This is a genomic window from Vibrio hepatarius (assembly GCF_043642085.1).
Taxonomy (GTDB): domain Bacteria; phylum Pseudomonadota; class Gammaproteobacteria; order Enterobacterales; family Vibrionaceae; genus Vibrio; species Vibrio hepatarius_C.
In genome coordinates, this window is the sequence record NZ_JBHZSA010000004.1 from 1 (window position 1) to 230,686 (window position 230,686).

Here is a 230,686-nt window from a genome sequence, read left to right on the forward strand (position 1 = left end):
GAACTCAGAAGTGAAACGAATTAGCGCCGATGGTAGTGTGGGGTTTCCCCATGTGAGAGTAGGACATCGCCAGGCTTTAAATTTAGACTCAAGAGTCTAACCAGTGCGGAGCGGTAGTTCAGTTGGTTAGAATACCGGCCTGTCACGCCGGGGGTCGCGGGTTCGAGTCCCGTCCGCTCCGCCACTTATTCGAGAGTCGTCTCATGAAATACGAACTACAGGGGTGTAGCTCCAATTGGCAGAGCAGCGGATTCCAAATCCGCGTGTTGGGAGTTCGAATCTCTCCACCCCTGCCATATATAAGGCTCTAGTCGAAAGACTGGAGCCTTTTTGCTATTTTACGCAATAAAAAAGCCCAGTCTTTCGACTGGGCTTTTTGCCTTTATTTCGGGTTTTATAAAGGGACATATCCCCAAATAATACCGTTATTACCCGCTAATAGACCTAATATATAAGTGTTTCCTGCTTGTTCAACTGAGACGACTCTAGCTTCATAATCAGAGGCATTGAATGAAGAATCTGCACAATTAACTGCTTGTACATTTTTAGCTACATAATAAAATTTAACTTTATGCATTGTTCCCGATAGTGTACAGATACCATTAATGACGAAAGAACCATCATTGTTAATTGACCATGTAGAACCGTCATTTGGATTGGTATGAGTGCCAACTAAGGTGGATAGCTCACCATTACTAGGGACTTTATCGAAAGAGTAGATAAGGTTTTGATTGTTGATTACTGCTGATAAGTCTGCACCTTGTTCTGTAAAGGTTGTCAAAACCTCCAAATCGGAATAAACAGTAAGCCCCCCATTGAATGCATGTGTTACTCCCTTACTTTTTAAAGTATCCCCTTCAATTGTACTTGTGTGGGTGAAGTAAACTGAATTATTAGCGAAATCGCCAACTATAAGAGCCCCGTTAACTTGCTCTGTATCGATGAACATTACAGTTAAGTCAGTGTCATTTAGGTAAATACCATCTTGTAGGTAGGTTACATTCTTAGAAGCTTCTTCATCACTAGAGCCTCCCCCGCAACCCGCAATAGCCAAAGACATTGCAATTAGTGCTAGAACTTTTGTTTTCATATAAGCCTCTTTTCATAGTTAGGACCATGAAACCTAACACATAGGCTGGCTTAATTTTGAGCATTGGTGTTTTATTAAACTCCTACATGCAAGTCTATACAGGCAATAACTTACCCCTGAGTGATCTGTATTCATTATTCAAATACACACATAATTAGATTGTTTAGTATCATGCTATAACAACCTCGTCAGAACTCCCAATAATTGAGGTTTTTATGCCAGCACAAACGAAAGGAAACTTTTGTAATATTAAGGACTTTAAACCATCTCAGCGTACTATGAACGCAATTAAAGAGATGAATAACGTAAACCAAATGAGTAGCTATCTAGACAAGATTCTTGCTCTAATACCTTTCTATCATATCTTTGCCGGACGCAAGTCTTATCCCGGTGTCGCACTTACAAACGCAGGGTGGAACGCCTCTACGTATCAATGGAAAACATTTAATGAAGCAATGATGGCTATTCCTGATATAAAAAGACAACGCTTAGAAACTATTGCTGAAAATGAAATGTTATTTTCTACAGGGAAAGATTATGAATTTTGGACATGTGTATATAACTCGCTTTAAGTTATTAATGGTGCTGGCTTTATTGTCTGGTTGTGCTTCCGCTTCCGGGCTTGAGACAAAAGAGTCTTTGCAAATTAAATACATTGAGGTGTATGACGCACTTAATCAAAAGGTTGGAGAGTGCTCAAAACTCAAGAAGCAGAGACAGATTACGATAGATGATGAATGGCTTAAATCTCAACCAACTTTAACTCAGAAGGTTGTTTTGTTTGAACTATCCAAAATGGCAGAAAAACGCTGTGCTCAACCTGAAGAGTCAGATTATGTTAATGTTATTTTCGACTTGGCCGTTTTTGGGGAAGCTGACGCCTTAAATGAATATATAGAGTTAAGGCGATATGACCTTCCTCAAGAAGATAATAAAAAAATCCTAAGCAGTTTGGATCAAGAGCAATTAAGGCACCTTTCGACACTGGAAAAGTACCAAGCACCATTTAATTTATTTTCGGCCTTTGAATCGAATTAGTGATTCGATGAGAAATAAAAAAAACCATTAAATGCAAATTAAAAAGGCCGCTAGTAATAGCGGCCTTTACTGTTTGGCTTTAAATTGCCGATTTTTTGATTTTCGTTCATTAATTACAGTGATATGAAGGACTTGGACTACATACATCTGACTTTAGGTTGGGTTATTATTGGCCTGTTATTATTTTAAGTGTCCTAACACTTCTTGCAATATTTGCTTTTTTGACAATGCGCCACAGCTCCCCCGTTGTGGCGTTTTTTTTATTTAGAGTCGCTTATTTTTTTCGCTTACGACGTGGCTTACGTTTAGTTGTGCCCTTAGCTTTAACCACACCGCCACCTTTCTTAAATCGGTAACCTTTCTTAAGTCGTCCGTTTGATTTTAGTCCTGTTTTTGCCATATTTATTCTCTCGCTCGATGTGAAGAACGCGATCGTTTAAATCACTCAATTCACTTTTAATCCAGTTAACATCTGTGGTTAGTGTTGCCACCGTGACCACCCCAGAAACAATTCCGGTAATGACGGCCGAGGCAATCACCGGCACAAATGCAATGCTCTTTTCCTTCGCTTCAGACGGCCTTTGGGTTGTCTTTGAATTCATCGCGCACTGTCTCATAAAGTCCAATTGCAGCAGGAACAATCACACCCGCTGCATTTGCGATTACGCCGCCCAGTTCAACACCTTGCTGTGTGACTTCTGCGCTGAACAAATCACCATATCCAAACACCGCCGCAATGGATGAGAGCATTAACCATAGGCCGCGTTTCGTTGAAGGTTGTTTTAAATTAATCATCCGTATACCTCTTGATTGAGTTCAATGTGTACTCCGTCTTTACGTTTTGGCCAGTCTCCTCCCCAAACGATAGAGACGCCCAGTTCATTTGCTGCTTGTTTAAACGCCCAGCTCACTTGTTCGTAGTAGCTCCAGCCCCACGTTAAATTGCCGTCTTCGTCATAGACTGCAATGTCGATAGCAAGTCCTGATTGGTGGCGACTCTTACGAACGTATCCATCTTTGTCCGTCACCCATTTTTCAGGGGTGTTTTGTTTAAAGAGTGCGTTTTGTTGTTCGGCCGTTCGAAAGCCATGCGTCACTCCAAAATCAAACGGAGATAGCTCTAAAGCCCGGTGAGTGACTTTTTGTAAGTCAGTGTGAACCGGGGCTAGTTTTCGTTTACTACGCGCACCAAATACCCAGTCGTAAACGGGTTTAGGCTTATTGGTACTTGTCATTGCTCTGCCTCCTGTTTTGCGCATCGATACCCACGCTGCACCGCCAGCAATGGCCATAAGAAAAACAATCCAGCGCATCATTAAGGCTCTTGAGTTTCAAACTGCATGTGTACGTCAGGGATTTGATACCCATCGGGTGCGTTATAAAAACGCCACTCCATATAAAACTCCGTTAAACCAGGGGGAAGCGTGATAGAGCGATGGAACATCGCGCCATAGTTCTCTATGGCTTCGCCGTAAAATAAACCCTCATCCAAGCTTGGCTTGGTGGAGAAATTCAATATCACATCTCTATTTACAGTGACGTTAATTTTGACAGCATGTTGAGGAAGCCAAACGCGTCGCCATTCACTGGCATCGACACGGGAACTGATGTCATCAATATGCATGGCATCAGTTAGCACCAGTCCTGTTTTTCCTTCTGGAGTTGGCGGTATATAAATAAAACTCATACCACCTCCCCAACGTGACATTTATCTCCGACACTGCCTTTTAAGCTAATGGCGTTGGTTGCCTCAAACCCCACAACCGCCCCCGGAGCAAGCTCAAAAAAGCCCGCTAAGGTGACCTTTGCTTTATTGGTTTTAGGCGTCTGAAATATCAGCATGTGACGCGTTGCCTTTGCCGGGATAGTTTGAGTGAGCGTGCCGTATGAAAAGTTGATGGGTGCCAGTCCGTTGGTGGTGCGCCCCTTTGACGCTGGAAGCTCAGACACTTTCACCGTAGGGGTGTTTTGCACAGAGACTTTTTGTATGTCTGGCATTTCAACGGTCACGGCTGGCGTTTCAACGTTAATGGTTGGCTGATTCGTAACGCGTACCGGGATTTCAGAGTTGCCTATGGTCACCGGGTTAACAATCTTACTCACGGCCACCACGCCGCCTTGCTTGGCAAGTCCAGTTTGCGACCCCATACCGTTTTGATAACTAAACAACATTGGGGTTTTGTGCGGGTTATGGACTGAGAACACCGTAAACTGAACACCCGGGCGAATCGTGTCACCTGCATCAGCCCGGTATCGGTATTTGTCAGCAATGACAATATCGAGCTTATGCTCATTATCGAAAACGTTCAGATACTCAGAGGTCGTTACCTCAAATTCAACGGTTTCGTTTGAATCGATTGTATAAATACTCATGCTTACCCCTTAGCTGCCCATGCAATTAAACCGACACAAACCACTGCGCCAATCGTAAAGCCCATCATTTTGACGGTGTTTTGTTCAAGATCTTGTCCGTTTGTTTTCTCAGTGGTTGCCAGCTTGGAAAGGGCCGAGGTTAACTGAGAGGCAAATCCGGCCACGGTGTTGACTGCGTTATCCGAAACGGCTTGTACGGTTTGATTGGTATTGGCCGACATCAGCAAGGTGTTGTCGAGCACCATCCCCGCCAGTAAGGTGTTGTTATCGAGCACCTTCCCCGCCAATAGGGTGTTGTTATCCATTGCCCGAGCAGAGATTTCTCCGACTTCCTCAAGGGCTCCACTGGCGATATTGTTCACCACCTCAAACGCACCGCCGTCTGTGATGGTGATATTGTTGTTATTAGACTCGGCAAGGGCTAACTGTGAGCCTGTACCGCCACCATTAAAGCCCACGCTGTAGGTGTTGTTCTCGTTAATGGTGGTATTGTCTGAGCTTGAGCCTTTACCCATTGACTGTTAACTCCCATGTTTTTTCTATCCCGTTGTCACGGATACAGTGAATATCTGGACAACGACGGTAAAAACGGTGCATTGAGGCGGTTGCGGTTTTCGCTCGAATTACCTGTAAGCCAGACGCTTTAGCTAGTACTTCCAATGCGGGACGAACGTCGCGCATTAAGTGTTGTCCCTGCGCCGCGCAGATATACAAGTGGTCGGGATACTGCTTAACCAGTAGGGCGCAACCACCAATCTCTAGAGCAGAGACAAGTTTTAAGCGAAGGTCGTTAAATAGGGTTTGCGACTCCCCCATACCTAACGCCTTATCAAAACGCATCATCGTTTCTTGTGTCGCACCCAGCACTTTGATTACTTGCGATTGACCCACCACAGCCCCCCGGCAATGAGAGCAAAGGCAGAAAGGGCAACCATTGGACTGACCGAAAACCCCGAAGGGAGCGGTCCTTGGTAGCCAAAATTCACGCCGCCGCCAATGCTGTTTGAGGTGCTTTGATTGCCACCCTTTGAGGCCATGCTATTGGATGAGCTAAGACCTCCACCGCCTGTTAATGAACCCAGCATGTTCCACCTCTTAATTCATGGTCTGATAGACGCGATAGGACACATAAACACAGCCTCCAATCACAACCCATTTAGTTAAGTTGGAAGCTTGTTTAATCGCGGGCGTTGCTTTAGAAAACGCCCACCCGGTTGAAGCGGTTAAACCAATGCCGCCCAATATCAGGACAATAGGCATTAGGTTTTTCCTCGTGAGCCGATAAGATAAGCCCCGGCCAGTAAGGTAATGGTTGCTGCCGTGGCAAACCCAATGGCAAGCCCCGGACTAATGCTTGAGCCTACGCTTGCGTGAGAGTTTGCTGAGATATTCCCGGCGTGGTCACTCGACGCGGGTAAATCCGGTGCAACATTGCCGTTACTGCCTTTTTCAAACTGCATGTCGTTGGTTACATCGTTAATCCAGACATTGCCTGCCGCGTCTAAGTGCTCCATTGCGCTATCACTGATGCTGTCAAAGGCGTCATTGGTAAAATTACCAACGCCCTCAACTACATCACCCATAAGACCGCCGAGAGAGTCAGACACGTTATCTACGGCATTGCCTAAAAGCGCACCTAAATCAAAACTCATTGCGCCCCCTTAAGCGGCTGGCTCCGCGTCATACCATTCGGTTAACACTTCAATTCGGCCATTAGTTGGTGCTTTGGTGAGGTTAAGCACAAATTCAAGTTCACCTGATGCCTGAGTGTGGAAAATATCTTCAAGCAGACGACTGGCAAGCGGGAAGAAGTGATAAACACCGTTTTGAGGTGCAAAGCCTTTGCGCTGTAGATACTCATTGTTCTCTGTCAGCGTGGCTTCAAAAATCGTTCCGGTATTACGCTTGATAGTGAGTTCGCCCATCGCATCACTTAAAAAGTGGATCGCCTTGATTTTACGGGTGGGTGACTTTGGCATGGTTAGCCATTGCACTTCACCGCTTGAGGTCGCTGTGATGTGGTGATATTTGAGAAACGGACGTACTACGCGAGGCGCTGGAACGGTTTGTCCTTCATTGTTTTGCATCATGCGCATAGGTGCTGTCACCGCACGGCCTTTCATGGTTGGGGAGTCCACCGATGCAGGGATGTCAATTTCTAGAATGTTGTTATCAAATTGCCCGGTATCGAGAGCCGTGTGGCGCTGGTCAGCACGATGCAATAAGGAAGCGTCAGCAAACGGAATAACCAGTGCATTAGCAGTGACTGGCAACTTACGAAAACGCTGAATCATCGCTAAATCTTTCGCTTTAACGTTATAGATTTCGTCGGCTGTCAGTGACAGGCGAATACGAGTGTCACTGGCGGCTATGTCATAGTTAGTGACAAGCTTAATTTCTTCGTAACGAGGGCCATTCGATAGACGAACCTTAGCGGTTTCTCCAGCCTTAACGCCTTCAACGGTGTTGAGCTTTGACAGAGTTGGACGGGGTGAAATGATTAATTGCGCCATGCCTTACCCCCAGATTTTGTCTGATAGTGTTTGATTGCCCATCATTTTACGGCCTGTTTGCGTATTAAACGCAGCCCAGACAATACCGCCACTAATCACGGTAGCAATCGCGGCCATAGGGCCATATTTTTTTACGTGGTTCATTGTTCTGCATTCCTTTTCAGGTTTCAGGTAACTGGCCTACACCATACAAAAGGGCATTCGATAGCTGTCAAACCTCACTCCGCGAAGGTGCGAAAAATCGTCAGGAAGGATAGAAAAAAGGCCGCGAACGCGACCTTGATAGTTAACACTTTAGCTTTTTATAACGACTAGAATTATTCTATTACACTTCAGTTTGCACTTGTAAATAATCGTATCGAGGCCATAAACATACCCTCATATGATTCAAGCCATACCGTTGGGCTTTGCCCTTTATCCTTACTACTTAAAAAATCTCGACAAGCATTAGCACCACCAACTAAAAAGCACGCAAAGTGTTCTTCTGTCTTACCAAGCATCCGTGAATACTCTAGCTTTGCGCGGTCGATATCCTTATCTTGTAAAAACAAAGACAATACCTTCGACCTGCTATCCATAGCCCAATCACTGATCTGATGTGTATCCTTTAAATCCTCTTCAAGAGCTAACGTAACTCCAAATAAATATTGAATCATTGCACTTTTAATTTCACTAGACATATTTAAAGGGGAGTGTTCATATCCATTATCCCGTAACTCTTTAATAGCATTTAAGTATATCCAATTAACTGATTCATCAAGCATTTTTATATGCTTTTTATTCAACGGTTTAAGTTTTTCTTTGCCGAAAAATCTACCAAACATAACACACATCCTATAAATGACAATTCAGTGATCTAGCAGGATTCTGCGATATAACCACTTTAAACTCTTAAATATATAAAATATTTAGCCGTAAATTTTTGAGCAAAGCGAATTAAATAAATTTAATGCTGCTACAAACTTGATATTTAATTCCTCGGTTTTCGTAGCCGTCCCTTTGTAATGTTGCCGACCTCATCCGAATAGAAGTACTCAAAAGGTTTTAGGGTTTTGATTTGTGATACTTCTAGGTCCACTTCACCCGCGATACATTTTGCATCTAATGTGGTTTTCTGTTTGCCACACCAAATGCGGTTGGATGAAGATATTAGCGTTTTAGGGACTTGTTGTGGCCTTTGGTAGACCGTGTGCAAGATGAAACCGTATTTACGGCCCAGTACGCTGATTTTATTAAGTGCACCTTCTGCTTTACCGCTACCAAGCTCACACGCTACAAGCTCTTCTAGGACAACGTGCAAGAGTCGCCCACCATCACCGAGTGTCCACGCGAATGTACAAAAGGTTAAGAGATTATGCTTGGTTGGTTCAACTGTGAGAGATAAGCGAAAACTAGCCCGTTTACGCCTTGCTTTCATTACCGCAAGCATAAACTGACGCATATCATAAAAACGGCGCACTTTCAGGCCAGATAACACGGTGTAATCTTCTGCTGGGTCAAATAAGATCACCTGACTGGCACGAGGAATTAACCCCATTTGTATCACGGCCTGAGTTTTACCACTGCCAGTATTAGCAATGTAAGAGGTATGCAGTCCTTTAAGTGCATTATTGGGGTTAATTGGTCCTCGCATTTACGCTCCTTCGGTTGTCACTGCGCCTTGCATTTGCTCAATCTTTTGGCTTAGAGCTGCAACTTGCTCTTGTCCTGCCTGAATCTGTGCAATCAGAGTTTCGATTTTATCTTGTGCGCGTAGCTCAGTTGCTTGCAGCATGGACGCTTTCCACAGTCCACCAATTGCCGTCAGTGCAACGGGCGCTTTACCGTGACGCAATACCGACTGAGGCAACATAAGACCATACTCATCAAGAGCGGGTGCAATGTCACGCACTGCGCTATCAATATCAGATTGCTCAAACTTAAACTTAGGGTGCGCCGCAACCTGAAAACCTCGCTCCCAGAGACTTAAGAACATCGCGGCGGTTTGCTCTGCTGCATCAACAGCCCCTTCACCGCTTGGTGCATCTGGCTGCTCGGCGCTTTCTTGCTCGGGTTCGGGAGCCAGCTCTTGCAAAAGGGCCATTTCATCGTCCGTCAGCTCAACAGAAGCCCCGGAGGTGTTCATTTCTAATTCTTCACTCATACTTATTCCTTAAACATTTTGATGTAAGCAGCGCGGCCACCAAGCAGACACGCGGAAAGTGCGCCGATACCTAACGCCCACCGAGCAAGCAGCTTGATGACTGTGGGACCATTCCCCGGATTGGTTTCCGGTTCGTTCCCTGATGCCTCGGCGTTGTGATTGGGTTCGCGCACTTCGGCAGGTTGTGGTGTTTCGGCTTGTGAAACGGTCCCCGGTTCACTCCCCAGACGCTCGTTGATTTCACTGACTTCGATAAGAGCAATGTCAGAGGTTGCCGGAGTGTCTGAGGGTTGCGGACTGTTCCCTGAATCAGTCCCTGCAAGCGCGGAAAGTACTGACTCAGGTAACTGGTTAAGCTCAGGGACTAATGCGGCTTTTAGTCGCGCCTGAAACTCCGCAGCTTTACTGACAGAGGTTCCACATTTAGGACAGTTACTGTATAAACCTTGACGGTTATCTCCGCGAAAGTGGTGCAGCGTGGCAATGTCTTCACAGGCACAAACCATATAGCCCACGATAGGGTTTTTACTGCGAATGCCGGGATGGTTATCACGTAGTGACATGCTCGGACTCCTTAACAAGTTGTTTGAGTAGTACCAATTGAATCGAGCCGATTTCAAAGGCGATATCTAACCCCTTATCAATAAGCTCTCCCTTTTTCTTAGGCGATAAGATGCTGGTTTCACTGGCTTGCTTTCGTACTTCACCCAGTTCTTTGTGTAGCTCGCACGCCCGGTTAATAAATTTCTGCTTGTCCATGTTTCTCCTTAAGTGCTGATAAGTCGCCCGTTGCGAAGTGAAAGTGTGGTGTATTTGTCTATCGGGATTTTTGCGCCAAGTGACAGCGGCCTGATGAGGCATTGAATCCCTTTAACACTCCATCCGGTCGCGTCCATCAATGCTTTTTCAAGGGGTGAAATCGGCCTTTGCTTAGGCTGGTTACACTTATTTTCAGTGCTCCAAGACGAGGCTCCGCCTCTTTTTTGTTTCCACGCTTCAACATCGGATTTAGCAACAATTGAAAATCGCTCGCTGCATGTTTCGATCACCTTTCCTAGCCACTCGATACCAATGACGCGCTTAACGGTTTCTTTGTATTGGTTTTGCTGAAACTCATACGCGAGACGCGCATCACCAATGCTCTGGCAAAAGCCTTTCCAGCGAGATTTGTCCGCATGGTCGTGTAAGGCTTCCAGCTCACTATCAAAAGCCACATCGACTTTCTGTGCTCGGCGCAATTGACGCCATATTCCAACCGCAGGAGAGCCTGACTGTGAAAACTGCTTAATGCCCCACGCACTTGCCCAAGCGCGAACAGAAACCGCGTTATTTTCAGCGTCCCCTTCGGGCATGTGTGCGCCGTTGATGTTTTTAGATATGTATTTGATGATGTAGCCCGTAGCGCTTCCCTTGCTTGGGTCGCAAGGCTTAGCATGAAAACGCGCCTTGCGCGCTTTCTTGCTGCTTAATTCGTCTGAATCTTCCGCTCTGGCAATGACAGCACAAATGCGCATCACCTCTTTTTTGTGCTCACTAGGGCAGTAGATAAAGGCGTGTAAATGCGGTGTGCCGTCTTCGTGGGGCTCGGCCACTCGTAGGCCAAACCAAGGGATTTCCGCTTTAGCAAAATGGGCGCGTGCCAGCTTCCATTGCTCCATTAGGTTTTGATGCGCCTCTTTGACGCTGCAACCGTTCCACTTGCGCGAGTTGCGGTGATACTTAGACGGCAGTGTCCAGTTAATGAATACCCCTTCAAACCCCATATCAATGGCGCGTTCTTCGTCGCCACGGGTACGGACAACCAATTCAGCACGGCGATTGTCTAGATTGGCGATGGTGCGCTCTGCAACATCACTAAGGCTGTATTCCTGCATGGTGTCATGGCTAATGACGACCATGTTTTGCATGAACTCTTCAGATTCACGCATCTTTTGTTTGAAGTTAGATAGCGTTAAACGCGATACATACGAATGCTGACCTGTGCGGTCTCCCACATTGCCAAGGGTCACTTGTGCGTGTTCGATATACTGCTTGCGCATTCGCTTGAGTTTTCGAACGATGTATTTCGGGTCAATGCAACGACGAATCGCCGTCTCCAGAATATCAAGCGCATCCTCTATGCTGATGCGCTCACCAATTCTCGATATATCTACCACAGGCGGCTTGATATGAGCGTTAAGAAGAATGTCTTTAATCGCATCGAAGAGGCGTGTAAAAGCACCTAGACTGTCCGTATGGCTCATTTCCACATCATCAATCAGGCGCTCTTTCTCTTCCATTTCGACACGGCGAGCGATTTCCTCAAATGCACCAGTGAGTGACATGGCAAAGTCTTTGCAATGCTCATCACTCATCAATATGTCATGGGTCAGCTCTAGAGGTTTTGGCTCATGGGAGGCCATGCCGAAAGGGAAGAGTCTGGTGAAGTGGCACGCCAGCTTTTCAGCGTGACGCACTCTATCTTCGACATATACGGCTAGGTTGCGGTCAATGGCGTTGCTGCGGTTTTTGCGTCGTCCGACCTTAAAATCAATATCTTGGCGCATCATAATAGGGAGGTGCGCCGTGATGTTAGAAACATATTGCGCCAGTGAAAGGTTAACGTCTGGCTGGAGAAAGCGTTTATAAACACTCATGGTTACGTGCTTAATGCGCCGTCTGGTTATCAATCAGCGGCAGGTGATTCACCACGAATTTACGTAAGTCACGAATGAGGTCTTCACACTGAAGTTGTTCGGTACACTGCATAATGAACAAACGGTTTACGCACTCCGCACTAAAATGATTAATGGCCCTAAGTGTGCCTGTCGGTTCATCGTGCGCATCGAGGATAAACTCCAACGTAGATAGACGCTCAGCGATGCAATTAAAGCGAACATATTTCGCGATCTCTTGTGCTTGTGGCGTTAAGGATGAAAGCTCAGCGCTTGCTTCATCCATCGCATCAAGCTGTGTGAGGATAGCTTTAAGTGCAGTGACTGCTAGTTGGGTCATAGTGTTAGTCCTTAAGGTTGGTGTTGCGGTTTAAGCAATGAGTTCTCTATGCTTAATGGCTTGTAGTTTTGCGGCTTTTTTGAACTCAGCTTGCCCACGGCGACTAAAGCGATAATCTTTACCACCGCTAGCGTGCTGTCGGTATCCATTAGGGAAATATTGCGTTTTGATTTTCTCTATCGTTTGAAGTCCAAATTCAGTACTCATGGCAAAGCCTCCACGTGTGAATTACTCTTCTCTCAGCTCGATGTTTTTATCCACAATTCGAGCGTGCAGGGTGCTTGCATAAGCGCGCATGTGTCCGAGCTGCATACATAAATGCGCAATATCAAGCGGTGGTAGTCTTTTAAACTCAGGGTCGTGATAGATAAAAGCTTCCAGTTTGCGAATTTTCTCTTGGAGTTCTTCAAGTTCCTTATCCATTCGAATTAGGTAATCAGGTCTTTTAATGGTCACTGGGCTTTTCCTTACATTGGCATTGGTGGAATAGCGTCACTACCAAGTTGCGCAGCAGCATCAAGTACCACACCAGCTAGCTCAGGTTCGCCTAGGTCATGGGCAAAGTGCGCCAGCATATCGAGTTTATGAGTCATGGCTTCGCGTGACTTTTCGCTTAGGAAATAACGGGTACTATCAGGCGTTTGGTTCTCTTTCATGGCGAAGTGATCAAACTGGTACTTTTGAACAAGCCCGTTATAGATGTCTCTGATTGAATCGGCGTGGTTCATGCTTCGTCCTCTTCAAGCTTTGATAAGTCAGAAAACACCAACTCACCGCGCAATTGACGCTCAACCAAGCGAACGCAATCAACGTAGCGACTGCCGCCTTCACGCATGTGTATGACTTCGGGTATCTCACCAATATCCATACGTTTTTTGAGTTGCTTGATCCCCATTTTTGATACACGGGCGTATTCGGTCGCAGCCATAAACTGAACGGTTAGCATGTGATACACTCCTAGGTTGGTTCCGATATTGGGCTATATCGGGTTATACGTGGTTAACTCATTTGAGTTAATGTGTAAGAGGTTAACTCGAATGAGTTAATTAGATCAAGCATGAATTTAGGAAAAAAGATAAAGGCAATCAGAATTGCTGAAGGTTTAGAGCGAGAAGGGATGTCTCAACTTGTTGATATTCCTAGAACTACAATTCGAAATTACGAACAAGGCGTTCGTGAACCAAAAGGGGAAAATTTGGAAAAGATCACAAAACACGAGCGGTTTAAAAAATATGCCTATTGGCTGATGACGGATGAGGTGTTACCCGAATCTGGTCAAATCGCACCGGATTTTTCTATCCTATTAGAATGCGGTGCTATAGATGCAAGCGAGGATGTACAAAATCGCGCCTAAGTGTTTGCATTAAAAGGTTTTATTGGTGGGGGGTGCTATGATTTTAGAGAATGACGAAGGCTTTTTTTCAAGTTATTCACCTGAGCGCATTTTCCACCGAAAAAGGGATGCAGCGCAGCTAGATAAGCAACTTGAACTGGAGTTGAGGCGAAAGAACGTTAACAAGGACTACCGGACACTGGATGAGTTAATCACTATCTGGTATCGCATGCACGGAAAGACATTAAGTGATCACGTCCGGTTGAGAAAGTTGTTATACAGGGTTTCTGAAAGTCTCGGAAATCCGGTTGGTAGCGACTTAACCAGTGAGATGTTTGCTAGGTATCGTGAGCAGCGAACATTAACGGTTAGCTTGAAAACAGTGAACCGTGAGCATTCATATTTAAGGGCTGTATTTAATGAATTGAGTAGGTTGGGGGTGATTAACTTTGAAAACCCTCTCACTAACATTCGTCAGTTCAGGGAAGCTGAGTGTGAACTGCGCTTTTTGAGTCACGATGAAATATCAAGACTACTAGAAGAGTGTAAAAACTCATCCAATCAATCGTTGTTATACATAGTGAAAATATGTCTAGCGACAGGTGCTAGATGGGGAGAGGCAGAAAGCCTGAAACCCTCCCAGATTAACAATGGACAAATTACCTTCTTAAATACTAAATCCAAGAAGAATCGAACAATACCGATTAATGACACATTGTTTAATGAGCTAACAGAGGTTAAGCCTAAGTCGAATGAGCGAATGTTTATTGGTTGTTTATCTGCTTTTAGAAAGGCACTACAGAGAGCTGAAATAGAACTACCGACAGGACAAAACACCCACGTTCTACGCCACACCTTTGCTAGTCATTATGTAATGGGGGGTGGAAATATCGTGAAGCTACGTGATGCACTTGGCCACACAGAAATCACCACAACTATGCGTTATGCACACCTTGCACCTGATCACCTTGAAGATACTTTGAGGTTAAATCCGCTAAATATGCACCAATAAGAAAAACTATGTACACACGAAGAGGAGCTTATTAGTAGTAAAGCTCCTCTTTCTTTATCGTCCGTCTGAACAAACAGACCTAGTTTAGACTAACTAAACCCGAAACGGGATTTAGCATGATTGTAAGTGACTGTTTTTAGAGTATGAAATGTAGGTTTCCAAATCCGCGTGTTGGGAGTTCGAATCTCTCCACCCCTGCCATATTCGAAAGCCTCAGCAGAAATGCTGAGGCTTTTTTGCGTTTGTTGCTTCTCAAAAGACATGTTTGGAGAATTAACCGACCGCTTGTTGCATCAGTGCGGTTAAGTCTTTCTATCTCGCTGCTACGTTCCTATGCACATTCTAATAATCCCCTGTTAAGCCATAGCCTAATGATTCCACTTTGATGCGTTAGCATAGCGACGACATTGGATGATAGGAGAGTGGAATGGATTACTTACAAAGGATTAGACGGCTTCAACTCAATTGAGAGGAGAACTGCTCTGAGCAGCTTAACTTACATAAGGCTTTAGTTCACCGTTCCACTTACATCGAGTGTTTAAAGTAATAACAGGGGAAACCGTTTCTGAATACATACGCCGTATGAGGTACTTATGTTCCAAGTCTCTTCAGTAACAGCGGTTGCATTAAAATGTGGGTTTTCAAGCTCCCAGGCAATGGCTAAGAGTCTTTAAGACTTACATTGGCGTAACCCCAACTCAAATTAAGCAGTGCCAATCTATGCTGGAATACTCGGCTTTAATGAGAAACAGCAAGATTGAATTCAAGCTCCGCAAGAATGGCAACGAAGCACAAGGTTTACAAGGAGAGTGCCAGTTTCTCTATCATGATAACCCTGAAGTTACACCTGCTGATAAATGTCAAACTGATATCGCTCTGCAAGTACCTCATGGTACTACGGGCAGCTGTGGAGTCGCTATCGAGAAATTACCTGCAGGGAGCTATGCGGTATTACGCAAAACGGTTGAAGACAAACAGCAATACGGAAAATATTGGAATCAATTGATTGAGGAAACTATTGCGAAAGAGTTAGAACTGGATCAGCGCCCATGTTTCGAACTGTATCATTCTTATGATGAGAAAACGGGTAGGGCAGGTGTTAGCTTTTGTGAAGCAATCAGAGTCTAAATACGCTTAGGCAGACAAAAAAGCCCCGCTCATCGAGTGGGGCTTTCTATATTCAGCTGTGACGGAGCCAATTATTTAAGCATTGCTTCATTGCCGTTTTCACGGATGTGCTTAAGCATGCCTTTAACACCGCGTGCACTAGAAGCAACTACGTTGCCTGATTTCATGTAGTCAGTACCGCCAGCGAAATCAGTAATGATTGCACCTGCTTCACGCGCGATAAGCTCACCTGCAGCGATGTCCCAAGGCTTAAGGCCAAGTTCGAAGAAACCATCAACGCGGCCAGCAGCAACGTAACATAGGTCAAGTGCCGCAGAGCCTGTACGACGGAAGTCAGCACAATCTACGAATAGAGAAGACATGATCTTGAAGTAAGACTCAGAATGCTGTTTCTGCTTGAATGGGAAACCTGTTGCTAAAACAGTACCTTGAAGATCTTTTAGCTGTTTAACGCGGATACGAGCGTTGTTTAGCTGAGCACCAGCACCACGTTGTGCAGTGAATAGCTCATTTTGCATAGGATCGTATACACATGCTACTTCAGTCTTACCTTTGAAGCGTACAGCAATTGATACAGAGAAGTGTGGCAAACCTTTAACAAAGTTTGAAGTGCCATCCAGAGGGTCAATGATCCATTGTACTTCTTTGTCTCTACCTTCGATAACGCCATTTTCCTCAGCAACAATGCAGTGCTCAGGGTAAGAAGCTTGGATAGTATCGATGATGATAGTTTCCGCTTCTTTGTCTACGTTAGTAACAAAGTCGTTCGTGCCTTTCTGAGTTGATTCGATCTTCTCAGCATTTTCTAAAGATTTAGCAATATGATTGCCAGCTTTTCGTGCAGCACGAATAGCGATATTAAGCATTGGATGCATACTAATTTCCCAACGGATGTTAAAGAACAGAAAAACGGGCGGCAGTATACCAGATAAATCACCAAATGGAAGTGGTTAATTTTTGCTCTTTCGGTTTTTATCGAACAAAGGGTCTGACCATTTTACTCAGGTATATGTTACTATCTTGCAGCTTTATTAACACTCTTAGGATTAATCAATGCTTAACAACGTTAAAGTTGTCCTTGTTGGGACTTCGCACTCTGGCAATATCGGCTCAGCGGCTCGCGCAATGAAAGTCATGGGCTTGAGTAACCTAGTGCTAGTTGACCCTCAATGTAGTGTTGATGAACAAACCTTAGCGTTGGCAGCAGGCGCTGCTGATATCGCTGAAAATGCAACGGTTGTTGATACTCTTAGTGAAGCTGTTGCTGATTGTGCGTTAGTAGTGGGCTCTAGTGCTCGTTCTCGCACGCTAGAGTGGCCAATGCTAGAGCCGCGCGAGTGTGGCCAGAAGTTCGTCGCAGAAGGGCAAGATAGTCCGGTGGCTTTGGTCTTTGGGCGTGAGCGAACAGGTTTAACTAATGAAGAGCTGCAAACGTGTCATTATCACGTCTGTATTCCTGCTAATCCAGAATATAGCTCGTTAAACTTAGCAATGGCGGTACAGACCTTAAGCTACGAAATTCGTATGGCTTATTTAGATAATGAGCATAGCCAGTACCAAGCACAAGAACAGGTCGAGTACCCTAGACACAAAGAACTAGAAATGTTTTTCACACACCTTGAAAAGATTGCCAAAGATACCCAATTTATTAGTGAAGAACAGCCGGGTAAAGTGATGAATAAACTGCGTCGCCTATTCAACCGAGCGCGACCAGAAGCACAAGAACTGAATATCCTGCGCGGTGTTCTAACTGCGGTAGAAAAACGTATTTCTCGTGAATCTTAAACCACATAATACCAAAGGTTAAATACCTGACTAAATTAGTCAATTAAATACTTGACCAAAACAGTCAGGTATGAAAAGATTCATACCACATAAACGGTGTGGATATGGTGTTATATGAGACTTACATCTAAGGGACGATACGCAGTGACAGCCATGTTAGATGTGGCTCTGCATTCGCAACAGAACCCTGTGCCTTTGGCCGATATTTCTGAGCGTCAAGGGATCTCTCTATCTTACTTAGAGCAGCTTTTTTCAAAATTACGTAAAGCTGGTCTAGTGGCGAGTGTGCGTGGACCAGGTGGTGGTTACCGTTTGGGGGAAGACGCTTACTCTATCGCAATTGGAACAGTGATTGCCGCGGTAGACGAGTCAGTTGATGCGACTAAATGTAATGGTAAGGGAGATTGCCAAGGTGGTTCTCGCTGTTTAACCCATACATTGTGGCGTGATTTGAGCTCACGCATTAGTGACTTCTTGAACAACATCACTCTTGGTGAGTTGATGAAAGACAACGAAGTTTTAGAAATTTCAGATCGACAAGATTTAGATCTTGCCGTAAATAATGGGCTTGCAAATAAAAATACTAACACCGCGCCCATCGGTGTAAACATCCGCACTTAAGCGGCTGCCTGTTACATTGGAGTAGAGAATGAAACTGCCTATTTATTTAGATTATTCAGCGACCTGTCCTGTTGATCCTCGTGTGGCTGAAAAAATGGTTCAGTACATGACTATGGACGGTACGTTCGGCAACCCAGCATCACGTTCACACCGTTACGGCTGGCAGGCAGAAGAAGCGGTTGATACTGCTCGTGAGCAGATTGCAGACCTATTAAATGCGGATCCTCGTGAGATCGTATTCACTTCTGGCGCAACAGAGTCAGACAACTTAGCAATTAAAGGCGCGGCTCACTTCTACTCGAAGAAAGGTAAGCATGTCATCACGTGCAAAACTGAACACAAAGCGGTTTTAGACCCATGTCGTCAGCTTGAACGTGAAGGCTTTGAAGTCACTTACCTAGAGCCTGAATCAAATGGCCTTATCGATCTTAAAAAGCTTGAAGCGGCAATGCGTGAAGATACGGTTCTAGTATCGATTATGCACGTTAATAACGAAATTGGTGTTATCCAAGATATCTCTTCAATCGGCGAAATGTGTCGTGAGCGCAAGATTGTGTTCCATGTCGATGCAGCACAGTCAGCGGGTAAGTTACCAATTGATGTAAAAGAGATGAAAGTTGACTTAATCTCTATGTCGGCGCACAAGATTTACGGTCCTAAAGGTATCGGTGCACTATACGTTTGTCGTAAGCCACGTATCCGCCTAGAAGCGCAAATGCACGGTGGTGGTCATGAGCGTGGTTTCCGCTCTGGTACTCTACCTACTCACCAAATCGTTGGTATGGGCGAAGCATTCCGCATTGCTAAAGAAGACATGCAGAAAGATTTCGACCATGCACTGACGCTACGTAACCGTCTACTTGATGGCGTTAAAGACCTTGAAGCTGTGACGGTTAACGGTGACCTAGAGCAACGTGTACCACATAACCTAAACGTGAGCTTCGCTTTCGTTGAAGGTGAGTCACTGCTTATGTCTCTTAAAGACTTAGCGGTTTCTTCAGGTAGTGCGTGTACTTCGGCAAGCTTAGAACCTTCATACGTTCTTCGTGCACTTGGCCTAAACGATGAATTAGCACATAGCTCAGTTCGTTTCTCATTTGGTCGTTTCACGACTGAAGAAGAAATTGACTACGCAATTGAACAGATTCGTACCGCAGTAATTAAGCTGCGTGACATGTCTCCTCTATGGGATATGTACAAGGAAGGAATCGACCTAGATACAGTTGAGTGGGCACACCACTAATCGCAGGTTATTCCCAGAGATTAATAGAGGATTCGAGGTAAAATATCATGGCATATAGCGAAAAAGTAATTGATCACTACGAGAACCCACGTAACGTTGGTTCATTTGATAAAGAAGACCCAGCAGTAGGTAGCGGCATGGTTGGTGCTCCTGCGTGTGGCGATGTAATGAAGCTGCAGATCAAGGTAACACCAGACGGTATTATCGAAGATGCTAAGTTTAAAACGTACGGCTGTGGCAGTGCTATCGCTTCAAGCTCACTAGTAACTGAGTGGGTTAAGGGTAAAAGCATTGATGAAGCAGCGGCAATTAAAAACGCAGAAATCGCAGAAGAGCTTGAGCTTCCACCCGTGAAAGTTCACTGCTCAATTCTAGCTGAAGATGCAATCAAAGCTGCTGTTGCTGATTACAAGAAAAAACATCAAGAATAAGTATATAATGGGGGCGTTAATTCTCCCATTTCATTCGCCAACATAGACAAACTAAGGTGCAGTATGGCCATTACAATGACGGAAACCGCGGCAAGTCGCGTTAGAACATTCCTAGATAACCGAGGTAAAGGTATCGGTTTACGTTTAGGTGTGAAAACGACGGGTTGTTCGGGAATGGCTTATGTACTTGAGTTTGTTGATGATCTGAACGAAGAAGATTCAGTGTTTGAGCACTCTGGCGTAAAGGTAATTATTGATCCTAAAAGCCTAGTTTACCTAGACGGTACTGAGCTTGATTACGTTAAAGAAGGCTTGAATGAAGGGTTTGAATTTAATAACCCTAATGCGAAAAGCGAATGTGGTTGTGGTGAGAGCTTCAACGTTTAATTGAGAGCGCCTATGGGCATTTACTTGCTCATAGGTAGATTACCAAGGACCGAATTCTTAATGAATTATTTCGAATTATTTGGGCTACCAAGTCAGTTTAAGCTGGATGGTAGCCTTCTTTCTTCACAATTCCGTGAACTGCAAAAAAAATTCCATCCCGATAACTTTGCTACTGCTTCAGAGCGAGATCGTCTCTTAGCGGTCCAGAAAGCGGCCGAGATAAACGATGCTTACCAAGTCTTAAAAAATCCAATCTCTCGCGCTGAATATATGCTAGCTGAAAATGGCATGGAGATTCGTGGCGAGCAGCAAACGATGCAGGATCCAATGTTCTTAATGGAGCAAATGGAACTTCGTGAAGAACTGGAAGATATTTCATCTAGCTCAGACCCTGAAGAGGCTTTGTTTGATTTTGACAGCAAAGTGAGCAAGATGTTTAAGCAACAGCTAGCGGCGACAGAGCAAGAGCTCAACGATTCTGCTTGGCAACAAGCCGCAGAACGAGTGCGTAAGCTAAAGTTTATTGCCAAACTTAAAAACGAAATCGAACTAGTGGAAGACAAGCTCCTCGGCTAGTGACAAACAAGGAACACCCATGGCACTACTTCAAATTGCGGAACCGGGTCAAAGCTCGGCCCCTCATGAGCATAAGCTTGCTGCAGGAATTGATTTAGGTACGACTAACTCTCTCGTAGCTTCAGTGAGAAGCGGTGATGCGGCAACGTTAAAAGACGAACAGGGTCAAAGTATTCTGCCGTCTGTGGTCAATTACTCTGGTGAACCATTGGTTGGTTATGATGCAAAAGCAAAAGCGGAATTAGATCCAACCAACACAATCATCTCGGTTAAACGTCTTTTAGGGCGCTCTCTTGATGATATTCAACAGCGCTATCCAAACCTGCCATACCAATTTAAATCAAGCGAGAATGGTTTACCTGTGTTGCAAACGGCAACCGGTGATAAAAACCCTATTGAAGTCTCTGCTGATATTCTTAAAGCGCTGGGTGAGCGTGCTGAGAAAACCCTCGGCGGTGAACTTTCTGGCGTTGTTATTACGGTTCCTGCTTATTTTGATGATGCTCAGCGCGCAGGTACGAAAGATGCGGCTAAGCTTGCTGGTATGCACGTTCTTCGTCTACTGAATGAGCCAACAGCTGCAGCGATTGCTTACGGTCTCGACTCTGGTCAGGAAGGTGTGATCGCTGTTTACGATTTAGGCGGTGGCACATTTGATATTTCAATTCTTCGTTTATCGAAAGGTGTTTTTGAAGTACTCGCAACAGGTGGTGATTCTGCATTAGGTGGTGATGACTTTGACCACTTACTAGCAGAATACATTTTAGAGAAAGCCGGGATTTCGCAAACACTGACTGCTGAACAAACTCGCGTTCTACTCAATGTCGCTATTGATACTAAGGTGTCGTTCTCTGAGCGAGATAGTGTTGAAGTTAACGTTTTAGGCTGGCAAGGCACGGTTTCTCGAGAAGAATTTGAAGATCTAATTCGACCACTGGTGAAGAAAACATTGATGTCATGCCGTCGTGCTCTGAAAGATGCCGATGTAGACGCGGATGAAGTACTTGAAGTTGTTATGGTCGGTGGTTCTACACGTACGCTATTAGTTCGTGAAATGGTTGGGGATTTCTTTGGTCGCAAGCCATTAACCACCATCAACCCAGATGAAGTGGTCGCGATTGGTGCGGGTATTCAAGCAGATATACTAGTCGGTAATAAGCCAGATTCAGAAATGCTGCTTCTTGATGTTATTCCGTTATCGCTTGGTATTGAAACCATGGGGGGATTGGTTGAGAAAATTGTGCCACGCAATACCACGATTCCAGTCGCGCGTGCGCAAGAATTTACCACCTTTAAAGATGGCCAGACTGCGATGAGCGTACACATCGTTCAAGGTGAGCGTGAAATGGTGGATGACTGCCGTTCACTTGCGCGTTTCTCACTTAAAGGTATTCCTGCAATGGCTGCGGGTGCTGCTCATATTCGAGTGACTTACCAAGTCGATGCGGATGGCTTGTTGTCGGTGACAGCAATGGAAAAGAGTACTGGCGTTCAATCTGAAATTCAGGTTAAACCATCTTACGGTTTAAGTGATGATGAAGTGGCGAACATGCTGCGTGATTCCATGACTTATGCGAAAGACGATATGTTGGCTCGTGCACTAGCTGAGCAGTGTGTTGAAGCGGACCGTGTTATCGAAGGTTTAATCGCCGCAATGCAAGCTGATGGTGATGAGTTACTGTCTGAGCAAGAGCGTCAGGAACTAATAAAAGCGATTGAGGCTCTTATTGAGCTAAGAAATGGCGAAGATGCTGATGCGATTGAGCAAGGTATCAAAGATACAGATAAGGCGAGCCAGGACTTTGCTTCTCGCCGTATGGATAAATCGATTCGAGCTGCATTGTCAGGTCAATCAGTGAATGATATTTAAGAGATAGAGTTATGCCTAAGATTATTGTATTGCCGCATGAAGATTTATGCCCTGAAGGTGCTGTTTTGGAAGCAAATTCCGGTGACACTGTTCTTGATGTTGCGCTGAAAAACGGCATTAGCATTGAGCACGCATGTGAAAAGTCTTGTGCGTGTACTACGTGCCACGTAGTGATTCGTGAAGGCTTTGACTCTTTAGAAGAGAGTGATGAGCTAGAAGACGATATGCTAGACAAAGCATGGGGTCTTGAGCCTGAATCTCGTCTGGGTTGCCAAGCTAAGGTAGCTGACGAAGATCTTGTTGTCGAAATTCCGAAGTACACGTTGAACCACGCTTCAGAAGATCATTAATCATCGCTCTAATTCTTTTTAAATGACTACCGCAGAGTAGAAAAGGAAGGTAAGTAATGAAATGGACAGATTCGCGCGATATCGCGATTGAGCTATGCGACAAGTTTCCTGAGACAGATCCTAAAACCGTTCGTTTTACCGATCTTCATCAGTGGATTACAGAATTAGATGACTTTGATGATGAGCCTAATCGTTCAAATGAAAAGATTTTGGAAGCTGTGATCCTATGTTGGATGGATGAAATGGATTAAGCCGAGTGGGAAACCCATTCCAGTTAACAAAATTTACTTAAAAAAACGGACCTTATGGTCCGTTTTTTTATCAATTTAACATTAAAGTGTTAACATCGATGGGTGAATAGAAAAAGGCGTAGGCAGCGCCAGTACAGACAAGGAGAAACCATGTCTACACAGATGTCAGTATTTCTAAGCCAAGATGCAGCAGCTCCACATTGGGGCAAGAAAGCGATCCTTTCATTTTCAGAGCAAGGTGCAACGATCCATCTTGGTGAAGGGCATGATCTTGGCGCAATTCAAAAGGCCGCTCGCAAACTTGATGGTCAAGGTATCACCTCTGTTTCTCTTTCCGGAGAAGGCTGGGATTTGGAAAGCATTTGGGCTTTCCACCAAGGTTACCGTGGCCCGAAAAAAGCCAACCAAGTTGAGTGGCAACCACTTGCAGAAGCCGATCAAGCCGAACTGAACGCGCGTATTAAAGCAACGGATTTTACTCGCGATATTATTAACAAGCCGGCAGAAGAAGTCGCGCCACGTCAGTTAGCGACGATGGCAGCTGAGTTCATCAAATCAGTTGCACCAGCAGGTACGGTCAAGGCTCGCATTGTTAAAGACAAAGATTTACTTGCTGAAGGCTGGCAGGGAATTTATGCCGTAGGCCGTGGCTCAGAGCGTACTTCTGCAATGCTGCAGCTTGACTTTAACCCTACTGGTGATGAAAACGCGCCAGTATTCGCATGTTTAGTTGGTAAAGGTATTACCTTTGATTCAGGTGGTTACAGCATTAAGCCATCTGGTTTCATGACGGCAATGAAAGCGGATATGGGTGGCTCAGGTACTATTACTGGTGGTCTAGGTCTGGCGATCATGCGTGGTTTAAACAAGCGCGTGAAGCTAATCCTATGTTGTGCTGAGAATATGATTTCTGGCCGTGCGCTTAAGCTCGGTGACATCATTACCTATAAAAATGGTAAAACAGTTGAAATCATGAATACGGATGCGGAAGGACGTTTAGTTCTTGCTGACGGCCTGATGTACGCGAGTGAACAAAACCCTGAGCTCATCATCGACTGCGCGACATTAACAGGTGCAGCTAAAAACGCCCTTGGCAATGATTACCATGCATTAATGAGCTTTGATGATGAGCTATCTCATCAAGCGTTGACAGTAGCTCGTGAAGAGAAAGAAGGTCTATGGCCTTTACCACTGGCAGACTTCCACCGTGGCATGTTACCGTCTAACTTTGCTGATTTATCAAACATTAGTAGCGGTGATTATTCACCAGGTGCAAGTACAGCAGCAGCATTCCTGTCTTACTTCGTTGAAGACTATAAGAAAGGTTGGCTGCACTTTGATTGCGCTGCAACTTACCGTAAGTCTGCTTCAGACAAATGGGCTGCGGGTGCCACAGGTGTTGGTGTACGCAGTTTAGCGGGACTTATTCTGCAACAAGCGAATAAATAGCATTAAGAGGCCGAAGAGCCTCTTTGATTACAACAAAGATAAATGAAAGGATACCCTATGGCTCTAGAAAGAACTTTTTCTATTGTTAAGCCCGATGCAGTAGAGCGTAACTTAATTGGTGAGATCTATCATCGAATTGAAAAAGCGGGTTTACAAATCATTGCTGCGAAAATGGTTCGCCTAACCGAAGAGCAGGCGAGTGGTTTTTATGCTGAGCATGAAGGCAAGCCGTTTTTCCCAGCTCTAAAAGAGTTTATGACATCTGGCCCGATTATGGTTCAGGTGCTTGAAGGCGAAGACGCGATAGCTCGTTATCGTGAACTCATGGGTAAAACTAACCCTGAAGAAGCAGCATGCGGAACGATTCGTGCTGATTACGCAGTGAGCATGCGCTATAATTCAGTACACGGTTCAGACAGTCCGGAATCAGCAGCTCGTGAAATCGAGTTCTTCTTCCCAGAGTCGGAAATTTGCCCACGTTAATCGTGTAGGCAATAAGCAATAAAATCAGTGCTGCTTATCTGATATAAGCAGCATTTTTATTCTTAAAAAACACTATCACCAAAGGTTAATTTGTCGTGAACACGCTAAATTAACGCTAGTATTGGTGTGAAAAGTTTTTTTACATACAGAGCACGCCAAGGGTATCAGTCTTGACAGATTGTGATATACTCTGCGCGCAATTTATACCTTATAAACAGAGTAAGACAATGGCAGATTTATCAAAGTACAGAAACATTGGTATTTTCGCGCACGTTGATGCGGGTAAAACTACCACCACTGAGCGTATTCTTAAGCTTACTGGTAAAATCCACAAAACTGGTGAAGTACACGACGGTGAGTCTACAACTGACTTCATGGAACAGGAAGCTGAGCGCGGTATTACAATCCAATCAGCAGCGGTAACTTGTGAGTGGAATGGCCACCGCCTAAACGTTATCGATACTCCGGGACACGTTGACTTCACAGTTGAAGTATACCGTTCACTTAAAGTACTTGACGGTGGTATCGGTGTATTCTGTGGTTCTGGTGGTGTTGAGCCTCAGTCAGAAACAAACTGGCGTTACGCGAACGATTCAGAAGTTGCTCGTCTGATCTTCGTAAACAAACTAGACCGTATGGGTGCAGACTTCTTCAACGTTGTTGACCAAGTACGTAACGTACTAGGTGCTAACCCACTAGTAATGACTCTGCCAATCGGTCGTGAAGACGATTTCGTTGGTGTTGTTGACGTACTAAACCGTCAAGCTTACGTTTGGGATGACACAGGTCTACCAGAAAACTACGAAATCACAGATGTTCCAGCGGACATGGTTGATGACCTAGAACAGTACCGTGAAGAGCTAGTTGAGACTGCTGTAGAGCAAGACGACGAGCTAATGGAAGCTTACATGGAAGGCGAAGAGCCATCTATCGAGCAGCTAAAAGAGTGTATCCGTAAAGGTACACGTGACCTAGCGTTCTTCCCAACATTCTGTGGTTCTGCGTTCAAGAACAAAGGCATGCAACTTATCCTTGACGCTGTTGTAGATTACCTACCAGCTCCAAACGAAGTTGATCCTCAGCCTCTAACAGATCCAGAAACTGGCGAAGCAACTGGTGAAGTAGCTCTAGTATCTGCTGATGAGCCACTAAAAGCGCTAGCATTCAAGATCATGGATGACCGTTTTGGTGCACTAACATTCGTTCGTATCTACTCTGGCCGTCTGAAGAAGGGTGACACTATCCTTAACTCAGCGACTGGTAAGACTGAACGTATCGGCCGTATGTGTGAAATGCAAGCGGACGAGCGTAACGAACTTACTGAAGCGCAAGCTGGTGACATCATCGCTATCGTTGGTATGAAGAACGTTCAAACTGGTCACACTCTATGTGATCCTAAGCATGAATGTACTCTTGAAGCTATGATCTTCCCAGAACCAGTAATCTCTATCGCTGTATCTCCAAAAGATAAAGGCGGTTCTGAGAAAATGGGTATCGCTATCGGTAAGATGGTTGCAGAAGATCCATCATTCCAGGTTGAGACTGACGAAGAGTCTGGTGAAACTATCCTGAAAGGTATGGGTGAACTTCACCTAGACATCAAGGTAGACATCCTTAAGCGTACTTACGGCGTTGAGCTAGAAGTAGGTGCTCCACAAGTAGCTTACCGTGAAACTATCACTCAACCAGTTGAAGATAGCTACACGCACAAGAAGCAGTCTGGTGGTTCTGGTCAGTTCGGTAAGATCGATTACCGTATCAAGCCAGGTGAAGCAAACTCAGGCTTCACGTTCAAATCAACAGTTGTTGGTGGTAACGTACCTAAAGAATTCTGGCCTGCAGTAGAAAAAGGTTTCGCGTCTATGATGCAAACTGGTGTTCTAGCTGGCTTCCCAACTCTAGACGTAGAAGTTGAACTATTCGACGGTGGTTTCCACGCAGTTGACTCTTCAGCTATCGCTTACGAAATCGCTGCTAAAGGCGCATTCCGTCAGTCTATGCCTAAAGCGGGTGCACAACTTCTTGAGCCAATCATGAACGTTGACGTATTCACTCCAGAAGACAACGTTGGTGACGTAATCGGTGACCTTAACCGTCGTCGTGGTATGATCAAAGACCAACAAGCTGGTACTACAGGCGTTCGTATTAAAGCAGACGTTCCTCTATCAGAAATGTTTGGTTACATCGGTCACCTACGTACTATTACTTCTGGTCGTGGTCAGTTCTCTATGGAGTTCGGTCAATACGCACCATGTCCAGCAAACGTTGCTGAGCAAGTAATCGCAGAAGTTAAAGAGCGTAACGCGAAGAAGTAATTCTTTAAGTTAGCTAGATAGCTTTTAAAGCCCCAGTCGAAAGATTGGGGCTTTTCTTTTTGCAAGAGATAATGGTTTCCGCTCTGATAGAGAAAGTGTGATATATGGGCTCATTCCTTAGAGTGATGAAGGGGCTAGTAGGGAATCTCTAGAAGTTTTTGGTTCGCTTCGAGGTCATCTTAATTTATCTACGGCTACTACCATCGATAATGTCTAAACCTAACCCATCTAGGTTTCTATACTCTTCAGCTTGAGCAAAAATCCATTCACAGAAGCGTTTGAGCTTCTCTCTTTTAAAATAGGCTCTAGGGGCGCAGAGGAAATAGTTGTAGTCGGTTCTTTGTGCTAGATTACCGATCCTTACTAGTTTTCCTTCCTCTATATAGCGCTGAGCTAACGTATGCTTAGCTAAAGCCACCCCTTGTACTGCGAGTGCCCCTTCTAGGACAAAATGGGAACCATTGTATTTTAGAGTGGGTTTCGACGCCTTGTGGCCAACATTGTTAAGCCATATTCCCCAATCGAGATCGCGCCAGTAATCTTCGATTAAATCCGCTCCAGTAAGATCGCTTAACTCATAGATGCCGTGTTGCTCTTGATAAATAGGATGACAAACCGGATAGAGCAGCTCTTCAATCAATAAGTTAGAGGTAATGTTTGGGTAGTCGCCTGGTCCATATCGGATACAGACATCGAGATTAGAGTTTTGAAAATCTGCGAGCTCACTAGTAGGTTCGATCATCAGCTCTAGGTCAGGGTTTTGCTGTCGAAAGTGGCCAATTCTAGGTACTAACCAGTGCTGAGCAAAGGAAGGCAGTGTTGAAATAGACAACTGACTCGGGTTCGGGTCTTGGTTTATTTGTCGTATGCCTCTGTGTAAGTGCTCAAATCCTCTTTGAGCCTGATCGAACAGGATTTCTCCTTCCATGGTGAGAGTGACTTTGCGGTGCTGCCTTAAGAAAAGTTCAGCGCCCAAGAAGTCTTCAAGTTGACGAATTTGCTGGCTAATGGCAGCAGCTGTTACATATAGCTCTTGGGCGGCTAGCTTAAAGCTTCCTAACTTTGCTGCGGTATAGAAGTAGTAGATTCCTTGCAAAGGCGGTAGTCGAACTTTCACTTTAGTTTTCCTTAACTGAAGGTCAATTTGTATCGTTTGAGCAAGATAGGTTAATGGTTAATTATTTAGCAACTAAATGCAAGGGAGGAGATTAACCATGGAAACTTTAGAGTATGGCTGCAAAGAAAGATTATCTGGTTCGAGCTTTTGGGATAAAAAAATCTTAACTAAATTGAAGTGCTGGTGGCGCAACTTTACCACTCGTAAACAGCTGAGCGAGTTACCAGAGCATTTACTAAAGGATGTGGGCCTCACTAAAACGCAGGCTCATCAAGAAAGTACTCGTCACTTCTGGGATAACTAATGAGTGGTAATGTTACTCAGCAATTTCGCTATGGAGCCAATTAGTAAAGGCCGCAATGCGTTGACGACGAGGGGACTCATCATCATAAAAGAGGTTGAATTGAATGCCAGGTGTCATACCAATCTCAAAAGGTTTGATGAGTAACCCTCGTTCAACATAGTCGCTAGCGAGTGAGTCTGAAGCTAAACAGGCGCCATGACCAGCCATAACCGCGTTCATCGCATGATCGAACGTGCTGACATCCATCCATTGAACCGATTCTTTATTCATCGTCACCCCTGCTTGAGCAAACCAGCTCTGCCAAGGATAGCCGCCAGATTCGTAATGAATGAGCCAAGTCTGCAGTAATTGTTCTGGGCGTGATAATTCAATAGTTTCAGCTAAGTTTGGCGAACAGAAAGGGTAAATGGTTTCTTCGAATAGGAACTCTTTATGTAGCTTTAAATTGTTGTTCAGCTCGAGCTCTTCGCCTTGCCATATTGCAAGGTCGGCATCACCCTGCTTGAGGTTAGGTGCATCGCAGCTGGTAATAATACGAATTGGGATATTAGGATGCTGAGTGGAGAACTTCCATAATCTCGGCAGCAGCCAACGAGAAGCAAATGACGGCGTGGAGCTGACGCATAAAAGCCCTTCAACAGGCTCACTTTGGATTTGGTTTAAACCACTAACAATACTTTCAAAGCCGCTGGAGACATGCTTGAACAAGATTTTACCTTGCTCGGTAAGACGCATTTCTCGCCCTTCTCGGACAAAGAGTTTACAGCCTAGACCATCTTCAAGTTGTCGGATCTTTTGGCTTACCGCTGCTTGGCTTATAAACAGCTCTTCTGCAGCTCGGCTATAGCTATTTAGTCTAGCCGCTACTTCAAAGTAGCGTAATCCCGGTAAGTGGTGCAGCCGTGCATCCATAAATAATCCCTAGTTAATTCTTGCAGCAGTAGGCCATCATAGTCGCTTTGTTTTGAAAAGCAAAAAGGAGAGGCGAGCTCTCCTTTTAATGGATTATAAGTAGTGGGAGAAGTTACTCCTCCCAAACCACCAATTTTCCTTTTGGCCAGCTTTGGCCAGCATCATGATACTTCTGCTCAAGTACATGACGTTTGATTTTCAGTGTTGGCGTAAGAATACCGTTTTCAATACTCCACGGATCCTTGATCATTAATACCCCTTTGATCTGCTCATGAGATTCAAGCTCTGCGTTCATTCGAGCAACGACTTTTTCGGTAGTTCTTTCGTATCTTTTACGATCAAAGTTAGGGAAGTCGTGTGGCACAACAAGAAGGATAGGTGCTGGTAGGCCAAGGCCTATCAAACACATCATCTCTACACGGCTGTACTCAAAGAGTTTCTTCTCAATTGGCACTGGAGCAACAAACTTACCTTTAGCGGTCTTAAAGGTGTCTTTTTTACGGCCTTGGATCGTTAGGTAACCGTCACTATCAATCGAGCCGATATCGCCAGTATGTAGCCATCCTTCTGAGTCGAATGACTCTTGAGTTGCGATGTCATTTTTGTAGTATCCAGAGAACAGGCCTTTACCACGTACCATGATCTCTTCGTCGTCGGCGATTTTTAGCTCAATGCCCGGTCCTGCATTACCGACACTGCCAATCTTATCTGCTCGGAAAGGGTAGTTTAGCGTGCTATAGGCAAATGACTCTGTCATGCCCCATGCTTCGGTAATATTTAACCCAACACTGTGGTACCAGTCGAGAAGAGCGGGTGATACTGGAGCCGAACCACAGCCCAGTACTCGCGCTTGGTCAAGACCTAGACCATCAGCTAATTTCTTCTTAATCAATGAATTAACAAACGGGATCTTAAGTAAGATATTGAGTTTTTTCTGCGGCAGCTTGTCTTGAATTCGCTGTTGGAACAGTGTCCATAGGCGAGGCACTGAAATAAACAGTGTTGGCCTTTGCATCTTCACATCTTCGATAAAGGTATCTAACGATTCTGGGAAGGCTGTTTGAACCCCGCCCATAATAGAGGAACCAAAGATGTAAACTCGCTCAGTGATATGAGCAAGTGGTAAATACGAAAATAGGCGATCATTTTCTTGGATACCGATATGTTCAATCAACTTTTGAACTGACCAGCTAAATGCGCCATATGTGAGCATTGCGCCTTTTGGTAGACCGGAAGTACCAGACGTATAAACCAATGACATCAACTTATCATCATAATGCTCTGGGCGATAAGTACTTGGCTCGTGTGCATCGATCAACTGGTTAAACTGATATTTACAGTTCGGTGCAGTGTCATAGGGTAGTGAGATAGTTATTAGGTCTGGTTTATCATCAATAACTTGTTGAGTTGCTGCTGGATCGTCAAGTTTACCGCCAATGAGTACCTTACTTTCACTGTGTGTTAAGCAATATTCAATCGTATCTGCTCCAGCCGTTGGGAAGATAGGCACACTAACGAAATCACCAAGCATCATAGCAAGATCGCAGATAAACCATTCGGCACAGTTTTTTGAAACTAAAGCGACTTTATCGCGAGGTTGAACACCGAGCTCATTCAGTGCGCTAACTAGCTTTAATGCTTGCTCAGCCACATCACTAAATGTGTACTCAACAAACTTTCGGTTGATGATTTGTTTAAGATAAACCTCATTGGGGCGCTCCGCTGCCCATTTTAAGATCATCTCGTTTGGTGGTGGGAGAGCACAAGTTGGTTTGCTTAACTCGTTAGGCTGAATCATTCTCTAACTCCGTGTTATTGGCAAAATTATAGTTATTTTTCTTGTTAATGGAATGTTAACTCTAGCATGTGAATTAAACTGTAGGGAAGCAAATATCACGAGTTTCCAATCATCTTGTGACTGCTGTGCCGTTAGTGAAGTTGGCGGTAAACCGCTGGACTGATTCCAGTTTTCTTTTTGAAGATGCGAGAAAAGTAAGAGACATCGTTGTAACCGCACTGAAAAGCAATAAAGGATATCTTCTCTTTACGATAGTTTGTTAGCAGTTGCTTAGCTAAGTTAATCCTTTTGAGGGTAAGGTAGTCACGAAAACTGACCCCGATTGTCTTGTGAAAGAATTTAGAAAAATAGGTCACCGAATAGTGACAGTATTCTGCTACATCTTCCTCTCTGATCGTTCGTGATAGGTTCTTCTCTATATATCTGAGCATTTCAACCAGATCCTTACTGATGTGCTTATGACTATGCTGGTTGGTGAGTTTGTTGATATCAAGGATCTCTTGGTGTTTCGTAAATTGGTAGTAGATCTGCTTATTGAGTTCATCTGACCATAAGCGAGCATCCCCTTCACTAAGGTTAAACGTTGAGAAGACGACATCTAAGCTTTCAAATTCAGTGGGAAGCGCGTGTTTGTGTATGACAATAATGTGCTTATCGAGATTCTGACACAGCTTGGCTGCAGTGAGGAAAAGTGAGCTAAATTGCTCTTCATAAAAGAAAAAACAAAAATGAATGTCTGGTTCACTCAGCACTGAGACATCATAGCCATAATCCAAAATATGGAAGTAGCGCTCCATGTCTCTGACGATATCTTTCGAGACGTAAGTGACGGACTGTCCTATCCAATAGCCTTTATGTAGTACATCCAATGTATATTACCTTTCATTGTCTTTGTTCTTGTTACGAGGAAGGTATTAACATTCAGCTTAGTACGAATTTGTTTCATTAACCAAGTTGCTTATTGATTGAAAGTTCAATTTGCGCGGCCAAAATACAGATAAATGTCACGATTTTATAATTGATGCTTATTGTCAAGTATCACAAATGAGACTGTGGCGAGTTGATTTTAGATTTACGATGCACAACAAAGTATTCGTTATAGATATATGAAATGACTAATTTTATAGCTAATACTTATTTACTTGAGGTTGGTATAGAAACGATTATTTCTCATTTATTAGCTTTTTCTGGCGTTATAGTAATTAGGTTTATAGCAAAAAAGTGCTAGATGTAGACATAATAATCCTAACATCTCCTCTCTAATTCCCTCTAAATTATCAATAAGCGCTAAAGCTTAGTGAACTTTGGAAGGAGACAATCATGAGCACGCTAATTAAGAAAATTTCTACATTTATGAAGGACGAAGAAGGATTGACAGTCGTTGAGTACGTTGTTGGTGCTGGTTTACTAGTAGCAGGGCTAGCTGGTATTTTCGGAACATTTTCTGACACGCTAACAACTGAGTTATCAAATGTATTTAATAGTTAGCCTAAACTCAGACTTAGATATTTAACAATCCAAGCCCATGAATATATTCATGGGCTTGAGCTATGTAGGAGTATCATATGGATGTTGTGTGCAGTTTCTTTAGAGATGAAGAAGGCCTTACAGTTGTAGAATATGTAGTGGGGGCAGGATTAATCGTCGTTGGTTTCGCAGGGCTATTTATTGCGTTTAGAGAAATACTAACGAATGAATTTGCAACTATATTTAATTAAGGGATAGTGATTAGTAGATGCAAGGACGGCTAAATGGATATTATTGTATGGGTGGTACTGTTTGCTGTAGCTGTTTCGGATGCTAAAGAACATCGAATTCCCAATTACCTCTTATTGGTTATATTTGCTTTAGTCTTTGCCGATATAACTTTAATCGATCAAGACTTTTCCCTTCTCTTTTATTCACTTATCACTGGTATTACTTGCTTTATTGTCGCATTGCTTCTTTACTTTTTAAGAGTCATGGCACCAGGGGACGTTAAACTTTTGGGTGTAATTGGCTTTTGGGTTGGAAGCGAACATATACTCGGTTCCGTTTATTGGATTGCAGTGTCGAGCGTTATTGTCGGCCTTTTTTATGCGGTATTAAGGCTGGCGGATTCACCAGATCAACTTAGGACAATAATTAACAAGTATTCAATGCTAGCTCAGTTTGGATCAAGTGGTACGAAGGTACTACGGACGCCTAAAAATATGGAACAGCATTATCGAATGCCTTTTGCCCCAGTTGTTGTGATCGGTTTGGCTCTCTATTTTTATTTTCTGAATTAGTGACAAGGAGTCAACATGGTTCAGGCAAACTCAGCGGTTCGACATAGAACCGAGCTTACACCGCAAGCTCCAGAGCCACCAGTTCCTACTTCATTTGATGAGTTAGGTGTTCCTAAAGCAGTCGTAGAAAATTTAGTTATTAAACATATTGCCGCTTATCCTAAGTCCGATATTCTTCAACTAACTAAGCTGCTCTGTATTAACAGTCATATGATTGAGGATGTTATTGCGGGCCTTCGCTCTAAATCTTTAGTTGAAGTTTTCCAGGCAGCCTCTTCTACGTTTTCTGTTCAATCGACAGGACATGTCCGTTACGGTTTATCTGAATCCGGTTTACAAGAAGCCGATGCGGCCTTTGTCAAAGATGCCTATCTTGGACCAGTCCCAGTGTCACTTACTCAATACAGTGAAATGGTCAAAGCTCAAGATGTACGAGCACAAATGGTCAATCGGGATGACGTCGAATATGCTCTTTCTGATGTGTTAGGTGCTCACCGAATGGTAGGTGTATTAGGTCCTGCCATAAACTCGGGGCGAGCACTTTTACTTTATGGTAGCGCGGGTTCCGGTAAAACTTTTGTTGCTACCAAAATCCTCAACTCTTTGAATACATCGGTTTATATCCCTTATGCGGTGTTTGCGATGGGTAATATCATCAAAGTGTTTTCGCCTCAGCACCACAAAAAAGTCCGCAGTGATGATATTCAATCTATCACTTTTAAGGAGCACTTTGATAGGCGTTGGGCTTTGTGTGAGCGTCCAAGTATACAAGTTGGTGGTGAACTGACTATGGAAATGCTTGAGGTTAACCATAGTGAACACAACAAAGTTTGGATGGCTCCGCTGCAAATGATGGCCAATAACGGCATCTTTATTATCGACGATTTGGGCAGACAACCGATGCCTGTTGATACTTTGTTAAATCGCTGGATTGTTCCAATGGAGTATTTCTACGACTACTTGAACCTACCGAATGGCCAACAAATTTCTATCCCATTTATTCTAACTCTAGCCTTCTCTACGAACTTAGATCCTGAAAAGATCAGTGACCCCGCATTTTTACGTCGATTAGGTTACAAAATCCAATTTGGCCCGCTTCTAGAGCAAGAATATAGAGAGCTCTGGAACATTATTTCTAGTTCTAAGAATTTGTCCCTAGCAGAGGGATGTTTCGATACTTTATTTGACTTACACCGTCAGCATGACGTGGGCTTTTACCCTTGTCTTCCTAAAGACATTGTTGGGATCAGCCGAGATATCATCGTATTTGAAGAAGTTGATCCTGTTATCTCTCCTGAAATCGTAGTCCGGGCATGGGAAGTATACTTTACTGCTGATGGTAAGGGAGGAGGAGCTCGATGAGTCGGAATCAAGTCATACTATTATTATTGCTCTCTATTGTATTTGGTCTAGGGGCTGTGTTCTTTGCCAAACAGTGGATGGATAGGCAATTGCAACCTCAGGTGGAAGTTGAAGTGGTAGAACGTGAGCCTGTAATTATTGCCGCTCAAGAGATCTTCGCAGGGAGTGTTATTGAAGAGCAGCATGTGGCGAGCAAATTATTAGAGAAAGATTGGCGTGACGAATTTCAGTTTACCAAAGCTGAAGATCTCGTCGGTCAAGTCGCCGCGACGACTATTTATCCCGGAGAAATTATTCACCCCAATCGGCTATCTGCCTCAGGAGAAGGTTCGACCTTAGCCTCTTTAATTCCTGAAAATAAGCGTGCTGTTACCATTCGGGTAAATGATGTTATCGGTGTGGCGGGTTTTTTATTGCCTGGTAATAAGGTCGATATTCTCAGCACGGTCAAATATGGAAAAAACTCTGCGTCGACGTCCACCGTTCTAAAAGAGATCAAGGTACTTGCTGTGGATCAGACCGCAAGAAGCAAAGAGAACAAACCCGTCATCGTACGCGCGGTTACTCTTGAAGTGACACCAAGACAAGCTGAAAAACTGCTTTCAGCTCAAAGTCGCGGCAATATCCAATTAACATTGAGAAACCCACATGAAGAAGAGAAGGTCGTTAAGCGCTATGTGGCACCGAGCGTAACGATTATTAAGGGCACACAGTCTAGCAATATCCGAGTCAAGGATTGAGGTGAGCTATGAGAAATATAATATCTGCAATGATCATTTTGTTATTGAGTAGTGGTATCAGCTATGCGGCGACACAATCAGGCAAGATAGTGACCGTTCCTCATCATAAATCGACTCATGTAACACTCGTGGGTAAGGCGAAACGTGTGTCGTTAGGTGACCCTGACGTACTCGACATTGTTATGCTGAAGTCGAATGAAGTGTTTTTGATTGGTAAAAAACTTGGTTCAACGAACCTCATGGCTTGGGATAGTCGAGGCCAATTGATCGAGTCAATCAACATTGAAGTGACTCATGACCTCAACAGTCTTAAAGCTAAACTTTATGAGTTTCTTCCTGATGAAGAGATTAAGGTTCACAGTGCTCAAAATCGTTTAATCTTGAGTGGCCAAGTGAGTTCTCAATCAGTAATGAATATTGCTTTGCGAGTTGCTGAAACATATTCAGCTGGGCAACAAGCAGATAAAGAAAATGCTTCTTTGAGTAAACAGGTAAATAGTACTGGGGTGATAAACCTACTAACTATTGGTGGCGCGCAGCAAGTCATGCTTGAGGTCACGGTAGCCGAAGTACAGCGTACATTAGTACGAAAGTTTGACGCTAATTTTCATTTTTTCCAAACAAGTGGTGGTGAATTCAGTTGGGGGGGGACTTCTGCTGGTGGTGTGATTGATGATGTAAATAACGTCATCGGGCCAATTTTTAATGCCCCTGGGGTTGAAAGCACCGGACTACTTGGAACCTTCATTGATAGCAATACTTTGTTTACGTTTGCATTGGATATCGCTAAGCAAAATGGTACAGCAAAAGTCCTCGCAGAACCTAATTTGACCGCGTTAAGTGGTTCGAAAGCAGAGTTTTTAGCCGGTGGTGAGTTCCCTATTCCAGTGCCGGATGAAGACGGTATCACCATTGAATACAAAGAATACGGTGTAGGTTTGAAATTCATTCCTACAGTGCTATCGGATAAAAAGATTAACTTAAATTTAGCCGTTGATGTCAGTGAGCTGGCTACCTCAACAACGCTAACTCTCAGCCCTGGTGGTACGAATGGTACTTATGTGATCCCTCCAATTACTCGCCGTAGTGCTTCTTCTACACTTGAACTTGCTGATGGACAAACAATCGGTATTGCAGGTTTGCTTAGTGAGAATGTCCGAGATGTAGTCGAAGAAATGCCAGGCTTTAGTGATATCCCTGTCTTAGGGCAAATGTTCAATAGCCAAGAGTATATTTCTGGTGAGACGGAGCTGGTTATTCTCGTGACTCCAAGGCTTGCGAAACCAGTCGACAGAAGACGAATTACATTGCCAACCGAATCATTTGTAGAGCCAAATGATTTTGAATACTACCTATTGGGGCGAGGCGCTTATATTGCGCCAGCGAGCGGACAGAACAAATCTGAACAAGAGGTCGGTTCATTCGTAGATAACTCTAAAGGTGGTACCGAAGGTACGTTTGGACACAGTTTGTAGGAGGCAACATGAACAGAGTGATCGGAATCATGGCACTTTCCGCCTTATCTATTGTGCTAGTGGGCTGTGTCAATAATGCGGAAAAACTAGGGGCTCACGTCGCTAAGTTGCAAACAGAGCAGACTTACAACCCTAACGCTACTATAGACAATCTAGGCGTAGTTCCAACCGGGAGTGGCGAGCGAATGGAAGGGGTTTATCAAACTTATACAGGTAAGAAAGACTCAGAGCTGGCTGGTACAGATAGCCAAATATTAGAACAATTTGGCCAATGATATTGAAGGTAAAGGGATGAGCCCTTGTATCTAAAGGGCTGATTCGCTAACGGACAAATTGCTGGTTTGTAATTCTGACATATTGCTTGGTATTTCCTACAATTAAAAATATCAAAATGAAAAATATAGAATAAATCATGTGATTGCATGTGAAGGGCTTGATGAGGTGGTCGGTCATTTTTCTAAGTCTTTAAACGGATTAACTCGGTTAAAGGCTATAGACCTAAGTGTCCTTAACTCGATTAGCATGGATTGCTAGGAGAAAGTATATGGGAGAGGCGGTTAAGCTAACACCGAATGGAGATAGTCCTATTAGATTAAAGACCAATTTAACTATTTGGGTTTTTTACTCATCTGATGCGTTTCACCTTCACATTAGCCACGAGTTGTCTAAGTGTCAGAGCGTGAACTTTGAGATGATCTCATTTCATGGTTTAGTTGTTGCCAATTTAGCCCATTTTTCACCACCTGATTTGATCTTTGTCGAAACCGGGCCTAATTGGGCGCAGAAAATTGTTGAGCTCCAGCAATATGAAGCGCCAGAGTCTAAAGAGTCTGCTCACGAAGCCTCGTTGATCGTCTTTGGTAACGAAAATGATAATGGTGCATTGAAAATTGCGCTGCGAATCGGTGCGATGGACTTCATCTCGGATAAGGCTGTTCTTGATGAGCTTATTCCGATGCTACGCAATATAGCAGAAGAAAAAGTTGCTACCCGTAACTTGGGAGAGCTGCTTGTCTTTATGAATACCAAAGGCGGAGCAGGGGCATCTCTGATTGCTTTGAACACAGCGATAACACTTGCGAAAAGACAGCCCGATGAAGTGTTATTAGTTGATCTTGATATGCAGTTTGGAGTAATTGAAGACTACCTTAATGTCCAGTGTACTTATGGTATTGCCGATGCAATAGCGAACGTAGCGGATCTTGATGATGTTTCGCTAGGTAGTCTTGTGACTAAGCATGACTCAGGCCTACATATCCTCGGATTTAAAAGAGAAAACAGCCACGAAAATTTTGAGAAAGTAAATCAGCTGAATAAGTTAGTTCCTGTGCTACGTGAACGTTACCCATTGGTGGTAATTGACTTATCACGTGGTCTGGATCGTCAGTTTGGTTCAGTAATATCGCCTGCGACGAAAATCTTTTTAGTGACTCAACAAAACTTAGTCGCGGTTAAAAATACCACTCAAATACTTAAAGCACTGACATTCGAGTTCGGTATTACTAAAGATCAAATGGAAGTGGTCGTCAATCGTTATGAAAAACGTCAGTCCATAAAGCTTAAAGATATTCAAGACACAGTGGGAAGCCTAAAGGTTCATGTCGTACCAAATGAATTCAAGGTAGCAATAGAAAGTGCCAACTTAGGTCGTCCATTTATTCAAGCGAAGAAAAGTAGTTCGATGTCAAAGTCAGTGCAGAGATTAGCGAATTCTCTGTTACCTGAGCCCGAAGAGAAAAAAGGTTGGTTTAGAAGAATGTTCTCGTAGCGGATATGAATTAATGAGGGAGCTTTCATGTTCTTCAAAAGGAAAAATATAAATCCAGATTTGCAGCAAAAAGTTGCCGAAGCAGAAAAAGAACAAAATCAGCAGCAAGCTGTATCCGCTGCGCAAGCATCTATTGCTGACGCAACTCCCCCGAAAGAGGCCGCAGAGTCTTTTCAGGAGCGTAAACGCTTAGAAGCAGAGGCGAAAGGTCACGCTGTAGAGGAAGCTAAAAAGCAATTAGAACTAGAGTTATCGGTCAAACACTATTATCACCAACGTTTACTTGAAACGTTGGACTTGGGTCTTTTGGCAAGTTTAGAGAATGAAAGAGCTAAGAAGGAGCTCCATGATGCCATTGTTCAATTAATGGCGGATGACCAGACGCATGCGTTGAGTGCAGAAGGGCGTAAGCGCGTTATTCAACAAATCGAAGATGAAGTGTTTGGCTTGGGGCCTCTAGAGCCACTACTCAATGACGCGACGGTGTCTGATATCTTGGTGAATGGGCCTAAGCATGTATTCGTTGAGCGAAGAGGTAAACTTGAACTGACGCCATATACCTTTCTTGATGAACGTCATTTAAGGAATATCCTTGACCGCATCGTTAGCCAGGTGGGGCGTCGTGTTGATGAAGCTTCACCTATGGTGGATGCTCGCTTGGCGGATGGTTCTCGTGTCAATGCGATCATTCCTCCACTCGCTCTTGATGGTTCATCGGTATCTATTCGTCGTTTTGCGGTTGAAAAACTCAATATGGACAATCTATTGAACTTCAACTCTCTCTCTCCTGAAATGGCAAAGTTTGTTGAAGCGGCGGTTAATGGCGCGATGAATGTCCTTATTTCTGGTGGTACTGGTTCAGGGAAAACCACCACGTTAAATATCTTTTCTAATTTTATCCCATCTGACGACCGAATTGTTACTATTGAAGACTCAGCAGAGCTCCAACTCCAACAACCCCACGTGGTTCGATTGGAAACTCGCCCTGCTAACCTTGAGGGAAAAGGGGAAATAACCCAGCGAGATTTAGTAAAAAACTCACTACGTATGCGCCCTGACAGAATAGTACTAGGGGAGGTGCGTGGTGCCGAAGCTGTCGATATGTTAGCCGCGATGAATACTGGTCACGATGGTTCGTTAGCGACCATTCACGCCAACACCCCACGTGATGCTCTATCTAGGGTAGAGAATATGTTTGCGATGGCTGGCTGGAATATGTCAGCGAAAAACCTTCGCTCCCAGATTGCCTCTGCGATCCATTTAGTTGTTCAGATGGAACGTCAAGAAGATGGTAAGCGGAGGATGGTGAGTATCTGCGAAATTAACGGCATGGAAGGCGAAATTATTACCATGTCCGAGATATTCAAGTTTCATCGTAAGGGAATGGATGAAGAGGGTAATGTGATGGGCTACTTTACCGCCACGGGTGTGGTACCCCAGTGTCATGATCAATTGTCGAAAAAAGGCCTTCATCTACCATTTGAAATTTTTAATGAGTCAATCTCATAAAGGAGGGAGTTATGCAGCAGGATGCAACGCTCTTTTTTGTTTTACTTTTTTTCGCGGTAGTGTTTATTTCACAGGCGTTAATCCTTCCTGCGGCTGGTAGTAAGGCCAAGCATAAAGAACTCTCGGAACGACTGAAAGAATCTCAATCTAAGCTGGACGAAGAAGCGCGCTCTTTACTTCAAGAACATTATTTGAAGAGCTTAACACCGTGGGATAGGCGGTTAGTAAAAATTGCAGCTTTCTCATCACTTAAGAAGTTGATAGAGCTTTCCGGTTACGACTGGAGCTTAACCCAGACGCTTCTTGTGACTAGTAGCTTGTCGTTGTGTGGGTTTTTAACCGCATTGCTCATCGGTCAGCCTTTTTATGTCGGCCTAGCAGTCATTGTCGGTGTGTGGGTTTGTTTGTATTTCTGGTTAAGTAAGAAAATCTCAGATCGCTTAGCTGCATTTGAGGAGCAGCTCCCGGAGGCATTAGACATTATGCGCCGTATGCTTCAAGCCGGTCAGCCAGTGACACAGGCGTTTAATGAAGTCGGTTTAGAAATGCCTGCGCCAATTGGTGTAGAGTTTAAGAACATGTTCAATTTACTTAACTATGGCTATGACATGCGCATGGCAATCATGCAAATGGCAGAACGTACGCCTACGGTATCTATGCTCGCGTTTTCCAGTGCGGTGATATTGCAAAAGGAGACAGGGGGTAATCTTTCTGAGAACCTTGAGAAAGTATCCAAAGTATTGCGTTCACGTTTTAAGTTGCAGCGGAAGATAAAGACGCTTTCTGCTGAGAGCCGTCTATCAGCGTGGATACTAGTGCTGTCTCCGTTCGTTCTTTTTATCTTTCTTAGTGTGATAAATCCGGGTTATGTGGAACCACTCTATACTGACCCTAGGGGTATGAAAATTGTGAGTGGTGGTGTGGTGAGCTTGTTTATCGGCTCACTATGGATACGAAAAATCATTAATTTCGAGGTGTGATATGGAATCTATATTCGATCTAATCTCATCTTACGAGATTGATGAACAAACTTTCTTTCTTGCCGTAATTCTAGTTGCGACAGTGCTACTCATGTTCACCGTTTCTCTGCTCCTTGTGAGTTCAAAATCACCATTAAAAAGCCGCCTTGCTCGATTAAAAGATGCAACTCGTGCAGACACGCTTAAAAAAGGCAGTCGATTAGAAAAATCTTTAGAATCGTTAGCACCAGCAATGAAATCTTCAAACTCCAAGGAGAGTGAGAGTATTCGAGAGAAGTTAATGCATGCTGGCTACCATGATGCCAGTGCATTAACATTTTTCTACGCTATGAAAGGTATTTCAATGGTGGTTGGCTTCTTGATGGCGGCAGGTATTTATTTTTTCGCCCCAGAGATGTCAATGCGCAATGTTGCGATGATAGGCAGTGTCGCTTTCGGGCTTTATTGCCCAAATGTTGTCCTGAGTATGATGGTTGATAAAAGGCAGTCAAGAATTCGCAGTGGTATTCCGGATGCTCTTGATTTGCTGGTGGTATGTACGGAATCGGGGCTGGGTTTTAATGCGGCACTTAGAAGGGTTGCGGATGAGTTGACAATCTCCCATCCGGATTTTGCTGATGAGCTGGACACGGTGTGTGTCAAAATTAACGCTGGTGTTGAGATGTCGGATGCTTTTAATGATCTCGTTAAGCGAACAGGTCTAACGGAAATTGCAGGCCTAGTGACTATGCTAGCCCACGCATCACGAATTGGTGGTAGTTTGTCTCAGACTTTGCGTGAATATACGGAAGACTACCGTGATAAACGTAATCAAGAAATCGAAGAAATTGCAGCGAAGATCCCTACTAAAATGATCTTCCCACTGTTGATTTTCATTTGGCCTTGTTTCTTTATCGTTGCGATTGGGCCCTCAATGTTGCTATTCACCTCGACTATGGGAAATTAAGGACAGGTTATGAAAGGATTAAAAGTTGTCACTGCTACTCTCAGTACGTTGTTATTAGTTGCGTGCGCATCGCAAGAACCAAGTCTTGATACCTCCTTATATGATGGTAAGCCAATTGATACCTTATCGTCTGAAGAACCGCCTAAAACAGAGAAAGAAGCGATAATGCGGGGTGATACCGCGCTCAGTGCCGGAAATGTCGATTTAGCCTTATATGAATACATTCGCTCGCTTTCATTTGAAAATGGTCAGTTTAGAGATCGCTCTTTGTATAACATTGGCCGCATCCACCAGTCTCGTGGCAATCTACCTTTAGCGGATAAAGCTTACTCATTAGCACTGGAAGAGAACCCTAATAATGTTCAAGTGTTGGAGCAACTAGGCTCTATTTACAGTAAGAGCGGTGATATTAATCAGGGTAAGAGTTACTTTTTGAAAGCGATAAATGCTGATCAAATTCGATTTGGTAACAGTGAAACCTTGGTCAGCAAAGATCTTCAATCTTCCAAAGAGGTCGCTGAGCTCAAAAGTGATTCTAAATCCCCTGAGTTTGCTTATATGGGACTGGGGGTCATTGCTGATCTGGAAAAAGATCACTCATTGGCTCAGGCGTTTTATAAGCAGGCACTTAGTATTGAGCCTAACTCAGCGAAAACATTAACCAATGTCGGTTATTCGTTTTATATGTCTGGCGACTACCGGAAGGCGCAAAGATTTACCCTAGAAGCATTAGATAAAGATCCCGGTGATGATAAGGCACTGAATAATCTTGCTTTGATCTATTTAGCAAAAGGGGAGATCACTAGGGCGATCAATGTTTTCTCTCGTCATATGGATAAACCAGAAGCGCTCAACAATGTTGGTTATTTTCTGATTTTACAAGGCAAGCCGGATCAGGCGATTCCTTATTTACAACAAGCGATTGATACTAAGAGTACTTACTACAAGGTCGCGAATGAGAACTTAGAGCGAGCTTTAGCCTTAGTCAGAGAAGGTGAAGCCTCCGATAAGCAATGATAAAAAAGGGAGAACTCAGTTCTCCCTTTTTTTATATTTAAAGCCTTGCTAGCGTTAAGTGATATAGCCGCCGGCAATTCCCGCTGCGACATAGAAAGCCACCATCCACACGATTGGTAGTTTTAATTGTTTGAGTAGATAAAAACCAATCAGTACCAAGGAAATATCCCACGCGTTGACTACAGCACTGGTAAAGACAGGTTGGTAGAGTGCGGCAACTAACAGGCCGACAACGGCTGCATTAACGCCATTTACCGCTCCAGACACTTTTGGGTTCTTGGCCAGTGATTGCCAGTTTTTTAGTACTCCCAGTAGTAGTAAGAAGCCGGGCAAAAACACCGCAATTGTCGCAACAAGAGCACCAATAATCGGTGACTGAGGCATGAGCTCGTAGCCAATATAGGTAGCAAAAGTGAACATTGGGCCAGGAACGGCTTGAGCTGCCGCATAGCCTGTTAGGAAGGCATCTTGGCTTAGTTGGTCACCAACAATGTTTTGTAGCAATGGAAGCACGACATGGCCGCCACCAAACACTAGGCTACCGGCTTGGAAAAAGTCGTTAAACAGCCCCAACATCGGCACCGTTGCTGCAACGAAAGGCAGGCCAATTATCAGCAGACCAAACAAAGCCAATGGTAAAATCGACGGTTCAAACTTACCAGTGTAGTTTTGTTCTTGATTACCAAGGAACTTCATCCCGACTAGGGCAGCAAAGAGTAATACGACGATTTGTGTGCTAATACTTGGTACAACAAGTAGCGCCACTGCAGTAATAAGACACAAGCTAACCGAAAGCTTCTCTTTACAGAAATTCTTGTACATTCCCCATGCGGCATCAGCGACCACTACGACCGCTAGTAGCTTTAAGCCATGAACAATGTTTTGAAACAGTGTGGTTTCGGTCAGTTGGCTACTCAGTATTGCCAGAGCGAGCATGATCAGTACAGATGGCAAAGTAAAACCAATAAACGCCATGCAAGCACCCGGTAACCCACCGCGCTTGTAACCTAAAGCAAAGCCGACTTGGCTTGACCCCGGTCCCGGTAAGAATTGGCTTAACGCAACAATTTGCGCGTACTCTTTATCTTCTAACCACTTAAGTTTCTCAACGAAGGTATTGCGAAAGTAGCCAATGTGGGCTGCAGGACCGCCAAAGCTAATCCAGCCTAATAAGAAAAAGGTTTTAAAAATGGACAACATGGTCACGTTACTCGATTAACAAATACTGCCCATAATGTAATGAATCAACTAAAATGACTCAAATTGATAGTTTTAATGATCATTATGAATAATATGGGATGACTTCGGTGAAAGAGTTTAATTGGAAAGGCGTCGACCTCAATCTGCTGGTGGCTTTTCAAGCCTTGTATCAGTCGAGCAGTGTTAGTTTGGCGGCGGAGCGTTGTTTTGTCAGCCAGTCGGCGATGAGTCACACCTTACAACGAATGCGAACTTTGTTTGATGACCCGCTGTTTGAGCGAGTAGGAAGCAAAATGGAACCAACCCAGCATTCCCAAGATATTGCACCTGTGATTGACCAGTTATTAGCGAACATTAAAAACGATCTTTTGGTGAAAAAGCATTTTACTCCTAGCAGTTATTCGGGTGTTTGGCGAATAGGTCTGACGGATTATGCTGAGCAGTTGTTCGCCCCTGTTTTATTTGATGAGATCAAACGTCAAGCTCCACATGCTCAAATCAGTTTTTATAACGTTAACCGAGGCAATTACCATGAAATGGTCGACAAAGAAAAAATTGATGTGGTCATTGGTAGTATTGATAGTTTGAATCGCCGCTTCTCCTCAGAGCATCTCTACACAGAGCAGCACTTATGTCTTTTTGATCCCGAAGTAGTGCGATTCTCTGAACCTGTTTCATTGACTGAGTTTGTCAGTATTGAGCACGCTTTAGTGAGCCCTGATGGTAGTTTGCAGACTAAGGTAGATAAGGAGCTCGCTAAGTATGGTTATGAAAGACGAGTAGGGGCTGCGTCGCGGAATTTTTTGACGGTTCGTCGGCTGTTGATTGGTCGAGAGTTAGCATGTATTGTGCCAAAACGCTTCGCTGAGATGGAGATGTACAATCATGCTCTGAAAGCAGTAACGCCACCTGTAGAAGTATCTGACTTTGATATTAATCTAATCTACCTCAAGGCTTTTCAACATGAGGAAAAGAATCGCTGGCTACGTAATGTAGTATTACGCGTTGTAAAGTGATTAAGGTTCCCATGGGCGTTCTAGACAGTTATATCCTAGCCAGAATTGTGTCTTCGGGACATCTCCTTCTTCGACAACGGGATAGTTTTCGAGTCTTTCGTAGGCTCTATAGCTGATAGAGCACAATACTAGAATAGATATCCCGCATAACATGATTCGATGAGAGAGTGACGGCGTTTGCGTGAGCTGATTCGTCTGCTGAGCTTGAGCAATATGAGCCCAGTAGAGAGAAAAAGAGATAAGTGCAATCAACTGACTCAAGGGGGAGTCTAAAACGCCGGATACTAAGCTATAGGCCAATCCAGACAAAAGTGAAACACCAAGTACCAGTGTTGAACGCTTTTTGACTCTGGTGAGTTGCCAGATGATGGATAAGCCGCCACCAATAAAGGCTAATGCAGGAATTGCCCCCCAATGAACGAGTATGTTCAATAGGAAGTTATGTGGTCGACCAAATGTCTCGCTATCACAAACAAATGTGTCAGCTCCAAGCCCCCAGAAAGTGCTCATTCCCCACGTCTCGAACCATATTTGAACTCGTCCAGAACTGCCTGTTCGAATTGTGTGCCACTCTGCGGGTATGCCCAAAATAAAGCTCGGAATAGGGGATAGAAAGAGCAGCTTGATCACAATGCCAGCGATTGTGCTTTGCCATAGCAACCTCCACCAAATACGACGATTGGAGCGGTCAAGTATCATCATTAACACGAAAGCGCCAATCACTGATATCGCCTCTCCTCTTGCATCTGTTGCCACAATGACGGTAAAGCACAAAACTAATAACAAACGCAGTAACCATGAACTCTGACTTCGGCGTATTCGAATTAGAGCTAAATAGGCGGTGGGGATGACTAACCAAACATGTATTTGATTTATAAACCGCGCATTGGCGAAACCAAACATGGAGTGAATATTAACTGGTAAACCATGGGCTAACCAAGTCCAGTAGCCAGCCAAAACACTACATAGTAGAAACACGCTAATCCACATAAAGTATTGCAAGACTCTGAGCTTTTGTGAGTAGATGATTTGTTTAAACTGCACAAGGAGAATGGAAAGTCCTAATACGTACAGCAATTGCAGTGCTGCTGCTGGTTGGTATTTCCCTATAGTAGTGGCTATGAGTGTGAAGGCTATAAAGGTGAGTAGTAAAATACGATTATGCGTTTGCAGGCTTTGATATTCATTACTGATAGCTGTGGCGGTATGTCTAGAAAAACAAGAGATAAGCATAGAAAGTGACAGTACGAAAATGATAAAGAGACGTTTGCTGTCGTAGAGCAGGAGCAGTTCCTGCCTAGGTATAAAAAGGTTGAACGAAAACACAACTAACCCAACAAGGCTTAACATGAGCAAAGCAGTGAATGGTGAAGAGTTTTCCTTCATAGAGTATCTAACTGTTTATATTGACCTTTAATCAGTTTAGGTGACTTTAGAAAGATAGTTAGAAATTTGGCGATAAAGTCGTTTTTTACAAGAAAAGATGACCAGTTGTCTAAAGAATAAGGGGACTTTGATAAAGTCCCCTTTGTTTAGTTAACCTGTGATTAATTGTTTACTTTACTTACCATCAGTAAAGAAGTCGTTGTATAGCATGTACAGGTGAGCTGCACTCCATGAGAAGTTTGGTGCACCTTGCTGAGCGCCAGTTAGTGGGTTGTAGTTCTCACGAATTGGGCCATCTTGTACTAGGCCATCTGCGTTGCTAAAGAATGCTGTTGCCATCTCAATCGCATCTTCACGGTAGCCGTAACGGTCCATTCCTTTTAGGCCAAAGTAGAATTGATCTACCCATACGCGTCCACGCCAGTAAATATCTGGGCCAAATGCTGGGTTGGAGAGTGCTGCTGTTCCGAGTGGTACATGAGTGTTGAACTGCTTGGTGTCTTTCATCACTTTCACTACAGAATCTGCGTGCTCTTGAGTTGCTGCACCATTGAACAGTGGTGACCAGCCCTCAGGGCCCATGCCACGCTCTACAATCGGTTTACCTGCACAGCCGTTTGCCAGTGGTTTATCTTCGATACGGATATCGTAGAAGAAGCCTGTACTTTCATCGAACATACAAGTATTGATGTAGCTCGCTAAGTGATCAGCTTTGGCGTGGAACTCTTTAGCTTCCTCTTTTTTGCCTAGCATTTCTGCCATTTGAGCAAGGTATTGGTTATCGCTGTACATATAGCTTGCTTGGTCAACCGACTCCTGTAGAAGCGAGTAACCTAGCAGCGTGCCGTCTTCAGAGCGGTTTTGCGCGAACTCAACATCCCAGTCACTGCGCTTGCCACCTTTAGCGACATAAGCATCGAGCTGCTCTTTATCGATAAAGCCAAATACAGCCGCGTCGTCACGTCCTGATTCCCAAGAAGCGGCGGTTTGCGCTGGACTTTCGATGTAGTCGTAGTTACCTTCTTCCATCACTTTAGCCAGTGCTTTCTTACCGATCACCGTTTCATGTTTGTCGCCACGGACCACGGTAAAGTACATCTCACCTTCTGGTGTGTTGTGGGCTTTATCAACCGCTGCGCCGTACTCTGGAACGCCGTTACCATTGTTGTCACGGTTACGTAGCCACCAGTTGTGGTAAGCGACTAGCTTTGGATACATCTCTTCAATCCACGCTTTATCACCTGTGGTCTTGTAGACTTCCATAACTGCCCAAGCGGCCAGACTTGGCTTAGTGTTACGTTCGTTCCAGTTACCTCCGTCACCACCGCGTTCAGGGCTAAGGTTGTATGCTAGCAGGTCTGGCACATAACCTTCATCCCAAGGGCGCACAGCGTCATCGGCTTGAATCTGGTAAGCAAACATAGCGCGAATATTGTCTTTCGCGACATCAGGGTTAAAGTGCGCCATCGCGTAGGCTTGCTTCCATGTATCCCATGGCCAAGTTTGGTTACCAGAGAACCAACGCGCAGTCACCGAAGGCGTCACTGAGTCAAACTTCATCGCACCAGCCACGCCGCGCCAGTTACCGTTCAATGTCTCCATCGACTTCACTGCAACACGCTCTTGCTCTGGTGTTGCGTGCGGGTTGGTTAGACCTTTCTCTAGGTAGTTTTCCCAGCGCTGTTGTGAGGCATTTAGATACGTTTGTGGATTGGCAAGAATATCGCTGATCTTACCTTGTTCTGCTTTGTTCTCTTCTGCAGTTAGAACATGGCTGTATGTGGTGTAGATAGTCGTAGAACCATCAACCTTTGCTTTGGATACAAAGCGGTGACCATCAACCTTAGTCTCTGCTTTGATCGACTTGTGGATTTGGTACTCAGACTCACCAGAGGTCAGTAGATCCCAAGTTGAACGAACTTTGCCAAAGGTGACGGTTAGGCCATTATCTGTTGCTTGCAAAGTTCGGTTGTACTCTGGGTACTTTTCATCAATGGTCTTGTCTGATTGAGGTTTGCCTTCTTTAGCGTGGTATTTCTCAAGCAGTTCACCATCCCAAACCAGCTCAACAGGGCTTTCTGAGTTTATCTTGGTTTCTAGGAGTGAGGTACGGTTGGTGGCGAAACGAAGTGTCATCTCAACCGTCACATCGTCTGACGTGAGCTTTTGCACCAACGCGCCCGGAAGGCTGTACGCTTCCATGGTAAATTCAACTTTTTTGCCATCTTTAAATACACTCAGGCGGTCAAAGTTGTTGGCCATAAAGTTGATGTATTCTTCGGTCAGCAGTGCGGTACCTGGGAAGCCACCCATACCCTCGGCAGAATCTGGTAGTAAGTGACCGTGCCATGCGCCTTTATCAAAGAAAGGGTTAAAACGTTGGTGATCATCGAAATCATAGTCACGCATGTACTTTGGAGAGCCGGTACGATCAATCACATTTTTAAATTGATCCGCTTGTAGTGGCGCGTCAGCAGAATCTGCAACGCTATAACCAGAAAAAGTAGCGACAGAGCCAACGGCTAAAGCGATAAGCGTTTTACGTAAAGTCATGTGGTTAATCCTCGGTTTACCAGTAGTAGTATTGCATTGCGAAAACTTGTGCATCGCCAGTCACGTTGTCGTCACCGACCGCGAAGCGGCTGTCAAAGGCGGTTGCCCAAGTGCCGTTGCCGTATTCCCACCAAACACCAGCGTTGATGTAAGAGGTGATTTCGTCTTCAGCTTTGTCAGATTGGAAGTTGGCGTAGTTGTAGGCTGCAGATAGGTAGACGCCAGGAGCCGCTTCATACCATGTACTGGTCATAAAGCCTGATTCACTGCCATCAGAAACTTGGTTGCCTTTATCGGTGTCGTGCCACACGCGAGCCGCGACATTTTTGTATTCCGCACCAATCAGGAACAGTTCGCCGCCATCATTGTTACGTACTTCAGCGCCACCCATTAGAGTCAGGTCTTCTGCGATGTCATATTGGACATAACCATTGACCATGGCGTTTTTGTCGATCCACTGATCGGCGAAATGATCGTACTTGCCAAAATTGACCCAAGAGTCATCTTCTGAGAAATCAGATTCAGGCGCTGCCGAAATGCTGTAACGGAATTTACCTTCTAGATTTTGGATTTTTGCGCCGAAGAATACATCGCGCGTGTTGGAAATTGCGTAGCCGTATTCCACGGTTGCATCGCCCCACCATTGAACATCATCAAGCGAGGAGTCCATGCGGCCGAGCATAAATTCTGTGTTGCCGTCAGTGCGGTAGCCTGCGTAAAAACGGTTGAAGCCACCTTCAAAGCCGCCCCAGCCGTGGCCAGTCGCCCACGCATTACCTTGGTCATCAGCTTGTACTGTCCAGCCTTCCATGTACGCAAGGCCAAACCAATTGCCGTATTGAAGGGCAAGACCACCTTCAATGTAAGTACCGTCGGAGTAGCGGCCCTTGCTATCACCTTCTAAGGCAACGTGGCCACCAATACCAAGCTCACCATAAAAATCGACACTGAGTTCAGTATCTGACTTGGGCGTTGGTGTCTCGCTATGGTTCGCTTCGTTTTCCGCAGCATGGACATTAATAGCAGCAAAAATTAACCCCGATAAAAGAGTTTTAGTAAAATGTAATCTCATTTCAATCACTTCTTAAGTATGGATGAATAATCCTAGTCGATCTGGCTGATTCTGTTGGGGTGTGCTCTGTTGGCTAATGATCAGCTTTATCGACTAGATGGCGCTATCTTATCGCCATATGGGAGTGTTTATAATTCCTTGCTAGTTAAGTTGTGATCTGTATTTAGTAAAATTTTACTTCTCAGTTTGTTTTAGGTTGGGACGAGATTAGTGAGATTCCTTGCAGGAATGATTGGTCTTCGATTTGTTAATTAGCGTTAAGTGACACAGAGAATATGGATAGTCGAAAAAGTCAACGAGGTCATATTTAGCACTACTGAAGACTATGGAATTTATAAAATAAAGGTTAAGATGCCGAAACATAATAAAAATCAATAATATCCAAAAGTTTGCTTAGTTATTTACGGGGAAAAAATGCTATTTACAGATGATTTTGGTCGAATAAAACGGATAGTCGCGCGTAAGGCCAGAGGCAAGTCTCTACCTCGCTACGTATATCGATGGGATAGACGTACTCCTGAGGAGATCAAACGAACAGGTTTTCAGCCTTGGAATCATAACGGTGATGTGTCGGTGATCGAGCATGTTAAGAATTCCTTTGCAGCTCACCGCCCAAATCCAGGAATGAATGTGAAGGAACATAGCCAGTTTGTATCAACCGGAAGCTATGGGATGCTGAGTACTCTCGATCCTGTTTTTGCTCAACAAGTGCTAAACACGAACTTATATAAGATAGATACCAGTCTTGGTGGCATGAGAGCTAGCGATTTTTTTGACGTTAATGATGTCTTTGATCGCGCGAGAATCCATCGACCTTATCGAACTCAGCGAGAGTGGGCAAAACAGAATGGGATCCCTCAGGAAGCGGTTGTTGAGGTCATGTCTGGTAGTGTTTTCATGTCCCAATATGATTTTAAAAAAGGCGCGCCGAATGAAGACAAGTTAATTGGATGGAACATTATCTAGAACCAAGCTTGTCGAAGCCATTGCGGATGAAACAGCGACTCACTTGTCTATGAGTCAGTATCGACCTTAATGTGACATTAAAAAGCCCTTACCAAAATGGTAAGGGCTTTTTGTTTTATTAATGGTTTGCAAGCGAGTTGCTAGGTCAACAGATCCTAAGCTTGTTTAGCTGCCTGTAACTTAACTTCTTTGCTTGCCTGTTTTTTCTCAAAGCGAGAGATCCACCACCAAGCTAGACCAGAGAATACAGCCGTCATAAACACGTTGATGAAGAAGGCTCTAACAAGGTCGACACCTGTCGGGAACGCCGATGCTGTCATACTAACGACGAAGATAGTGATCAGTACTGATACCACACCCATGCCTTGTTTGCGTGTACCCATGCGGAAGTCACGTGGCGTATCGTCATGTTTCAGACGGAAGACAAAGTAAGCAACCATGATGAAGATTGGTGGCAGCATTGCGGTACCCGCCGTTAGGTTGATTGCCGTGTTCATCATGTCTTGTACTGATTCTGAACCGAAACCGTTGACGATAAGCATCACGAAGACGAACGCGAATTGCCACCAAGCTGCGCGGACAGGAACGCCGTGTTCGTTAAGCTCAGTAGTTTTCTCGCCGTATACGCCTTTTGGAATTTCAGAGAAGTGGATTTTTACCGGTGCTGCTGTCCACATCATCATTGAGCCGAACATCGCAACGAATAGAATGATACCTACGAAGCGACCAACCAGTGACTCAGAGAGGTTGAAGTACTGCGCCATACCAGTAAAGATTTCAACCATACCACCGGCGTATGTCAGATCTTCACGTGCAACGAATACGTTTACTAGCAGTGAGCCAACTGCGTACATGGCACCGATAGCAACACCAGCTGCGATGATCACTTTGATGAATGATTTGTGACCGCCTTTTACGTCATTTAGGTAAGCCGCTGCAGTTTCAGCACCGCCTGCTGCTTGGAAGATCCAACACATGATACCTAGTGTTGCCCAGTTGATGGTTGGTGTCATCGCTTCAAGTGTGATTGGTTGTACTGGTTCGTGGTTACCGCCCAGTGCCATTAGTGCACCAATAACGTAGATAGCAAATAGGGCAAATACGCCGTAAGCAACGATTTCAGAGATCTTACCTAACCAAGATGCGCCTTTGGTTGAGATATGAGTCGCCGCCGCAAATAGTGCGATAGAGATTGCCGATGTTACCATAGGCGAGAAGGCGTATTCGTAGCCCAGCATTGCATATGATGCGTAAGCAATAACGTTAGGCAGTAGAGATACGAACCAGAACAGGTTTACGAACCAGTATAGGAATGAGCCAAGGTAAGCAGCTTTTGAGCCAAGTGGCTTCTTCAGCCAGTCATACATGCCTGACTCTGAATTTTTGTTTGCTGAAACAAACTCAGCAATGATAAAGACGAACGGGATGAAGTAGACAAGGGTTGCAAGCAAAAAGATAGGTGCCGAGCTTAAACCCAGTTCGATGTTGTTGTTTACAATGTTGCGAACGTTGAATACCGCTGCAAATGTCATGGAAAGTAGGGCGAATTTGCCCAACTTACCGCGCATAGATTCAGACATAGTGTCCTCCGATGAATCACGTCAATTCCCTTCGAACATCAAGTCACAGTGCTATTGAGCGTTCTGTCATCCTGCGCGCATAGTATGCGAAGTCGCGATAGAATCCAGTGCCCATGTATGCTTTTGTGACCTTGATGCCTCCGGTTGTAGTAGTTATTGGCTAGGCCAGAAAGACTGGCCCAGTGTGTTGTGTTTATTTATTTAGGAAGTAACCATCTTCAATGGTGACTTTGAGCACGACCTTGCGTACGCGGTTATCACCATGGAATCGGTAAGCTTTGCTGTTGTCGAAAATCGCCACTTGGCCTTCATGCAGTTCGCGTTGTTCACCACTACCGATTAGGTATTCGCGGTCGGTTTCATCACTATAAGCATCGACAAGCTCTAGTTGAGATTTGTCAGCAAACTCGACGGTTTCGCGACCTTCTAGGTAGTAATGCACATCGAAGTAGCGGCGATTTCCTTCAAAGGTTTCGGTATGACGAGCCGTGCCGTCTTCAATCATGTATACCAATGAGTCTCCAATCGAATGCATCACGCCATCTTTGATGTTGGCGATGTTGTCGATTGCTTCCACGCAGCGGTTCCATTTACGACCATCGCGGTAAACCACTTTGAATTGCTCTAAGCTCTCTAACACGATCATGGGTTAAGCCTCATTTGCTGTAGTTGAAGTAAAGAAACCTTGTTCGAAGCGGTGTTGCGCCATCATTTGTGCACTGCAGTCACCCGCTTGAAGTGGTATTAGGGTCAGTCCGTATCGGAATTCGTCCATGTAGACGCGGTATGAATCAAGCACTTCGCTACCCCAAGAGTTAGAACCTAGACCCATCAACTTGTGGTCAAGATTTAGTGTGATGTAACCACTCTTCTCTAGCTCAATCGTATGTTGTGCTTGGTGCAGGTTTTGGTTGGTGTAGAACCAAGCGCTGAAGTTGATTTCTTGCTGAGGTTTAACCAATAAACCTGTGCCATTGCGATTCGTTAGTGCGGCCCAGCGAACATGTTGGCGGTTACCGTTGTTTTGTGGGAACGGGTAGTTCTCAAACATGTCAGCAACTGTGCTTTGGTAAACATCAATCATGTTGGCTTGTTTGCTATCTTGGTAGTTCTCTTCAGGACCGCGGCCATAGTATTTCACTTGGTCGAAGTCACCATTGATGCCAAGGTCTAAACCAATCACTGGAATGACATGAGGGTAGTCACCGTAACGCTCACCGCTAAGTTCAACATTAAGTTGCCCTTCAGCATTGATTTGGTAGCGGTATTCACAGCGCATACCGAAATCAAATACAGGAGGAGCAATAATGCTGGTGGTCGTGATTTCTACTTTGCCGTTCACTTGTTCAACATTTAGTGTGCGGAAGTGCTCTTGCATGATTTGTAGATGTGCTGGCTCCCACAGACCTTCATATTCTTGCTTGTGGTTGTCGATCATTGGTTTGAAGAAGTTCAGCTTAGGCTGGGACTTGATCAGCTCTTCGCCATTCACAATCCAAGAAGTCAGCTTGCCGTTTACTTTCGAGAAGTTAAGCGCGAAGTTGTTACCTGAGACTAGGTAGTCTAGGCGACTCTCTTCTACGTTAAGTGGCGTAGCGTTGTGGTTGCTAAATGCAGTCTCTGTCGCAGTGCTTTCTTTCAACTGGTATTGGTACAGCGCAATGTCGTGGTTCGCAGCGCTGTATAGCGTGCGAGAATCTTTGCGTACTGTGAAGTTGATGAAGACTTCACGCTCATCAAGCTCAGGAATCGCGATTTCAATCTCGCGCTCTGAGTTAGCTGCAAGCTCTTCCACTTTGAACTGAACTGTGCGCAGAGTTTCACCTTCAGCGCGAATATCAGCAGTGATGGTGTAATCATTGAGGTTGGTAAACCAAAGTTTGTTCTCAACGATGAACTTACCCGCTTGCTCATCAATAGCGCGTATTTTCACCGGTGCGATGACCTGCTTGTACTCTTTTAAACCCGGGCCCGGAGTTTGATCTGGGTAGACTAAACCATCCATACAGAAGTTGTAGTTGTTTGGATAGTCGCCGTAGTCACCACCGTATTTGTAGAAGGTTTCGCCTTTCTCATCGCGAGCAAGAATGCCATGGTCACACCATTCCCACACGTAGTGACCTTGAATATGGTCATGTTTGTAGAACACGTTCTGATATTCGGTTAAACCACCAGGGCCGTTACCCATAGCATGAGCGTATTCACAGATGATGCGCGGCTTTTCATGCGGGAATTCACCGAAGTAGTTCATCAGTTGAGCACGTGAGTACATAGTTGAAATCACATCCACCACCTCTGCGTCACGATCTTCTTCGTAGTGCACTAGGCGCGTATCGTCGATTGCTTTAGTTGCCTCGTACATAGAGCGGATATTACAGCCGTAACCAGACTCGTTACCTAGAGACCACATGATGATCGAAGGGTGGTTTTTCTGCGCATGAACGTGACGTTCGGCACGCTCGACGAAGACCGCTTCCCACGCAGCATCGTTTGTGATGCGGCTTAGATCGCCAACGTTCGCGAAGCCATGGGTTTCGACATCTGTTTCCGCCATGACGAATAGGCCGTAAATATCACACAGTTCGTAGAAGCGAGGATCGTTAGGGTAGTGCGCAGTACGTACTGAGTTGATGTTGTGTTGCTTCATCAGCACGATATCTTTTTCGACGCGATCAATGCCGACAGCGCGACCTTTTAGATGATCGTTATCGTGGCGGTTTACCCCGTGCAGCATCACGTATTGGTTGTTGATGTAGAACAGGCCGTCACGCACTTTAATGTCGCGGAAACCAACGCGTTGCGGGATAACTTCAAGGGTTTTACCTAGGTTGTCTTTTAAGGTTACAACCAGTTGGTAAAGGTATGGATTTTCAGCCGTCCAGTGAGTAGGGCTGTCCATTTCAATCTCAAAGCGAGTCTGCGCCTTGTCGTCGATAGTCAGGTTGCTACATGAGCCTTGTGCAACAACCTGACCTTTATCCATTAGGGCGTAATCAAGGGCATAGCCGGAAGCTTGTAAGGTGGTTAAGTTTTCAAGTTCTACTTGGCAAGAAAGGGTCGCCGCAAGGTAATCGTCGGCGAAATCAGTGCGAACAGTCAGATCTTGGACGTGAACTTGCTCTTTACCAACAAGGTAAACATCACGGAAGATACCCGCAGTCCACCACATATCTTGGTCTTCAATGTACGTAGAGTCAGCCCACTGCATCACGCGCACAGAAAGAAGGTTGTCACCTTGTTGTACATACTTAGAAATGTCGAATTCTGCGGTTAGACGGCTGCCTTTGCTGAAACCAACATACTCACCGTTTACATACACTTCAAAGTAAGTCTCTACACCGTCGAACTTGATGATGGTTTGTTTGTCGTTCCAGTTTTCACCCAGAGTGAAAGTGCGTTGGTAAGCACCTGTCGGGTTATCGGATGGGACGAAAGGGACGTCAATTGGGAATGGGAAACCTTCGTCTGTGTATTGAAGGTCGCCGTGGCCTTCCATTTGCCACATGTTAGGAACGGTAATTTGTCCCCACTGATCCATTTTTTGTGAGTAAAACTCTTCAGGAACCAAGATTGGGTTAGTGAAGAAGTTGAAGTTCCATTGGCCGCTCAACAGCATAAAGTGGCTACTTAGCTCACGCTGGAATGTTTGGGCAGTCTTAACTGAGTCGTATGAGAAGAAGTAAGCACGTGGTGCCATACGATTCTCATGTAGATGAAGGAAGTTTTCCCAGTTGTTCACGTTTATTCTCCCTCGGCTAGCGATGCCGACGTTCTAATCAAAATGCAGCTCTATGAGCATCTGGAAAATATATTAGTAAAAGTTTTACTAAATAAAATCGGTGAAAACGTTTTACTTTAACTGGATCACGCTTTGAGACCGCCTAAGCGTGAAAGGTGTGATCTAATTAAAAGAGTGATTAATGAGCAGTAAAAGGAGAGGGAGAGCGTGATTTATCTAAGGGGAAATATAAGCAGAAAAATAAAAAGGCACTGTAATCAGTGCCTTATATTATTAATTAGGTCAGTTTTTAGTGTTTGGTTGTATCGCGTAACTTTAATTTACTTGGAACGTAAACTTGTAGCGGCAGCGCTCTTCCATCACGCGACTTTTCGACCAATAAGTTTACCCCTTGAACACCCATCATTTCAGAGTGGATACGTACCGTAGATAGAGACGGGAAGGTAAACTTAGCGGTTGGAATGTCATTGACGCTAATCAGCGAGATATCTTGCGGGATATTCAAACCATGCTCGTGAATGGCTCTGAGTACACCGATGGCAATCGAATCAGAGGCGATAAATAGTGCGCTTGGGTAGTCCGGTTTAGCGAGCATTTCTTTAGCGAGTTTATAGCCTGATGAGCTAGTAAATTCACCGCGATAGATATCATCCAGTGACACGACCCCCTTTAGCTGGCCATACTCAGCAAAGGCTACTTCACGAATGTCAGGCGTGTTTGCTACATCTTGACCACCAATAAAGCCGATACGTTGATAGCCTTGTTCGATGAAGAAGTCAGTGATTTCTTTGCTGATACGAGATAGGTCAATGTCGACCGAATCGTAGATGGAGTCATTGTCACTGAAGTCGACATAGCAAATGTTGTCGGTCAGCTTTTTAACCTCCGCTAATGTTTTAGAGTTACTGCGACCAACCAAGAGCACACCAGTAACTTTACTGTCGCCTATTTGAATATCGTTGTCATAGCAATTGGTCAATTCAATACCTAGTTTGTCACACTGAGTTTCAATGCCGTGACGAATCGATAAGTAGTAGGGATCGTTAACTTCGGCTTCTTGCTTATAGTTGTACAGTGCTAAAAAGTGGTGGTTCTGTTTTTGCGCTAAGATGGCTTTTTTTGAGCTGCTGGTTTTGTATTCGAGCTTTTCGGCAATCTCTAGGATTCGGTGCTTTGTTTCTTCTTTTACACTGAGAGTAGGGTCGTCGTTCAGTACTCGTGATACCGTCGCTAAAGAGACGCCTGCCTCACCTGCAATATCTTTAAGTGTTGCCATTAATTCTTATATCCCTATACGTGCTCTAAAACTGGGCATTATTTTATTGCCTTTCATTGTAATCAATCCAACGCAGTAATCACCAATTTTTAGTAAAAATCCTTTTCAAGGAACAGTTTCCCCTCGCAAATGCGCTTTTATTGGCGAAATTATAAGCTTTTTGAGTGTGGTAAAGGTGGTTTTACTAAACAGAAATCATTTCAGGGCTTTTCTTCGCCTCAATGTGAGAATTTTGTGGAAACGTTTACATAACGAGAAATTGATCACGGATCTTTCCCTGCGGTGACTGATAGACTTTTCGTCATTGAAGAGTGTGGCGTGAATATGCGGCACTGAAATGATCGTAAAAATGCTTATTGAGTAGGAGAGCGAGACGTGAAAGTTCTTGTTACAGGCGGAATGGGATACATCGGCAGTCATACCTGCGTACAGATGATCGAGACGGGTATGGAACCGATCATCATTGATAACTTATGTAATGCAAAAGACGCGGTATTGGATCGTATCGAAGCGCTAACAGGGACAAAACCGCAATTTTACTTAGGCGATATTCGTGACGAAGCCTTCTTAGATGAGGTGTTCAATCGACACGACATTAAAGCGGTCATTCATTTTGCTGGCTTAAAAGCGGTGGGAGAATCTGTAGCCAAACCTCTCGAATATTACGATAACAATGTTAATGGCACCCTCGTACTGGCGCGTTCGATGCGTAAAGCAGGGGTAAAAAGCATTGTCTTTAGCTCTTCTGCGACTGTGTATGGCGACCCAGAAGTGGTGCCGATTACTGAAGATTCACCAACGGGCCAAACAACCAACCCATATGGTCGCAGCAAGTATATGGTGGAAGAGTGCTTGAGCGATCTGTTTAACGCGGAAAACGATTGGAGCATTACCTTACTGCGTTACTTCAACCCTGTTGGGGCACACCCATCAGGCACCATGGGCGAAGACCCTCAAGGCATTCCAAATAACCTGATGCCATTTATTGCTCAAGTTGCGGTCGGGCGCCGAGAGTCTTTATCCGTATTTGGTAATGACTACCCAACCCCAGATGGAACCGGAGTTCGCGATTATATCCATGTGATGGATCTCGCCGAAGGGCATATTGCGGCGCTAAAGGCTGTGGGTGAAAAAGCTGGCCTGCATATTTACAACTTAGGTACAGGCAAAGGCTCAAGTGTTTTAGAAATGGTCGATGCCTTTGGTAAAGCTTGCGGTGCACCTATTGTCTACGAAATGTGCCCGCGTCGCCCAGGTGACATCGCTGAGTGTTGGGCAAGCACTGATAAAGCGGAGCGAGAACTCGGTTGGAAAGCCACTCGCAGTGTCGATGAGATGACGGCCGATACTTGGAAGTGGCAGTCAAATAACCCGCACGGCTATTCCCCTGCGTAATTGAAGCCACAGCGTTGTTATCTGCGCTTTCCAATTCCAATCACATAGAAGATCTATGCTCATGGAAATTGGAAAGCTTGCTGCCTAGCTGCAACTCCAATTTCATTGGGGAATGCGGAACTATAATTTTTAAAGTTGAGTAACTAAGATGTCGAATGTTGAATTTAACTCAGTAGATCACCCACACCGTCGCTATAACCCATTAACAGGTCAATGGATTTTGGTATCCCCTCACCGTGCAAAGCGTCCATGGAGCGGCGCTGATGAGAAACCAGCGATTGATGAGTTACCTAGCTATGACGAGAAGTGTTTCCTTTGTCCGACCAATGAACGTATTTCTGGTGATGTAAATCCTGACTACCAAGGTACTTATGTGTTCAAAAATGACTTCGCGGCGTTGATGACCGACTCGCCTAAAGCGCCAAAGTCAGACAACCCTTTGTTTAGAACTCAAGGCGTACGTGGTTTAAGTCGTGTGATCTGTTTTTCTCCAGATCACAGCAAAACGCTACCAGAGCTGTCTGTTGAACAAATCCGCGGCGTGATTGATACCTGGAACGAGCAAATCGAAGAGTTAGGCAAAGACTACGTCTGGGTTCAAGCGTTTGAGAACAAAGGCGAAACCATGGGCTGCTCACAGCCTCACCCACACGGTCAAATTTGGGCCAACAGTTTCTTGCCAAACGAAATTGAGCGTAAAGAAAAGTTTCTTAAACAGTACTTTGAACAGCAAGGCTCCAACCTTCTTGTCGATTATGTACAGGCAGAGAGGCAAGACGGCTCGCGCACAGTGGTAGAAACCGAACATTGGATTGCGGTAGTTCCTTACTGGGCGGCGTGGCCATTCGAAACCATGCTGTTGCCAAAAACGCACATTCGCCGCATGAGTGAACTGACCGATGAGCAACGTGACGATCTCGCTGTTGCAATCAAGAAGCTGACTAGCCGCTACGACAATCTATTCCAATGTTCTTTCCCGTACTCAATGGGCTGGCATTACGCGCCATTCTTTGAACAAGGCACTGATATTGACCATTGGCAGTTGCACGCGCTGTTCTATCCACCACTGCTGCGCAGTGCAACGGTTCGTAAGTTTATGGTCGGCTATGAAATGCTGGCAGAAAGCCAACGTGACCTTACCGCTGAGCAAGCGGCGCAGCGTCTTCGTGACTTGAGCGATGTGCATTACAAAGAACAATAACCTCTGTCATATTTGAAGCTGCAGCGTTGTTGACTGCACAAATTCTCCCTAATCACATAGAGAATCTATGCTCATAGGGTTGAATTCGTTTGTCGCCTAGCTGCAACTCCAACTATTTAAGAGGTGTGATTATCGTGGCTTGATATTTGAGCTGCTATTTAAGAATAAAACAGTTTGAGAATTACCTATGTCTGATCTAATCCAAAACGTTAAAACTTCTTTTGCACAGGTGCTGGGCTACGCGCCGAGCCACATCATTCAAGCGCCTGGTCGGGTAAACCTGATTGGTGAGCACACCGATTACAACGATGGTTTTGTCCTACCATGTGCCATTAACTATCAGACGGTGGTGGCTGCGACTAAGCGCGATGACAATATCGTGCGTGTTGTGTCAGTAGATTACGGCAATGAAACCGATCAGTTCGACTTAACTGAAGAGATCACCTTCCAGCAAGACAAAATGTGGGCGAACTACATTCGCGGTGTCGTTAAGTGCCTTCTTGCTCGCGGCTATCAATTTACTGGTGCCGATATCGCGGTAAGCGGTAACGTCCCTCAAGGCGCGGGTTTAAGCTCATCCGCAGCCCTAGAAGTCGTGATTGGTCAAACGTTTAAAGTACTGTTCAATCTAGAAATCAGTCAAGCCGAAATCGCATTGAATGGTCAGCAAGCTGAAAATGAATTTGTTGGCTGTAATTGTGGAATCATGGATCAGATGATTTCAGCGGAAGGCCAAGAGAATCATGCAATGCTGCTTGATTGTCGCAGTTTGGAAGCGACGGCTGTATCCATGCCTGAGGATATGGCCGTTGTTATCATCAACTCAAACAAGAAACGTGGTTTGGTTGATAGCGAATACAACACTCGCCGTGAGCAATGTGAAGAAGCGGCTCGCATCTTTGGTGTAAAAGCATTGCGTGATGTCACTATTGAGAAGTTCAATAGTAAAGTTGATGAGTTAGATGTGATGGTGGCTAAACGAGCTCGCCACGTTATCACCGAAAATGATCGCACCGTAGAAGCGGCAGAGGCACTGCGTAACCACAATATGCAGCGTATGGGGGAATTAATGGCTCAGTCTCATGCTTCAATGCGTGATGACTTTGAAATCACCGTGCCTGAGATTGATACCCTAGTAGATATCGTCAAAGAGGTAATCGGCGAACAAGGCGGCGTGCGTATGACAGGCGGCGGTTTTGGTGGCTGTATTGTTTCTGTGATGCCGCCAGCGCTGGTTGAGCAAGTGAAAGCTGCGGTTGAAGAAAAGTATCAAGCAGCAACGGGGCTTAAAGAGTCCATTTACGTCTGCCAAGCAAAAGATGGCGCAGGCATTGTGGAGTAATGAACACAATGACTCATCCTCTTTTTCAAACAATGGCTGAGCAGCCAGCCTATGATGGTAAGCCTGCTCAGCTTGTGGAATTGACCAATGCATCGGGGGTTAGCATTGTGTTGATGGACATCGGGGCCACTTGGCTCAGTTGTCGGCTACCCTTGGCATGCGGGGAGCATCGTGAAGTTGTATTGGGTGTAGGGTCCATGTCTGACTTCGAGTGCCAACAAAGTTACATGGGGGTAACAGTTGGTCGTTATGCAAACCGTATTGCCAATGGTCGTTTCCATATTAATGGTCATGACTATCAACTGGTGACCAACCAAGCGGGGAACTGCTTACATGGCGGTGTGTCAGGGTTTGATAAATTGCGCTGGAACATCGTCGAGCAAAGTACCCACTGCGTGGTGTTTAGTTTGCATTCAGCCGATGGTGACCAAGGCTTTCCGGGCAACTTAGGGGTATCCGTTCGTTATCAGCTAAATGATGATGGCAAATTTGATATTGAATATATCGCTCATGCCGATCAAGCCACGCCAGTGAACTTAACTAATCACGCCTATTTTAATCTTAATGGTGCGGGTGGTGAGCTAGATGCGCGTCATCACCAACTGACTATCAAGGCTGATTATTACTTGCCAACCAGTGATGTCGGCATTCCTCTTGGTGAGTTAGAAACAGTACAAGGAACCGGATTCGATTTTCGACATGCCAAGAGTGTTAACCAAGATCTTCTCGCGGATGAGCAACAGCAAGCTGCTAAAGGCTATGATCATAGTTACTGGCTAGATCCGAGTCGTGACACTCAAAGCCCTGTTGCCACTCTAGTCAGTCAAGATCAGCAAGTGAGTGTGTCGGTGATGACCGATAAGCCAGCAATGCAGCTCTATACAGGTAACTGGTTGGCAGGAACGCCTGCGAGAGACGGTCAAGAGTATGCTGACTATTCCGGGCTGGCGCTAGAGACTCAGTTTTTGCCTGACTCGCCTAATCATCCTGAGTGGCAGCAGCCAAGTTGTATTCTGCTTCCGGGTGACGAGTATCGCTATAAAACCACTTATCAATTTGGTTTTTAACGCGGACGAATCTGTTTTTATGACAATAACGCCAGTCGAGTGACTGGCGTTTTTTATGCTTGAAAACTACAAATCTTCGAACTTGTCGATGGCCAGCCTTGCCTCTGAAACCGTGCAGCCAGATTGGGCGACTAATTGATTGATAGTGATATTGGGTGAATTCGCAATCAGAGTCGCTAGGTCAACCACTGGCGTCGGTAATGTTTTATCGATCGCGGCTACAATCCATCGCGTATCTTCTGTGGTTAATTGGCTCTTCAATTGCCGTAACGACGCTTCTTCTCCACTAAGCAACCAATTGCGTGAACGTCGAATACGCTTTATCTGGCAGCCTTGCTCTGTCATAAGCTGAATGACTTGCGCTTTATCTGCGACGCGGTGAACAAAGCTGTTTAGCGGAACCGAAATCATAACTGTTGGAGTAGGGAGGTTGCAGTCAAGAGTGGAACTCACTTTAGCGCAACCTTGTTTAAACTGCTACAGCGCACCTCTAATACACCATTGCTCTTTTCCTGTTTGATAACTGCTTCCTATTAGCTTCGATAGTTATTCCCTATCAGAGCAATAGAAACGTTCAAATTTACCTATTAAGTCGCTCGGGGCAATATATCTCCATCGACGCAAGGCAGCGTTCACAAACACTAGATTAGAAAGAGAGTAAAATCATGATCAACACAGAAATCAAACCATTCAACGCAACAGCATTCAAAAACGGCGAATTCGTAGAAATCACAGAGCAAGATGTGAAAGGTAAGTGGGCAGTATTCTTCTTCTACCCAGCTGATTTTACTTTCGTATGTCCAACAGAGCTTGTTGACCTACAAGAAAAATACGCAGAACTACAATCTCGCGGCGTAGAAGTTTACTCAGTATCAACAGATACTCACTTCTCACACAAAGCGTGGCACGATACTTCAGATAAGATCGGCACTATTGAATACTTCATGGTAGGTGACCAAACAGGCACTATCACTAACAACTTCAACGTAATGCGTGAAGGTCAAGGTCTAGCAGACCGTGCTACGTTCCTAATCGACCCACAAGGTGTTATCCAAGCGATGGAAATCACTGCTGAAGGTATCGGTCGTGACGCTGAAGACCTACTACGTAAAGTAAAAGCTGCACAGTACGTTGCAAACAACCCAGGTGAAGTTTGCCCAGCTAAATGGAAAGAAGGTGAAGAGACACTAGCACCATCTCTAGACCTAGTAGGTAAAATCTAAGCTCTAATTAATTAGAACCTCGTTAAAGGTACATTGAGTCTGCGCTCCTAAAGGGCTCGGTGTACCGCCCTAACAGTAAAGCCACATCGTTATTCGGTGTGGCTTTTTTGTTTTTATCCCTAGCTCTGGGCTTATTTGTTTTCTGATAGTTTTTGCCTACCAAAGTGATAGAAACGTTCGAATTTACCAATCTTAGCGATCACGGCAAACTAACTCCATCAGCGCAAAAGAGCGCATCACGAAACAGATTTTATACAAATTCGGGAAGGCACGATTATGTTAGACCAAGCGATGAAGCAGCAGCTTAAAGCATACCTAGAAAACCTAAAAACAGACGTTCAACTTGTTCTTAGCCTTGATAGCAGCGAAACCGCAACTAAGCTACAAGCGCTTGCTGACGATATCGCGTCACTGACTGATAAAGTTCAAGTATCACGTGATGACAGCGCAAGTGAACGTAAGCCAATCATGCAGGTTGTGAACCAAGAGAAAGGTACTGCGATTGGTTTTGCGGGTCTGCCAATGGGTCATGAGTTTACTTCTCTAGTACTTGCACTGCTTCATAGCGGCGGTCACCCAATTAAATTGGAAGCGGACGTAATCGAGCAGATTAAACAGTTAGATAAAGAGCTGAATGTTGAAATCTTTATCTCGCTATCGTGCCAAAACTGTCCAGAGGTGGTTCAGGCATTCAATATGATGTCGGCAATCAACCCGCTAATCAAAACCACTATGATTGATGGTGCGGCATTCCAAGATGAAGTGAAATCACGCGACATCATGGCAGTACCAAGTGTGTTTGTTAATGGGGAACTGTTTGGTCAAGGTCGCATGTCTCTGGCTGAAATCCTTAACAAAGTAGACTCAGGCGCAGCAGAGAAGAAAGCGGCGAGCTTGAATGAACAAGCACCGTTTGATGTTTTGGTTGTCGGTGGTGGTCCAGCTGGTTCTTCAGCGGCAATCTACGCAGCGCGTAAAGGTATTCGCACTGGTGTGGTTGCAGACCGTTTTGGTGGCCAAGTGATGGATACCATGGCGATTGAAAACTTTATCTCAGTTAAAGCGACAACCGGTCCTAAGTTAGTCGCGAGCCTAGAAGAGCACGTAAAAGAGTACGGCGTAGAAGTAATGACTGAGCAGCGCGCTGCGAACATTATCGATGCTGAAGATAGCGAAGATGGTTACATCCACGTTGAACTTGAAAGCGGCGCAGTATTACGAGCTCGCTCTGTGATCACTAGCACTGGTGCACGCTGGCGTGAGATGAACGTACCGGGTGAGCAAGAGTACCGCAATAAAGGTGTCGCTTACTGCCCACACTGTGACGGTCCACTGTTCAAAGGTAAGAAAACGGCGGTTATCGGTGGTGGTAACTCAGGTATTGAAGCAGCGATTGACCTTGCGGGTATTGTTGAGCACGTAACGGTTCTTGAGTTTGCTGACACACTGCGCGCTGACCAAGTCCTTATCGACAAAGCTAACGCAACGCCAAACATTGAAATCATCAAAATGGCGCAAACGACTCAAGTGCTTGGTGATGGTAATCGCGTGACAGGTCTAGAGTACAAAGACCGAAATACAGACGAGCTTAAGCAGATTGAACTTGCGGGTATTTTTGTTCAAATTGGTTTGATGCCAAACAGCGAATGGCTGAAAGGAACGAAGGTAGAACTCTCTCCTCGTGGTGAGATTGTGATTGACGCTCACGGCGCGACATCAATGAAAGGTGTATTTGCTGCAGGTGATGTAACAACCGTTCCTTACAAGCAGATCATTATTGCGATGGGTGAAGGTGCTAAAGCAAGTTTAGGTGCGTTTGATTACCTAATTCGCACTCCGGCTCCAGCTAAGGTCGCTGAGCTGGCGTAACAGATTTATTGTCCATATACATTTGCAAACATTTAGTCGACTATCCGACACCACTTCCAAGCGATTGGAAGTGGTTTTTTTATGTCTGGAGCTAGGCGCGAGTTTCAAACCACTGCTGCATAAAATCGGTAAAGGCGGACAGTTTGGCGCTACTTCTTAGTTGCGGCGGATAGATCAGGTAAATAGCGCTTTCGGCAATCACGTAATCTTGCAGCAGTTGAACCAGAGAGCCGTCATCGAGTGCTGGCTGAACTAAGTAACAGGGCATTTTAATGATGCCTTTGCCTTTTTCTGCCGCAGCGAGCAATAACTGATTGTCGCTGATCAACATATCACCATGCGTGCTGACTTGCTCACTCTTACCTTGTTTTGAAAACTGCCACTGGCGCAAGTTTGGATCGGACATACAGTTGTGTTCAATCAAATCACTCGGTGTCAGTGGGGTTCCTTTGCGGGCTAAATAGTCCGGTGAAGCGCAGCAAATATGTTGGTATGGCATCAGCTTCTTCGCCACCATATTATCGGGTGGAGTGTTGGTGGCGCGAATGGCTAAATCAAAATGGCTGTTAGCCAAATCTTGGCGGTTATAGCCGATGTCGAGATCAAATTCGATGTCAGGATGAAGCTGTTGAAATTGATGGCAGATGTCGACTAAGAATCGGTGGCTAAAAATGGTTGGTGCAGTAATACGCAGCAGGCCACTCACCTCAGACTTGGTATGGTCGAGCTCTTTTTCTAGCTCAAGGATTGAAGCGTTAATGCCATGCATCTTGGCTAATATTTTCTCACCTGCCGCGGTGAGTCGCACACTGCGCGTCGAGCGGATCAATAAGCTGGTGGCAAGCTCTTGTTCAAGTTGGTTGATTTGAGAGGATAAGTAGCTGCGAGAAATACCCAGTGACTCTGCGGCTTTCGAAAAGCTTAACTGCTTAGCTACTTCACTAAATAGAGCGTAGCGTTCAAAGCGTTTGTGCATCTTGTGCATGGTTAGATCTCTTAATAGCCGCTAATGATGGTGATTATATCGTGCTATATAAGAAATTAAAGTGAGCCTATTGTGCGTTATATCGAATTATCTTTTCTGGTTAAGTGGTTTAATCGCAGTTAGCGCAGTCAGTATACTGGGTGCAGCACAGCGCGTAGTACGGCTACGTCGCAAACCAAAATAAGGGTATATAACATGCAGAAGACGCATCCGGTATTTTCGCCACTGATTCAAGGTTACTGGCGTATGGCTGAGTGGAACATGACCACTCAGCAGCAACACGCTTTTGTTAAACAGCATATTGAACTGGGGATTACCACAGTCGACCATGCTCCTGTATATGGTCCAGAGTCAGCATGTGAGCGCATGTTTGGTGATGTTCTATCGCTTGACCCTAGTCTGCGTGACCAGATTGAAATTGTCTCCAAATGCGGTATTTATCGCGGAGAAGGTAAGCAAGTTAACCATTACGATAGCAGCAAAACGGCGATCATTGCCTCGGCTGAAGCGTCACTTTCTCGCCTAAAAACAGAGCAATTGGATGTGTTATTGCTGCACCGTCCTGATTTATTGATGGATGCGGATGAAGCGGCTGAGGCTTTTGCCCAGTTAAAAGCGGCGGGTAAAGTGAAACACTTTGGTGTATCGAACTTTACGCCATCTCAGTTTGAGTTACTGCAATCACGTCTAGATACGCCACTGGTCACCAACCAAGTAGAGATTAACCCAGTTAACCTGCAGGTCACAGAAGACGGCACCTTAGATCAACTACAACGCCACCGCGTTCAGCCGATGGCTTGGTCTTGTTTAGCGGGTGGTGGCATCTTCACAGACAACAGTGAGCAAATGGTCCGTCTTCGTGACACGTTGACTGACATTGCTGAAGAAATTGGCGCTGCATCTATTGATCAAGTGCTGTTTGCTTGGGTAATGAAGATGCCGTCAAAGCCAGTACCGATTATTGGCAGCGGCAACATTGAGCGCGTTAAAACGGCGGTTGGTGCATTGGAGCTAACTCTGACTCAAGAGCAATGGTATCGAGTTTGGGTGGCGTCGAAAGGTCACGGCGTCGCGTAATCTGGTTTTGAGATAATTAAAGGGCATCGCTGAAAAGTGATGCCCTTTTTATTTTGATTTAGTTGGAGACTTTTTCGACCGAGTTTCGTCTGACTAAAGTTGGTGTGAACACCATAGCGTCAGTACTTGTTTGCTCGGCCTTAGCAAGGTTTAAGGCTAAGTGCGCGGCACGTTCAGCCATCATAGCGATTGGATAGCGGATGGTTGTTAAGCGTGGGCTCACGTAACGGGCAATCAAGCCATCATCAAAGCCCATCATTGAAATCTGCTCTGGCACTTTGAGCCCATTTTCATCCAACACCGATAACGCGCCAGCCGCCATATAGTCGTTATAGGCAACAACTGCGGTGATATCGACCGACTTAGTCAGCAGGTTAGTCATCGCTACTTCACCGCCATCACTGTCTGGCTCACCATATTCAATGTAGTTATCCGGCAGCGAGATATTGTTTTCTCGTAGTGCGGCTAAATAGCCTTCAACTCGTTGGTTGGAGTCTTCAATATTGTGTGAAGAGGCGACACAAGCAATTTTTTTGTGGCCGTGACGAATCAAATACTCCGTCGCAAGATAGGCGCCTTTGTAGTTATCCAGCGAGATACAACGCTCGGCGATTTCTGGGATGTGTCGATTGATCACTACCAAGCCTTTCACTTCTTTGGCGTAGCCGAGTAGTTCCTCATCGGATAGACCTTTCGAGTGAATGACCAGCGCCTCACAGCGATTGTTGATGAGCAGCTCGATTGCTTTTCGTTCTTGCTCTGGGTCGTGGTAGCCATTGCCGATCAAGATATGTTTGCCGTGCTCATGCGCAACGCTATCTACCGATTTTACCAGTGTACCGAAGAAAGGATCCGATACGTCTGACACCAGAACACCAACAGTATTACTGCTTTGACTGACGAGCGCTTTGGCTGCGGCATTTGGCCGATAGCCTAATTGCGTCATCGCTTTGGTGACAGACTCGACCGATGCTTTACTCGCTTTGGGAGATTTGTTGATCACTCTTGATACAGTAGCAATTGAGACGCCGGCTTCTCGTGCTACATCTTTAATGGTCGCCATTTTAGACCTCAATAAATTTCACTGTGACCATTTAACCTTGAGCGTGTAAATAACGCAATCTGATTACATTTAAGATTAAAAAAATGAGATCTTTACCACTTGTAATACATAGGATTGCTGATAGTGTAAACGTTGTCTTTTAGTAAAATTTTACCAAATCAACAAGCACTGAGGTTTATCATGGAAACGATCGCTTATACTGACTTCGCCAAATTGGAAATGCGTACCGGAAAAATCATTGAGGTGGCTCGCCACGAAAACGCAGATAAGCTCTATATTGTGCAAATTGATGTCGGTGAGAAAACGCTGCAGACGGTGACAAGTCTTGTGCCTTATTACACAGAAGAACAATTGATGGGCAAAGAAGTCGTCGTGCTGTGTAACCTAGCGAAAGCGAAAATGCGCGGTGAAACCTCTGAGTGCATGTTACTGTGCGCAGAAACGGATGATGAATCGGAAAGTGTACTACTTACCCCAGAGCGTTCAATGCCTGCTGGGGTTCGTATCGTTTAACTAGAACTGTCTCTCTATTAGGCTGAGGGTTGTTCAGGCTCTTGCTTCAGCCACCAGAGCATCAATAACATTATGGTGCTCTGATTTTACGCCCGCCAAGTTGCCATATTTCGGTTGATGACGATCGTTTTCTAATGGGAAGTTCCAACCGATGGTATGTTCAACGAACTCTTTAGCAAATTGCTCAGAGATTTCTAGACAGCCTGCAAGTACGGTATCGACGTAAGTTTGCATGATTGGACTTAATGAGCAGGGCGGTTCAGGGCTATCTTTAACGTAGACCCAGATTTGATCTTGCTGAGCAAAGCTAAGTGATGAGTCAATGTTGTCGAGTTCTATCTGAATACGATGATAACCACGCTCGCGAATATCAAATTCTGCTAACCCTTGATCACTGACAGCCAATAAAACACCATTGACCTTTCCGTGGCCCTTATCGACGACAAGGGGGGAGAGGATATAGCTGTCATCAACTTTACCCCAATAACGTTTAAGGCCAGTCACCGTTGCGGGTTCGGCTTGCGATGTTTGTCCGGTCAACTGACGAGAAGCTGAATTCATTAAGCTTCCGTAGCCAAAAATGTAGTGCGTCATTCATCCCTCCAACTTACTGCGACACTTGAACAATCTAAGCTAGCATCTTTGACCAGAAAATAAATCAATATTTTAAACACAATGCAGTCATAATGACTTTATTTTAATGTGTCCTTATGACTGTTTTACAGGCGTAACCTATGAGAAGTCCCTTGTTTTTAAAGCCTTTCAGAGTTGGAACACTTCTTGCGATAGTCAAAATAGTTAAACAAGTTTACAAAATCATAGTTAATAGCTGGGAGTTGTTCAGTGCTTAATATTACTGACAAAAAAGTTGAAGAAGCGATTCCGCCCGTATTGCGTCTAGGCTTTAGACCATTTTTCTTATTGGGTTCTATATACGCGGTGATTGCCATTGCGTTGTGGGTATGGATGTTTCAAACCGGACAGCCGTCAGCGCTAAACGTACCAGCCCTGTGGTGGCACGTACATGAGATGCTGTTTGGCTTTGCGATGGCGATAGTGGCAGGCTTTGTATTGACCGCAGTGCAAAACTGGACTGGAGTTAATGGTACGAAACATCATCGATTAGCGATATTGGTGATGTTGTGGGTGATCCCAAGAGTGTTATTTTGGACGCCAGCTCCGCTATGGCTGATTTCGTCTATCGAAGCTCTGTTCCTCGCGTTTACCGCTTATGAAGTGGGCACTCGGGTAGTGAAAGCAAAAGGGTGGCGCAATCTATTTTTTGTCCCTCTGTTCGTCTTAGCGATCGCTGCTAACTTTGCTAGCTACGCGACGATTAAAGGGATGCCACCATTTCCTTCTTCAGCGGTTTGGCATGCGATGCTGTGGTGGTTCACCATGCTGCTATCTATTATGGGTAGCCGTGTGATTCCATTTTTTACGGCGCGACGCTTCAACTTTGAAAAGCCGCAGCCGATTGTTTGGTTAGATTGGGCTGCGAACTTACCTTTAGCGGGTCTGTTTATTTTGAGCTTCTTCCCGATGACGTTTGCCGAGCTTGGTCAACCGCTGATGGTGATCTCTGGTTTGGCTCATTTGGTCAGAGTGATGCGTTGGCAGCCTTGGCGTACGTTAAGCGAGCCTTTGGTTTGGTCATTGCACGCAACCTATCTGTGTATTCCGGTTAGCTTGTTATTGCGTGGTTTATTGACCAATCCGTTTATGAGTCACAATATGCTGCACCTATTTGCCATTGGTGCGATTGGTGGGGTGATCTTAGCGATGATCGCTCGTGTCACCATGGGCCATACTGGTCGCGCTATTTATCAAGGGCCGAATATGAGCATTGCTTTTGCAGCGATCGTTTTAGCGGCAATTGTACGCAGTGTTGGTGCTGCTTTCTTCCCAGCCTACCTAATTGAAGCCGTGAATATCAGTGCCCTGTTGTGGGTACTAGCGTTTGCTTTGTATGTGGCGAGATTTGGCAAGATGCTGATTAACGCCCGCGTCGATGGGCATCCGGGTTAACTATATTGCACTGTAGAAACGAAAAGGCTTGGTATGTACCAAGCCTTTTTTGTTTGGGATTAGCCCGCTTTATTGACTTCATTTATTGTCACTACTTTGTCTTGCAGTGATTGCTGTATGTAGTCAGCAATAGCGCTCTGTTCTTCTTCTGATAAATAGAGACCCAGCTTTGTGCGGCGCCATAAGATATCCTCTTGAGTGACCGCCAGTTCGTGATTGATCAAGTAATCAATTTCGAGCTGATAAACACCTTGCGCACCTTGCGAGAACTGGGTTCCCATATCGGCAAGACTGGTTTTTCCATCAAGCAGTTTCCATGTATAGGTACCAAATTGAGTCACGTAACGTAGGATCAAGGCTTCAGGTAACCATGAGTATTTGGCTTGGATCGTTTGAGCGAGCTGCTCTCGGCTACAGCTAAAGTTACCACCTGGTAAGGTTTGATTCGCTGTCCAAGGACTGCCCATATTGGATAAATACGGCTCAAGCTTTTTCAGCGCAGCTTCACCCAGTTTACGGTAGGTGGTGAGCTTGCCGCCGAATACTGATAAGAGCGGAGCTTGATCGAGTTCTGCATCCAGTTCCAAGGTGTAGTCGCGAGTGATCGCTTGCGGTGAGTCTGATTCATCATCACACAGTGGGCGAACACCACTGTAAGTCCACACCACATCGTCACGCTCTAGTTGTTTAACGAAGTGCTGGTTGACGATATCGATCAAGTAATCCACTTCATCATCGGAAATCGCTACTTCTCTAGGATCGCCCTTGTACTCAACATCAGTGGTGCCGATGATCGAAAACTTATCCAGATAAGGGATCATAAACACGATACGATTATCTTTGTTTTGTAGGATGTAAGCTTGTGGTTCGTCATGAATACGTGGCACAACAATGTGCGAGCCTTTAATTAGGCGAATATTACGTGGTGAAGCTTGCTCTAAACCATCATCGAAGAACTGTTTCACCCAAGGGCCAGCGGCATTCACTAAGGTTTTAGCTTTACGCTCGAAGCGCTGATCGGTCATCACATCGTGTACCGTGACATGCCAAATGCCATTTTCTCGATGCGCTTTTTCTACTCGGCAATAGTTGCGAATTTCAGCGTTGTTTTCTTTTGCTGCTAGGACGTTGAGTAGCACTAAACGAGCATCGTCCACCCAGCAATCTGAATATTCAAAGCCTTTCTTCATTTCTGGTTTGAGCAGGCCTGACTTAGATAAATCCACCCCTTTACTTGCTGGTAAGGTGGTGCGTTTCCCCAAATTATCGTAAAGGAATAAGCCACAGCGAATCATCCATGCTGGGCGTAAAAATGGGCGATGGGGTAAACGAAAACGCATAGGTCTAGCGACATGAGGTGCTTTTCTTAATAGCACTTCACGCTCTGCAAGTGCTTCAGAGACTAAACGGAACTCATAGTGCTCAAGATAACGTAATCCGCCATGGATCAGTTTTGAGCTTGCAGAAGATGTTGCAGAAGCAAAGTCATTGGCTTCATATAAGCCGACAGAAAGACCACGGCCGGCAGCGTCTGCTGCGATGCCTGCGCCATTAATGCCACCACCGATAACGATCAAGTCGAGAATTTCTGATGCATTCGATGCAGTCGCATTGTGTTGGATACTCATAAAATTTGACCTCTTGGTGAGCGAACGAGCATTTTAGAACATGAAATTATCGTAGCTTAGGTTTCGTTCTTGATCATCTTTTATTTTCGTTTATGAGCGTTTTGTGTGATTCAGGCATAAAAAAACCTTCTACAAAGTGTAGAAGGTTTCGTGTGATGAGCAAATTTGATTGTTATTCGGCTGAATAACTTTCGATAACTTCCAATGGAATCGAGTGCTCTTTGAGAATGGTTTGAATCTCTTTTGGTGGTTGTCGGTTGGTAAACAGCATATGTAGCTGGGAGATATTACCGAGCTTAACCATGGCATTACGGCCAAATTTAGTGTGGTCTACGGCTAAGAAGACGCTACGGCTGTTCTCTATAATCGCTTGTTTGACTCTCACTTCATGGTAATCGAAATCGAGCAGTGAGCCGTCAAAGTCGATGCCACTGATGCCGAGAATACCGAAATCCAAACGGAACTGCTTAACAAAATCGAGTGTTGCTTCACCCACGATACCGCCGTCGCGATTACGAACCTCACCGCCAGCCAAAATGACTTTGAATTCAGGGTTAGGTAACAAAATAGTGGCAACGTTAATATTGTTGGTCACAACACGTAGCTGCTTATGGTTTTTGTTCAGTGCTCGCGCAACCGCTTCAGGCGTGGTGCCAATATCAATAAACAGCGTGGCACCATCTGGAATATGCTTTACCAACTCTTCGGCAATAAGATCTTTTTCATTAAAGTTCATTGACTTACGAGTTGTGTAGCTGGTGTTTTCCGAGCTTAGTGGGATAGTGGCACCACCGTGGTATCGACGAATTTTATTGTCATCGGCAAGCTCGTTGAGATCGCGGCGGATGGTTTGCGGGCTAACATTAAACTTCTCTACCAGTTCATCCGTGCTGACGTAGCCCTGCTTTTGAACCAGCTCAATGATCTGCTGGTGTCTTGGTATTTGCTTCACTTATTACTCCCTGACCGAGGTCGAAACTTTCGAATTGGTGATTTCGAAAAGCCGCACTCGATAATTTTACTGCGGCTATTGTGCTCGAATTTGCGCATAGAGAGAAGGGGAAGTCATAAGGAATAGGGGATAAGACGCAAAAAGGGCGCAAAATTGCGCCCTTAACTTAGTCATTAAACGAGAAATTAATCTTCTTCGTTGTGCATCTCAGCCCAGGTTTGCGCACATTTCACCGCGCGTTTCCAACCTTTGTAGCGACGGCTGCGTTTTTCTTCGTCATGGTGAGGAAGGAAAGTACGATCCAATACCGCTTTACCTTGTAGCTCGTCGATATTGTTCCAGTAGCCTACCGCTAAACCCGCTAGGTAAGCTGCACCTAGAGCGGTTACTTCGGTCACTTCAGGACGGTGAACTTCAGTATCGAGTACATCGGATTGGAACTGCATTAGGAAGTTATTCGCCACAGCGCCGCCATCAACGCGCAGGTTAGCCAGCTTAATACCAGAGTCAGCTTGCATTGCGTCTAAGACATCACGCGTTTGGTAAGCAATACCTTCCAAGGTTGCACGGATAATGTGGTTTGAGTTAACCCCACGAGTTAGACCAACGATTGTGCCACGAGCGTATGCATCCCAATAAGGTGCGCCAAGACCCGTAAAGGCTGGAACCACATAGACACCGTTTGAAGAGTCGACCTTAGTCGCGAAGTACTCTGAATCTTTTGCATCCGCTAAAAGTTTCATTTCGTCACGTAGCCACTGGATTGAAGCGCCGCCCATAAAGACTGCACCTTCAAGAGCGTAAGCAGGCTCACCTGTTGGACCACAAGCCAGTGTTGTTAGTAGGCCATTCTTCGAGGTTACTTTCTCTTGGCCAGTGTTCATTAGTAAGAAACAACCTGTACCGTAAGTGTTTTTCGCTTGTCCTGCTTCAACACACATTTGGCCGTAAAGCGCCGCTTGTTGGTCACCAGCAATACCAGCAATAGGAATACGCGTACCGCCTTTACCACCAATGTTGGTTTGGCCGTAAACTTCCGATGAGCGCTTCACTTCAGGCATCATTGACGCTGGAATGCCTAGCTCATCCAACATTTTTTGATCCCAGCAAAGGTCATTGATGTTGAATAGCATAGTACGAGATGCGTTGGTGTAATCTGTTACATGAACACGGCCTTGCGTCATCTTCCAAACAAGCCAAGTATCGACAGTACCAAACAGCAGTTTACCCGCTTCAGCATCTTCACGAGCGCCTTCTACGTTATCAAGAATCCACTTTACTTTGGTGCCTGAGAAGTAAGGGTCTAACACTAAACCTGTGTTATCACGTACGTAATCTTCAAGGCCGCGCGCTTTCAAGTCTTCACAGATATCCGCAGTACGACGACATTGCCAAACAATCGCGTTATAAACAGGTTTACCGGTTTCTTTGTTCCAAACGACTGTGGTTTCACGTTGGTTAGTGATACCAATACCCGCTAATTGGTCGCTGCGGATGCCCGACTTGCCTAATGCTTCAACCAGTGTAGAGCTTTGCGTTGCCCAGATTTCGAGAGGATCGTGTTCAACCCAGCCTGCTTTAGGATAAATTTGCGTGAACTCACGCTGCGCTACGCTAACGATATTCGCATCGTGGTCTAGGATTACGGCGCGAGAGCTTGTTGTGCCTTGATCTAGGGCGACAATATACTTTTGCTCAGTCATGGTAAGAATCCTTTTTGTTTCGTTATTTATATTTTAGTTAATACAGGGTTGAAAAGTTATGCGCGGGCTTCTTGAGCTTCGTCTTCTTGATCGCACTGGTTTGGAATTGTGCAGCCTTGACCTTGTTGAGGTAAGTAAGCCGCGATTGCTTTCGGGTATAACCAGCCACCGAAACAAGCACCAGCGATAGGAGCAAGTACCGGAACGATGAAGTATGGAATATCTTTAGCACCGGTTAGCGCATATTCCCAGCCAGCAAAGTAAGCGAATAGTTTCGGACCAAAGTCACGAGCAGGGTTCATCGCGAAACCAGTTAGCGGACCTAAAGAGCCACCAATCACAGCGATAAGAATACCGATCAGCAGTGGGTTCATTGCACCGCGAGAAGCACCATTACTTTCATCACCCAGAGCTAAAATAACGAACATCAGCACAGCAGTAATAACAAACTCCACAGCAAAAGCGCCGAAGAAAGAGAGTGAAGCGTGTGGGTATGTTGAGAAAATACCTGCTGTTGCTAAGGCATCTTTGCTGTCACGAGCAAAGCCATGAGCGATTTCGTAGTCAGTAAATAGGTTGCTGTATAGGGCGTAAACCAGTGCCGCAGAACAGAATGCACCTAATAGCTGTGAGATGATGTAAGGGATGACTTTCGCTTTATCAAAACCATGGAATGCCGCAAGGGCGATGGTTACTGCTGGGTTAATGTGTGCTCCTGACACACCGGCAGTACAATAAATAGCGATGGCGACACCGAAGCCCCACATGATACTAATTTCCCATTGTCCAAATGTTGCTCCGGTTAATACCAAAGCAGCCACGCAGCCAACGCCAAAAAAGATCAGTAGTCCGGTACCGATAAACTCGGCCAAGCATTCACCTAGTAGGGTAGGTTGTTTGTTCGTTGTCATTTTTAAAGTCCTTTGTCGTTTGTGCTTATCTAGCACGGTGATATTGTGCATATTTAAGCGAGTTCGAAAATAAACGAACATTAAAAGTGAGCGTTTGAGCATAAAATTGTTAATCAACCCCACTTTATTTGTTAAATAACGCAGCTTTTAGAACAAAAGTGAAACTGATATGAACGTAATTGCTCGAAGAGGAAATTAGAAGTGGCTAAGTTAGCGCTGAATCACGCATATCTCAACTGGTAAGATGAGTCTGCAGGCGGGAAGTGTGAAGGTGGTGCGGAATTGGTGAATAGTTATCCAGCGAAACTAAAAACAAAAAAAAGGCTGGCACTTTCATGCCAGCCTGCGGTTTATTCGTTTTCGCTTAGTTGTTGCTGTGAAGCTCAGAGTTCAGTTCAACAGCGGTTTTGTTTGCTAGACATTCGATTTGACCCGTCACTGAGTTGCGACGGAATAGTAGGTCAGAAACACCAGCAAGGTCGCGAGCCTTAACCACTTCAACTTCTTTGCCTTCAGCAATCATACGAACTTTAGAACCTGCTGTTACGTACAGACCAGACTCCACCGTACAGCGATCACCTAGAGGGAAGCCAAGACCAGCGTTAGCGCCTAGCAGTGAGTTTTCACCGATAGAAACAACAACTGTACCACCACCAGATAGCGTGCCCATGATAGAAGCGCCACCACCGATGTCTGAACCATTACCCACAACAACACCAGCAGAGATACGACCTTCAACCATGCTTACGCCAGTTGTACCTGCGTTGAAGTTGATGAAGCCTTCGTGCATAACGGTTGTTCCTTCACCCACGTGCGCACCAAGACGAACGCGTGAAGTGTCAGCGATACGAACGCCTGTTGGAACCACGTAATCAACCATTTTAGGAAACTTGTCTACACAGTCTACCGACAGTGCGCGACCCGCTAGGCGTGCTTCGATTTGACGATCAGCAAGCTCAGGCAGATCGATAGGGCCTTCGTTAGTCCATGCAATGTTGTGCAGTAGACCGAAGATACCATCAAGAACAGTGCCGTGTGGCTGAACTAGACGGTTAGAAATAAGTTGTAGCTTAAGGAAACCTTCAGCAACCGATGCTGGTTTCTCATCTGTAGCAAGTACAACAAGTACTAGCGGTTGTGAAGATTGCGCTGCTTTTGCTGCGAAAGATGCGTTTGCTGCATCGCCGTTTGCTTCAAATGCTGCCGCTAGATCTGCGCTTTGCGCTGCTGAGATCTCGATAGCTTGGTTGCCTTGCTCATAACCAGCAACTTTCGCTACTGCTTCAACAAGAGCGTCAGCTGGGTTTAGAGCTGGGTTAGGGAAAAATGCTTCGATAATTTTTCCGTCACGGTTTTTCGTTGCCGTACCAAAGGCTAGAGAAAAGTAAGCCATGTTGAATCTCCATGTTTTGAATTTGTTGGGAGAGCGTCTTTGCTCTTTCAAATTAAGTTAGAGTCATCATAAAGAGAGGTGATTCGACTTTAAAGAGCAGAGCTAGATAAAGTCTGTAAGCCGATATTTTTTGTCTCTTTAGAGATATGTTTGTCTGTTAAGAAATGTCGGGGTTTCTTGAGTTTGTGCTCGTTAAAACCTAAGAACATCAGATAAATAGGGCTTTATAAGCTTGCTCTATCCCTTCTATGAGCATTTGCATTCCTATCACCGCAAGAATTAATCCCATCATTCGAGTGATCACGTTTAAGGCGCTTGGCCCTACGGCTTTCACGAAGCGTTCACCGAAAACAAAAAGAACGTAGGTCAGCGCGCACAATAGGCCGAAAGCTATAATGGTGATGACGGTTTCATAGAGTCCACCAGTTGTTGCAAAGTTCATTGCGGTCGCGATAGTTCCTGGGCCAGCTAAGATAGGCATTGCTAATGGCGAGACAGCAATACTCAAGGCGGCATCTTTTTGCGCGTCTGAGTTCACCTTCTCTTTAGTCGTACTGTGTGTTGAGTCCCCTTGCAGCATATGGAAGCCAATCAAAAAGACCAGTATTCCGCCGGTGATACGCAGGGCGTAAAGGGTGATGCCAAAGAGATCGAAAATGACTTTTCCTGAAATGGCAAACGTCGAAACAATCAAGAATGCGATCAATACCGAGCGAAAGGCTACCGACTTTATCGTTTCTCGGTCATTACCGTTGGTTAGGCCAAGAAAGATAGGTGTATTGGCGACAGGGTTCATGATCGCAAAAAAGCCCATAAAGACTGTTATGGTGTGAATGATCAGCTCTTTCATATTATTCCTTTAATAGAAGTGGAGAGGTGTCACTTTGCTATTTGTGTAGACTAGATATTAAATCAACACTGGACAAAAAACAGCCTATTTATCAGAGGGATTACTAGGTGTTCTCAAAGCGCAGAACGATAAGAAACAAGCGCGAGTGTTGGTGGGTGATTTATCTGTTTTCAGCAAAAAGAAAACCCAAAGCAGAGCTTTGGGTTTCGATTTAAGACTTTACTTAGAACTGATTGGCGTTTGCGCTTTTCGCGCTTAGTGCTTTTTAGCTTTATATCTACCAACCGTCATACCCGATGAGCGTGGGTATGGTAAGCAAGTAATTACTTGCTTAGGTCTTCTGCGTGTTCAGATAGGAACGCTGCAACACCTTTTGGAGATGCGTCCATACCTGCTTTACCTTCTTCCCATTGTGCAGGACATACTTCGCCGTGCTTCTGGTGGAAGTTAAGAGCGTCAACCATGCGTAGCATTTCGTCGATGTTACGGCCTAGTGGTAGGTCGTTAACAACTTGGTGACGTACTAGACCGTCTTCGTCGATTAGGAAAGAACCACGGAAAGCAACGCCTGCTTCTGGGTGCTCAACGTCGTAAGCTTTACAGATTTCGTGCTTAACGTCAGCTACTAGTGGGTACTTAACTTCACCGATACCGCCATCTTCGATAGCAGTGTTACGCCATGCGTTGTGAGAGAACTGAGAATCGATTGAAACACCGATTACTTCAACACCTTTAGCTTGGAAATCAGCTAGACGGTTGTCGAAAGCGATTAGCTCAGATGGGCAAACGAAAGTGAAATCTAGTGGGTAGAAGAAAACTACTGCTTTCTTACCTTTAGTGAACTCTGCAAAGTTGAAGTTATCAACGATCTCACCGTTACCTAGAACAGCTGCAGCAGTAAAATCTGGGGCTTGACGACCTACTAGTACCATTTTTTTGCTCCTAAAATATATGGTTAGTTCCAAACCAAGATAAGTGTTTATGGTTTGGTCCGTGTTTGTACGCGACAAACTATAGTACAAATTGTAGTATGTAAAAAAGCGAATTAAATAGATTAAGTTAATCGAAAAAAGCGATAAGCCATTTTTATTAACTTGGTCAATATCCAGTTAGATTTTATCGATATATCTATGAATAAGTGGCCTAGTCTCAAACAATTACATTATCTCATCACCCTGCATGAAACTCGCCACTTTAGTGAAGCGGCTGAAAAGTGTTTTGTCAGCCAGTCGACCTTAAGTAAAGGTATCCAAAACCTTGAAGAACTGATCGGTTGCCCTCTTTATGAAAAGAAAGATAAGAAAAGCCCATTGGTCTTTACCCAAGCCGGTGAGCTGGTGGTCCAGCAAGGTCGCGAGTTGCTGGCTAAAGGTCAAGATCTCGTCGAGCTTGGTCGCTTATGCCAAGGGGATGAGATGGAAGGGCAGCTGCGCGTGGGTTGTATTCCAACGATCGCACCTTTTTTATTGTGCGATTTAGTCCAAGAGGTCAATCAGCGTTTTCCGCAATTGAACCTATTACTAAGAGAAGACACCACGACTAACCTTCTTGATGCATTGCGCCATGGTGAGCTAGATGTGCTGATCTTAGCCTTACCTGTTGATATCGATGGTATGGATAGCCGCATTGTCGGCAATGACCCGTTCAGAATGATCATCAGCCAAAATCAAGCTGATGCGATTCAAACCCCAATCAAGTACGCCGACTTGCCGAATGAGTTTGTCTTCTTATTAGAGAAAGAACACTGTCTAACAGAACACGCCGTTTCTGCATGTAAGCTAACCGATAAAGAGAAGATTAACCCATTCTCTGCCACCAGTTTGCACACCTTAGTACAAATGGTTGCCAACGGTATGGGTACCACCTTTATTCCGCAAATGGCCATCGACCATGGTCTGATAGAGAACCAAAACTTAGTCGTAGTTGATGCTCCAGGACAGCAAGCACATCGCCACATTGGCTTAGTTTGGCGCCCAAGTTCATCGCGTGTGAGTACATTTGATCAATTAGCAGATGTTGTTTCTGAGCTACTTTAGCGATAAGTAGTAGTCCAAATCTCCCTTAAACCCATAAAAAGCACACTAGTTTTAGTGTGCTTTTTAGCATTTTATTCTGTTGGTGAACTTTGACTTGTAAAATTTCACAACAGAATCTTGATGAAGCTTTCATTAAATTGTGAAATTTCACAGTGTGAATTTTACAACTCATAATTTTCTTCTTGTTTGATGAGGCGGTTGCATATCACCGTTAAGCCCAGTCTCATCTATGTTTCCCTTCGGATAATTAAAATCAAACACCTGTTTGAAACGGTTTTACACTCCTAATTTCACTGTAATTAAATTACGTAAGTGGTTACGTTTTAGTGATCGAAATCAATGGTTTGCGTGGCGCGGAATAAAACTTCGAATTTAACGTTTTGTTTGCTTTAGTACTTTTACTCTAGTGTGGTTTGGTATAGCTTAAATGTAAGCCCAGTAAGACTTATGTCTAGATTGAAAAGCTCATTCGAGTCGGTCAATCTAACTGGCAAGACAACAAGAAACCTAGTCAGGTGACAATCAGTAAGGATGTTTGATTGTTGTTTGATAGTTACAAATGTAATTAAGGTGACGTGCCGCTCGATGTGTTTATCGAAAGGTTAATAAAGGAAAAAAATTATGCTTGCTAATACACCAGATAGAGACAAAACAACAGTAGAAGCCCAAGAAACCCTACTAAACGAAGGCATGCTTAGTGTCACTGGTACCCTTTCACCAGAACACCAAGCGATTTTCCCTGTTGAAGCCCAAACTTTTTTATCTCTGCTGTGTGACAAGTTCGCTAGTCAGGTTGAACAACTGCTTACTGCTCGTGAAGAGAAGCAAGCAAAGATCGATGCTGGTGAGCTGCCGGATTTCCTAGAGGATACGCAAGATATCCGTGAAGGAAGCTGGAAGATCCAAGGGATTCCACAAGATCTACAAGATCGCCGAGTAGAAATCACAGGTCCTACTGACCGTAAAATGGTGATTAATGCACTGAATGCCAATGTAAAAGTATTCATGGCGGACTTTGAAGACTCGATGGCACCCGCTTGGAGCAAGGTGCTGGATGGACAGATTAACTTGCGCGATGCAGTTAACGGCGACATCAGCTATACCAATCCGGTTAATGGCAAGCACTATGCGCTGGAGTCCGATCCAGCGGTTTTAATCTGCCGAGTACGTGGTCTACATCTAAAAGAAAAACACGTGACATTCAACGGTCAGATTATCCCAGGGGCGCTGTTTGACTTTGCGCTTTACTTTTACAACAACTACGCCAGTTTGTTGAAAAAAGGCAGCGGTCCCTACTTTTATATTCCTAAGTTGCAGTCTCATAAAGAAGCGCAGTGGTGGAGCCAAGTATTCCACTTCACTGAAGACTACTTTGGCCTAGATACTGGCACGATAAAGGCAACTGTTCTGATTGAAACTTTGCCTGCTGTGTTTGAGATGGATGAAATTCTGTTCTCACTCAAAGAGCACATCGTTGGCCTTAACTGTGGCCGTTGGGACTACATCTTTAGCTACATCAAAACTTTGAAGAAACACCCCGACCGCGTGCTGCCGGATCGTCAGGTGGTGACAATGGATAAGCCGTTCCTGAATGCCTACTCGCGTTTACTTGTTCGTACTTGTCACAAACGTGGTGCTTTCGCTATGGGAGGGATGGCCGCCTTTATCCCAGCGAAAGACCCACAAACCAATCAGCAGGTGCTCGATAAGGTACATAACGATAAGTCGCTAGAAGCAAACAATGGACATGACGGAACATGGGTTGCTCACCCAGGCTTAGCTGATACTGCTTTAGCTGTATTTGACTTGGCATTAGGAGAGCGTACCAACCAGCTAAACGTCTCACGACATCAAGATGCGCCAGTTACAGCAGAAGATCTTCTCGCGCCATGTGATGGTGAGATCACTGAACAAGGCATGCGTCATAACATTCGTGTTGCGCTGCAATACATCGAAGCGTGGATCTCTGGCAATGGGTGTGTACCGATTTACGGTTTGATGGAAGACGCGGCAACCGCAGAAATCTCCCGCGCCTCAATCTGGCAATGGATTCAACATGGCAAGGCGCTTGATAACGGCCAAACGGTCACTAACGAACTGTTTGAGCTCTACCTTGCGCAAGAAATTGAAGTAGTGAAAGAGGAAGTAGGGCAAGAGCGCTACGAGTCTGGACGCTTTGAAGAAGCCGCAGTGCTGATGGCGAAACTGACCACCAGTGATGAATTAACCAATTTCTTAACTATTCCGGGTTACGACTACTTGGACTAAAGGACTCTGTCATCCTCCCTTTAGGGAATGACAAACATATTCAAACAATAACGTGAATCGTCTGCGGCAGAGCAGGAAGTACTGCCAAGGAACAAGGAAACATAGCGCCCGTTACATAACATAAGAAGCGCTCATCAAAAGAGGGATAAACCGATGACTAACTTAACTCGCCGCCAACAAATCGAAGCTCTGGAAAAAGACTGGGCAACTAACCCACGCTGGAAGAACGTTAAGCGTCCTTATACGGCTGAAGAAGTAGTAGAACTACGTGGCTCAATGGTGCCTGCTAACACCATCGCCCAACGTGGTGCTGACAAGCTATGGTCACTAGTCAACGGTGATGCGAAAAAAGGCTATGTGAACTGTCTTGGTGCTCTAACGGGTGGTCAAGCTGTACAGCAAGCGAAAGCAGGCATCGAAGCGATTTACCTTTCAGGCTGGCAGGTAGCAGCAGATAACAACACGGCTTCAACTATGTACCCTGACCAATCGCTATACCCAGTAGATTCTGTTCCTTCAGTGGTTAAGCGTATCAATAACTCATTCCGCCGCGCAGACCAAATTCAGTGGTCAAATGGTAAGTCGCCAGAATCTGAAGGTGGTATTGATTACTTCCTACCAATCGTAGCGGATGCTGAAGCAGGTTTTGGTGGTGTACTTAACGCTTACGAACTAATGAAGTCGATGATTGATGCGGGCGCGGCTGGCGTGCACTTCGAAGACCAATTAGCGTCAGTGAAGAAATGTGGCCACATGGGCGGTAAAGTACTGGTTCCAACTCAAGAAGCGGTGCAAAAGCTAGTAGCAGCTCGTCTAGCAGCAGACGTTTCAGGAACGACAACACTGGTTATCGCTCGTACCGATGCAAACGCAGCTGACCTGATTACTTCAGATTGTGATTCATATGATGCGGACTTCATCGAAGGTGAACGTACCCAAGAAGGTTTCTACCGTGTTCGTGCTGGCATTGACCAAGCGATCTCTCGTGGCCTAGCTTACGCGCCATACGCTGACCTAATCTGGTGTGAAACAGCAACGCCGTGTCTAGAAGAAGCACGTAAATTTGCTGAAGCGATTCATGCGGAATACCCAGGTCAATTGTTGGCTTACAACTGTTCACCTTCGTTCAACTGGGAGAAAAACCTAGATGCGGAGACGATTGCTAAGTTCCAGCAAGAACTGTCTGACATGGGTTACAAGTACCAGTTCATCACGCTAGCGGGTATCCACAACATGTGGTTCAACATGTTCGAACTTGCGCATGATTACGCACAAGGTGAAGGTATGCGCCACTACGTTGAGAAAGTTCAGCGTCCTGAGTTCCAAGCGGCAGAAAAAGGTTACACCTTCGTCGCTCACCAACAAGAAGTGGGTACAGGTTACTTCGATAAGATGACTAACACGATTCAAGGCGGTAACTCTTCAGTAACTGCATTGACGGGGTCAACCGAAGAAGACCAATTCTAAGAATCCCTAGCCATTAGTACCGCATCTAGTGAGCCATAATACGCAGGCTTTGGCTCACTAGACTTTGGGTATGGATATTCTGTTTAGGCATAAACTTTGACATGCTTTTGAGCGGCTTTCGCCGCTCTTTTTTATTTAAAGCTTAAAGAAACTCAACAGCTCTTTTTGCTTCACTGCCAGATTCGATAGCTCATCACTGGCTCGTTTACTGTCTTCGATGCCGGATACGTTTTTATTCACCAGATCAAACGCTTGAGATACATTTTCTGAGATGTCTTGAGTCACGCCTGACTGCTCCTCTGATGCTGTTGCTACTTGCGTGTTCATATCTGAAATCAGTGACACGGAATCGGTAATTGAAGAAAACGCGGAGCGAAGCTGTTCGCTGTATTTACGAGAATCTTCAGCAAGGGTTAAGTTAGACTGCATATATTGATTCGCGTCTTTCGCTTGGGCTTGTAAGCGCGAAATGATCTCTTGAATATCAACCGTAGATTGTTGAGTTTTCGCCGCTAATGAACGGACTTCATCTGCTACTACTGCAAAACCTCGGCCTTGCTCGCCTGCACGCGCCGCCTCAATTGCTGCATTCAATGCGAGTAGATTGGTCTGTTCTGAAATGGAATTAATCACTTCAACCACCGTACCGATCTCGACTGAGTACTCTTGCAACTGATTAACGATCTTCGACGTTTCTTCAATCGAACTATCGACTTTCTGCGAGACCTCGTCGGAAGAGTCCAAGATTCGGCCACCTTCAACCACATTATTGGTGGCATCGCTAGCGGCCGTTTCTGCGTTTGCCGCGTTTTGGCTTACTTCAGATGCGGTGCTTGATAGCTCATTGATGGCGGTTGCGATCTGTTCCACTTGGCTTAGCTCTTGTTGAGCATTGTTTTCCGTTTCAGTCATGATGCCTGTTAATGACATAGATGAAGACGAAACGTTATCAGAGATCTGATGGAAACCTTCAATGATTCGGCGAAGCTCTTGGCGCATCTGTAGAATGTTGGCGTAAATACCAGTCTCGTTGCCTGAGGTAGTAATTTGAGTCGAAAGGTCACCAGAAGCGACTTCAGCAACCATCTCTTGAATCTGACTAGGTTCACCTCCGACAACTTTCAATACGCTACGGTAGATGGCGACAGCAATACCCATTGCACTGATGACCACTATGATAGAAAGAACAATCAAGGTTATTTGAGCGCTGGCAAAGCGTTCAACCATTTCAGGGCCGACGGAGTCCTGCTTATCCTTGGTGGCGAGTTTTATCTCTTCTATCGTCCGTGCAGCAGAGGCCCCCATTACATCTAAGGTTCCAGAGATGATCTTATTGCGGGAGTTGATGGTTTGGACCACTTCGGCAAAGGTGCTTCGATACTGGTCGAAAGCTTGCTGGAATGCTTTTAGGTTCGACATTTGTTGCGCTGATATTAGTTGAGACTCAACTTTATTGGATAGCTCGGCAACCAATGAAAATTCCTCTTCTGCTCGTTTAGCATCACCTTGTGAATTACTGGTTAGAAACTTAGATGCGTAAAGGCGAGAGAGCAATAAATGTTGTTGTAAGGTACCTGCACTGATTGCCACCTCTATGTCATCTTCAGTTGCTGCTCGGTTCATTATTTCTGTTACCGACTTGCGCATATTTAGGCCAGCTGGGTCGAGTCGCTCCTTAACCAATGCGTTGCGTTGATTGACTAATTGGATGACCTGAGAGAAACCGTTCTGGTACTGTTTGAGCTGATTTTCAATTGAGACGAAATCTGACTTGTGAGTATCATCGATGTGTGAATTGAGCACCCCATCGATTAAGTTGATAGAGGTGGTAATGCGTTTATTTAGCTCGGCAACATTCTCTTGATCATGGTTTTTAATGTACTTAAGTGCCGCGAGTCGAGCCTCTAGAATATTGGCTTGAATCCTACCGGTGGAAACACTGGTTAATGCAAGAGCTCGATAAGTGTTAAAGCCGTCACTTGACTGATAAAAGCGTAGAGATGCAACGACTGAAATGATCAAAATTAGGCCTAGGATTACCCCAAACCCTAGAGTTAATAGTTTTTTAAGGCTCATACCAATGTCCCTGTTTGGCTTAAGTGAGAATTAGGTTGGAACTGACGATATGTACAACTTGATTGATATAATTGTAAGTAAATTATAATGGGGATATTTGAATTCTGCTGATTTTGAAACAAGGAAAGCTAAATAAGTTGATAAGGTAGAACTTAAATAGCTGAAGGTAAGGGGAAATTGCTGACATTAACGTCGTAGATATCAGCAATCAGTCGATTTTATTGGTTAAGGTAAGAGAGCAGCAAGGACTGGTTGGGCAGTGCACTCATCGCGCCTTTTTGAGTAGTTGCTAATGCGCCGCAGATATTGCCCCAACGGACGGCTTCAATCACTTTGCCTTCCTGTTGCCAATCATCATGCTGTGAGAGGTAGGCGAGTAAGCCACTGACAAATGCGTCTCCAGCGCCAGTGGTATCAACAACGCTCACTGTGCAGGATTCGACGTGATGTTGCTGACCGTTAACGATAGCCAGTGCGCCATGTTCACCTAAGGTAATGAGCACCAGTGGAATCGAGTAGTTAGATAGATCTGTTAATCCCTCATCAAGAGAGGAAGTCTCCGTTAAATAGAGCAGCTCTTCTTCTGAAAACTTAACCACGTCGGCCAGTTTTATCGCACTCATCACAACTGGACGAATCTCTTGCGGCTGCTGCCACACTTCATCACGTAGGTTGGGATCAAAGCTGACAAAGCCATTTGCCTCTTTCAGTGCTTTCATTGCAGCTAAGGTCGTTGAGCGACTTGGCTCGTTGGCAAGGGCAATCGAACAGCAGTGAAGCCATTGGTTTGCTTCAAAAGAGGGGATATCAGCGAGCTGGGTAAACTGGTCAGCGCTAGGCTTAACCATAAAGGTGAATGAACGTTCGCCTTGATCGTCTAGGTCAACAATCACGGTTGATGTGCGTTGCTCAGGGTCGAGCTTAAGGCTGTTTACATCAACATTTTCTTGATTAAGTACTTCAGCCATAAAACGCCCAAGAGGGTCATCTCCGACTCGGCCAAAAAAGCCACATTGGCCGGAAAGTCTCGCAACGCCAACCGCAACGTTAGCGGGTGCACCACCTGGACATTTTAGGTAGGTATTGTCGCCATCTGGAATCAGATCCACCACTGCATCACCGGTGAGCCAAACTTTATTCATGATTTGTTCCTTACAAAGGCGCCCATCGGAGCATAGCAAGATGGGCTAGGTCATTGGTGCACCTAGGAGGCGGTACACCAATGAATTTATTGTTATTGACTCTTTTTTACTGGGTTGTAGATGCGAGTCAGGACAAAAGCGGTCGCAAACGCACTCGCAATAACTGTTAGATAGCCTAGAACTGCTGTTAATGATTGCGAGTAAAGTAAGATACCCGGAATGAAGGTGATGCCCATACCAGTTGCACTAATGTTTAGCACGTAAGTCACTAATCCACCCACGGCGCCACCGACCATACCAAACATAAACACTTTGCCGTATTGAAGGTTGACACCAAACAGTAGCGGTTCAGTGATACCAAACAGTGTCGACATGGAAGCGCTGTAAGCATTACCTTTCTTGATCTTGTCTTTAAGTAGCGTTGCCACCGCGATTGCAGCACCAAATTGACCAGCCATTGAAGCCGTACCTAGTGGTTGAAGTGGATTAACCCCTGTTTCATTAAGCAGGCCAATTTCAATTACGCCCAGTGCGTGATGCAGACCGGTGATCACGATCATCTGCTGTACGGCACCATAAAGGATGTAACCTAGACCAAGTGGCAGGTCGAGCGCCATGCGCACCAATGAGGTACAGCCGTGCTCAATAGTTTGTAGGATAGGACCAAAGCCGAACAGGATGACGAACACCGCAATGGTAATGGTCAAAAATGGCGTAAAGACTAAGTCCATACTGGCTGGAATAAAGCGGCGCAGGTTACGCTCCAAGTAAGAGACAAACCAACCAGCAAAGATTGCAGGCAGGACCGTACCTTGATAGCCCACCAGTGGGAAGTTGATGCCAAGCAGATTGACCATCATTGGCTCTGCGCCACCACTTGCGACCACCCAAGCGTTAGGCAGTTGCGGTGCAACCATCATCAAGCCCACAACAATCGCGATAATGGCATTGCCACCAAATTTCTTTGCCGCAGAATAAGCGATTAAAACGGGTAAGAAGGCAAAGGCGGTATCGGTCAGCATGCTAAATAAGGCTAATGTCTCTGGTGAGAAATCGACGCCTGAGTGCAGCATCATTCCGCGTAACCCCATCAACAAGCCGGTTGTTACCAGCGCTGGGATCAGTGGGATCAAAATATCAGCTAAGGTTCGAACGATTTTTTGGCTTGCTGTCATACCGGCAAAAGCGTCCTGTTTGAAGTCGCTAGTTTCAAACTCGCCACCCAAGGCACGCTTGAGCGAATCATAGACATGAGAAACTTTGCCAGTACCAATAATGAACTGGTGTTGGCCTGACTGATAAAAGTAACCGCTGATTTGGTTAATCTCTTTTGCTTTATCAGTATCGACCTTGTCATTGTCTTTAAGGATGAGGCGCAGGCGCGTAGCACAATGCTCAGCGTTGCGGATGTTGTCTAGGCCCCCGATACTATCTAGTATCTCGTTTACGGTAGCGTCATAATTCATTCTGTTCACCACTTTATTATATTGTAAGGTAGGTTAGCTGGGTATCGAGGTCTGCACCTTTTTCAGTCGATATAGTTAGCTGGTGGTTTTCTTGCTCAGGGAAGAAAAGACAGGTAAATACATCTCTGCCATCATTAATATAAATTTCAATAATGCTCTGATCGCAAATGAAGTGAATATTATGAATGTCATAATCTGTTTGGTGTTGACGTTTATTTCCATACTCCCAATCTTGGGTGTGATGGTCATATAACGCTCTATCTAAAGTAATGGTGTTATTGTTGATAGTCAGCGTTAACTCTCTACCACTTTGTGTGTTCAAAGAAATGGTTATATTTTTCTCTTTAGATAAGTTATTAACCTCTAGAGAAAACGATAAACTTTCTAGTTCAACTCCTTGGTATTTTGATTGATATCCATTTTGTTTTATTAATGAATCGGAATTAATAATGCTTGGACGTTGAATTAATCGATTATTTTCAACGGCTAGTTCTCTAGTCAGCGTCAAGCAGTTAATCCAACCCTGTTGTTCGCTAGGCAGGTGGTCATCTGTTCCTGCCCATGCAACCAGTGTTTGTTTGTCTGGCGCATTAGCCATGGTTTGTGGCGCGTAGAAATCAAAGCCACGGTCGAGTTCATCCCAATGGGTCACGGTGAACGTAAGCTGTTCGAAATCCACTTGGCCTAAGCAGTAAATAACGTTGAACTTATTGTGGAATCGAGTTCCATCAGCAGTCACGCCCTGAGGGGAAAAGATCAGCACGTCATGACCGTCGACTTCTAGCAGGTCAGGACACTCATACATGTAGGCCTCAAGAAAGTCGCCGTTGACTTGAATCTCCAGCGTCCCTGCGAACTTCCAGTCGAGTAAGTCAGCCGATTGGTACACGATGATCTCACCGCTTAAATCGGCTTCTCGCTGAGCGCCTAGCAACATAAAGTAGTGGCTGCCACGTTTAACGATTTTTGGATCGCGTACATGGCCGGTATAGCCTTGCGGTACTGATTCAATCACCGGATTTAGAGCGTGTTTAGTCACCTGATTGTTTTTATCTAAGATCGCTAAACACTGGTTTGCATCGCGTTCATCATCACGCTTAACATTACCGGTGTAGAATAGGTAACTAAGATCATTTTCGACCATAGCGCCACCTGAATAAGCACCGTGAGATTCATAATTTTCTAAAGGGGTTATTTTGGAACCATGCTCAGACCAAGTTAATAAATCATCAGAGGTCAAGTGCATCCAATGTTTCATTCCATGGTAAGTATCAAATGGAAACCATTGGTAAAATAAGTGATATTGGTTATTAAAATAACAAAAACCATTTGGATCATTTAACAATCCATGTGGTGGGCTAATATGAAATAGTGGACGAAATAAAGTGTTTGATTTTATTTCCTCAAACTTTTTATTATCTAATTCCGTTGCCGTTTTGATGGTTTTATATTTTTGTTGTTGCACGTTACTTACCTAATAACCTTGGGTTGAAGAAATCATAGAGAGCTTGATAAAAGGTGAAAATAGCGACGTACTTTTATTCACTCAATTTGACGGCATTTTGAACAAATAGAGAATAGGTTGTGATGTAACACAAAGTCTTGTTACATGATGAGGGTTAATATATGACGTTGATTGATAGAAAGTCTGGATGAAGAGCAATGACGATTCGTGATGTAGCCAAAAGGGCAGGTGTCTCTATTGCGACGGTTTCTAGAGTGCTTAATGGTAGTGAGTGTGTCTCAATTGAAGCTAAGCAAGCAGTCGAGTTGGCTATGACCGAGCTGAATTATCAAAAGCCTCCACAGAAACGCAAAAAGCCAACCAAGCTGTTCGCGGTGATTGTGCGCAATATGTCGAATCCGTTTTTCTCTCAACTGGTCGATGTATTGGAACAAGAAGCCTACAAGCATGGCCGCAGCTTGTTGCTGTTTAATAGCCGCAATAACCTTCAGTTAGAGAAGACCTTTCTCTCGGAGTGTATAAATCACAAAGTGGATGGGGTATTTCTTGTGCCTCGCTCATTAAAAGAAGAGCACTTAGCGCCCTTGAATGCGCTGCCTTTTCCGGTGGTGCTGCTTACGGCGACAGCACCCAACACTATCAGTATCGGTACCCATCATCAGCATGGTGGCGAGCTGGCAGCGAGACACTTTGTTCAGCAGGGTTATCGGAATCTGGGCTATATCGGAGCTAGTGATACCAAGTCAGATAGGCTCATTGGTTATCAAAACGAGTTATCTAGGCTAGGGAAAAAGTTGCCAATGGAATCGGTTCTTGCGCCTTATGATTCTGATTCTTTGCGTGATTACATTGAAAAATGGATCACTCAAAACCCTCAACCTCTCGAGGCAGTGTTCTGTTCTGATGATATTTCCGCCAGTCATCTGCACAATGTATTGCAAGAGCAAAAGGTGAGTCATAGGGTCGACATCATTGGTTTTGATGACACTTTTATTGCTCAGTCACTTGGCTTTTCAAGTATTAAGCAGCCAATTAGGCAAATTGCGTTATTGGGTTTCGATATGATGATTGAAGCGATTCAACAAGGTGAGCTAGTGCAGCGTTTGGTGCTACTAGAGCCAACGCTGTCGGTCAGAAACCGCCCGTCACTGCAGACGGTGTCTCGCCGACCTGAAATTTTGCGTAATGAGTAGTTGTCGCTTTGCAGATAAAAGCTTTAGTGCTAATTAAGGGGAGGCGAAAGGTTGTTTGCCAAGCGGGGCTAACGCAAAGTTACGCCATGTTGGAAAAAGCGTATTTTCATTTAATGATTTGGCAAAGTTACCGTCAGTGTGAGTCTGATTATTACTCCATTGCCAATTCGATATAAAGTGGCTTTTGGTTGGTATCGTTTCTTGGCCATTCCAATAAAAGATCAACTTACCTTTGCCAAAAGGGACGCTTGAACAGTTCGGCTTGAAGTACTTGAATAATTCGCGGGCCTCCAGATCGGTATCACCAACACGTGGCGCACTTGGGTCGAAGACTTGAGAGTAATAGATGTCCTTTCCTTCAAAGATAAGCGTACCGCCAAAGCGGGCAATTCCCCAGCGAATTATACGTGACATCTCCTTGGTTGCGGTTAGGCCATTGTACTTGACGGTGGAGGGGGATTTATTATCCCATCCCTCGATGGAAGTTTTGAATGTATGGATATACTCATCTCGCCCTGAGCGACGCATAGTAAAAGCGCTTTTAAAATCCATAGCATAGTGAACGAATTCTGCAATGACGGGGTCCCGTTTAAGATGAAGAGTCGTTCCCGCCTGACCGTAATAGAGATCCATCATCTGGCAGCCTTCAGAGAGGTAGGCTCCTCCTCGTCGTCCAGTCTCAAACAAATTGAGTTTTCTAAGGCCACTGCATTTACCCCAATTATGCAGCCCTTTCACGATAGTACTGCCGTTACCTTGCGTGCCATATATAAACTTAGATTTCTTAAACGCGTTGCGTAGCTTAAATTCTCCGACACGCTCAACGGCATCTTGAAACTCATATGGTTTAATTTTCATCACAGCCCCCTGTGGTGTTTATAGTAAATACTAGGCCAATTATGGTCGAGTGCCTAGCGACACTAGGTAAAGGGAGCGTGCATGGGAAGTAGCAGTTACATTCGATACTGTGGGGTGAGGGCGTTTGGTGCTAAAAGCTATTATTAGCCCTTAGCACCCAAACTCTGTAGCAAGTTATTCGACTTCTTCGGGCTCAACTTCTTCTTGAAGTTCAAGCAAGTTAATCGCAATCGCGACGAAGTCACTGTCGGTGATGATCCCGACAAGTTCGCCTTTTTCTACCACAGGTAGGCAGCCAACTTTATGCTTTTGCATATAAATCGCACTTTCCTTTAAACCAGCTTGTGGTGAAACTGACACGACGCTGGTTTTCATCACATCGAAAAGTGGCGTGTTGAGCGTGTAAGACTGACTTTCTGGGAGCTTTTGCAAGCTAGATTCTTGAGCTGAGAGTACATCTCGCTGAGATACGACGCCAAGCAGTTTTCTATCTGCATCAATGATTGGAATGTGGCGAATATCGAGCGCTTCCATCATGCTTTTTGCATCGGCGAGATTGTGAGAGCGAAGAAGCGTATGAGGGCTACGCGTCATCATTTCTTCTACCTTAATCATGGCTGCCTCCTGAGTTATTATTCTTTGCTCTTTAAATATAGTAATTTTCTTCAACTGAGTTTGAGAGCTAAACCTGTTTTTACTGCTATAACCACGACTTTTTTGCGGTAAATCAACTGGTGAAGAATTCAGCAGGGAAATAGATGGGCTTTCGAGCAAATTAAGGCAAATGATTACAATAATTCACATCTCTTTTCTTGATATTGCTCTCATGCACAATATACTAGTCGGCTGCGAAAAACTCGTCGTCTGTTTGTGACAGAATCAGTTCGACTCACAGTAAAACCACGACAAAAGATTAGTAACATGCAAGTATCAGATTTTCACTTTGACTTACCGGATGAGCTTATAGCTCGCTACCCTCAGCCAGAGCGCACAGCAAGCCGTTTACTGCAAATGGACGGCAACAGCGGTGAGCTAACCGATGGCACGTTTACCGATGTACTAGACCAAGTACAACCGGGTGACCTAGTGGTATTCAATAATACTCGAGTGATTCCTGCGCGCATGTTCGGCCGTAAAGAGTCAGGCGGTAAGTTAGAGGTACTAGTCGAGCGTGTTGTGGACGAAAAGAGTATTTTGGCTCACGTTCGCTGCTCAAAGTCACCTAAGCCAGGCAGTACGATTTTTGTCGGTGAGAATGATGAGTTTTCGGCCCAGATGGTTGCGCGTCATGATGCGCTGTTTGAGTTAAAGTTTAACTCAGAGCAGAACGTTCTAGCGGTACTGGAAGAAATCGGTCACATGCCACTTCCTCCATATATTGACCGCCCAGATGAAGACTCTGATAAAGAGCGCTACCAAACGGTTTATAATCAAAAGCCGGGTGCAGTAGCTGCGCCAACAGCAGGCCTTCACTTTGATGAACCTTTGCTTGAGAAGATCAAAGCAAAAGGCGCAGAGTTTGCGTATGTTACTTTACACGTAGGTGCAGGTACTTTCCAGCCAGTGAAAGTGGATGATATCCATGAGCACCACATGCATGCTGAATACGTTGAAGTACCTCAAGAAGTCGTCGATGCAATTAATGCCACGAAAGCACGTGGTGGCCGAATTATTGCTGTTGGTACGACATCGGTGCGTTCGCTAGAAAGCGCAGCGCAAGATTCACTTAAGAAGGGGACTGAGTTAGTTCCTTTCTTCGGTGATACCGAGATCTTCATCTACCCTGGTTACGAATATCAGTTAGTGGATTGTTTAATCACTAACTTCCACCTGCCAGAGTCAACGCTAATCATGCTAGTGAGTGCTTTTGCAGGTTATGACAATACGATGAACGCGTATAAGCACGCTGTAGAGAACAAGTACCGCTTTTTCTCGTATGGCGACTCGATGTTCATCAAAAAGAAAACGGTATAGATTACTTTGAGAGATTCCTGACATCTCGTACCTCGATTCAGGAATGACAAACGTTGGCTGTGAGAGCCTAATATGTCATTCGAGGAGTGAGGCACTGAAACTCCGTCATTCCATAGAGTGAGGGACGAACGAGTAGGGAATCTCTTATGTTCAGCATTGAGCTGAACGCAAACAATTTACGAGTGCTAGCAGTAAGCTAGGAAGTAGGCTCAAGTAGCATACCTCTCGCATGGAAGGCGACCGCTCCTCATAGAGCTTAAAGCTCTGAACTTAATGTCAGACTGTTTCTCTGACAACCGGAGGCTTCGTGAAGTTAAAATTCGATCTTAAGAAAAAAGACGGTGTGGCGCGTCGTGGTCAACTGACCTTTGAACGTGGCACAGTTCAAACACCAGCATTCATGCCAGTAGGTACTTACGGTACTGTTAAAGGTATGACACCTGAAGAAGTAAAAGGCACTGGTGCTGAAATCCTTCTTGGTAACACTTTCCACCTATGGCTACGCCCAGGTCAAGAAGTGATGAAAATGCACGGTGACCTGCACGATTTTATGAACTGGCACGGTCCTATCCTTACTGATTCAGGCGGTTTCCAAGTATTCAGCCTAGGTAAGATGCGTACTATCACTGAGAAAGGTGTACATTTCCGTAACCCTGTAAACGGTGACAAGATCTTCATGGACGCGGAAAAGTCGATGGAAATCCAAAAAGACCTAGGTTCTGACATCGTAATGATCTTCGACGAATGTACGCCATACCCAGCGACACATAATGAAGCGAAGAAATCGATGGAAATGTCACTACGTTGGGCACAGCGCTCACGTGACCACTTCGATAAACTAGAAAACCCGAACAACCTATTTGGTATCGTTCAAGGTGGTGTTTACGAAGATCTACGTGATGTGTCTGTAAAAGGTCTAACTGAGATCGGTTTTGACGGTTATGCCGTCGGCGGCCTAGCAGTAGGCGAGCCAAAAGAAGACATGCACCGTATTCTTGAGCACACATGTCCTCAGTTACCAGAAGACAAGCCTCGTTACCTAATGGGTGTAGGTAAGCCAGAAGACCTAGTTGAGGGTGTTCGTCGCGGTATCGATATGTTTGACTGTGTAATGCCAACGCGTAACGCACGTAATGGTCACCTATTTGTGACTGGCGGTGTGATCAAGATCCGTAATGCGAAACACAAAACAGATACAACTGCATTAGATCCGCACTGTGACTGTTACACTTGTCAAAACTACTCTAAGTCGTACCTTCACCACCTAGAGCGTTGTAACGAAATTCTAGGTGCTCGTCTAAATACGATTCACAACCTACGTTACTACCAACGCCTAATGGAAAGCATTCGTACGGCAATCGATGAAGATCGTTTTGATGAGTTCGTGCAAGAGTTCTATGAGCGTCGTGGCCGTGAAGTTCCGCCACTTGCAAAAGAGCAGTAATCGACAAAGTTAAGAATTAGAGCCTTTGGCATTACGCCAGAGGCTTTTGCTAATAAAGTAGGCAAACGCACGCTATTTTTGAGAGAGTGATCTCTATTGCTCACTCTCAGACTTGAAACTAATTGGCGAATGCCCAACTTGGACATTAATAAAAAATAATAGAGGATATTTTAATGTTTATTTCTCAAGCTCACGCAGCAGCAGAAGGCGCACCAGCAGGCGGCGGTTTTGAAATGCTAATCATGCTAGGTATGTTCGCGGTGATCTTCTACTTCATGATCTACCGTCCACAAGCTAAGCGTGTTAAAGAGCACAAGAGTCTAATGAGCTCGATGGGTAAAGGTGACGAAGTGCTAACTAGCGGTGGCCTAGTGGGTAAAATCACTAAAATCGCAGAAGACAACGACTACATCTCTATCGAGCTGAACACAAATAACGAAGTCGTTATCAAGAAAGACTTCGTTACTGCAGTGCTACCAAAAGGTACGCTAAAGTCTCTATAAACAGCTAAAGGATCTCCGCTGTGTTAAACCGCTATCCAATATGGAAGTATCTGATGGTGGTGTTTACCATCGCTATCGCAGCATTGTATGCACTTCCAAATCTCTACGGTGAAGATCCGGCTATTCAAGTTACAGGGGCGCGTGGCGCCTCTGTAGATATGTCAACGCTGGATTCTGTCACTAAAGCTCTAGACGATCAGGGCTTATCTCATAAATCCATTGCTCTCGAAAATGGATCTATTCTTGTACGTTTTAACGACACTGACACGCAAATCAGTGCTCGCGATATCATCAACGAAGCGCTTGGCAAAGACAAAATTGTTGCTCTAAACCTAGCTCCTGCAACCCCTGACTGGCTTGAATCAATTGGTGCTGCACCAATGAAGTTAGGTCTTGACCTACGTGGTGGTGTTCATTTCTTAATGGAAGTGGATATGGACGCTGCAATGGAAAAACTGGTTGGTCAACAGGAAGAAGCATTCCGTAGTGAACTACGTGAAGCAAAAATTCGTTACCGCGCAATTCGCCCTGCAGGTAAAGATGGTGTTGAAGTTCTGCTACGCAACGCAGAGCAGCTTGCTGAAGCAGAAGCACTACTAAAGAAAAACCATCCGGAGATGATCTTTGTTGATTCTGAGTCGAATGGTCGCTTTGCATTGACCGCAACCTTTACTGAGCAACGTCTAACTGAAATTCGCAACTATGCGGTAGAGCAGAACATTACGATTCTACGTAACCGCGTAAACGAACTAGGTGTTGCTGAGCCTCTTGTTCAGCGTCAAGGTGCAAGCCGTATCGTAGTTGAGCTTCCTGGTGTTCAAGATACCGCTCGCGCGAAAGAAATTCTTGGTGCAACTGCAACGCTAGAGTTCCGTGAAGTGGACTCAAAAGCAGACCTTGCCGCAGCGGCGAATGGTCGTGCGCCAGCGGGCAGTGAAATCAAGCAAGACCGTGATGGTCGCCCAGTTGTGCTTAAGAAGCGCGTAATTCTAGGTGGTCAAAGCATTACTGACGCAAGTTCAAGTGTTGATGAATATGGTCGTCCTCAAGTTAACATCTCGCTAGACAGCGAAGGTGGTAACAAGATGGCTACGTTCTCACGCCAGAACATCGGTAAGCTGATGGCAACGGTTTTCGCAGAATACAAAGACAGCGGTCGCCGTACTCCTGAAGGCCGTGTGATTCTGAACAAGCATGAAGAAGTGATTAACCAAGCAACGATTCAATCGGCTCTTGGACGTAACTTCCGTATTACTGGTATCGACTCAGCTGCAGAAGCGCACAACCTTGCACTTCTACTTCGCGCTGGTGCTCTAATTGCGCCTATCTCGATTGTTGAAGAGCGCACCATTGGTCCATCTATGGGGCAGCAGAACATCGACATGGGTATCCAAGCGATGGTTTGGGGTATGGTTGCAGTAATGCTATTCACGCTGATGTACTACCGTAAGTTCGGTCTGATTGCGAACGTAGCGCTTATGGCTAACTTAGTGTTGATCATTGGTGTGATGTCGATGATTCCGGGTGCAACGATGACCTTACCAGGTATTGCCGGTATCGTACTGACTGTCGGTATGGCGGTTGATGCCAACGTACTGATCTTTGAGCGTATCCGTGAAGAGCTTCGTGATGGACGCAGTCCACAGCAAGCGATTCACCAAGGTTATGCTAACGCGTTCAGTACCATTGCCGATGCGAACATCACCACACTAATCACTGCGATTATCCTATTTGCAGTGGGTACAGGTGCGATCAAAGGTTTCGCCGTGACACTGTCTATCGGTATCTTAACTTCTATGTTTACAGCCATTGTAGGTACACGTTGTATCGTGAACCTTGCATACGGTAGTAAGCGAATCAAAAAACTGTCGATCTAAGGCTAGGAATTAGTATGTTTCAGATTCTAAAAGCAGAAAATACGATCGACTTTATGCGTTGGTCGAAGCTGGCATTTGTGTTCTCAATCCTAATGATTGGTGCGTCAATCTTTACTCTATCAACTAAGTGGTTGAACTGGGGTCTAGATTTTACTGGCGGTACCTTGATTGAAGTGGGTTTTGAGCAGCCAGCAAACCTTGAAGATATTCGTGGTGCGCTAGAAGCAAAAGGCTTTGGTGATGCAACGGTGCAGAACTTCGGTAGTGCGCGTGACGTAATGGTTCGTCTGCGTCCTCGTGATGATATGGCGGGTGAGACGCTGGGTAACCAGATTCTTAATGCTATCAAGGACGGTACGGGTGAAAGCGTTGAAATGCGCCGTATTGAATTCGTTGGCCCTAACGTAGGTGATGAGCTTACTGAAGCTGGTGGTCTTGCGATTCTCGTTTCTCTAATCTGTATCCTGATCTACGTATCGGTGCGATTTGAGTGGCGTCTGGCGGCGGGTGCGGTATTGGCACTTGCTCACGATGTTATTATTACGCTTGGTATCTTCTCTTTGATGCAAATCGAAGTAGACTTGACCATTGTTGCGGCACTTCTAACGGTTGTCGGTTACTCGCTCAACGATACCATCGTTGTATTTGACCGCATTCGTGAAAACTTCCGCAAGATGCGTAAAGGCGAAGCCGCTGAAATTATGAACAGCTCGATTACTCAAACGTTGAGCCGTACATTGATTACATCGGGCACTACTTTGTTCGTAGTTATTGCTCTGTTTACGCAAGGTGGTGCGATGATTCACGGTTTCGCAACCGCACTTCTACTTGGTATTACCGTGGGTACATACTCTTCAATCTACGTTGCTTCGGCACTGGCATTGAAGTTAGGTATTACTAAAGAACACCTAATGCCACCTCAAGTAGAAAAAGAAGGTGCAGAATTTGATGAGATGCCATAAGGTATTGAGTCAACGATCCTAATCAAAGCCGCTGTTATTCAGCGGCTTTGTTGTTTTAACGGAGTGATGAATGCGAGTGTTTGCACTGTTGTTGTCCCTAGTAGCCTCTAGCTTATCGGCCAATACATTAACTTTCTCTACTAGCCCAGACGAGATGACTCAAAGCGTTCTCAGTTCATGGCAAGAGTGTGATCAACAACTCTGGTGTGAAGATAATCTTACCTATTACCGAGGGAATTACTTTGCTCAGGCAGCAGTATCGCAGTCTGCGCTGCAGATCGAGTTAATGACTGAGTTTTCTATCCATCAACTATCTCAGCTTCAACTCAATCTACGCAGTGATGGTTTTTCTTTGCTGAGCGTAGAAGTTATGGGAGAACGTTTTGATATCTCGCAGCAGAGCTCGCAACACTCAGTTAGCGAGGTCAACGCAGCGTTAGTACAATTTATCAATCGCTATCCTCAAACCGCACCGAGGAAGCTGGTATGGCAATCTTCGCTGTGGAGTGCTGAATTAATCAGTGATGGTGAGATCATTTCATTGCGCTTTATGTCTCGCGATTGAGCAGAGTGAATGTGTTGGGTGAATATTGTGCGATCTTGTCGCACACTTAAATAGAGGCTACAGACTTCGAGTGATAACTTGCTATGATGAATGAAAATAATAAATAGGAAGCAAGTTATGCCACATTTACGTTTTCGAGCAGTAGAGCCGCAGACAGTACAAATGCTCTCTAAGCCGCTAATTGATGAACTTCAGCCTTTAATGGACTGCCCTCGTGAAGACTTTACCTTTGAATATATCTATTCAACATTCTTCCACGAAGGGGAAGTGAGCAGTGCTTATCCGTTTGTTGAGGTGTTGTGGTTTGATCGTGGCCAAGAAGTTCAAGATGCGGTCGCTAAGGTCGTGACGTCGCAGATTCGCGGTGTGATTGGTGAAGATGTTGATGTTGCGGTGATTTTTAAAGCGCTTGACGCTAAAGGCTATTACGATAATGGCGAGCACTACTAATTAGCTCAGTTAATCATTTTAAGTAAGAGGAGAAAGCAATGCAGGCTAGTCTAGATACATGGGGTAAGCTGCCTTTGCTATTCTCTTCTTTACTGTTTGCTTCCTCGGTAGCTGCGACTCCCTGGGAGCAAATAGACGTTCCTTCAAATGGTTCACCCCAAGCGATTGGTAGCTACGCCAATGGCTGCTTGTCTGGTGGTGCCGCTTTACCGCTAGAAGGGGAAGGCTATCAGGTTATCCGTAGTCAACGTGAGCGTTATTATGGTCATCCGAATGCGATCGGTTTTATTGAGCGTTTAGCTGACCTGTCACGTAATGAGCTAAAAACTAATATCTTGATTGGTGATATATCTTTGCCGCAAGGTGGGCGCTTTTCATCAGGGCATTCTAGCCACCAAACGGGGTTAGATATCGATATTTGGCTTAAGTTAGCGGACATGCCGCTTTCCGAACCTCAGTTAGCAAAGCCAACGCCTCATAGTGTGGTCAACTTAAAGCAGTACCAGCTACTCAAAAACAACTGGGATGAACGTCATTTCGAGTTAATGAAATTTGCCGCCAGCGATGAGCAGGTTGCACGTATTTTCGTTCACCCTGTGATCAAAGAGAAACTGTGTGCAACGGAACAAAGCAGCGATCGAGAGTGGCTGCGAAAAGTGCGTCCATGGTGGGGGCATCATTACCACATGCATGTGCGTCTGAACTGCCCGGAAGGGAGCCAGAACTGCAAACCTCAAGCCGAGCCGCCTAAAGGGGATGGTTGTGGGGCAGAGCTAGCAAGCTGGAAACCGCAGCCGAAACCAGCGGCGCCAAAAGTGGCATCTACAAAGCCGAAAAAGAAAAAATTGAAAGTGATACCGGCTCAGTGCCAGCAGTTGTTAGATAACAGCTAATACGATTTAGAATAAAAAAACGCCGCTCAGTGAGCGGCGTTTTTATTAACCAATATTAGGCTAAGCCCTGAATAATAACGAACTTCTCTAGCAGTTCTTCTTCAGTCTCAACATGGTCTGGATCGGTGATGATGCACTTAGTGATCGGGCAGACTGATTGACATGTTGGCTTCTCATAGTGACCTTTACACTCAGTACATAGGTCTGGGTCGATCTCAAAGATTGAGTCGCCCATAGTGATCGCGCCATTTGGACACTCTGGGTCACACATGTCACAGTTAATGCACTTATCAGTGATCAGTAAAGCCATGCTTATTTACCTGTTGGGTTACGGGTATCCTGACCATCGTTTAAGTTACGCATTAATAGGCCGTATTCTAGATCCATATCTTGTGGAACTGGAATGAATACGAAGTGGCCATTTCCTTTTGCGTCATCAATAACTTCTGACTTACGGTTTTCCATCGCTTCCAGCGTGAAGATGACATTGCCTTTTGGCGTCATTAGCTCAAGGCTGTCACCGACAATGAATTTGTTCTTCACTTCAACTTCCGCTAGGTCACCACGGCGTTTGCCAGTGAATTCACCAACAAATTGTTGAGCGTCAGATACAGAGTAACCGTAGTCGTAGTTTTGGTAAGCATCGTGTGTGTGACGACGAAGGAAGCCTTCGGTGTAACCACGGTGTGCCAGGCTCTCTAGTGTGCCCATTAGGCTCTCATCAAATGGTTTGCCAGCAACAGCGTCATCAATCGCTTTACGGTAAACCTGAGCAGTACGAGCACAGTAGTAGAAAGATTTAGTACGACCTTCGATCTTCAGTGAGTGAACACCCATCTTGGTCAGACGCTCAACGTGCTGGATTGCGCGTAGGTCTTTCGAGTTCATGATGTAAGTGCCGTGCTCATCTTCGTAAGCCGCCATCTTCTCTTCTGGACGGTGCGCTTCAGAAAGTAGAACCACTTCATCAGTTGGTTTGCCACGACCGATAGTCGTTTCAGGGCGCTCGTCTTGAACTTCAACCGCTTGCGCTTCTGCTGGGTCAAACTTCTCTACGATGTCGCCAGTGTCGTTTTCTTTGCCTTCTTCAACTTTGTATTCCCAACGACATGCGTTAGTACATGTACCTTGGTTAGGGTCACGTTTGTTAATGTAACCAGAAAGTAGGCAGCGGCCAGAGTAAGCCATACATAGAGCACCGTGAACGAACACTTCTAGTTCAGTTTCAGGACAGTGCTCACGAATCTCTTCGATCTCTTCTAGAGAAAGCTCACGAGAAACAATCACACGCTCAACGCCGTTAGCTGCCCAGAACTTAACGGTTGCCCAGTTCACTGCGTTCGCTTGAACTGACAGGTGAATAGGCATCTCAGGGAACGCTTCACGAACCATCATGATTAGACCTGGGTCAGACATGATTAGTGCGTCAGGGCCCATCTCTACAACCGGCTTAAGGTCGCGGATGAAAGTTTTTAGCTTAGAGTTGTGCGGTTGGATGTTACATACCACGTAAAGCTTTTTGCCTTGGGCATGAGCTTCATCGATACCGATTTGTAGGTTCTCGTGGTTGAACTCGTTGTTACGTACGCGAAGGCTGTAACGAGGTTGGCCAGCGTATACCGCGTCTGCGCCGTAGGCAAATGCGTAACGCATGTTTTTAAGGCTACCTGCAGGTGACAGTAGCTCTGGTACGAATGCTTTCTCAGTCATGTGTAATTCTCTTAATCTGATCTCAAGTCAGGCCGATTCCACCACATGGGATCGGGGGCGCAAATTTTACGTCAAAACGTGACTTGTGACCAGAACAGAATGTACACGAAATTTGTTCAAGGCGTGAATGACCAGAATAGCTATTGCTTTCCAAGTCGCTAGAGGTGAGTTGTATATTTGAAATGATGCGCAGAGCAATGTCTGCGCATACTTGTCGCAATAGCTAAACAGGTCATTCTAAAATGACCTGTAGCACAGCTTTATGCGTTTGGATGAGGCAGGCCACCAAGGCATTCGTATAGATTTGGCAGGAATGCACTGAATTCACCACACATTAAAGAGAAGTCTGCATCAAAGCGAGCAGCTTGGTCTTCACGTGGGATATCATCGTTTTGATCTTTTAGCTCATCAGAGAACTTGAGGCGTTTGATGCTGCCATCTTCAGCTAGAATACATTCGATGCGCTCTTGCCACCAAACCGCAAGCTTAGTCACCATCTTGTCTGCTTCAATATGGCTACGAATTTCATCGGCGGTCAGTTCTTGCTTCTTACAACGGATCACGCCGCCTTCTTCAAGTACTGATTTAAGCTCTGCTTCATCAAGCATCTGGATACCAACAGGCGTTTCACCCGTTTTCACCCATTCGGTCAATGTGGTTTCAATTGGCTTTTCAGGGATTGCTGGCACAACGGGTAGGCTACCCATAGTTTTACGTAGCAGTGCTAGCACATCTTCGGCTTTTTTCGAGCTGCTAGCATCGACTAAAATGAAGCCTTCTTTTGGTAGAATTAGCACGTAAGTATGGCTACTGCGGCTAAATGCACGTGGCAGAAGATCCATTACTATGTCATCTTTCAGATTGTCTTTCTCTTTCTTTTTAAGAGGGCGACCTTCTTGTGCTTCCATCGCTTCAATTTTTGCGTTCAATGAGTCTTTAATCACTGATGCAGGAAGCATTTTTTCTTCTTTCTTAGCACAAACTAGAATGCGGTTTTCAGACACGTGAGTCATCATGTCGCCATGTTTACCCATCGCTGTAACCCAGCCAAATTTTTGCTTATCTTGGCTACCACAAGGCGTAAAACGAAACTCAGCCAGTTGTTTTTCTAGTTGGTCAGCGTTGAATTCGATTTCGCGGTTGAAGCGATAAACCAGACAGTTTTTAAACCACATATTCTTTCTCTATACCTTTATCCGATCTGCCAATAATAAAGACTTTTGCACGTCTTGTCTTACTGCAAACACACAATAGTGGGATGAAAGTTATATGAAAATTTGTTTTCAAAGGTCACAAAAGTGTCATAATTGCTAGTGATAATGCTTAGCGTTGCCAAGAGCTGAATAAGCTCAAATAAACTAACTAACATAAGGTTATTCAATTATGTCTAGAAGGATTCTGGTTGTTGAAGACGAAGCACCAATTCGCGAAATGCTTTGCTTTGTACTTGAACAAAAAGGTTACCAAGCAGTAGAAGCAGAAGATTACGACAGCGCGGTAACTAAACTGGCTGAACCCTTCCCTGATCTAGTGCTACTAGATTGGATGTTACCTGGTGGTAGCGGTATCAACTTCATTAAACACATGAAGCGTGAAGAGCTGACACGCAACATTCCCGTTGTGATGCTAACGGCACGTGGTGAAGAAGAAGATAAAGTACGCGGCCTTGAAGTAGGCGCAGATGACTACATCACCAAGCCATTCTCACCAAAAGAGTTGGTTGCTCGTCTTAAAGCGGTTATTCGCCGAGTGACACCAACCGCACTAGAAGACGTAATTGATGTTCAAGGACTTAAACTTGACCCGGTTTCGCACCGAGTGACAGCAAACGATGCGCCATTAGATATGGGGCCAACGGAATTCAAAATGCTGCACTTCTTCATGACTCACCAAGAGCGTGTTTACAGCCGTGAACAGCTACTCAACAATGTTTGGGGCACTAACGTGTATGTGGAAGACCGCACGGTAGACGTACATATTCGTCGCCTACGTAAAGCGTTAGAAGCGGCAGGTCATGATAAGTTGATTCAGACGGTTCGCGGCGCGGGCTATCGTTTCTCAACTAAGGCGTAATGGGTTTTACCATTTGGAGAGGTAAGTGGTCGAACGGTTAACTTGGAAAAAGCTAGCCTGGGAGCTGGCTTTTTTTTACACCCCATGGGTGATAGTAGGCTGGATTTTCGGATATATGCCGTGGTTGCTTTTAGCTGCCACGGTTTTACAGTTGGTATGGCATCTACACAATCAAATGCGTCTTTCGACCTGGTTGTGGGATGAGAAGCGTCTAACGCCGCCGTCCGGCAGTGGTAACTGGGAGTCTCTGTTTAACGGTATCTACCGTCTGCAACAGCGTCAGCGTAAAAAGCGTAAAGAGTTAACCAACCTCATTCGTCGTTTCCGTAATGGTGCCGAATCCCTCCCGGATGCTGTCGTGGTATTTCGCAGTGAAGGCAATATTGTTTGGTGTAACAAGCTTGCTCAGCACCTACTGGGTTTCCGTTGGCCAGATGATTCGGGTCAGCCGATTTCCAATTTGATTCGTACCCCTGATTTTATCAAGTATCTCAATAAGCAAGATTTCTCCGAGCCGCTAGAGATGCGCTCACCATTGAACGTCGAGCGTATGCTTGAGCTACGTATCGTACCTTACACTGAAGGTGAGCACTTGATGGTGGTACGTGATGTCTCTCAGCTTAAGCAGCTTGAAGGCATGCGCCGCAACTTCTTTGCCAATGTATCCCATGAACTGCGCACGCCAATGACGGTGCTGCAAGGCTATCTGGAGATGACTGAAGATCCAGATATGGTGGTTGGCCCTATGTGGACCAAAGCGCACGGAGTGATGACTGAACAGCTTAATCGCATGAATAGCTTGGTGAATCAGTTGCTGACGCTATCGAAAATCGAAGCTGCTCCGATGCATGAGCTAGAAGATGTCGTCAATGTGCCAGCGATGCTTGAAGTGTTGGAGAAAGAAGCGGCGAGTTTGAGTGGTGATTTAGGCCATAAGCTATCATTTAATGTCGATAGCAATTTGCGAGTGCTAGGCGATGATGATCAACTGCGCAGCGCGATCTCTAATCTAGTGTACAACGCGGTGAAATATACCCCAGCAGGTGCAGACATCAAGGTACGTTGGTATCAATCTGCTCAAGGGGCGCATTTAGAAGTGGAAGACAGTGGTGATGGTATCGAGCCACAGCACTTACATCGACTGACTGAGCGTTTTTACCGAGTTGATAAAGCGCGTTCTCGTGATACGGGTGGCAGCGGACTCGGTCTTGCGATTGTAAAACATGCCCTGACTCACCATGACTCTCACCTAGAGATCAGCAGTGAAGTTGGCGTAGGCAGTAAGTTCTCGTTTACGCTTCCTGTCCGTTTAGTGGTGAGTTAATGAAAAAGCTCATCGGTGCATTAATGCTTTCATTGTCTCTATCAGCACCAAGTCTAGCTGAGGGTGAGAGCTTACCTAATTACAGTAAAGTTGCCGGAATTACGGGTGATTTAACAACGGTAGGCTCTGATACATTAGCCGGGATGACCACCCTGTGGGTCGAAGAGTTTAAGCAGCTCTACCCAAGTGTTAATGGACAGGTGCAAGCATCGGGTTCTTCTACCGCTCCTCCTGCTTTGACTGAAAGAACGGCGCAGTTTGGCCCAATGAGCCGAGCGATGCGTAACCGAGAAGTAGAAGCTTTTGAACGTGAGCATGGCTATAAACCAACCGTGCTACGTGTTGCCATTGATGCGATTGGTATCTTTGTCCACCGAGACAACCCGATTAAAGGTTTGAACTTTACCGAGCTTGATCGCATTTTCTCAGCAACCTTAAGATGTGGCTCGACAGACTCGATCAACACTTGGTCTGAGCTAGGTTTGGACTACCAATGGGCCAAACGAGGAATGCAACTGTTTGGTCGTAACTCGGTATCGGGTACTTATGGTTACTTTAAAAAGAACGCACTGTGTGGCGGTGATTTTAAGAGTAGCGTCAATGAGCAGCCGGGCTCAGCTTCAGTAGTGCAGTCAGTCGGTTCGGCGATCAACACTATTGGTTATTCAGGTGTGGGTTATCAAGTTTCTGGGGTGAAGCTGCTACCGATTGCTAAATCAGGCGACCAATACGTAGAAGCAAGCCAAGAAAATATCTTATCAGGTAAGTACCCACTATCACGCTACCTCTATGTATACGTGAATAAGCACCCTTTTAAACCACTGAGCCCAATAGAGCGTGAGTTCATTCGTTTTATCTTCTCTCGCCAAGGTCAGGAGCTAGTCGCCAAAGATGGTTATGTACCGATCTCCCCTGAGATTGCGCGCCGAGAGCTAGAAAAAGTCGGTATCACCAATTAAGTCCTTTGTGTTGCGCTTTACTTAGAAGCTCAAAGACCAACCCGCTTGCTGCCAATACTCTTGTTCATTGACGAGATCCGCATGAAGCAGTTTGTTGTTGGTCAGCCAATCTTTATCGGCACAAGTAAGTACCCACTTATCTTCGTTAATCTCAATGGATAGCGGGGGAAGCGGATCATCATTGCGTTGACCATTAAGCAAAATCGCTAAACGAAGAATACGAATTAAGCCAATGATGTGCTTTTTCTTAAACAGAGTAAATTGCTCCATCTCGTGCAGCTTTAACGCTTTACGCTGAAAACGCACCAATATTGCTAATACCTGTTGTTGCTCTTGATTGAAGCCGGGCATATAGGTATGTCGAAGGATATACGCTGAATGGCGGTGGAAGGCTTGCAAGCTAATACTTAGCCCGACTTCATGCAGCAGCGCGCTCCATTCTAGTAGATCAAACAAAGGCGAATCCGTTTTTATGCCTAGCTCTGCGTGTATTTGCTGCAAAAATAGCTTGGCCTGAGCTTTAATCTTGGCGGCATGCTCTAAATCGACTAGGTGTTTATTGGCGAGATTTTCAGTGGTGCGCATGCGTATGTCAGTGCGTTCAAATCTCTCTTCCATTTCGAACAGGAGCCCTTCGCGCAGTGCGCCTTGAGAATACTGCATTTCAACGATCGCTAGACTGTGGAAAATCGCGTGTAGGATAGAAACACCCGCGGCGAAAACAGGCTTTCTTTCCGCCGTTAAGCCTGCCAATTCGATATCATCGATGTTCTCCCACTGGCAAAGAGTATCTATGAGTTTGGCTAAGCGCTTGCGGGTAATGATGCCATCGTCGTGGCCAAGCCCAATTAAGACTTCTCGTATTGCTTTAATCGTTCCTGAAGAGCCAAAGGCGACTTCCCAGCCTTTTTTGCAATAGCGATGAGCGAGAGATTCTAACTTCTGCTCAGCGGTTAGGGTCGCTTTAGCAAAGTTGGTCGCTGATAGTTTGCCGTCAGCAAAAAATCGATTGGTGTAACTGACACAGCCCATCTGTTTACTGTTGATAAGCTCTGGCTGGAAACCCTGACCGATGATCATTTCGGTACTACCGCCGCCAATATCAATCACTAATTTCGATTTCGATTGAGGCTGGGTATGGGCAACGCCTAAATAAATCAATCGAGCTTCTTCAACGCCGGGGATTATCTCGATTGGAAACGGCAGTATCTCACGAGCACGTTGCAGGAAAATATGGGCATTATTGGCTTGGCGAAGGGTATGCGTTGCAGCAATTCGAACATTTTGCGCATCGAATCCTTGTAGCCGCTCAGCAAAAATCGCTAAGCATTCCAGACCGCGTTCGATAGAGGCGTTGTCTAAGTTTTTTTGCGCATCTAGCCCGGCCGCTAAGCGCACTCTTTGTTTATGGCGACTCACTAGCTGAAGATCTTGCTCAATGACTTTAGCCACCACCATATGGAAACTGTTTGAACCAAGGTCGATGGCCGCGACATCACGAATATCATGGGTTTGCGTCATGCTGTTTCCGTTTCTGATTCTTGGTTTGTTTTTCTATGTTTTTAAGATAGTCGTAAATCGCCACTTGTGAGCGTACTTTGTCTTGGTTGTCACGCAGAACATATTGATTGCTCATCTCTTTATCTATCCATCTTGCTTTAACCGTATCGGTAAAATGGATGTTGATGATATCGATAATACGTTGCTTAAGGCGCTCATCACGCACGGGAGCTGCCACTTCGATGCGATGATCAATATTGCGCGTCATCCAATCTGCGGAGGAAATATAGACTAGAGGATTGCCATTGTTATGGGCGATGATAACGCGTGGATGCTCTAAGAAGCGATCAACGATACTGATGATCTCAATGTTGTCACTCACGCCTTCAATGCCAGGCACTAACGAGCACATACCGCGAATGATCATCTTAATGTTTACCCCGGCTGAACTCGCTTCGTAGAGTTTATTGATTAAACCTTTGTCGACAAGGTTGTTGGCCTTGATAATGAGCTCCGCTTTGTCTCCTTGCAGCGCATTGGCAACCTCGTTATCAATCAGGCGATACAGTTGTTTACGCGAGTTTCTTGGTGAAACAATTAGGTGATGAAACTTAATCGGTTGATACGGCTTTTCGATGTAGTTAAACACGCCGCGTACTTCGTTGGTTAGCTCTGCATCCGCAGTGAGTAGTGAAAAGTCGGTATAACTTCGCGCGTTTTTTTCATGAAAGTTGCCAGTGCCAATGTGAGCGTAGTGAATCATCTCATCATTCTCGCGGCGGCTAATCAGCAATAGTTTTGAATGGATCTTCAACCCAGGTACGCCAAACACCACGTGTACGCCAGCCTCGGTTAATATCTTCGACCACTCGATGTTGGCCTCTTCATCAAATCGCGCTTGGAGCTCAACAACGACCGTCACCTGCTTGCCATTGTGCACGGCATCAACCAATGATCGCATTAAGCGAGAGCCTTTCGCTACGCGGTAGATGTTAATCTTGATGCTAGTGACTTTAGGATCAAACGACGCTTGCCGTACCCATTCGCTAATGTGCTCAAAGGTGTGGTAGGGGTAATAGAGTAAGATATCTTGCGCTTTGAGCGCGTCAAATTTGTTGGCATAACCGATAAAGTCCGCGCATTGCATGGGTGGCAGTGGCTTGTTTTCTAGATACTGCTTACCCACATTGGGGAAATCGATGAAGTCTTTGAAATTGTGGTAACGTCCGCCGGGAATCAAACTGTCGTAATTGGATATTTGGAGTTTGCTGCATAGGAAACTCAGCATCTGCTCTGGCATTTCTCGCTCGTAGACGAAACGTACTGGCATAGCTGTGAGTCGTTGACTTACGCCTTCAGACATCTGCTCGATTAAGCTGTGTTCTACTTCGTAATTGAGGTCGTACTCGGCGTCGCGCGTCACTTTCATCGCATAGCCATTGAGCTGATCGTAATCGAAAAAACCGCTAAACAGCTCATCGAGACAGTAACGGATAATGTTATCCAGCAAGATGATGGTGTTACGTGGTTTGCCTTTTTGCTCTGGTACCATGACAAAACGAGGCACGTGATCGGTTGGGATCTCGATTAAGGCGTATTGACTGCGATCTGCTTGACGCATTTCGACGGCAATATAGGCGTATTCATCCTTGAGGAACTGCAGAACATCGATATCTTCTCGTAACAATATTGGCGTAATGTGCGGCAGTAACTTTTTGCGAAAGTACTTTTTTACCCACTTTTGCTGCGAGGGACTGAGTTGCTGCTCATTAACTAAAAAGATGCCGTGCCGAGCCATATCACGTATTAGCTCAGCGTAAAGCTCGTCAAAACGATCATTTAGCTTCAGCGCTTTGGTTTGCATCTTAGTTAACAGGTGCTTGGAGTTATCGTTGCCGCCACGTTCTTGATTGATCAAGATTCGGCGTTTTACATCGGCGAATCTAACTTTATAGAACTCGTCTAAGTTATTGGAAAATATACCAAGAAATCGAATTCTTTCGATTAAGGGGACTTGTTTGTCTGCCGCTTCTTGTAAGACACGCTCGTTAAAAGAGAGCCAACTGAGCTCCTTTTCGATATACAGTTTTTCTGTACTCATAATCTTACCTTCTGCGGAATGACGAGGGGGTGTTAGCAACTTAAGGTCTTAATATGACACTTTTATTGCGAAATTTTATTGCATTGTTTTCAGTTGTTTAATGCGAACTGTAATATAATTGTCACCTAATAGAAATATTATACCCTCGGACGAAAATAGGTAAGAGACAGGAATGACCCAAGCAGAATTCTCATTGCGAGAGCTAGATCGAAAGCGACTAATCAAAGATCGGTTGGTTCGATTTGCTGTATCTGCAGGTGGTGTTGGTGTACTCGCAGCCTTAGTTCTGATCTTTGTCTACCTTGCGATCATGGTTCTACCATTGTTTAGCGACGCTAAGATCACCCCTAATGTAAGAAGTATTCCGGTCACTATTACCCAGCCAATTGCGGCAGGTGTTGATGAGTATGGGGAAAATGCATTTGTCATTTCTGCAGATGGTCGGATTAATTTCTGGTCACTGAACAGCCAGAGTGCTCAGCCAGTTCTTTCCGAGCAAGTTGCTGCGCCCAATAGCTTATTTGCTGATTCTCTAAGTTCTCTCGGTTGGTATGGTTTTGCCAGTAAGCAAGGCGAGGTTCGGTTATTTAAGCCGAGAATGGACTCAGAACTGACCAAAGAAAGCCGAGAGTTTGCGCCGAATGTGCTGAATAAATCGATGCCGTTTGATTTGCATGTTGAAGGAAATGAGCTTAAGAAGTTTGCTTTCTCTACGCAAAAGCCGCTCACCTTAGTGGGCTGGTATCAAGACGATACAGTAAAGGTTCGCTGGCAAAGTGATGATGGTTCGCACAGTTATGAGTTTGCCGAGCCTATTACGCAGCTAGACCAAATCCTAGTCACACCAGATGGAAGAACCATCTATCTTCGCTCAGGCTCTGAACTGGTTATTGCAACTAAGCAGGACGATAGTTTCAATGTGCGTGAAATCGTCGATCTTAGCCAAGGCAAACCGCAACATGCAGTAACTGATATTGATCTTCTTTCCGGTGCATATTCACTACTGGTGACTCATAAAGATGGTTTGGTCTCGCAGTGGTTTGACGTACTGAGTGATGGGCAGCGTTCATTATCTCATATTCGTCAGTTTAAGCTTGCTTCGGAATTGCAGTTTTTATTGCCAGATAGCTACCGGAAAGGCTTTTACAGTTTTTATATTAATGGCACGGTTCAAAGCCATTACACCACCAGTGAAAAGCTGGTGATATTCAAACGTGCTTATCAGCAAGCGCCTCAGCTCGCAGCGATGTCGCAAAATGAAAACTACCTATTGGCGGTGAAAGATGCTGAGCTAAGCATTGCTGAAATCGACAATCCGTACCCAGAAGTCTCGCTGTCATCTTTGTGGCAAAAAGTGTGGTATGAAAGCTATCCTGAGCCACAATTTGTTTGGCAAACCACTTCCGCAAGTGATGAGTTTGAAGCCAAGTTCAGTTTGGTTCCGATCGCGTTTGGTACTTTGAAAGCGGCTGCCTTTGCAATGCTTTTTGCGGTTCCTATTGCCGTATTTGGCGCTATCTATACCGCTTACTTTATGACGCCGAAAATGCGCCGTGTGGTCAAGCCATCTATCGAACTAATGGAAGCGCTACCAACCGTTATCATCGGTTTCTTAGCCGGATTATGGTTTGCGCCAATAGTCGAAACGCATTTGGCGGCGGTGGTAACCTTAATGCTGTTTCTGCCTATTTCAACGATTTTTCTTGGGATGGGGTGGCATGCCTTGCCAAAGCATTGGACAGGGCGCTTTGCCAATGGTTGGCATGCCGCTATTTTGATGCCCGCGCTGGTGGTGGTTGCAGTGGTGGTGTTGTCGCAAAGTGGCAATATTGAAGCTTGGTTGTTTAATGGTGATGTCAGAGTATTTCTGGCTGATAAAGGGATCAATTTCGACCAACGTAACGCGCTTGTGGTCGGCTTTGCTATGGGCTTTGCAGTTATTCCTACCATCTTTACCATTGCGGAAGACGCGATATTTTCAGTGCCGAAGCATTTGTCTGATGGATCATTGGCGTTAGGAGCAACGCAGTGGCAGACCTTAACTCATGTTGTGCTATTGACGGCAAGTCCAGGTATCTTTTCTGCGATTATGATGGGACTAGGTCGCGCGGTAGGCGAAACCATGATCGTACTGATGGCGACGGGTAACACACCGATTATGGATTGGAACATCCTCGAAGGGATGCGTACATTATCGGCCACCATTGCGGTCGAAATGCCAGAATCTGAAGTCGGTAGCTCGCATTATCGTATTTTGTTCTTAGCGGCGTTATTGCTGCTGATGTTTACCTTTGCGGTTAACTCTCTTGCGGAATGGGTACGTCAGCGCCTGCGCGAAAAATATCGTTCTCTCTAATTTGAATTTAGGAAACCTTGTACGTGTTTAAGTGGTTAAAATCAGGCTCTCCGTGGATATGGTTAACAGGTGGTGCAGTAAGTATCAGCCTGTTGTCTGTGTTGGGGCTATTACTGCTTATTGGTTGGAAAGGCCTTTCTTATTTTTGGCCTGCGCCGCTCTATCAATGGCAAACTAAAGACGGCGAACTTCTGGTTGGACAAATCTATTCGCAAGAGTATGTGCCAATTACTCACCTTCGCGAGATGGATATTGATTTACCTGCCAGTGTTGAAGAAAAAGGCCTAGCGAAGCGGGTGAATATCAAAGTCGCCAATCGCGATCTATATGCGGCTGATTTTGTTTCTTTGCTCGAAATCGATTTAAGTCCTCCAACATTGCCACAGCACTGGGCGGTCATTGAGCGTACCCGGGGCGGTGACTTCTTTGGTCAACCGGTCGGTTACCAACACCCAGATGGTCGAGTCAGCACAGACGTGACGCAAGATATTACCTCTGGCCTTGCCTATGCGCAGACCCTGCGTAAAGAAATCGACCGTTTGATTCAACAAGAAGTGCGTGTGATTAGCGGCCAAGCAGAACGCTTAAGGCTGGAAAAGCGCAAGCGCAGTTTGAATGACAATTTAGATGATGAATTTCTCGCTTACTATCAGACGCAAAATGAGCAGTACCTTGACTCTTTAGCCAAGGTCGAAGCCAAACTGGATAACTTACGTGGCAAGTTAGAAAACCAAGGTCTGCTAGTTGAGGATATGACAGGTGAAAGGGTGACGATTCCTCTTAGTCATATTTTAGACTTGTGGTATCCAAACCAAATGTCGATGGGTGAGAAGTTAATCCGCTGGGGTAAGCAAGCGTGGAAGTTTTTATCTGAAGACCCACGTGAATCGAACTCCGAAGGCGGGGTATTCCCGGCGATGTTTGGTACCGTGCTGATGGTATTGATCATGTCCGTAATCGTGATGCCATTAGGTGTGATTGCGGCAATTTACCTGCACGAGTATGCCAAAAACAATGCCTTCACTCGTTTGATTCGCGTCGCGGTTATTAACCTTGCTGGTGTACCTTCGATTGTTTATGGCGTATTTGGCTTAGGTTTCTTTGTTTATACCTTAGGTGCTTCAATCGACTCATTGTTCTATCAAGAGCGCTTGCCGGCCCCAACCTTTGGCACACCTGGTCTATTGTGGTCAGCACTGACGTTAGCGGTACTGACGCTACCTGTTGTAATCGTGGCGACAGAAGAAGGCTTAACTCGAATTCCCAACTCCGTAAGACACGGTTCTTTGGCACTCGGCGCGACACAGTTTGAGACCATGTGGCGCATTGTCTTACCGATGGCAAGCCCAGCTATGATCACTGGGCTGATTTTAGCGGTGGCTCGCGCAGCAGGTGAGGTTGCGCCTTTAATGCTGGTGGGTGTGGTGAAACTTGCCTCTAGCTTACCTGTTGACAGTCAGTTCCCGTTCTTGCATTTAGAACGTAAGTTCATGCATTTAGGCTTCCATATTTACGATGTTGGCTTCCAAACGACTAATATTGAAAGTGCACGACCGCTGGTTTATGCCACCTCGTTGTTGTTGGTTACGGTGATTATCGGGCTTAACCTGACGGCCATCAGTATTCGTAATAACCTGCGCGAGAAATACCGAACCTTAGGACAAGATTAACCATGTTTTCTGTGAATCAAACTCTTGGCTATCCAACCCCGCTAGACGTGAATAATCTTAGTGATGATTTAACGGCTATCTCGATTGAGGGGTTAGACCTGCACTATCAAACTGCGCAGGCGTTAAGTGATATTTCTATGCGCATTCCTAAAGGGCAGGTGACGGCGTTTATCGGTCCATCGGGGTGCGGTAAATCGACCTTGCTTCGTTGTATCAATCGCATGAACGATCTGGTTGAAGGTTGTCGCGTTAAAGGCAAAGTGAAACTGCATGGCAAGAACGTTTATGATCCTGATGTGGACGTCGCGACCTTGCGCCGTCGCGTAGGTATGGTGTTTCAAAGACCCAACCCGTTTCCTAAATCAATCTATGAAAACGTGGTCTATGGTTTACGCCTTCAAGGTGTCAATAACAGCCGCGCCCTTGATGACGCGGTTGAGCGTTCACTGCGAGCGTCGGCGTTATGGGATGAAGTAAAAGATCGTCTCCATGAAAATGCATTTGGACTGTCGGGTGGTCAGCAGCAACGTTTAGTAATTGCTCGCGCGATTGCGATAGAGCCAGAGGTGCTGCTGTTGGATGAGCCAACTTCGGCACTTGATCCTATTTCGACCTTGACGATTGAAGAACTGATCAACGATCTTAAAACCAAATATACAGTGGTGATTGTCACCCATAACATGCAGCAAGCGGCTCGCGTGAGTGACCACACGGCATTTATTCATATGGGTAAGTTGATCGAGTACTCAGATACGGATTCTATTTTTACTTCGCCATTGAAAAAGCAAACGGAAGACTACATTACTGGTAGATACGGCTAGGTTTGTTGGTCATATTTGAAACCGTAGCGGCGTTAACTGCGATATTTCCCCCTAATCACATAGACGAGCTATGCTCATAGGGCTGAAATCTCTTGTTGCCTTGCTACAGTTCCAACTATTTACAACAATCACAGTTTGGTACTTAGCTAATACGCAACTTTTCTTATTAATCAGCAAAAGAGACTAACTTTATTTATGAATTTTGGGCGCCATATTTCAGGCCAATTTAATGTCGAACTAGAGTCGATCCGTACTCATGTGTTAACTATGGGTGGATTGGTTGAACAGCAGTTGTCGTTTGCAATGCAAGCACTACATAAAGAAGACATTGAGCTAGCACGAAAGGTTGTTCGAGATGATCATAAAGTGAACTCAATGGAAGTCTCGATTGATGAAGCGTGTACCCGAATTATAGCTAAACGCCAGCCAACTGCGAAAGATCTCCGTCTGATTATGGCGATCATCAAAACCATTACTGATCTTGAACGTATCGGTGATGTCGCGACCAAAATCGCCTATGTCGCTATCGAAAGCCCATCTTCTAAAGAGCGTCAGTTTCAAGTTTCCTTAGAGCCATTATGTCGTCAAGCGATCAGCATGCTACATCAAGTACTTGATGCATTTGCGCGTATGGATGTCGATGCAGCGGCGGAAGTGTATAAGCTCGATGATAAGATCGATGCTGAGTACGAAGCGGTTATTCGTCAGTTGATGACTTATATGATGGAAGACCCGAAGAACATTCCAAACATCTTACAGGTGATGTGGTCTGCGCGTGCAATTGAGCGAGTAGGCGACCGCTGTCAGAATATTTGTGAGTACATCATCTACTTTGTGAAAGGAAAAGATGTTCGCCACTTGGGCGAACAGAGCATAGATGATGCACTTCGTTAGAAGTGAAATACCACACCAGATGATATTGTGGCTGACCAGTTCGATTCGAACAGGGTGTCGCTTCTATCTATGTAGTTAAAATCGGTACCGAGTCTAAAGCCTACATTATCGTTAATGAATACTACCCATGATGCAGAAATACTTGCACCAGTACCTTCCTCGTAGCGAGTTGTATTTGAGAATATGTAGTCACGTTTTCCTTCGTATTCTACAACACCACCTTCTAACTGCAGTGCCATCTTCATCGGGTGATCTAAAAATTGGTACTGTCCACCAACTCGATAGGTTTTGAGTCTATCTTTATCGAGTAGTATTTCTGCCGATGTATGAGAATAGCTGACGTAGAGAGCATCAAGCCCCAAAACATCAGTGACACCAAGTTGTAATCCAGCACCTGAAATTCCAGCACCTAAGTAAGGACCCATTTTTATCTCTGGAGAAATGTGCAAGCCAGTTGCTGAAGCTGCGAGTGGAGCAAGTAGTGCGAGTGTAAGAAGGTGTTTTTTCATCATGGATACTCAGTGAATTAGGTACAGCCATCCATGGCGTATAAATTAGGGTTAGACGCTGCCGAACTTAAAACTTGTAACCGACAGTGAAAGAGAATTGATCGACAAAAATGTCTTCATTGTGATCTTCTAGGTTGATGAAATCAGCACGGAAGTCAGCGTAGAAGTTTTCGCTAAATGTGCCTCGCACACCTGTGCCAATAAAGAGTGATGAGTCATCCCAAGAACCTAGGTTTTCACCATAAGCACTAAGCTCTTCTTTGAATTTTGCGAATCCAATAACCCCATAAGGTTTGATCGAGAACCCATCTAGGTTGAAAGTGTAACCAATATCAGTATCAATTTTGAAAGTGTTACTATCAGTATCAATTGGCCCCCAGTAGCTTCCTGATGCCTTACTGTATGAAAGGTTTACACCAACAATATGGTTAAACTCATAACCATATTCGAGCTTAATACCGCTGCCAGAGTAGTCATAAGATGGAGTAGTTACTTCTTCAATTGAGGTTTTGTTAAAGCCTAAACCGATACGGTGGCCTTCGTTATTTGCTAGAACAGGCGCAGATAAAACAGATGCAGTTAAAAGGGTTGTGAAGGCTAGTTTCATTTTCAAATTTCTCTTTAAAGTTAATGTGCTTTCCTTCCTAGAAATGACATTGTTCCGATATGGATAGAGTAAATTTGAATTGTAATAAGTGCTAATTAGTCATGGTTATATCAATAATAAGCAAAGCTTATTATTTAGAGTAGGGATACATCTCATCAAACTTATTAGCCTGATGTTCCAAAGCAGATTTGATTTCACTATGTAGCCAATGAATCAAAGGGTTGTTGCGGTTTTTAAGGTGGTACTGGCTGTGGATTCCTTTTTCGATATTCTCATCGTCAGCAATGACATCAATTGCTCTGAGCTGAGGGTAGAGCTCGATAGGAAAAAGATTTGAGTGAGGCATAAACATGTCGGTATGCTGGATGACATCTATGATTGCAATGATCATCTCAGAACGAAATCCTACTCGGGTGTTTAAACCATATGAGTGCATGATTTTTTCGGCAACACTGAATTGGTCATTCCAGCCAGGATTAATAAATGAGGCAATCTCATAACCGTCAAAATCTTTTATCTCAGCAACTTTCTTCTTGAGTGGGTGATCTTTACGAACAAAAACACGCCCTTTAAGGTCAAGTAGGTGGTTAAGAATGATGCTTTTGGGAGCGCCTAGGTCATAGTTCACTCCAATCAGTACATCACCTTTACTGATATCTTCTAGTGTTGTTTGAGTCCAGCCTACAAGCTCGATTTCCGCTAAAGGCGCTTGCTCTCTTAATTGATGAAACAAGGTGCCTGACAAACAGCCCAACACCATCGGCGAAAGGGCGATCTTTATTTTGGAATCGTATAGGCTAGGGTCGAATGCTTGGGAAGTATTGAGGGCACTGGCTAAGCCATCTAAATGTGGGGTGATACGTTCGGCAAGTTCATTGGCAAAGTGGGTGGCTTCTAAGCCTGAAGGGACTTTAACAAATAACTCATCATCAAAGTGGTGGCGCAACTTCTGCAGTGCTTGGCTGATGGCGGGCTGCGAAACAAAAAGTCGCTGCGATGCTTTGCGCATATTGAGTTCTTGAGAGAGTACAAGAAAAGTGCGCAGTAAATTTAAGTCCAAGCTGTAAAACAAATCCTTTGCCATATTCCACTCTACTCTAAGTCAACCAACAGAGGGCACGTTACCCTCTGAATCTATTCCTTTTTACCATTAACTGAGCGCTTTGACGACTTTTTCAATCGCTGCACTGCTGGTCACTGGAACGATGAAGTCATCAATGTTTTGGTTACCCATTTTCGCATCTTCACTGATATTGAGCATATGGCTCGGGCGAGTGCTCTTTCCTGATAAGTGAACTTCTCTAACGCCAGTTGCGTTGACAATCGCTTGTACATTTTCAGCCGTGAGTCCTGCGCCTGCCATAATCGAAACTCGCCCGTCGGCCTGTTCAACCATCTGTTTGAGTGTGTTTATTCCTTGCTCAACATTTGCCGCTAGACCTGACGTTAGGACACGTTCAGCGCCGAGGCTAATAATATCCTCAAGGGCTTGCTGCCAATTACTGCTTTGATCAATCGCGCGGTGGAAGGTGATACCTAACCCATACAGGTTTGCGCGTTCAGCCAGTTGCTGAGCGAGCGGCACATCAATTAGTCCATCCGCCGTTAATACTCCGAATACTACCCCTTGTAGACCTGCCTCAGCAGCGGCTTCAATATCGAGTAACATCGCGTCAATATCATCTTGATCGTAAAGAAAATCGCCTTGTCTCGGTCTGAGCATCGCATAGACAGGAATTGTCGAGATTTGTGCCGCTTTCTTCATAAAACCAAAACTCGGTGTCAGTCCGCCAAGCGCGAGAGAGGAGCACAGTTCAATACGTGTTGCACCACCAGCGATGGCTAAGTGTAAGGATTCGAGGTTATCAATGCAGACTTCAATGTGGTATTTCATCAAGAGGCACTCTATTAGGTAGGTGAAGATTTATTCTAGCAGTCTGCGAGCAAGATATTAGGGTAAAGATGAGAGCTTTCATTTCCCCATAAATAAAAAACCTCAGCACAGGGCTGAGGTTTGAATCGTTTGAGCAAGAGTGAAATTATGCAGCGTCGTCTTGCGCTTCTTCTGCATCTTCAACAGCTTCTACTTTCTTTGGCTTTTTCGGCGTAGGTTTACGCTTAGCACCAAGAGCATAAAGCACTTCTTCTTTGTTTTGTGCTAGGAACATAGCCAAGTCTTCTTTCTTGCCTTCATCTTCTAGCAGTTCACTTTTACCCAGTAGCTCAAAAAGCTCATCAGCCATATCGAGCATCTTGTCATATGCGTCAGCTTCCGCTTTAGAGGTAAAAGTCATTTTCTCTTCTCCGTTGCGTTCTACCACGTACTTGACGATTACAGCCATGGTTGGTCCTCTAACTCAAATTATTGAAAATATTTACTGTCTGTTTATACAGTTTTTGACCAGTTAAGTCTAGGCGGAGCGCCCATTCTGAGATCTAAGTGGTCAGTCTTTACGCCACTGGTGACAGTATTCGATAAACGTTTTAAGTAATGGGCTTTGATACTTTTCTTTGTGGACCAGTAACCAAAAGCGTCGCTTCATATCGAGAGGGAGTGTCAGTTCAACCACGCGGCCATCTTTGATAGCGGGCTCTGCGGCGAGTTTTGACAGGCAACCTAACCCAAGCCCAGCAGAAACACTGTTGATCAAGGCTTCCGTAGTATTCAACTGAAACGACTCATGCCAATGTTCGATACGTGGAGCAACCGTGCGTAAAAAGAATTCTCTTGAGCCAGAGCCGGGCTCGCGCAAGATCCAATCACTGTTTTCAAGGTCGCCAATGGTCAATGGTCGTTTGCTAGCCAACGGGTCATTGGGCGTACAGACGATACACATTTCATCTTCACTAAACTGAGTGGAAATTAGTTGTGGATGGAGGGTTTTGCCTTCGATCAAAGCCAGATCGAGCTCATAGTCGATCAGCTTTTCACAGATTAATGCTGAGTTTGAGATAAATAAGCTCTGTGATGTGTGCTGAGTTTCCGCGCGAAAGTCGCGTAGCAGATATGGAGCGACCTGATTGCCTATCGTATCACTGGCGCCAATCTTTAACTCACCGGTTAATGTCTGGTCATTATCAAAAAGTTGCTCGATATCTTGCGCTCGCTCAATAAGCTCATCGGCTAATGGCAGTAACTTCTGTCCTTCCTGATTTAGGATGAGGCGATTGTTAACCCGATCAAATAGAGAGTGGCCAATCTGCTTTTCCAATTCAGACAGCGCCATACTCACCGCGGCTTTGGAAAGAAACAGTGCTTCCGAGGCAGAGGTTAGCGTCTCGTGCTGAGTAATCGTAATAAACACTTTAAGTTGTTTGAGAGAGATATTGGTAGCCATAACCCTTCGTTAAGTTTGTTTGAACGCCTGTTCTAAATAATTAGATATTATCGAACAATTAGCAAGTGTAAACTGGCTTCGTACTAAAGAGATTGAGAGGCAACAATGATTCAAGCAGCGAAAGCAAAAGTGATGGGAGCTCCAACTCCAATGGCAGGCTTAGCGCTAGGGATTGCCAGTTTAGGTTGGTGCTGGGAAAATGCCGCGCCATTTCATGGTTACGCTCAATGGGGCGGGGCAGCGATTGCCAGCGTACTATTGGCAATATTAGCGGTGAAGTTTCTATTTCATAACCACTTATTACGTGAAGACTTAGCTCATCCTGTAGTGGGCAGCGTTGTGCCGACCTTTGCCATGGGCACTATGGTTGTCTCTGCATCGATTGGGCAATTTTATCCTGTCGCTGGTGACCTAGTGTGGTTAGTTGCCGTCGGCTTGCATGTGGTGTTTCTTGCTAGCTTCGTTTATCACCGTGCGCAGAGTTTTGAACTGCACCATATGGTACCAAGTTGGTTTGTCCCTCCTGTCGGTATCATAGTTGCTGATGTTTCTTTCTCTGGGAATCCTCACTTGGCAGTGGTTGCACATATTGCTCTAGTGTTTGGTATTGCGGCTTATGCGGTGATGTTACCTATGATGATTTATCGCTTTATGTTTACTCATGAAGTGCCAGATGCAGCAAAGCCAACCATGGCGATTATGGCCGCGCCGGCAAGTCTTTCTTTGGCAGGCTACTTAACCGTGACTGCAGAACCTTCACCAGTGATCATTGGGGTGTTATTTGGTATCGCAGTATTAATGACGGCGATTATTTACCTCGCATTCTTTAAGCTATTACGTCTACCGTTTAGCCCGGGTTATGCGGCTTTTACCTTCCCGATGGTGATTGGCTCAACAGCGTTATTTAAATTATCCGCTTGGATGGAAAGCGTTGGCGTAGCGCAGCAATATGTTGAGCAAGTACACTGGCTAGCAGGGCTAGAGCTAGTGGTTGCGACTCTAGTGGTGGGCTATGTTGCGGCACGTTACTTCCACTTCTATCAGCCTCATCGACATGTAGTGCGTAACGCGTAACCTTTTGAGCTTTTCTAAGCTTATATTTATCAAGAAAACCGTGCACTTATGCTAATCTCAATCCTAATTACGGCGAGAATAGTGTGAGTGCATTTTGTTTACTGTCTACCATTCAAACCAAGTAGATGTTTTAAAGTCTCTACTTGTCGAGCTGGTTCGGCTCAACCCTCTAGCAAACCCATTTGAAAAAGAGCAAATCTTGGTGCAAAGCCCGGGTATGTCTCAGTGGTTGAAAATGGAGTTGGCCAAAGAGTTCGGGGTAGCAGCGAACATTGACTTTCCACTCCCTGCGACCTTCATCTGGAATATGTTTACCGAGGTTCTTTCAGATGTGCCGAAGCGCAGTGCATTTAATAAAGAGTCGATGACTTGGAAGCTGATGCACATCTTGCCGGGGATGCTCAATACGCCAGAGTTTGAACCACTTAAACGCTATCTAGAACAAGATGAAGACAGCTCGAAGCTCTATCAACTATCAGAAAAAATCGCCGATATTTTTGATGGTTATTTAGTGTATCGCCCTGAGTGGATAGCCGCTTGGGAAGCGGGCCAAACCGTGGCTGAGCTAGAAGAAGAGCACCCTTGGCAGCCGGTCTTATGGCAAGCCCTTTATGATCACACCTTAGCGTTAGGCCAATCGCCATACCACCGTGCTAATTTGTACGAACATTTTATCGATACGCTCGAAAACTATCAGGGTAACTTTGACCACTTACCTAAGCGCCTATTTGTATTCGGTATCACCTCTTTGCCACCGCGCTATATGGATGCATTAAAAGCGATTGGCGAACATATTGATGTGCATCTGATGTTCACCAACCCATGTCGTTACTACTGGGGTGAAGTGCGAGATAGAAAGTTCCTTGCCCGATTAGCAGCAAAACACCGTAAACATGTGGTGTGGAATCAAGACCACTCTGAGCAGCACGGCGAGAGTGAACAACTTAAAGGTTCATTGGAAGAGAATTTACTCGATGAGCTGCATACTGACGCGGTCGGTAACAGCCTATTGGCGTCAATGGGTAAGCTTGGCCGTGACAATATGTATCTGTTGTCGCAGCTAGAGTCGCATGAAATTGAGGCCTTCGTCGATGTCGAGCGCGATTCGCTACTCCATCAACTGCAAGCCGATATCCTCAATCTAGAAGAGCACCAAGATGATCATCAGCTAGAGAGCAGTTCGCATAAGCAAGTGGTCACGCTAGGGGATAAATCTCTCAGCTTACATGCTTGTCATAGCCCGATGCGTGAAGTGGAAGTGCTGCATGATCAGTTACTTGCGATGTTCGATGCCGATCCAAGTCTAAAGCCGCGCGACATCATTGTCATGGTTGCGGATATCAATGCTTATAGCCCTGCGATTCAGGCGGTGTTTGGTAATGCGCCGGGTGAACGTTTTATTCCTTATTCGATTTCGGACCGAACTGCCGACCAAGAGAGCCCAATCCTTAATGCTTTCATGCAACTGGTTAATCTGCCAAATACGCGCTGCCTAGCATCAGAGCTATTGGAATTACTGGAAACACCAGCAATATTGGCGCGATTTGAATTAAACGAAGATGAATTTATCTTAGCCAAGCAATGGGTAGAAGAGTCAGGGATCCGCTGGGGGCTGAACCCGTCCACAGGGCATGAGTTTGATCTGCCTGAAACAGCGCAAAATACCTGGCAGTTCGGTATTGAGCGTATGCTATTGGGCTATGCGATGCCAGAGTCAGCAGGTCTGTTTGAGTCATCAACGGGTACTTTAGCTCCCTATAACCAAGTACAAGGTCTGGGCGCTGAGCTCGCGGGAAAACTGGCGCACTTTATCGAAACCGTCAGCGAGTATCGTCAAAAGTTAGTACAAACGCAGTCGATTGATGAGTGGCGAGAAGTATTAACCCTTCTTCTCGATGCGTTCTTTAAAGTCGAGCTAGAAGGCGAAGCGGCGCTCAAATCTATTCGCGATACCTTAGCTAACCTAAAAGAGCAGCTTAGCGATGCAGCATTTGAACAGCCATTAGCGCCAGCTATCATTGCTCAGTATCTACAAAATAAGCTCTCGGGCACTCGGGTAAGTCAGCGTTTTCTCGCCGGACAAGTAAACTTTTGTACCTTGATGCCAATGCGCTCGATTCCATTTAGAGCAGTATGTTTGCTTGGCATGAATGATGGCGTCTATCCACGAACTGTGCCGCCGGAAGGGTTTGATCTGATGAACGGTCGAACCAAGCCTGGCGATCGTTCTCGCCGTGATGATGACCGCTATCTATTTTTAGAAGCAATGCTCTCGGCGCAGCAGTCCTTGTATATCAGTTACGTTGGCCGCTCGATTCAAGATAACACCGAGCGAGTGCCATCAGTACTGGTATCGGAGTTGATGGAGTATTGTCATCAGAATTATTGCCTAGAGGGTGATGAGCAATTGGCCTGCGATGAGTCTGGAGAAAAACTGCTTGATGAGTTATTGACTCAACACTCTATGGTGCCGTTTAGCAGCAGCGCTTTTTTAGGTGATTCGCCAAGCTATGCCAAAGAGTGGCTTCCCGCCGCTAACCGCCAAGGTCAGGTTAGTGGTGAGTTTAATCAGCGCCTGCAAGATTACCTGCTTGATGTGACTTACCCGTTAGATTTAGACCTGGTTGAGCTACAACGTTTTTGGCGCTTACCAGTACAGTATTTCTTTAACCGCCGCTTAAAGGTGATGTTCGAGCCGCCATTGCCAGTAATGGAAGATGATGAGCCATTTATTCTTAATGGTTTGGAAAGCTATCAAATGCGTGATGGTTTGCTGGATAGCTTACTCAAGCGTCAGCTCGACGATGGGCAAGGTTCGGATAGCAAAGCGATCATAAAAGCGTTTGTTGATGAGCAACGTGCGCAAGGTAAACTTCCCGTTGGCGCGTTTGGCGATATTGAGTTTGAAACCAATCGAGTGCAAGCCGAAGAGCTGGTGGAGAAACTGACTTTCCTTTGCGGCGCTGACAATGATGACTTGGAAGTAAAACTGACGCTGGATGTGTTAGGTGAAGATAAAAAAATCCACCTAACCGGTTGGTTAACTCAGCATTATCAGTCAGGTCTGGTCCGTTACCGCAGCGGCAAAATACGCTCTCAAGACTATCTATCGGCGTGGATCGATCACCTCGCGATGTCTGCAATGGGTGAAAGTAAACGCACTCATATGATTGGCTATGACAAAAAAGAGGGTGTGGTGCACTTAGTTTACCCACCAATTGCTGATGCAAGTTATGCACGCTCGCTATTGTCTGAGTTAGTTCGATTGTTCTATCAAGGCATGACAGAGCCACTGGCCTATTTCCCTAAAACGGCGCTTGCTTGTGTAGAGGCAGGATTTAGTCGCGGTAAATGGGTGGATGATGAAGAAAAGTCACTCAAGAAAATGGCGGATACTTTCAACGACAGCTTTATGGCTACGGGTGAAGGAAATAACCCGTACATTGCGCGTATTTGGCCAAGTTGGAATGACGAACTGGCTGCAAGCCAACGCACTATGAGTGCACTAGTGCTGCAAACGGCACGCTTAGAAGTAATGACAAATGAAGATATGCAATAAAGCCTTTGGAAACAAAGCAGTAAGGAAAGTAGGTGGCCGCCAGTAAATCATTATAGTGTAGGGCGTTCGCTGTACGGCCACAGGTCAGAGGGACCATGATTCTTTTGGTTTGTTGCAACGTCAAAGCTGCTCAACACATGGCGCGCATACTAACGGCTAGACACAGCTTATGCCGTGAGAAAGATCGCATAACATCCTAACTTTTGTAGGATAAATATGAATAACAACAGTTTTTAAGTCTGGATCACACTTATGTCTCACGGGATCCATAAGTTTTCAGCAAAAAGGCAGAATTTTATGACAGCTACGTCAATGGTTACTCCGCTTAACACCATGACTTTTCCTCTTCATGGTGCTCGACTGATCGAGGCGTCGGCGGGGACGGGGAAAACCTTTACCATCGCAGGTTTATACCTACGATTGCTTTTAGGTCATGGTAGTCCAGAAACTAAGCATCAAGTGCCATTGACGGTTGATCAAATATTGGTGGTGACCTTTACCGAAGCTGCTACGGCTGAGTTGCGTGATCGTATCCGAGCGAGAATTCACGATGCGCGTTTAGCCTTTGCACGCGGGAAAAGTAGCGACCCGGTTATTGCGCCACTTTTGGATGAAGTGAGTGACCATAAACAAGCCGCGGAAATTCTTCTTCAAGCTGAGCGCCAAATGGATGAAGCCGCGGTCTATACGATTCACGGTTTTTGTCAGCGCATGCTTACTCAGAATGCCTTTGAATCCGGCAGCCGCTTCAACAATGAATTTGTCACCGATGAGAGCCACCTTAAGGCGCAGATTGTTGCTGACTACTGGCGCAGAAACTTCTATCCGTTACCGCTTAATCTAGCCGGTGAAGTTCGCCGAATTTGGAACTCGCCTGCTAATCTACTCAGCGATGTGTCGAGCTATTTAACTGGTGCGCCTCTGAGTTTATCCGTCGCTGCGATGAGCGGTTCACTGGCTGATCTTCATCAACAAAACTTAGCTAAGATAGATGAGCTGAAAGCACTATGGCGTGAACATCAAGATGATTTGCTCGCTTTGATCAGTGATTCTGATGTCAATAAACGCAGCTACACTAAGAAGTCATTACCGACTTGGTTAGAAGCGGTGAACCTGTGGGCGGCGACGGAAACAACAAGTTACGACTACCCAGACAAGCTGGAAAAGTTCGGCCAAAACGTATTGGTAGAGAAAACGCCTAAAGGTACACCTCCTCAGCATCAAGTCTTTAGTGCGATTGAAGATTTCTTAGCTGCACCGATCAGTTTAAAAGCACCGATTCTGGCTCATGCGATTGAGCATTGCCGCGACATGCTTGCCAAAGCGAAACAGCAGAAACAGTGGATGTCGTTTGATGATCTACTGACTAATTTATCTGCCGCCATCGATCAAGATGAAGCGGAGTTGCTAGCTACTCGGATTCGCCAGTTATATCCCGTCGCGATGATTGATGAATTCCAAGATACCGATCCACTGCAATACAGTATTTTTAGCCGAATTTATCTCAATAACCCTGAGTGCGGCCTGTTTATGATCGGCGATCCGAAGCAGGCGATTTATGGTTTCCGTGGCGCGGATATCTTTACCTATATCAAAGCGCGTAATCAGGTTTCTTCTCACTTCACGTTGGGCACCAACTGGCGCTCAAGTGCAGATATGGTGGCAGCGGTAAACCAAGTATTTGCTTTGCCAACCAGTCCATTTATCTACGATCAGGATATTCCGTTTCATCCGGTCAGCCATAGTCCTAATGCTGAAAAACGCATTTGGACTATCGATGGCCAAAAGCAACCTGCGCTGACCTATTGGCTGCAAGATGCAGAAGATAAACCGCTACCTAAAGGTGAATACCTGCAAGCCATGGCGAAAGCGACTGCGGATCAGATTCAACAGGTGTTGACGGCTGCGCAGCAAGATTTGGCGTTTTTTGAAGATGGTAAAGGTAAGCATCAGATTAAAGCGGGTGATATTGCCGTTCTGGTACGTACCGGTAACGAAGGTCGTATGGTTAAAGATGCTCTAGCTAAGCAGGGGGTTGCCAGTGTCTACCTTTCAAACCGCGACAGTGTGTTTACTTCAATGATTGCTCAAGACTTGCAGCGCCTTCTGCAAGCGGTATTAACGCCAGAAAATGATCGAGCTCTGCGTGCGAGCATCGCCTCTGAAATGTTCGCGCTTGATGCTGGGGCTTTGGACAAGCTCAATAACGACGAAAATGAGTGGGAAAGCGCCATCAATGAGTTCAAAGAGTACCGCAAACTCTGGACTCAGCGTGGTGTACTACCCATGCTTCGCGCTGTGATGAGTAAACGTCATATTGCAGAACGGTTATTGGAAGAAGAGGGCGGAGAGCGCACCCTTACCGATCTTATGCATATTGGCGAGTTATTGCAGCAAGCCAGCCAAGAGCTCGATAGCGACCATGGTCTGCTACGTTGGTTAGCACAAGCAATTAGTGATGCTGAAAATGGTTTAGGTGGCGGTGAGGAGCAGATCCAACGCCTAGAGTCCGAGCGAAACCTAGTTCAAATCGTCACGATTCATAAATCGAAAGGCTTGGAATATGACTTGGTGTTTTTGCCATTTGTACTTAGCTACCGCGAAGCGAGTGAAGCCAAGTACTATGACGCGGCGCAAGACCGAATGATTTTAGATATTACTAAGCAAGATGCGTCATTAGCTCAAGCAGACAAAGAACGTTTAGCCGAAGACTTACGCTTAATTTATGTGGCGCTAACCCGTGCGGTATATGGCTGCTTTATTGGTGCTGCACCACTGCGCAATGGTCGCTCGACCAAAGAGCCTACCGGTGTCCACCATAGTGCGATGGGGTATTTACTCCAAGATGGACAGGAAGGGGGCATCAGCGATTTGACCATGGCAATCCAAAAGCATGTTGATGGCCTTGATGCTGTCCAGCTTTCATCATTGCCAGCAGAGCAACAACAGATCTTTACTCAAATTACGGGCGAGCCGCAGACATTGGCTGCTCGAACGCTATCTAATGAAATTGATCGCAACTGGCGCATCACCAGTTACTCCGGCTTAATCAAGCAAGGCTCGCATCACAGTGATGAGGCCTACACCGATTTAATGCACCTCGATATCGACTCTTCTGATGAACAGGATGAAGAAGATCTGGTTGAGCCAGAACAATCTATCTTCACCTTTCCGCGTGGTGCTCGGCCAGGTACCTTCTTACATACATTGTTTGAAGATGTTGAGTTTACCCAAAGCGCGAGTAGTGAAGAGAACACAGAAGTTATTATTCGTCTGTTGGAAAGTGAGCAATTAGATCACAGCTGGTTACCGGTTTTACAGCAGTTGATTGATACCGTGCTGGCGACGCCTCTCGATGGAAAGCAACTCGTTCTTAATCAGAAAGGGCCGAGTCAAAGACTGGTCGAGATGGAATTCCTTCTACCGATTGAAGTGTTGGCAGCCCCAGCTCTAAACCGCGTTATTCAACGCCACGATACCTTATCAGCCAAAGCGGGTGATCTCGGTTTTCATACCGTGCAGGGTATGCTGAAAGGCTTTATTGATTTGGTGTTTGAACATCAAGGTAAGTATTACGTCCTCGACTGGAAATCAAACCACTTAGGTGATGAGGTAAGTTACTACCACGGCCAAGCGCTTAGTGGCGCAATGGCTGATCATCGCTACGATCTCCAGTACCAAATTTATGCCTTGGCTCTGCATCGATTCTTACGCAGTCGTATTGCTAACTATGACTACGAACAGCATTTTGGCGGCGTCTATTACCTGTTTTTAAGAGGCATGGATGGCGCGAGTGACCATGGTATTTTTTCTGCTAAGCCAAGCCTAGAATTTCTTGATGATATGGACAAACTGATTGATGGTCAGCCGATTGACACTAAGCATAATAATGCTGGCCAAATGGAGTTACTGTAATGCTCGCAACCTCTACTTCTCTATTAGATACACTCAAACAGCTGGCCACTAAGGGCAACATCAGGCAATTGGATTATCAGTTTGCGCGATTCATTCAAGCTCAAACGCAAGATGACGCTCTGGCTTTTATTGCCGGAGTAGTGAGCAGCGAGCTTGGCAAAGGCCATATTTGCTTGCCCCTGTTTGATCCACAAGCTCAACCTGCCGATCTAGCCGCTAAGTTAGGTCTATTTGGTGAATCTGCGCTAGTGCTAAATGAAGTGTTAGTGACGATCGACTGGGTCAGTAAGTTAAATAGTGCCGCGATTGTGGGCTCAAACGGTGAAGCACTACCACTGATATTTGATGGCTCTAGGCTCTATCTACACCGCTATTGGCACTATGAAGTGACGTTAGCGGCGCGCTTAAATAGCTTTGGGTTACCTATGATCCTAAAGCCTGATGAAGTACAAAAACTGACAGAGTTACTCAATCACTTATTTGCTAGAACATACCGCTATCTATTTGATTCATTGACTAAATCTCGCATTTCAGGAAATGATTCTGCTGGGGCTCGTCAGCGTATGGTGTGTGACCATTTTGACGTTGTCGCAGAGGAAATATTGGATTGGCCTACCATAGACCAAAAGCTCGTCGAGGCGAAAACCATAGAGCAGCTTTCGGTGTTGGATGAGCTTATTCCTCAGTCTGCATGCATCAATTGGCAAAAGGTCGCTGCAGCGGTTGCGTTAACTCGAAAATTTGCAGTTATCTCTGGTGGGCCGGGGACAGGTAAAACGACCACAGTAACCAAACTGCTGGCTGCATTGATTGAACAAGCGCAAGGCTATGGCTCTCAAGCCACCATCAAACTGGTTGCGCCAACAGGTAAGGCCGCCGCGCGTTTAACGGAATCTATTGGTAAGGCGGTCGCGCAGCTTCCCGCTGCGCAGGAACTGAAAGAGAGTATTCCAACCGATGCGAGCACATTACATCGATTACTTGGCGCAATCCCTAACAGTGCCGAGTTTAGACATAACAGTGACAACCCACTGCACCTAGATATCTTAGTGGTTGATGAAGCCTCAATGGTCGATTTGCCTATGATGTACAAATTGATTGATGCACTGCCTAAGCATGCACGGCTGATCTTGCTCGGTGACAAAGACCAATTGGCATCGGTTGAAGCTGGTGCGGTGCTTGGCGATATCTGCTCATTCAATCAATTTGGTTATAGTCATAGCCAAGCGGCACAAGTGGCGAAACTTACTGGTTTTAGCACTTTAGCTCATGGGGCACACAATCAAGCCAACATCGCTGATAGCTTATGTATGCTGAAGAAAAGTTACCGATTCGATGTTCGTTCGGGGATTGGACAACTTGCTCAAGCGGTTAATAGTGGCTCGGCGCAAAAGGTAGATTGGGTGTGGCAGAAAGAGTTTGCCGATATCAGCAAATTTCCTATCGACAGCCAACACTACAATCAACTGATTCAAACGTTGGTTTCGGAATACGCCCATTACCTTAAACGTATTGAGGTGCAGCAGTTAGACCCGAATACCAATGAGCCTGAAACACAGCAACAGCGAGCTAAGGCAGTATTGGACCAGTTCGCACGCTGCCGCTTGCTGTGTGCAATACGGGAAGGGGACTTTGGTGTTAAAGGGTTAAACCATCGTGTTGAACGTGCGCTGGCAGCACGTAAGTTGATTCAAACTCAAGACGAGCTTTGGTATCACGGTAGGCCAGTGATGGTGACACGCAACGATCATGCTTTGGGTCTGTACAACGGTGATATCGGCATCTGCATGCGTGATAACTCTGAGCAACAAGCAAGGCTGAAGGTCTATTTCGAACTGCCAGATGGTAGCGTTAAGTCTGTTTTGCCGAGCCGTGTACCTGAGCATGAAACTGCGTATGCAATGACGATTCACAAATCTCAGGGCAGTGAATTTGAACATACCCTAATGATCCTGCCACCGGATTTTACGCCAATTTTAACGCGCGAGTTAATCTATACCGGTATTACACGAGCGAAGAAGCGCTTGAGTTTTTATGCGGACGATCGAGTGATGAAACGTGGGGTAAAAGTGCGAACGGAGCGAGCAAGTGGGTTGATAGAGAGATTGCAGGTAAGTGGATAACCATCCATGGCTATCAGGTTTCAACTATATTGCCGAGGAGAAGGAGATACTGCGAATACGGTATTTCTCTTTATAGTTGAGGATGAATGCTTTTAAGCCTTCAGTAACGGGAAATACACAATGAACATCTAGGTTTTCTAGTAGTTCATTATCGGCCATATCCCAGAAACTCTGTACTGAGTTACAGATGATTTTCTTCATCAATAGTTTGCTCTTAGTGACGTTGTGTGTAACCTCAAGCAATCCTTGCAACCTAGCAAGCCGCGATATCAGCCTGCAAAGTGGTGAAGTTGATCCTATCTAGCTTCCAGTCGTAAATATTATCCCCACGAACTGGAAGCTGAAATTTTAACCAATTAGAGATATGAAATAAAGATAATAATGTAGGCAGTTTTGTCAATTTTGTATCAAGAATAAGAATTCAATTAAGCTAGAGTTCCAATGCCAGAATCTTAGACTTTCGCTGGTAGTTATAAAGGTTTTGTTTATGCGATGGTAAAAAGTTCACGTCCATCTCATGGAAACCTTGCTCTCGGAACCAGTGCAAGCTGTGGGTGGTGAGCACGAAAATATGCTCAATGCCCTGCGCTTTGGATTGCAGTCGCATGTGGTTAAGTAGCAGCAAGCCTCGGTTACCATCTCGATACTCAGGATGAATCGCAACACACGCCATTTCCGCCATACGTTCATCGTGATATGGATAAAGCGCTGCGCAACCTATGATCAGGCCATCTTTTTCAATAATGGTGAACTGGTGAATTTCTTGTTCCAACTGTTCACGAGAGCGGCGCACAAGAATACCTTGTTCCTCCAATGGATAAATCAGATCCAAAATACCGCCAATATCGTCAATGTTAGCAACGCGTACTTGTTCAGCACTGGCTTCAACAATCTGAGTACCAATCCCGTCGAGAGAGAAAAGCTCTTGGATCAGTGCGCCATCGACTTTGTAACTGATTAAGTGGCTGCGCGGCACACCTGCTCGACAAGCTGCGGTAGCGGCACGTAAAAATCGTAATGTACCCGATGAGTTTTCTGATCCTGATTTAGATAGGCTTTCTAAGTTAGATAACATTTTCTCTGCATCTTTCGGGAATAGCTCTGCGACCGCGTTACCTTCTTCATCGATGATGCCTTGCTCCGAACAAAAGCCGATCAGTTTATCCGCTTTGAGCTTGATGGCGACCTTGGTCGCAACCTCTTCTGACAACAGATTGAAAGACTCACCAGTAACTGAGCTTGCGATAGGGCCGAGGAGTACAATTGACCCTTGGTTAAGCATGCGATTAATGCCTTCAACGTCAATGCGGCGAATCCGACCGCTGTGGCAATAGTCAACACCGTCATCAACCCCTAAAGGCTGCGAAATAACAAAGTTACCGCTGACGACGTTGAGCTGGGTGCCTGCCATTGGCGTGTTGCTCAAACTCATCGATAACTGCGCGGTGATGGCAAGTTGAAGTTGCCCAGCCGCTTGCATGACATAGTTTAGCGAGGTCTCGTCGGTAACTCTGATCCCTTTATGGTATGGCGTTGAATGGTTGTTTTGCTCAAAAAGATGATTGATTTGTGGTCGCGCTCCATGAACGAGAACAATTTTTACACCTAAGCTATGTAGTAAAGCTAGATCGCTGATAATATTGGAAAAATTACCATCTGCCACGGCTTCGCCACCTAGCATGATAACCATGGTTTTATCCCTATGTGCATTGACATACGGGGCAGATTGTCGAAACCCTTTGACGAGAGCGGTACTACGAATTTTCACAACGTCATCCATTGAGTGAATTTATATACAAATATACTGCAATTTTATTCGCTAAGCGGCAAGTGTTTTTTGATGGTGTTGTTCCGATAGATATCGCGCGAATTTGTCTCGTTGATGAGTCTGCTTTGCTGTCACAATCGCTTTAAGTGAAATTATTAGCCAAGTGCCTATTTATAACGCAGACTTATACCTTGGGGGTGTATCCTGAATACCGCAGTAAGAAGTAAGGTGAGTGGATTTGTGATCACAAAGAAGAAGCTGATTGAGCGAGTTATCATTGTTGGGGCGATTGTCGCTAGCATCATGGCTGTGATGTTGGGCAGCAAGCTATATGATTACTATTTATCAGTGACCTATCCTAAATCGAATCTTTATGGCACTTGGGTCGAGCAAAATGTCGCGTCCTATGCAGCGAGTGAATTTGTTTTGGGGCCAACGGGCGTCACAATCAATGGCGGCAATGTCGCGACCAGTTACAGCTGGGATGGAACCTACCTAGAATATAGCGTTGGTGATGAAAAGCGCCGCTTTCTTATACTCAATGAAGCTTTTACTGAAATGCGTTTGATCTCTCAGCCTCACTATCAAGCGGTCTTCCATGTCAGAGAAAACCAAAAATAGCCGCCATTGACCATCGCTGGATTGCGTATTTTTGTTAAGTTTGTCATGCTCATGGCATCGCTTGAAAGGGATCAAACCAGTGTTCAAAAAATATCTTCCTATTGCAGCTGCCGCTGTTCTTTTTGGCTGTGCTCAACCTACCGAACGTGCCCAGCAATATACGGGTCAAGAGTTCAACACCATCTTAAATAAGTCTGCTTCCGTCGAATCGGATAAACCGAGAGACTTTACCGAATTCCATCGTCAGGCCGATCAGGTGGTCGCTAACTCTCCTTCGATGGCCAAAATCTACCAACCTCTGTATGAAAAGCTCAATGAGTGGGTATTACAAAGTGGTGATCCTGCTGACTTATCCAACTTTGACATTCAGGCTGCGCAGCTTGGTGGTGGCGACAAAAAAGGTAATGTGCTGTTTACTGGCTACTTCTCGCCAGTGATGGAGTTACGCCATCAGCCAAACGAAAAGTTTAAGTACCCAGTTTATTCAAAGCCGAACTGTGAAAGTGACTGCCCAACACGCGCGCAAATTTATGATGGTGCGTTAGAAGGACAGGGTCTAGAGCTTGGTTACGCGGCTAACCGAATTGATCCGTTTTTGATGGAAGTGCAGGGCAGTGGCTTTGTCCATTTTGAAGATGATGACACCTTAGAGTATTTCGCTTACGGCGGTAAGAACAACAAAGCTTATGTCAGTATCGGCCGAGTGCTGATTGAACGTGATTTAGTGCCACGCGAAAAAATGTCGATGAAGGCAATTAAAGAGTGGGTACTAGCAAATGATGAAGCAACAGTTAAAGAGCTACTCGAGCAAAATCCATCGTTTGTCTTCTTTGCGCCACGTGCCGATGCGCCAGTGACAGGTTCTGCGGGGGTTCCACTATTACCAATGGCTTCTGTCGCGGGAGACCGTTCAATATTCCCTATGGGCACACCAATCTTGGCTGAAGTCCCGCTATTAAAACCAGATGGTACTTGGAGTGGCGCGCATCAATTACGTTTACTGATTGTGTTAGATACCGGCGGCGCGGTGAAACAGAACCATTTGGATCTTTATCATGGCATGGGGCCAAGAGCAGGTACTGAAGCGGGTCACTACAAGCACTTTGGTCGAGTATGGAAACTGGGGCTTGATGGCTCGGCGACACAAGCGCCTTGGGCATTGCCGCCAGAGAAGCTACAATAGGCCTTCATATCTAGACTTTTTAATAAAGAGTGCGTATAAATCGCACTCTTTATTTTTGCACCGAGCGGACAATCAATATGCGTGAACTCGACACTCCAGCTTCTGAAAACTATAACCAGCGTTTTGGTGGTACTCGTCGCCTTTATGGTAACAACGAAGTCGAGATATTGCGCGCGGCACACGTCTGTGTGATTGGTATTGGTGGCGTTGGTTCGTGGGCGGTCGAAGCGCTGGCACGTACTGGGGTCGGTGAGCTGACCCTAATTGATATGGATGACGTGTGTGTCACTAACATTAACCGTCAAATCCATGCAATGTCAGGTACGGTTGGCCAAAGTAAAATCGAAGTGATGGCTGAGCGCGTTAAGCTGATCAACCCTGAGTGTAAGGTTAACTTGATTGATGACTTTATTACGCCTGATAACCAGCACGAGTATCTCACTAAAGAATACGACTACGTGCTTGACGCGATTGATAGTGTTAAAGCCAAAGCGTCACTGTTGGCTTACTGCCGCAGTAACAAGATCAAAGTTATTACTACAGGCGGTGCTGGTGGCCAAGTTGACCCGACTCAAATCAAAGTGGCGGATTTGACTAAAACCATCCAAGACCCGCTGGCGAAAAAAATCAAAGATACACTACGACGTCACCACAATTTCCCAACTAACCCTGCGCGTAAGTTTGGTATTGATTGTGTCTTTTCGACTGAGCAACTTAAGTATCCTCAACCTGATGGTTCAGTGTGTGGCGTTAAGTCAACTGCGGAAGGACCAAAGCGTATGGATTGTGCCAGTGGCTTTGGTGCTGCGACGGTCGTGACGGCGACGTTTGGCTTTGTGGCGGTATCGCGCATTGTCGAAAAACTGCTGCTTAAATACGCTAAATAGTTAAGACGAGGCGAATTTTATGTCACCGTATCCTATCTCTCCATTTGGAGCTGAAATCAGCGCTGAAGATATTGCAGCGACCATGCAAGGCTTTAAAGGCTGGGAAGACCGCTATCGTCAGGTTATTCAATGGGGTAAAAAGTTGCCTCAGATGCCTGAGGAGCTAAAGTCTGAACAAGTCACCGTATCAGGCTGTGAAAGCCTTGTTTGGCTAGTCAGTCAGCAAGTCGATGGCAAATGGTATTTCTGCGCTGATTCTGATGCGCGTATTGTGCGTGGTTTGATTGCTTTGGTGATGGCGGTATACGACGGTAAGTCCGCAGCAGAGATTCAAGCGTTTGATATTGATGGCTACTTTGAACAGCTCGGTTTGATTGCCCATTTAAGCCCCTCGCGTGGCAATGGCTTGAAAGCGATTGTTGAACAGATACAGCACGTCGCTCAGGCATAATTTCCTTATAACAACCCACCAATTTGGTGGGTTGTTTGTTGTTGTACAAACTTTAACCACAAAGATATTAACGCCTTACTAAATACAGGCTTTTACAACGCTTGTTGTCACTGCGTAAAGGCTGTACAATTCGCGCCCTTAATTAATGTTTCCGTCGTTTGAGAGGCCACATGACCACTGAAAAAATCAATCTACTCGACTTTGATCGTCAAGGTATGCGTAAGTTTTTTGCTGAGGAGCTCGGTGAAAAAGCATTCCGTGCAGATCAGGTAATGAAGTGGATCTACCATTTCGGTGTCGATAACTTCGATAACATGACCAACATTAACAAGAAGCTACGTGAGAAACTGCTTCATCGTTGTGAGATTAAAGCGCCAATTGTTGCTGAAGCTCAGCACTCTTCAGACGGCACCATTAAATGGGCGATGAAAGTTGGCGATCAAGACGTTGAAACGGTATACATCCCAGAAGATGACCGTGCGACGCTATGTGTTTCTTCTCAGGTTGGCTGTGCACTTGAGTGTAAGTTCTGTTCAACGGCTCAGCAGGGTTTCAACCGTAACCTTAAAGTGTCTGAAATTATCGGTCAGGTTTGGCGTGCGGCACGTGAAATCGGCTTAGAAAAAGAGACAGGCCGTCGCCCGATTACCAACGTGGTAATGATGGGCATGGGTGAACCACTGCTGAACATGAAAAACCTGATTCCAGCATTAGAACTTATGTTAGATGATTTAGGTTTTGGTCTATCGAAGCGCCGTGTAACGGTATCGACTTCAGGTGTTGTATCTGGCCTTGACCAGATGACAGGCAAAATTGACGTGGCACTGGCTATCTCTCTACACGCGCCAAACGACGAGTTGCGTAGCCAAATCATGCCAATCAACGACCGTTGGGATATCCAAGATTTCCTTGCGTCAGTACGTCGCTACATCGCATCTTCAAACGCAAACCGCGGTAAAGTGACAGTAGAGTACGTGTTACTTGACCATGTTAACGATGATATGGACCACGCGCGCGAACTGGCTGAGCTGATGAAAGATACGCCGTGTAAGATCAACCTGATTCCGTTTAACCCGTACCCAGGTTCACCTTACAAGAAACCAAGTAACTCTCGTATTGACCGTTTCCAGAAGACGCTGATGCAATATGAGCACACTGTGACGGTTCGTAAGACTCGTGGTGATGATATTGATGCCGCTTGTGGTCAGTTAGTTGGTGATGTGATTGACCGAACTAAGCGTACGGCCATCAATAAAGCCGCAAAAGGCGATACAATTGAAGTGAAAGCAGTTTAATAACGCGTTCAATATTTTCCTAAAGCCAGAGCCTAGCTCTGGCTTTTTCGTTACATCCTGTAGCGATATCTTTGTCAAATTATCGAAAAACCTTGAGCTGCTTGTAAATTATGCACTTTGTCTATGTTGTTTCGTCTAAGATATCTATTAGAATTAAGGGTTAACGCTTTAGGGTAATTCCCTGTCTATTGAGTGAAGCGAGAGTATTGACCTGCGAGGCTGTGTCCTCCCACTAATTTTTGAGTTTGTTCGACGCACAACAAAAATGAATAACTAAGGCGTGAGAAACAGATTCTAACTTGAAGAGAATGATTAAATCATGACTGCTGAACAACAAGCACCAATGAACAACGAAGAAAATGCAGAAAGAGTAGAAGCGGGAACGATTCTAAAAAATAAACGTGAAGAGCTTGGTCTTAGCCAAAAGCAAATTGCGGATCGCCTGCGTTTACGCATCTCTATTATTGAAAATATTGAAGAGAACAACTTTGCCTCAGACCAGGTTGCGACGTTTACTCGCGGTTATCTACGTTCATACGCGCGTGCCGTTGGTATTGAAGAGTCTGTAGTACTGTGTGCACTTGATGGTTGTGAAGAGACACAGCCAGAAGAACAAAAAATGAAAAGCTTCTCGCGTAAGACCAACCGTGAAAAGCACGATAGCCGTATCATGACACTGACATGGGGTATTTTCGCGGTAATCGCGGGTATCTCATCGGTTTGGTGGTGGCAAAATCAAGAAACCAGTCTAGTTGATCTGACGAGCGACACTGAACAAGAACTCAAAATTGAGCAGCTACAAGAAAGTGAACCGGAACTCGATTTTACTACGCTTGAAGCGCCAGAGTCTCCGGTAAAAGCGACCGATAGCAATATTGAACAGATTATCGAAGCAGAAGCAGAGCAAACAGCCGATAAGACCTCGAGTACCGAAATCATCGCTGAGCCAGTAGAAGCTCCTGCTGAACAAACTACGACGACAGACGAAGTTCAACCACAACAAGTGGCTGAGCAACAACAACCAGAATCTAACCAGCAACAAGCGGAAGTGGTTAAAAACCTGCTGACGATGTCATTCAGTGATGATTGCTGGATTCAAGTCAAAGATGCTACCGGAAAAACCCTCTCTACTGGTGTGAAAAAAGCGGGTCAAAGCTTAGATCTGACCGGAAATATGCCATATAGCGTAATTTTAGGTGCGCCTGAAAACGTTTCAATGACATTAGCGAGTGAACCTGTCGACCTTTCTGGGTATACTTCAGGCAAAGTAGCAAGATTCAACTTACCTTAGAAATTACTATGCAATACGAATCTCCGATCAAACGTCGCCCATCGACGCGTATTTACGTGGGCGATGTGCCTATTGGTGATGGCGCCCCAATTGCGGTGCAGTCAATGACAAACACCAGAACAACAGACGTTGCGGCGACTGTTGCTCAAATCAAAGCGCTGGAAAATGTCGGTGCAGATATCGTTCGCGTGTCTGTTCCTACAATGGACGCGGCAGAAGCGTTCAAACAGATTAAACAGCAGGTGAATATCCCACTCGTAGCGGATATTCATTTTGACTACCGTATTGCGCTGAAAGTCGCAGAGTATGGTGTTGATTGTCTGCGTATTAACCCTGGCAACATCGGTAATGAAGATCGCATTCGTTCCGTCGTTGACTGCGCTCGTGACAAAAACATTCCGATCCGAATCGGTGTGAATGGCGGTTCTCTGGAAAAAGATATCCAGATGAAATATGGCGAACCAACACCTGAAGCACTCGTTGAGTCAGCAATGCGTCATGTCGACATTCTTGACCGCCTGAACTTTGACCAGTTCAAAGTCAGTGTAAAAGCGTCGGATGTCTTCTTAGCTGTCGACTCATATCGTCTGCTTGCTCAGAAGATTGATCAACCACTGCATTTGGGTATTACTGAAGCGGGTGGTGCTCGCGCAGGGGCGGTGAAGTCATCAGTTGGCCTCGGTATGCTTCTGGCGGAAGGCATTGGTGATACGCTACGTATTTCGTTGGCAGCCGATCCTGTTGAAGAGATCAAAGTCGGTTTCGATATTTTGAAGTCACTACGTATTCGCTCTCGCGGTATTAACTTTATTGCCTGCCCAAGCTGTTCTCGCCAAGAGTTCGATGTTATTGGCACGGTAAACGCACTTGAGCAGCGCCTAGAAGATGTGATTACGCCAATGGACGTATCGATCATCGGCTGTGTCGTCAATGGGCCAGGTGAAGCGGAAGTGTCTCACTTAGGTTTAGCGGGTAGTAATAAGAAGAGTGCTTTCTACGAAGACGGTAAGCGTCAGAAAGAGCGATTTGATAACGAAGATCTAGTCAATAAGCTAGAAGCGAAGATTCGTGCTAAGGCGTCGGTACTCGACGAAGCGAATCGCATCGATATCAAACAACAAGATTAATCTCAACGTAATGTAAATTACGGTACCTATTTTACGGTAAATGACTGTGGCAAAGAAAATCCAAGCAATTCGAGGCATGAACGACTGCCTTCCAACTCAATCACCACTGTGGCAGAAACTTGAAAACACAGTGAAGAACGTAGTTAGCGCATACGGTTACAATGAAGTGCGCATGCCAATCGTTGAGATGACTCATTTATTCAGTCGCGCTATCGGTGAAGTGACCGACGTGGTTGAAAAAGAAATGTACACCTTTGAAGACCGCAACGGTGATAGCCTAACGCTACGCCCAGAAGGTACAGCAGGTTGTGTACGTTCTTGTATTGAAAACAGCCTTATCAACCGTGACGAGCAGCGCCTTTGGTACATGGGCCCAATGTTCCGTCACGAGCGTCCACAAAAAGGTCGTTACCGTCAATTCCACCAATGTGGGGTGGAAGTGTTTGGTCTAGATGGCCCAGACGTTGATGCAGAGCTTATCATGATGACTGCACGTCTATGGCGTGAGCTAGGCATCGATAAGCACGTTCGTCTAGAGCTTAACTCTATCGGTTCTCTAGAGGATCGCGCGAACTACCGTACTGCATTGATCGCATTCTTAGAGCAGCACATCGATATTTTAGATGACGACTGTAAGCGTCGTATGCACACTAACCCACTGCGAGTACTGGATACTAAGAATCCAGATGTTCAAGCAATCCTTGGTGATGCACCTCGTCTGTCTGACTACCTAGGCGAAGAGTCGAAAGAACATTTTGCTGGTCTTTGTGAACTTCTTGACGCTGCAGGTATCGAATACACAGTTAACGAGCGTTTAGTTCGTGGTTTGGATTACTACAACCGCACTGTATTCGAGTGGATCACTGAAAGCCTAGGTGCTCAAGGCACTGTGTGTGGTGGTGGTCGTTACGATGGTCTAGTTGAACAGCTAGGCGGTAAAGCAACGCCAGCAGTTGGCTTCGCAATGGGTCTAGAGCGTCTAGTGCTAATGCTAGAAACTCTTGAGCTAACAGAAGTTCGTCGTAGCGTTGATGTTTACATGGTTACGGCTGGTGAAGGCACTATGATGGCTGGTATGAAGCTAGCTGAGTCTCTACGTGAGCAAGTTTCAGGTCTACGCGTAATGAACCACTTCGGTGGCGGTAACTTTAAGAAGCAATTTAAACGTGCTGATAAAGTGGGTGCAGCGGTAGCGCTGGTTCTTGGTGAGAACGAAGTCGCTGATAACACAGTAGTATTGAAAGACCTGATTGGCGGTACGCAAGAGACTTACAGCCAAGCAGACGTTATCGCTAAGCTATCTGAGCTAGTTTAATTAATTTATCTATTTTCGAAGTAGCGATGTTTATCGCTACTTTTTTGAGATGTAAGAGGACAGGAAGTGGAACTCTACGATACTGAAGAGCAACAAGTAGAAGCGATCAAAGATTGGTGGAAAGAGAACGGCAAAGCAGTCATTTTGGGTGCTGTTGTTGGTCTTGGCGGCCTGTTCGGATGGCGCTATTACCAAGATTCTGTGACTGCGGCACAAGAAGCTGCGTCAGAAAGCTACACAAAAGCAGTGCAAGCTCTTGCTGAAAAAGGCGCATCTGCTGAAGGTGATATTCAAGCCTTTATCGACGGCAATAAAGAAACGGAATATGCAACACTAGCTGCTCTACAACTAGCGAAAGTGCAAGTTGAAGCGGGTAACTTTGATGAAGCGATCGCGCAACTTGAGTGGGCAAAATCTGCAACCAAAGATGCGGCAGTATCATCAGTTGTTAATTACCGTCTAGCTCGCGTTAAAGCAGAGCAGGGCGAGTTTGATGCTGCTGTTGCTGAGCTAGCAAACATCACTGATGCAAGCTGGGCTGGCCGAGTAGCAGAGCTTAAAGGTGACATCTTACTGCGTAAAGGTGATGAGCAAGCAGCGTATGCCGCTTACACAGAAGCGCAGCAATCTGGCGACGCAAGCCAAGCATTACAGATGAAACTGGACGATCTAGCCAAGTAAGGGCATAGCATGAAGAATATGCTGAAGAAAGCGCTCACTGCGGCGATGTTCGCTGGTATCCTTGCTGGTTGTGCCAGTGAGGAAGACACCGTCATCATGGCGCCTGTTCCTGTTGTACAAAGTGAATTCACACCAAGTACAGAGTGGAAAGCGTCGGTAGGTAATGGTGTTAGTCAATATTACTCTAAGCTCACGCCTGAATACGCTTATGGCAAAGTCTTTGTTGCTAGCCGTGATGGTGTGGTTAAAGCGCTAGACCCAGAAACGGGAAAAACCCTGTGGGAAACAGACGTTGAATCTGATGTTTCTGCACGTCTATCAGGTGGGATTGTGGCCGCTTACGGTCAGATCTTCATTGGTAGTGAAAATGGTCGAGTGTTAGCGTTCAACGAAGAGACTGGTGAGCAAAACTGGATGGCTGAAGTTGATGGTGAGGTACTGACTTCTCCAGCAACGGATAACAACTTTGTTATTGTTCATACCAACAGCGGAATGCTGATTGCGCTTGATCAGGTTACGGGTGAAAGCAAGTGGACGATTAGCACTGAAGTGCCGAACCTGACACTGCGTGGTAACAGTACTCCAGTAACGGCTTCTGGTGGTGTCTTCTGGGGAACGGCAAATGGTCGTTTAGCAGCAGCGATTGTTGAACGTGGTCAGCTTATTTGGCAACAGCCAATCGGCATGCCTCAAGGCGCGACTGAAATTGACCGCCTTGTTGATGTAGATGCTTCGCCGCTGATTTTAGGCAGCAACCTGTACATCATCGGCTACAACGGTCAGTTAACGGCTATCGACTTACGTTCTGGCAAACCAGTCTGGAAGCGTGCGTTCTCATCGGCGACGGATATCGCTAGTGATGGTAGCCGCCTGTATATCGTAACTGAGCAAGATCACTTAGTGGCATTTGATGCGCGTAGTGGTACAGAGCTATGGAATAACGATCAACTAGAGAACCGTTTACTGACAGCGCCGACGATCATCAATCAGTACGTGGTTGTGGGTGACAGTGAAGGTTATCTGCATTGGATTGATCGCAGCAGCGGTGAATTCGTTGCTCAGCAAGAAGTAGACAGCAGTGGCTTTGCGGTTGCACCAATCACAATCCCTGGTGGTTACGTCTTAATGACTCGCAATGGCGATGTAAAGAAACTAACGATCAGCGAATAGTTTCGTGATACAATTCACATTCGGCTCCTCGCTGGTAACAGTTGGGAGCCGTTTGTTTGTTTTAGAACCCCAAAGTTACATGTGGTTATAGGTAAAGCGCTCATAAAGTGGACTCTGCTGAGTTGTTACCTATAACTACATAAAGAAAAGAATATTGTAGAGGTTATTATGGTACCTGTTGTTGCTCTGGTAGGGCGTCCTAACGTTGGTAAGTCAACGTTATTTAACCGATTGACTCGTACACGCGACGCGTTGGTTGCGGATTTCCCTGGCTTAACTCGTGACCGTAAATATGGCCAAGCGAAGCTTGGTGAACATGAATTCATTGTTATCGATACCGGCGGTATTGATGGCACAGAAGAAGGTGTAGAAACCAAAATGGCTGAGCAATCGCTAGCGGCGATTGATGAAGCAGATGTTGTGCTATTTATGGTTGATGGCCGTGCTGGCTTAACACCATCTGACATCGCTATTTCTAACCACCTTCGTAAGATTGAAAAACCTTCAATGCTGGTTGTAAACAAGGTTGATGGTATTGATGCTGACGCAGCATCGGCTGACTTCTGGCAACTTGGTGTTGAAAACATGTACCAAATTGCTGCGGCTCACGGCCGTGGTGTTGGCGCTTTGATTGACCGCGCACTTAACCCATTTGCAGAAAAAATGGCAGAAGAAGCGAAAGGCGAAATCGAAGACCTCACTGAGTTTGAAGATCTTGATGAAGAGAAGCTAGACTACACCGAAGAAGAAGCTGAGGAAGAGTTTAAGCGCCTACAAGATCAGCCAATCAAACTGGCTATCATCGGTCGACCAAACGTAGGTAAATCGACGCTAACTAACCGTATTCTTGGTGAAGAGCGCGTGGTTGTCTACGATATGCCGGGTACAACACGTGACTCTATCTACATTCCAATGGAACGTGATGGTCGTGAATACGTACTGATCGATACGGCGGGTGTTCGTCGTCGTAAGCGTATCAATGAAACTGTTGAGAAATTCTCAGTGGTTAAAACGCTAAAAGCGGTTGAAGACGCGAACGTTGTGCTACTAGTGATTGACGCACGTGAAAACATTTCAGACCAAGATCTTAGCCTACTAGGTTTTGCCCTAAACGCTGGTCGTTCAATTGTTCTTGCAGTGAACAAGTGGGATGGTCTTGATACAGACGTGAAAGAGCACGTGAAGAAAGAGCTAGACCGCCGTCTAGGTTTCGTTGACTTCGCGCGTATCCACTTTATTTCTGCGCTGCACGGTACAGGTGTTGGTCACCTGTTTGAATCTGTGCAAGAAGCTTACAAGTCAGCGACAACTCGTGTAGGTACATCAGTACTGACTCGTATTATGAAAATGGCAACTGACGATCACCAGCCGCCATTGGTTCGTGGTCGCCGCGTTAAGCTTAAGTACGCGCATGCGGGTGGTTATAACCCACCAATCGTGGTTATTCACGGTAACCAAGTTAATGAACTGCCAGATTCATACAAACGTTACCTGATGAACTACTACCGCAAGTCTCTAGAGATCATGGGCACACCGATTCGTATTCAGTTCCAGAGCAGCGATAACCCGTTTGAGGGTAAAACGAATAAGATGACCATGTCTCAAGAGCGCAAACGTAAGCGCCTAATGAGCATGATGAAAAATCGTAAGAACTAATTGCCTGAGTCGGAGTACACAGGAAAGAGTTAATTGATAAAAAGCGCCTAGTTTACTAAGGCGCTTTTTTTATAGGACTAGAAATGCAAATTAAACCGACTATCACCCAATTTTGTCACAACACTTGGCAGCTTGATGCTGTTGTTCAGCTAACCCAGCAAGGTAGCGATTATCTATATGTGGTGACAGACACCACGCCTTTTCATCCCATTAGTCATATTTGGCCAGATCATCCTGCGGATAGGGGCACATTAGATAGCCACAATGTACTTGATTGCCAAGTGGGCGCCGTCGAGCTTGCAAGCGGTGAACTTTATGTCGGTCAGACAATCCCTGTAAAGCGTGATGAGCCGGGCTGGAGCTTTGTTGTCGTTCATTGTTTAGCTAAGGACTCTGCCGAACTAGAGTTTGGTCAGGCAGTCTCTTTATCGGTTGATAAGCCTTACCAGCAATCATTGAGCCGTGGACACAGTGCAGGACACCTTTCATACCTCGCGCTAAACAAGGTACTTACTGAGCATGGTTATTGGCGTAAAGATGCAGACAGAAAAGATCCGCACGGTAACTACGACTTTAATAGCTATGCGCAGGTAACAAGCTTTGTCACAGAGGATAAATGTCTAGATACTTATCGACTGGGTAAGACTCTACGTAAGCGCGGTTTAAACAGTGGCGACCTGCTAGAGAACTTAGGTCAAATAGAGACCCTAGTGAACGCACAATTGATCGAATGGCTAAAGTTAAATTCTGACATCTTGGTTGAGTGTCATGGCGATGCATTGACGGACTCTCGATACTGGTCGTGTGACTTAAAAGAGGGCGCAATCGCTGTTATTCCTTGCGGTGGCAGTCATGCGAGCTCTTTAAACGATTATGCTGTGATTGAGGTGAAACTGGTTCAAGTGGATGCGAGTAATATTGAAATGCACACCGATGTAAAACCGTCATTGTGAATTCGATCGTTTTTATAATATTCTGATAATGGTGTATTTTAAAATGTATTTGGTTTTTTATGCTTTTAAAAATCCAAATACAGAACATGTAACTTATGCTTTCGGTATGTGGTTATATAAATGTTCTTTTTGGGGCAGATCGCTGATCACTTTGGATTTAGCCGATGATCAGAGTTTGATCTTTACTATAGCTTAGATCGTTTCCAGAGTTTTATTCTAATTAGTTATAAATGAGGTTGGGATCGGGTTATAAATAGAGCTTTTATGCTACTGTTTTCCCATAAAAACGAAATATATTAAAGATCAGTCATATGAGTTACCTTAAGCTTCTTACTGCTCACAGAGAAGTCAACAAGTTACTCACTAAGCTTGCATTAGGAATGGGAAGAACAGAGCTCAATCGACGCGTGGTTGAGCTTTCTGAGTGCTGGTTTGGTGAAAGAAAAGCGTCAATACTGAGGCTTGATGCCGACAGTTGTAGACTTTACTTAGAGTCAGCCCCAAGCTTGCCAGAATTTTATAATGAGGCAATTGAAGGCGTCACTATTGGTCCGAAAATAGGATCTTGTGGTGCTGCGGCCTACCTAAAGCAAAATGTTGTCGTCGACAATATCAACACCCACCCCAATTGGGCACCATTCACTTCACTGACAGAAGAGGCAGATTTACATGCCTGTTGGTCTGTGCCGATTATGTCGAGTAAAGAAGCTGTCATGGGGACATTCGCCATATATAGTGCTGCGCCGTCTTTACCTGAACCTCATGAACTTGAAGTATTGGAAATGCTAGCATCACTCTATGCTGTAGCATGGGAGAAGTATCAGCTAGAGGATCAACTTTACTATCATGCTCGCTACGATAGCCTAACGGGGTGCTTGAACCGTAGGGCTTTACTCCAGCAAGCCAATGATTGTTTAAACACCGAACTAAAGTACATCGCGTGTTTCTTTGCTGATATTGATAAGTTCAAACAGATCAACGATCGCAATGGTCATGAGGTCGGAGACAAAGTACTTGCCGCTGTCGGTGAGGTATTTAATCAGACATTTGAGATCAGTAGTTTGGGCGGCCGCTATGGTGGTGATGAATTTGTCGCATTTTCTTGGTCTGACGATCCAGAAACCTTTTCCCTCTTGGCGGCAGAGTTCAATCAACGATTACAAAACATCTCACCAGTCGATGGGGTGACGATTCGTGTGAGTGTTGGCATGGCTGTGTGTGAAATAACACGAATGACCTCATTACAGCGATTGATAAAGCGAGCCGATCACGCAATGTACAAGGTAAAGCATCTTGGCGCGCTTGATAAAGATCATAGTAACTTTGCCCAAGAAAGTTAAAGTGGGCGTGATACAGACACAGTAAAGAAGCCGTTATGAATGAGAATAGTTGCCCAATTTGTCAGGATGAATTGAGCTGGACTGGTAAATATTATTGCCAAGCTTGCGATGAAAACTTTAAAAAGGTTGGTTTTTGCCCTGAGTGCGATGCGGAGTTAGAAAAGTTGCAAGCATGTGGAGCAGCAAACTACTTTTGCAATGCCTGCAATGAGCTTAAATCAAAGTCAAAAGTGCGCTTTGAATTTCAGCCTAGTTAACGGTTGAGCGAATTTCTCCATCAGATAAACGGGTGACCAAGGTGTCGCCTGTTTTTATATCTGATGTCTTAGTCAGTACTTTGCCTTGTTCAGTTTGCGAAATGCTGTAGCCGCGCTTTAAGGTTGCCAGTGGACTGACGGTATCCAACTTTTCTGCCGCTAATGCCAGTTGATGACGCGTATTTAGTAGGCGTCTATCCATAGCATCAAGCAGTTTTTGTTCCAATCGCTGCAGGCTAGACTTTTGCTCTGACAGGCGTTTAACCGGTGAGTTAAGCTCTAAACGATGCTGTTGGCGTTCAACCTTTTGGTTGCGCTGAGATAGGTAGCGTTCCATTGAGCGATGCAGGCGAACCTCAAGTTCATCGAGCTGCTGGCTTTGACGTTGCAGCTGGTAACTTGGGTGTTGACGCTCTAAGCGGTGGAGGAGTAGGGCGTTGTGGCGCTTTTGTTCGCTTAGGTAATAACGCATTGCGCTGACGAGCTTATTTTGACGGCTCAGTAGTGCCTGATCTTTATGGCTGTTATCACGACTAACCAGTTCTGCTGCTGCAGATGGCGTTGGTGCGCGCATATCAGCGACAAAGTCAGCGATAGTCACATCCACTTCATGACCGACAGCACTGATAATCGGGATCTGACTAGCAGCAATTGTGCGGGCCAATATCTCGTGATTAAAGCACCATAAATCTTCCAGTGAGCCACCACCACGGCCGACGATCAATACATCACACTCATTACGGCTGTTAGCGCAGCCAATCGCTTGAGCAATCTGGATTGCAGCTTCTTCACCCTGAACCATAGTCGGATAAACTACTACAGGTAACGAAGGATCGCGGCGTTTCAATACATCTAAAATGTCGTAAAGCGCAGCACCGGTCTTAGAGGTGATCACACCAACACGCTTTGGATGTTCAGGTAATGGTTTTTTACTGGTTTGAGCAAATAGACCTTCACCCGCCAATTTCATTTTCAGCTCTTCAAACTGCTGCTGAAGTCGACCGTCACCTTCTGGCTGCATGCTTTCGATGATTAACTGGTAGTCACCACGCGGTTCATACAGTGATAAACGAGCCTTAACCAAGACTTGATTGCCGTTTTGTGGCTTAAACGTAACGCGGCGATTGTTACCACGGAACATGGCACATTTTACTTGAGCACGAGAGTCTTTAAGAGTGAGGTACCAATGACCAGAGACAGGAGCAGAGAAGTTTGAAATCTCGCCAACTAACCAAACAATCCCCATTTCATTTTCAAGTAATAGGCGCACTTCTGCATTAAGACGAGAAACGGTGAAGATGTTTTGATTGGTCAGAGATGACAAGGCTAATCTCGCGGACGTGAATATGGAAATTAGCGGCAATATAATACATATCAAGGGGGTTAATGCAAGAAAAAAATTAAAAAATTTGTGGTCAAGCGATTACGTAGGCCGTATAATCCGTCCGCAATATCTAATCCAAATGTAGTTAAGTTAGCAAAACTTACTGCCCTCATTATGCGAAACGATGAGACCGGATTGTTCTTTTTACTCCTCTAATTGTGAGATATTGCAAATGCTAAGAATTGCCAAAGAAGCGCTGACATTCGATGACGTACTACTTGTGCCAGCACACTCCACCGTTCTCCCAAACACAGCTGATCTTCGCACTCAGCTGACCAAGAACATCACCCTAAACATCCCAATGATTTCGGCGTCTATGGACACCGTAACTGAAGCTCGTCTAGCGATTGCGCTAGCGCAAGAGGGTGGCATTGGCTTTATTCACAAGAACATGTCTATTGAGCAGCAAGCTCAGATGGTTCACCAGGTTAAGATTTACGAAGCAGGTGTGGTTTCTCACCCTGTTACAGTAAGCCCTGATGCAACTATTGCTGATGTTGTTGCCCTAACAGAAAAGCATGGTTTTGCAGGTTTCCCAGTGGTAACGGATACTAACGAACTTGTTGGTATTATCACTGGCCGTGACGTTCGCTTTGTAACAGACCTTTCTAAGAAAGTAGATGTTGTGATGACGCCTAAAGATCGTCTTGCAGCAGTGAAAGAAGGTGCAACTCGTGAAGAAGTTCAAGAGAAAATGCACAAAGCGCGCGTAGAGAAAGTACTGGTAGTGAACGATGAGTTCCAACTAACCGGTATGATTACCGCAAAAGATTTCCACAAAGCAGAACGTAAGCCTAACGCATGTAAAGATGCACAAGGTCGTCTACGCGTAGGTGCTGCAGTTGGCGCTGGCGCAGGTAACGAAGAGCGTGTTGCTGCTCTTGTTGAAGCGGGCGTTGACGTTCTACTTATCGACTCTTCACACGGTCACTCTGAAGGTGTTCTAAACCGTATCCGCGAAACTCGCGCAGCATACCCAGATCTAGATATCATCGGCGGTAACGTAGCGACAGGTGCTGGTGCTAAAGCATTGATCGACGCTGGCGTAAGCGCGGTTAAAGTAGGTATCGGCCCTGGTTCTATCTGTACAACTCGTATCGTAACAGGTGTAGGTGTTCCTCAAGTAACTGCCATTGCTGATGCTGCAGAAGTAGCAAACCAGCATGGTATTCCAGTTATCGCAGATGGCGGTATCCGTTTCTCAGGTGATATCTGTAAAGCTATCGTAGCAGGCGCATCATGTGTCATGGTTGGTTCTATGTTCGCGGGTACTGAAGAAGCACCAGGCGAAGTTATCCTATACAACGGCCGTTCATACAAAGCTTACCGCGGTATGGGTTCTCTTGGCGCTATGTCTCAAGGTTCTTCGGACCGTTACTTCCAGTCTGACAACGCTGCAGACAAGCTAGTACCAGAAGGCATCGAAGGTCGTATCGCATACAAAGGTCGCCTAAAAGAGATCGTTCACCAACAAATGGGTGGTCTACGTTCAAGCATGGGTCTAACAGGTTCTGCAACTGTTGAAGATATGCGTACTAAAGCTGAATTCGTACGTATCTCAGGTGCAGGAATGAAAGAGTCTCATGTCCATGACGTTCAAATTACCAAGGAAGCACCAAACTACCGTCTAGGTTAATCTCATAGAGAGTTATTTACCCAACGTAAACGTTTGCTTTTTTCCTTGAAGCATTAAGAAGAGGCGAGTACACTCGCCTCCGTTTTAATCACTTAGCTTATAAGACTGCTCAAAATGACTAAAAATATTCATGACCAACGTATTCTGATCTTGGACTTCGGTTCTCAGTACACTCAACTAGTAGCACGCCGCGTACGTGAAATCGGCGTTTACTGTGAACTTTGGAGCTGGGATGTTGAAGAAGCGGATATTCGTGAATTTAATCCAGATGGCATCATCCTATCTGGTGGCCCAGAAAGCGTAACGGAAGAAAACTCTCCACGTGCGCCTCAATATGTATTTGACTCAGGTGTTCCTGTACTAGGTGTATGTTACGGCATGCAAACTATGGCAGAGCAGCTAGGTGGTAAAGTAGCAGGTTCTACTGAACGTGAATTTGGCTACGCACAAGTAAAAGTTTCTGGTGAATCTGCACTGTTTAAAGATCTTGAAGCAACTCAAGACGTATGGATGAGCCACGGCGACAAAGTAGTAGAAATCCCAGCAGACTTCGTGAAAGTTGGCGAGACAGACACTTGTCCTTACGCTGCGATGGCGAACGAAGAGAAGAAATACTACGGCGTTCAGTTCCACCCAGAAGTAACACACACTAAAGGTGGCCTACAAATGCTAGAGAACTTTGTTCTTGGCGTATGTGGTTGTGAGCGTCTATGGACTTCAGAGTCAATCATCGAAGATGCGGTTGCTCGTATTAAAGAGCAAGTCGGTGACGACGAAGTTATCCTAGGCCTATCTGGTGGTGTTGATTCATCTGTTGTTGCTATGTTGGTTCACCGTGCAATCGGCGACAAGCTAACGTGTGTATTCGTTGATAACGGTCTTCTTCGTCTCAACGAAGGTCAGCAAGTAATGGATATGTTTGGCGACAAGTTCGGCCTAAACATCATTAAAGTCGAGGCTGAAGAACGTTTCCTAAACGCACTTGAAGGCAAATCTGATCCAGAAGAGAAGCGTAAGACTATCGGTCACGTATTCGTAGACGTATTTGATGAAGAGTCGAAGAAGCTGAAAAACGCAAAATGGCTAGCTCAAGGTACTATCTACCCAGACGTTATCGAATCTGCAGCCTCTAAGACAGGTAAAGCGCACGTAATCAAATCTCACCATAACGTTGGCGGTCTGCCAGACGATATGGAGATGGGCCTTGTTGAGCCACTACGTGAGCTGTTTAAAGATGAAGTACGTAAGATTGGTCTAGAGCTAGGTCTACCTTACAACATGCTTTACCGCCACCCATTCCCAGGTCCAGGTCTAGGTGTTCGCGTTCTTGGCGAAATCAAGAAAGAGTACTGTGATCTACTACGTCGTGCAGACGCAATTTTCATTGAAGAACTACACGCAGCCGATCTTTACAACAAAGTATCTCAAGCGTTCACGGTATTCCTACCAGTACGCTCTGTAGGTGTAATGGGCGATGGTCGTAAGTACGACTGGGTTGTTTCTCTGCGCGCTGTCGAAACTATCGATTTCATGACTGCGCATTGGGCACACCTACCGTACGATTTCCTAGGTAAGGTTTCTAACCGCATTATCAACGAAGTTGAAGGCATTTCACGAGTTGTTTACGACATCTCTGGTAAGCCACCAGCAACTATCGAGTGGGAATAATCTTCGCGATTAATCACCAATAGTAGAACCAGCCTTCGGGCTGGTTTTTTTATATCTACCATTTAGCAACGAATATGTAATAAAGAATATACAATGCGATAATTTGAATGTATATTCACTTTTAGTATCTAATTATGTTGCTTGGTATTTGCTGATGGAACAAGCTGAATTCACCTCTTTACTACCCATTCTGGTCACTTTAACCCTCGCACTAACGACTCGAAATGTTGTCATTGGCCTATTTTCCGGTGTCATGACTGGCGTCGCAATGCTCGAAAAAACCTTTATTGATAGCGGCCCGCTCGAATCATTCGGTGCGCTGATGAAAAGCTATTTACTTCCTCAGCTGACGGATAGTTACAATGCTGGGGTGATATTACTGCTGGTATTTATCGGCGGTTTCGTCGCTTTAATGGAAAAGTCGGGTGGGGGCGTAGCCTTTGCCGAACGTGTTACTACCTGGGTTAAGAGCAAATGTCAGTCACAGCTATTAGCTTGGTTCGGCGGCATTGTTATCTTCTTCTCAGACCTTGGCACACCACTTATCGTTGGCCCTGTTTTTCGTCCTCTGTTTGATAAGCTGAAACTTTCGCGTCAGAAGCTAGCGTTTATTATCGACTCAACTTCATCACCAGTTGCGATTCTTATCCCTTTTATTGGTTGGGGCGTTTACATCATGGGTCTGATTCAAAAAGAGTTCTCGCAACTTGATGTCGCGATGAGTGATTGGGATGCATTTATTGGTGCTATTCCATATCAGTTTTATGCATTTTTGGCGATTGCAATTGTGCCTATTATCTCGATTCTAAAATGCGATTTTGGACCAATGGCTCAGGCGGAAAGGAACGCTCAAAAAGGCAACACTGCCATTCATGATCAAGCCGATACCCATCAAGCATTCTCACATCACAATGCTAAAGCTTCGTTTGTGTGGGCGCCTTTGTTGGTCATGTTAGTGGTGCTATGCAGCATGTTGGTTCCGCAAAGTTTTCCATTTGAAAAAGTGGCGGGTTCTACTTTCCGCGCTGCGTTGTCGACGGCTTATCTATTTGCAGCAGCAACACTGGTTAGCTTGATGGCGGTTTATGGAGTGAGAAAAGTCACCGACAGTATTCAAGTCTATTTAAAAGGCATGTCGGGCATGATGTCGGTGGCGGTTATCCTCGTATTGGCTTGGGCGTTAAGCTCGGTTGGTAAAGAGTTAGGCGCTGCGGCTTACATTGCAGAGCAGGCTCAAGCAGGGTTCCCAGCTTGGTTGTTACCAGCGGTTGCGTTCTTATTGGCAGCGATCATTTCTTTTGCCACTGGCTCTTCATGGGGAACCTTCGCGATTATGATGCCGCTTGTGATTCCGACCAGTGTTGCGATTGATGCGCCAATGCTAGTGTGTATTGGTGCCGTGCTCTCTGGAGGCTTATTTGGCGACCACTGTTCACCGATCTCTGAAACCACTATTCTTTCTTCTACTGGTGCTGCGTGTAATCAATATGAGCACTTTAAAACTCAGTTGCCATATGCTTTGCTCAACGGAGCCATCGCTCTATCAAGCTTTGTTGTTGCGGGTGTGATTGAAACGCCAATTGTTTTGCTGTTTGCATTGGCGGGGCAGTTGTTTTTGTATCTTCTGATTAGCCGTACTCGCTTTGGTAGTGGGGGATCGTTAAAGCCACTAGAAAGCTAATCGTGTAAGCAAAAATTGGACAAGGTAAGGGTAGTGATTTCGCTGCCCTTATTTTTTGGAGGCACGCCTCATTTCGTACTTTCTGCTATGTTACTCCTTCTGTTGTAAGCTCAAATTGCGTCGCATCTTGACGTTACTTTAAGTTATTCATCGTGCTTATTTTTTCGGTATTTCCTAACCTTTTGTCAGCTGAAAACACAAGGAAATGTACCATGAAAAAGGTAAGCTTCTTAACCGCTGCACTTTCGTTAGCGGCCACGTCGTCCAGTTGGGCGACGATGAGCATCCAACCCGATCCACAAAATCCGACAGGGTACGTGATCGCTCGGTCTGATGTTCAGGCGGTAGAAAGTCAGAAAACTGCTGACCCTATGTATCAAATTTGGTCTCAAGCACTGCGTACTGCCCCAAATAGCGTTGTTGAGGCGATCGATTCTGGCCTTGCAACAAACCCTGAAAACGTCCAGCGAGCAGAGCGAGTATTTCCTCGTTCAGAGTGGGATTTTCTAACCGGCATGGCGGCGCCAGAGTACACCTACACACGTTTCTTAAGAGCGATTGGTAAATTCCCTGCGTTCTGTGCCGAATATACCGACGGCCGCGATTCTGATGCAATCTGTAAGCGTTCTATTGTCACTGCGTTTGCGCACTTTGCTCAAGAGACCGGTGGTCATATCGCGATAGATAATACCTCGGACAATCCACTTGGACTGGAAGAGTGGCAACAAGCGTTAGTGCATGTGCGTGAAATGGGCTGGTCAGAAGGGCAAGAAGGTTACACCACGGGCTGTGGCCAGAATGATTGGCAGAATAAAAAGTGGCCATGTGCGGCCGGACAAGGCTATTTTGGCCGTGGTGCAAAGCAGCTCTCTTACCACTTTAACTACGGTGCTTTCTCCGAAGTCATGTTCGATGGCGACGCGTCAGTCCTGCTTAATAACCCGGGTTTAGTTGCGGACTCATGGTTAAACCTTGCGTCAGCTATTTGGTTCTTCTTAACGCCACAAGCGCCTAAACCGGCCATGTTGCATGTGATCGACAAAACATGGTCACCGTCTCAGCGCGAAATCGATGCCGGCATTGGTTACGGCTTTGGTACCACAATCAATATTATCAACGGTGGTATCGAGTGTGGTGAGCAAAACAAAGATAAGGGTCAGCCAGTCAACCGTATTCGTTACTGGGAAGGGCTATCTTCGCACTATCAAATCCCACTTGATGCGGACGAGAAGAACACCTGTTGGCAGCAAACACCTTACGGTAGCTTAAACCTAAATGGCGCAACCGATGTGCTTTACACCAACTGGGATGGTAACTGGAAGTACTATGCTGACCGTCCAGGTGGTTACTCATTTGAGTGTGAGCTGGTGGGTTTCCAAACGGCTTACTCAGCTTTGGTTCCGGGTGATTACGAGAAGTGTGTGACCAACTTCTATGGTTCTCATTCAAGCTGGCCTGAAGTACGTATCGTCGATAAGCTTGATCCAGTCGACCCAGGTACAGGTCCGGGAACAGGCACAGATTGGGACGCAAATAAAGTCTATAACTCGGGTGACCAAGTGACATATAAAGGCGCGACTTATCAAGCGAAGTGGTGGACTCAAGGTGATGACCCTGCTCTTGGTGGGCCGTGGGAATTAGTTTCAGGTACGCCGACTGAACCAGCGCCTGAGCCTACTCCTGATCCAACACCAGATCCGACTCCGGGCCCAACTCCAACACCGGATCCTGAGCCAACGCCAGACCCAACGCCGGTTCCAGATAGCTTTATTCAGTGGGAGCCAGGGGTAACTCAGGCTGCAGATGGTGACAAAGTGACTTATAACGGTAAGTGCTTTATTGCCAAAAATGGTCCAGGAGTGTGGGAGTCGCCTGTTCAGTCGAACTGGTTCTGGGATGAAATCTCCTGTCAGTAAATACAGCAGCTAAGTCCGAGCTAATATCGGCGTAGCCCTGAAATAACTCATCTGCCGCTTAAGACATTCATCGTTCTTAAGCGGCTTTTTTGTTTCTGCCGTATGGTTTTTTGTGTCTGTAGAGCTGGGGCAAATGGTCGGTACATTCAGTGTCTGAATGATAAGTGACTCTTTATCGTTAACCATGCGATTTACGAAATCTTAGATTGCAAATCCTTGATCTATCTTTTTTCATTCACGTCACTAAAATCTGCGCGTAAATTTTATTAACTTTTTTTAAAGGTGCGCAAAATGTCAACAAAACTGGCAAACCCGGCTCCACTGGGCCTAATGGGTTTCGGTATGACGACCATCCTGCTAAACATCCACAACGCAGGCTTTTTCCCAATGGATTCTATGATTCTAGCAATGGGTATCTTTTATGGTGGTCTTAGCCAAGTACTTGTTGGCATGATGTGTTTCAAACGTGGTGATACGTTTGGTACTACAGCGTTCACTTCATACGGTCTATTTTGGCTAACACTGGTTGGTTTGATTGTGATGCCTTACATGGGTCTACCAGCAAGCCCAGCAAGCTTCATGGGTTGGTACCTTGCGCTATGGGGCATCTTCACAGGCTTTATGTTTGTTGGCTCTCTATGCTACCCAGTAGCGAAACAAGTGGTATTTGGTTCACTAACGATCCTATTCTTCCTACTTGCTGCACGTGACTTCACTGGTAGCCACCTGATTGGCACAATCGCTGGTCTAGAAGGTATCTTCTGTGGCGCGAGCGCAATCTACTTTGCGATGGCTCAAGTTCTTAACAACGAATACGGCCGTACAATCCTGCCAATCGGTGAGAAGAAGTCAGCTCAAGTTGAACTAGAGCAAGTTGCCGCTTAATTGAATTTAAAATTTAGTTGTCGAATCGCCTGAAGTACGACAACTGATATTGGGAACCTTAATACGAAAGGGGTTAGCATTTGCTAACCCCTTTTTCTTACCACTGCTTTTTATCTATAGCTCATCGCTATTAGGTTGAAGGTTGTCCAACCGGTTTAGAATCTAGTTCTGATTCTGGCTCTTTACCTGTCTTACGACGGTACTTCTCTTCCCAGTAGTCAGCGCCTTTGATACCAAGTTTCACTGGGTTAAACGTGTACTCTGTGACACCTTGTCTTTGCTGCTCTTCGTAATCATGCAGCGCTTTTAGTGCTGGCTTAGACATGAAGAAGATAATCAAGATGCCGACGATGTTTAGCCACGCCATTAGGCCTACACCCACATCACCCATTGCCCATGCAAGGTTTGCGGTCTTAACTGTACCGTAGAACACAACTGCGATTAATGCGACTTTTAGTAGGAACATTAGGCCGTTAACTTTGAAGGTACGACGAATATACGCAATATTTGTCTCTGCGATGTAGTAGTACGCAAGAATGGTAGTGAATGCGAAGAAGAACAGCGCAACAGCGATGAACGGCTTACCAATGCCCGGTAGCGCACTTTCGATAGCCATCTGAGTAAAGACTGGACCATTTGCTGCGATATCAGCCGCTACGTTCTGCACTAGGAAACCTTCAGCGCCATGAACGTTGTATGCACCAGTGATGATGATCATAAATGCGGTTGCTGAACATACTAGTAGCGTATCAATGTAGATAGAGAATGACTGTACCAGACCTTGCTGCGCTGGGTGATCAACACTTGCTGCTGCCGCTGCGTGTGGACCTGTACCTTGACCTGCTTCGTTAGAGTAAACACCACGTTTAACACCCCAACCAATTGCAGCACCAACACCCGCCATCGGCGTGAATGCATCGCCAACGATCATTGCGAATACACGTGGTACTTCACCGATGTTTAGTAGGATGATGATGAACGCTGTTACGATGTACGCTAGCGCCATGAAAGGAACCACAATCTGCGTGAAGTTTGCGATACGCTTAACGCCACCAAAGATGATGAACGCTAGAATCACAGCAATGATAGTACCTGTTAGGATCTTAGCGAAGCTGAATGTACCGATTGCAGTCTCGATCATTGCGCCAGAACCGAATGCGGCTTCTACTGCGTTACCGATACTGTTTGACTGAACGCCCGGTAGTAAGAAACCACAAGCAAAGATAGTCGCGATAGCAAAGATCCACGCGTACCATTTTTGTCCCATTGCTTTTTCAATGTAGTAAGCAGGACCACCACGGAATTCGCCGTTATCTTCTTCTTTGTAAATCTGCGCCAACGTTGACTCTGCGTATGCCGTCGCTGCGCCGAAGAAGGCTACTACCCACATCCAGAATACCGCACCTGGGCCACCGAAGCCGATCGCCGCAGCAACACCTGCGATGTTACCTGTACCTACACGCCCAGATAGCGATACCGCTAATGCTTGGAACGATGAGATACCCTTTGATGAGCTTTTCCCTGATAGAAGTAGACGCCACATTTCAGTGAAGTGACGAATCTGAACAAATCGTGTCATGACTGAGTAGAAAAGACCTGCGCCCAAGCAAAGATAAATCAATATCGGGCTCCAGATGATTCCATTCAAAAAATCAACAATTGACTGCATAAGAAGTTTCCCTGTTTGTTTTGTAATGGTTGTTTTCTGAGCAGGATATTACCCTGCTTGTAATTTAATTGTTAATTTATTTGTCTTTTGATGTTATCGGGCGTGATCTAAAACACAAAGTGCTAAAAAATTGTTAAAAAACTAGAGTAAGAGTTCTTAAAGGCGAGAGTTGACTGAGTATCTGATGTATTGAGTGCCATTTGTGGTGTTTTATATTCATAAAAACCACAAATGACGTATTTGTATATATTTTGTTTATGAGAGGTATATGAGTGAATTGTATCGTGAGTGGCTATTGATAGCGTTCGACACTCAGCTCAGAAAATGACTTATGACCTTGAGTAGCAATGATCTCGGTCAGAATGTTGGCTGAACCACAAGCCATGGTCCAACCGAGCGTGCCATGCCCCGTATTGGTATACAGATTAGAAAACGATGTTTTGCCAATGATAGGTGTACCATCTGGCGTCATTGGGCGAAAACCACTCCAGTAGTCAGCTTGGCTGAAATCGACGCCCTTAGGGAAGAGCTGGCGGACGACATGATTGAGCGTCGCCAACCTTTTATCTGGCAAACTCGGATCAAACCCCGCGAGCTCGGCAGTCCCTGCGACCCGAATACGCTGATCAAATCGAGTCACTGCGACCTTATACGTTTCGTCCATAATCGTGGAGTGAGGGGCATGGGCCTCGTCAACAACCGGCAGAGTTAACGAGTAGCCTTTGACCGGATAAACGGGAATATCGATACCAAGAGGCTGCAGAAGGTGCTTAGAGTAGCTTCCCAGAGCCATGACATAACTATCGGCTTCAATGATGCCTTGTGATGTTTTAACGCCACAAATACGTTTATTGTCGGTGAGTAACTGCTCAATCTCGGTATTAAACATAAATTGCACGCCCGCTTGCTCAGCCATGCTTTGCAGTTGTTGGCAAAATAGATAGCAATCCCCCGTTTCGTCATCGGGCAAATAGAGTCCGCCGACAAGGTTGCCTTCCATGTTTGATAATCCTGGCTCTTGAGTTAAGCATTCTTCGGGGGACATTAATTGATAGCGAGTCGCGCTTTCTTCTAGCAGAGCGATATCTTTCTTGATCGCCGTAAGCTGAGCCTGCTTGCGAAATATTTGCAGCGTACCTTGGGTCTTACCCTGATAGTTCAATTGATGTTTTTGATTTAACTCCGCTAAACACTCTCGACTGCGATTAGCGATGGTCAGCATTCTTGCCTTATTGATTCTGTATTTATCAAGCTGGCAATTGCCTAGCATTTTTGTTGCCCAACTGATTAACTCTGGGCTGAGGTTAGGCTTAATTTTTAGCGGAGCATGCTGCTCAAAGAGCCATTTAATCGCTTTAGTTGGAATACCTGGTGCTGCCCATGGGGAAGAGTAGCCATAGGAGATTTGACCTGCATTGGCAAAGCTTGTCTCTTCAGCGGATCTGGCTTGTCTATCAATAACGGTTACGTCAAACCCCGCTTGAGATAAATACCATGCGCTGGTTAGCCCTACGACACCACTTCCTAAAACAACGACTTTCACGTTTGATTCTCACACAATTGAATTTTGCATAGCATCGGTAATTTACATTCGATTAACAATCGATAAGAATTGATGTTAGGTTTTAGTTTTTTTAAAGGCTCGCTATGAAATCAGCCATTCTACAAGGGGTGAACTTGGTCTGTATGGTTGCCCGTCACCAAAGTTTGACCAGTGCAGCGAAAGAGTTGAGCTTAACCGTTGGCGCGGTGAGCCAGCAACTGCAGCAGATAGAAGAGAAGCTTGGTTTTGCGGTGTTTGAGCGTCATGCTCGCGGCATACGATTGACCGAGCAGGGCAGTAAGCTAGTCGAATCAACCAGTCACCATTTAGCTGCGATTGAAGAAAATGTTTTCCAACTGACTCATGTGTCTGAGCGCAAGCAGATCCGATTAAAACTGACGCCATCTTTTGCTTTTAAATGGCTTGTTCCTCGTTTGGATAAATTCCACAAACTCTACCCTGATGTGCAAATACATACCTTTGCTGAAGGGGCGTTGGTTGATAGTGACAACCGCAACTTTGATATCGCGATTGACTATGGGCCGATACCTTACAAGCACCAAACGGCAGAGTTGCTGATGGCAGAGTCTTTGATACCGGTAATGAGCCCAAGCTATCAACAATCTCATCCAGTGCAATTAGACAACGACAGTTGGAGAGAGGTCGTGCTGCTACATGATGTGATGCCATGGGCCAGCGCGGCGAAAGATCATGAATGGCACTATTGGGCTAAGCAGCAACGGTTGAGTTTTGAGACTAACCAAGGCCATTTCTTTAATCGCACCGATATGGCGATGTCTGCGGCAGAGGCTGGGGTGGGTATTGCGCTTGCCCGTTCAGCGCTGCTGAGTAATGAGCTAAAAGAAGGGCGCTTAGTGGCCCCCTTTGCGGGCATCTCGGCCAATGCAGGCTACTTTGTTTTGACCCATACCGATAACCCCTATACGCGTTTATTTAAAAATTGGCTGAGAGAACAAGTTGTTATTGATTAATTTGTAAATATAAATGGCGCGCCCATATGCACCCACTACACTTAGTAGTGAGCTTGATTCTGCCTTAATTAAATCAAGCGAATGTAGGGGCAGCGCATTATGGAATCTCATCAAGGCCGATGCAGCTATCAAAACCCTGATGGCTGGAGCTGCGATCAACCTAGTGGTGAGTCAGGACTCTGTTACTGGCATGACCCAAAAGTCGATAAAAGCAATGATGATGTAAAAGACAAGGTTGAGCAATGGGCCGCAGCAGGTAAACCTTTAGACGGATTTCAGTTGGCAAGAACAAATCTAGAAGATCTCAATTTAGTTAACCGTGGCAGTAAAGAAGGTTATCTATGTCGAGATGTCGACTTCTACCGAGCAGATTTAACCGATGCTCACTTTTTTGGCTTAGATTTACGTGGCTCATCTTTAATGAAAGCCAAGTTAATTGGTGCGAACTTACATTGCGCCAAGTTGGATAATTGCAATTTGCTTGGCGCTTCGCTCTCTCGCGCTAAGTTAGAAAATATAGAGTGGGGAGGCGACCTCAAGCAAGAAAGAGCAGCGAGACGTGCGATTAGGGGCCATAAACGCAAAGAATCAGTGATGTATTGCCAAGAAGCGGAAGAGGTGTGTCGTAACATCCGCAAGCAATGTGAGAAGCAAGGCTTGTTTGAAATGGCGGGCGATTTCTTTAAGCGAGAAATGCGTTTTCGCCGTTATCAAATGCCGTTGTTTAGTGTCAAACGCGGGATCTCAAAGCTGGTGGATGTATTTTGTGGCTATGGCGAAGATCCGATTCGTGTGGTTGGTTTCTCCATTTTCCTAATTTTGGTTTGTGCACTGGCTTACTTCTTCTTAGACACCACGGGTGGGCACCCAGTTTATGAGGGAGTAAGTGGCTGGAAGTTTTATGCGTTGGAGTTTCTTAACTCGCTCTATTTTAGCGTTGTGACTTTTACTACCTTGGGCTACGGAGATATATCCCCGGTAGGGTTAGCGAGGTTTATCGCTGCCTGCGAAGCCTTCTTAGGCAGCTTTACCATGGCGCTGTTTGTGGTGGTGTTTGTTAAGAAAATGACCCGTTGAGTGCAGAGGAAATGGTTATTTAAAGCCGCTGGCTAACCAATCAGAGAGGATGATCTGATCGTCTTTATATTGGTTAGAAAAGTGCTCAATCAGTGCCGCAAGGTTCTGGCCATTATCACACATGGTTTGTGCGACTAAATCTTCCGAGACAACAATCGCGCCGCCTTGCGGGGAGGCGTGAGTCTCAATACTGACCGGAATAATAAACTTGCTCTCACTGGCTAAGTGATGTTGTTTTAGCTCATTTGCCTGTTGGTGCAGTGCAGCCAAGACCTCTGGCTGATAGTCACTCGCTTCGAAGCCAACCGCGACAACAAACACCAATCCACGATACAAAATAATCACCGAGCTCACTGATGTGGTGACTTGATTAGTAAACTCAAAAATAACATCACCAGCTAAGTGTGGCAGTTGCTCAAACTGCTGCTTGAGTAACTCAATGGTCGCTGGCCATTGGCTATCTTGCTCAGTTGGCAGATGCGTCAAAATGGATGAAGTGTCGGTTTGGGTAAACTGCAAGATAGGCGCAGCGTAGTGAGTGCTCGCGGTCATAGTAACTCGTTAGACGGTTGGAATAGTGCAGAGGCTAGCGGAGAAGAGGCAGTGGAGCTAGAGGTTACGCTAAATAGTTTGAACCAGTTGGCGCAGAGAGAAGGATTAGATAAGAAAAAGGTTACCAAATCAGCGATCTGGTAACCTAAATTTGATTATGCTGCGTTAGCAAATTCCGCTAAGAAAGCATCTTTGCGCGCGTTGAAGCGCTCAACAAGATCATCAACAGCCGCTTGGTCATATGGTTTCAGACCACTTGCGACCATTCGCTTTAAGCCTTTGCCGACGATCTCACCATTCTCTTTGAAATCGAAGTTTAGTGTTACCAGACCACGTTTACCTTCTACGTCGAAGGTAGCACCAGCAAACACGACTTCAGGGTGAGTTAAGTCTAAACGAGAGAACTCCACTTCCATGCTTTCGTAGATGACTAGTGGGCGCTGGCAGTTGATCATCATCTGCTGCTCTTCCATTAGCGGAACCATGATGTGTGGGAAGTTCATACCAGAGAACTGAACGTAGCTTGTTACTACGTGTTCAACGAACGCAGGGTTGTTGCTGACTTCGCCTTCACGCGACATGTGTAAGTACTCTTTCGCATTAGCATCGACTAACGCACTTTCTTTAGCACACTTATTTTCAACTGATAGAGATACGCTGTCGCTCACCATACCCGAGAAGTCAAAGCGCATTTTTTGGCTGATGCCTTCTTTGCTTAGTAGAACAGCAAAAAGTAGATCACCAGGCACACAGAAGCGTTTGCTGTCTTCATCGTGGATAGGGTTAAAGTCTCCCGCTACCTTTTTAGCAAAGTGACTTGCTTGTTGGCGAGTGAACTGGAACTGATTGTTATCTTGTGAAAAATAAGGTGTAAGAAACATACTTTTATTCATGTGGCTATAACTGCCGCGCAGTATACATGAAGCTATGCTATTAAATGGTCTATCCAGATGAATCACTAAAGAATTGATGAAACTTTAACCTGCAAGATTCGGCTCGATGTTACGGCCAAGACTTCAAATTGCCACTCATCACAGACAATCACTTCACCGCACTGCGGCACTTTGCCTGCTTTCCAAGTGATGTAACCATTTAGAGTTTGGAAGCCTTCACTCTCTTCACCTTCGATTGAAACAATATCTAGGCGGCGTTTAAGCTCATTAAGAGGGATTAATGCATCCATCCACCAACTGCCATCTTGATGCTGTCTTGCCCACACATGTTGCGGTGCTAGGCCTAGTTCACCCGCGACCGATGCCAAAATATCGTAGTGAGTAATAATACCTTGAATATCGCCATACTCATCGACAATAAACGCCATCTCACAGTTGTTTTTCTGCATCTGATTTAACAGTGGTAAGCCTTTCATTGATTCAGGGAAATAGCGCGGCTTTCTGACTAATTTGACAATCTTAGTGGTCGACAACTGTTCATATTGGTCGAGTAATACCTTAGATGAGATCGTGCCGATGATCTTATCCAAGCCGCCATGACAGACAGGCCAAACCGAGTGCTGCGTCTGACGAATACGTTTGAGGATTTGCTCAATCGGCTGCTCTACATCCAGAAAGTCCATATCGCAACGAGGCGTCATCAGTGATGTCACCAAACGGTCGTTAAGATAGAGGATGTTCTGGATCATCTGTTGTTCTTGCGGTTCTATCGCGCCTGACTCAGAGCCCTCGGTCATGACCGCAAAGATATCTTCTTCAGTGACTTGATCGTTATCATCACCATGCTGACGAAACAGCTTTAACAGCGCATCGGTTGAAGCACTCAGTAGCACCACAAACGGAGTGGTTAGGATCGCCAGCCAATGAATCGGGTAGGCAACAATCACTGCAATACGTTCTGCGTTACGTTGGGCAAAGCGCTTGGGTACCAGTTCACCGACCACAATAGCAAAGTAGGTGATGATCACCACTACACTCGCTGTTGAGACGATAGAGGCGAGATCAGCTTCGAAGCCTTGTTGGATTAGCCACTGCGCAAATGGGCCCGATAGCGTCGCTTCACCGAAAATACCACTAAGGATACCAATCGCGGTGATGCCGATTTGGATGGTAGATAAAAAGCGAGTTGGATTACTTTTTAATTCGAGAGCGAGTTGAGCGGAAGATTGAGTTTCAGCGAGCTTTTTGAGGCGGCTCGACTTGGCTGCGACAAGCGCAAGTTCTGACATGGCAAAAATGCCGTTTAGGGTGATAAGCCCCACCAGTATGAAAATGTCCATTAATTGTTCCAGTGATATACACCTTCTCAGCATAGCCATAGCTCAGGGGAAAAGATATCGATTATTTAACCACCAGACCTAATTGTTTTTAAGGTGACGATTAGCAAATGTTATCCAATCAACTGCGCCGAAATTGCCCTATTCATTAGCGGTGTGACCAAAGTAATCCAATAAGAAATCAATCAAGGCTCGAACTGGCATAGAGAGATGCTTACGTGACGGATAAAGCAGATACATTTGTAGCGACATCAATTGCCACTCTGGCAGTACCCAAACCAATTTGCCTTGCTTGAGCCATTCGTCGGCAAGGTAATCAGGCTGCATCGAAATACCCATATTGGCTAATGAGCCATGCAGTAATACGGTGGCTTCGTTGGCGGTAATATCGCAATTCACTTCGATATCTTGCCTTTCTCCGTTCTGAGTTAGCTGCCAGATGTGGCGCCCAAAGTTCTTATAGCCAAGGCATTGATGATGGGTTAAATCTTGCGGCGCTTTGATATCGCTGTTGGCCGATAAATACTCAGGTGAAGCAACCAATTTGGAGTAGCAGACAGAAAATGGTCGCCCAATCAAAGCAGGATTAGGATCGTTGGTGGTGCGAATTGCCAAATCAATTCGCTCTGCCACCATATCGACAGCTCTGTCTTGCGCATCGATATCTAACTTAACCGCAGGGTACTGCTGACGAAATTTCTCAAGCGCTGGCATCAACTGCGAAAAGCCAAAAGACATACTGACCGAGACCCGAACAAGGCCACTAATGGCATGCGTGGGCATCAAGCTCTCTTCCATTTTCTGCGCCTCATCGACCCATGACTGCAGCTTTGGCAATAACTGCTCCCCCGCGCTGGTTAATGACACCTTGCGTGTGGTGCGCTGCAGCAATCGCGAACCAAGCCAGCTTTCTGCTGCTTCAACGTATCGGGTCACCATAGGCCGAGACATATCGAGCCTGTCTGCGGTGGCGGTAAAGCTTTCAGTTTGCGCGACATCCAGCATCACTTTTGCTGCGGTTAACTTATCCATATCTGCTCGATTTAAGAAATAATGATGCAAAGAATAGGCTCTATTTCGAAACAAAACCAGTCGCTAACATGATTGCCACTGAACAAAACGACATCAAATCAGGAGCAATTATGAAAGCCCTTACTACTCTTAGCTTACTGCTAGCCGCGACATACTCATCAATGGCGAGTGCCGATTTAAACTTTGAAGTCTACAACGCAGACGACAACAGTTTTAATGTCACCTCGACCTTAGTGATTGGCGAAACGGAAACCTTATTGATTGATACAGGCTTTACCAAAGCGGATGCACTGCGTATTGCGGCAAAAGTTTTGGATGCAGGCAAACCGTTGAAGACCATTTTTATTAGCCAAGCTGATCCAGACTACTACTTTGGCGCAGAGCAACTGCTAGAAATCTTCCCTGAAGCCAATGTTGTCACTACGCCTGCGGTGCGTGAGGCGATTGCCAAAAAGCTCGAAAAGAAAGTGAGCTTTTGGGGACCGAAGATGGGCTTAAACGCGCCGACTAACCCGCAATTGCCAACCGCTATTGATGCTAAAGAGATCAAAGTAGACGGTGAAGTGGTCGAGATTCGTGGCCTAGATGGCGTGCTTGCTCATCGACCTTATCTGTGGGTTCCGAGTGAAAAAGCCATTTTAGGTAACGTTGGCATCGTCGAAGGTATGCATGTGTGGATGGCTGACACACAATCGAGCCAAGAAGTGGATGCTTGGATGGCGCAGCTACAAGAGATGCTCGCGCTTAAGCCGAAATTTGTCGTGCCGGGCCATATGACGGAACAAGGCAAGCTCGATGCCAGCACTATCCGTTATACCTATAAGTGGATTGAGCGTTTCGAGCAGGCAAAACAGAACAGTGCCAATAGCGCTGAGCTGATTGATTCGATGGTAAAGCACTACCCGAAATTGGGTTCCGATTTTAGTTTAGAGCTTGGCGCGCAAGTACATAAAAATGAGACGACTTGGTAATCACATCTAAGTCGATGAATGAGCTTGGTAAATCTGCCAAGCTCATTTACAAGCTAATTAATCTAGCTAAACAGTGTGATACCCCAACTGTTTAAGTGTGTTGGCGAAGGTGTCTTGAGTATTTGGCTCACCATGGATCAAATGCACCGCTTTTGGCTTAGGTTCAATACCCTGAACAAAGCGAAGTAAATCATCTTTGTCTGCATGGGCAGAGTAACCAGACATGGTATGAATCTGCGCATTCACTTCGACTTCTTGTTGATCAATCTCTACCGCCATTGCGCCAGACTGAATGACTCGTCCTAGTGTTCCTTCGGCTTGATAACCCGCTAACAAGACATCGGTACGTTCGTCAGGTAATAGCGCTTTCAGATAATCCATGATTCGGCCACCTTGGCACATGCCAGATGCGGCAACCACTATCGCCGCTTCCCTTGTGGATTGCAGCCGATTAACCAACCTTTGGTGTGTGCGGTAATCTTCTACCGTAATGCATTGCTCAAAAGCCAGCGGGTGGCGGTGCATTTTAAGGCGCTGCTTAGCTTCTTGTCCCCAAAGTTGTTTGAAACGTCGATAAGAGCGGGTCACGCGCTGCGCCATTGGTGAGTCCAAAATGATCGGAATTGAAATGTCGATTTGGTGATCATGAATCAGTTGTTCAATATCAAATAGCAGCTCTTGAGTTCGGCCGACGCTAAAGGCGGGGATTAAGATAGTGCCACCATCTTCCAGTGAGCGATCAATGATTGCCTTAAGTCGCTCAGAGCGAGTCGCAATATCATCATGTGGTTTGTCACCATAGGTGGTTTCAATCAGCAGGTAATCCGCTCGCTCAGGCGGTAATGGATCAGGTAATAGAGGCGTGTTACTCGGACCTAAATCGCCAGAAAAAAACACCACCTCTTGATTGGCTAATCGCACTTCAATATAGGCAGAACCGAGTATGTGCCCAGCAGGCTGGAAACGGATCGCCATTGAATCTGGTAATACGGGCTCTAGCTCAATCCACTGATTATATGGCTGCGGTTTAAGTAACTTACGGATCTTATTGAGTACCCGCTGCGCCTGTTTGGGTTTTAACCCAAGTTGAAGTTTTAAGCTGTCTTCGAGCATTAATGGAATAAGCTCAGCAGTGGCTTCACTGCAATAGATTGGCTGATTAAATCCGGTTGCGAGTAACCAAGGCAAACGCCCGATATGGTCAATATGCGCGTGGGTAATGATTAAGGCGTTTATATGTGAGGTAGTAAATTCAACCTCAAGTGGGCGAGCATCGGCACCTTGGAATAATCCACAGTCGATAAGAATCGCTTGCTGTTCATCTCTTAACTCATGGCAAGAGCCGGTGATGGTGTGCTTACCACCATGATGAATGATTTCCATGTAACCCCCTCGCAAAACTTCGCTACGACAGTGCCGACAAAGCTATTTTACGACAAGTCGCTGAACGAGAAATGCGAGGGCTTAGCAGTTTTCAAAGTAATTTATCGACTTCTCAGTAGGTTATCTGCGAGTGATTCGCTATTGCTTTCCTACTGAGGCGCTTGTGTTGGCTGCTTTTGCGCTTCAAGTTGCGCGACTTCTGCATCAAGCTCAGAAATCTTTTGTGCCATTAATTGATGACAATGATCGGCCAAGGCGCGCGCATCATTGATGGTATAGCCCGTGACATCAATTGGCTCAAGCATTTCAGTAATCACGACGCCATTGTTGCGGCGATTCAAGTTGATCTTATTGTGGGTGGTACTGACCACCATTGGCGTAATTGGCACGCCCGCTTCAATCGCCATACGAAAAGCGCCCGTCTTAAATGGCAATAGCCCACGCCCTTTACTGCGCGTTCCTTCAGGATAAGCCCAAACTGATAGATCTCGCTGGTGGATCGCTTCGGCGACTTGTTTAATCGTATCTCGCGCTTTGGACTTATCTTGGCGATCAATCAAGATGTTGCCCGTAACCCAATACAGTTGACCGAAAAACGGTACCCAAATCAGCTCTTTTTTACCCAATGAAACCGTGCGCGGTCGTAACATGCCCGGTGAGGTGACAAAGTCATAGACGCTCTGATGGTTAGAGATATACACGCTATTGTTTGGCGTCGGCGCATGCTCCAATCCACGCTGGATAAGTTCAATACCGACCAGTTTATGCAATTGATTAAACCAGCGACAAAAGAAGTAAACGTGCTTGGGATTTCTTGGGCTAAACAGGCAGTACAGCAAAGCAAATAGGGTGGTAAACACCACAAAGATCCCAGCCAAGATAAGACGAATAATAGTCAGCACAACACACTCCTCGATTAAACCTATCGGTGAATTTAGAGTCTTAGGTCTAGTTAACTAAATTGCAACATTTTTGGCGGGAGGTTTAGTTAGACGATGAAAAGGTGTGAAGTGGGATCGAAAAATAGCCAGATATTGTATTTAACTCATTCTTTTAAAAAGAAAAAAGGTGAACACTTGTTCGCTGAGTCAAAGCTAAGGGGGAGTTTGCTAGTGATGATAAAATAAAAAGCCCAGCATGAACTGGGCTTAGAATGATTACAGCTTAGATTGAGCTCGATTCAATCGGTCATGAACCGCAAACCACTCTTCGCTCACTGGTGGGCGCTCGACCCAAATTTCATCGCAGCCCCATTTATCGGCTTCATCAAGCGCGCGATAAAGGTCATGCGAGTACTGCGCGACATCTTGTGGCATTAGCTTAGATTTAAAGCCTAGTGACGCTTCAATTGCTGAATAGTGTAGACAAGCGATGTTATTGCCGTTTGCTGATTCAATATCGCTAAGGTCAACTAGGCGCACTTTAGTATTTGGCTGATAATGGCTAGTGACATTGCCCGGTACCGCCACCGAATGAGCTTTAGGCGCAAGTACTTTTTCAGCTAAGGTTTCAGATAGTTGTGTGGCGGTTACTGGGCCTGTGCGAAGAACTCGAAATGGCTTTTGAGTCAGGTCGATAATGGTCGACTCTAGGCCGTGAACACAATCGCCGCCATCAAGTACCGCAGCAATCTTGCCACCTAGCGAGTTCATCACATGCTCGGCGGACGTTGGGCTGAGCTTTTTGTATGGGTTTGCTGATGGGGCCGCTACTGCCATGCCTGAAGATAATAATGATGCAAAAACGTCGTGCGCTGGCATGCGAATACCAATCGTCTCTAAACCACCGGTTACCACTGGCGTTGCTTGCTCTGCTTTGTTGAGTAGTAACGTAACAGGGCCCGGCCAGTAAGCATTAGCGATAGTATAAGCTTCTTGAGGAATATCCGTTGCCCAGTCAGTCAATTGCTCCACACTGCCGATGTGAACGATAAGCGGGTGGTTTGCTGGGCGACCTTTGGCAGCAAAGATCTTTTTCACTGCTTCAGGGTTTGAAGCATCTGCAGCAAGGCCATAAACGGTCTCGGTCGGAATCGCAACAAGTTCGCCAGAAGCGAGAATCTCTTTGGCTTGTTCAATATCTTTACTATTGCTTGCTGAAAGGTGTTGCGTCTTCAATGTCTCTTCCTCAAAGAACCGATGGATAAAAATCTGAGCCGGCTATTTTAACCATGTTTCACAAAGTTTCGATGTTTAATTGAACATGAATTGTATCGATTGATAATATTTCGCTATATAACGACTACTTTCAACTGTTTAGCGGCTAAGAAAGTTTCTCTACGTGTGAAAGCTTGCTAACCAATGCGCTTAATTGAGCCAAAAGGGACAAGAGATTGAAACAGACTTACGATTACATTGTTGTTGGCGGCGGGATTGTTGGCGTGTCGACGGCTTGGCAGTTAAAGCAACGTCATCCAAATAGCTCGATTTTGCTGATTGAGAAAGAGCAGCACTTATCGTCTCATCAAACTGGGCATAACAGTGGCGTGATTCACGCGGGAGTATATTACGCCCCCGGCAGTTTAAAAGCTGAGTTTTGTAAAGCGGGCGTCATGGCAACCACCGAGTTTTGCCGCAAGCATTCAATAGCGGTTGAGAATTGCGGCAAGCTATTAGTCGCGACCACACCCCAAGAAGTCGAGCGCATGAATGCACTATTCAAACGCTGCCAAGACAACCAAATCGACGTTGAACTGATTGACCAGCAAGAGTTAAAGCGCAGGGAGCCGAACGTCACCGGACTCGGCGCGATTGCGGTCTCTGCGACCAGTATTGTCGACTATCGTAAAGTGACCCAAGCCATGGCGCAGGAGTTCCAACAAGCGGGTGGCGAGATACAGCTAAGTAGCGAAGTGATTGGTATTAGTGAGCATGCAGACCGCGTCGAAGTTAAGGTTCACAGCCAATCACAATCCACCATTTTAAGCGGACGCTTCTTAGTGTCATGTTCTGGGTTAATGGCTGATCGAATCACTAAAATGATGGGGCTTGAGACCGATTTTCAAATCATTCCTTATCGCGGTGAATACTTCCAACTGCCAGCTAAGCATAACCAAGTGGTCAAACACCTTATCTACCCAATTCCTGATCCAGACTTACCATTCTTAGGTGTCCATTTAACTCGCATGATTGATGGCAGTGTGACCGTTGGGCCAAATGCGGTGCAAGGCTTTAAGCGAGAAGGGTATGGGCGATTTAACTTTGACCTCAAAGACACCCTAGAGATGCTGAGTTTTACCGGTTTTTGGAAGGTCACCACCAAGCATTTTAGAACCGGGCTGGTGGAGTTTAAAAACTCGTGGTCGAAAGCGGGCTACCTCAAGCTGGTTAACAAATACTGCCCACAGATAAAGGTTGAAGATTTACAGCCGTACCCTGCAGGTATAAGGGCGCAAGCCGTGCTCAAAGATGGCAGCTTAGTGCATGACTTTTTGTTTGCTGAAAGCCCGCGCTCTTTGCATGTCTGTAATGCGCCCTCACCAGCGGCAACTTCTGCCATCCCGATTGGTGGTTATATTTGCGATAAGATTGCAGGGAAACAAAATCTATAGCTGCGGTTTTAGCTCAACCACATTACCTTCAGGATCTTCAATATAGATAGAGCGGCCAAAGCCTTGCGCGCCGTATCGCTCGATAAAGCCATTGGTCGCAATACTGTGTGACTCAAGGTAGTCACGCAGTTGTTGCTCATCAAATGCTGCTATTTGTAGGCAGAAATGATCAACGTTACGTCCGTTTTGTACGGGCGCTTTTCCACCCAGTTGTCCTAGCTTACTCTCTACTGTCACGATATCGATCAATGCGTTACCTGCTCTTAGCTGAGTTAGGCCAAGTTCGGGCAGCTCTCTTTCTATTGGGCAAGCAAGAATGTCTTGATAAAAGGCGAGCATTTTCTGTAGCTTAGACGTTCTTAACACGATGTGGTCGATAGCCAGTATTTGGATAGGGCTTTGGCGCGTCATCGTTAGTATCCCATTGTATTTGATTAAATACAGTATAAGACCTGCTGCATGATGCAGAGGAAATAATAATGAAGACTATAACGCTAGGTGTATTACTCGCTCTTTTTAGTGCCAGCAGCTACGCAGGCAGTGTGCAGGTGTCTAAATGGCAATGTGACATGATGTATAAAACAGGTGTCTTGGCTCAAGGCGAGCCTGTTGGGTGCGATCGATTAATGAAGGTCGATTTCGACTACGTTAATTTCGCAGGTAAAACAGAGCAGGGCAGTATGATTGTTCTCGATGTGGTTGCCCCGTCAGTCGAGAGTATTTTTGCCGAGTTATATCAACGAAAATTCCCGCTCCACTCCGCACGATTAATGCGTGAGTTTAAAGGCGATGATAATGCCTCGATGGACGCCAACAACAGCAGCGCATTTAATGCTCGGGCGATAACGGGTGGTAGTAGTTGGTCTAAGCATGCTTATGGCGTCGCGATTGATATTAACCCAGTGCAAAACCCATTCTTAGAGTTTGGGGATAACGGCACTATTACCGTTAAGCCAACTCAATCTGCGACTCAGTATATCAACCGAACTCAGTTTCGTGCTCGCTCGGAGCTAAGCCGAACAGGTATGGCGGAAGAGGTAGTCGATCTATTTGCTCATCACGGCTTTCTGATTTGGGGCGGGGATTGGAACACACCTATCGATACCCAGCACTTCGAAGTTGGCTCAAGGAAGTTCGTCAATCAATTAGTCTCCAAACCTAAGCCAGAAGCGACAAAGCTGTTTAATAGTTATATCGATTCGTACCGAACGTGCTACCAGCAAAACAAAGCGCAAAGTACTGAGAAAGCCAGAGCCATGTGCGCTTATAAGACAATACGGCTCTTTGGTTAATCAATCTGTGAATAATGGTCGCAGGCTTAACGTGGACGTTAGTGCGACCATATAAGAGGCGTATGACTATAAACTATCAATAATGCTAAATGCACGGTATTCATCAAATGCGAACTGGTCTGTCATACCACTGAGATAATCTTGAATAAGGCGGACTCTAAAATAGAACTCCCAACTCTCGTTTGGTGATTCTAAAGGTAGTTTGGAAAGGTGTTTCGCTTCTAATGCCTTTTTATATGCTTGAATGTGTTTCTGTGGTAGCTTTTTAAACAACCTAGATTCATACAATGGTGCTTTCTTATTAGCTGTGAGGATTAAATCGAACTTTTCTTTATCTAATTCAAGTAGTGGCTTGTATGTATCAAGTAGCCCCTTAATTATTTGATAGCCCTGTAACTCGCGAGCCTCAACTTCTTTATGGCAAAAGGCGTACTTGGCAGCGACATTTTTTAAAGTTTTTAACAGTGCATGTAATTCGCTGTGATCTTCTAGTAATGCTCGATTAAACCGTCCACTATAGATATCTTCAATGTTTGCTATGAAAATGCGACTAGCATGAGGAACGAGTTGGCCACCGATGACTACGCGCATCATGACAAAAAACAAGGTGTCTGGGCTTCCCTTTGCTTTTTCTTCAGCCTCTTCAATAATAGAAGTCATCAAGTTCTCATGGCTATCGATACTTAGAGCTTTTTGGGCTGACGGGTATTCATCTATTAAAGCAGATTTTAGGGTTTCAATATCCAAGATACCTTTCTCTACGGCATCTTCTAAGTCGGCTAAACCATAAGATATGTCATCTGCGGCCTCCATTATGTAAGAAAAGGGAGAGCGGCAATGCGTATCAATCTCTAGTGCTTGGCATAGGTCAGTGATATAGGGTTGCTCACTCAAATAATACCCAACTTTTTTTCTTAGGTAGCTTAGAGGGGCTGAGTGAGATACAGGGGCGGCTTCATCACCTCTACGTGTATATTTTAATATTCCTGAGACTTGGCTATGTGTAAGGCAGAGATTGAGAATGGAATGAACAAGACGAATCGCTTGTGCATTCCCTTCAAAGCTAGATAAGTCTCTAAGCATTGATTCGTTTAAGTCTAATTCCAAGCTGGATAGAAGCTAAGGTAAGTTTTGTTCAAACCAATCATTAATAGCTTTTTCCCCAAAATGGCCGAACGGAGGGTTGCCGATATCATGCATCAAACAAGACATCTCGACTATAGATTCAATATGCCTTTCTATACCGTCTAACCCAAATTCGATTAGTTCCTCAGGGGTTAATAGTTCGTAGACTTTTTGAATTATGTATCTGCCGTTTTGTTGAACTTCTAATGAGTGTGTCAACCTACTTCTGACTGAAGCATTTCGCTCTAATGGGAACACTTGCGTTTTTTGTTGCAATCTCCTTATTGCAGCAGAATTAATTATCCGGCCTCTATCACTTTCAAAGTTATATAAGTAACACTCTTCAGAAGTACTCCATGAGCCTATGTAATGGTAGCTTCTTAGAAAACGGACTTTCTTTTTAAAATTAACTGACATGTATAGAACCTCACTGGAGTGTGTGAGGTTGAAGGTATTCGTCAGAGTTAATTTATTGAAGTGCTGTGTATTATATTTGAGAAATGGAGCGTAATTGGTTTGTAATAAAGAAAACTATCATTCAGATAAAAGAGACTTAGTATACAAAAAAGGCGCTAACTCAAAGAGTTAGCGCCTTTCCAAACGTTTGGTGGAGCTGGCGGGAGTTGAACCCGCGTCCAAAAACCATTCATCATTGGTACTACATGCTTAGTCGATCTTTAATTTCACCAGTGACCTGCGAACCGACACGCCAGCCAAAGGCTATCCTGAATTAAAATTCGCCGTTCATCTCTCAGGCGGGAGAATCCGGGCTAGCGCGTTTGGGTTTGATCCCTCGTTGGTCCCCGTCTTACGTGCGGAAGCTAGGGCGAGAGAGCTCTGAGCAGGTTATTAAGCTGCTAGTGCGTAGTTTTCGTCGTTTGCGACTATTTTTTTGCGGCTTTTTACGTGGCCAACCGCCCCACGGCATGCACCTCAGACTTCAAAATTCCTGTCGAATCCTAAATCAGCCCCGAAGTGTTACTCGCATAGTACCAGAAAAGTGCAACCTGTCTAGACTTGTGCGTTTAAGTGCTCAATATTAGCGCAGTGAACTCTTCATTACGCGCGCTTTTTCACGAGCCCAATCTTTTTCTTTAAGATCAGTACGTTTATCGTGCAGCTTCTTACCTTTCGCGACACCGATTTTCATCTTCACCCAAGAGCGAGACCAGTATAGTGAAAGCGCAGCTAACGTCATGCCTTCGCGGTTGATACGACCCAGTAGGTTGTCCAGTTCGCGGCGGCTTAAAAGTAGTTTACGTACACGAGTCGGGTTAGCGACAACGTGCGTAGATGCTTGTTGAAGTGGAGTGATGGTCATGCCACTGACAAAAGCTTCACCGTCACGCATAAAGACGTAGCTTTCTGCGATATTCGCTTTGCCTTGACGAAGTGACTTAACTTCCCAGCCTTGTAGCTCCATGCCGGCTTCAATTTCATCGTCGATAAAATATTCGTGGCGAGCTTTCTTATTAACAGCGATGGTATTGCTACCCGCTTTTTGTTTAGATTTTTTCTTTGCCATAATAGCTGCATTATACGGTTAGGATTTAAGTTAGGAAATCCCTTTATTTGCGCTGAGTGCAAATAAAAGTAAAATTGCATCATGCTTGAGGTTCGAGCAGATGTTAAGAGGAATCAATATGAAGCAAGTCAGCCGTTCTGCACTGGTGTCATTTAGTGCCGAGCAGATGTTCAATCTAGTGAATGATGTAGCCAGCTACCCAGAGTTTCTGCCGGGTTGCTCAGGCTCACGTGTGATTGAGTCGAGTGCAGGAGCTATGGTCGCTTCAGTTGATGTAGCAAAAGCAGGGATCAGCAAAACATTTACCACGTCGAATGAGTTGGTAGATTGCGAGGCGATCATCATGAACCTTGTTGATGGTCCTTTTAAAACCCTCAAAGGCGGTTGGTTCTTTACGCCACTCGATGAGCAAGCTTGCAAAGTTGAGCTGAAACTTGAATTTGAGTTTTCAAGCAAGATGATCGAAATGGCATTTGGTAAGGTTTTTAATGAATTGACTAACAACATGGTCAATGCATTTACTAAGCGTGCAAAACAGGTGTACCCAGCTTATGAGTATTGAGTCTGACATGATTCATGTTGAGGTGGTTTATGCGCTTCCTCAAGAGCAGCGTGTGTTCACGCTGGTGGTCAATAAAGAGATGACGGTAGAAGAGATCATCGCGCAATCAGGCGTGTTAGAGATCTATCCAGAAATTGACTTGAAAGAGAACAAAGTCGGTGTGTTTAGCCGCAATGTGAAATTGAACGCGACCGTTCACGATAAAGATCGTATTGAAATTTATCGTCCTCTTTTGGCTGATCCAAAAGAAATTCGTCGTAAACGCGCAGAACAAGCTAAAGCGTCTGGCGCTGCTGATCCTGTGACTGGTGGCAAGAAGAATCCGTTAAGGAAGGAAGGTTAGGCTAGGAGAGCGGCCTGCGCCCTACGAGATACGAGAACACTACGTTCCGAGAGTCGATACTGGACAGTGCCCTTCGAGAGCAGAGCGACGCTATATACCGTCATTCCCTAGACTGACGAAGGAAGGAGTAGGGAATCTCCATAAGCCATCGACTTGCTTTAAGAGATCCCCAACTCACTCATTCTTCGTTCTTGAGGATGACAGCTTAATTTATTGAAATGAAAAGGGTTGATGCTTACACATCAACCCTTAATTTTTTCTCGATAAGCGATGACTTGTTCGATTAGTTAATACTTTCGAAAAAATCAGAACTTGCTGGGAAGTCTCCGGTGATATCAACTAACTGGCCGTTGCCATTGAAGTTGACGATCAGGTTCTTCTGGATCGAATCGTTGTGGCCTTCAGTGTGGTGATAAATGTAGTACCACGTATCTGGGTAGCCATTTTCGACCAACATAGGTGAGCCCATGACGTAACGAACTTGTTCTTTAGTCATGCCAAATTTCAACTGCTCTACAGCAGATTGCTCAACATAGTTACCTTGGTTGATATCAATACGATATACCAGCTTTTCTAGTAGGGAGCAGCCTGTCAACATTGTCATAGCGAGTGGTACTGCGATAAGCCACTTTTTCAATTGCATACTTAAATTCTTGTAACTGATAAATTCTTAAACTCAGCCGATAATAAACAAGCTAGGCGCTAAAGTAAAAAGCTGAACGTGTTTTGAATTGTTTCAGACCATGATTTTTGAATTTGGTTGCAAAGTCGAGTCAAAATTCTTAAACAAAAGGAACTTTGACTCGATGTGGTGATGTTTATGCCGCGATTAGCAGTTCTTTCGCATTGGCCAATGTCGAATCGGTGATTTGGCTACCGCCGAGCAAGCGAGCTAACTCTGATACACGTTGCTCGTTATCTAGGCGGCGCATTTGAGTTTCGGTTTTGCCAGCTTTGGTTTGTTTGGCGACAAAGAGTTGTTGGTGACCACAGCCCGCAACTTGCGGTAAGTGGGTCACACACATGACTTGGGTTGATTCACCCAGCTTACGTAGCATTTTGCCTACTACTGCGGCTGTTGGGCCGCTGATACCTACATCCACTTCATCGAAGATAAGACTTGGTGTGTCGACTTTTTGCGCGGTGATGACTTGTATCGCAAGAGAAATACGCGACAGCTCACCACCCGAAGCCACTTTAGCGATAGGCTGCATTGGTTGACCTGGGTTGGTTGAGACCACAAAGCACACTGAGTCCATACCAAGTGGTGAAGGGTGTGTACCTTCGTTGTTCACTTCAATACTAAACTGGGCTTTTTCCATACTCAGTTCATGCATACTTGCCGTAATCAGCTTGTTGAGTTCTTTCGCGTAACGCAGGCGAGACTTGTGCAGTTTCTCTGCCGCGGTTAGGAAGCTTTGGTATTTTGCCTCAACTTCTTGTTCTAGCTCTTCAAGTTTTTCATCTGAACAATCTAGCGCTTCAATCTGGCTTAGCAAGTCTTGATGGTGTTGGTACAGCTCGTCTGGCATAACGTGGTGCTTTCTCGCCATCGACATCACTTTAGAGAAACGCTCTTCAACATAAGCCATGCGCGCAGGATCTACGTCGATATTATCAAGGTAATTACGCAGTTCACCGTTGGCTTCTTCAAGCTGAATGATCGCTTCCGCCACCATGTTTGGCAGCTCTGCGAGTTTTTCGTCGAGTTCCGCCAATTGAATTAGGGAGTGATTGGCTGTTTGCAAAATACCAAGCGCGTTAACTTCTTCACCTTCGTAAATAAGTTCGATCGCTTGTTGGCAGGTAGAGGCAAGCTCGCCACTGTTGGATAAGCGTTTATGTTCTTGTTCGAGTTCTTCATATTCGTCCTCTCCAAGTGATAGCTCGTTTAGCTCTTTAATTTGGTATTCAAGTAGCTGCTTTTGAGCCAAGTTTGCCGCACTGTTTTCTTTTAGCTGCTTGAGGTTGTTATCTGCCTGTCGCCATGACTGGTAAGCATTGCGAGTGCTTTTTAGCAGATTAGAATGCCCAGCGTATTGGTCGAGCATGGCCATTTGATATTCGCTTTTCATCAATTGATGATGCGCATGTTGGCCATGAATATTGATCAGTAGCTGCCCTAAAGATTTAAGCTGTGAAAGGGGAACAGGGCTGCCATTGATGAATGCGCGAGAGCGACCTTCTTTGCTGATGATGCGGCGCAAAATACAGTCGCTGCCATCTAGCAGGTCGTTATCTTCTAACCAACGAGTGGCATTAATATTGTTCTCTAAAGAGAAAGCGGCGCTAACTTCGGTTTTCTCTTCACCTTGTCGCACCATGCTGGCTTCCGCGCGCCCGCCTAAACATAAACCAAGAGCGTCAATGGCGATGGATTTACCCGCGCCTGTTTCACCCGTGATGGTCGTCATTCCTTTGGATAGCTCTAGCTGTAGAGACTTAACAATTGCAAAATTATTAACACTTAGATGAGCCAGCATTTTGTTGTACCTGTTTAAATGAACAATACTGTATATAAGCTCAGTATATACTGTTTCTTTATACAGTAAAGTGACAGGTGAAAATTTTTGTGAAGAGGATCAGAGTTGGCGTTTCAAGACGTTAAGTGATGGCGCATACAACGAATACAAAAAAGCCGACGCTAATGGTCGGCTTCTAATAATGGTTTGATAGTACTTAAAACAACTTACTCGACCAACCGAGCTTGTTACGCAGTACGTGATAGTAGCTGTAATCTTTCGGGTGGATCAGCTTAAGCACATTTGGGCTTTGGTAAATATGCACTTCATCGCCCGGTGACACAGGTAAAGAGACCTGACCGTCACAGCCAACTTCTTGGGTGCCGCGGTTATCTGGCGACACAATCAGCTTAATATGGCGTTTGCTGTCTACTACCAACGGGCGGCTTGATAGCGTGTGCGGGAACATTGGCACCAGTGAAATCGCATTGAGGCTAGGGGATAAAATCGGGCCGCCACCAGATAGAGAATAAGCCGTTGAGCCGGTTGGCGTCGAAACAATCAAACCATCGGCACGTAGTGAAAACGCGAAGCTATCATCGATGTACACTTCGAACTCAATCATGTGCGCGACTTGTCCTGGGTGAAGAACTGCTTCGTTTAATGCCGCGTTATGGCTTTTAACTTGCCCATGGCGATGCACTTCAGCTTCAAGTAGAAAACGCTCTTCTTCAAAAAACTCGCCTTCTAGCACTTTTTTGAGTGACGTTTGGAAATCTTCTGGGTTGAGGTCGGTAAGAAAGCCAAGGTTGCCGCGGTTGACACCGATAACGGAAATATCGAAGCGAGAAAGAACACGAGCTGCGCCTAGCATATTGCCGTCACCGCCTACGACGATTGCAAGGTCGGCGCTGCGGCCCAACTGAATCAGACTGGCAAAGTCATCTTTTGGAATATCATCTAAGATTTCGCTTAGGCGGTCGTCGATATAGACCTTATAACCTTCTGATCTCAGCCAAGTATAAAGCTCTCGATGAGTCGCAATAGCTTGCTGATCTCTTGGTTTTCCAATGATGGCGATCACTTGAAAAGGTTTTTTCATAGGTTTTACGTACCAAATAGGCTTGAATCGTCAATCTTCATCCCCATAATAATGGCAAGTTAGCTATTTATGCGAATTTTTGTGTATCTCAATACGATAAACGTGATGTATTGAGTACCAGTAGATGTGAATTCTGGAGATATCATGAGCAACGAAGAAAACAAAGTTACTGAAGAAGAGCTGGATCAAATCATCCAAGAGGCAGAGAAAGTAGAAGCTGCGGCTCAAGAAGCGGAAGCTGAGCTTGAGGAAGTTGGTGATGAGAAAGACGTTAAGATTGCTCAACTAGAAGCCGCTCTACTTTCAAGCGAAACGAAAGTAAAAGAGCAGCAAGACGGTGTGCTACGTGCAAAAGCTGAAGTAGAAAACATGCGTCGCCGTACTGAGACTGAAATTGATAAGGCGCGTAAATACGCTTTAAACAAGTTTTCAGAAGAGCTATTGCCAGTTATTGATAACCTTGAGCGTGCTATCCAAGCGGCAGACACTGAAAATGAAGCAGTAAAACCGCTGCTTGAAGGTGTTGAACTGACGCACAAAACGTTTGTTGATACGGTTTCTAAGTTTGGTCTAAAAGAGATCAACCCAGAAGGTGAAGTATTCAACCCTGAATTGCATCAAGCAATGTCAATTCAAGAAAGCCCTGACCATGAGTCAAACACAGTTATGTTCGTTATGCAGAAAGGCTACGAGCTAAACGGTCGTGTAATTCGCCCGGCAATGGTTATGGTAGCTAAATAATTCTACTTAGATCTAAGTTTTGAAAAGAGAGTCCTACGGGGCTCTCTTTTTTTATGTGCTAGAAAAGGCAAATGGAGCAAATATAAATGATTGATGCAGAGAATAATTTTGATACATAAGTTTAATATAAAATTTATTTCCAATGAGAAAGTTGTAACACTATCGTAAACAAAGTCTTTATTTTGTAACCTTTGTGTGTATTATGTGCGAACTCTGCCGAGAAAATTGGCGGAATTAACTATAAAACCATAAATAATAAACACAACATTCTGGAGATGAATGATGGATAAATCGCTTTCAAGCAAGATATTTGTAGGCTTGTTTGCTGGTCTACTGATCGGTACCGCAATTCAGTACTTGTTCAGTGGGATCGCTATCTTCGATACATACCTGTTAGGTGCTGCGGAAGGCGCTGGTGGTATGTTTGTATCTTTGATTAAGCTGCTAGTTGTTCCTTTAGTCTACGTATCTATCGTATGTGGTATCGTAGATCTGAAAGACATCACTGCATTTGGTCGTCTTGGTGGTAAAACCTTTGCTCTATACATTATTAACACCATCATCGCGATTACCGCTGCTCTAACGGTTGGTCTTATCTTCCAACCGGGTGCAGACGCAAACCTAGCGGGTACGATTTCAGAAACGGTTAAGCTAACCACAACTGAAACACCTGATATCTTCTCATTGGTAGTGAACATCGTACCAAGCAACCCTGTGCAGGCGTTTGCTAACGGTGACATGCTACAAATCATCTTTATGGCAATCCTGACAGGTCTTGCTATTCAAGCGCTTGATTCACGTGGTGGCCCTGCTATCCGTACGTTCAAGATGGCTAATGAAATCATGATGAAGCTAGTTGGTCTAGTAATGAGCCTAGCGCCGTTTGGTGTATTCGCGCTGATGATTCAACTAGGTGCAACACTTGACGCAAATACGCTAATGTCTGTTGCAGGCTACGTAGCGTTAGTTGTATCAATGCTGGTTTTCTGGATTTTCGTTTTCTACCCAACAGCGGTAGGCATCGCGACAGGTACTTCTCCAAAGACGTTCCTACGTGCAACACGTGAGCAGATCCTATTCTCGCTATCAACAGCAAGCTCGAACGCGACGATTCCTGTAACAATGCGTACTTTGACTGAGAAGCTGCAAGTTTCTAAGTCAGTGGCAGGCTTTGGTGTACCACTAGGTGCAACCATGAACATGTCTGGTGTATCTATCTACATCGCTCTAGCAACTATCTTTGTGGCGAACGCGTTTGGTCAGCCTATCAACACTGCTGACGTGTTCACTCTTGGTCTAACTATCCTTCTGCTATCAATTGGTGCAGGTGGTGTACCAGGCGGCGGCGTGGTTATGGTTGGTGTTCTTCTTCACCAACTAGGTCTTCCACCAGAAGGTCTTGCAATCATCGCAGCGGTAGACCGTATTAATGATATGTTCTGTACTTCTTCTAACGTAGTCGGTGACACAGCGGTAAACACTATCGTTGCTAAATCTGAAGGCGAAATCGGTAAAGAAGAAGTGGAAGTAGAAGGCAAGCCAGTAGAAGTTTAATCTTCAAAGCTCCCAAACATTAAAAGCGAGTCCTAAGGCTCGCTTTTTTGTTTTTTCAGCTGGGGAAATGCGCATTAACGATATGATTGTCGGTCATTCCATAGAGCGAAGAATGAGCGAGTAGGGAATCTCTCGAAGTTATCAGCCAATCTTTTTTCATTTTTTTTCAATCTTTCCCTTGAAAAGCCATTTGCCGCCCTTATCTATGTGGCATACGAGAAGCAAACATCCACATTTTTGTTTGTGAGCAAGGGTTGAAACCCGATTCTCCATCCCCCACATAGGGGATATAGCAAAACGAAAATAGAAAATTATTCGGAGATAGCCTGATGGGTAAAATCATTGGTATTGACTTAGGTACTACTAACTCATGTGTTGCTGTACTAGACGGCGACAAACCACGTGTAATCGAGAACGCAGAAGGTGAGCGTACAACGGCATCTGTTGTTGCTTACACAGACGGCGAAACGCTAGTAGGCCAACCAGCTAAACGTCAAGCGGTTACTAACCCAACAAACACGCTATTTGCAATTAAGCGTCTTATTGGTCGTCGCTTTGAAGACGAAGAAGTTCAGCGCGACATCGAAATCATGCCTTACAAAATCGTTAAGGCTGACAACGGTGACGCTTGGGTAGAAGCACAAGGCCAAAAAATGGCGGCTCCTCAAGTTTCAGCTGAAATCCTGAAGAAAATGAAGAAAACAGCTGAAGACTTCCTTGGTGAGGAAGTAACTGGCGCTGTTGTTACTGTACCTGCTTACTTCAACGATGCTCAGCGTCAAGCAACTAAAGATGCTGGCCGTATCGCAGGTCTAGATGTTAAACGTATCATCAACGAACCAACGGCTGCTGCTCTAGCATACGGTCTAGACAAGCAAGGCGGCGATCGCACTATCGCGGTATACGACCTTGGTGGTGGTACATTCGATATCTCAATCATCGAAATCGACGAAGTTGAAGGCGAGAAGACTTTTGAAGTACTAGCAACTAACGGTGACACTCACCTTGGTGGTGAAGACTTTGATAACCGCATGATCAACTACCTAGTAGAAGAGTTTAAGAAAGAGCAAGGCATCGATCTTAAGGCTGATCCACTAGCTATGCAGCGTGTTAAAGAAGCAGCAGAAAAAGCGAAAATCGAGCTTTCTTCTACTTCTCAAACTGACGTAAACCTACCTTACGTTACTGCGGATGCAACTGGTCCTAAGCACATGAACGTTAAAGTGACTCGTGCGAAACTAGAGTCTCTAGTTGAAGACCTAGTTCAACGTTCTCTTGAGCCTCTAAAAGTTGCTCTAGCTGACGCTGACCTATCTGTAGGCGATATCACTGACGTTATCCTAGTAGGTGGTCAGACTCGTATGCCTATGGTTCAAGCTAAAGTTGCTGAGTTCTTCGGTAAAGAAGCTCGCCGTGACGTGAACCCTGATGAAGCAGTAGCAATGGGTGCTGCAGTTCAAGGTGGTGTACTAGCTGGTGATGTTAAAGACGTACTTCTACTAGACGTTACTCCTCTATCTTTCGGTATCGAAACGATGGGCGGTGTAATGACTAAGCTAATCGAGAAGAACACAACTATCCCTACTAAAGCGGACCAAGTGTTCTCTACAGCTGAAGACAACCAGAGCGCGGTAACTATCCACGTACTACAAGGTGAGCGTAAGCAAGCGACTTACAACAAGTCTCTTGGTCAGTTCAACCTAGAAGGTATTCAGCCAGCACCACGTGGCATGCCACAAATCGAAGTAACGTTCGACTTAGATGCTGACGGTATCCTAAACGTATCTGCGAAAGATAAAGCGACTGGTAAAGAGCAGAAGATCACTATCCAAGCTTCTGGCGGTCTATCAGACGAAGAAATCGAGAAAATGGTACAAGAAGCAGAAGCTAACAAAGAAGCGGACAAGAAGTTCGAAGAGTTAGTAACTGCACGTAACCAAGCTGACCAAATGATTCACGGTACTCGTAAGCAAATCGAAGAAGCTGGCGAAGCTCTTCCTGCTGACGAGAAAGAGAAAATTGAAGCAGCTATCACTGAGCTGGAAGAAGCTCGTAAGGGTGAAGACAAAGAAGCGATCGACGCTAAAGTTCAAGCTCTTATGGCAGCAGCTCAGAAGCTAATGGAAATCGCTCAGCAGCAAGCTCAAGCTCAACAAGCAGGCGCGGAAGCAGGTGAACAGCCTAAGCAAGACGACGATGTTGTAGACGCAGAGTTTGAAGAAGTTAAAGAAGACAAGAAGTAATTTCTTCACAGAGTGACTTGATTTCGTTGTCGGAAGTGCTCATTTATACTTATAAATTCCGCGCTTCCTCTTAGAACTCAAGTCATCTGTTTTGAAATTGGTCCTGACTTAATGCGGGCGTTTGGGGAAACTCACACGCCCGTATGTTTGTAAATAACTGTCCTTCCAGATAAGCACTTTTGTTTAAAGCCTTTATCTAGAATGATACAAACACCAAGCGGTGGTCGACTAACCCACTGTTTGCAGTACTACATTGGTGACGAAGAACATGTCAAAACGTGATTTTTACGAAGTATTAGGCGTAAGCCGCGATGCATCAGAGCGCGATATTAAGAAAGCGTACAAGCGCTTAGCGATGAAATTCCACCCAGACCGCAATCAGGGTGATGACAGCGCTGCAGAAAAGTTTAAAGAAGTAAAAGTAGCGTACGAAATTCTTACTGACGCTCAAAAACGTGCAGCTTACGACCAGTATGGTCACGCAGCCTTTGAACAAGGTGGCATGGGCGGCGGTGGCGGCTTCGGTGGTGGCGGTGCAGATTTTGGCGATATCTTCGGTGATGTATTCGGTGATATTTTTGGTGGCGGTCGTCGTGGTGGCGGTGGTCATCGCGCACAACGTGGTGCTGACCTACGTTACAACATGGAACTAACGCTAGAAGAAGCGGTTCGTGGTGTATCGAAAGAGATCCAAGTACCAACTCTGGTTGAGTGTGATACGTGTGACGGCAGCGGCGCAGAGAAAGGCTCTTCAGCTGAGACTTGTGGCACCTGTCACGGTCACGGCCAAGTGCAAATGCGTCAAGGTTTCTTCGCGGTTCAGCAAACCTGTCCTACCTGTCACGGTAAAGGTAAGATCATTAAGAACCCATGTAAGTCATGTCATGGTCAAGGTCGCAAACAGAAAACCAAAACACTTAATGTTAAGATTCCTGCAGGCGTGGATACTGGCGATCGTATTCGTCTATCTGGCGAAGGTGAAGCGGGTGAGCACGGCGCACCAGCAGGCGATCTATATGTACAAGTACACGTAAAAGAGCACCATATCTTCGAACGTGACGGCAATAACCTTTACTGTGAAGTGCCAGTGAGCTTTGCGATGGCGGCACTAGGTGGTGAAGTTGAAGTTCCTACGCTTGATGGCCGTGTGAACCTGAAAGTGCCTTCTGAAACGCAAACTAGTCGCATGTTCCGTATGCGTGGTAAGGGTGTGAAAGGCGTTCGTGGCGGCGGTATTGGTGACTTAATCGTTAAGCTAGTGGTTGAGACTCCGGTTAACCTAAGCTCTCGCCAGAAAGAACTGCTGAAAGAGTTTGAAGAGTCTTGTGGTGGTGAAGCAGCGACCAAGCATAAGCCAAAATCGGAAGGTTTCTTCAACGGCGTTAAGAAATTCTTTGACGACCTAACCAGCTAATTTGTGATTCAAATTTGATTGAAAAGCCTGCCTCTGTGCAGGCTTTTTTATTGCCAGCAATTACTTGGCGTATGTTGCCCAATGTTGTTGAGCGTCAGTTCACTATAGGTAGTGCCGGCACATTCATCCTTGGTTTGACTGCCCTTTGCCGTAGCGATAATGGTATAGCTTGTTATCGCTGATGAGATAGACAGTTCAAACTGATCTTGGTCTAGGTTGCAAAAGTTACACACGCCTCCGGGTAGAACCGCTTGCGCCGCAGAGACATAGCTACCGTGGTAATTCCTTTCAAGTTCTAGCTGTATTTTGGCTAAGTCGCTCAATGCGGCTATTCGATGCGCTTTTAGAACATGCTGCTGATAGTTCGGGTAGGCGATACTTGCCAATACAGCGATAATGGCCACGACCAAGATTAGCTCGATCAGTGTCATTCCCTTTACTTCTTTTTTGCGTAATTTACAGCTATTTTTTCGAATCATTCCCAACGCTTCCCTTTGATTTTCCGCCCATTTTTATTAGCTGATAGCATGGGTTCAAGAAGGAAAAGTGCCTCACACGGCTTTACATAGGAAACTGGGAAATGTCTCGCGGGTTTACACTCCTTGAGTTAGTCATCACCTTAACAGTGCTGGGTGTTTTGCTCGCAACCGCGGCTCCCAACTTTTCAGTGATGGTTCGGGATGCTCAAATCAGGCGCTTTGCAGGTGAGCTGCACAACTATTTGATCCAAGCAAAATCAGAGGCAGTGTGGAGAAACCAAAGTCTTTGGGCACATATCTCTGTGGCGACGAACCCAAGCCCTGCCGGGGAGTGGAAACTTACTGTAACCGATTCTGATACCAACAATACCGGTACTGAACTGCTTGTTTTAAATGGTGAGGCCTATCGTCATATCGTTCTATTTTCAGGCTATACCTCTGACCAAATTAAGTTCGATGGTACGCGAGGAAAAGTCAAAGATGGTCATCTCAAGTTTTATATAGAGGGGCAAACAAGCAAGGTATTAAGGCTAAAGAGTGCTTACGCGGCAAGCCGAATCGTCATTTGTGGTGAGGGAGGGGCATGGTTTGGCTATCCGAGTTGCTAACCGCAGTCTGCAAGTGGGAGGTTCTTTGATTGAGCTGCTGGTTTCTTCATTAATTGGAGTCATGGCGATTGGCTTAGTTGGCACTATTTATCTTACAGGTCAGAAGCTGGCCGTTGAACGGACGAAAGTGCTGTTGCTGACTCAGAACATATCGAGTGTGGTTCAGCAGATTAAAGAGGATGTTCAACGAGCAGGCTTTGACGGAGTAGATTCCAGTTCGTTGCTTTTATCAGGTGCGCTAAGCAGTATCCATTTATATCCAAGCTCGGATTTGCTCGGTTATACCTATCGCGTCGCTTCATCAGGCAGTCATGCGTTTCGCAGTGTGGTGTATAAAAGGGAAGCTGCTTTGACTTCTACGCAAGGCGATATGCTTAAGGTGTGTGAAAAGCATTCTCCGTTGCCATTGACAGTCTCAGCAGCAAGCTTATCTGGCAGCGGTGGCTATTGTTTTAATCTCTTCGATCCTAAGCAGATCTCAATCTCTCGCTTTGAAGTGGAATCAAAGCCTGTGTCCGGCAATAGTGCATCAAGTCAATGGGTAAGCTTGTTCGTTGCAGGTCATTTGGTGTTGGACCCGAGTGTTGAGTATCAAACTCGCATCGAGCTGTTGCAGAGAAACTGGCAATGAGAGGCGTGCATCAGCGAGGGATTGTGACCTTGATGGTTGTGTCGATAATGCTAGCCGCGGCGTTGATGCTGACATTGAGCTCCTATAAGTCAGTTTTCTATCAAATCAAACGTGCGCAAAATGAACTCAAAGATCGGCAAGCTCATTGGCAAGTTGAGGGAGGTGTAGAGTGTCTTTATGCCTATATATCCGCAGCACCTTCGCAGCTTAATATGCTTTCTTCGGCGGTGAATACGCTACTGGATGATATTTGTAAAACGGATTTGAATCTAACTGAATTCTACAGTTATCCCGTCGGTACTGATCGCTATGTGATTCGTGCTAAAAGTGACAGTCACGCCATTACCAAGCAGTTTTTATATGCCGCGAAAACCGGACTGGGTGCGATTCAAACCACGGCCGATCTTAGGATTAGAGGCAGTGCTGAGATTGCGCCCGATGTTCCTAGAAGCAAAAACTCAGCAGGAACGTATGACTGTATTGCGGTGCGGTATAAACACCAAGTGAGTTACCAAACGACCACCTCTTCGGATCTGCTCATAACTCGAGATCCTACAGCGGGGGCTCCTTACAGCGGTTTTAACGGCGAGTGCACTAATACACATAAAACCGCTAACTCAGTCAGTGGCAATACCTCAGTCGATATCGGCCTGTTTAAACAAGACTACAAACAAGACACTGGCCTTGAGCCATTTAAAAATTACTTTGGTTTGGACAAAACGTCCAGCAACCTTGCAGAGGTGAAAAGTCATTATCAAGTGGTATCGCTAGCAACGGTTGTTGACGGTCATGATTGCGCTGATGTGATTCAAACTCACTCTAATGCAGGAGTGCAAAAACTATGGATCGAGGGGCACTGCATTATTGACTCGCCAGTCATTATTCATGGCGCTTACTCTCTTGTGGTGGAAAACGGCTTGTTTGCTGCGCATGGCTCGATGGTGTTTGAAGGCTCTATCTATCATATGGTGGATATGACATCGAGTGAGTTCTCCCTAGCTAATATCGCGAGTTATTGGAATGACGTCTCTTTCAAAGCGGCAATTCAAAGTTATTTAGGCCCAGCAACCGTCTACTTTGATAACGGCGCTTTTAAGCCGAAAGGTGGGATGATGTTTGATGCAGAAGGCGCTGAAGTTGTACTAAACGGCTCATATAGCATCGACTACTCATCTGCAAATAGCTTGAGTAATCCACCTAAGGTACTGACATGGCTTGCCGGGAGTTGGAATGTTGAATAAACAAAGTGGCTTCAGCTTATTGGAAGTGCTGATCGCGTTTTTATTGATTGGAGTGGCTGCGCTGGGTCTTATAAAAATGCAGTCGTACGTAGAGCAGCGGGCAGACTTTGCTCTCAATAGTCACCAAGCACTTAATTTAGCTGAGCGTAAGTTGGAGTGGTTTCGAACTAGAGGTGCATCAGCTGCGCTTTCTAGTCTGCCGGTAGCGGACTTTTCATCACTGACAAGTGGTAGCGATACAACCAGCTATGCTCCCTACGTGCTGCGCTGGTCGATATCGGTTCCTAGCATGTCTCTTTCGTCATCATTAAAAAGCATTTCGGTAACGGCAGAGTGGAGCGATCGAGTCGGCGTTACTCAGTCAGTGACGGTGAAATCTATGCTATCTAGTCATAGCGAATTTGATATGTAATTAGGTGCATTTTTGTCTGAGTGATTAAGCATCTTTTAAAACGCCATGTTATATATTTAAAATTAGTTGGAATATTGTTTATTTATTGATGATAGACATGTGGATTATTTGTTGCACGGTGATGGCGTTTTTGCAAAATATGTCTCCAAATATGGAAAAAACTATAGAACCTTGTGCTTTCTGTAAGCGGATTTAATAGAATGCTTAGTGAAAAATAGACCGAAATAATAAATGCACAAAGGTCTAGGGCAACAACATCACATATGGAGTTACCATGAGTAACCAAGCAATTAATAAGGCACCATCCGAAAAGCCGAGTGGGATGGATCGCTTCTTAAACTTTATTGAACGAGCAGGTAATAAAATTCCTGATCCTGCAATTTTGTTCTTCTGGGCATTGGTCATTACTTGGGCAGCATCTGCTCTACTTTCAAACATTTCGTTTGATCTTATTAACCCACGTTCGGGTGAAGCGCTTGCAATCAACAACCTTTTGACTGGCGAATCTCTAGCAAGCTTCCTTGCGAACATGGTGACCACATTCACAGGCTTTGCACCACTAGGTATCGTACTTGTTGCGATGTTAGGTGTTGGTGTTGCTGACTCTTCAGGCTTTATTACAACAGGCCTTAAGAAGATGCTTAACTTCACTCCAGCGAAGCTTCTGACTCCAATGCTAATTCTAGTGGCTATCGTGTCACACACAGCTGCTGATGCAGGCTACGTACTGGTTATCCCTCTAGGTGGTATCATCTTTCACGCTGCTGGCCGTCACCCTCTAGCGGGTATTGCTGCTGCGTTTGCGGGTGTATCGGGTGGTTTCTCTGCAAACTTTATCCCGTCAGGTATCGATCCTCTACTAGCGGGCTTCACTCAGACAGCGGCGCAAGTACTTGACCCTGAGTACGTGGTAAACCCACTAGCGAACATTTTCTTCACTGGCCTATCTTCAATCATCATCGTTGCTATCGGTTGGTATGTAACAGAGAAGATCATTGAACCACGCCTAGCGAACACACCAATTGATGAAGACGCAGAGAAAGCACCGGATCTAGGTTCTTTCACTGAGCTTGAGTCTAAAGCGTTCCGTTACGCAGGTTGGGCGATGATGGCAGGTATTGCGGTTCTTATTGCTGCAATCATTCCAGAGAACTCAGCATTGCGTTCTCCTGAAGGTGAAATCACAGCGTTCTCAGCACCGCTAATGAAGTCTATCGTTCCATTGATCTTCATTCTGTTCATCATCCCTGGTTACGTTTACGGCCGAGTGTCTGGCACGTTCAAGACAAGTAACGACATCATCAAAGCGATGGCGGATACTATGTCTACAATGGGCGCTTACATCGTAATGTCGTTCTTCTGTGCACAGTTCCTATCTGCATTCGCGCAGTCAAACATCGGTACCATGCTAGCGCTATACGGCGCAGAAGGCCTGAAAGCGATGAATCTACCAGGTGAAGCAACCATCATTGGTATGATTCTACTAACGGCTTCTGTAAACCTTCTAATCGGCTCTGCATCAGCGAAGTGGGCTCTAATTGGTCCAATCCTAGTTCCAATGCTAATGGCGGTGGGTATCTCTCCTGAGCTATCGCAAGCGGCTTACCGTGTTGGTGACTCTGTATCGAACATCATTTCTCCTCTAATGGTATTCTTCCCACTAGTGGTTGTTTACTGTCAGCGTTACGTGAAGTCGACAGGTATCGGTACTCTAGCGTCACTGATGATGCCATTCTCGATTGCAATGCTAATCGGTTGGTCAATCTTCCTAGTCGCTTACTGGATGCTAGGTATTCCTCTAGGTATCCAAGCACCTTACACATACACAATGTAAATACCGTCATATTTGGCGCTGTAGCGTTGTTAACTGCGCAAGTTCACCGGATCGCCGGCCGCCCTAATTACATAGAGCCTCTATGCTCATAGGGCTGAACTTGCTTGTTGCCTAGCTACAACACCAACTATTTTAGTATTTGATATTTAAAAGCGCTGGTCGAAAGACTGGCGCTTTCTTTTTTGTAGTGCGGGAAGCTTAGCTTGCGTGAGTTGCTCTGCGTCCTGCTTTTACTTCCGCGTCCATACGGGTAGAATTTACTACCTCTAGTCGTTTACTCATATAACCGGAGCTTTCTTTGTCAGAATCTCAGTTTACCCCTCAAGATGAATTGTTTATGCGCCGTGCGATGGAGCTAGCCGCACATGCTGAAACACAAGGTGAAGTGCCAGTCGGTGCCGTGTTAGTCAAAGAGGGGGAAATCATTGCGGAAGGTTGGAATGAGTCAATCAGTCAGCATGATGCGACCGCCCATGCGGAAATGCAGACCATTCGTAAAGCCGGGATAGCACTAGAAAATTATCGATTGCTAGATACCACCCTTTACGTGACGCTAGAGCCTTGCCCAATGTGTGCTGGGGCACTGCTGCATAGCCGAGTGAAACGTATCGTGTTTGGCGCGCCAGACCTAAAGGCTGGAGCTGCGGGTACGGTACTCAATTTGTTTGAACACCAAGCAGCGTATCACTATGCGGATGTAGAAAAGGGGCTATTAGAGGATGAATGTCGAGTTCAACTTCAAGCTTTCTTTAAACGTCGTCGTAAAGAGAAGAAAAAAGAACGTAAAGCGACACGTTTTACACGCATGCATGAAGCAAAGAAAGTACAGAAAAAAGAAGGGTAGGGATTTCAAGCAAACATCCTATGACAAGATGTTTGCTCTCAGGATTATGCCTCAGTGATGAGCTGCATAAATGCGCGGTGACGTGCAATCACCTTTTTCTTGTTGTTGCTGATCATGCGTTTGCGGCGGTTTGCAGCAACAGTTTTATTAAGGCGTTTTGACTGCATTTTACGTCTAAGCATAAAACAACCTCCTATTATGGTTAAAATCAAATCACTTGTGGAAGATTGCAAAGGCAATTGATATTCCAACAATAATGGATTTATACCCTGCAATTGTTACTATTTTAAGAAACTTCGCAAGTGATCTTGGACACGATATTATGTATGGGTTACATCCAAACAATTCAAGTGCGCAATCTTCGTTCAAAAATTGCGCACTTTGTTTCGGTGGGGCTATTACTCTTCGTTGAGGGTTGGCTCAGCCGCAGATGTTTCTGATGCAACTAGAGCGTCAGAAATGGCCATATCAGGGACTTGTATTACCTTCAGATCATCGATGCTGATATCGTCATTGTCTGCAGTTTGCTGTTCAACGTGACCGATGATGCTCTGGTAGTAGCGACGAATGTTCTCAACGTAATTTCGCGCTTCATCGCCTCGGGCAAAACCATAGCGAGTTTGGCTGTAGTATTTCTTCTGGCGCAGTAGCGGCAGGCGATCTTTGACGTCAGACCAAGCATCAGGGTTTCCGCCTTGTTTTTTCGTCAAGCGACGCGCATCCATCATATGGCCGTAACCGACGTTGTAAGACGCTAAGGCAAACCAGATCTTCTCATGCTCTTCAATTGAGTCAGGAATACGTGACACCATTCGACGTAGGTATTCAACACCGCCACGGACAGATTGTTCAGGATCGAGACGATCAGTCACGCCAACACTCTTCGCTGTCGGTAGCGTGAGCATCATCATGCCGCGAACACCTGTTGGCGATTTCGCTGTCGGGTTCCAGTGGGATTCTTGATAGCCCAATGCGGCAACTAAGCGCCAGTCAAATTCATCGGAATACTTTTTAAATAGTGGCGACCATTTAGGAAGCTTTGAATCGAGTGCACGAATGAAGGCGCGAGTATCCACGTAGTCAAAACTGCCTACGTGGCCAATATACTTTTCTTCCAATGAGGCTAAGTGACCTGATTGCTTAATGTTGCCAAAGAACTCAATCAGCAAGCCGTATAAGCTCTCATCTTGTGAGCGGCTTAAGAACCAAGAAATAGGTTGGTCTTCAGTAAGTTCGAACGCCAACGCAACATCAGGGTAAATACGTTGTGATAGTGACAACTCCACGGAGTCAGCGACGGTGAAAAGCAGTTCGCCGTTGGACACTTTCCTGAGCAGATCATTGACATCGGCATTAGGATCAATGTGGTAAGAAAAGTCCGGGTGCTGCGCTTTAATCGCCGCTAGTGTTTGGTTGAAGTGCGAGTCACTAACGATACTTAAAACATCGTTACCCTCGTTTTCTTCGATGAGTTTCGCTTGTCTATCTAGTAACTGCTCTAGGTTACGTGGACGCCAACTGCCTTTCTTATAGATGACTTGTTGACTGACATAGTAGTAAGCCGGGCCCGGTCGAAATGTTTTTAAACGTTCGGGGGATTGGCTTAATCCAGCTGCGATGATATCGATCTCGCCTTTTTCTAGCGCAGGATACAGGCTAGAAATGCGATAGGCCGGTTTCATTTCAAGTTGTACGCCTAGCTCATTAGCAAATTCACGTGCTAATTCATAATCCAGACCGGCAGGGCCATCAGGGCCGATATAGTAAGAGAGTTGGTTGTTCAACGTCCCCACGCGCAATACGCCACGTTCTTTAATTAAATCGAGATCACTCTTAGGTTCTGATTCGATTTGGCAGCCAGATAGGACCAATGCGCTGGCAAATAATAAACAGAGTGATTTTAGTTGGGTTAGGTAATGCTTCTTCATTCACGGCAATCTCATACATCCAGTAGGGCATTTATATCAAAGTGGTATAACAAGGCAAGACAATCACAGTAACTCTTAGTAATAGAGAACAATAAATAGCGTTTTCTGTCGAAATTCAAAATTGACGAAAAAAATGACGCAAACGGTTGCTTTTGGTGTTACATCACAAAAACAATTGCTATATAATGCGCTCGCAACGAAGAGGTGGAATCGGCATAGGTTTGAAAAACCTTCGGAATAGCTTCGAAGAAAACAGTGAAATGTATAGAACAATTAGATGCTCTAGAACATTTTAACCCACTGAATTTATTCCAATATCACCTTAATCAATTGCATAAGAGACCTAAGTACATGAGAATTTTTCGTGGCTCCCCAGCTCTATCTGAATTTCGTGTTAACAAGCTTCTAGAGCTTTGTCGTGAACTAGGCCTACCTGTAACAGGTATTTACGCTGAGTTTGCACACTTTGCAGATCTAACGGCAGACCTAGATGCGTCTGAAGTTGAGAAACTAGAAAAACTACTGACTTACGGTCCGACACTTTCTTTTGACGAGAATGGTGAAAAGCACAAGCCAGAAGGTCTTCTTCTACTTGCGACTCCTCGTCCTGGTACTATCTCACCTTGGTCTTCTAAGTCTACCGACATCGCGAATAACTGTGGTCTAGCTAAAGTGGCTCGTCTAGAGCGCGGTACGGCTTACTACATCGAAACATCATCTGAACTTTCTGAGCTTCAACTGGTTGAGCTTAAAGCGATTCTGCATGACCGCATGATGGAAGTGATCTTCACTGACTTCGACTCAGCAACGGCGCTTTTCCAAGTGGCAGAGCCTGCACCGGTAGCGGATGTTGATCTACTTGCTGGTGGTCGTGCTGCTCTTGAAAAAGCAAACGTTACCCTAGGTCTTGCACTTGCCGATGATGAAATCGAATATCTGTACGATAGCTTCGTAAACAAGCTCGATCGTAATCCAACTGATATTGAACTGATGATGTTTGCTCAGGCGAACTCAGAGCACTGTCGTCACAAGATCTTCAACGCAGACTGGACTATCGATGGCGTTAAGCAAGAGAAGTCGCTGTTCAAAATGATCAAGAACACTTTCGAAACCACACCAGAAAACGTGCTGTCTGCGTATAAAGATAACGCAGCGGTAATGGTGGGTTCTGAAGTTGGTCGTTTCTTCCCGAACCCAGAGACTCGCCAGTACGGTTACAACCAAGAGAAAGCGCACATCCTAATGAAGGTGGAAACGCACAACCACCCAACGGCTATCTCTCCTTGGCCGGGCGCTTCGACAGGTTCTGGTGGTGAAATCCGTGACGAAGGCGCGACAGGTATTGGTGGTAAGCCAAAAGCAGGTCTCGTTGGTTTCACAACTTCAAACTTACGTATTCCTGGCTTTGAACAGCCATGGGAAACAGACTTCGGTAAGCCAGGTCGCATTGTTAACGCACTAGATATCATGCTAGAAGGCCCATTAGGTGGCGCGGCGTTTAACAACGAATTTGGTCGTCCAAACCTACTAGGTTACTTCCGTACTTACGAAGAGAAAGTAAACTCTCACGCGGGTGAAGAAGTTCGTGGTTACCACAAGCCAATCATGATTGCTGGTGGTATGGGTAACATCCGTGATGAGCACGTTCAGAAGAAAGAGATTCCAGTTGGTGCAAGCCTAATCGTGCTTGGTGGTCCAGCGATGAACATCGGCCTTGGTGGTGGCGCGGCATCTTCTATGGCATCTGGCCAATCAGCAGAAGATCTAGACTTTGCTTCAGTACAGCGTGAAAACCCAGAGATGGAGCGCCGTTGTCAGGAAGTTATCGACCGTTGTTGGCAGCTAGGTGATGCTAACCCAATCGCATTTATCCACGATGTTGGCGCAGGCGGTATCTCTAACGCACTTCCAGAGCTTGTCGATGACGGTGAGCGTGGCGGTATCTTCCAGCTACGTGATGTACCAAACGATGAGCCGGGCATGAGCCCACTTGAGATCTGGTGTAACGAATCACAAGAACGCTACGTAATGGCAGTTGCGCCTGAGAACATGGCAGCATTCGATGCTATCTGTAAGCGTGAGCGTGCACCGTATGCTGTTGTTGGTGTTGCGACTGAAGAGCGTGAACTGAAACTTGAAGATTCACACTTCGACAACACGCCAATCGACATGCCAATGGACATCTTATTAGGTAAGACGCCTAAGATGCACCGTGATGCGAAAACGCTAAAAGCGAACAACCCTGCAATTGACCGTGACGGTATTGAGCTAAATGAAGCGGTTGACCGCGTACTGCGTCTACCAACGGTTGCTGAGAAAACATTCCTTATCACTATCGGTGACCGCACGGTTACTGGTCTTGTAGCGCGTGACCAAATGGTTGGCCCTTGGCAGGTGCCAGTAGCGAACTGCGCAGTGACTGCAGCAAGCTACGATACGTACCACGGTGAAGCAATGTCGATGGGTGAGCGTACACCAGTTGCTCTATTAGACTTCGGTGCATCAGCACGTCTTGCGGTGGGTGAGGCTATCACGAATATCGCTGCGACCAACATTGGCGATATCAAACACATTAAACTGTCGGCTAACTGGATGTCTCCAGCAGGTCACCCAGGTGAAGATGCCGGTCTTTACGAAGCGGTGAAAGCAGTCGGTGAAGAGCTATGTCCTGCGCTTGGTCTGACTATCCCTGTGGGTAAAGACTCAATGTCGATGAAGACTAAGTGGGAAGAGAACGGCGAGCAGAAAGAAGTCACGTCGCCACTTTCTCTAGTAATTACTGCGTTTGCTCGCGTTGAAGATGTTCGTAAGACAATCACGCCTCAACTTCGTACTGACAAAGGCGCTTCGAGCCTAGTACTGATTGACCTAGGTAACGGTCAGAACCGTCTAGGTGCTACAGCACTGGCGCAGGTTTACAAGCAGCTTGGTGATAAGCCTGCAGACGTAGACAACGCAGCGCAGCTAAAAGGTTTCTATGAAGGTGTTCAAGCTCTAGTAGCAAAAGACCAAGTTATCGCTTACCACGATAAAGGCGACGGCGGTCTATTCGTAACGCTTGCCGAGATGGCATTCGCTGGTCACTGTGGTGTTAAAGCGAACATTGAAGACCTTTACTCTGAAGAGAAGGGCGAAGATGCACTAGCAGCGCTATTTAACGAAGAGCTAGGTGCCGTACTTCAAGTTAAGAACGATGACCTAGATGCTGTGCTTTCAACGCTAGCAGCAAACGGTCTTGAGGCATGTTCACACGTAATTGGCAGCGTAGAAGAGTCTGACGAGCTAGTGATTACTTCTGGTGAGACAGTAGTTCTTGAGCGTAACCGTACTGAACTACGTACTATCTGGGCTGAAACAACGCATAAGATGCAATCACTGCGTGATAACACAGCATGTGCAGACCAAGAGCATGAAGCGAAGAAAGACAACTCAGACCCAGGTCTGAACGTTAAGCTAAGCTTCGACGTAAACGAAGACATCGCGGCACCATACATTGCCGGTTCTATGATAAACAAGGGTGCGAAGCCTAAGATGGCAATCCTGCGTGAGCAGGGTGTTAACTCTCATGTTGAAATGGCAGCAGCATTTGACCGTGCAGGCTTTGAAGCAACAGATATTCACATGAGCGACATCCTAACGGGTCAAGCGGTACTAGAAGAGTACCAAGGCCTAGTAGCTTGTGGCGGCTTCTCTTACGGTGACGTACTAGGTGCAGGTGAAGGTTGGGCGAAGTCTATCTTGTTCAACGAAGATGCTCGTAACCAGTTCGAAGGCTTCTTTAAGCGTGAAGATACCTTCTCTCTCGGTGTGTGTAACGGCTGTCAGATGCTATCGAACCTGAAAGAGTTAATCCCAGGTGCAGACCTATGGCCACGCTTTGTTCGTAACGAATCTGAGCGTTTTGAAGCGCGCTTCAGCCTAGTAGAAGTTCAGAAGTCTGATTCTGTATTCTTCGACGGCATGGAAGGTTCTCGCATGCCAATCGCAGTTTCTCACGGTGAAGGTCGTGTAGAAGTGCGTGATGCAGACCACCTAGCTGCGATTGAAGCGTCAGGTACAGTTGCAGTTCGTTACGTCGATAACCACGGTAATCCAACGCAGCAATACCCGAACAACCCGAACGGCTCGCCAAACGCGATTACAGGCCTAACAACGACTGATGGCCGAGTAACTATCATGATGCCGCACCCTGAGCGTGTATTCCGCACAGTGGCGAACTCATGGTCTCCTGAAGGTTGGGGTGAGAACGGCGCTTGGATGCGTATGTTCCAAAATGCACGTAAGAACGTCGGTTAATTGAGAAGGCGTTAGTTTTTGCCTAGCAGCATAGTTAAAGCGCAGATCGAAAGGTCTGCGCTTTTTATTTGATAAACATAAGTTAGTCCACCGTCATTCCATAGACCGAAGCATGAGGGAGTAGGGAATCTCAGTTAGTTTTCTACTTGCTTTGAGAGATCCCCAACTCGCTCGTATCTCACTCTAGAGGATGGCGTTATTAATAATCTTCGTTCTTTGAAAGAAACCATTAGCCAAATGGTGGCTTTTAAGTTTTAATACCGCCCTTGCCAAGGGATGGTGTTAAACAGCTCAGCTTAGATGGAGTTATCAAGTTGACCGAATCCCTGATTAATCCCTTAGGAAATGAATATGTCGAACAACAAAAAATTTGCCATTCGTGTGACAGAAAAACGTAACGGTTGGTGTGCTGAGATCACACGCCAAGTGACTTCACGTAAAACATCAGTATCTAAGCGTGAAACGGGCTTTGAAACTGAAGCTCAAGCTCAAGAGTGGGCTGAAAAAGAGCTTGCGGGCTTTGTTCAGAATCAAGCAGTTCGTAACGAACGTAAAGGCGAAGCACGTAAGGTTCGCGTTGAACGTGAAGAGCGTCTAGCGCAAGAAGCAGCAGAAAAGAAAGCGCGCCGCATCGAAGAAGCGAAACTTGCTGCAGCAGCACAAGCTGAATTTGATGATGAAGACGATTTCTTCGACGAAGAATAATCGCGATTCATTGCAAATAAAAAACCGCCTAATAGGGCGGTTTTTTGCATCTAGTATTTGGTGGGGGGTTAACGAAACTGACCCGCATCTGGCAAAAAGTCAAAACCAGCAGTGGCGAGCTTTGATTCTAACGCGCTTCTATCGATATCGAAGTAAGCAACAAGTTTGTCCAAGTCACCGCCAAAATCATCACGTAGCTTCATGTTGACGATACTCATCAACATAATCGGATCCATGCTTTCAAAGTTCGCCAGATTCATTACTTATCCTCGAAGTCGGAAATAAGTAGGTTTGCAGCAGCAAAGGCGGCTTTATCACGCGCTTCTTTCGGTAGAGACTCATCTGCCGCAATATCATTCAACGCTCTTACTGCGCATGAAATTGCTTGTGGGACATACGCTTGGTCACCACTGCCGATTTGAGCGTACAGCTCACGAACCAGTTCACAACAGCCATATACTTGCATAGCTTCAACTCCAATAAATGATAACTGCTCTCAAATATACACACTCGGTTTAGTAAACTCAAAGCTTAAGCTTGTTCTAGCTCAAGCCTTGTCGAGTAGTGCTTGAGATTTATACAGAGAAATTAATTTTGCAGTTGTTGCTCTAGTTGATAGGTCACTTCGCCGTCTAAACGAAGCTGTTTTGCTAGCTCTTGTAAGTAGGCTTTTTCCATAAAGTTTTGTTCGTCGATAACAATGAGCGAGGCTAAGTAAACCTCTGATGCTTGCTGAGGTGAGCGGGCTAATCGAGCGACTTCAGCAGGGTCAAGTGGTTTATTTAATTCCTCATGCACCAGTTGCTGTAGCGCGTTGTCTGCGTCAGATTGTTCAAGTGTCGACTCAATGTGCGCCATCTCTTGCTGGTCCACATGGCCATCTGCTTTGGCTGCAGCAATCATCGCTTTTAGAATCAGTTCACTGTGGTAATCGTCTTGAGCATTGAAGCTTTCCGTTGTGCCAGTGGAGGTTTGCTTACTTTGATAGTCGTTATAGACCTTATAAGCCAGCGCTCCAAGGACAGCTACACCGCCGACTTTGAGCGTGTTTTTACCTAGCTTCTTACCGAGTTTTTTGCTTTTCTTAGAGCCCATGAGTAGGCTCACTAAGCCACCTCCAACAGCACCAGCCCCAAGGGACTTTAAGCTGCTAGAGCTTGAACTGTTTTTCATTTTAGCTTGCCCTTGTTGGACAATATCTGACTTGAGTGCTTGATTAAGTAGGCTTTTAAGATCCATAGATTACCTCCACCATTTTTTGACAGCTTAATGGGGTAAAGATGAATAGGGGATTAATAATGGTGAAAAACAAAAAAGGCGAGCTGAGAGCTCGCCTTTTAAATCGTGTTAGTGAGAATGTTATTCTTCAGCGTAACCGTGCATACCAAGAAGGTCACCATCAAGGTAAGCTTCTTTTTCATCTTTCATGACTAAACGTTCTTCAACTAACCACTTAACCACCATAGGGTAGATTTTGTGTTCTTGAGTTTGAACGCGTTCAGTTAGAGTATCGACCGTATCTTCGTCGAAAATCGGCACTTTAGCCTGCAAAATAACAGGACCACCGTCAAGCTGCTCAGTAACGAAATGGACGCTAGTGCCATGTTCTTCATCACCTGCGTGGATAGCACGTTGATAAGTGTTAAGACCTGGGTACTTAGGAAGCAGAGAAGGGTGAATATTGATCATGCGGCCCATGTAGTGGCGAACGAATTCACCACTTAGAATACGCATGTAACCAGCAAGTACGATGACGTCTGGCTTATATTCATCGATCTGCTTCATCAACTCATGGTCAAAAGCGTCACGGGTATCGAAGGCTTTAGGGTCAAGGAAGTGTGCCGCAGCACCGGCTTTCTCAGCGCGCTCTAAAGCATAGACATTGGCTTTGTTGGAAAATACTGCAGTCACACGACCACCAGTAATGTCCTTGTCACATGCATCAATGATTGCCTGCAGGTTAGAACCGTTTCCTGAAACTAAAACGACGATACTTTTCATGCTTATTTGATCTCTACTTGTTCTTCGCCAGCTGCAGCGTTTGCGATCTCACCGATAACCCAAGCGTTTTCGCCTTCAGCGTTTAATAGCGCAACCGCTGCGTCTGCTTGGTCCATAGGTAGAGCAACAACAAGACCTACACCACAGTTAAATGTGCGGTACATTTCGTGAGTGGTTACGTTGCCTTTCTCTTGTAGCCATTTGAAGATGATTGGCCATTCCCAGCTGTTTCCATCAACGACGGCTTTAGTGCCTTCAGGAAGTACGCGTGGGATGTTTTCCCAGAAACCACCACCTGTGATGTGAGAAATCGCGTGGATGTCGTGTTTCTCAATCATTTTCAGTGCTGATTTGATGTAAATCTTTGTTGGTTCTAGTAGGTGCTCACCGATAGTGCGACCTGCTAGTTCTTCGTTTTTGTCTGCGCCAGATACTTCAAGGATCTTACGGATCAGTGAGTAACCGTTTGAGTGAGGACCGCTTGAACCTACTGCGATCAGTGCATCACCTGCGGCTACTTTCGTGCCGTCGATTACGTCTTCTTTTTCTACAACACCCACACAGAAGCCTGCAACATCGTAGTCTTCACCTTCGTACATACCTGGCATTTCAGCCGTTTCACCACCGATTAGCGCACAACCTGCTTGTACACAGCCGTCAGCAATACCAGAGACTACGTCTGCGGCTGTATCAACATCAAGTTTGCCTGTTGCGTAGTAATCTAGGAAGAATAGTGGCTCTGCGCCTTGAACAATAAGATCGTTCACGCACATAGCAACGAGGTCAACACCGATGGTGTCGTGCTTTTTCATATCCAAAGCAAGACGAAGTTTCGTACCCACACCGTCAGTACCTGAAACCAATACTGGCTGCTTATATTTAGTTGGCAGTTCACATAATGCGCCAAAACCACCAATACCACCCATTACTTCTGGGCGACGTGTACGTTTTACAGCACCTTTAATACGGTCAACAAGCGCGTTGCCTGCATCGATATCAACGCCAGCGTCTTTGTAGCTAAGAGATGTGTTATCAGCACTCACAGGGAAGTCCTCGGTTTTTAAGTTGGATATGAAAACGGCGCTATTCTAACAGTGGATAAACCTATATAGCAAACGTTTGCGCAAGTTTTTTTATGCCATCATTAGGCAGAAATTGAGAACGAAATCGTTTATAATCTGGAGGTTTGATTAAATTTTACCTGAAATCCGGAGATGGAAATGAAAGTTGTTGAAGTGAAACACCCTCTAGTGAAGCACAAACTTGGCCTAATGCGAGAAGGTGATATCAGCACAAAGCGCTTCCGTGAGCTAGCGACAGAAGTAGGTAGCCTACTGACTTACGAAGCAACAGCAGACTTTGAAACAGAGAAAGTAACCATTGAAGGTTGGAACGGTCCAGTGGAAGTGGACCAAATCAAAGGTAAGAAAGTAACGGTAGTGCCTATCCTACGTGCAGGTCTAGGTATGATGGATGGTGTTCTTGAGCACATGCCAAGCGCTCGTATCAGTGTTGTTGGTATCTACCGTGACGAGGAGACGCTTGAGCCAGTACCATACTTCAACAAGCTAGCGTCTAACATGGACGAGCGTATTGCGCTTGTTGTTGACCCAATGCTTGCAACGGGTGGTTCAATGATCGCAACAATCGACCTTCTAAAAGAGAAAGGTTGTAAAGCAATCAAGGTTCTTGTTCTTGTAGCTGCGCCAGAAGGTATTGAAGCGCTAGAAAAAGCACACCCAGATGTAGAGCTTTACACTGCGGCAATCGATGAGAAGCTAAATGACAAAGGCTACATCGTTCCTGGTCTAGGCGATGCTGGTGATAAGATCTTCGGTACGCTATAAGCGGTCGAAAGTGAATGATTTAAAAAGGGAGCCGATTGGCTCCCTTTTTTAGTATCATCTATTTCTTAAGACTTAATGTGCCGCCGGTTTTTGGCTTGCTTGGGCGCTGGCTGTTATCAGACGCCGGCTTATGGAAGGATTTACCTTTGCCACTCGGCTTGCCTTTAAACTCACCTTGCTTACCACCATGGCGGCCTTTCTTTGAGTTAGGCGCGTGGCGGAACTCATCAGCGTTGCGGCCTTTAAAGGTACGCTGCTTCTGGTTGCGTCTTGCTGTTGACTCTTGGTTTTCTTCGCGGCTATCAAATAGCTTAGCATCGGTCGCGCGACGAATGCGCTTGCCTTTGCTATCCATCTTAGACGCTTCTTCTGTGCCGCTTGAGTCTTCACACATAGCAAGAATCTCAGCTACTTCGCTATCACTTAGGTAACGCCATTGACCGTTAGGAATGCCATCTAGAGAGATGTTCATAATACGTACGCGACGAAGCTTAAATACTTCATAGCCTAGGGCTTCACACATACGACGAATTTGACGGTTTAAACCTTGCGTCAATACGATGCGGAAAGAGTATTTAGTCTCTTTGGTTACGGTACAAGGAAGCGTGACTGTATCGAGGATGTTGACGCCTGAAGACATCTTTTTGATGAAGTCATCGCTGATCGGTTTATCAACACGTACTACGTATTCTTTTTCGTGGTTGTTACCTGCGCGAAGGATCTTATTGACGATATCGCCATCGTTAGTCAGGAAAATAAGACCATCAGAGGGTTTGTCTAGACGACCAATCGGGAAAATACGTTTTCTGTGGCCGACGAAGTCAACGATATTGCCCGGAATATCACGTTCGGTAGTACAGGTAATGCCAGTTGGCTTGTTTAGCGCGATATAAACAGGCTTGTCAGTGGCTGCAGAGATAGGCTTATCGTCAACACGAACATCATCACCTAGTTGGACTTTGGTGCCCATTTCTGGCACTTGACCATTAATCGTGACACGACCTTGCTCGATAAGGCGGTCAGCTTCACGGCGTGAGCAAAACCCCGTTTCGCTAATAAATTTGTTTAGGCGTTTAGCGTTATCTTGTGACATGTTGTTCTCCTAACGTTTCACAACGGCGGTTAAAAGGTGTGCTGACCAGAGTAAAACATCAGCACATAGAGGGCGCGCATTCTAGCACTGTGCTAAGCGTTAACCCAGTCGTTTTTGATGGCGCTCGCGCGTTTCGATCTTTTTCTCGGCACTTTTTCGCAGTAAGACGTACACCGCCCCAGTGCCACCGTGAAAGCGCTGGGCACTGTGAACACATTGCACTTCTTTAATTTGCATTAGCCATTGGGCCACGAAGCTTTTCATTAGTGCTGGTGGGTTTGAGCGTTCGCCTTTGCCATGAACAATCACGACGGTGCGAATATCCATCCGCATACATTGCTTTAAGAACTTAACTACTTCATCGCGCGCTTGTTCAAGTGTGCGTTTATGCAAATCTAATCTCGCTTGAATAGGGTACTTGGCAAGGCGCAGCTTTTTGTAGACACCGTCTTGTACCCCATCACGTTTGAACTCGATGATATCGTCAGGCTTTATCATCTCTGCGTGATCGATAGAGAGGTATTCAGGCTCATCTTCGGTAAGCCAGATCGCGGCTTCACGCTTAGCAAGTTGAGAATCAGAGACCTGATGCTGCTTTTTATGCTCAGTAGTATCTTGCTGAAGAGGTTTTACGTCGCCCATCATTTGCTGAAATAGGGCAAAATCATCGTCTTGAGACATACCTACATCTCAGAGTGGTAATCAATGTGACTATTATACCAATGATGAAGCTGAGGTGATCAGAAAAAATAAAAAACCGAAGCAGACAAGGTATCTACTTCGGTGCATAGCGAACGTCTATTCAATGAATAGGGCTAAGCGATTCTAGTGAGGAGATTTGTCGTTCATCACTTTGTAGACAAAATAACCGCCGTAAAACAGCATAAGACCAAAGGCTGCAAAGATTACCATCATTGAAGATAGACCTACTGCATTACCAAATAGGAGATCAAGCCAAAAGTCCATAGTCACTTCCTCTAATTATATGTGTGAAGACAGGGTTTAAGGTAATGCGTGGTTAAATATGCAACACTGATCTGGATCAAATGTTGTTATTAGGTTGCGTATTTGTTTTTGGTGGTGTGTTTGTGCTCACACTTTATACTCGGTCGGTGGTGTTTTATACAAACGAACTATTAATTTGAAAAAGTTAATGAAAATGGCTTGCGTTAAAATCCAGAATCCGTAATATACGCTCTCGTTGACGGGCAATGAGCTCGAAGAAACATCTCGGTGAATAGCGCAGCTTGGTAGCGCATCTGGTTTGGGACCAGAGGGTCGGGGGTTCGAATCCCTCTTCACCGACCATATTTAAAAAAAGGCTCTGCAGAAATGCAGAGCCTTTTTTGCATTTACGGTGTAAAGATTCGAACCGAGGTGGGTTCGCCTGATGTTCAAAGAATGTCTCTTCACTGACCGTATTAAGAAAGCCTGCTTTATAGCAGGCTTTCGTCGTTTTTGAGCAGAGGAAATAGGATTAGAACCCAAGTGGGGTTCGTCTGATATTAGAATCTGGCTCTTCACCGGCCATATTTAAAAAAAGGCTCTGCAGAAATGCAGAGCCTTTTTTGCATTTACGGTATAAAGATTCGAACCGAGGTGGGTTCGTCTGAGTTTAGAATCTGGCTCTTCACCGGCCATATTTAAAGAAGGGCTCTACAGAAATGTAGATCCCTTTTTTGCATTTTGAGATAAAAGATCTGTCATTCCATAGACTGACGAAGGAAGGAGTAGGGAATCTCTTGATATCGTGTGGGGAGTATTGGAGATCCCCAACTCGCTCGTTTCTCACTCTTGAGGATGACTGCACGACCGATAGAGAAGTGTCCTTAGTACTCAAACTCACATAACGCCGGTTTGCTTTTCGAAAGCTGAGTTACTTTAAAGCCACCCTCTTTAAGCAGTGCGAGAACATTGTTTTCCCCTACTAGATGCAAGCTACCAACGACCATAAGATACGTTCCTTTTTTCTCCTTTGACCAGCTTGGGTTAGCCAGCTGTTGGGCCCAGTCGAGATTTCGGTCTGTGAGGAAGGCAGTTTCAAACTCTTCCGACATTTCGGTTAGCTTGGCAAACTCGTTCAGTTTTTCAATATCCCCAGCTTTCCAAGTTTTAATCAAGCAGTGAGCCATCTCCTCTGAATGGTCAAATTCATTAATCGCACTCAAAAGTAGCTCTTTCCCTGACTCTTTTTGGCCTGTTAAAAGGTCAATTTGAAACTGGAGAGGCTCCAGGCTGATGACAGGAATATTTTGAAAAGTAGCTTTATAGGTTAGGTGCGCATCGACACCATAAGCCGCTTTATAGCCTAAATATTCTATCTGTTTCATTTGAACTGCGAGCGCAGTTGCCCATGGTGGGGAGTTAAGCAATTGAGGGGCATTCAGCTCTAACAGATTGGCGATCCCTTTCAACTCGTCTTGTTGTTTTGCTGTTAGGACATTTTTGCTCAGCAATGTCACGGGTGGGTAAGTTACGCCCTGACTCTTACGCACGTCCGTCTCAATGATCAAACCATCACTGGTCTGTAATGCGTCCATGATCTGTTTATTTAACGGGAACATGCTGTCATCACCGACATGTACGGAACCGAGTATGTAGTAATTCAACTTACCCTTTGTTGCTTGCCAAAATAGTGGCTCGGCAAGAGTGGTGGTCGAGTAGATTAAAGCAATAAACGGGATAAGTAGTTTGCGCATTAAGTATGAGTTGCCTTACTGAAAAATTGTTGAATCCAAAATTATCAACGTATTTTGACGAGAGAATTGTGAGTGTTAGATCACGTTTCGAATTCTAGTTACTCGTTTCAGTTTATGACAACTGATCGAGAGATGTGATCACTATTCACGAATTGCATCCATTTGAGGCGGAAAGCTGTGATTTACTTCTCAGTAATCTCGTCAAAATAAGTCCGTCGAAATTAACGTTGTTCGTAACTATATGTTTATAAAGAGTTTAAAGTTTTTAGGTTTTATAAAGTTTGAATCGGATCACTTTCGATGATGATTAATTTTACGATGAAAAATAACTCAGGCTATTGTGATTGCATCTTGATTTTGACGCCGAACTTTTCAGGCTTCGCTCCACTTTTAAGGGTAAGTAAGATGTTTAAACAAACTTTCATCGCGACTTCAGTATTAGCAACGTTAGCGGGTTGCGCATCGTTTCAGTCTACTGAACAAAATGTCGTTAACTCACTTGCAGCAAACTTAGATGTTCAATATGAAGTACTCACTAACCACGGCGCTAACGATGGTCTTGCATGTCAGGATATGGGCGCTGAGTGGGCTTCTTGTAACAAGGTCAACATGACACTCGTTAACCAGGGTGAAGTGGTTGACTCAAAAGATTGGGCTATTTACTTCCACAGCATTCGCCTGATTTTAGATGTTGATAATGAGCAGTTCAAAATCTCACGTGTAACCGGTGATCTACACAAACTCGAGCCAACTGATAAGTTTGATGGTTTTGCGGCGGGTGAAGAAGTAACGCTTCCTCTAGTTGCTGAATACTGGCAGCTGTTTGAAACTGATTTCATGCCGGGTGCATTCGTTGCTGCACCAAACGCAGAGCCTAAGATGATTGCTTCGCTAAACACTGAGGACGTGGCTTCTTTCGTGACTGGCCTTGAAGGTGACAATCTAAAACGTACACCGGATGACAACAACGTATTTGCCAACGCTGTGTCTCGTTTCGAGAAGAATGAAGATTTAGCAAAACAAGACGTATCAACCACGCTGCTGCCAACGCCAATGTTTGTTGAAGCGGGCAAAGGCACAGTAGATATCTCTGGTGGTATTACACTACCTAAAGATGCGTTCGATGCGGCTCAATTTACTGCAATTCAAGATCGTGCAGAAGTGGTAGGTGTGGATGTTCGCGGTGATGTTCCAGTTAGCATCACAGTTGTTCCTGCAGACTTCACCGGTGAATTAGCAAAATCTGGTGCTTATGAGATGAGCATCAAAGGCGACGGTATTGCGATTAAAGCGTTCGACCAAGCAGGCGCTTTCTACGCGGTACAATCTATCTTTGGCCTGGTAGATAGCCAAAACGCTGATTCTCTACCACTGCTGTCTATTAAAGATGCGCCTCGTTTTGATTACCGTGGCGTAATGGTGGATGTGGCGCGTAACTTCCACTCTAAAGACGCAATTCTTGCAACGCTAGATCAAATGGCGGCGTACAAGATGAACAAACTACACCTTCACTTAACGGATGATGAAGGCTGGCGTATAGAAATTCCAGGTCTACCTGAGCTAACTGAAGTCGGTGCCAATCGTTGTTTCGATGTTGAAGAGAAAAGCTGTCTACTGCCTCAGCTAGGCTCAGGTCCAACATCAGACAACTTTGGTTCTGGCTACTTCAGCAGAGCTGACTACGTGGAAATCTTAACCTACGCGAAAGCACGTAACATCGAAGTGATTCCAGAAATCGATATGCCAGCGCACGCTCGCGCAGCAGTGGTATCGATGGAAGCGCGTTATGACCGTCTAATGGAACAAGGCAAAGAAGCTGAGGCGAACGAATACCGCCTGATGGATCCACAAGATGAATCAAACGTAACCACGGTTCAGTTCTACAACAAACAGAGCTTCATTAACCCTTGTATGGAATCGTCAACTCGCTTTGTTGATAAAGTGATTTCTGAAGTGGCAGCAATGCATGCTGAGGCAGGCGCTCCGCTAACAACCTGGCACTTTGGTGGCGACGAAGCGAAGAACATCAAGTTAGGCGCTGGTTTCCAAGACGTTAACGCACAAGACAAAGTAAGCTGGAAAGGCACGATTGACCTATCTAAGCAAGATAAGCCATTCGCGCAATCGCCAAAATGTCAGACGTTAATTACCGACGGCACAGTAAGCGACTTCGGTCACCTGCCAAGCCACTTTGCTGAGCAAGTGTCGAAGATTGTGGCAGAGAAGGGCATTCCAAACTTCCAAGCTTGGCAAGATGGTCTGAAGTACAGTGAAGGTGAGAAAGCATTCGCAACAGAAAACACTCGCGTGAACTTCTGGGATGTTCTCTACTGGGGCGGTACTTCATCAGTGTACGAATGGTCTAAGAAAGGTTACGACGTAATCGTTTCTAACCCAGACTACGTTTACATGGACATGCCATACGAAGCGGACCCACAAGAGCGTGGTTACTACTGGGCAACGCGTGCAACAGACACTCGTAAGATGTTTGGCTTCGCACCAGAGAACATGCCACAAAATGCGGAAACGTCTCTAGACCGCGATGGCAACGGCTTTACTGGTAAAGGTGAGATTGAAGCGAAGCCTTTCTACGGCCTATCAGCACAGCTTTGGTCTGAGACAGTACGTATCGATGAGCAATATGAGTACATGGTATTCCCTCGCGTACTTGCAGCCGCTGAGCGTGCATGGCACCGTGCAGATTGGGAGAACGACTATAAAGTGGGTGTAGAGTACTCGCAAAACTCTAACCTAGTAGACAAAGCAGCACTAAACCAAGACTACAACCGCTTTGCGAACGTACTTGGTCAACGTGAACTGGCTAAGCTAGAGAAAGCGGGCATCGACTACCGCCTACCTGTACCTGGTGCGAAAGTAGAAGATGGCAAGCTTACAATGAACGTTCAGTTCCCAGGTGTTGAGCTACAATACTCTCTAGATGGTGAAAACTGGCTGACTTACGCTGACAGCGCGCGTCCGGCAGTAGAAGGTGAAGTATTCATCCGTTCAGTGTCTGTGACTGGTGAGAAAGCGAGTCGAGTGACTAGCGTGAAATAATTCCCCCTCCCTGCCAATCTAGACAGAAAGGAAAGGGAAAAACGCCCGGCCAGTGATGGTCGGGCGTTTTTATTTTTTATAGTGAGTAAGCTGCTATTAAGCGATTTGCGTTTGTTGTTCTTCAACTTGCTCTGCATTGCTCATTGGGCTTTCTGCGCCATGCATCCAACGAACTAGTGTGTTAGAGAACAATAGTAGGATGACACCAGATACAGTTGCTGTCACAGCAATACCAGTAAAGATAGCCATTGCACCTAGCTCACCAACGTGAGAGCCCACGTAGCCAGCAACGTAGTTAGCAATTGCATTACAGCCAAACCAAGCGCCCATCATCAGTGATGCTAGACGTAGTGGAGCAAGTTTGGTTACTAGAGAAAGGCCAATTGGTGATAAGCAAAGCTCACCAAGAGTATGGAAGAAAAATGCACCAACTAACCATAGCATTGATGTTTTCACTGCCGTGTCGCCACCTTGCTCCATCACAGCACCGACCATACATAAGAAGCCAAGTGCTAAGAAGAACATCGCCATTGCAAACTTCACCGGAGAGTTTGGCTCTCGCTTGCCGAGCTTAACCCATAACACGGCTAATACAGGTGCTAGAGTGATAATGAAGAATGGGTTCAAAGATTGGAACCAAGCTGCTGGTACTTCAAATCCACCGATCATACGGTCGGTATACTGCTGGGTGTAGATATTCATCAGACCGCCGGCTTGCTCGAAACCAGCCCAGAATACGATAGTGAACAAGCTCATCACTAGAATAACTTTGATACGGTCAAATTCTTCTTTAGTAAGCGGTTCTTTCTTAGATGACTTCTTGATGGCTAGATCACGCTTAGCGGCTGGTTCGCGGCCAATGTCACCCAACCAAGATTGAGCTAGGGTCATTTGCATTACCAAGCTTACTAACATACCTACACCGGCAGCAATAAAGCCTGCTTTCCAACCAAATGAGTTAGTCACAGAACCAGACACAACACCTGCGAGTAGCGCACCAAGGTTTATACCCATGTAGAAAATGGTAAATGCACCGTCACGGCGGTTATCGCCCTCTTGGTAAAGATCACCAACCATGGTTGAGATGTTTGGTTTAAATAGACCGTTACCTGAAATCAACAGAGCAAGACCTAGGTAGAAGGTATGTAATGAGCCAAGACCAAGAGCATCTGCTGGTAATGCGAGAGTGAACTGACCTGCGGCCATCAGAACACCACCAATTAAGATTGAGCGACGTTGGCCTAGGTAGTTATCGGCCAAATAGCCGCCAATTAGGGGGGTAATGTAGACAAGTCCAGTATAGATGCCGTATAGGTCAAGAGCATCTTTAGTCGACCAGCCCAAGCCGCCATTCATGGTTGCGTCTGTTAAATAAAGCACTAGGATGGCGCGCATCGCGTAGTAAGAGAATCGCTCCCAAAGTTCGGTACCGAACAGTAGGAATAGGCCACGTGGATGGCCAAAAAATTGGTGATGTTGGTTTGTCATAAGTTTTATTAATCTTAGCTATTATCGTTTTTTATTGGCTCTTACATATACTCTTTGGGTGCCTATACTGCAATCGGCAATAATCGTCGATATTGTGAGATTAAAATCCTAACCTTATGACTTGTAAGTAATTAATTGTCGTGTGGGTTACATGTTGTTCGTGCTACAAACTTAGTTTCCAAAATTGAGTTTGGTTTACGCAATTGTTGTCAATATTGATGTGGTGGATTTGTTGTTGTTGGAGTGATAAAAAAAGGCACCGCTTGGGTGCCTTAAGAATGGAAATGATCAGTGGTTAGTAAGCGTCGTTGTGGACACTTTGCACTGCACGACCTGATGGGTCTGCCATGTTCTTAAATGACTCATCCCATTCAATCGCTTTAGCAGATGAACATGCTACCGATGGACCACCTGGAACACACTCTGCCGCTGATGGTAGTGGGAACAACTCTTCAAAGATCTCACGGTATACGTAACCCTCTTTGGTTGTTGGTGTGTTGTATGGGAAACGGAATGCCGCGGTTTCCATTTGCTGGTCGGTAACTTTAGCTTCAGCTACCTCTTTTAGCGTGTCAATCCAGCTGTAACCAACACCGTCAGAGAACTGTTCTTTCTGGCGCCATGCGATTGCTTCCGGCAGGTAGTGTTCGAAACACTCACGTAGGATATGTTTCTCCATCTTACCGTTGCCACACATCTTGTCTTCTGGGTTTAGGCGCATCGCTACGTCGATAAACTCTTTATCTAAGAAAGGTACACGGCCTTCAACGCCCCATGCTGCTAGAGATTTGTTAGCGCGAGCACAGTCAAACATGTTCAGAGCAAGTAGTTTACGTACTGTCTCTTCGTGGAACTCTTTTGCGTTTGGCGCTTTGTGGAAGTATAGGTAACCGCCAAAAATCTCATCTGCGCCTTCACCTGAAAGTACCATCTTGATACCCATCGCCTTGATCTTACGACCCATTAGGAACATAGGTGTCGATGCGCGAATCGTCGTTACATCGTACGTTTCAATGTGGTAGATAACATCACGGATTGCATCTAAACCTTCTTGAATGGTGTAAGTCATCTCATGGTGAACCGTACCAATCTGGTCAGCGACTTCTCGTGCTGCTTTTAAGTCTGGCGCACCTTCAAGGCCAACGGCAAATGAGTGAAGTTGTGGCCACCATGCTTCAGATTTTTCATCATCTTCAATACGCATTGCAGCAAAGCGCTTAGCAACCGCAGAAGTGATCGATGAATCTAGACCGCCTGAAAGTAGTACACCGTATGGAACGTCTGTCATTAGCTGGCGTTTAACCGCAGCTTCTAGCGCTTCAGTCAGTTCTTCTTTGCTTGTTGAGTTACCTTGTACGGCAGCGTATTCGTTCCAGTCACGGATGTAGTAACGCTGAGGCTCAGAATCTGTAGAGCGGTAGTAGCTACCCGGTGCGAATTCGCTCACCGTTTTACATACAGGTACGAGCGCTTTCATTTCAGACGCCACGTAGTAGTTACCGTGCTCATCATGGCCTTGGTACAGTGGGATAATACCGATATGGTCGCGGCCAACTAGGTATTGATCTTTTTCTTCATCGTAAAGAACAAATGCGAAGATGCCGTTAAGCTCTTCAAGCAGATCTGCGCCCATATCTTGGTATAGCGCTAGGATTACTTCACAGTCAGAGTCTGTTTGGAAGTCATATTTACCTTCGTAACGTGCACGGATCTCTTTGTGGTTGTAGATCTCACCATTCACTGCAAGGATGTGTTTTTTGTCTGGACTATATAGTGGTTGAGCTCCACTATTTAAACCAACAATCGCTAAACGCTCATGCGCAAGAATTGCTTTTTCTGAAGAATAAATACCAGACCAGTCTGGACCGCGATGACGCAGCTTTTTAGACATTTCTAGCGCAATTGGACGTAGCGCCTCTGCATCACTCTTGATGTCTAAAATACCAAAAATCGAACACATACAACTTCCCTTTAAATTCATATTAACTTTCTAACTTCAATTTGCCATTTTGATTAAAAAAATCAACCTTGTTTGATTAAAAAAATAATCATAACGACATAATGGTGAATGAAATTTAATTAAAGTTGATTTTTGGTGTATGAAATCTAGGTTTTGTTGTTTATTTGAACAAATAATGAAAAAGCCGCTCGAAATGAGCGGCTTAGTGAAGGGCGATGGAAGTTAGTTTACTCGGTTAAATTCGGGCTGTAGCTGATCACATACATGGCGAGCAAAACCACTACCAGCCTCACTATAGATGTTGAAAGCGGCATCGACACCACCATCAATCAGTGCTTCAAGCTGATCAGGGTATTCTGCAATAGCGGCAATTTGTCCTTTAAAGTTTCGACGCTGAAGCTGTTCCAGTGCGACTTGGTTACCTTGGTGGTGCGGCATTGCTAACAGAACCAGCTTTACATTCGCGGTATCTAGAATTCGTTCCCAAAAATCTGGGTCGGTTGCGTCGCCAGCAATAACGTTGCGACCGTGCGCCTTGTGCTGATGAGCCCCCTCTTCACGAACTTCGATACCTAAGCTGATTTTTCCGTAGCGATTTCTCAGCTCATCGTAAGCACCGGTACCGATACGCCCCATGCCTAGAATCAATACTTGAGCATGGCCTGGATTAATCAGTTGGTCGCGTGTGTTGAGCTTTTCTGCTGCATGTTCGCGTAACCATCGACCGGAGCGCTGGTATAAAGCATGCCCATGGCGATTGATTGGTGCAGCAAGAACAAACGAAATAGATACTGCAATGGCCAGTGCGACGAGAATATCACCACTCATCCAGCCCATCTTAAAGGCCAATCCACCCACGATTAGACCAAACTCACTGAAGTTAAATAGGCTTAATGAAGCAAGTAGCGACGTACGCACACGGAACTTAAACGTGTTGAGTACAAGGAAGTAGAGAATGCCTTTTAGAGGTAATAGCAATAGGAACAAAATCGCTAAAGCGAAACCCGATAACGTAGGGCTGGCTGAAAGACCGATGTTAAGAAAGAAGCAAACTAGGAACAGCTCTTTCAAATTGAATAGCGACTTGGATAGCTCCGAGGCCTTTTTATGTGCGGCGAGCAGCATACCTAGAATTAGCGCGCCTAGGTCTGGCTTCATACCGACAAGTTCAAATAAGCCAGCGCCGGCTACGAGAGCAAAGAAAATCCCCAATAGTACCAGCATCTCACCGTGGCCAACCCAATCCAGCATTTTGAAAAAGAGTGGTCTTAGTAACGGTAGGGCAAATAGGCCGACGGCATACCACTCTGGGATTTTACCCGTTGAGGCAGTTAAGAACACAACAGCAAAGATGTCTTGCATAACCAAGATACCAATGGCAATGGTACCGTAAGTCGCGTTCATCTCACCTTTTTCCTGCAATGACTTCACCGCGAAAACGGTACTAGAGAAAGAGAGCGCAAAGCCAAGTAGCACAATTTGGTCAATAGACATCGCCGCTAAAGAGCTGACGCCTAAGAATTTGAAACAGAATAGGGCGAGGCTAAAAATAGCTGTTGATAACAGGTTATGAATGGAGGCACCAGCCCAGATCTCTTTCGAAAGTAGGGTCTTGATGTCTAATTTCAGGCCGATAGTGAACAGCAGTAATGTGACACCCAGATCGGCAAAAGTCACGATGGTATCGTCACTCTGGTAGCCCATTGCGTGTAAACCAAAACCAGCAAGCAAGAATCCGACTAACGGGGGAAGGTTGCATTTGAGTGCAATAAAACCAGCTAAAAAAGCCGCTGAAATTAAGATGAGTTCCATATTTGTGTTATTTCGTCCTAAAAAAACGGGCTACATATTGTAGCCCGCTATTCTAACTCAATTAGTTGCTTACTGGGGGAGAGAATTAATCTTCTAACAATTTTTGTAACAATACCCCGTTTAGCATCGCACGTTTAATCATCGCAAACGCACCAAGGGTAGGTTGCTTATCAATCTTTGACGCGACAATTGGCAAGTCATTATGGAAAGTGGTTAAGGATTGATTTTCGACATTACGACGAATAGCAGGGAAGACAATATCTTCACACTGGGTAATGTCGCCAGCGATAATGACTTTTTGCGGGTTAAACAAGTTAATGGTAATCGCGATCGCTTTACCTAGCTTGTTACCTACACGGACTAGGCTCTGTTTTGCTAGTTCATCACCAAGGTTGGCGTGCTCACATACGTCGGAAATGTTGATCGTCTCAAGCGTAGTTAGGCTAGATTCGTAGCCTTGCTTGATGAGCTTATTCACGCGCTCAACGATCGCAGGATTTGCTGCAACGGTTTCCAAACAACCGAAGTTACCACATTGGCACTGCTCGCCTAGCGGATCGATTTGAATATGGCCAATTTCACCGACGTTGCGGTTAAAGCCTAAGAAAACCTGACCATTAACGATAATACCTGCACCGGTACCGCGGTGGACACTGACTAAGATAGAGTCTTGACAGTCTTGGCTTGCGCCAAAGTAATGTTCAGCTAACGCCATACCACGCACATCGTTACCGACGAAACACTGCACATGAAATGACTTATGGATGATTTCCGATAGTGCTAGGTTGTCGATTGGAATGTTTGGCATGTACTCAACCACACCGGATTCTGGGTTGACCAGACCTGGAAGGGTCACACCGATGGCGATGAGCTGGTTGATAGAGTTTTGCTGAGTTTGGATAAACTGTTTGAGTTGCGTGAGCAAGCCTTCAATCAATTCATCTTGAGTGGTGTAGAAGAACTCACAGTAATCAGAAGCGAGCTCTTTACCGCCTAGGTCATAAAGGCTGAACTGCATGTAGTCACGACCTAGACGAATAGCTACCGAGTGGAACGGCTCTACCTCTGTCGTGAGAGATATTGCGCGGCGACCACCTGTAGATGCTTGTTGCGCGACCTCTTTAATTAGGCCGCGCTCTAAAAGTTGGCGGGTGATTTTTGTAACACTTGCGGGTGCCAGTTGACTGACGTCGGCAACTTGGATCCTAGAAATAGGGCCTTGTTGGTCGATGAGTCTGTAAACTGCTGCACTATTTAGTTGTTTTACTAAATCTACGTTACCTATTTGTCCGCCATTCATTCTTAATTTTGCTCGTATTGTCCGTTAACAACCGTCGCTTGAACATTGAAGTCACGATCAAATACAGTGAGGTTTGCAACCATGCCTTTCTTCACTCGGCCTAGCTGCTCTTCAACACCGATTGCTTTTGCAGGGTACAAAGTAGCCATGCGTAGTGCTTCGTCCAGAGCGATTCCGACGTGCTCAACAGTATTTTGAACTGCTTCGATCATTGTAAGTGCTGAGCCGCCTAGTGTGCCATTTTCATCAACACACTTACCATCACGGTAATATACTTTCTTACCAACAAAAATAAAGTAATCCATGTCAGCGCCTGCAGGAGCTGTGGCATCGGTCACTAATACTAATTTTTCGCCCTTAATTTTGTGAGCGATACGAATGTTTGCGTAGTCAACGTGGAACCCATCAGCAATGATGCCTGCGTATACGTCTGGCGTGTCGTAGATTGCGCCGACAACACCTGGTTCACGACCAACCATAGGCGTCATTGCATTGAATAGGTGAGTTGCGAAAGTGATGCCTGCATCAAAGCCACGACGTGCTTCAGCGTAAGTTGCATTGGTATGACCGATTGATACTACGATGCCAGCTTGCTTAAGGCGCTCAATGTGTGCTGGTTCGTTGTGCTCAGGTGCTAGTGTCACTTTTGCAATAACGTCAGCGTTGTCACACATGAAGTCGATCATACTGTCATCCGAAGGGCGAATGAAATCCACACTGTGGATGCCTTTTTTCGCAACGTTAAGGTATGGGCCTTCTAGGTGTAGACCTAGCGATTGATTTTGGTACTTCGCGTGGTAGTCACGTGCAGCAGCCACCGATTGACGCATATCTTCATCAGATGAAGTGATAAGCGTAGGTAGGAAGCTTGTACAGCCTGATTTTAGGTTAGCTTCGTGCATGATCTGCATGGTTTCTGCTGTGATTTCATCGTTCAGCATCACGCCGCCACAACCGTTTAACTGTAAGTCAATGAAGCCCGGGCTAAGGTTAGCGCCATTTAGGTCACGAGTTTCAATGCCTTCAGGAAGCTCCGAAATTGGACATACAGCATCAATAAGGTTGTTGTTAATGATAACAGCATGTTCAACGAGGACGTCGCTGCCGGTAAAGATTTTACAGTTAGTTAGCGCATACATGGTTAGCTAATCCTTATAGGTTAGATTCTTAATACTTTTTAGCCGCCTAAATGAAGTAAGCTCGGTGAAAAGTTTTACTTTATTTGTAGCCTTCAATTAGGTCGCAAAATATCTTTAGCAAACGAAAAAATGAGTCGTCTAAAATCGATGTTAGCTTTGGCCGTTACTGAGCTGGTAAGAGATTAAGGTCGATGCCAAAACCTCGCTTGGTGCTAGAGATAGCAACACTCACAGCCTATTTCTATTGAATAAGAGTAACTCGATTTCACTCTAATGAATGCTATTTTTTTGGATTGTAAAATAAGTTTTATGATCTCGCTAGCAAAAACCTTGGATATTGCCAGTTTCTGGTGATTAGGATCACAAATGATGAGGTTTTAATTTGCGGAGCAAAATTAATATCATAAACTGAACAGGACTAAATTGAGCGGCTAAAAAAAGTAGCTCAACCAAAATACAAAATCCTATAGGGGGAACTTAAGGTGAATATTCTTGGATATGCGCAAAAGTTAGGTAAAGCTCTTATGCTTCCTATCGCAACGCTTCCAGTTGCGGCGCTCTTACTACGTTTAGGTCAAGGTGACCTTCTTGATATCCCATTCATGGCGCAAGCTGGTGGTGCTATCTTCGGTCAACTACCGCTTCTATTCGGTCTAGGTATCGCGATTGGTCTTTCTAAAGACGGTCAAGGTGCTGCAGGCCTAGCTGGTGCAGTTGCGTACTTCGTACTAACAGCAACAGCAACAACAATTAACGCTGACGTTAACATGTCATTCTTCGGTGGTATCATCGCTGGTATCATTGCTGGTCACTCTTACAACGCTTTCCATGCTACACGTCTTCCTGAGTGGTTGGCATTCTTCTCTGGCAAACGTCTAGTACCAATCATGGCTGGTCTATTCGCGCTAGTAGCAGGTGCTGTTTCTGGTGTTGTATGGCCAACTATTCAAGGCGGTCTTGACGCTCTAGCACACGCTGTTTCTACTTCAGGTGCTGTTGGTCAGTTCGTTTACGGTACTCTTAACCGCGCACTTATCCCTGTAGGTCTTCACCACGTTCTTAACTCTTACTTCTGGTTCGGTATGGGTACGTGTCAAGAAGTTCTAGTTACTGGCGCTCAAGCAGCTGGTCAAGCTCTTCCTGCTCTACAACAGCTTTGTGTAGACCCAGCTCTAGCTAAGACTCTTGTTGCTGGTCAATCACACACATTCGAATTCGCTAACTCTGTAACTCCAGAAATCACTGCAACTGTTAAAGAAGTAACTGAAACAGTTAAGTCTGGTGATCTACACCGTTACTTCGGCGGCGACAAGTCTGCTGGCGTATTCATGAATGGCTTCTTCCCTGTAATGATGTTCGGTCTACCTGGTGCAGCTCTAGCAATGTACCTAGCAGCTCCAGCTGAAAAACGCAGCCAAGTTGGTGGTGCACTATTCTCAGTAGGTTTCTGTTCATTCCTAACAGGTATCACAGAGCCACTAGAATTCATGTTTGTATTCCTAGCTCCAGCTCTATACGCAATGCACGCTGTATTCACTGGTCTATCTCTAGTTGTTGCTAACATGTTTGGTACGCTACACGGCTTTGGTTTCTCTGCAGGTCTAATCGACTTCATCCTGAACTGGGGTCTAGCAACTAAGCCGGTAACGCTACTACTAATCGGTCTAGCTTTCGGTGCTCTATATTTCTTCACATTCTCGTTCGCAATCCGCGCATTCAACCTGAAATCTCCAGGTCGCGAAGATGACGACGAAGAAACTTCAGCTGCTCCAGCTGGTGAAGCGAAAAGCGGCGACCTAGCTCGTCAATACCTAAAAGCTCTAGGTGGTCACGACAACCTAACTTCAATCGACGCTTGTATCACTCGTCTACGTCTTACTCTAAAAGACCGCTCTGTAGCTGACGAAGTAGTACTTAAGAAGCTTGGTGCGAAGGGTGTCGTTAAACTAGGTGAGAACAACCTTCAAGTTATCCTTGGTCCTCTAGCTGAAATCGTTGCTGGCGAAATGAAAGCAATTGGTGCTAACGAAGACCTATCTGATGTAAAACTTCCTTAGTAACCACTGGTTAATAAGTAAGTGATAAAAGCCTCCTTCGGGAGGCTTTTTTGCGTTTGGCGCTTAAGGAGAGATGAACAATGCTAGCTTCTTAACCAGACAATGAAAAAAAAAGTGTTTTCAGTCGAGATATTGTTGTGTAATCCACCAGAATTGTGGATCATTAGACGTTATGTACTTGGCGGCTACTGATGTCGTCAAAGTAAAGAATTATCTGAACAATACTACAACAATTGAGGTGCTATAGATGAGTGAAGCTGAGGCTCGTCCATCGAATTTCATTCGCCAAATCATCGATAAAGATTTAGCGGATGGTACACACACAAGCGTGCATACTCGTTTCCCGCCAGAGCCGAATGGTTATCTGCATATCGGTCACGCTAAGTCAATTTGCTTGAACTTCGGTATTGCTCAGGACTACCAGGGTCAGTGTAACCTTCGTTTTGATGACACTAACCCAGAAAAAGAAGACGTTGAATACGTTGAGTCAATTAAGAATGATGTGAGCTGGTTAGGCTTCGAGTGGAGCGGTGATGTATGTTACTCATCAAACTACTTCGACAAGCTGTATGGCTACGCAGTGGAATTAATTAACAAAGGCTTAGCGTACGTTGAAGAGCTAAGTCCTGAGCAGATCCGCGAGTACCGTGGCACACTTACCCAACCAGGTAAGCCAAGCCCATACCGTGATCGTACGCCAGAAGAGAACCTAGCGCTATTTGAAAAAATGCGCGACGGTGGCTTCGAAGAAGGTAAAGCGTGTCTACGTGCGAAGATTGACCTTGCGTCTTCTTTCATCGTACTGCGCGATCCAGTTCTATACCGTGTCCGTTTTGCAGAGCATCACCAAACTGGTGATAAGTGGTGCATTTACCCAATGTATGACTTCACGCACTGTATTTCTGATGCGTTAGAGGGCATTACGCACTCTATTTGTACGCTAGAGTTCCAAGACAACCGCCGTCTATACGACTGGGTTCTAGACAACATCACGATTGATTGTCAGCCTCGTCAGTACGAGTTCAGCCGTCTGAACCTTGAGTACACGGTAATGTCTAAGCGTAAGCTAAACCAACTAGTGACTGAGAAATTGGTTGATGGTTGGGATGACCCACGTATGCCGACTATCTCTGGCCTACGTCGTCGTGGCTTTACCTCTGCGTCTATTCGTGAGTTCTGTAAGCGTATTGGCGTAACTAAGCAAGACAACATGATTGAAATGGGCTCACTAGAGTCTTGTATTCGTGATGACTTGAATGAAAACGCACCACGTGCAATGGCGGTACTTGATCCTGTTAAGATCGTTATTGAAAACTTCGAGGAAGGTAAGGTTGAGTCACTCACTGTGGCAAACCACCCGAACAAACCTGAAATGGGTGAGCGTGAAGTTCCATTTACTCGTGAAGTGTGGATTGAGCGTGAAGACTTCCGTGAAGAAGCGAATAAGAAGTACAAGCGTCTAGTGCTAGGCAAAGAAGTTCGTCTACGTGGCGCTTACGTGATCAAAGCTGAACGTATTGAGAAAGATGCAGAAGGCAACATCACCACTATCTTCTGTAGCTACGATGCAGATACGCTAGGTAAGAACCCAGAAGATGGCCGTAAAGTAAAAGGTGTTATTCACTGGGTATCAGCGGACAAAGGTCTACCAGCTGAAATTCGCCTGTACGATCGCCTATTTACAGTGCCTAACCCGGCAGCAGCAGATAACTTTGCTGAGACAATTAACCCAGAGTCTCTGGTTAAGCTAAATGGTTTTGTTGAACCAAGCCTAGCGAATGCAGAAGCAGAAGCTGGTTTCCAGTTCGAGCGCATGGGTTACTTCTGCGCAGATGCGAAAGAGTCTAAAGCGGATGCTTTGGTCTTTAACCGCACAGTAGGGTTACGCGATACTTGGGCTAAAATCGAAGCTAAGTAAGCAACCGCTCTAAATAAAAAATGCCAGTCAAACGACTGGCATTTTTGTATCTACAGTAGATAAAAGAAAAGCGCTCATTGAGCTTGAGCGCTTTCTTAGATTACTTCTTCGGCATGTGAGCGTCAGGGTTATCTTTACAGCTTCCATCGCCACACTTACCGTAGAGGTAAAGGCTGTGGTTAGTTAGCGTCACATTGTATTTTTCAGCGATTTCTTTTTGACGTTCTTCAATGACGTCATCAGAAAACTCGATTACTTCACCACAATCTAAACAAACAAGGTGGTCGTGGTGGTGCTGAGTCGATAATTCAAACACTGACTTACCGCCTTCAAAATGGTGGCGAGTCACGATACCTGCATCATCAAATTGGTTTAATACGCGATACACTGTCGCTAGGCCGATTTCTTCACCTAGGTCGATCAGTTTTTTATACAGTTCTTCAGCACTGATATGTTGGCAGTCAGGTTGCTGTAATACTTCTAAAATCTTGAGTCTTGGAAGGGTAACTTTAAGACCAGCATCCTTGAGCGCTTGGTTATTGTCTGACATATACTTTCCTGTTGATGAGCTGCAGTAATTAACAGAATCCAATATTCCTATCATTATAGGGCACTACACAATAACAATAAACCACGAACTTCAAGGGGTTACTACTATTTTTTTATAAAGTGGTGTGATGTCACTGATATGTGACATCCGACCAGTTACAATTGGTTAACAAATTAAAGGAGCTTGTACTTAGGGACTGAGAATGAATAAGTCATTAGCCAAAATATATAAGCCTAATGTGGTGAAGTTTGCACTCAATAGTTGGCCGCCTTTTTGGGGAGCCGGAATTAAAATATTATCGATCAGTGACGATTTCCGCGAGGTGAAGATGAGATTAAAGCTTCGCTGGTGGAACAAAAATGCCAATCGCACTCAGTATGGTGGCAGTATTTTTTCTCTCACCGATCCTGTCTATTCATTGATGTTGATGGGGATACTGGGTGAGGAATATTATGTGTGGGATAAAGAGGCGAGTATCAACTTTATCAAACCAGGTCAGAGCGACCTTTATGCTGACTTTTGTGTCAGTCAGGACCAACTGCAAGATATCCTAAATAAGACGGCTAACGGGGATAAGTGTTTTCCTGAATTTATTACCAACGTGAAGGATAAAAACGGCACTGTGGTATCAGAGGTTCAGAGAAAACTCTATGTCCGTAAAAAGCCCAAATACCGCGAAGAGAACGAAGAACAGCTTGCGTAGCGGCAATAGGGTTAAACCAGATACAAAAAAACCTCCCATTGGGAGGTTTTTAAATTGGCTTGGAAGAAGGTATTAGTCTTCTAGCTCAGCTAAGCACATCTCTTCGTGGATTTGCTTACACCAGTTGTTAACGCGCTCTTCAGTTAGTTCTGGTTGACGATCTTCATCAATACACAGACCAACAAATAGGCTGTCGTCACCTTCAACAAGACCTTTCGACGCTTCAAATTCGTAGCCGTCAGTTGAAGTGTGGCCAAGGATAGTGCCACCTTTCGCTTCAACGATGTCACGAACTGTGCCCATCGCATCACAGAAGTATTCTGCGTAATCTTCTTGGTCACCACAACCGAAGATAGCGACTAGCTTAGTTGAGAAATCAATCTGCTCAAGTTCAGGGAAGAAATCATCCCAGTCACATTGTGCTTCACCGTAGTACCACGTTGGGATACCTAGAAGCAGAAGATCGAAGTTGTCGATGTCTTCTTTGCTGCTTTTTGCGATGTCTTGAACGTGAACTAGTTGTTTACCTAGTTGCTTTTGAATCATCTTTGCAACAGCTTCAGTGTTACCTGTGTCGCTACCAAAGAAGATGCCTACACTTGCCATAGATTCGTTACCTTTACTATTTTCTGTTGTAGTGTCGACTCATTAGCCGAGACCACCACCTTCCCAACTGAGCTGAATAATGCCTTTAGCAATAAAACCAGCACAGCCAAGGAATAGGACTAACCATACAATGCGACGACCGAAAGGGGGGACATTACCCGCTTTTAAGACATCTTTTATCGCCATACCAATCAAGAAAAAGATAGACGCAAAAAGTAGATCGAGACCAATTGACTCGAGCATGTTCATGTAGTCGTAAAGCATGGGTTCCCTTTATGCCAAATTACTTGCGCGGAACTATACCACTGTTAACAGATAAAGTTAACGGCCAGAGCGTAACAGATCTCTCATTCTGTTTTAGGCAATGAATTTTCGAATTACGCGTAGAACTTCAGCAGGCTTTTCTGCATGTAGCCAGTGACCGGTATTGGCGATCACATGGGCTTTGGCATTCTGGAACTGACTCTGGACGTCTGCTTGGTGTTCTGCGGTTAGATAGTCAGAATCACCACCTTTTAAAAACAACGTTGGAGTGTCAATTGGGGCGATAGGCTCCCAGCCTAAAATATCCCAGTAGTTGTTCCAAAGGCTAGTGACGTTAAAGCGCCAAGCTAGGTGTTCGCCATTGTTAAACAATGACTTGCCTAGGAACTGCCTTACTCCTTCGAGCTCAATATGCTGGGCAAGGATGTCGAGTGCTTGCTTTCTGTTTACTGGCTGTTGCGCTTCGACCGCTTTCAGGCCATCAAACACATTGTCATGACGACTTTGGCTATATTTTACTGGTGCCATATCAAGCACCAATAGATTGGCAATATTGCCTCTATCAATGTCGGCGAGTTTCATTGCCACTTTACCACCCATTGAGTGACCAACGATAATGTAGTTGGACAGCTCTAAGTGCTGCACTACATCAAGCACATCTTGAGCCATTAGCGCGTAGTTGTGCTCATCAGTATGTAGAGATAAGCCATGGTTGCGAAGGTCGATGCTAACCACCTGATGATCTTGTCTTAGATCCCGTGCAAGTAGACCTAGGTTATCTAAGTTTCCAAACAATCCGTGGATCAGAACAATGGTGTGACCCTCACCTTCGACTTTGTAGTTGAGCAGATGTGACATTTTATTCTATTCGTTACAGGTAAACCGTAGAGTCTCTTTAAAGATCTCGCTATAATCCCCCAGAGTTTAAACATAGAGATTGTGAAAAGCGAATGAAAACAATTGAGGTTGATGAGGATCTATACCGTTACATCGCAAGTCAGACCCAGGACATCGGTGAAAGTGCTTCGGACATTCTGCGTCGTCTTTTAATGACAGATGCGAAAGATCCTGCTCCAGCAGCACAACAGCCGCAGGTTATGGCGCAACCAAAAGGTGTGGTGGTTAGTAAAGATGCAATTAAAGAAGAGTCTGTAGATAGTGTGAAAGAGATGCGCTCACTGCTCATTTCTGACGAATTTGCTGGCCTTAAAAAAGCGATCGATCGTTTTATGTTGGTTCTATCAACACTGCATCACATTAACCCGAGTGATTTCTCTGAAGCAACACAAGTAAAAGGTCGCAAGCGCGTTTACTTTGCTGATAATGAGCAGACACTTCTGGCTAACGGTAATACGACGAAGCCAAAGGCTATTCCGGGTTCACCATTCTGGGTGATTACCAACAACAACACTAGCCGAAAAAGGCAGATGGTTGACCAACTGATGGCGCGAATGAATTTCCCATCAGATCTGATTGAGAAGGTCACTAACTCAATTTAAATAATTCTGATTAGAACCTCATAATGCGCGGCTTAGATAACGTATTATGAGGTTTTTTATTTCTCATTATTTTAAGAAAGGATGTCAAAATGGCTATGCACCCACGAGCGGGACAAAAAGCTCAACAGCAAGACCTGCATAATATTCCAGCCCTCGTCGCGAACTACTTCCTCCTTCAGCCAGACCCAAAAAATCCAGACCACAAAGTTGAATTCGGTACATCTGGGCACCGCGGTACTGCTGATAAATCAACATTTAATGAACACCATATTTTAGCAATCGCTCAAGCGGTCGCTGAAGTTCGTGCAGAGAAAGGTACAACAGGTCCACTTTTTGTTGGCAAAGATACTCATGCGTTGTCTGAGCCTGCATTCTCGACGGTTGTTGAAGTTCTCATTGCTAACGGCGTAGAAGTGATTGTTCAGCAAGACAATGGCTATACTCCGACTCCGGGTGTTTCACACGCTATTTTGACGCACAACCTTAAGCACGATGACAAAGCGGATGGCATTGTTATCACACCATCGCACAACCCACCACAAGACGGCGGTATTAAATACAACCCGACACACGGTGGTCCTGCGGAAGGCGAACTCACTCAAGCGATTCAAGATCGCGCTAACGTACTCATCGCTGAAGGTCTTCAGGGCGTAAAACGTATGCCTCTTGAACAGGCGAAAGCATCAGAGTTATTCAAGCAGATTGATCTTGTAAAGCCATACATTGATGACCTAGTAAATGTTATCGATATGGAAGCGATCCAAAAAGCTAACCTTAAACTGGGTGTAGATCCACTAGGTGGTAGCGGTATCGATTACTGGCGTCAAATTGGTCAAGCGTACAACCTTGATCTTACGCTAGTTAGCGAAGCGATCGACCCATCGTTCCAGTTTATGTCACTGGATAAAGATGGCGTGGTTCGTATGGACTGTTCATCTCCTTACGCGATGGCAGGTTTGCTCGCACTAAAAGATGAGTATGACCTAGCGTTTGGTAATGACCCAGATTACGACCGTCACGGTATCGTGACGCCAAAAGGTCTGATGAACCCTAACCATTTCTTAGCAGTGTGTATTGATTACCTATACCGTCACCGTGAAGGTTGGGGTAAAGACGTGGCTGTTGGTAAGACGCTGGTATCAAGTGCGCTGATTGACCGTGTTGTCGCGGACCTTGGTCGCGAACTGTGTGAAGTGCCAGTTGGCTTCAAATGGTTTGTGGATGGTCTTTATCAAGGTAAATTTGGCTTTGGTGGTGAAGAGTCTGCGGGCGCTTCATTCCTACGTAAAGATGGTACGCCTTGGTCAACTGACAAAGATGGCATCATCTTATGTCTGCTAGCGGCTGAAATTACTGCAGTAACCGGCAAGAACCCACAAGAGTACTACGAAGAGCTAGCGGCGAAACACGGAGCGTCTGAATACAACCGTATTCAAGCTGTGGCGAATGGTCCGCAAAAAGCAGTGCTATCTAAGCTTTCTGCTGAAATGGTAACAGCAGAAACTTTAGCGGGTGATGCAATTACGGCTCGCCTTACTCATGCTCCTGGTAATGGTGCGGCGATTGGTGGTCTTAAAGTGACCACTGCAAATGGCTGGTTTGCTGCGCGTCCATCGGGTACTGAAGACATTTACAAAATCTACTGTGAGAGCTTTAAAGGCGCTGAGCACTTAAAGCAGATTGAAGCCGAAGCACAAGAGATCGTAAATCAGGTATTCGCTAACGCAGGCCTGTAATTTAAGCGATTAACGGTTGTATTAAGGGCTGACAAATTGTCAGCCCTTTTTTATTAGCCTTTGTAGTGAGCTTCACTGTTAGGATCACCCTTGTCATTCCATAGACCGAAGAATGAGGGAGTAGGGAATCTCATATAATTGCCGACATACTTAAAGAGATCCCCAACTCGCTCATGCCTCACTCTTGAGGATGACGAAGCACGATTTGCCGGACCTTCTTATTGCGTGCTAATTAGTTTGGCCAATTATCAGGTACGACAAACCAGAATTGGCCGCCTTTGGTCTGAGCATGAACAAACCTGCCGTTGGGTTTGTCTATAGGGTTATTGAACTCTTCCAAACCGATAGCCCAAAGCGGTTTTTCGAGTTCATAGAGCGGTTCGCCAATCTGCTCCCACTGACTCTGGTAGCACCAATAGCCAGTGATTTGGCTGGAGTTTATCTTAAGCCCTAGGCACTCTTTTGGAATTGTCTCTGGCGAGAAAGGATTGATATAAAGACGTCCTTGGATCAACAGATGTTCAGAGAGGTCAGAGTATTGAGGGTATTGCTCAAGGAACTCATTGGAAGTGCTCATTTTCAATTGATGAGAGAGCATCCTCGCGAGTTTTTTATCTAGCTGATCATGGGCATTAGGCCCGTACCAAACGCCTTGATGTAATAGATAGAATTTAATCGCGACCTCCCAGTGTTCATCCCTTTGCGACTCAAGATTTTTCAGTATCAGATCAATTGCACCTAAGGTTTGCCCTGATGCTGTATTAATTTGAATTTCTTCTTCGAGCAGCGAATACTTTTCACTATTGCTGATTAGCTCGGTGCATAGGTGCTGGTAGATGAAACCTAGTCGCGGGTTTCCCTGATAATCATCTTGCTTTAAAGGGGCGATAGTCAGCGCTGTAACATCGACAAACGGCGACGTCAGCTCAAATAGCGATGGAGTTTGATGTACCCAGTGATAAAAACGTTGTAAAGCGTTCATCCTTAAACCTATATCTGCTCAAACGTCACTATTGTAGCTAGGTGCTGGTAAGGTTGCTATGGTTCGAATACACTTTGCTCACTAAGATAAAGCGCAATGTTAGCAAGTAGATGGAAGCTGTCATGAACAACTTACAATTAGAAAAAATCCTCAACGAGAAGCTCTCTCCACAGCTAATCAAAGACTATGCACCCAACGGTTTGCAGGTTGAAGGTAAAGAGCAGATTAAAAAGGTCGTAACTGGCGTGACGGCTTCGCAGGCATTAATTGATAAAGCAGTTGAGCTCAGTGCTGATGCGCTTTTAGTTCATCATGGCTATTTTTGGAAAGGTGAACCGGAGCCAATTCGCGGTATGAAAGGCAAGCGTATCCGCACACTGATTAAGAACGACGTTAACTTATTGGGTTACCACCTACCGTTAGATATTCATCCTGAACTTGGCAATAACGCAGAACTGGCGCGCTTGTTAGACATAGAAGTTGAAGGCGGCCTTGAAGGTCATCCGCAATCTGTTGCGATGTTTGGACGACTAAAAGCGCCGATGACAGGGGCTGAATTCGCTAACAAGATTAACCAAGTTCTTATGCGTGAGCCTCTGCATATTACGCCAGATAACGCTGATAAGATGATTGAAACGATCGGTTGGTGTACTGGTGGCGGTCAAGACTATATCGAGCTCGCGGTGCAAAATGGCCTAGATGCTTTTGTCTCTGGTGAGATCTCTGAGCGTACGACTTACTCGGCGCGTGAGCAAGGTATCCATTACTTTGCAGCAGGCCACCACGCGACTGAGCGTTACGGAATTAAAGCGTTAGGTGAATGGTTGGCAAAAGAACACGGTTTGGATGTCGAGTTTATCGATATTGATAATCCGGTTTAAAAGAAGGACGGACTTCGTCTTACGGGAGAGCGGGAACGGGCTTCGCCCTGCGAGAGAAAGATTTGTCATTCCTTAGACCGAAGAATGAGGGAGTAAGGAATCTCTAAAGGTTGGCGGCTCGCGGTGAGAGATCCCCAACTCACTCGTGTCTCGTTCTTTAGGATGACAACTAATCTAATAAAAAAGGGCTGACGTTTTCACGTCAGCCCTTTGCTTTTTTGTTAGTCAGCTATTATTCACGCTCATGTAGAGGTGAGAATTCACGCTGTACTTCACCAGTGTATAGCTGGCGAGGACGACCGATACGGTTTAGTGGATCGCTGTGCATTTCGTTCCAGTGTGCAATCCAACCGATAGTACGAGAGATTGCAAAGATAACGGTGAACATCGATACAGGAATACCGATCGCTTTCAGAATGATACCTGAGTAGAAGTCTACGTTCGGGTATAGCTTCTTCGATACGAAGTATTCGTCAGATAGAGCTATACGCTCAAGTTCCATTGCCACATCCAGCAGTGGATCTTTGATATTAAGCTCTTTAAGAACCTCGTGACACGTTTCACGCATAACCGTAGCTCGTGGGTCGTAGTTCTTGTAAACGCGGTGACCGAAGCCCATTAGGCGGAACGGGTCATCTTTATCCTTCGCACGTGCAACGTACTCAGGAATGTTTTCTACACTGCCGATCTCTTCAAGCATCTTCAGACATGCTTCGTTCGCACCGCCGTGAGCAGGGCCCCATAGAGATGCGATACCTGCTGCGATACATGCGAATGGGTTAGCACCCGATGAACCAGATAGACGTACCGTAGATGTTGAAGCGTTTTGCTCGTGGTCTGCGTGCA

At 45.4% G+C, this 230,686-nt stretch carries 215 protein-coding genes, 3 tRNA genes, 1 rRNA gene, 1 other RNA gene and 2 pseudogenes (1 of these 222 cut by a window edge); 115 read left to right on the plus strand and 107 right to left on the minus strand.

The window, feature by feature from the left end; translation table 11 throughout:
• The 3 genes from rrf to ACHUFZ_RS09220 form a co-directional block, all read left to right on the plus strand.
• Nucleotides 1-75: ribosomal RNA gene (gene rrf, locus ACHUFZ_RS21240) — 5S ribosomal RNA — on the plus strand; the annotation flags it as partial.
• 32 nt (nt 76-107) lie between these two features.
• Nucleotides 108-184: transfer RNA gene (locus ACHUFZ_RS09215), tRNA-Asp, on the plus strand.
• Between the two features lie 35 nt (nt 185-219).
• Nucleotides 220-296 (plus strand) — tRNA-Trp (locus ACHUFZ_RS09220).
• A 98-nt stretch (nt 297-394) separates the two neighbouring features.
• Here ACHUFZ_RS09220 and ACHUFZ_RS09225 read toward each other — a convergent pair.
• Nucleotides 395-1,090, minus strand: a complete 696-nt coding sequence (locus ACHUFZ_RS09225; RefSeq protein WP_394126933.1) for a hypothetical protein — start codon at nt 1,088-1,090, stop codon at nt 395-397.
• A 215-nt stretch (nt 1,091-1,305) separates the two neighbouring features.
• Between ACHUFZ_RS09225 and ACHUFZ_RS09230 the strand changes: the two genes are divergently transcribed.
• Nucleotides 1,306-1,662 carry a hypothetical protein gene (locus ACHUFZ_RS09230; protein ID WP_394126934.1) on the plus strand — a complete coding sequence of 119 codons (357 nt, stop codon included), beginning with the start codon at nt 1,306-1,308 and terminating at the stop codon, nt 1,660-1,662.
• The gene (locus tag ACHUFZ_RS09235) at nt 1,628-2,128 is read left to right on the plus strand and encodes a hypothetical protein (RefSeq protein WP_394126935.1); all 501 of its coding nucleotides are present in this window, start codon (nt 1,628-1,630) and stop codon (nt 2,126-2,128) included. Before ACHUFZ_RS09230 ends, ACHUFZ_RS09235 begins: the two co-directional genes overlap by 35 nt.
• A gap of 274 nt (nt 2,129-2,402) precedes the next feature.
• On the opposite strand, the gene ACHUFZ_RS09240 is transcribed toward ACHUFZ_RS09235, so the two are convergent.
• From ACHUFZ_RS09240 to ACHUFZ_RS09350, 23 genes are all read right to left on the minus strand, one after another.
• On the minus strand, nt 2,403-2,528 hold the full coding sequence (locus tag ACHUFZ_RS09240; protein WP_394126936.1) for a hypothetical protein: 126 nt from the start codon (nt 2,526-2,528) through the stop codon (nt 2,403-2,405).
• 170 nt (nt 2,529-2,698) lie between these two features.
• Entirely contained in the window at nt 2,699-2,923 is a 225-nt protein-coding gene (locus ACHUFZ_RS09245) for a hypothetical protein (RefSeq protein ID WP_394126937.1), read from the minus strand.
• The gene (locus ACHUFZ_RS09250; protein WP_394126938.1) at nt 2,920-3,444 is read right to left on the minus strand and encodes a M15 family metallopeptidase; all 525 of its coding nucleotides are present in this window, start codon (nt 3,442-3,444) and stop codon (nt 2,920-2,922) included. Before ACHUFZ_RS09250 ends, ACHUFZ_RS09245 begins: the two co-directional genes overlap by 4 nt.
• Nucleotides 3,444-3,815, minus strand: a complete 372-nt coding sequence (locus ACHUFZ_RS09255) for a hypothetical protein (protein WP_394126939.1) — start codon at nt 3,813-3,815, stop codon at nt 3,444-3,446. The genes ACHUFZ_RS09250 and ACHUFZ_RS09255 overlap by 1 nt, the downstream gene beginning before the upstream one ends.
• Nucleotides 3,812-4,501: a hypothetical protein gene (locus tag ACHUFZ_RS09260; protein WP_394126940.1), complete on the minus strand. Its 690-nt coding sequence runs from the start codon at nt 4,499-4,501 to the stop codon at nt 3,812-3,814. The genes ACHUFZ_RS09255 and ACHUFZ_RS09260 overlap by 4 nt, the downstream gene beginning before the upstream one ends.
• A 2-nt stretch (nt 4,502-4,503) precedes the next feature.
• Nucleotides 4,504-5,016, minus strand: coding sequence for a hypothetical protein (locus ACHUFZ_RS09265; RefSeq protein WP_394126941.1), 513 nt, complete (start codon nt 5,014-5,016; stop codon nt 4,504-4,506).
• Nucleotides 5,009-5,392, minus strand: coding sequence for a hypothetical protein (locus ACHUFZ_RS09270; RefSeq protein WP_394126942.1), 384 nt, complete (start codon nt 5,390-5,392; stop codon nt 5,009-5,011). The genes ACHUFZ_RS09265 and ACHUFZ_RS09270 overlap by 8 nt, the downstream gene beginning before the upstream one ends.
• Complete coding sequence (locus ACHUFZ_RS09275; RefSeq protein ID WP_394126943.1) at nt 5,374-5,586, minus strand: hypothetical protein; 213 nt, start codon at nt 5,584-5,586, stop codon at nt 5,374-5,376. The genes ACHUFZ_RS09270 and ACHUFZ_RS09275 overlap by 19 nt, the downstream gene beginning before the upstream one ends.
• A gap of 10 nt (nt 5,587-5,596) precedes the next feature.
• Nucleotides 5,597-5,761 carry a hypothetical protein gene (locus ACHUFZ_RS09280; RefSeq protein WP_394126944.1) on the minus strand — a complete coding sequence of 55 codons (165 nt, stop codon included), beginning with the start codon at nt 5,759-5,761 and terminating at the stop codon, nt 5,597-5,599.
• The gene (locus ACHUFZ_RS09285; protein ID WP_394126945.1) at nt 5,761-6,153 is read right to left on the minus strand and encodes a hypothetical protein; all 393 of its coding nucleotides are present in this window, start codon (nt 6,151-6,153) and stop codon (nt 5,761-5,763) included. The genes ACHUFZ_RS09280 and ACHUFZ_RS09285 overlap by 1 nt, the downstream gene beginning before the upstream one ends.
• A gap of 9 nt (nt 6,154-6,162) precedes the next feature.
• Nucleotides 6,163-7,014 (minus strand): major capsid protein P2, encoded by an 852-nt coding sequence (locus tag ACHUFZ_RS09290; protein ID WP_394126946.1) that lies wholly within the window; start codon nt 7,012-7,014, stop codon nt 6,163-6,165.
• A gap of 3 nt (nt 7,015-7,017) precedes the next feature.
• The gene (locus ACHUFZ_RS09295) at nt 7,018-7,158 is read right to left on the minus strand and encodes a hypothetical protein (protein ID WP_394126947.1); all 141 of its coding nucleotides are present in this window, start codon (nt 7,156-7,158) and stop codon (nt 7,018-7,020) included.
• 188 nt (nt 7,159-7,346) lie between these two features.
• The gene (locus ACHUFZ_RS09300) at nt 7,347-7,838 is read right to left on the minus strand and encodes a hypothetical protein (protein ID WP_394126948.1); all 492 of its coding nucleotides are present in this window, start codon (nt 7,836-7,838) and stop codon (nt 7,347-7,349) included.
• Nucleotides 7,839-7,984: 146 nt separating this feature from the next.
• Entirely contained in the window at nt 7,985-8,647 is a 663-nt protein-coding gene (locus tag ACHUFZ_RS09305; protein ID WP_394126949.1) for a hypothetical protein, read from the minus strand.
• The gene (locus tag ACHUFZ_RS09310) at nt 8,648-9,157 is read right to left on the minus strand and encodes a hypothetical protein (protein WP_394126950.1); all 510 of its coding nucleotides are present in this window, start codon (nt 9,155-9,157) and stop codon (nt 8,648-8,650) included.
• A 2-nt stretch (nt 9,158-9,159) separates the two neighbouring features.
• On the minus strand, nt 9,160-9,720 hold the full coding sequence (locus tag ACHUFZ_RS09315) for a hypothetical protein (protein ID WP_394126951.1): 561 nt from the start codon (nt 9,718-9,720) through the stop codon (nt 9,160-9,162).
• Complete coding sequence (locus ACHUFZ_RS09320) at nt 9,707-9,916, minus strand: hypothetical protein (protein WP_394126952.1); 210 nt, start codon at nt 9,914-9,916, stop codon at nt 9,707-9,709. Before ACHUFZ_RS09320 ends, ACHUFZ_RS09315 begins: the two co-directional genes overlap by 14 nt.
• Nucleotides 9,917-9,924: 8 nt before the next feature.
• Nucleotides 9,925-11,793, minus strand: coding sequence for a replication endonuclease (locus ACHUFZ_RS09325; RefSeq protein ID WP_394126953.1), 1,869 nt, complete (start codon nt 11,791-11,793; stop codon nt 9,925-9,927).
• 10 nt (nt 11,794-11,803) lie between these two features.
• Nucleotides 11,804-12,151, minus strand: a complete 348-nt coding sequence (locus tag ACHUFZ_RS09330) for a hypothetical protein (RefSeq protein ID WP_394126954.1) — start codon at nt 12,149-12,151, stop codon at nt 11,804-11,806.
• Between the two features lie 30 nt (nt 12,152-12,181).
• Nucleotides 12,182-12,358, minus strand: a complete 177-nt coding sequence (locus tag ACHUFZ_RS09335) for a hypothetical protein (RefSeq protein ID WP_394126955.1) — start codon at nt 12,356-12,358, stop codon at nt 12,182-12,184.
• A 21-nt stretch (nt 12,359-12,379) separates the two neighbouring features.
• Nucleotides 12,380-12,607, minus strand: coding sequence for a crAss001_48 related protein (locus ACHUFZ_RS09340; protein ID WP_394126956.1), 228 nt, complete (start codon nt 12,605-12,607; stop codon nt 12,380-12,382).
• A gap of 11 nt (nt 12,608-12,618) precedes the next feature.
• The gene (locus tag ACHUFZ_RS09345) at nt 12,619-12,879 is read right to left on the minus strand and encodes a hypothetical protein (protein WP_394126957.1); all 261 of its coding nucleotides are present in this window, start codon (nt 12,877-12,879) and stop codon (nt 12,619-12,621) included.
• Complete coding sequence (locus ACHUFZ_RS09350) at nt 12,876-13,097, minus strand: hypothetical protein (protein WP_394126958.1); 222 nt, start codon at nt 13,095-13,097, stop codon at nt 12,876-12,878. Before ACHUFZ_RS09350 ends, ACHUFZ_RS09345 begins: the two co-directional genes overlap by 4 nt.
• A gap of 111 nt (nt 13,098-13,208) precedes the next feature.
• Between ACHUFZ_RS09350 and ACHUFZ_RS09355 the strand changes: the two genes are divergently transcribed.
• The 4 genes and pseudogenes from ACHUFZ_RS09355 (at nt 13,209) to ACHUFZ_RS09370 (ending at nt 15,624) form a co-directional block, all read left to right on the plus strand.
• Nucleotides 13,209-13,505, plus strand: a complete 297-nt coding sequence (locus ACHUFZ_RS09355) for a helix-turn-helix domain-containing protein (RefSeq protein ID WP_394126959.1) — start codon at nt 13,209-13,211, stop codon at nt 13,503-13,505.
• A 37-nt stretch (nt 13,506-13,542) separates the two neighbouring features.
• Complete coding sequence (locus ACHUFZ_RS09360; protein WP_394126960.1) at nt 13,543-14,496, plus strand: phage integrase; 954 nt, start codon at nt 13,543-13,545, stop codon at nt 14,494-14,496.
• Between the two features lie 513 nt (nt 14,497-15,009).
• Nucleotides 15,010-15,111, plus strand: a pseudogene (locus ACHUFZ_RS09365) (hypothetical protein); the annotation flags it as partial.
• Between the two features lie 105 nt (nt 15,112-15,216).
• Nucleotides 15,217-15,624 carry a GyrI-like domain-containing protein gene (locus tag ACHUFZ_RS09370; RefSeq protein WP_394126961.1) on the plus strand — a complete coding sequence of 136 codons (408 nt, stop codon included), beginning with the start codon at nt 15,217-15,219 and terminating at the stop codon, nt 15,622-15,624.
• 71 nt (nt 15,625-15,695) lie between these two features.
• On the opposite strand, the gene suhB is transcribed toward ACHUFZ_RS09370, so the two are convergent.
• Nucleotides 15,696-16,499 carry an inositol-1-monophosphatase gene (gene suhB / locus ACHUFZ_RS09375; protein WP_394126962.1) on the minus strand — a complete coding sequence of 268 codons (804 nt, stop codon included), beginning with the start codon at nt 16,497-16,499 and terminating at the stop codon, nt 15,696-15,698.
• Nucleotides 16,500-16,677: 178 nt separating this feature from the next.
• Here suhB and trmJ point away from each other — a divergent pair, with 178 nt between their 5' ends.
• From trmJ to fusA, 12 genes are all read left to right on the plus strand, one after another.
• Complete coding sequence (gene trmJ / locus ACHUFZ_RS09380; protein WP_394126963.1) at nt 16,678-17,409, plus strand: tRNA (cytosine(32)/uridine(32)-2'-O)-methyltransferase TrmJ; 732 nt, start codon at nt 16,678-16,680, stop codon at nt 17,407-17,409.
• A gap of 114 nt (nt 17,410-17,523) precedes the next feature.
• The gene (gene iscR, locus ACHUFZ_RS09385; protein WP_053440688.1) at nt 17,524-18,030 is read left to right on the plus strand and encodes a Fe-S cluster assembly transcriptional regulator IscR; all 507 of its coding nucleotides are present in this window, start codon (nt 17,524-17,526) and stop codon (nt 18,028-18,030) included.
• A gap of 28 nt (nt 18,031-18,058) precedes the next feature.
• Nucleotides 18,059-19,273: an IscS subfamily cysteine desulfurase gene (locus tag ACHUFZ_RS09390; protein ID WP_394126964.1), complete on the plus strand. Its 1,215-nt coding sequence runs from the start codon at nt 18,059-18,061 to the stop codon at nt 19,271-19,273.
• 47 nt (nt 19,274-19,320) lie between these two features.
• Nucleotides 19,321-19,704 (plus strand): Fe-S cluster assembly scaffold IscU, encoded by a 384-nt coding sequence (gene iscU, locus ACHUFZ_RS09395; RefSeq protein ID WP_126574551.1) that lies wholly within the window; start codon nt 19,321-19,323, stop codon nt 19,702-19,704.
• 63 nt (nt 19,705-19,767) lie between these two features.
• On the plus strand, nt 19,768-20,091 hold the full coding sequence (iscA, locus tag ACHUFZ_RS09400; protein ID WP_394126965.1) for an iron-sulfur cluster assembly protein IscA: 324 nt from the start codon (nt 19,768-19,770) through the stop codon (nt 20,089-20,091).
• A gap of 60 nt (nt 20,092-20,151) precedes the next feature.
• Complete coding sequence (gene hscB / locus ACHUFZ_RS09405) at nt 20,152-20,667, plus strand: co-chaperone HscB (protein ID WP_394126966.1); 516 nt, start codon at nt 20,152-20,154, stop codon at nt 20,665-20,667.
• A 19-nt stretch (nt 20,668-20,686) separates the two neighbouring features.
• Nucleotides 20,687-22,537, plus strand: coding sequence for a Fe-S protein assembly chaperone HscA (gene hscA, locus ACHUFZ_RS09410; RefSeq protein ID WP_394126967.1), 1,851 nt, complete (start codon nt 20,687-20,689; stop codon nt 22,535-22,537).
• Between the two features lie 11 nt (nt 22,538-22,548).
• Entirely contained in the window at nt 22,549-22,887 is a 339-nt protein-coding gene (gene fdx / locus ACHUFZ_RS09415) for an ISC system 2Fe-2S type ferredoxin (RefSeq protein ID WP_394126968.1), read from the plus strand.
• Between the two features lie 56 nt (nt 22,888-22,943).
• Nucleotides 22,944-23,138, plus strand: coding sequence for a Fe-S cluster assembly protein IscX (iscX, locus tag ACHUFZ_RS09420; RefSeq protein ID WP_394126969.1), 195 nt, complete (start codon nt 22,944-22,946; stop codon nt 23,136-23,138).
• Nucleotides 23,139-23,288: 150 nt separating this feature from the next.
• The gene (pepB, locus tag ACHUFZ_RS09425) at nt 23,289-24,587 is read left to right on the plus strand and encodes an aminopeptidase PepB (RefSeq protein ID WP_394126970.1); all 1,299 of its coding nucleotides are present in this window, start codon (nt 23,289-23,291) and stop codon (nt 24,585-24,587) included.
• A gap of 57 nt (nt 24,588-24,644) precedes the next feature.
• Nucleotides 24,645-25,070, plus strand: a complete 426-nt coding sequence (gene ndk / locus ACHUFZ_RS09430; protein ID WP_134836881.1) for a nucleoside-diphosphate kinase — start codon at nt 24,645-24,647, stop codon at nt 25,068-25,070.
• 227 nt (nt 25,071-25,297) lie between these two features.
• Nucleotides 25,298-27,385: an elongation factor G gene (gene fusA, locus ACHUFZ_RS09435; RefSeq protein WP_394126971.1), complete on the plus strand. Its 2,088-nt coding sequence runs from the start codon at nt 25,298-25,300 to the stop codon at nt 27,383-27,385.
• Nucleotides 27,386-27,569: 184 nt separating this feature from the next.
• On the opposite strand, the gene ACHUFZ_RS09440 is transcribed toward fusA, so the two are convergent.
• Nucleotides 27,570-28,502, minus strand: a complete 933-nt coding sequence (locus ACHUFZ_RS09440; protein WP_394126972.1) for a LysR substrate-binding domain-containing protein — start codon at nt 28,500-28,502, stop codon at nt 27,570-27,572.
• Nucleotides 28,503-28,599: 97 nt separating this feature from the next.
• On the opposite strand from ACHUFZ_RS09440, the gene ACHUFZ_RS09445 reads away from it, so the two are divergent.
• Entirely contained in the window at nt 28,600-28,806 is a 207-nt protein-coding gene (locus ACHUFZ_RS09445; protein ID WP_394126973.1) for a DUF1127 domain-containing protein, read from the plus strand.
• Nucleotides 28,807-28,818: 12 nt separating this feature from the next.
• On the opposite strand, the gene ACHUFZ_RS09450 is transcribed toward ACHUFZ_RS09445, so the two are convergent.
• From ACHUFZ_RS09450 to ACHUFZ_RS09460, 3 genes are all read right to left on the minus strand, one after another.
• The gene (locus ACHUFZ_RS09450) at nt 28,819-29,718 is read right to left on the minus strand and encodes a LysR substrate-binding domain-containing protein (RefSeq protein WP_394126974.1); all 900 of its coding nucleotides are present in this window, start codon (nt 29,716-29,718) and stop codon (nt 28,819-28,821) included.
• Between the two features lie 112 nt (nt 29,719-29,830).
• Complete coding sequence (locus tag ACHUFZ_RS09455) at nt 29,831-31,516, minus strand: AMP-binding protein (RefSeq protein WP_394126975.1); 1,686 nt, start codon at nt 31,514-31,516, stop codon at nt 29,831-29,833.
• A gap of 131 nt (nt 31,517-31,647) precedes the next feature.
• Nucleotides 31,648-32,385, minus strand: a complete 738-nt coding sequence (locus ACHUFZ_RS09460) for a helix-turn-helix domain-containing protein (RefSeq protein ID WP_134836887.1) — start codon at nt 32,383-32,385, stop codon at nt 31,648-31,650.
• 451 nt (nt 32,386-32,836) lie between these two features.
• Here ACHUFZ_RS09460 and ACHUFZ_RS09465 point away from each other — a divergent pair, with 451 nt between their 5' ends.
• The 12 genes from ACHUFZ_RS09465 to ACHUFZ_RS09520 all read left to right on the plus strand — a co-directional run bounded on the left by ACHUFZ_RS09465 (nt 32,837) and on the right by ACHUFZ_RS09520 (nt 43,583).
• A complete protein-coding gene (locus ACHUFZ_RS09465; protein WP_394126976.1) occupies nt 32,837-33,004 on the plus strand; it encodes a Flp family type IVb pilin in 168 nt (55 codons plus the stop codon).
• A gap of 77 nt (nt 33,005-33,081) precedes the next feature.
• Entirely contained in the window at nt 33,082-33,234 is a 153-nt protein-coding gene (locus ACHUFZ_RS09470; RefSeq protein ID WP_394126977.1) for a Flp family type IVb pilin, read from the plus strand.
• Between the two features lie 33 nt (nt 33,235-33,267).
• On the plus strand, nt 33,268-33,786 hold the full coding sequence (locus ACHUFZ_RS09475) for an A24 family peptidase (RefSeq protein WP_394126978.1): 519 nt from the start codon (nt 33,268-33,270) through the stop codon (nt 33,784-33,786).
• A 15-nt stretch (nt 33,787-33,801) separates the two neighbouring features.
• Entirely contained in the window at nt 33,802-35,148 is a 1,347-nt protein-coding gene (locus tag ACHUFZ_RS09480) for a P-loop NTPase family protein (RefSeq protein WP_394126979.1), read from the plus strand.
• Nucleotides 35,145-35,888 (plus strand): Flp pilus assembly protein CpaB, encoded by a 744-nt coding sequence (gene cpaB / locus ACHUFZ_RS09485; RefSeq protein ID WP_053440675.1) that lies wholly within the window; start codon nt 35,145-35,147, stop codon nt 35,886-35,888. The genes ACHUFZ_RS09480 and cpaB overlap by 4 nt, the downstream gene beginning before the upstream one ends.
• An 8-nt stretch (nt 35,889-35,896) precedes the next feature.
• The gene (locus ACHUFZ_RS09490; protein WP_394126980.1) at nt 35,897-37,363 is read left to right on the plus strand and encodes a type II and III secretion system protein family protein; all 1,467 of its coding nucleotides are present in this window, start codon (nt 35,897-35,899) and stop codon (nt 37,361-37,363) included.
• An 8-nt stretch (nt 37,364-37,371) separates the two neighbouring features.
• Complete coding sequence (locus tag ACHUFZ_RS09495) at nt 37,372-37,638, plus strand: hypothetical protein (RefSeq protein WP_394126981.1); 267 nt, start codon at nt 37,372-37,374, stop codon at nt 37,636-37,638.
• A gap of 269 nt (nt 37,639-37,907) precedes the next feature.
• Nucleotides 37,908-39,131 carry an AAA family ATPase gene (locus ACHUFZ_RS09500; protein WP_394126982.1) on the plus strand — a complete coding sequence of 408 codons (1,224 nt, stop codon included), beginning with the start codon at nt 37,908-37,910 and terminating at the stop codon, nt 39,129-39,131.
• A 27-nt stretch (nt 39,132-39,158) separates the two neighbouring features.
• Entirely contained in the window at nt 39,159-40,640 is a 1,482-nt protein-coding gene (locus ACHUFZ_RS09505; RefSeq protein WP_394126983.1) for a CpaF family protein, read from the plus strand.
• Between the two features lie 11 nt (nt 40,641-40,651).
• Nucleotides 40,652-41,620, plus strand: a complete 969-nt coding sequence (locus tag ACHUFZ_RS09510) for a type II secretion system F family protein (RefSeq protein WP_394126984.1) — start codon at nt 40,652-40,654, stop codon at nt 41,618-41,620.
• Between the two features lies 1 nt (nt 41,621).
• On the plus strand, nt 41,622-42,566 hold the full coding sequence (locus ACHUFZ_RS09515) for a type II secretion system F family protein (protein WP_394126985.1): 945 nt from the start codon (nt 41,622-41,624) through the stop codon (nt 42,564-42,566).
• Between the two features lie 9 nt (nt 42,567-42,575).
• Nucleotides 42,576-43,583 (plus strand): tetratricopeptide repeat protein, encoded by a 1,008-nt coding sequence (locus tag ACHUFZ_RS09520; protein ID WP_394126986.1) that lies wholly within the window; start codon nt 42,576-42,578, stop codon nt 43,581-43,583.
• A 54-nt stretch (nt 43,584-43,637) separates the two neighbouring features.
• On the opposite strand, the gene chrA is transcribed toward ACHUFZ_RS09520, so the two are convergent.
• On the minus strand, nt 43,638-44,783 hold the full coding sequence (gene chrA, locus ACHUFZ_RS09525; protein ID WP_394126987.1) for a chromate efflux transporter: 1,146 nt from the start codon (nt 44,781-44,783) through the stop codon (nt 43,638-43,640).
• A gap of 107 nt (nt 44,784-44,890) precedes the next feature.
• Here chrA and ACHUFZ_RS09530 point away from each other — a divergent pair, with 107 nt between their 5' ends.
• The gene (locus ACHUFZ_RS09530; protein ID WP_394126988.1) at nt 44,891-45,799 is read left to right on the plus strand and encodes a LysR family transcriptional regulator; all 909 of its coding nucleotides are present in this window, start codon (nt 44,891-44,893) and stop codon (nt 45,797-45,799) included.
• On the opposite strand, the gene ACHUFZ_RS09535 is transcribed toward ACHUFZ_RS09530, so the two are convergent.
• The 3 genes from ACHUFZ_RS09535 to ygjJ form a co-directional block, all read right to left on the minus strand.
• Nucleotides 45,800-47,185: an O-antigen ligase family protein gene (locus ACHUFZ_RS09535; RefSeq protein WP_394126989.1), complete on the minus strand. Its 1,386-nt coding sequence runs from the start codon at nt 47,183-47,185 to the stop codon at nt 45,800-45,802.
• Nucleotides 47,186-47,359: 174 nt separating this feature from the next.
• Nucleotides 47,360-49,738, minus strand: a complete 2,379-nt coding sequence (gene ygjK, locus ACHUFZ_RS09540) for an alpha-glucosidase (RefSeq protein WP_394126990.1) — start codon at nt 49,736-49,738, stop codon at nt 47,360-47,362.
• A gap of 16 nt (nt 49,739-49,754) precedes the next feature.
• Complete coding sequence (ygjJ, locus tag ACHUFZ_RS09545) at nt 49,755-50,810, minus strand: protein YgjJ (RefSeq protein ID WP_394126991.1); 1,056 nt, start codon at nt 50,808-50,810, stop codon at nt 49,755-49,757.
• Nucleotides 50,811-51,224: 414 nt separating this feature from the next.
• Here ygjJ and ACHUFZ_RS09550 point away from each other — a divergent pair, with 414 nt between their 5' ends.
• On the plus strand, nt 51,225-51,776 hold the full coding sequence (locus tag ACHUFZ_RS09550) for a scabin-related ADP-ribosyltransferase (RefSeq protein WP_394126992.1): 552 nt from the start codon (nt 51,225-51,227) through the stop codon (nt 51,774-51,776).
• Between the two features lie 155 nt (nt 51,777-51,931).
• On the opposite strand, the gene ACHUFZ_RS09555 is transcribed toward ACHUFZ_RS09550, so the two are convergent.
• From ACHUFZ_RS09555 to ebgR, 4 genes are all read right to left on the minus strand, one after another.
• Nucleotides 51,932-53,356, minus strand: a complete 1,425-nt coding sequence (locus tag ACHUFZ_RS09555) for an amino acid permease (protein ID WP_394126993.1) — start codon at nt 53,354-53,356, stop codon at nt 51,932-51,934.
• Between the two features lie 193 nt (nt 53,357-53,549).
• The gene (locus tag ACHUFZ_RS09560; protein ID WP_394126994.1) at nt 53,550-54,002 is read right to left on the minus strand and encodes a beta-galactosidase subunit beta; all 453 of its coding nucleotides are present in this window, start codon (nt 54,000-54,002) and stop codon (nt 53,550-53,552) included.
• Nucleotides 54,003-54,005: 3 nt separating this feature from the next.
• Nucleotides 54,006-57,095: a beta-galactosidase subunit alpha gene (gene ebgA / locus ACHUFZ_RS09565; RefSeq protein WP_394126995.1), complete on the minus strand. Its 3,090-nt coding sequence runs from the start codon at nt 57,093-57,095 to the stop codon at nt 54,006-54,008.
• Between the two features lie 289 nt (nt 57,096-57,384).
• Complete coding sequence (gene ebgR / locus ACHUFZ_RS09570; protein ID WP_394126996.1) at nt 57,385-58,371, minus strand: transcriptional regulator EbgR; 987 nt, start codon at nt 58,369-58,371, stop codon at nt 57,385-57,387.
• A gap of 375 nt (nt 58,372-58,746) precedes the next feature.
• On the opposite strand from ebgR, the gene galE reads away from it, so the two are divergent.
• The 4 genes from galE (at nt 58,747) to galM (ending at nt 63,376) form a co-directional block, all read left to right on the plus strand.
• Nucleotides 58,747-59,766, plus strand: a complete 1,020-nt coding sequence (gene galE / locus ACHUFZ_RS09575) for a UDP-glucose 4-epimerase GalE (RefSeq protein ID WP_394126997.1) — start codon at nt 58,747-58,749, stop codon at nt 59,764-59,766.
• Nucleotides 59,767-59,914: 148 nt separating this feature from the next.
• Nucleotides 59,915-60,967: a UDP-glucose--hexose-1-phosphate uridylyltransferase gene (locus ACHUFZ_RS09580; RefSeq protein WP_394126998.1), complete on the plus strand. Its 1,053-nt coding sequence runs from the start codon at nt 59,915-59,917 to the stop codon at nt 60,965-60,967.
• A gap of 187 nt (nt 60,968-61,154) precedes the next feature.
• Nucleotides 61,155-62,309: a galactokinase gene (gene galK / locus ACHUFZ_RS09585; protein ID WP_394126999.1), complete on the plus strand. Its 1,155-nt coding sequence runs from the start codon at nt 61,155-61,157 to the stop codon at nt 62,307-62,309.
• Nucleotides 62,310-62,317: 8 nt separating this feature from the next.
• Nucleotides 62,318-63,376 (plus strand): galactose-1-epimerase, encoded by a 1,059-nt coding sequence (gene galM / locus ACHUFZ_RS09590; RefSeq protein WP_394127000.1) that lies wholly within the window; start codon nt 62,318-62,320, stop codon nt 63,374-63,376.
• A gap of 66 nt (nt 63,377-63,442) precedes the next feature.
• On the opposite strand, the gene ACHUFZ_RS09595 is transcribed toward galM, so the two are convergent.
• Complete coding sequence (locus tag ACHUFZ_RS09595; RefSeq protein WP_394127331.1) at nt 63,443-63,787, minus strand: ribosome recycling factor family protein; 345 nt, start codon at nt 63,785-63,787, stop codon at nt 63,443-63,445.
• Between the two features lie 254 nt (nt 63,788-64,041).
• On the opposite strand from ACHUFZ_RS09595, the gene ahpC reads away from it, so the two are divergent.
• Nucleotides 64,042-64,599 carry an alkyl hydroperoxide reductase subunit C gene (ahpC, locus tag ACHUFZ_RS09600; RefSeq protein ID WP_004413034.1) on the plus strand — a complete coding sequence of 186 codons (558 nt, stop codon included), beginning with the start codon at nt 64,042-64,044 and terminating at the stop codon, nt 64,597-64,599.
• Nucleotides 64,600-64,875: 276 nt separating this feature from the next.
• Nucleotides 64,876-66,468, plus strand: coding sequence for an alkyl hydroperoxide reductase subunit F (gene ahpF, locus ACHUFZ_RS09605; protein ID WP_394127001.1), 1,593 nt, complete (start codon nt 64,876-64,878; stop codon nt 66,466-66,468).
• A gap of 91 nt (nt 66,469-66,559) precedes the next feature.
• On the opposite strand, the gene ACHUFZ_RS09610 is transcribed toward ahpF, so the two are convergent.
• The gene (locus ACHUFZ_RS09610; protein WP_394127002.1) at nt 66,560-67,453 is read right to left on the minus strand and encodes a LysR family transcriptional regulator; all 894 of its coding nucleotides are present in this window, start codon (nt 67,451-67,453) and stop codon (nt 66,560-66,562) included.
• 195 nt (nt 67,454-67,648) lie between these two features.
• On the opposite strand from ACHUFZ_RS09610, the gene ACHUFZ_RS09615 reads away from it, so the two are divergent.
• Entirely contained in the window at nt 67,649-68,530 is an 882-nt protein-coding gene (locus ACHUFZ_RS09615; protein ID WP_394127003.1) for an aldo/keto reductase, read from the plus strand.
• 58 nt (nt 68,531-68,588) lie between these two features.
• On the opposite strand, the gene ACHUFZ_RS09620 is transcribed toward ACHUFZ_RS09615, so the two are convergent.
• The gene (locus ACHUFZ_RS09620; protein WP_134835659.1) at nt 68,589-69,593 is read right to left on the minus strand and encodes a substrate-binding domain-containing protein; all 1,005 of its coding nucleotides are present in this window, start codon (nt 69,591-69,593) and stop codon (nt 68,589-68,591) included.
• Nucleotides 69,594-69,773: 180 nt separating this feature from the next.
• Between ACHUFZ_RS09620 and ACHUFZ_RS09625 the strand changes: the two genes are divergently transcribed.
• Nucleotides 69,774-70,106, plus strand: coding sequence for a tRNA-binding protein (locus ACHUFZ_RS09625; RefSeq protein WP_053440651.1), 333 nt, complete (start codon nt 69,774-69,776; stop codon nt 70,104-70,106).
• 33 nt (nt 70,107-70,139) lie between these two features.
• Here ACHUFZ_RS09625 and ACHUFZ_RS09630 read toward each other — a convergent pair whose 3' ends face one another.
• The gene (locus ACHUFZ_RS09630) at nt 70,140-70,700 is read right to left on the minus strand and encodes a gamma-glutamylcyclotransferase family protein (protein ID WP_394127004.1); all 561 of its coding nucleotides are present in this window, start codon (nt 70,698-70,700) and stop codon (nt 70,140-70,142) included.
• Nucleotides 70,701-70,949: 249 nt separating this feature from the next.
• Between ACHUFZ_RS09630 and ACHUFZ_RS09635 the strand changes: the two genes are divergently transcribed.
• On the plus strand, nt 70,950-72,134 hold the full coding sequence (locus ACHUFZ_RS09635) for an NnrS family protein (RefSeq protein ID WP_394127005.1): 1,185 nt from the start codon (nt 70,950-70,952) through the stop codon (nt 72,132-72,134).
• Nucleotides 72,135-72,193: 59 nt separating this feature from the next.
• Here ACHUFZ_RS09635 and glpD read toward each other — a convergent pair whose 3' ends face one another.
• The 7 genes from glpD to ACHUFZ_RS09670 all read right to left on the minus strand — a co-directional run bounded on the left by glpD (nt 72,194) and on the right by ACHUFZ_RS09670 (nt 80,503).
• Nucleotides 72,194-73,762 (minus strand): glycerol-3-phosphate dehydrogenase, encoded by a 1,569-nt coding sequence (gene glpD, locus ACHUFZ_RS09640; protein ID WP_394127006.1) that lies wholly within the window; start codon nt 73,760-73,762, stop codon nt 72,194-72,196.
• Nucleotides 73,763-73,934: 172 nt separating this feature from the next.
• The gene (locus ACHUFZ_RS09645) at nt 73,935-74,714 is read right to left on the minus strand and encodes a DeoR/GlpR family transcriptional regulator (RefSeq protein WP_004413043.1); all 780 of its coding nucleotides are present in this window, start codon (nt 74,712-74,714) and stop codon (nt 73,935-73,937) included.
• Between the two features lie 185 nt (nt 74,715-74,899).
• Nucleotides 74,900-76,417, minus strand: coding sequence for a glycerol kinase GlpK (gene glpK / locus ACHUFZ_RS09650; RefSeq protein ID WP_394127007.1), 1,518 nt, complete (start codon nt 76,415-76,417; stop codon nt 74,900-74,902).
• 56 nt (nt 76,418-76,473) lie between these two features.
• Nucleotides 76,474-77,328 carry an MIP/aquaporin family protein gene (locus tag ACHUFZ_RS09655; protein WP_053440645.1) on the minus strand — a complete coding sequence of 285 codons (855 nt, stop codon included), beginning with the start codon at nt 77,326-77,328 and terminating at the stop codon, nt 76,474-76,476.
• Nucleotides 77,329-77,692: 364 nt separating this feature from the next.
• Nucleotides 77,693-78,721 carry a 2,3,4,5-tetrahydropyridine-2,6-dicarboxylate N-succinyltransferase gene (gene dapD, locus ACHUFZ_RS09660; protein ID WP_394127008.1) on the minus strand — a complete coding sequence of 343 codons (1,029 nt, stop codon included), beginning with the start codon at nt 78,719-78,721 and terminating at the stop codon, nt 77,693-77,695.
• 208 nt (nt 78,722-78,929) lie between these two features.
• Complete coding sequence (locus ACHUFZ_RS09665) at nt 78,930-79,571, minus strand: MarC family protein (RefSeq protein WP_394127009.1); 642 nt, start codon at nt 79,569-79,571, stop codon at nt 78,930-78,932.
• A gap of 323 nt (nt 79,572-79,894) precedes the next feature.
• Nucleotides 79,895-80,503 (minus strand): peroxiredoxin, encoded by a 609-nt coding sequence (locus tag ACHUFZ_RS09670; RefSeq protein WP_394127010.1) that lies wholly within the window; start codon nt 80,501-80,503, stop codon nt 79,895-79,897.
• 198 nt (nt 80,504-80,701) lie between these two features.
• Between ACHUFZ_RS09670 and ACHUFZ_RS09675 the strand changes: the two genes are divergently transcribed.
• From ACHUFZ_RS09675 to aceA, 3 genes are all read left to right on the plus strand, one after another.
• The gene (locus ACHUFZ_RS09675) at nt 80,702-81,607 is read left to right on the plus strand and encodes a hydrogen peroxide-inducible genes activator (protein WP_394127011.1); all 906 of its coding nucleotides are present in this window, start codon (nt 80,702-80,704) and stop codon (nt 81,605-81,607) included.
• A gap of 621 nt (nt 81,608-82,228) precedes the next feature.
• Entirely contained in the window at nt 82,229-83,875 is a 1,647-nt protein-coding gene (gene aceB / locus ACHUFZ_RS09680) for a malate synthase A (protein ID WP_394127012.1), read from the plus strand.
• Nucleotides 83,876-84,028: 153 nt separating this feature from the next.
• Nucleotides 84,029-85,342 (plus strand): isocitrate lyase, encoded by a 1,314-nt coding sequence (aceA, locus tag ACHUFZ_RS09685; protein ID WP_053440640.1) that lies wholly within the window; start codon nt 84,029-84,031, stop codon nt 85,340-85,342.
• A 135-nt stretch (nt 85,343-85,477) separates the two neighbouring features.
• On the opposite strand, the gene ACHUFZ_RS09690 is transcribed toward aceA, so the two are convergent.
• The 4 genes from ACHUFZ_RS09690 to ACHUFZ_RS09705 all read right to left on the minus strand — a co-directional run bounded on the left by ACHUFZ_RS09690 (nt 85,478) and on the right by ACHUFZ_RS09705 (nt 91,491).
• Nucleotides 85,478-87,418 (minus strand): HAMP domain-containing methyl-accepting chemotaxis protein, encoded by a 1,941-nt coding sequence (locus tag ACHUFZ_RS09690; RefSeq protein WP_394127013.1) that lies wholly within the window; start codon nt 87,416-87,418, stop codon nt 85,478-85,480.
• Between the two features lie 218 nt (nt 87,419-87,636).
• Nucleotides 87,637-88,560, minus strand: coding sequence for an aminoimidazole riboside kinase (locus tag ACHUFZ_RS09695; RefSeq protein WP_394127014.1), 924 nt, complete (start codon nt 88,558-88,560; stop codon nt 87,637-87,639).
• Nucleotides 88,561-88,652: 92 nt separating this feature from the next.
• Nucleotides 88,653-90,026 carry a PTS transporter subunit EIIC gene (locus ACHUFZ_RS09700; protein WP_394127015.1) on the minus strand — a complete coding sequence of 458 codons (1,374 nt, stop codon included), beginning with the start codon at nt 90,024-90,026 and terminating at the stop codon, nt 88,653-88,655.
• 16 nt (nt 90,027-90,042) lie between these two features.
• Entirely contained in the window at nt 90,043-91,491 is a 1,449-nt protein-coding gene (locus ACHUFZ_RS09705; RefSeq protein ID WP_394127016.1) for a glycoside hydrolase family 32 protein, read from the minus strand.
• Between the two features lie 197 nt (nt 91,492-91,688).
• Here ACHUFZ_RS09705 and ACHUFZ_RS09710 point away from each other — a divergent pair, with 197 nt between their 5' ends.
• Nucleotides 91,689-92,684, plus strand: a complete 996-nt coding sequence (locus ACHUFZ_RS09710; protein WP_394127017.1) for a LacI family DNA-binding transcriptional regulator — start codon at nt 91,689-91,691, stop codon at nt 92,682-92,684.
• A 33-nt stretch (nt 92,685-92,717) separates the two neighbouring features.
• On the opposite strand, the gene ACHUFZ_RS09715 is transcribed toward ACHUFZ_RS09710, so the two are convergent.
• Nucleotides 92,718-93,542, minus strand: coding sequence for a hypothetical protein (locus tag ACHUFZ_RS09715; RefSeq protein ID WP_394127018.1), 825 nt, complete (start codon nt 93,540-93,542; stop codon nt 92,718-92,720).
• 174 nt (nt 93,543-93,716) lie between these two features.
• Entirely contained in the window at nt 93,717-94,157 is a 441-nt protein-coding gene (locus ACHUFZ_RS09720; RefSeq protein ID WP_394127019.1) for a CBS domain-containing protein, read from the minus strand.
• Nucleotides 94,158-94,463: 306 nt separating this feature from the next.
• On the opposite strand from ACHUFZ_RS09720, the gene queA reads away from it, so the two are divergent.
• The 8 genes from queA (at nt 94,464) to mepA (ending at nt 102,210) form a co-directional block, all read left to right on the plus strand.
• The gene (queA, locus tag ACHUFZ_RS09725; protein ID WP_394127020.1) at nt 94,464-95,516 is read left to right on the plus strand and encodes a tRNA preQ1(34) S-adenosylmethionine ribosyltransferase-isomerase QueA; all 1,053 of its coding nucleotides are present in this window, start codon (nt 94,464-94,466) and stop codon (nt 95,514-95,516) included.
• Between the two features lie 307 nt (nt 95,517-95,823).
• Nucleotides 95,824-96,960, plus strand: coding sequence for a tRNA guanosine(34) transglycosylase Tgt (gene tgt / locus ACHUFZ_RS09730; protein WP_394127021.1), 1,137 nt, complete (start codon nt 95,824-95,826; stop codon nt 96,958-96,960).
• A 173-nt stretch (nt 96,961-97,133) separates the two neighbouring features.
• Nucleotides 97,134-97,463, plus strand: coding sequence for a preprotein translocase subunit YajC (gene yajC / locus ACHUFZ_RS09735; protein ID WP_004747918.1), 330 nt, complete (start codon nt 97,134-97,136; stop codon nt 97,461-97,463).
• A gap of 20 nt (nt 97,464-97,483) precedes the next feature.
• Nucleotides 97,484-99,340 carry a protein translocase subunit SecD gene (gene secD, locus ACHUFZ_RS09740; protein WP_394127022.1) on the plus strand — a complete coding sequence of 619 codons (1,857 nt, stop codon included), beginning with the start codon at nt 97,484-97,486 and terminating at the stop codon, nt 99,338-99,340.
• Nucleotides 99,341-99,354: 14 nt separating this feature from the next.
• The gene (gene secF, locus ACHUFZ_RS09745) at nt 99,355-100,302 is read left to right on the plus strand and encodes a protein translocase subunit SecF (protein ID WP_394127023.1); all 948 of its coding nucleotides are present in this window, start codon (nt 99,355-99,357) and stop codon (nt 100,300-100,302) included.
• A 70-nt stretch (nt 100,303-100,372) separates the two neighbouring features.
• Nucleotides 100,373-100,867, plus strand: coding sequence for a hypothetical protein (locus ACHUFZ_RS09750; protein WP_394127024.1), 495 nt, complete (start codon nt 100,373-100,375; stop codon nt 100,865-100,867).
• Nucleotides 100,868-100,984: 117 nt separating this feature from the next.
• The gene (locus ACHUFZ_RS09755) at nt 100,985-101,317 is read left to right on the plus strand and encodes a DUF1904 domain-containing protein (protein WP_394127025.1); all 333 of its coding nucleotides are present in this window, start codon (nt 100,985-100,987) and stop codon (nt 101,315-101,317) included.
• A 38-nt stretch (nt 101,318-101,355) separates the two neighbouring features.
• Nucleotides 101,356-102,210 (plus strand): penicillin-insensitive murein endopeptidase, encoded by an 855-nt coding sequence (gene mepA / locus ACHUFZ_RS09760; protein WP_394127026.1) that lies wholly within the window; start codon nt 101,356-101,358, stop codon nt 102,208-102,210.
• Between the two features lie 55 nt (nt 102,211-102,265).
• Here the strand turns inward: mepA and ACHUFZ_RS09765 are convergent, their stop codons facing one another.
• The 3 genes from ACHUFZ_RS09765 to rdgC form a co-directional block, all read right to left on the minus strand.
• Nucleotides 102,266-102,520: a YfhL family 4Fe-4S dicluster ferredoxin gene (locus ACHUFZ_RS09765; RefSeq protein ID WP_004413072.1), complete on the minus strand. Its 255-nt coding sequence runs from the start codon at nt 102,518-102,520 to the stop codon at nt 102,266-102,268.
• Nucleotides 102,521-102,522: 2 nt separating this feature from the next.
• On the minus strand, nt 102,523-103,920 hold the full coding sequence (gene trhP, locus ACHUFZ_RS09770) for a prephenate-dependent tRNA uridine(34) hydroxylase TrhP (RefSeq protein WP_004413073.1): 1,398 nt from the start codon (nt 103,918-103,920) through the stop codon (nt 102,523-102,525).
• 260 nt (nt 103,921-104,180) lie between these two features.
• Complete coding sequence (gene rdgC, locus ACHUFZ_RS09775) at nt 104,181-105,095, minus strand: recombination-associated protein RdgC (protein WP_004413074.1); 915 nt, start codon at nt 105,093-105,095, stop codon at nt 104,181-104,183.
• Nucleotides 105,096-105,303: 208 nt separating this feature from the next.
• On the opposite strand from rdgC, the gene phoB reads away from it, so the two are divergent.
• From phoB to ACHUFZ_RS09790, 3 genes are read left to right on the plus strand one after another with little or no spacing between them, the layout of a single operon-like run.
• Nucleotides 105,304-105,993 carry a phosphate regulon transcriptional regulator PhoB gene (gene phoB, locus ACHUFZ_RS09780; RefSeq protein ID WP_053440626.1) on the plus strand — a complete coding sequence of 230 codons (690 nt, stop codon included), beginning with the start codon at nt 105,304-105,306 and terminating at the stop codon, nt 105,991-105,993.
• Nucleotides 105,994-106,018: 25 nt separating this feature from the next.
• Entirely contained in the window at nt 106,019-107,317 is a 1,299-nt protein-coding gene (phoR, locus tag ACHUFZ_RS09785; RefSeq protein WP_394127027.1) for a phosphate regulon sensor histidine kinase PhoR, read from the plus strand.
• Nucleotides 107,317-108,276 carry a PstS family phosphate ABC transporter substrate-binding protein gene (locus tag ACHUFZ_RS09790; RefSeq protein ID WP_394127028.1) on the plus strand — a complete coding sequence of 320 codons (960 nt, stop codon included), beginning with the start codon at nt 107,317-107,319 and terminating at the stop codon, nt 108,274-108,276. Before phoR ends, ACHUFZ_RS09790 begins: the two co-directional genes overlap by 1 nt.
• 21 nt (nt 108,277-108,297) lie before the next feature.
• On the opposite strand, the gene ppx is transcribed toward ACHUFZ_RS09790, so the two are convergent.
• Together ppx and ppk1 are read right to left on the minus strand one after the other, a co-directional pair.
• Nucleotides 108,298-109,797, minus strand: coding sequence for an exopolyphosphatase (ppx, locus tag ACHUFZ_RS09795; RefSeq protein ID WP_394127029.1), 1,500 nt, complete (start codon nt 109,795-109,797; stop codon nt 108,298-108,300).
• A complete protein-coding gene (gene ppk1 / locus ACHUFZ_RS09800; RefSeq protein ID WP_394127030.1) occupies nt 109,781-111,877 on the minus strand; it encodes a polyphosphate kinase 1 in 2,097 nt (698 codons plus the stop codon). The genes ppx and ppk1 overlap by 17 nt, the downstream gene beginning before the upstream one ends.
• A 172-nt stretch (nt 111,878-112,049) precedes the next feature.
• Between ppk1 and ACHUFZ_RS09805 the strand changes: the two genes are divergently transcribed.
• The 4 genes from ACHUFZ_RS09805 to phoU all read left to right on the plus strand — a co-directional run bounded on the left by ACHUFZ_RS09805 (nt 112,050) and on the right by phoU (nt 117,618).
• Nucleotides 112,050-114,233, plus strand: a complete 2,184-nt coding sequence (locus ACHUFZ_RS09805; RefSeq protein WP_394127031.1) for an ABC transporter permease subunit — start codon at nt 112,050-112,052, stop codon at nt 114,231-114,233.
• A 23-nt stretch (nt 114,234-114,256) separates the two neighbouring features.
• Complete coding sequence (pstA, locus tag ACHUFZ_RS09810; RefSeq protein ID WP_394127032.1) at nt 114,257-115,903, plus strand: phosphate ABC transporter permease PstA; 1,647 nt, start codon at nt 114,257-114,259, stop codon at nt 115,901-115,903.
• A gap of 2 nt (nt 115,904-115,905) precedes the next feature.
• Nucleotides 115,906-116,724 (plus strand): phosphate ABC transporter ATP-binding protein PstB, encoded by an 819-nt coding sequence (gene pstB / locus ACHUFZ_RS09815; protein ID WP_134835687.1) that lies wholly within the window; start codon nt 115,906-115,908, stop codon nt 116,722-116,724.
• Nucleotides 116,725-116,919: 195 nt separating this feature from the next.
• On the plus strand, nt 116,920-117,618 hold the full coding sequence (gene phoU / locus ACHUFZ_RS09820) for a phosphate signaling complex protein PhoU (protein WP_004413083.1): 699 nt from the start codon (nt 116,920-116,922) through the stop codon (nt 117,616-117,618).
• Here the strand turns inward: phoU and ACHUFZ_RS09825 are convergent.
• From ACHUFZ_RS09825 to ACHUFZ_RS09850, 6 genes are all read right to left on the minus strand, one after another.
• Nucleotides 117,615-118,127, minus strand: a complete 513-nt coding sequence (locus tag ACHUFZ_RS09825; RefSeq protein WP_394127332.1) for a hypothetical protein — start codon at nt 118,125-118,127, stop codon at nt 117,615-117,617. The two genes, phoU and ACHUFZ_RS09825, sit on opposite strands and share 4 nt — an antisense overlap.
• A gap of 67 nt (nt 118,128-118,194) precedes the next feature.
• The gene (locus ACHUFZ_RS09830; RefSeq protein ID WP_394127033.1) at nt 118,195-118,734 is read right to left on the minus strand and encodes a porin family protein; all 540 of its coding nucleotides are present in this window, start codon (nt 118,732-118,734) and stop codon (nt 118,195-118,197) included.
• A 130-nt stretch (nt 118,735-118,864) separates the two neighbouring features.
• The gene (locus tag ACHUFZ_RS09835; protein WP_394127034.1) at nt 118,865-119,818 is read right to left on the minus strand and encodes a LysR family transcriptional regulator; all 954 of its coding nucleotides are present in this window, start codon (nt 119,816-119,818) and stop codon (nt 118,865-118,867) included.
• 66 nt (nt 119,819-119,884) lie between these two features.
• Nucleotides 119,885-120,628, minus strand: a complete 744-nt coding sequence (locus tag ACHUFZ_RS09840) for a copper homeostasis protein CutC (protein ID WP_394127035.1) — start codon at nt 120,626-120,628, stop codon at nt 119,885-119,887.
• Between the two features lie 145 nt (nt 120,629-120,773).
• Nucleotides 120,774-121,076, minus strand: a complete 303-nt coding sequence (locus tag ACHUFZ_RS09845) for a YebG family protein (RefSeq protein WP_134835692.1) — start codon at nt 121,074-121,076, stop codon at nt 120,774-120,776.
• Between the two features lie 102 nt (nt 121,077-121,178).
• Complete coding sequence (locus ACHUFZ_RS09850; protein WP_394127036.1) at nt 121,179-122,072, minus strand: LysR family transcriptional regulator; 894 nt, start codon at nt 122,070-122,072, stop codon at nt 121,179-121,181.
• 105 nt (nt 122,073-122,177) lie between these two features.
• Here ACHUFZ_RS09850 and ACHUFZ_RS09855 point away from each other — a divergent pair, with 105 nt between their 5' ends.
• From ACHUFZ_RS09855 to recD, 4 genes are all read left to right on the plus strand, one after another.
• Nucleotides 122,178-123,146: a TDT family transporter gene (locus ACHUFZ_RS09855; protein ID WP_394127037.1), complete on the plus strand. Its 969-nt coding sequence runs from the start codon at nt 122,178-122,180 to the stop codon at nt 123,144-123,146.
• Nucleotides 123,147-123,240: 94 nt separating this feature from the next.
• Complete coding sequence (gene recC, locus ACHUFZ_RS09860) at nt 123,241-126,705, plus strand: exodeoxyribonuclease V subunit gamma (RefSeq protein WP_394127038.1); 3,465 nt, start codon at nt 123,241-123,243, stop codon at nt 126,703-126,705.
• Between the two features lie 297 nt (nt 126,706-127,002).
• On the plus strand, nt 127,003-130,620 hold the full coding sequence (recB, locus tag ACHUFZ_RS09865; RefSeq protein WP_394127039.1) for an exodeoxyribonuclease V subunit beta: 3,618 nt from the start codon (nt 127,003-127,005) through the stop codon (nt 130,618-130,620).
• Nucleotides 130,620-132,743 carry an exodeoxyribonuclease V subunit alpha gene (gene recD, locus ACHUFZ_RS09870; RefSeq protein WP_394127040.1) on the plus strand — a complete coding sequence of 708 codons (2,124 nt, stop codon included), beginning with the start codon at nt 130,620-130,622 and terminating at the stop codon, nt 132,741-132,743. Before recB ends, recD begins: the two co-directional genes overlap by 1 nt.
• A 24-nt stretch (nt 132,744-132,767) precedes the next feature.
• On the opposite strand, the gene ACHUFZ_RS09875 is transcribed toward recD, so the two are convergent.
• Both ACHUFZ_RS09875 and argA read right to left on the minus strand, forming a co-directional pair.
• Entirely contained in the window at nt 132,768-132,944 is a 177-nt protein-coding gene (locus ACHUFZ_RS09875) for a hypothetical protein (protein ID WP_053440607.1), read from the minus strand.
• A gap of 229 nt (nt 132,945-133,173) precedes the next feature.
• Entirely contained in the window at nt 133,174-134,511 is a 1,338-nt protein-coding gene (gene argA, locus ACHUFZ_RS09880) for an amino-acid N-acetyltransferase (protein WP_394127041.1), read from the minus strand.
• A 240-nt stretch (nt 134,512-134,751) separates the two neighbouring features.
• On the opposite strand from argA, the gene ACHUFZ_RS09885 reads away from it, so the two are divergent.
• The 14 genes from ACHUFZ_RS09885 to ACHUFZ_RS09950 all read left to right on the plus strand — a co-directional run bounded on the left by ACHUFZ_RS09885 (nt 134,752) and on the right by ACHUFZ_RS09950 (nt 148,738).
• Entirely contained in the window at nt 134,752-135,132 is a 381-nt protein-coding gene (locus ACHUFZ_RS09885) for a DUF2850 domain-containing protein (protein ID WP_394127042.1), read from the plus strand.
• Nucleotides 135,133-135,211: 79 nt separating this feature from the next.
• The gene (gene mltA, locus ACHUFZ_RS09890; protein ID WP_394127043.1) at nt 135,212-136,315 is read left to right on the plus strand and encodes a murein transglycosylase A; all 1,104 of its coding nucleotides are present in this window, start codon (nt 135,212-135,214) and stop codon (nt 136,313-136,315) included.
• A gap of 77 nt (nt 136,316-136,392) precedes the next feature.
• Nucleotides 136,393-137,202 carry a tRNA cyclic N6-threonylcarbamoyladenosine(37) synthase TcdA gene (tcdA, locus tag ACHUFZ_RS09895; protein WP_394127044.1) on the plus strand — a complete coding sequence of 270 codons (810 nt, stop codon included), beginning with the start codon at nt 136,393-136,395 and terminating at the stop codon, nt 137,200-137,202.
• 19 nt (nt 137,203-137,221) lie between these two features.
• Nucleotides 137,222-137,653, plus strand: a complete 432-nt coding sequence (gene csdE, locus ACHUFZ_RS09900) for a cysteine desulfurase sulfur acceptor subunit CsdE (protein ID WP_394127045.1) — start codon at nt 137,222-137,224, stop codon at nt 137,651-137,653.
• Nucleotides 137,654-137,823: 170 nt separating this feature from the next.
• Nucleotides 137,824-138,948 (plus strand): dual-specificity RNA methyltransferase RlmN, encoded by a 1,125-nt coding sequence (rlmN, locus tag ACHUFZ_RS09905; RefSeq protein WP_134835703.1) that lies wholly within the window; start codon nt 137,824-137,826, stop codon nt 138,946-138,948.
• Nucleotides 138,949-139,267: 319 nt separating this feature from the next.
• Nucleotides 139,268-140,239, plus strand: a complete 972-nt coding sequence (rodZ, locus tag ACHUFZ_RS09910) for a cytoskeleton protein RodZ (protein ID WP_394127046.1) — start codon at nt 139,268-139,270, stop codon at nt 140,237-140,239.
• 8 nt (nt 140,240-140,247) lie between these two features.
• Complete coding sequence (gene ispG / locus ACHUFZ_RS09915) at nt 140,248-141,366, plus strand: flavodoxin-dependent (E)-4-hydroxy-3-methylbut-2-enyl-diphosphate synthase (protein ID WP_394127047.1); 1,119 nt, start codon at nt 140,248-140,250, stop codon at nt 141,364-141,366.
• 46 nt (nt 141,367-141,412) lie between these two features.
• A complete protein-coding gene (hisS, locus tag ACHUFZ_RS09920) occupies nt 141,413-142,681 on the plus strand; it encodes a histidine--tRNA ligase (protein WP_053440697.1) in 1,269 nt (422 codons plus the stop codon).
• 66 nt (nt 142,682-142,747) lie between these two features.
• Nucleotides 142,748-143,362 carry a YfgM family protein gene (locus ACHUFZ_RS09925; RefSeq protein ID WP_394127048.1) on the plus strand — a complete coding sequence of 205 codons (615 nt, stop codon included), beginning with the start codon at nt 142,748-142,750 and terminating at the stop codon, nt 143,360-143,362.
• A gap of 9 nt (nt 143,363-143,371) precedes the next feature.
• Nucleotides 143,372-144,532, plus strand: a complete 1,161-nt coding sequence (gene bamB / locus ACHUFZ_RS09930) for an outer membrane protein assembly factor BamB (RefSeq protein WP_394127049.1) — start codon at nt 143,372-143,374, stop codon at nt 144,530-144,532.
• Nucleotides 144,533-144,700: 168 nt separating this feature from the next.
• Nucleotides 144,701-146,188 carry a ribosome biogenesis GTPase Der gene (gene der / locus ACHUFZ_RS09935; RefSeq protein ID WP_004413108.1) on the plus strand — a complete coding sequence of 496 codons (1,488 nt, stop codon included), beginning with the start codon at nt 144,701-144,703 and terminating at the stop codon, nt 146,186-146,188.
• A gap of 83 nt (nt 146,189-146,271) precedes the next feature.
• Nucleotides 146,272-147,141, plus strand: coding sequence for an alanyl-tRNA editing protein (locus tag ACHUFZ_RS09940; RefSeq protein WP_394127050.1), 870 nt, complete (start codon nt 146,272-146,274; stop codon nt 147,139-147,141).
• A 311-nt stretch (nt 147,142-147,452) separates the two neighbouring features.
• Nucleotides 147,453-148,481 carry a sensor domain-containing diguanylate cyclase gene (locus ACHUFZ_RS09945; protein ID WP_394127051.1) on the plus strand — a complete coding sequence of 343 codons (1,029 nt, stop codon included), beginning with the start codon at nt 147,453-147,455 and terminating at the stop codon, nt 148,479-148,481.
• Nucleotides 148,482-148,516: 35 nt separating this feature from the next.
• The gene (locus tag ACHUFZ_RS09950) at nt 148,517-148,738 is read left to right on the plus strand and encodes a zinc ribbon domain-containing protein (RefSeq protein ID WP_394127052.1); all 222 of its coding nucleotides are present in this window, start codon (nt 148,517-148,519) and stop codon (nt 148,736-148,738) included.
• Here the strand turns inward: ACHUFZ_RS09950 and xseA are convergent.
• The gene (gene xseA / locus ACHUFZ_RS09955) at nt 148,731-150,062 is read right to left on the minus strand and encodes an exodeoxyribonuclease VII large subunit (RefSeq protein ID WP_394127053.1); all 1,332 of its coding nucleotides are present in this window, start codon (nt 150,060-150,062) and stop codon (nt 148,731-148,733) included. The genes ACHUFZ_RS09950 and xseA overlap by 8 nt on opposite strands.
• 232 nt (nt 150,063-150,294) lie before the next feature.
• Between xseA and guaB the strand changes: the two genes are divergently transcribed.
• From guaB to ACHUFZ_RS09980, 5 genes are all read left to right on the plus strand, one after another.
• The gene (guaB, locus tag ACHUFZ_RS09960) at nt 150,295-151,758 is read left to right on the plus strand and encodes an IMP dehydrogenase (RefSeq protein ID WP_394127054.1); all 1,464 of its coding nucleotides are present in this window, start codon (nt 150,295-150,297) and stop codon (nt 151,756-151,758) included.
• A 114-nt stretch (nt 151,759-151,872) separates the two neighbouring features.
• Entirely contained in the window at nt 151,873-153,426 is a 1,554-nt protein-coding gene (gene guaA / locus ACHUFZ_RS09965) for a glutamine-hydrolyzing GMP synthase (protein WP_394127055.1), read from the plus strand.
• Nucleotides 153,427-153,580: 154 nt separating this feature from the next.
• Nucleotides 153,581-155,107 (plus strand): Na+/H+ antiporter NhaC family protein, encoded by a 1,527-nt coding sequence (locus ACHUFZ_RS09970; protein ID WP_394127056.1) that lies wholly within the window; start codon nt 153,581-153,583, stop codon nt 155,105-155,107.
• A 212-nt stretch (nt 155,108-155,319) separates the two neighbouring features.
• Nucleotides 155,320-157,023 (plus strand): glycoside hydrolase family 19 protein, encoded by a 1,704-nt coding sequence (locus ACHUFZ_RS09975; RefSeq protein WP_394127057.1) that lies wholly within the window; start codon nt 155,320-155,322, stop codon nt 157,021-157,023.
• 291 nt (nt 157,024-157,314) lie between these two features.
• Entirely contained in the window at nt 157,315-157,908 is a 594-nt protein-coding gene (locus ACHUFZ_RS09980) for an acetate uptake transporter (RefSeq protein WP_053440589.1), read from the plus strand.
• A 130-nt stretch (nt 157,909-158,038) separates the two neighbouring features.
• Here the strand turns inward: ACHUFZ_RS09980 and ACHUFZ_RS09985 are convergent, their stop codons facing one another.
• Together ACHUFZ_RS09985 and ACHUFZ_RS09990 are read right to left on the minus strand one after the other, a co-directional pair.
• The gene (locus ACHUFZ_RS09985; protein WP_394127058.1) at nt 158,039-159,577 is read right to left on the minus strand and encodes an alanine/glycine:cation symporter family protein; all 1,539 of its coding nucleotides are present in this window, start codon (nt 159,575-159,577) and stop codon (nt 158,039-158,041) included.
• Between the two features lie 292 nt (nt 159,578-159,869).
• Nucleotides 159,870-161,120, minus strand: coding sequence for a D-amino acid dehydrogenase (locus tag ACHUFZ_RS09990; RefSeq protein ID WP_394127059.1), 1,251 nt, complete (start codon nt 161,118-161,120; stop codon nt 159,870-159,872).
• A gap of 104 nt (nt 161,121-161,224) precedes the next feature.
• Here ACHUFZ_RS09990 and ACHUFZ_RS09995 point away from each other — a divergent pair, with 104 nt between their 5' ends.
• On the plus strand, nt 161,225-162,112 hold the full coding sequence (locus tag ACHUFZ_RS09995) for a LysR substrate-binding domain-containing protein (RefSeq protein WP_394127060.1): 888 nt from the start codon (nt 161,225-161,227) through the stop codon (nt 162,110-162,112).
• A gap of 99 nt (nt 162,113-162,211) precedes the next feature.
• The gene (locus ACHUFZ_RS10000; protein WP_394127061.1) at nt 162,212-163,189 is read left to right on the plus strand and encodes an ion channel; all 978 of its coding nucleotides are present in this window, start codon (nt 162,212-162,214) and stop codon (nt 163,187-163,189) included.
• Nucleotides 163,190-163,204: 15 nt separating this feature from the next.
• On the opposite strand, the gene ACHUFZ_RS10005 is transcribed toward ACHUFZ_RS10000, so the two are convergent.
• The 4 genes from ACHUFZ_RS10005 to ACHUFZ_RS10020 form a co-directional block, all read right to left on the minus strand.
• The gene (locus tag ACHUFZ_RS10005) at nt 163,205-163,741 is read right to left on the minus strand and encodes a hypothetical protein (protein ID WP_394127062.1); all 537 of its coding nucleotides are present in this window, start codon (nt 163,739-163,741) and stop codon (nt 163,205-163,207) included.
• Nucleotides 163,742-163,896: 155 nt separating this feature from the next.
• Complete coding sequence (locus ACHUFZ_RS10010; RefSeq protein ID WP_394127063.1) at nt 163,897-164,622, minus strand: DUF3581 domain-containing protein; 726 nt, start codon at nt 164,620-164,622, stop codon at nt 163,897-163,899.
• Nucleotides 164,623-164,699: 77 nt separating this feature from the next.
• Nucleotides 164,700-165,974 (minus strand): hemolysin family protein, encoded by a 1,275-nt coding sequence (locus ACHUFZ_RS10015; protein ID WP_394127064.1) that lies wholly within the window; start codon nt 165,972-165,974, stop codon nt 164,700-164,702.
• 138 nt (nt 165,975-166,112) lie between these two features.
• On the minus strand, nt 166,113-167,003 hold the full coding sequence (locus ACHUFZ_RS10020; RefSeq protein WP_394127065.1) for a LysR family transcriptional regulator: 891 nt from the start codon (nt 167,001-167,003) through the stop codon (nt 166,113-166,115).
• A 110-nt stretch (nt 167,004-167,113) separates the two neighbouring features.
• Here ACHUFZ_RS10020 and ACHUFZ_RS10025 point away from each other — a divergent pair, with 110 nt between their 5' ends.
• Nucleotides 167,114-167,974 (plus strand): MBL fold metallo-hydrolase, encoded by an 861-nt coding sequence (locus ACHUFZ_RS10025; protein WP_394127066.1) that lies wholly within the window; start codon nt 167,114-167,116, stop codon nt 167,972-167,974.
• 66 nt (nt 167,975-168,040) lie between these two features.
• Here ACHUFZ_RS10025 and ACHUFZ_RS10030 read toward each other — a convergent pair whose 3' ends face one another.
• From ACHUFZ_RS10030 to ACHUFZ_RS10040, 3 genes are all read right to left on the minus strand, one after another.
• Nucleotides 168,041-169,357, minus strand: a complete 1,317-nt coding sequence (locus ACHUFZ_RS10030) for an MBL fold metallo-hydrolase RNA specificity domain-containing protein (RefSeq protein WP_394127067.1) — start codon at nt 169,355-169,357, stop codon at nt 168,041-168,043.
• A gap of 149 nt (nt 169,358-169,506) precedes the next feature.
• Entirely contained in the window at nt 169,507-170,259 is a 753-nt protein-coding gene (locus ACHUFZ_RS10035) for a 1-acylglycerol-3-phosphate O-acyltransferase (RefSeq protein WP_394127068.1), read from the minus strand.
• A 255-nt stretch (nt 170,260-170,514) separates the two neighbouring features.
• Nucleotides 170,515-171,474 carry an L-threonylcarbamoyladenylate synthase gene (locus ACHUFZ_RS10040; RefSeq protein WP_394127069.1) on the minus strand — a complete coding sequence of 320 codons (960 nt, stop codon included), beginning with the start codon at nt 171,472-171,474 and terminating at the stop codon, nt 170,515-170,517.
• A 215-nt stretch (nt 171,475-171,689) separates the two neighbouring features.
• Between ACHUFZ_RS10040 and lhgO the strand changes: the two genes are divergently transcribed.
• Nucleotides 171,690-172,907: an L-2-hydroxyglutarate oxidase gene (gene lhgO, locus ACHUFZ_RS10045; protein WP_394127070.1), complete on the plus strand. Its 1,218-nt coding sequence runs from the start codon at nt 171,690-171,692 to the stop codon at nt 172,905-172,907.
• Here lhgO and ACHUFZ_RS10050 read toward each other — a convergent pair.
• Nucleotides 172,902-173,318, minus strand: coding sequence for a VOC family protein (locus ACHUFZ_RS10050; protein ID WP_394127071.1), 417 nt, complete (start codon nt 173,316-173,318; stop codon nt 172,902-172,904). The genes lhgO and ACHUFZ_RS10050 overlap by 6 nt on opposite strands.
• A 68-nt stretch (nt 173,319-173,386) precedes the next feature.
• Between ACHUFZ_RS10050 and ACHUFZ_RS10055 the strand changes: the two genes are divergently transcribed.
• Nucleotides 173,387-174,199 carry a M15 family metallopeptidase gene (locus ACHUFZ_RS10055; RefSeq protein WP_394127072.1) on the plus strand — a complete coding sequence of 271 codons (813 nt, stop codon included), beginning with the start codon at nt 173,387-173,389 and terminating at the stop codon, nt 174,197-174,199.
• Nucleotides 174,200-174,265: 66 nt separating this feature from the next.
• Here ACHUFZ_RS10055 and dgt read toward each other — a convergent pair.
• The 3 genes and pseudogenes from dgt to smpB all read right to left on the minus strand — a co-directional run bounded on the left by dgt (nt 174,266) and on the right by smpB (nt 176,849).
• Nucleotides 174,266-175,741, minus strand: a pseudogene (gene dgt / locus ACHUFZ_RS10060) (dGTPase).
• 188 nt (nt 175,742-175,929) lie between these two features.
• Nucleotides 175,930-176,296: a transfer-messenger RNA gene (gene ssrA / locus ACHUFZ_RS10065) on the minus strand.
• A 67-nt stretch (nt 176,297-176,363) separates the two neighbouring features.
• A complete protein-coding gene (smpB, locus tag ACHUFZ_RS10070; RefSeq protein WP_394127073.1) occupies nt 176,364-176,849 on the minus strand; it encodes an SsrA-binding protein SmpB in 486 nt (161 codons plus the stop codon).
• 118 nt (nt 176,850-176,967) lie between these two features.
• Between smpB and ACHUFZ_RS10075 the strand changes: the two genes are divergently transcribed.
• Entirely contained in the window at nt 176,968-177,411 is a 444-nt protein-coding gene (locus tag ACHUFZ_RS10075; protein WP_053440574.1) for an SRPBCC family protein, read from the plus strand.
• Nucleotides 177,401-177,754: an RnfH family protein gene (locus ACHUFZ_RS10080; protein WP_134836935.1), complete on the plus strand. Its 354-nt coding sequence runs from the start codon at nt 177,401-177,403 to the stop codon at nt 177,752-177,754. Before ACHUFZ_RS10075 ends, ACHUFZ_RS10080 begins: the two co-directional genes overlap by 11 nt.
• Before the next feature lie 283 nt (nt 177,755-178,037).
• Here ACHUFZ_RS10080 and bamE read toward each other — a convergent pair whose 3' ends face one another.
• From bamE to nadK, 3 genes are all read right to left on the minus strand, one after another.
• Nucleotides 178,038-178,397, minus strand: coding sequence for an outer membrane protein assembly factor BamE (bamE, locus tag ACHUFZ_RS10085; RefSeq protein ID WP_053440572.1), 360 nt, complete (start codon nt 178,395-178,397; stop codon nt 178,038-178,040).
• A 175-nt stretch (nt 178,398-178,572) separates the two neighbouring features.
• The gene (recN, locus tag ACHUFZ_RS10090) at nt 178,573-180,237 is read right to left on the minus strand and encodes a DNA repair protein RecN (RefSeq protein WP_394127074.1); all 1,665 of its coding nucleotides are present in this window, start codon (nt 180,235-180,237) and stop codon (nt 178,573-178,575) included.
• 196 nt (nt 180,238-180,433) lie between these two features.
• Complete coding sequence (gene nadK / locus ACHUFZ_RS10095) at nt 180,434-181,318, minus strand: NAD(+) kinase (RefSeq protein WP_053440569.1); 885 nt, start codon at nt 181,316-181,318, stop codon at nt 180,434-180,436.
• A gap of 144 nt (nt 181,319-181,462) precedes the next feature.
• Here nadK and grpE point away from each other — a divergent pair, with 144 nt between their 5' ends.
• The 4 genes from grpE to dnaJ all read left to right on the plus strand — a co-directional run bounded on the left by grpE (nt 181,463) and on the right by dnaJ (nt 187,270).
• Entirely contained in the window at nt 181,463-182,059 is a 597-nt protein-coding gene (gene grpE, locus ACHUFZ_RS10100; RefSeq protein ID WP_134836939.1) for a nucleotide exchange factor GrpE, read from the plus strand.
• A 282-nt stretch (nt 182,060-182,341) separates the two neighbouring features.
• The gene (locus ACHUFZ_RS10105; RefSeq protein WP_394127333.1) at nt 182,342-183,613 is read left to right on the plus strand and encodes a dicarboxylate/amino acid:cation symporter; all 1,272 of its coding nucleotides are present in this window, start codon (nt 182,342-182,344) and stop codon (nt 183,611-183,613) included.
• Between the two features lie 329 nt (nt 183,614-183,942).
• Nucleotides 183,943-185,856, plus strand: coding sequence for a molecular chaperone DnaK (gene dnaK, locus ACHUFZ_RS10110; protein ID WP_394127075.1), 1,914 nt, complete (start codon nt 183,943-183,945; stop codon nt 185,854-185,856).
• Nucleotides 185,857-186,124: 268 nt separating this feature from the next.
• Nucleotides 186,125-187,270 (plus strand): molecular chaperone DnaJ, encoded by a 1,146-nt coding sequence (dnaJ, locus tag ACHUFZ_RS10115; RefSeq protein WP_394127076.1) that lies wholly within the window; start codon nt 186,125-186,127, stop codon nt 187,268-187,270.
• Nucleotides 187,271-187,317: 47 nt separating this feature from the next.
• Here the strand turns inward: dnaJ and ACHUFZ_RS10120 are convergent, their stop codons facing one another.
• On the minus strand, nt 187,318-187,749 hold the full coding sequence (locus tag ACHUFZ_RS10120) for a type IV pilin protein (protein WP_394127077.1): 432 nt from the start codon (nt 187,747-187,749) through the stop codon (nt 187,318-187,320).
• Between the two features lie 101 nt (nt 187,750-187,850).
• Between ACHUFZ_RS10120 and ACHUFZ_RS10125 the strand changes: the two genes are divergently transcribed.
• The 6 genes from ACHUFZ_RS10125 (at nt 187,851) to tadA (ending at nt 193,319) form a co-directional block, all read left to right on the plus strand.
• A complete protein-coding gene (locus ACHUFZ_RS10125) occupies nt 187,851-188,357 on the plus strand; it encodes a Tfp pilus assembly protein FimT/FimU (RefSeq protein WP_394127078.1) in 507 nt (168 codons plus the stop codon).
• Nucleotides 188,338-188,988 carry a PilW family protein gene (locus ACHUFZ_RS10130; RefSeq protein ID WP_394127079.1) on the plus strand — a complete coding sequence of 217 codons (651 nt, stop codon included), beginning with the start codon at nt 188,338-188,340 and terminating at the stop codon, nt 188,986-188,988. Before ACHUFZ_RS10125 ends, ACHUFZ_RS10130 begins: the two co-directional genes overlap by 20 nt.
• On the plus strand, nt 188,985-190,229 hold the full coding sequence (locus ACHUFZ_RS10135; protein ID WP_394127080.1) for a hypothetical protein: 1,245 nt from the start codon (nt 188,985-188,987) through the stop codon (nt 190,227-190,229). The genes ACHUFZ_RS10130 and ACHUFZ_RS10135 overlap by 4 nt, the downstream gene beginning before the upstream one ends.
• Nucleotides 190,219-190,641, plus strand: coding sequence for a type IV pilus modification PilV family protein (locus ACHUFZ_RS10140; protein WP_394127081.1), 423 nt, complete (start codon nt 190,219-190,221; stop codon nt 190,639-190,641). Before ACHUFZ_RS10135 ends, ACHUFZ_RS10140 begins: the two co-directional genes overlap by 11 nt.
• Nucleotides 190,642-190,915: 274 nt before the next feature.
• On the plus strand, nt 190,916-192,475 hold the full coding sequence (locus tag ACHUFZ_RS10145) for an AbgT family transporter (protein WP_053440561.1): 1,560 nt from the start codon (nt 190,916-190,918) through the stop codon (nt 192,473-192,475).
• Nucleotides 192,476-192,773: 298 nt separating this feature from the next.
• Nucleotides 192,774-193,319 carry a tRNA adenosine(34) deaminase TadA gene (gene tadA / locus ACHUFZ_RS10150; RefSeq protein WP_394127082.1) on the plus strand — a complete coding sequence of 182 codons (546 nt, stop codon included), beginning with the start codon at nt 192,774-192,776 and terminating at the stop codon, nt 193,317-193,319.
• 44 nt (nt 193,320-193,363) lie between these two features.
• Here tadA and ACHUFZ_RS10155 read toward each other — a convergent pair whose 3' ends face one another.
• Together ACHUFZ_RS10155 and mltF are read right to left on the minus strand one after the other, a co-directional pair.
• Nucleotides 193,364-193,501 (minus strand): hypothetical protein, encoded by a 138-nt coding sequence (locus ACHUFZ_RS10155; protein WP_394127083.1) that lies wholly within the window; start codon nt 193,499-193,501, stop codon nt 193,364-193,366.
• Between the two features lie 216 nt (nt 193,502-193,717).
• A complete protein-coding gene (mltF, locus tag ACHUFZ_RS10160; protein WP_394127084.1) occupies nt 193,718-195,247 on the minus strand; it encodes a membrane-bound lytic murein transglycosylase MltF in 1,530 nt (509 codons plus the stop codon).
• Between the two features lie 351 nt (nt 195,248-195,598).
• Here mltF and purL point away from each other — a divergent pair, with 351 nt between their 5' ends.
• Together purL and ACHUFZ_RS10170 are read left to right on the plus strand one after the other, a co-directional pair.
• The gene (gene purL / locus ACHUFZ_RS10165; RefSeq protein ID WP_394127085.1) at nt 195,599-199,543 is read left to right on the plus strand and encodes a phosphoribosylformylglycinamidine synthase; all 3,945 of its coding nucleotides are present in this window, start codon (nt 195,599-195,601) and stop codon (nt 199,541-199,543) included.
• 351 nt (nt 199,544-199,894) lie between these two features.
• Nucleotides 199,895-200,248 (plus strand): DUF3622 domain-containing protein, encoded by a 354-nt coding sequence (locus ACHUFZ_RS10170; protein WP_134835273.1) that lies wholly within the window; start codon nt 199,895-199,897, stop codon nt 200,246-200,248.
• A gap of 68 nt (nt 200,249-200,316) precedes the next feature.
• Here the strand turns inward: ACHUFZ_RS10170 and ACHUFZ_RS10175 are convergent, their stop codons facing one another.
• The 5 genes from ACHUFZ_RS10175 to purM all read right to left on the minus strand — a co-directional run bounded on the left by ACHUFZ_RS10175 (nt 200,317) and on the right by purM (nt 203,292).
• Complete coding sequence (locus tag ACHUFZ_RS10175) at nt 200,317-200,508, minus strand: DUF4250 domain-containing protein (protein ID WP_394127086.1); 192 nt, start codon at nt 200,506-200,508, stop codon at nt 200,317-200,319.
• Nucleotides 200,508-200,714: a YaeP family protein gene (locus ACHUFZ_RS10180; protein ID WP_053440555.1), complete on the minus strand. Its 207-nt coding sequence runs from the start codon at nt 200,712-200,714 to the stop codon at nt 200,508-200,510. The genes ACHUFZ_RS10175 and ACHUFZ_RS10180 overlap by 1 nt, the downstream gene beginning before the upstream one ends.
• Nucleotides 200,715-200,836: 122 nt before the next feature.
• The gene (locus ACHUFZ_RS10185) at nt 200,837-201,487 is read right to left on the minus strand and encodes a tellurite resistance TerB family protein (RefSeq protein WP_394127087.1); all 651 of its coding nucleotides are present in this window, start codon (nt 201,485-201,487) and stop codon (nt 200,837-200,839) included.
• Between the two features lie 120 nt (nt 201,488-201,607).
• The gene (purN, locus tag ACHUFZ_RS10190) at nt 201,608-202,249 is read right to left on the minus strand and encodes a phosphoribosylglycinamide formyltransferase (protein ID WP_134835270.1); all 642 of its coding nucleotides are present in this window, start codon (nt 202,247-202,249) and stop codon (nt 201,608-201,610) included.
• Nucleotides 202,250-202,251: 2 nt separating this feature from the next.
• The gene (gene purM, locus ACHUFZ_RS10195) at nt 202,252-203,292 is read right to left on the minus strand and encodes a phosphoribosylformylglycinamidine cyclo-ligase (protein WP_394127088.1); all 1,041 of its coding nucleotides are present in this window, start codon (nt 203,290-203,292) and stop codon (nt 202,252-202,254) included.
• A 177-nt stretch (nt 203,293-203,469) separates the two neighbouring features.
• Here purM and upp point away from each other — a divergent pair, with 177 nt between their 5' ends.
• Nucleotides 203,470-204,096 (plus strand): uracil phosphoribosyltransferase, encoded by a 627-nt coding sequence (upp, locus tag ACHUFZ_RS10200; RefSeq protein ID WP_006881055.1) that lies wholly within the window; start codon nt 203,470-203,472, stop codon nt 204,094-204,096.
• A 58-nt stretch (nt 204,097-204,154) separates the two neighbouring features.
• Here the strand turns inward: upp and rluF are convergent, their stop codons facing one another.
• The 3 genes from rluF to ACHUFZ_RS10215 all read right to left on the minus strand — a co-directional run bounded on the left by rluF (nt 204,155) and on the right by ACHUFZ_RS10215 (nt 206,155).
• Complete coding sequence (gene rluF, locus ACHUFZ_RS10205) at nt 204,155-205,189, minus strand: 23S rRNA pseudouridine(2604) synthase RluF (protein WP_394127089.1); 1,035 nt, start codon at nt 205,187-205,189, stop codon at nt 204,155-204,157.
• Nucleotides 205,190-205,288: 99 nt separating this feature from the next.
• A complete protein-coding gene (smrA, locus tag ACHUFZ_RS10210) occupies nt 205,289-205,870 on the minus strand; it encodes a DNA endonuclease SmrA (RefSeq protein WP_394127090.1) in 582 nt (193 codons plus the stop codon).
• Between the two features lie 144 nt (nt 205,871-206,014).
• Nucleotides 206,015-206,155, minus strand: coding sequence for a DUF3149 domain-containing protein (locus ACHUFZ_RS10215; protein WP_004413167.1), 141 nt, complete (start codon nt 206,153-206,155; stop codon nt 206,015-206,017).
• Nucleotides 206,156-206,420: 265 nt separating this feature from the next.
• On the opposite strand from ACHUFZ_RS10215, the gene ACHUFZ_RS10220 reads away from it, so the two are divergent.
• Nucleotides 206,421-206,497: transfer RNA gene (locus ACHUFZ_RS10220), tRNA-Pro, on the plus strand.
• Between the two features lie 521 nt (nt 206,498-207,018).
• Here the strand turns inward: ACHUFZ_RS10220 and ACHUFZ_RS10225 are convergent.
• Nucleotides 207,019-207,888 carry a TraB/GumN family protein gene (locus tag ACHUFZ_RS10225; protein ID WP_394127091.1) on the minus strand — a complete coding sequence of 290 codons (870 nt, stop codon included), beginning with the start codon at nt 207,886-207,888 and terminating at the stop codon, nt 207,019-207,021.
• A 405-nt stretch (nt 207,889-208,293) separates the two neighbouring features.
• Here ACHUFZ_RS10225 and ACHUFZ_RS10230 point away from each other — a divergent pair, with 405 nt between their 5' ends.
• Nucleotides 208,294-210,945 (plus strand): beta-N-acetylhexosaminidase, encoded by a 2,652-nt coding sequence (locus tag ACHUFZ_RS10230; protein WP_394127092.1) that lies wholly within the window; start codon nt 208,294-208,296, stop codon nt 210,943-210,945.
• A 96-nt stretch (nt 210,946-211,041) separates the two neighbouring features.
• Here the strand turns inward: ACHUFZ_RS10230 and ACHUFZ_RS10235 are convergent, their stop codons facing one another.
• The 5 genes from ACHUFZ_RS10235 to nagA form a co-directional block, all read right to left on the minus strand.
• Nucleotides 211,042-212,433, minus strand: coding sequence for a peptide MFS transporter (locus tag ACHUFZ_RS10235; RefSeq protein ID WP_394127093.1), 1,392 nt, complete (start codon nt 212,431-212,433; stop codon nt 211,042-211,044).
• Nucleotides 212,434-212,728: 295 nt separating this feature from the next.
• Nucleotides 212,729-214,393 (minus strand): asparagine synthase B, encoded by a 1,665-nt coding sequence (asnB, locus tag ACHUFZ_RS10240; RefSeq protein ID WP_134835263.1) that lies wholly within the window; start codon nt 214,391-214,393, stop codon nt 212,729-212,731.
• A gap of 222 nt (nt 214,394-214,615) precedes the next feature.
• Entirely contained in the window at nt 214,616-216,205 is a 1,590-nt protein-coding gene (locus ACHUFZ_RS10245) for a cation:proton antiporter domain-containing protein (protein ID WP_394127094.1), read from the minus strand.
• Nucleotides 216,206-216,290: 85 nt separating this feature from the next.
• Nucleotides 216,291-217,505 carry a DNA-binding transcriptional regulator NagC gene (gene nagC / locus ACHUFZ_RS10250; protein ID WP_394127095.1) on the minus strand — a complete coding sequence of 405 codons (1,215 nt, stop codon included), beginning with the start codon at nt 217,503-217,505 and terminating at the stop codon, nt 216,291-216,293.
• A 2-nt stretch (nt 217,506-217,507) separates the two neighbouring features.
• Complete coding sequence (nagA, locus tag ACHUFZ_RS10255) at nt 217,508-218,644, minus strand: N-acetylglucosamine-6-phosphate deacetylase (protein WP_394127096.1); 1,137 nt, start codon at nt 218,642-218,644, stop codon at nt 217,508-217,510.
• A gap of 482 nt (nt 218,645-219,126) precedes the next feature.
• Here nagA and nagE point away from each other — a divergent pair, with 482 nt between their 5' ends.
• A complete protein-coding gene (nagE, locus tag ACHUFZ_RS10260) occupies nt 219,127-220,701 on the plus strand; it encodes an N-acetylglucosamine-specific PTS transporter subunit IIBC (protein ID WP_394127097.1) in 1,575 nt (524 codons plus the stop codon).
• A gap of 247 nt (nt 220,702-220,948) precedes the next feature.
• Nucleotides 220,949-222,619 (plus strand): glutamine--tRNA ligase, encoded by a 1,671-nt coding sequence (glnS, locus tag ACHUFZ_RS10265; RefSeq protein ID WP_134835258.1) that lies wholly within the window; start codon nt 220,949-220,951, stop codon nt 222,617-222,619.
• 100 nt (nt 222,620-222,719) lie between these two features.
• Here the strand turns inward: glnS and fcrX are convergent, their stop codons facing one another.
• Nucleotides 222,720-223,169 (minus strand): ferric iron uptake transcriptional regulator FcrX, encoded by a 450-nt coding sequence (fcrX, locus tag ACHUFZ_RS10270; RefSeq protein ID WP_394127098.1) that lies wholly within the window; start codon nt 223,167-223,169, stop codon nt 222,720-222,722.
• Nucleotides 223,170-223,371: 202 nt separating this feature from the next.
• Between fcrX and ACHUFZ_RS10275 the strand changes: the two genes are divergently transcribed.
• Nucleotides 223,372-223,872 carry a DUF4442 domain-containing protein gene (locus ACHUFZ_RS10275; RefSeq protein WP_394127099.1) on the plus strand — a complete coding sequence of 167 codons (501 nt, stop codon included), beginning with the start codon at nt 223,372-223,374 and terminating at the stop codon, nt 223,870-223,872.
• Between the two features lie 72 nt (nt 223,873-223,944).
• Here ACHUFZ_RS10275 and fldA read toward each other — a convergent pair whose 3' ends face one another.
• The 3 genes from fldA to ACHUFZ_RS10290 all read right to left on the minus strand — a co-directional run bounded on the left by fldA (nt 223,945) and on the right by ACHUFZ_RS10290 (nt 225,600).
• Nucleotides 223,945-224,478: a flavodoxin FldA gene (fldA, locus tag ACHUFZ_RS10280; protein ID WP_004413179.1), complete on the minus strand. Its 534-nt coding sequence runs from the start codon at nt 224,476-224,478 to the stop codon at nt 223,945-223,947.
• 42 nt (nt 224,479-224,520) lie between these two features.
• Nucleotides 224,521-224,742: a DUF2788 domain-containing protein gene (locus ACHUFZ_RS10285; protein ID WP_053440537.1), complete on the minus strand. Its 222-nt coding sequence runs from the start codon at nt 224,740-224,742 to the stop codon at nt 224,521-224,523.
• 93 nt (nt 224,743-224,835) lie between these two features.
• Entirely contained in the window at nt 224,836-225,600 is a 765-nt protein-coding gene (locus tag ACHUFZ_RS10290; RefSeq protein WP_394127100.1) for an alpha/beta fold hydrolase, read from the minus strand.
• A gap of 92 nt (nt 225,601-225,692) precedes the next feature.
• Here ACHUFZ_RS10290 and seqA point away from each other — a divergent pair, with 92 nt between their 5' ends.
• Together seqA and pgm are read left to right on the plus strand one after the other, a co-directional pair.
• On the plus strand, nt 225,693-226,241 hold the full coding sequence (gene seqA, locus ACHUFZ_RS10295) for a replication initiation negative regulator SeqA (RefSeq protein ID WP_053440535.1): 549 nt from the start codon (nt 225,693-225,695) through the stop codon (nt 226,239-226,241).
• Between the two features lie 89 nt (nt 226,242-226,330).
• Nucleotides 226,331-227,977 (plus strand): phosphoglucomutase (alpha-D-glucose-1,6-bisphosphate-dependent), encoded by a 1,647-nt coding sequence (gene pgm, locus ACHUFZ_RS10300; protein WP_394127101.1) that lies wholly within the window; start codon nt 226,331-226,333, stop codon nt 227,975-227,977.
• A 232-nt stretch (nt 227,978-228,209) separates the two neighbouring features.
• On the opposite strand, the gene ACHUFZ_RS10305 is transcribed toward pgm, so the two are convergent.
• A complete protein-coding gene (locus ACHUFZ_RS10305) occupies nt 228,210-228,959 on the minus strand; it encodes a DUF1853 family protein (protein WP_394127102.1) in 750 nt (249 codons plus the stop codon).
• Between the two features lie 122 nt (nt 228,960-229,081).
• Here ACHUFZ_RS10305 and ACHUFZ_RS10310 point away from each other — a divergent pair, with 122 nt between their 5' ends.
• Nucleotides 229,082-229,840, plus strand: coding sequence for a Nif3-like dinuclear metal center hexameric protein (locus tag ACHUFZ_RS10310; protein WP_394127103.1), 759 nt, complete (start codon nt 229,082-229,084; stop codon nt 229,838-229,840).
• A 232-nt stretch (nt 229,841-230,072) separates the two neighbouring features.
• On the opposite strand, the gene ACHUFZ_RS10315 is transcribed toward ACHUFZ_RS10310, so the two are convergent.
• Nucleotides 230,073-230,686, minus strand: the final stretch of a protein-coding gene (locus tag ACHUFZ_RS10315; RefSeq protein WP_134835250.1) for a citrate synthase. The gene runs 676 nt beyond the window's last position; only the last 614 of its 1,290 coding nucleotides appear in the window; the start codon falls outside the window, past its right edge; the stop codon is at nt 230,073-230,075.

Bases quoted from the DNA above. Each gene is read 5' to 3' on its own strand.
- ACHUFZ_RS09225 (WP_394126933.1), bottom strand. From the start codon at position 1,090: ATGAAAACAAAAGTTCTAGCACTAATTGCAATGTCTTTGGCTATTGCG.
- ACHUFZ_RS09230 (WP_394126934.1), top strand. From the start codon at position 1,306: ATGCCAGCACAAACGAAAGGAAACTTTTGTAATATTAAGGACTTTAAA.
- ACHUFZ_RS09235 (WP_394126935.1), top strand. From the start codon at position 1,628: ATGAATTTTGGACATGTGTATATAACTCGCTTTAAGTTATTAATGGTG.
- ACHUFZ_RS09240 (WP_394126936.1), bottom strand. From the start codon at position 2,528: ATGGCAAAAACAGGACTAAAATCAAACGGACGACTTAAGAAAGGTTAC.
- ACHUFZ_RS09245 (WP_394126937.1), bottom strand. From the start codon at position 2,923: ATGATTAATTTAAAACAACCTTCAACGAAACGCGGCCTATGGTTAATG.
- ACHUFZ_RS09250 (WP_394126938.1), bottom strand. From the start codon at position 3,444: ATGATGCGCTGGATTGTTTTTCTTATGGCCATTGCTGGCGGTGCAGCG.
- ACHUFZ_RS09255 (WP_394126939.1), bottom strand. From the start codon at position 3,815: ATGAGTTTTATTTATATACCGCCAACTCCAGAAGGAAAAACAGGACTG.
- ACHUFZ_RS09260 (WP_394126940.1), bottom strand. From the start codon at position 4,501: ATGAGTATTTATACAATCGATTCAAACGAAACCGTTGAATTTGAGGTA.
- ACHUFZ_RS09265 (WP_394126941.1), bottom strand. From the start codon at position 5,016: ATGGGTAAAGGCTCAAGCTCAGACAATACCACCATTAACGAGAACAAC.
- ACHUFZ_RS09275 (WP_394126943.1), bottom strand. From the start codon at position 5,586: ATGCTGGGTTCATTAACAGGCGGTGGAGGTCTTAGCTCATCCAATAGC.
- ACHUFZ_RS09280 (WP_394126944.1), bottom strand. From the start codon at position 5,761: ATGCCTATTGTCCTGATATTGGGCGGCATTGGTTTAACCGCTTCAACC.
- ACHUFZ_RS09285 (WP_394126945.1), bottom strand. From the start codon at position 6,153: ATGAGTTTTGATTTAGGTGCGCTTTTAGGCAATGCCGTAGATAACGTG.
- ACHUFZ_RS09290 (WP_394126946.1), bottom strand. From the start codon at position 7,014: ATGGCGCAATTAATCATTTCACCCCGTCCAACTCTGTCAAAGCTCAAC.
- ACHUFZ_RS09295 (WP_394126947.1), bottom strand. From the start codon at position 7,158: ATGAACCACGTAAAAAAATATGGCCCTATGGCCGCGATTGCTACCGTG.
- ACHUFZ_RS09300 (WP_394126948.1), bottom strand. From the start codon at position 7,838: ATGTTTGGTAGATTTTTCGGCAAAGAAAAACTTAAACCGTTGAATAAA.
- ACHUFZ_RS09305 (WP_394126949.1), bottom strand. From the start codon at position 8,647: ATGCGAGGACCAATTAACCCCAATAATGCACTTAAAGGACTGCATACC.
- ACHUFZ_RS09310 (WP_394126950.1), bottom strand. From the start codon at position 9,157: ATGAGTGAAGAATTAGAAATGAACACCTCCGGGGCTTCTGTTGAGCTG.
- ACHUFZ_RS09315 (WP_394126951.1), bottom strand. From the start codon at position 9,720: ATGTCACTACGTGATAACCATCCCGGCATTCGCAGTAAAAACCCTATC.
- ACHUFZ_RS09320 (WP_394126952.1), bottom strand. From the start codon at position 9,916: ATGGACAAGCAGAAATTTATTAACCGGGCGTGCGAGCTACACAAAGAA.
- ACHUFZ_RS09325 (WP_394126953.1), bottom strand. From the start codon at position 11,793: ATGAGTGTTTATAAACGCTTTCTCCAGCCAGACGTTAACCTTTCACTG.
- ACHUFZ_RS09330 (WP_394126954.1), bottom strand. From the start codon at position 12,151: ATGACCCAACTAGCAGTCACTGCACTTAAAGCTATCCTCACACAGCTT.
- ACHUFZ_RS09335 (WP_394126955.1), bottom strand. From the start codon at position 12,358: ATGAGTACTGAATTTGGACTTCAAACGATAGAGAAAATCAAAACGCAA.
- ACHUFZ_RS09345 (WP_394126957.1), bottom strand. From the start codon at position 12,879: ATGAACCACGCCGATTCAATCAGAGACATCTATAACGGGCTTGTTCAA.
- ACHUFZ_RS09350 (WP_394126958.1), bottom strand. From the start codon at position 13,097: ATGCTAACCGTTCAGTTTATGGCTGCGACCGAATACGCCCGTGTATCA.
- ACHUFZ_RS09355 (WP_394126959.1), top strand. From the start codon at position 13,209: ATGAATTTAGGAAAAAAGATAAAGGCAATCAGAATTGCTGAAGGTTTA.
- ACHUFZ_RS09360 (WP_394126960.1), top strand. From the start codon at position 13,543: ATGATTTTAGAGAATGACGAAGGCTTTTTTTCAAGTTATTCACCTGAG.
- ACHUFZ_RS09370 (WP_394126961.1), top strand. From the start codon at position 15,217: ATGCTGGAATACTCGGCTTTAATGAGAAACAGCAAGATTGAATTCAAG.
- suhB (WP_394126962.1), bottom strand. From the start codon at position 16,499: ATGCATCCAATGCTTAATATCGCTATTCGTGCTGCACGAAAAGCTGGC.
- trmJ (WP_394126963.1), top strand. From the start codon at position 16,678: ATGCTTAACAACGTTAAAGTTGTCCTTGTTGGGACTTCGCACTCTGGC.
- iscR (WP_053440688.1), top strand. From the start codon at position 17,524: ATGAGACTTACATCTAAGGGACGATACGCAGTGACAGCCATGTTAGAT.
- ACHUFZ_RS09390 (WP_394126964.1), top strand. From the start codon at position 18,059: ATGAAACTGCCTATTTATTTAGATTATTCAGCGACCTGTCCTGTTGAT.
- iscU (WP_126574551.1), top strand. From the start codon at position 19,321: ATGGCATATAGCGAAAAAGTAATTGATCACTACGAGAACCCACGTAAC.
- iscA (WP_394126965.1), top strand. From the start codon at position 19,768: ATGGCCATTACAATGACGGAAACCGCGGCAAGTCGCGTTAGAACATTC.
- hscB (WP_394126966.1), top strand. From the start codon at position 20,152: ATGAATTATTTCGAATTATTTGGGCTACCAAGTCAGTTTAAGCTGGAT.
- hscA (WP_394126967.1), top strand. From the start codon at position 20,687: ATGGCACTACTTCAAATTGCGGAACCGGGTCAAAGCTCGGCCCCTCAT.
- fdx (WP_394126968.1), top strand. From the start codon at position 22,549: ATGCCTAAGATTATTGTATTGCCGCATGAAGATTTATGCCCTGAAGGT.
- iscX (WP_394126969.1), top strand. From the start codon at position 22,944: ATGAAATGGACAGATTCGCGCGATATCGCGATTGAGCTATGCGACAAG.
- pepB (WP_394126970.1), top strand. From the start codon at position 23,289: ATGTCTACACAGATGTCAGTATTTCTAAGCCAAGATGCAGCAGCTCCA.
- ndk (WP_134836881.1), top strand. From the start codon at position 24,645: ATGGCTCTAGAAAGAACTTTTTCTATTGTTAAGCCCGATGCAGTAGAG.
- fusA (WP_394126971.1), top strand. From the start codon at position 25,298: ATGGCAGATTTATCAAAGTACAGAAACATTGGTATTTTCGCGCACGTT.
- ACHUFZ_RS09445 (WP_394126973.1), top strand. From the start codon at position 28,600: ATGGAAACTTTAGAGTATGGCTGCAAAGAAAGATTATCTGGTTCGAGC.
- ACHUFZ_RS09450 (WP_394126974.1), bottom strand. From the start codon at position 29,718: ATGGATGCACGGCTGCACCACTTACCGGGATTACGCTACTTTGAAGTA.
- ACHUFZ_RS09455 (WP_394126975.1), bottom strand. From the start codon at position 31,516: ATGATTCAGCCTAACGAGTTAAGCAAACCAACTTGTGCTCTCCCACCA.
- ACHUFZ_RS09465 (WP_394126976.1), top strand. From the start codon at position 32,837: ATGAGCACGCTAATTAAGAAAATTTCTACATTTATGAAGGACGAAGAA.
- ACHUFZ_RS09470 (WP_394126977.1), top strand. From the start codon at position 33,082: ATGGATGTTGTGTGCAGTTTCTTTAGAGATGAAGAAGGCCTTACAGTT.
- ACHUFZ_RS09475 (WP_394126978.1), top strand. From the start codon at position 33,268: ATGGATATTATTGTATGGGTGGTACTGTTTGCTGTAGCTGTTTCGGAT.
- ACHUFZ_RS09480 (WP_394126979.1), top strand. From the start codon at position 33,802: ATGGTTCAGGCAAACTCAGCGGTTCGACATAGAACCGAGCTTACACCG.
- cpaB (WP_053440675.1), top strand. From the start codon at position 35,145: ATGAGTCGGAATCAAGTCATACTATTATTATTGCTCTCTATTGTATTT.
- ACHUFZ_RS09490 (WP_394126980.1), top strand. From the start codon at position 35,897: ATGAGAAATATAATATCTGCAATGATCATTTTGTTATTGAGTAGTGGT.
- ACHUFZ_RS09495 (WP_394126981.1), top strand. From the start codon at position 37,372: ATGAACAGAGTGATCGGAATCATGGCACTTTCCGCCTTATCTATTGTG.
- ACHUFZ_RS09500 (WP_394126982.1), top strand. From the start codon at position 37,908: ATGGGAGAGGCGGTTAAGCTAACACCGAATGGAGATAGTCCTATTAGA.
- ACHUFZ_RS09505 (WP_394126983.1), top strand. From the start codon at position 39,159: ATGTTCTTCAAAAGGAAAAATATAAATCCAGATTTGCAGCAAAAAGTT.
- ACHUFZ_RS09510 (WP_394126984.1), top strand. From the start codon at position 40,652: ATGCAGCAGGATGCAACGCTCTTTTTTGTTTTACTTTTTTTCGCGGTA.
- ACHUFZ_RS09515 (WP_394126985.1), top strand. From the start codon at position 41,622: ATGGAATCTATATTCGATCTAATCTCATCTTACGAGATTGATGAACAA.
- ACHUFZ_RS09520 (WP_394126986.1), top strand. From the start codon at position 42,576: ATGAAAGGATTAAAAGTTGTCACTGCTACTCTCAGTACGTTGTTATTA.
- chrA (WP_394126987.1), bottom strand. From the start codon at position 44,783: ATGTTGTCCATTTTTAAAACCTTTTTCTTATTAGGCTGGATTAGCTTT.
- ACHUFZ_RS09535 (WP_394126989.1), bottom strand. From the start codon at position 47,185: ATGAAGGAAAACTCTTCACCATTCACTGCTTTGCTCATGTTAAGCCTT.
- ygjK (WP_394126990.1), bottom strand. From the start codon at position 49,738: ATGACTTTACGTAAAACGCTTATCGCTTTAGCCGTTGGCTCTGTCGCT.
- ygjJ (WP_394126991.1), bottom strand. From the start codon at position 50,810: ATGAGATTACATTTTACTAAAACTCTTTTATCGGGGTTAATTTTTGCT.
- ACHUFZ_RS09550 (WP_394126992.1), top strand. From the start codon at position 51,225: ATGCTATTTACAGATGATTTTGGTCGAATAAAACGGATAGTCGCGCGT.
- ACHUFZ_RS09555 (WP_394126993.1), bottom strand. From the start codon at position 53,356: ATGTCTGAATCTATGCGCGGTAAGTTGGGCAAATTCGCCCTACTTTCC.
- ACHUFZ_RS09560 (WP_394126994.1), bottom strand. From the start codon at position 54,002: ATGATCGTGTTAGAGAGCTTAGAGCAATTCAAAGTGGTTTACCGCGAT.
- ebgR (WP_394126996.1), bottom strand. From the start codon at position 58,371: ATGGCAACACTTAAAGATATTGCAGGTGAGGCAGGCGTCTCTTTAGCG.
- ACHUFZ_RS09580 (WP_394126998.1), top strand. From the start codon at position 59,915: ATGTCGAATGTTGAATTTAACTCAGTAGATCACCCACACCGTCGCTAT.
- galK (WP_394126999.1), top strand. From the start codon at position 61,155: ATGTCTGATCTAATCCAAAACGTTAAAACTTCTTTTGCACAGGTGCTG.
- galM (WP_394127000.1), top strand. From the start codon at position 62,318: ATGACTCATCCTCTTTTTCAAACAATGGCTGAGCAGCCAGCCTATGAT.
- ACHUFZ_RS09595 (WP_394127331.1), bottom strand. From the start codon at position 63,787: ATGATTTCGGTTCCGCTAAACAGCTTTGTTCACCGCGTCGCAGATAAA.
- ahpC (WP_004413034.1), top strand. From the start codon at position 64,042: ATGATCAACACAGAAATCAAACCATTCAACGCAACAGCATTCAAAAAC.
- ahpF (WP_394127001.1), top strand. From the start codon at position 64,876: ATGTTAGACCAAGCGATGAAGCAGCAGCTTAAAGCATACCTAGAAAAC.
- ACHUFZ_RS09610 (WP_394127002.1), bottom strand. From the start codon at position 67,453: ATGCACAAGATGCACAAACGCTTTGAACGCTACGCTCTATTTAGTGAA.
- ACHUFZ_RS09615 (WP_394127003.1), top strand. From the start codon at position 67,649: ATGCAGAAGACGCATCCGGTATTTTCGCCACTGATTCAAGGTTACTGG.
- ACHUFZ_RS09620 (WP_134835659.1), bottom strand. From the start codon at position 69,593: ATGGCGACCATTAAAGATGTAGCACGAGAAGCCGGCGTCTCAATTGCT.
- ACHUFZ_RS09625 (WP_053440651.1), top strand. From the start codon at position 69,774: ATGGAAACGATCGCTTATACTGACTTCGCCAAATTGGAAATGCGTACC.
- ACHUFZ_RS09630 (WP_394127004.1), bottom strand. From the start codon at position 70,700: ATGACGCACTACATTTTTGGCTACGGAAGCTTAATGAATTCAGCTTCT.
- glpD (WP_394127006.1), bottom strand. From the start codon at position 73,762: ATGAGTATCCAACACAATGCGACTGCATCGAATGCATCAGAAATTCTC.
- glpK (WP_394127007.1), bottom strand. From the start codon at position 76,417: ATGACTGAGCAAAAGTATATTGTCGCCCTAGATCAAGGCACAACAAGC.
- ACHUFZ_RS09655 (WP_053440645.1), bottom strand. From the start codon at position 77,328: ATGACAACGAACAAACAACCTACCCTACTAGGTGAATGCTTGGCCGAG.
- dapD (WP_394127008.1), bottom strand. From the start codon at position 78,721: ATGGCTTACTTTTCTCTAGCCTTTGGTACGGCAACGAAAAACCGTGAC.
- ACHUFZ_RS09665 (WP_394127009.1), bottom strand. From the start codon at position 79,571: ATGAAAGAGCTGATCATTCACACCATAACAGTCTTTATGGGCTTTTTT.
- ACHUFZ_RS09670 (WP_394127010.1), bottom strand. From the start codon at position 80,503: ATGGTACTAGTAGGTCGTCAAGCCCCAGATTTTACTGCTGCAGCTGTT.
- ACHUFZ_RS09675 (WP_394127011.1), top strand. From the start codon at position 80,702: ATGAATAAGTGGCCTAGTCTCAAACAATTACATTATCTCATCACCCTG.
- aceB (WP_394127012.1), top strand. From the start codon at position 82,229: ATGCTTGCTAATACACCAGATAGAGACAAAACAACAGTAGAAGCCCAA.
- aceA (WP_053440640.1), top strand. From the start codon at position 84,029: ATGACTAACTTAACTCGCCGCCAACAAATCGAAGCTCTGGAAAAAGAC.
- ACHUFZ_RS09690 (WP_394127013.1), bottom strand. From the start codon at position 87,418: ATGAGCCTTAAAAAACTATTAACTCTAGGGTTTGGGGTAATCCTAGGC.
- ACHUFZ_RS09695 (WP_394127014.1), bottom strand. From the start codon at position 88,560: ATGAATAAAGTTTGGCTCACCGGTGATGCAGTGGTGGATCTGATTCCA.
- ACHUFZ_RS09700 (WP_394127015.1), bottom strand. From the start codon at position 90,026: ATGAATTATGACGCTACCGTAAACGAGATACTAGATAGTATCGGGGGC.
- ACHUFZ_RS09710 (WP_394127017.1), top strand. From the start codon at position 91,689: ATGACGATTCGTGATGTAGCCAAAAGGGCAGGTGTCTCTATTGCGACG.
- ACHUFZ_RS09715 (WP_394127018.1), bottom strand. From the start codon at position 93,542: ATGAAAATTAAACCATATGAGTTTCAAGATGCCGTTGAGCGTGTCGGA.
- ACHUFZ_RS09720 (WP_394127019.1), bottom strand. From the start codon at position 94,157: ATGATTAAGGTAGAAGAAATGATGACGCGTAGCCCTCATACGCTTCTT.
- queA (WP_394127020.1), top strand. From the start codon at position 94,464: ATGCAAGTATCAGATTTTCACTTTGACTTACCGGATGAGCTTATAGCT.
- yajC (WP_004747918.1), top strand. From the start codon at position 97,134: ATGTTTATTTCTCAAGCTCACGCAGCAGCAGAAGGCGCACCAGCAGGC.
- secF (WP_394127023.1), top strand. From the start codon at position 99,355: ATGTTTCAGATTCTAAAAGCAGAAAATACGATCGACTTTATGCGTTGG.
- ACHUFZ_RS09750 (WP_394127024.1), top strand. From the start codon at position 100,373: ATGCGAGTGTTTGCACTGTTGTTGTCCCTAGTAGCCTCTAGCTTATCG.
- ACHUFZ_RS09755 (WP_394127025.1), top strand. From the start codon at position 100,985: ATGCCACATTTACGTTTTCGAGCAGTAGAGCCGCAGACAGTACAAATG.
- mepA (WP_394127026.1), top strand. From the start codon at position 101,356: ATGCAGGCTAGTCTAGATACATGGGGTAAGCTGCCTTTGCTATTCTCT.
- ACHUFZ_RS09765 (WP_004413072.1), bottom strand. From the start codon at position 102,520: ATGGCTTTACTGATCACTGATAAGTGCATTAACTGTGACATGTGTGAC.
- trhP (WP_004413073.1), bottom strand. From the start codon at position 103,920: ATGACTGAGAAAGCATTCGTACCAGAGCTACTGTCACCTGCAGGTAGC.
- rdgC (WP_004413074.1), bottom strand. From the start codon at position 105,095: ATGTGGTTTAAAAACTGTCTGGTTTATCGCTTCAACCGCGAAATCGAA.
- phoB (WP_053440626.1), top strand. From the start codon at position 105,304: ATGTCTAGAAGGATTCTGGTTGTTGAAGACGAAGCACCAATTCGCGAA.
- ACHUFZ_RS09790 (WP_394127028.1), top strand. From the start codon at position 107,317: ATGAAAAAGCTCATCGGTGCATTAATGCTTTCATTGTCTCTATCAGCA.
- ppx (WP_394127029.1), bottom strand. From the start codon at position 109,797: ATGACGCAAACCCATGATATTCGTGATGTCGCGGCCATCGACCTTGGT.
- ppk1 (WP_394127030.1), bottom strand. From the start codon at position 111,877: ATGAGTACAGAAAAACTGTATATCGAAAAGGAGCTCAGTTGGCTCTCT.
- ACHUFZ_RS09805 (WP_394127031.1), top strand. From the start codon at position 112,050: ATGACCCAAGCAGAATTCTCATTGCGAGAGCTAGATCGAAAGCGACTA.
- pstB (WP_134835687.1), top strand. From the start codon at position 115,906: ATGTTTTCTGTGAATCAAACTCTTGGCTATCCAACCCCGCTAGACGTG.
- phoU (WP_004413083.1), top strand. From the start codon at position 116,920: ATGAATTTTGGGCGCCATATTTCAGGCCAATTTAATGTCGAACTAGAG.
- ACHUFZ_RS09825 (WP_394127332.1), bottom strand. From the start codon at position 118,127: ATGAAAAAACACCTTCTTACACTCGCACTACTTGCTCCACTCGCAGCT.
- ACHUFZ_RS09830 (WP_394127033.1), bottom strand. From the start codon at position 118,734: ATGAAACTAGCCTTCACAACCCTTTTAACTGCATCTGTTTTATCTGCG.
- ACHUFZ_RS09835 (WP_394127034.1), bottom strand. From the start codon at position 119,818: ATGGCAAAGGATTTGTTTTACAGCTTGGACTTAAATTTACTGCGCACT.
- ACHUFZ_RS09840 (WP_394127035.1), bottom strand. From the start codon at position 120,628: ATGAAATACCACATTGAAGTCTGCATTGATAACCTCGAATCCTTACAC.
- ACHUFZ_RS09845 (WP_134835692.1), bottom strand. From the start codon at position 121,076: ATGGCTGTAATCGTCAAGTACGTGGTAGAACGCAACGGAGAAGAGAAA.
- ACHUFZ_RS09850 (WP_394127036.1), bottom strand. From the start codon at position 122,072: ATGGCTACCAATATCTCTCTCAAACAACTTAAAGTGTTTATTACGATT.
- ACHUFZ_RS09855 (WP_394127037.1), top strand. From the start codon at position 122,178: ATGATTCAAGCAGCGAAAGCAAAAGTGATGGGAGCTCCAACTCCAATG.
- recB (WP_394127039.1), top strand. From the start codon at position 127,003: ATGACAGCTACGTCAATGGTTACTCCGCTTAACACCATGACTTTTCCT.
- recD (WP_394127040.1), top strand. From the start codon at position 130,620: ATGCTCGCAACCTCTACTTCTCTATTAGATACACTCAAACAGCTGGCC.
- ACHUFZ_RS09875 (WP_053440607.1), bottom strand. From the start codon at position 132,944: ATGAAGAAAATCATCTGTAACTCAGTACAGAGTTTCTGGGATATGGCC.
- tcdA (WP_394127044.1), top strand. From the start codon at position 136,393: ATGCGTGAACTCGACACTCCAGCTTCTGAAAACTATAACCAGCGTTTT.
- csdE (WP_394127045.1), top strand. From the start codon at position 137,222: ATGTCACCGTATCCTATCTCTCCATTTGGAGCTGAAATCAGCGCTGAA.
- rlmN (WP_134835703.1), top strand. From the start codon at position 137,824: ATGACCACTGAAAAAATCAATCTACTCGACTTTGATCGTCAAGGTATG.
- rodZ (WP_394127046.1), top strand. From the start codon at position 139,268: ATGACTGCTGAACAACAAGCACCAATGAACAACGAAGAAAATGCAGAA.
- ispG (WP_394127047.1), top strand. From the start codon at position 140,248: ATGCAATACGAATCTCCGATCAAACGTCGCCCATCGACGCGTATTTAC.
- bamB (WP_394127049.1), top strand. From the start codon at position 143,372: ATGAAGAATATGCTGAAGAAAGCGCTCACTGCGGCGATGTTCGCTGGT.
- der (WP_004413108.1), top strand. From the start codon at position 144,701: ATGGTACCTGTTGTTGCTCTGGTAGGGCGTCCTAACGTTGGTAAGTCA.
- ACHUFZ_RS09940 (WP_394127050.1), top strand. From the start codon at position 146,272: ATGCAAATTAAACCGACTATCACCCAATTTTGTCACAACACTTGGCAG.
- ACHUFZ_RS09945 (WP_394127051.1), top strand. From the start codon at position 147,453: ATGAGTTACCTTAAGCTTCTTACTGCTCACAGAGAAGTCAACAAGTTA.
- ACHUFZ_RS09950 (WP_394127052.1), top strand. From the start codon at position 148,517: ATGAATGAGAATAGTTGCCCAATTTGTCAGGATGAATTGAGCTGGACT.
- guaB (WP_394127054.1), top strand. From the start codon at position 150,295: ATGCTAAGAATTGCCAAAGAAGCGCTGACATTCGATGACGTACTACTT.
- guaA (WP_394127055.1), top strand. From the start codon at position 151,873: ATGACTAAAAATATTCATGACCAACGTATTCTGATCTTGGACTTCGGT.
- ACHUFZ_RS09970 (WP_394127056.1), top strand. From the start codon at position 153,581: ATGGAACAAGCTGAATTCACCTCTTTACTACCCATTCTGGTCACTTTA.
- ACHUFZ_RS09975 (WP_394127057.1), top strand. From the start codon at position 155,320: ATGAAAAAGGTAAGCTTCTTAACCGCTGCACTTTCGTTAGCGGCCACG.
- ACHUFZ_RS09980 (WP_053440589.1), top strand. From the start codon at position 157,315: ATGTCAACAAAACTGGCAAACCCGGCTCCACTGGGCCTAATGGGTTTC.
- ACHUFZ_RS09985 (WP_394127058.1), bottom strand. From the start codon at position 159,577: ATGCAGTCAATTGTTGATTTTTTGAATGGAATCATCTGGAGCCCGATA.
- ACHUFZ_RS09995 (WP_394127060.1), top strand. From the start codon at position 161,225: ATGAAATCAGCCATTCTACAAGGGGTGAACTTGGTCTGTATGGTTGCC.
- ACHUFZ_RS10000 (WP_394127061.1), top strand. From the start codon at position 162,212: ATGGAATCTCATCAAGGCCGATGCAGCTATCAAAACCCTGATGGCTGG.
- ACHUFZ_RS10005 (WP_394127062.1), bottom strand. From the start codon at position 163,741: ATGACCGCGAGCACTCACTACGCTGCGCCTATCTTGCAGTTTACCCAA.
- ACHUFZ_RS10010 (WP_394127063.1), bottom strand. From the start codon at position 164,622: ATGTTTCTTACACCTTATTTTTCACAAGATAACAATCAGTTCCAGTTC.
- ACHUFZ_RS10015 (WP_394127064.1), bottom strand. From the start codon at position 165,974: ATGGACATTTTCATACTGGTGGGGCTTATCACCCTAAACGGCATTTTT.
- ACHUFZ_RS10020 (WP_394127065.1), bottom strand. From the start codon at position 167,003: ATGGATAAGTTAACCGCAGCAAAAGTGATGCTGGATGTCGCGCAAACT.
- ACHUFZ_RS10025 (WP_394127066.1), top strand. From the start codon at position 167,114: ATGAAAGCCCTTACTACTCTTAGCTTACTGCTAGCCGCGACATACTCA.
- ACHUFZ_RS10030 (WP_394127067.1), bottom strand. From the start codon at position 169,357: ATGGAAATCATTCATCATGGTGGTAAGCACACCATCACCGGCTCTTGC.
- ACHUFZ_RS10050 (WP_394127071.1), bottom strand. From the start codon at position 173,318: ATGACGCGCCAAAGCCCTATCCAAATACTGGCTATCGACCACATCGTG.
- ACHUFZ_RS10055 (WP_394127072.1), top strand. From the start codon at position 173,387: ATGAAGACTATAACGCTAGGTGTATTACTCGCTCTTTTTAGTGCCAGC.
- smpB (WP_394127073.1), bottom strand. From the start codon at position 176,849: ATGGCAAAGAAAAAATCTAAACAAAAAGCGGGTAGCAATACCATCGCT.
- ACHUFZ_RS10075 (WP_053440574.1), top strand. From the start codon at position 176,968: ATGAAGCAAGTCAGCCGTTCTGCACTGGTGTCATTTAGTGCCGAGCAG.
- ACHUFZ_RS10080 (WP_134836935.1), top strand. From the start codon at position 177,401: ATGAGTATTGAGTCTGACATGATTCATGTTGAGGTGGTTTATGCGCTT.
- bamE (WP_053440572.1), bottom strand. From the start codon at position 178,397: ATGCAATTGAAAAAGTGGCTTATCGCAGTACCACTCGCTATGACAATG.
- recN (WP_394127074.1), bottom strand. From the start codon at position 180,237: ATGCTGGCTCATCTAAGTGTTAATAATTTTGCAATTGTTAAGTCTCTA.
- nadK (WP_053440569.1), bottom strand. From the start codon at position 181,318: ATGAAAAAACCTTTTCAAGTGATCGCCATCATTGGAAAACCAAGAGAT.
- grpE (WP_134836939.1), top strand. From the start codon at position 181,463: ATGAGCAACGAAGAAAACAAAGTTACTGAAGAAGAGCTGGATCAAATC.
- ACHUFZ_RS10105 (WP_394127333.1), top strand. From the start codon at position 182,342: ATGGATAAATCGCTTTCAAGCAAGATATTTGTAGGCTTGTTTGCTGGT.
- dnaK (WP_394127075.1), top strand. From the start codon at position 183,943: ATGGGTAAAATCATTGGTATTGACTTAGGTACTACTAACTCATGTGTT.
- dnaJ (WP_394127076.1), top strand. From the start codon at position 186,125: ATGTCAAAACGTGATTTTTACGAAGTATTAGGCGTAAGCCGCGATGCA.
- ACHUFZ_RS10120 (WP_394127077.1), bottom strand. From the start codon at position 187,749: ATGATTCGAAAAAATAGCTGTAAATTACGCAAAAAAGAAGTAAAGGGA.
- ACHUFZ_RS10125 (WP_394127078.1), top strand. From the start codon at position 187,851: ATGTCTCGCGGGTTTACACTCCTTGAGTTAGTCATCACCTTAACAGTG.
- ACHUFZ_RS10135 (WP_394127080.1), top strand. From the start codon at position 188,985: ATGAGAGGCGTGCATCAGCGAGGGATTGTGACCTTGATGGTTGTGTCG.
- ACHUFZ_RS10140 (WP_394127081.1), top strand. From the start codon at position 190,219: ATGTTGAATAAACAAAGTGGCTTCAGCTTATTGGAAGTGCTGATCGCG.
- ACHUFZ_RS10145 (WP_053440561.1), top strand. From the start codon at position 190,916: ATGAGTAACCAAGCAATTAATAAGGCACCATCCGAAAAGCCGAGTGGG.
- ACHUFZ_RS10155 (WP_394127083.1), bottom strand. From the start codon at position 193,501: ATGCTTAGACGTAAAATGCAGTCAAAACGCCTTAATAAAACTGTTGCT.
- mltF (WP_394127084.1), bottom strand. From the start codon at position 195,247: ATGAAGAAGCATTACCTAACCCAACTAAAATCACTCTGTTTATTATTT.
- purL (WP_394127085.1), top strand. From the start codon at position 195,599: ATGAGAATTTTTCGTGGCTCCCCAGCTCTATCTGAATTTCGTGTTAAC.
- ACHUFZ_RS10170 (WP_134835273.1), top strand. From the start codon at position 199,895: ATGTCGAACAACAAAAAATTTGCCATTCGTGTGACAGAAAAACGTAAC.
- ACHUFZ_RS10175 (WP_394127086.1), bottom strand. From the start codon at position 200,508: ATGAATCTGGCGAACTTTGAAAGCATGGATCCGATTATGTTGATGAGT.
- ACHUFZ_RS10180 (WP_053440555.1), bottom strand. From the start codon at position 200,714: ATGCAAGTATATGGCTGTTGTGAACTGGTTCGTGAGCTGTACGCTCAA.
- ACHUFZ_RS10185 (WP_394127087.1), bottom strand. From the start codon at position 201,487: ATGGATCTTAAAAGCCTACTTAATCAAGCACTCAAGTCAGATATTGTC.
- purN (WP_134835270.1), bottom strand. From the start codon at position 202,249: ATGAAAAGTATCGTCGTTTTAGTTTCAGGAAACGGTTCTAACCTGCAG.
- upp (WP_006881055.1), top strand. From the start codon at position 203,470: ATGAAAGTTGTTGAAGTGAAACACCCTCTAGTGAAGCACAAACTTGGC.
- rluF (WP_394127089.1), bottom strand. From the start codon at position 205,189: ATGTCACAAGATAACGCTAAACGCCTAAACAAATTTATTAGCGAAACG.
- smrA (WP_394127090.1), bottom strand. From the start codon at position 205,870: ATGTCTCAAGACGATGATTTTGCCCTATTTCAGCAAATGATGGGCGAC.
- ACHUFZ_RS10215 (WP_004413167.1), bottom strand. From the start codon at position 206,155: ATGGACTTTTGGCTTGATCTCCTATTTGGTAATGCAGTAGGTCTATCT.
- ACHUFZ_RS10225 (WP_394127091.1), bottom strand. From the start codon at position 207,888: ATGCGCAAACTACTTATCCCGTTTATTGCTTTAATCTACTCGACCACC.
- ACHUFZ_RS10230 (WP_394127092.1), top strand. From the start codon at position 208,294: ATGTTTAAACAAACTTTCATCGCGACTTCAGTATTAGCAACGTTAGCG.
- ACHUFZ_RS10235 (WP_394127093.1), bottom strand. From the start codon at position 212,433: ATGACAAACCAACATCACCAATTTTTTGGCCATCCACGTGGCCTATTC.
- asnB (WP_134835263.1), bottom strand. From the start codon at position 214,393: ATGTGTTCGATTTTTGGTATTTTAGACATCAAGAGTGATGCAGAGGCG.
- ACHUFZ_RS10245 (WP_394127094.1), bottom strand. From the start codon at position 216,205: ATGGAACTCATCTTAATTTCAGCGGCTTTTTTAGCTGGTTTTATTGCA.
- nagC (WP_394127095.1), bottom strand. From the start codon at position 217,505: ATGAATGGCGGACAAATAGGTAACGTAGATTTAGTAAAACAACTAAAT.
- nagA (WP_394127096.1), bottom strand. From the start codon at position 218,644: ATGTATGCGCTAACTAACTGTAAAATCTTTACCGGCAGCGACGTCCTC.
- glnS (WP_134835258.1), top strand. From the start codon at position 220,949: ATGAGTGAAGCTGAGGCTCGTCCATCGAATTTCATTCGCCAAATCATC.
- fcrX (WP_394127098.1), bottom strand. From the start codon at position 223,169: ATGTCAGACAATAACCAAGCGCTCAAGGATGCTGGTCTTAAAGTTACC.
- ACHUFZ_RS10275 (WP_394127099.1), top strand. From the start codon at position 223,372: ATGAATAAGTCATTAGCCAAAATATATAAGCCTAATGTGGTGAAGTTT.
- fldA (WP_004413179.1), bottom strand. From the start codon at position 224,478: ATGGCAAGTGTAGGCATCTTCTTTGGTAGCGACACAGGTAACACTGAA.
- ACHUFZ_RS10285 (WP_053440537.1), bottom strand. From the start codon at position 224,742: ATGCTTTACGACTACATGAACATGCTCGAGTCAATTGGTCTCGATCTA.
- ACHUFZ_RS10290 (WP_394127100.1), bottom strand. From the start codon at position 225,600: ATGTCACATCTGCTCAACTACAAAGTCGAAGGTGAGGGTCACACCATT.
- seqA (WP_053440535.1), top strand. From the start codon at position 225,693: ATGAAAACAATTGAGGTTGATGAGGATCTATACCGTTACATCGCAAGT.
- pgm (WP_394127101.1), top strand. From the start codon at position 226,331: ATGGCTATGCACCCACGAGCGGGACAAAAAGCTCAACAGCAAGACCTG.
- ACHUFZ_RS10305 (WP_394127102.1), bottom strand. From the start codon at position 228,959: ATGAACGCTTTACAACGTTTTTATCACTGGGTACATCAAACTCCATCG.
- ACHUFZ_RS10310 (WP_394127103.1), top strand. From the start codon at position 229,082: ATGAACAACTTACAATTAGAAAAAATCCTCAACGAGAAGCTCTCTCCA.